The sequence below is a fragment of the Xanthomonas sp. NCPPB 901 genome (genome assembly GCF_056725085.1).
This window is the reverse complement of sequence record NZ_CM161511.1, coordinates 3201553-3432238: the sequence shown is the minus strand read 5'-3', so window position 1 is coordinate 3432238 and position 230686 is coordinate 3201553. Positions and strand designations below refer to the sequence as shown.

Here is a 230686-nt window from a genome sequence, read left to right as displayed (position 1 = left end):
TGGTTGTTCCAGGCCCCGGCGAAGCGCGGATCCATCTGCATGGCCATCGCCAGATGCGCGCGCGCGCCGTCCAGGTCGCCGTCGACCATCAGTTCGGCGCCGCGGTTGTTGTAGTAGTGGGCGAGGGCGCGGCGGTCGGAAATGGGGTGCGGCCCACGCCGGTCCATCAGCACGCTGCGGTCCAGGTCGATGCTGCCGCGGCCGCTGTCCACGCGCACGCCGACGTTGACGTGGCCGACGTTGTACAGCGCGTTGCCGTCCTCGTACCAGCTCAGCACGCGGCGTACTTCCTGGACCTGCGCCGGCAGCCCGACGTCGCGCGCCATCGCCACGAACAGCAGGGTGAAGGACAGGCAGTTGACGCGGCCGCTGGCGTAGCTCTCGGCGACGCTGTGGGTGGCCTTGGGGTCGTACTGCAGGTTCAGGCCATTGGCGTCGAAGGCCAGCGCCACCAGTTGCTGCAGGCGCTGCTCGGCGTCGGCGCGCGGGTCGATACGCTGCCGCAGCAGCGCGTGCAGCGCCGGCGGCAGTTGCATGATCTGCTCCGGCGTCGGAATCGGCGTCGACGCGGTGGTCGGCACGGCGGTTGGTGGCGTCGCCTGCAGCGCCTGCGCAGGGCGCGATGGCGGCATCGGCGGCGCGGCGACCGCGGCGGCGGCGAGCAGGGCGAACGCGGTCCAGGCGAACATCACGCACCTCGCGGTGCCCTGCAGGGCCAGGGCTCGCCTGCACTATAGGCGCCTGCCGCCGGCGCGGGGAGGCGGCAGCGGCGGTGCCGACAGGCGGCATCCGGCGCCCGCGATCGGCGGTGGTCTTCATCCACAGGCGCTGTGGACGAGCATGGGGCAACGATGTGGATAAGTCGCTGCCAAGCAGGCGCCGCAATGCGCGCAGACAGGATGGTGAAAACTTCACCACATGCCTGTCTGCGCATTGCCGCCGATGAACGCGTGTTCACCCGGGGCAATGCGGCGTGACGAGCGAGCGCCGATGGCTCACGTGCGCTTTATGCCGGTCTGTCCAGCATCGCCATCACCACGCAACGCGGCAATCCTTTCGACCGCGCCGTGCGATATCCAGGTTCACCCCCCGTGTGCCCGTTGCGCGATATCGCCGGCCTCGCCACAGGAGTTCCCCATGAGCATCCAGAGCAAGACCACCCACAGCCTCAACGACCTCATCGCCATTTCCCGCGACGGCAAGGACTTCTACGAAGAAGCCGCGAAGAAGGTGGGCGACGCCGAACTGTCGGCGCTGTTCCTGCGCATCGCCGGCGTCAAGTCGGACATCGTCAGCAGCTTGAGCGCGGTGGTGCAGTCGGTCGGCGGCAAGCCGGAAGAGCACGGCACCCTGGTCGGCAGCATGCAGCAGATGTACGGCAAGGTCCGTGCGACGCTGGGCGACACCAAGTACGGCTACGTCGCCGAGCTGGAAGAGTCCGAAGACCGCCTGCTGAAGGCCTTCAACGAGACCATCGCCGACGCCGACACCCCGGTGGCCGCGCGCGACGCCGCCACCCGCCTGTTGCCGGAAGTGCGCTCCTGCCACGACGTGATGCGCACCCGCAAGCACGCGATGAAGAACGCGGCCTGATCGCCGTCCGCCGCCGGCACGGCACGCCGCCCTCGCGGCGCGCGCCGGGCCGGCGTGCCGGTGTCTGCGGCGGTGCGGCGCGCTTGCTACCATGCGCCCTCGACCGCTGCCCGACCCGATCGCGGCGCTTGCCGCTCCCGCCATGTGTCCCGATGCCGCGCCCGACGGCGCCCAGTTCTCGCTCGGCTTCGACGCGCCCGCCGCGCGCGAAAGCCTGTTCTTCGCCCTCTTGCCCGATGCGCAGACCGCGCAGGCGCTGCATCGCCTCGGTCGGCAGCTGTGCGAGGCGCGTGGCCTGCACGGCCGCGCGCTGCCGCCGGAGCGGCTGCATGTGACCCTGCACTATCTCGGCGAGTACGCCGGAATCCCGCCGCGACTGCTGCGACAGGCCTGCGCGGCCGGACAGACGCTGGCGGCCGCCCCGTTCGCATTGGCGTTCGACCAGGCGGCGACCTTCGACAGCCGCGCGCGCACTCGCCCGCTGGTCTTGCGCGGCGATGCCGAACCGGCGCCGTTGCAGGCCTTGCGCCAGGCGCTGCAGCAGCAGCTGGCCCGGCACGGTGTGGCCGCACGCGCCGACGGCGCCTACCTGCCGCACATGACCCTGGCCTACGTCGATCGGGCGCTGGCGCCGCAGCGCGTGCCTGCGCTGCGCTGGCAGGCAGCGTCGCTAAGCCTGATCCGCAGCGTGCAGGGGCAGGGCCGTTACCTGCACGAGGCGCGCTGGCCGTTGCATGCCGATGCTGCGCGGAGCGACGCATGAACGCGGCGCCGCTGCTTCTGCCCGATGCGCAGTGGGCGCAACTGCGTGCGGCCTACGCCGAGCCGCCGCGCGCCTATCACCATTTCGGCCACGTCGAGGCGGTGCTGGCGCACTACGCCGAGGTCGCCGCCGACACCGGCTGGCGGCAACCGCGCGAGGTCTACCTGGCCGTGCTCTATCACGATGCGGTGTACCGCGCCGGCCGCGGCGACAACGAAGCGCAGTCGGCGCGCCTGGCCGAGGCGGCGATCGCGCAGTGGCTGCCGGAGGCCGGCGTCGATGCGGCGCGGGTGGCCGCGCTGATCGAACTCACCGCACGCCACGGGCAATTGACTGTCGCGTCGGTGGATGCGGAGGCGGCGCTGTTCCTGGATTGCGACATGGCGATCCTCGGCGCCGCGCCGGAGGCCTTCGCCGCCTACGACCGCGCCATCGCCGAGGAATACCGCGCGGTGGTGCCGGGCTGGCTGTACCGGCGCAAGCGCCGCGCCTTCCTGCGCACCGTGCTGGCGCAGCCGCGGATCTTCCTCAGCGAGCGGTTCCATGCGCGCTACGACGCGGCCGCGCGCGCCAACCTGCGCCAGGCCATCGGCTGACCGGGCGGCGACCGCGGCCGGCACCGCCTTCTTCTACACTGCCGCGCCGGTCCGCCCCGGCCGCCACCACCGAGCCCCATGTCCGACCCTGCCGCCAACGCCGATCCCCGCCCGCAGGCGCCGCTGCCGCCGGCCCCCAGCGACTGCTGCGACAGCGGCTGCCCGTTGTGCGTCTATGACCTCTACCACGAGGAGCTGGGGCGCTACCGGCAGGCGCTGGCGGCCTGGCGGCTGCGCCATCCCGGCGCCGACGCGGACGGCTGACGGGCCTGGCGGCGCACGCGATCGGCGGTGTCCGGCGTACCCGGCATGAACCGCCGCGCCCGCTGCGCTTCGCGCCGCCGCCGTTCGGGATTATCTTTACACGCCTTTTCAGGATGGCCGGATGATGCAGAAGCGTGGCGGTTGGATGTGGGGATGTGCACTTGGCGGCCTGCTGGCCACCGCAACCGCCGGCGCGGCACCGGGCGCCGCCGCGCCCGCCGCACCGCGGGCCGGCGCACCGGCGGCGCCGGAAAAACTCAGCCACGGCCGCTTCGAGCAGGTGCCGGTGCTGTTGCCCAAGGGCAACGCGCAGCGCGTGGTGCTGTGGTTCGCCGGCAGCAAGCACGCCGACGCCGAGCGCATGCGCCAGGTCGAGGCGCTGCGCGCCGACGGTGCGATGGTCGCGGTGATCGACAGCGCGCACCTGCAGGCGGTGCTGGCCAAGATCGACGGCACCTGCGGTTTCTCCGCCGGCGACGTGGAGAATTTCTCGCGCTACGTGCAGGCCTATTTCCACGTGCCGACCTATCACCTGCCGCTGCTGGTCGGCGACGGCGACGGCGCCGCGCTGGCCTACGCGGTCGCCGCGCAGGCGCCCAAGCATCTGCTGGCGGGCCTGCTGACCGAGGATTTCTGCCCGGTGCAGGTGCTCGACGACCAGATCTGCGGCCCCGGCATCACCGCGCCGGCGCGCGCGCTGCAGCCGACCGCGCTGCCGGTGCCGTGGTTGGCGGCGCTGGACGCCAAGTCCCGGCGCGACCGCTGCACCAAGCAGAGCGATGCCTTCGTGCAGAAGGTGGCGCAGGCGCGGCAGTTCCGCCGCAGCGCCAGCGGCGATGCGCTCCCCGGGCTGCGCGCGGCGGTGCGTTCACTGGGCGACCGCCCCGGGATCAGCCTGCCGCCGACTCCGGCCGACCTGGCCGGGCTGCCGGTGGTCGAAGTACCGGCAGCCGCCGGTACGGCCGACGCCGACAACGGCAACGTGTTCGCCATCTTCGTCTCCGGCGACGGCGGCTGGGCCGGACTCGACCAGCAGGTCGCCGGTGCCCTGGCCAAGGCCGGCATCCCGGTGGTGGGCGTGGATTCGCTGCGCTACTTCTGGAGCGAGCGCACGCCGCAGGGCTTCGCCACCGACCTGGACCGGATCTACCGCCACTACAGCCACCTGTGGCAGCGCGGGCGGGTGGTGCTGATCGGCTTCTCGCAGGGCGCCGACGTGCTGCCGGCGGCCTACAACCAGTTGCCGGACGCGATGCGCGACCAGGTGCAGCTCACCGCGTTGCTGTCGGTGGGCAAGACCGCCGACTACGAGTTCCACGTGTCCAACTGGATCAGCTCCGGTGACGACGGCCTGCCGATCGCCCCGGAAGTGGCGAAGATGCCGCCGGCGCAGACCCTGTGCATCTACGGCGAGGACGACGACGACGCACTGTGCCCGGACCTGCCCAAGGGCGCGGTGCAGTTGGTCAAGCTGCCCGGCGACCATCATTTCCAGGGCGATTACGCGACGCTGGCCAAGCAGATCCTGCAGCGGATTCAGTAGACGCCGGGATTGGGGAGGGGAGTCGGGATTGGGGATTGGCGGGCTGGTCGCGCGTGCGGGCTTGTCCGCTCGCGCCGGCGCAGGAGCGGCTCAGCGGCGAGGCCTTGTCGGGAACGCGTCGCGGCTGAAGCCGCTCCTACAAAAACCCAAGCAGCGGTGCCGTTGCTGCCGCTGGGGAGCGTGTCAGACCAACGGACCAGGATGGGGCTGCGGTTGCCGCCGTAGGAGCGGCTTCAGCCGCGACGCGGACTGCTGAAATCTCGATCCCGCACGGCGACAAGCGTCGTGCGCTCTCACCGGGCGCTGCATGGCGGCCGTACCCTCACCCCAACCCCTCTCCCGGTGGGAGAGGGGCTAAGCGCTTTTCCTTCTCCCTGTGGGAGAAGGTACCCCGAAGGGGCGGATGAGGGGACGGAGCGACGCCTCGAAATGCCCGCAAACGCTGGAGCGCGCCCCAGCGACTCCCCCATCCCGGCCTCACTCCGGCTTGCGCGGATCCAGCGAGATCAGCCGGGTCACATCCAGCAGGGCCGCCGGCAGGTGCATGCCGCCGGGGGCGGCGAGGTAGCGGGTGCGCCAGGTGGGGGCGAACTTGGACTTGAAGCGGCGCAGGCCGGTAAAGCCGTAGAAGCGTTCGCCGTGGCGCACGATCAGGTTGCCGAAGCGGTTCCAGCGCCCGGCCAGGCGGTGCTGGGCCAGGCCCGACAGCGGCGCCATGCCCAGCGAGAAGCGCTTGTAGCCCTGGTCGCGGCCCCACAGGAACAGCTCGATGAACAGGAAATCCATGGTGCCCTTCGGGGCGTCGGCGATGTGCCGCATCAGGTCCACCGACAGCTCGTGGCCGGCCGGGGCCTGCCACAGGTTGGCGAAGGCCACGACCTTGCCCTCGAACTCCACCAGCGCGATCGGGAAGCGGCGCAGGTAGGCCGGGTCGAAGCTGCCCAGCGAGAAGCCCTTCTCGGCGCCGGCCTTGTCCTCCAGCCATTGCTGCGAGACCTCGGCCAGCACCGGCATCAGCGCGTCCACCGCGTCGGCTTCGACGATGCGGAAACTCAGCCCGCTGCGCTTGCCGCGGTTCCAGGCCTGGCGCAGGTCGGCGCGGTCGCGGCCCTCCAGGTGGAAGCCCTCCAGCGACACCATCGCTTCCTCGCCGAGCTTGACCAGGGTCAGGCCCAGGTCCAGGTAGGTCTGCCAGTGCTGCTCGCCGACCTGGTAGAACACCGGACGCAGGCCCATGCGGTCGGCTTCCTCGCGGAAACGCCAGATCAGCGCGCGGGCCACCTCCGGCGCGCCGACCGGGTCGCCCATCGCCACCAGCGAGCCGCCGTAGCGCTGCATCATCACGAAGCCGGGGCCCTCCTCGGCCTGCAGCAGGGCCTTGTCGCCGGTCAGCACCAGGCAGGCCTGGGTGTCGGTGGCCTCGGCCAGCACCGGCGCCAGCGCGTCCAGTTGCACGCCATCGGCCGGCGCCAGCGGCGAGCGGGTGCTGTGCAGCAGCCGCGCCAGCCCGAACACCACCACCGCCACGCTGACCAGCAGCACCGCGCGCAGCGCGCGCGGCGCATTGGCCGAGGTGGCGAACTCCCACCACAGCTCGTTCTGGTATTCCACGTGGCTGTAGACGAAGAACAGCAGCCAGATCGTGGCGATCAGCACCAGGCCGAGGTTGCGCAGCCACGGCCACGACCAGGCCTCGTCGAGCAGCGCGCCCTCGCGGTAGAACTCGCGGCGCGCGCCCCACAGGCCCACCGCCACCACCAGCGAGGACAGCGCCACCGAGACGTGGCCGCCGCGCAGCCAGGCCGGCAGCGGCAGCAGCACGCAGATGCCGATCGCCATCACCCAGGCCGCATGGCTGCGCCGCTGCAGGCCCTGGCCGATCAGCAGCAGCACCACGCCGCCGAGGCTGGCCAGCAGGTGCGAGGTCTCCATGATCGACAGCGGCGCCATGTCCTGGCGGCGCTTGGGGGTGGGCAGGGTGCCGTCGATGACCAGCGCCGCGCCGACCGCGAACACCGCCAGGGCGATGATCTGCGGCAGCCACGGGCGCAGCGTGCGCCAGGCCACGCGCACGCCGCCGGCACTGGCGACCAATGGCCGGCGCAGGCCGGACAGCGACGCCATCAGCACCGACAGCAGCAGCGGCACCACGTAGTAGGTGATGCGGTAGATCAGCGCCGCCGCCAGCACCGCCGCCGGCGCCACGCCGGGCAGCAGCTTGAGCAGGCTCCATTCGAACACGCCCAGGCCGGCCGGCACGGTCGAGACCAGGCCGGCCACCACCGCGACCAGATACAGGCCGACGAAGCCGATGTACTCGATCCCCGATTCGTTGGGCAGCAACACGTAGAACGCGGCGCTGGCCAGGCCCAGCTCGACCACGCTCAGCGCGGTCACGCCGAGGGTGGTGCGCCGGTCCGGCAGCCACAGCTCGTGGCTGCGCCAGCGCAGGGTGCGGCCGTCGCGGCCGGCGAGCAGCAGCATCGTGGCGAAGCCCACCAGCAGCGCGATGCCGATGGTGCGCACCGCGCTGGCGCCGACCGGCAGCGCCAGCGCCGCCGCCGCCGGCTCCAGGGTCAGGGCCAGCGCCAGCAGCAGCCAGGCGCCGAACACGAAGCCGAGCGTGCTCATCAGCACCACCTGGCCGATCTCGGCCAGGCTCAGGCCGACCCGGCCGTAGCCGCGCAGGCGCACCGCGCCGCCGGTCAGCGCGGCGAAGCCCAGGGTCTGTCCGACCGCATGCGCCAGGAACGCGGTGATGCTGATCCGCATCGGGTGCAGCTTGCGCCCGCTGCGGCGCAGGCCGATGGCGTCGAAGCCGATCAGGCAGGCGTAGCTGCTCAGCCCCAGCAACAGGGTCAGCACGATCTGGCTGAGGCTCAGCTGGTTGAAGGCGTGACGGATCGCGCTGTAGCCGTGGGTGCTGAACTCCGTGGCCAGCGCATGCAGCGCCAGGGCCAGGATCGCCAGGCTGGCCAGCACCGGCAGCGCGCGGCGCCAGCCGGGGACGGACGCGGGAGTGGAGGGCGCGGCGTCGGTCATTGCGGACGGGCGCGCGCGGAAAGGCGCCACGCGGCGCGCGACGGGGTCAGGGCGAAGCTGCAGGCGGAACGAAGACGGTCCATCGCGATACCGGTTGGGTGGTGTGCCGGCAGCGCCGGCGACGCGCATGATAGTGGAATCGTACGTCGGCACGGCGTCGGGACCGCGGCGCAGGCCGTCGTCCACGGCCGCGACGGCGGTCCCCGATCGCTCAGGAGCCTGCGATGCCCGCATCTGCAATGCCCGTGTGCATGCCCGCCCCGTCCGTGTCGCGCTGGCCTCGCGCGGCCGGCGCCGCGGCGCTGGCGCTGGCCCTGCTGTTCCTCGGCGTGGCCGTGGCGCTGCAGTTTGCGCGTGCCGACCTGCACTGGCAGCAGGCCACGTTGAGCCAGTACCTGCACGGCCGCGGTGGCCTGTTGCTGCGCACCGTATATGTCCTGCTGGCCGCCGGCGTGGCCGCGCTGGGGGCGGGCCTGTACGCGCAGGCGCCGCCGTCCGCGCGCAGCGGCGCGCCGACGCTGTTGTTCATGGGCGCCGCGCTCGGCCTGTGCGGGGTGGCGATCGGCGACAGCTATCTGCCGCAGCGCGCGCCGCTGCTGGCGCCGCTGGTGCACGGGGTGTCCGCGCAGACCGCGTTCCTGTGCGCGACCACGGCGATGCTGCTGCAGAGCGCCTGGTTGCGCCGGCAGCAGGCGTGGCAGCGCCGCGCTGGAGCACTGCTGATGCTGGCGGTGCTGGCGTTCGCGGCGCTGTGGGTGCATGTACTGTGGCGCGCGCCGCCGCGCGGGCTGACCCAGAAACTGGCGATCGCGCTGATCCTGGCCTGGCTGTTGCCGGTGGCGTATCGGCTGTGGCGGCCGGCGCCTGCAGCCGCTGCGCAATCGCGCGACAATGGCGCGGGTTTCCCACTACAGGACAGCGCATCATGATCCAGCGTTTCGATACCGGCCCGCGGATGTCGGAAATGACCGTGTACAACGGCGTGGCCTACCTGGCCGGCCAGATCGCCGACGACACCAGCGCCGACATCGCCGGCCAGACCCGCGAGGTGCTGGCGGCGATCGACCGGCTGCTGGCGCTGGCCGCCACCGACAAGAGCCGGATCCTGCGCGCGGAGATCTACATGACCGACCTGGCCGAGTTCGCCGAGATGAACAAGGTCTGGGAAGAATGGGTCAGCCCGGGCAACACCCCGGCCCGCGCCACCGTGCAGGCCAAGCTGGCCGATCCGGCCTGGAAGATCGAGATCGTCATTACCGCGGCCGCGTAAAGGCCGGGATTGGGGAGTCGGGAATGGGGAATGGGAAAGGCGGCGGTGCCGTCGCCTGAGCGACCGCGTAGAGCAGTTTCTTTCGCCGCGACGGGCGCCTCCGGTAAAGCTTGTCGCGGCTGACTGCAAGCTCCTCAGGATGCGCAGGCAATGCCGGGACTCGCGGGACGCCCATTCCCGTTTCCCCATTCCCCATTCCCGGCGCCCCAGCGCCTCAGCGCCTCAGCGCCTGACGAACCGGTAATGCGCCACGCCCCACTGCTGGCCCTGTTCGTAGCCGAACAGTTCCGCGCAGGCCATCCAGAACATGCGCCAGCGTTGCCACCAGATCTTGGCGTCGGCGCCGTAGGTGGCCTGCAGCACCGGCATCAGCGTGTCGCGGTGGCGGTCCTGGTTGTGCAGCCAGGCGTTGGCGGTCTTCTCGTAATGCTGGCCGGACAGCAGCCAGCGGCGTTCGATCGCCAGGTCGTCTTGGAACTGCAGCAAGGTGTCGGCCGCCGGCATCAGCCCGCCGGTAAAGAAGTGCCGGCCCATCCAGTTGTCCTCGCCCTGCACCTCGAACGGATAGGCCAGGTCGCGGTGGCAGAAGATGTGCACGAACAGTCGCCCGCCCGGCACCAGCCAATGGCTGACCCGCTTGAGCAGTTCGCGGTAGTTGCGCATGTGCTCGAACATCTCGATCGAGACCACGCGGTCGTAGCTCTCGGTCGGCAGGGTCAGGGTGTTGGCGTCGTGGGTGATCACCTTGACGTTGCTCAGCCCGCGCGCGCGGCACTGCGCTTCGATGTGCTCGCGCTGCGGCCGCGAGTTGGACACCGCGGTGATGCGCGCGCCGGGGAACCGTTCGGCCATCCACAGGGTCAGCGAGCCCCAGCCGCAGCCCAGTTCGAGGATGCGCTGGCGGTCGCGCAGCTGCGCGCGTTCGGCGTACAGCTGCAGCATGCGCTCTTCGGCCGCGTCCAGGTCGGGTGTGGTCGCGTCCCAGTAGCAGCTGCTGTATTTCAGGCGCTTGCCCAGGCACAGCTCGAAGAAGCGCGGCGGCACTTCGTAGTGCTGGCGGTTGGCCGCATCGGTCTCGATGGCGATGGCGCTTTCGCGCAGCGATTCAATCAGCAGGCGCTGGCGCTCCCAGGCCGCGTCGGCGCCGCCGGCGCGCGCGTCGCGCAGGCGCTGCGCGCACAGCCGGCGCATCGCCGCGCGCAGCACGGCGTCGGGCAGCAGGCCGGATTCGGCCAGGCGCGTGGCCAGCGGCTCGGCCGGCACGGCGGGCGGGGAAGAGGTGGCGAAGGTGCTGGACATGGCGGATCTCCTGGCGCGGGTTCAGTGCCGCGGCGGCATGGGGAAGAAGGCGCTGGTGCTGCGCTGGTAGTCGGCGTAGTCGCGGCCGCGCGAGCGCAGGGCCTGCTGTTCGGTGTAGGGAATGCCGGTGACCCGGTACAGGAAGGCGAACATCAGCAGCGGTCCCAGCGCGGCCACGCCGACCCACAGCGCGCCGCTGCCCACCGCCAGGAACACGTAGGCGAACCAGTGCACGAATTCGAAGAAGTAGTTCGGGTGCCGCGAATAGCGCCACAGGCCGCGGCGGCAGGTGGTGCCCTTGTTCGCCGGGTCGGCGCGGAACGCGGCCAGTTGCCGGTCGGCCAGGCTTTCCCCGCCGACCGCGACCAGCCAGGTCGCCACCGCCAGGGTGGTCCACACGCTCCACTGCGGCTGCGGGTTGTGCGCGGCCACCGACAGCGGCACCGCGAACGCCAGCACCACCAGCGCCTGGCCAAGGAAGAACGCCAGGAACTTGCGCTGGTCGCCGTGCCAGTGCTCGCGCAGGGCGCGATAGCGGCCGTCCTCGTGCGCATCGCCGAACACGCGCACGCCCAGGTGCCAGGCCAGGCGCGCGCCCCACAGCCCGCCCAGCACCGCGGTCAGCACGCGCGGCAACAGCGCGCCGTCGGCGCGCCAGGCGCAGTACAGCGCGGTCAGCGCCATGCACGCCGACCACAGCACGTCGACCACGCCGGCGTTGCGGGTGTGCCGCTGCCAGGCCCAGCCGGCGAGCATGACCAGCACGGTGAACACGCCCACATGCAGCAGCGGCCAGGCGTTCATCGCGCCGCTCCGCTTGCCGGCAGCGCCGGCGTGGCGACGATCAGGCGCCGCGTCGCCAGGCTCAGCAGGGTCAGCGCCGCGGCCCAGCCCAGCGCCAACGCCAGCAGCGCCTGCGGCAACGGTTCGGTCAGCGTCACCGCCTGCCAGCCGCGCGCGGCCAGCACATAGCCCAGCGGGCCGGCGCTGGCGCCGAACAGCGCCGCGCGCCAGGGATGGCGCATCACCCAGGCCAGCGAATGCTGGAAGGTCAGCGCGAAGCCGGCCCACAGCGCCAGGATCCACAGCGGCGGCCACGGCGCCGGCGGCGCGGCGGCGTAGCGCACCCAGTCGCCGGCGCGCAGCGCGGCATCCACGCCGGCGCCCAACGGCAGCGCCAGCGCCATCAACGTGGCATCGCCGCGGGCGCGGCGGCGCGGCCGCAACTGGTACAGCGCGAACAGCGCCAGCGCCGCCGGGCCGGCCCAGGCCAGCCCGTGCGCGGCACCGACCACCGCGGCCAGCCACAGCCCCTGCAGGGCGAGGTAGTTGAGCAGGTTGCTCATGCGTCGCCCGCCAGCGCCGGGGCGAACTGCGCCGGCCGCGCGCGCGGCTTGCTCAGCCACAGGTGCACGTCGCCGATCGAGCGCTCCAGGAAGCCGCCTTCGCAGTAGGCCAGGTAGAACTCCCACATGCGGATGAAGCGTTCGTCGTAGCCGAGCGCGCGCACCTGCGGCAGCCTGGCCATGAAGCGCTCGCGCCAGGCGCGCAGGGTCAGCGCGTAGCTGGGGCCGATGTCTTCGAGGTTGAACAGGCGCAGGTCGCTGGCGCGGGCGATCGCGCCGGTCATCGCCGCCACCGAGGGAATGAAGCTGCCCGGGAAGATGTGGCGCTTGATGAAGTCCACCGACTTCAGCGCCTGCGCGTAGCGGTGGTCCTCGATGGTGATGGCCTGGATCAGCGCCTGGCCGTCGTCCTTGAGCAGGCTGCCGACCTTGCCGAAGTAGGTGTCCAGGTACTGGTGGCCGATCGCCTCGATCATCTCGATCGAGACCAGGCGGTCGTAGCGGCCGTCGAGGTCGCGGTAGTCGCGCAGCAGCACTTCGACCCGGTCGGACAGGCCGGCGGCGGCGATGCGCTGCCGCGCCAGCTCGTACTGCTCGCGCGAGATGGTGGTGGTGGTGACGCGGCAGCCGTGGTGCCTGGCTGCGTGCAGGGCGAAACCGCCCCAGCCGGTGCCGATCTCGACCAGGTGGTGGTGCGGCTGCAGGTCGAGCTTGGCGCAGATGCGCTGCAGCTTGCGTTCGGCGGCGCGTTCCAGTGCGGCCTCGCCCAATGCGCTGTCGGCATCGCGGAAGATCGCCGAGGAGTACATCAGGTTGCGGTCCAGGAACAATTCGAACAGCGGGTTGCCCAGGTCGTAGTGCGCGGCGATGTTGCGGCGGCTGCCGGCGCGGGTGTTGCGCGCGAACGCGTGCAGGCCGCGCATCGCCAGGCCGCCGAGCCGGGCCAGGCCGGTCTCCATCGCGTCCAGGCGGTCGCGGTTGCGCACCAGCAGGCGCACCAGCGCGACCAGGTCGTCGCAGTCCCACAGCCCGTCCATGTAGGCCTCGCCGACGCCGACGCTGCCGTTGAGCGCGGCCTGGCGGTAGAAGCGCGGATCATGGATGCGCAGATGCGCCTGCAACGTGTCGGCGCCGGCCGCGGCCTCGCCCAGCGTGGTCAGCGTGCCGGCCTCTTCGAGGCGCAACTGGCCTTCGCGCAGGCCGTCCAGCGTGGCGAGCAGGCGCTGCCGCAGCAGGCGGTCGAGCCCGCGCAACGGCGGTGCGGCCGGGGCCAGCGCGGCGGCGGAAGAGGGCGCATGCGGAGCGTTCATCGGCGTTCTCGCGGAAGGGGAGGGTCGGGGTGGTCGTGGACCGGGTTGCCGCGCAGCCACAGCCGCAACGCCTGCCAGTGGATCTTGGCCATCACTTGCAGGGTCATCGCCGGATAGCGCAGCAGCGCCTGCGCCAGGCTGGCGCCGCCGAGGGCGCGGCGCTGCAGCACCAGGGTGGCGTCGAAGCGCCGCCGGGGCGTGGCCGGCGCGGGATCGAGCACGTCCATGTGCACGCGCAGCTGCGCGCCGGGTTCGCTGAAGCGCCAGGCGTAGGTATGCGCCATCGCCATGAACGGCGAGACGTGGAAGCGCTTGGCGAAGCGCCAGGCGTGCGTGGCGCCGTGGCTGCGCGCCTCGGCCAGCGGCAGCACGTAGGCATGGCGCTGCCGCCACGGCGTGTTGGTGATCTCGGCGACGATGCTGTGCAGTCGCTGCTGCGCGTCGTGGCAGTAGTAGAACGTGACCGGATTGAAGCAGTGGCCGAAGTAGCGCAGGTGGGTGAGCATGCGCACCGGGCCGAGCGGGCGTTCGCCGGTGTGCTGCTGCACGCGGTCGCGCACCGCCTCGTCCAGCGGCTGCGCGGGGTCGCCCAGGTAGTCGCTGCGGCGGAACTCGGCCAGGTTGCGCCGGTTCACCGACCACAGCCAGCGCCGCGCGAACACCTGCTGCAGTTCGTCCAGGTCCAGGTACAGCAGGAACAGCGGATAGCGGAACGCCAGCGCCTTGGGCGCGTAGCGGCGATGCCGCACCCAGCCGGTGTAGACCGCGCTGTGCAGGGCCTGCCGGGTCGTACCCGCCGCCGCCGGCGTTGTCGAGACGGCGCCAGCCGGCGGGGCGGACACGGCAGTGCGGCGCATCAGGTTCATGGCCAGGGTACCCCCAGCGCCGCGGCCACGTCGACCGCGCTGCGCAGGCCGTCCTCGTGGAAGCCGAAGCCCCAGCCGGCGCCGGCGAACCAGGTGTTGCGCTGGCCCTGGATCTCGCCCCTGCGCGCCTGCGCCGCCACCGACGCCTGGGTCTGCAGCGGGTGCCGGTAGCGCATGCGTCGCAGCACCTTGGCCGGGTCGATCGCATCGCTGCGGTTGAGGCTGACGATGAACGGCTGCGGCGCCTGCAGCGACTGCAGCGCGTTCATCCAGTAGCTGACCGTGCATGGCGCGTCCGGATCGGCCGGCACGTGCGCGTTCCAGGCGGCCCAGGCGCGGCGGTCGCGCGGCAACACGCGCGCGTCGGTGTGCAGCACGGTCTCGTTGTCCTGGTAGCCGATCGCGCCGAGGATCGCGGTTTCCGCGTCGCTGGGATCGGCCAGCAGGCGCAGCGCGTCGTCGGCATGGCAGGCCAGCACCGCATGGTCGTATTGCTGGGTGTCGGCGTCGCAGGCGACGGCGACGCTGCCGTGTGCGGTCCGCTGCACCGCGCGCACCGGCGTGCCCAGCCGCTCGCGCACCCGCCAGCGGCCGCGCAGCGCGCGCACGTAGCTGTTGGAGCCGCCGCGCACCACACGCCACTGCGGGCGGCCGCTGACCTGCAGCATGTGGTGGTTGGCCATGAAGCCGATCAGCTGGCGCATCGGGAAGTCGAGGATCTGCCGCGAGGGCGAGGACCACAACGCCGAGGCCATCGGCACCAGGTGCGCGTCGCGGAACACCTCGGAATAGCCGTGGCGCTGCAGGAATTCGCCCAGCGTGAGCGGCGCCAGCGTGGCGTCATGCAGCACCTGCGGTGCCTCCCGGTAGAACCGTCGCAGGTCGCGCAGCATGCGCCAGAAGCGCGGCGACAGCAGGTTGCGGCGCTGGCAGAACAGCCCGCCGAGGGTGCCGGCGTTGTATTCCAGCCCGGTGCGCTGCTCGTGCACCGAGAAGCTCATCGTGGTCGGCTGCGACTCCACCCCCAGCCGCGCGAACAGCGCGCTCAGCAGCGGGTAGTGCTGCGGATTGAACACGATGAAGCCGCTGTCCACCGCGTACTCCACGCCGTCCAGCTCGATCGCGTGGGTGTGGGTATGGCCGCCGAGATAGTCGGCCGCTTCGTACAGCGTCACCTCGTGGCGCTGCGACAGCAGCCACGCCGCGCCGAGGCCGGCGATCCCCGAGCCCACCACCGCGATCCGGCTCATCGGGCACGCGCCTGCGCGCGCACCAGCCCGGCCGGTACCGGCTTGAGCTCGCGGATCACGCCGGTCCACGACAGCACCGTCAGTCCGTACCAGGTCAGGTCCAGTTCCCACCAGCGGAAGCCCTGGCGCGCGGCGCCGGGAAAGAAATGGTGGTTGTTGTGCCAGCCTTCGCCGAAGGTCAGCAGCGCCAGCCACAGGTTGTTGCGGCTGTCGTCGCGGGTGTCGAAGCGGCGGCTGCCGAAGCGGTGCGCCAGCGAGTTGATGGTGAAGGTGGCATGGAACAGCGCCACGGTGGAGACGAAGAAGCCCCACACCAGCAACTGCGGGCCGTCGGTGCCGAGTTGCGGCACGTGGCGGTGCAGCCAGCCGCCGAGCAGGAACAGCGCCAGCGCCAGCAGCACCGGCAGCAACAGGTCGAAGCGGTCGAGGAAGCGCAGTTCGGGGAAGCGGCGCAGGTCCGGGATCGCCTCCCAGTCGGTGCGGAAGCCGCGCGGGGTCAGGAACCAGCCGCTATGGCTCCACCAGAAGCCGTGCTGACGCGGCGAATGCGGATCGGCCGGGGTGTCGGTGTGGCGATGGTGGTTGCGGTGGTGCGCGGCCCACCACAGCGGCCCGCGCTGCACGCAGGTGGCGCCGACGGCGGCGAACAGGAACTGCACCGGGCGCGAGGTCTTGAACGCGCGGTGGGCGAAATAGCGGTGATAGAAGCCGGTGAGCGCGAACATGCGCACCGCGTACATCGCCACCGCCATGCCGACGGCGAACCACGACACGCCGACCCAGAACACGCCCAGGCAGGCCAGGTGCAGGCCGATGTAGGGCGCGGCGCGCAGCCAGTCGATGCGGTCGGCGCGCGCTGGGTCGAGCTCCACGTCGGCGCTGGTGTCGAACCAGCGACGCAGGGTGCGCAGGATGCGGCCGCGCTGCGCGGGCGGCGTCGTGGAATGGGGGCGTTCCGGAACGGGACTCGACACAAGCGCGTCTCATTGGGGGACTTGGGGAGCGATACGGACGAAACCGGAAGACGGATGCACCCGCGTCGCGCGCCGTCCCCTGCGCGTGGTGCATGCCCTTCGCGCGTGGCGCACGCGTCCTGCACGCACGCCGAGGCGGCGCGGCGCAGGAACGATCGTGTCGCGACACCGCACGAAACCGCGCATGCATGACAGCGCGCGTATCCTGCCCGCGGCGCGGTGGCGGGCAAGTGAATACGCGTTGGCCGGCGACGGCGACGAGACGCGGCCGCGCGCCAGCGCTGCGGCGGCGCAGGGCCGCCGCGATCGCGATTTGTCTACGGCGCCAGCTGCAGCGTGCTGATGCCGCCCTTGGCCACGACCGGGCCGGTGGCGACGCCGCCGGGCGCGCCGCCGGGCGGTTCCATGGTCACCGCCAGCACCGCGCCGTCGTGGAGCAAGGGCATCAGCGCATCGGGAATGCGCGCCACGCGCGCCTTGGCCTCGTCGAACACGCCCATCGAGCGCGCCTTGCCGTCGGCCGGGATCAGCCACAGCTCGGGCACGCGCGCGTCGTCGTGGCTGCCGCCCAGCGGAGTGAGGGTGATGCTGCGCTTGTCGGCGTCCATCAGCGCCACGTAGCCGGGCTTGCCGTCGTCCTGCATCAGCGTGGAGGTCATCGCGATGCCGCTGGGCTTGGGCGTGGTGGTGGCGACCGGCGGCGGCTGCGTGGCCGGCGGCGGCACCGGCGCGCGCGCCAGCAGCAGCGCCAGCAGGCAGGCGGTGGCGGTGGCGAAGCCGCCGGCGCTGAGCCAGCGCCAGGTCCGCACGCTGTCCCAGAATCCGGGTGCGGCCGGCCGCGCACGCGGCGCCGGCGCATCCAGGCCCAGCGAGGCGCGGATGCGCACCCACACGCGTTCGGGCACCGCCACCGGGGCGATCTCGTCGGCCAGCGGCATCAGGTGCTGCTGCCATTGCAGCACCGCCGCGGCGAATTCGCGGTCGCTGTCGATGCGCGCTTCGGCGGCGCGGCGCTCCTGCGCGTCGAGCACGCCCAGCACGTATTCGCCGGCCAGCACGTCGCGCGGCGGCGGGGTTTCCTGCGGATCGGGCACGGAGGCGTTCATCGTTCCAGGCACGCTTTGAGTTTGGCCAGGCCGCGGCGGATCCAGCTCTTCACCGTGCCCAGCGGCGTGCCGCTGCGCTGGGCCAGTTCCTCGTAGGTGATGCCTTCGAAGAACGCGGTGCGGATCAGCTCGCCGCGCGGCGGCTCCAGTTCGCCCATGCACACGTCCAGGCGCCGTCCGGCCACCCGCCACTCGGTGTCGGCGAGCGGATCGCGACCTTCGTCCTGCAGCTCGCCGGCGTCGTCCAGCGCCACCGACTGCCGTGCCGGCGCGCGTGCGCGGAGGTAGTCGATGGCCTTGTTGCGGGCGATCATGGTCAGCCAAGTGAGGCCGCGCGCGCGCTGCGGATCGAACTGCGCGGCCTTGCGCCAGACCGCGGAAAACACTTCCTGCAGCACGTCCTCGGCTTCGCCGCGCTGCGGCACGATGCGCAGGCACACGCCGAACAGGCGCGAGGAGGTGGTGCGGTACAGGCGTTCGAACGCGGCGCTGTCGCCGGTGGCGGTGGCGACCAGCAATTGTCCTGCTTCGTCGTGATCGGGCGACTCGGTCATGCCGGGAGACGGTGGCGAAGGTCGGCGCGATGCTACAGGCTTTCGCCGCGGCCGTCGCTCATGCGCGCTGGCGTCGCCACAGCACGAGTGCGGCGAGCAGCAGGACGATCTCGAATGCGGCAAGACCGGTCGTGGTCGGGCCCACCGGCCACAGCCGCAGCAAGCTGGCGCTGCGGTAGAGCACGATGGGCACGTAGAACGCCAGCGCCAGGAGCAGGCCGGTGCGCAGTTGCCCGGTGCGGGCGAAGTAGCCGAACAGGAAGGCCATGCCCAACTGCAGGCCGCCGTAGATGACCAGGTATTCGGACTGGCCGGAGCGGTCCAGGCCGATATAGCCCACCGCCGCCGCGGTCTGCGCCGGCAGCAGCGTGCACCAGACTGCGAGCAGCGCGTACAGCGCGGCGTTGAACCACAGGTAGGCCTTGGCCATGGGGTGTCCTCGTCGAGGCGCGGGCGATGCGCAGGCATGGTTGTAGCGGGTGCGGCGGGGGCCGGCGTGAATGCGCTGGCGGCGCGGCTCAGCGCGCGCTGCATTGCGCGACCAGGGGGTGCTGCAGCGCCTGCTCCCAGGCGCCGGCGTCGGCCTGGCCGCGCAGGCGTTCGGGAAAGTCGATGCGCACGTTCGGGTAGCGGCCACGCGCGTCGCGGATATTGCCGACACCGCGAAATTCGAGCAGACGCCGGTCCTTGCGCGCATAGGCGACGCTGAGGTCGGGCAGCAGCGTGCCGTACCAGGCGGCCAGGCTCAGCGTGTAGCGCTGCACTTCGGCATCGGCCGGGCCGGGGCTGATGCGGAAGTCGAGCGTGCGCAGTTCGCTGGGCAGCACGAAGGCGATGCGCTGCGGCCCGCCGCGGCCCAGGCTGTCCCAGCGCTGGCGCAGGTAGGCGTCGAAACCGGCGTCGATCACCTGCGCCTGGTCGCTCTTCGGCAGCGGCGCGCGGCGTTCGGCCTGGCCCTTGGCCTGGCTGAACATCTCGCGTCCGCTACCGCTGCGGCGCACGCCCTCGCGGTAGCCGCTGCGCGCATCGACCAGTTCGAAGTCCGGCGCGGCGCTGCCGTCGTCCACGCGCTTGCGCGCGAACGCGGCGCCGTCGGCGCACTGGTACAGCACCAGACGCGCGCCATCCTCGCGTACCCAGTGGCTTTCGCGGTACAGCACCTGCTTGCCGTCGGCGGCGTAGGCGATGCCCTCGTAGTGCAGCATCGCCCGCGCCGGCGCGGCGGCGACCAGGGCGGCGGTGCCCAGGGCCAGCGTCAGCGGCAGGGACGCGCGGATGAACGGGAAGGCGGCGGTCGACGTCGGCATGCACGGCGCTCCGGTGGGATGACACCAGCACATACGCGGCCGGCGCCGATCCGGATGCGCCCGCCGAGGCGGCCGCGCTGCAGCGGCTGTCTCAGCGCAGGACGATGCAGTCCACCGGGCAGGCCGGCAGGCACAGCGCACAGCCGGTGCACAAGGGCGCCAGCACCGTGTGCATGTGCTTGGCGCCACCGACGATGGCGTCCACCGGGCAGGCCTGGATGCACTTGGTGCAGCCGATGCAGTCGGCCTCGACCACCCACGCCACCTGCGGCGGCGCGTGCGTGCCGCGGCGGCGGTCGTAGGGCAGGGCGGGGACCCCGAGCACCCGCGCCAGGGCGCGCGCACCGGCGTCGCCGCCGGGCGGGCAGCGGTCCACCTGCACCGTGCCGGCGGCCATCGCCTCGGCATAGGGGCGACAGCCGTCGAACCCGCACTGGCCGCATTGGGTTTGCGGCAGCAGGCGATCGAGGCGTTCGAGCAGGGTGTCGGGGGCGGGCGTCATGGCGGAGGCGGCGCGCGGCGGCGCCTTGGGGACTACAGTGCGAAGCAGAGCGCCGGCGGGGCCGGCCTGCACAGTGTAACGCGGCGTCCGCGTCGGCCTGACGGCGCCGCGGCGCGCAGCGTCATCGGCTCAGGCGATCCGGCGCCCGCGGTACCAGCGCTCGTGCGCCAGCGCCAGCATCGGCCGATCCTCGCGGCTGTCGCCGTAGGCGTAGATGCGCCGATAGGCGCTCAGGTCGTACTGCACGCGGATCAGCGCGGCCTTGCGCGGCCCGCAGTCGCCGTGGCGATAGCGGCCGGTCAGACGTCCGTCCTGCACTTCCAGGCGGTTGCAGATCATGTGCAGCCCATGCTGCGTGCACCAGGGCCGCAGATACAGGTCCAGCGAGCCGGAGACCACCGCCACGGTGTGCCCCTGTTCCTGATGCCAGGCGATCCGCTGCAGCATGTCCGGTCGCAGCGCCAACGGCAGCGCCTCCTGCGCATAGTGCTCGGCCTGGCGGGCGATCTCGTCTGCGTCGCGTCCGGCGAACACCAGCCGGGTGACCCGCGTGCGCAACGCTGCCGCCGACACCAGGCCCAACCGATAGCCGGCCAGCCAGGGGCCGACCGTCCAGCGCGCCCGCGCCTGCTGTGCCGGCGTGGCCACACGGCGCAGGAACCCCGAATAGGTATCGGCGGTGGTGAGGGTGTGGTCGAAGTCGAAGAGGGCCAAGTCCATGGGAATGGGGAATGGAGAAACGGGAATCGTGAAAGCGGGTCTGGCGGCGCGCTGGCAGCTTTGCGATTTCCGATTCCCGATTCTCCTTTCCCGGCCTCACCGCACCGGCATGCCCGGCTGCGCGCCGCTGTCGGCGTCGAGCAGGGCCAGACTGCCGCCGTCGAAACCGGCCGACAGGATCATGCCCTCGCTGAGGCCGAAGCGCATCTTGCGCGGGGCCAGGTTGGCGATGAACACCACGTTGCGGCCGACCAGCTTGTCCGGTTCGCCGTAGCTGCCGCGGATGCCGGAGAAGATCTGCCGCTTGCCCAGCTCGCCGGCGTCCAGTTCGAAGCGCAGCAGCTTGTCCGATCCTTCGACGAACTCGCAAGCCAACACCTTGCCGATGCGCAGGTCGAGCTTGGCGAAGTCGTCGATGCCGATGACGCTGGGAGTGGGGAGTGGGGATTGGGGATTCGTCACTGCCTTCGCCTCCTGCTTGGCAGCGGGGGCCGCGGCGGCGGGAGCGGGGGCGAGGGTGTCCTTGGAGGCGTCGGTCATGGCGTCGAGCAGCTTTGGGTCGATACGGGTGAACAGGGGGGCGTAGGGCTGGATCACGTGCGCCAGCAGCGGCGCCTGCAGGTCGTCCCAGGCGCCCAGCGGGGCCGACAGGAACGCCTCGGCTTCGGCACAGGTGCGCGGCAGCACCGGCTTGAGCGCGGCGGCCAGCACCCGGAACAGGTTCAGGCCCTGCGTGCACACCGCCTGCAGTTGCGCCTCGGCGCCGTCCTGCTTGGCCAGCACCCAGGGCTTGTGTTCGTCGATGTACTTGTTGGCCTCGTCGGCCAGGGCCATGGTCTGGCGGATCGCGTTGGCCGGGTCGTTACGCTCGTAGGCCTCGCGGATCGGCGCCAGGGCGGCAACGAAGCGCGCGTACTGCGCCGGGTCCGGCAGCGCGTCGGCGAGCGTGCCGCCGAAGCGCTTGTCGATGAAGCCGGCGCAGCGGCTGGCCAGGTTGACGAACTTGCCGACCAGGTCGGCATTGACCCGCGCCACGAAGTCGCCCAGGTTCAGGTCGAGATCGTCGACGCCGCCGGAGGACTTGGCCGCGAAGTAGTAGCGCAGCGCCTCCGGTTCCAGGCCCACGTCCAGGTAGGTGCGGGCCATGACGAAGGTGCCGCGCGACTTGGACATCTTGGCGCCGTCCACGGTCAGGTAGCCGTTGACGTGCAGCCGGGTCGGCGCGCGGTGGCCGGTGCCGTGCAGCACCGCCGGCCAGAACAGGCCGTGGAAGTTGACGATGTCCTTGCCAATGAAGTGGTGCAGCTCGGTGGCGGTGCCGGCCGCCAGGTGCGGCTCGAATGCTTCGCCCAGGCTCGCGCACAGGGTCTGGAAGCTGCTCAGGTAGCCGATCGGCGCGTCCAGCCACACGTAGAAGTACTTGCCCGGCTGGCCGGGGATCTGGAAGCCGAAGTAGGGCGCGTCGCGGGAGATGTCCCAGGCGCGCAGCCCGCCCTCGCTGTCCAGCCATTCCATCAGCTTGGCTTTGACCCCGGGCAGGGCGACGTCGCCGGCCAGCCACTCGCGCAGGAAGCCGTCGAAGCGGCCGACTTCGAAGAAGAAGTGCTCCGAATCGCGCAGCTCCGGCGTGGCGCCGGAGATCACCGACTTGGGCTCCTTCAGTTCGGTCGGGGAATAGGTGGCGCCGCAGACTTCGCAGTTGTCGCCGTACTGGTCGGCGCTGCCGCAGTTCGGACAGATGCCCTTGATGTAGCGGTCGGGCAGGAACATGCCCTTGGCCGGGTCGTAGAACTGCGCCACCGAGCGCCGCGCGATGTGGCCGCCGGCGTCGAGCTTGGCGTAGAACGCCTCGGTCAGGGCGCGGTTGGCGGCCGAGTTGGTCGAGTCGTAGTGGTCGAAGGCCACGCCGAACGCGGCGAAATCGCGCTCGTGGCTGGCCTGGACGGCGGCGATGAAGTTTTCCGGGGTGACCCCGGCCTTCTCCGCGGCGAGCATGATCGGCGTGCCGTGGGTGTCGTCGGCGCACACGAACCAGGTGCGGTCGCCGCGCAGCCGCCGCGCGCGCACCCAGATGTCGGCCTGGATGTAGCCGACCAGATGCCCCAGGTGCAGCGGTCCGTTGGCATAGGGCAGGGCGGTGGTGACGAGAGCGGTGGTCATGGCGGCCGGCGATGCTGGGGGCCGGGGATTATTGCATGGAGCCGGGAATGGGGAGTCGGGAATGGGGAATCGCCAGAGCGGTGGCCTGCGATCTGATGGGCCACGAGCAAGGTGCCTTCGCAGGCGCCTTGTCAGAGCGGGGTGGTATCAGGCCGGCAGATGCCGCTTTTACGATTCCCGATTCTCCACTCCCGATTCCCGGCTTCTATTGCATGGAGCTGGGAATGGGGAGTTGGAAATGGGGAATCGCCAGAGGGGTGGCCCGCGATCTGATGGGCCACAAAAAAGGCGCCTTTGCAGGCGCCTTGTCACAGTGGGGCCATCAGGTCGGCAGATGCCGCTTTTACGATTCCCGATTCTCCACTCCCGATTCCCGGCTTCTATTGCATGGAGCTGGGAATGGGAGTTGGGAATGGGGAATCGCAAGAGCGGTGGTCTGCGATCTGATGGGCCAGGAAAAGGGCGCCTTTACCGGTGCCTCGCCGGAAATGGGGTACATCAGGCCCGGCATGTGCCGCTGTGGACGATTCCCAATTCTCCACTCCCCATTCCCGGCTTCTAATGCATGGAGCCGGATTGGGGAGTTGGGAATGGGGAATCGCAAGAGCGGTGGTCTGCGATCTGATGGGCCAGGAAAAAGGCGCCTTTACGGGTGCTCGCCGGAAATGGGGTACATCAGGCCCGGCATGTGCTGCTGTGGACGATTCCCAATTCTCCACTCCCCATTCCCGGCTTCTAATGCATGGAGCCGGATTGGGGAATTGGGAATGGGGAATCGCAAGAGCGGCGGCCGGCGACCTGATGGTCCAAGAAAAAGGCGCCTTTGCAGGCGCCTTGTCACAGTGGGGCCATCAGGCCGGCAGATGCCGCTTACGATTCCCGATTCTCCACTCCCGATTCCCAGCTCCTACTCCCTTATCCAGGTCTGCGTCCGGCCAAGGGCCTCGATCCCGATGTAGCCGCGCATCTGCAGCTTCTTGCCGCCGTCGGTCAGGGTGACCTTGGCCTTGTAGGTCTTGCCCTTGGCCGGGTCCAGCACCGAGCCGCCGTCCCATACCGCCGTGCCGTCGGGCTTGAGGCCCCACAGGATGGTCATGCCCTTGATCGGCTTGCCCTTGCGCTCGCCGTCGCACTTGTCGCACATCGGGTTGGGGCCGTGGTTGGACTGCAGGATCTCGACCACCTTGCCGGTCAGCGTGCCGTTGGCGGCCTGTTCGATCTGCACGATCGACTTGGGCTTGCCGGTTTCGTCGTCGATGGTCTGCCAGCGGCCGACCGGCGAGGTGTCGGCGGCGTGCGCCATGAATGCCGCCGCGCTCAGCGGCAGGGCCAGCATCAGGGTCTTGAAGGTCGTGCGCATGTTCCCCTCCCGAGGGATGTCCGGTGCGGCCGGCGCGATGCCGGCCTGATTCGACTGTATACCCAAGCGTATGGTGCTGGGAATCTGCACTGCGGCATGCGGTTCAGCGTGGCCGGCGGCCGGCGTTCAGCCGTTCTCGTACAGTTCCAGCGGCAGTGCGTCGGGGTCGGCGAAGAAGGTGAAGCGGCGGCCGGTGTATTCGTCCACGCGGATCGGTTCGACCTCCACGCCGTGCGCCTGCAGGTGCGCGACGGCCGCGTCCAGGTCGCGCACGCGCAGCGCCAGGTGGCGCAGCCCGCAGGCTTCCGGGCGGCTCGGCCGCGGCGGTGGCGCGGGGAACGAGAACAGTTCGAGCTGGCTGCCGTCGGGCAGGGCCAGGTCCAGCTTCCAGGAGTCGCGGGTGTCGCGGTAGACCTCGGCGATCACCGGCAGGCCCAGGATGCGGCAATAGAAATCCTTGGAGCGCGCGTAGTCGGAGGCGATGATCGCCACGTGGTGCAGGCCGTCCAGGGTCAGGCTCATCGGCACAGCGCCTGGCCGAACTGCAGGACATGGCCGTCCGGATCGCGGATCGCGAACTCGCGCATGCCGTAGGCGAAGTCTTCCAATGGATAGACGATGCGTCCGTGCGGCTGCAGCCGCTGCCACCAGGCATCGACCTCGTCGGTGCGGAAGTACAGCGTGCAGGCGAGGTTGGCAGCGGGCGCGTCGGCCGCTGTCTGTTGCACGGCCAGCATCAGGGCCAGCGGGCCGTGCCGCAGCGATACCCAGCCCGTCGCCAGCGTGCCGCCGTCGCGGCGAAACCCCAGCATTTCGGTGTAGAACGCCAGCGCCGTGGCCAGGTCGGCACTGCGCAACATCGGGGTCAGTGCAGTGAAGGTCATGGGCTGATCCGGCGCGAGCGACATCGGGCGATCCATGCATGCAGCATAGCGCAGCGGCGCGCCCGTGCCGGTGCTGGTGCTGCGGTGCCGGTGCCATCTGCGACACTGCGCGTTCCACCGCTGCGAGGCCGCGCCATGCCGCACAACCCGCTCGCCGCCCTGCTGGCCGAGGACCGCTGCCTGGTGCTCGACGGCGCGCTGGCCACCGAACTGGAACGGCGCGGCTGCGATCTCGCCGATCCGCTCTGGTCGGCGAAGATCCTGCTGGAACAGCCGCAGCTGATCCGCCAGGTGCACCAGGACTATTTCGCCGCCGGTGCGCAGTGCGCGATCACCGCCAGCTACCAGGCCACGCCGCAGGGCTTTGCCGCGCGCGGCATCGACCTGGTGCAAGCGCAGCGTTTGATCGCGCGCAGCGTCGAACTGGCGCAGCAGGCGCGGCAGGACCATCTCGCGCTGCATCCGCAGGCGGGGACCTTGCTGGTGGCCGGCTCGGTCGGTCCGTACGGCGCCTTCCTGGCCAATGGCGCGGAGTATCGCGGCGACTACGTGCTGGCGCCGGCACGGATGCGCGCGTTCCACCATCCGCGCATCGCCGCGTTGGTGGCGGCGGGCGTGGACCTGCTGGCCTGCGAAACGCAGCCGTCGCTGGCGGAAATGGCGGCGTTGCTGGAAGTGATAGAGGCGTTCCCGCAGACCGTCGCCTGGTTCGCCTGCACGCTGCGCGATCCGATGCGCCTCAGCGACGGCACGCCGTTGCGCGACGTGGTGGCCTTGCTCGACGGCCACCCGCAGGTGGTCGCGCTGGGCGTCAACTGCGTCGCCCCGTCGCTCGTCACCGCGGCGTTGCGCCACCTCGCGACGCTGACCCGGTTGCCTTTGGTGGTGTATCCGAACGCTGGTGAGCGCTACGACGCCGACCGCAAATGCTGGCAGGCCGACGGCGCCGACGCCGGCACCCTGGCCGATCGCCTCGCCGCCTGGCGTGCGGCCGGCGCGCGCCTGATCGGCGGCTGCTGCCGCACCACACCGCAGGACATCGCGCAGCTGGCGCGGCGGTTGGCATCGCCGTAGCGACGAGGCCGATCGTTTGCACTCGGCCGCACGATGTCCTCGCCGGCGGTTGTCCAACGGGTGCCCGGGCTGGTGAGCCGCTTCGGGCTGTTGTGGGAGGGACTTCTGTGGGAGGGACTTCAGTCCCAACGCGTTGCAGTGAAAGGCGTCGGGACTGAAGTCCCTCCCACAAGGGGGCATGCACGCCCAATACCCTGATGGAACTGGCCTGCTATCCGCACCGAGTGGGATGGGGGCAACGGGAGGGCGATGGCACCAAGGGAACGTCGTTGCAGTTCCCACCGTTGTCGCGGCGCGATTGCAGTAGCTCGGCATGCCGGGGATTGCACTGTGGGAGGGACTTCAGTCCCGACGCGTTGCAGTGAAAGGCGTCGGGACTGAAGTCCCTCCCACAAGGGGGGCATGCGCGCCCAATACCCTGATGGAACTGGTCTGCTATCCGCACCGAGTGGGATGGGGGCAAAGGGAAGGCAATGGCGCCAAAGGAACGTCGTTGCAGTTCCCACTGCCGTCGTGGTGCACTTGCAGCAGCTCGGCATGCAAGGGACTGCACTGTGGGAGGGACTTCAGTCCCGACGCGTTGCAGTGAAAGGCGTCGGGACTGAAGTCCCTCCCACAAGGGGGGCATGCGCGCCCAATACCCTGATGGAACTGGCCTGCTATCCGCACCGAGTGGGATGGGGGCAAAGGGAAGGCAATGGCGCCAAAGGAACGTCGTTGCAGTTCCCACTGCCGTCGTGGTGCACTTGCAGCAGCTCGGCATGCAAGGGACTGCACTGTGGGAGGGACTTCAGTCCGACGCGTCCGGGTCGACGGCGTCGGGGCTGAAGCCCCTCCCATAGTGGGGACACAGCTCCCACAATGGGTCCACAGGCGCGATCTGTCTCCGTGCCGCCACTGCGGTTTTTCCGTAGGAGCGGCTTCAGCCGCGACCGGGCTTCACCAGGAACGCCCCGTCGCGGCTGAAGCCGCTCCTACGCGACCTCCGGCGATGCCGCGGGCCACGGCATCGCTTGCTCAGCCCTTCTTGCTCGCCACCCAGCGCTCGATCTTTTCCTGCAGCACGTTCAGCGGCACCGAGCCGTCCTTCAGCACTTCGGCATGGAATTCGCGGATGTCGAACTTGTCGCCCAGTTGCGCGCGGGCGTAATCGCGCAGTTGCATGATCTTCATCTCGCCGATCTTGTAGGACAGCGCCTGCCCGGGGATGGCCATGTAGCGCTCGGCTTCGGCCTCGGCATCGGTGCGGCTGGTGGCCGAGTTCTGCAGCATGTAGTCGATCGCCTGCTCGCGGGTCCAGCCCTTGCTGTGCAGGCCGGTGTCCACCACCAGGCGGATCGCGCGCCACAGCTCGTTCTGCAGGTAGCCGAAATAGTTGTACGGGTCCTGGTACAGGCCCAGCTCCTTGCCCAGCGATTCGGCGTACAGGCCCCAGCCTTCGATGAAGGCGGTCTCGCCGCCGAAGCGGCGGAACTTGGGCAGGTTGGTCAGCTCCTGCTGCAGGCCGAGCTGGAAGTGGTGGCCGGGAATGGCCTCGTGCAGGTACAGGTCTTCCGCATCCCAGGTCTTGCGGCTGGGCAGGTCGTAGGTGTTGACGTAGAAGATGCCGGGGCGGCCGTCCTCGCTGGGGCGCATGTACGAGCCGCTGGCGGCCGATTGCGCGCGGTACGGCTCGACCGGGCGGATCTCGAACGCGGCCTTGGGCTTGAGCGAGAACATGCGCGGCACCGCGGCGTCGACCCGGCCTTCCAGGCCGCGGTAGTAGGTCAGCAGCTCGTCCTCGCTCTTGAAGGTGAAGCGCTTGTCGGTCTGCATGAACTTGAAGAACTTCTGCATCGAGCCGCGGAAGCGCACCTGCTTCATCACCGCCTGGATCTGGCCCTGGATGCGCGCCACCTCGTCCAGGCCGATCTGGTGGATCTGGGCCGGGGTCAGGTCGGTGGTGGTGCTCTGGCGCACGTTCCAGGCGTACCAGGCGTCGCCGCCGGGCAGGGCGCCGATGCCGGCGGTGTTGCGCGTGGCCGGCAGGTATTCGGTGGCGATGAAGCCGCGCAGGGCGCGGTAGGCGGGCATGATGCGGTATTCGATCATGCGCTTGTATTCGGCGGTGATGCGCTGCTTCTCGGCCTCGGGGATGTCCGCCGGCAGATTGCGCACCGGGCCCCAGAACAGGCTCTCCTCGGCGGTGGGCTTGATGATCGCATCCAGCTGCGGCAGCACCTTCTCCATCAGCGCGCGCGGCTGCACCACGCCGGCCTTGATGCCCTCACGCATGTTGGCGATGGCCTGGTCGAACAGCGCCGGAATGCCGAGCGCGCGCCGCGACCAGTTGTCGTAGTCCTTGACCGTGCGGAACGGCTGCGCGCCGGTGCCCGAACCGAGCATCACCATGATGCTGCCGACGTTGTAGAACTGGTTCACCGGCTGCATCCAGCTCGGGTACTTCTCCGCCTCCAGCGCGTTGCGCGCATCGCCGACGAAGATCTCGTAGCTCAGCAGGTCCTGCCCGGTCAGACCGTCCTTGCCGATCGCCTCGGCCTTGGTCAGCCACTCCACGGTGAAGTCGTGCGACTGCTGGCGGAACGCGGCCGAGAGGAAGTTCGGCAACTGGTCGTTGTAGCGGCTGTCGCCCTGGAAGGTGGCCTGCAGCGGATTGAGCTTCAGCGAGGCCTCCCAGTAGTCGTCGTACAGCCGGTTCAGCTGCTGCGCCTTGGTCAGCACCACCGGGGCCGGCGCCGGCCGCGCCTTGCGCGCCTTGCTGGCCTTGGCGCGGGTCTGCGCGGTGGTCTGCTTGGTGGTCTTCTTCTTGGCCGCGTCCGCCGGGGCCGCCAGCGACAGGCTCAGGGCGGTGGCGATGGCGAGGGACAGCAGGCGGGAAAAGCGGGGCGGCATTGCGGGCTCCAACGACAAGCGAGCGGGGAGCTTGCCCGATCCGCACCGCGGAGGCCACCCGTGGCCGGTCCCCGCGGGCGCCTGCGACCCCCGGCGTGGGCCGCCGCCAGGCCGTGGCGGGCCAGGCGGCGCCGGCCTCTGCGGCGCTGCACGCCGGCCGCGCGCAAGCGCGTGCGGCGCGCGCGCGCGTATGCCGGCGTTCAGTCGGCGGCGGCTTCCTCGCGCAGTTGCTCGGCGCGCTCGGGGGTCAGGTAGTCGGTGATCAGCCGCCGCATCAGGTACAGCAGCGGGATCAGCAGCACCGCCAGCAGCATCTTGCAGATGTAGTTCAGCGTGCTCACCGCCAGGAACAGCTGCAGCGACCAGTGCTGCGGGCCGAGCACGAAGGCGATGTAGATCACCACGAAGCTGTCGATCAGTTGCGAGACCGCGGTGGAGCCGGTGGCGCGCAGCCACACGTGTTTCTCGCCGGTCACGCTGCGGATGCGGTGGAACACCGCCACGTCGATCAGCTGGCCGGCCATGAACGCGACCAGCGAGCCGGCGATGGTCCACATGCCCTGGCCGAACACCGCGGCGAACGCGGCCTGGTAGTCAGGCACGCCCTGGTGTTGCGCGGCGGTGACCCAGAAGCCGGCCGGGGCCAGCCCGATCGCGGCGAACGCGAACAGGAAGCCGTAGCCGATCAGCGCCACCGCCAGCCAGGAGATGAAGCGCACGCCGCGGCGGCCGAAGAATTCGTTGATGGTGTCGGTGAGGATGAACACCAGCGGCCATAGCAGGGTGCCCGCCGTGAAATTCATCGAGCCGGTCTGCCCGAACAGGTTCCAGTTCAGCGGCGCGATGCCCAGGGTGTCTTCCAGGGCGAAGATCTTGACCCCGATGAACTCGGCCAGCGCGGCGTTGACGCAGAAGAACGCCGCCAGGGCGATGAACAGACGGACCGCGCGATCGTCGAGCGTGCCGCGGCGCATCGGCGTCAGCGGTCCACGGTCCGGGTGAACGGCACGCTCTCCGGCGCCACCGCGCCGCCGGAGATGATGAAGCTCATCGCCTGGTCCACGCTCCAGTCGGTGGGCGTGAGCAGCTCCACCGGCACGATCTCGAGGTAGCCGGAGGTCGGGTTGGGGGTGGTCGGCACGTACACCGCGGCCAGTTCGCGGCCGGTGCCATGTTCCTTGATCACCCGCGTCACCAGGCCCACCGACTTCATGTCGCGGTGCGGGAAGTCGATCAGCACCACGCGCTGGGTGCTGCCGGGCTGGGTCTGCAGGATGTCCACCAGCTTGCGCACGCTGTCGTAGACCACGCTGGCCAGCGGGATGCGGCGCATCACCGCCTCGAACCAGCGCAGCAGGCGCTGGCCGATCACGCGCCGGCTGAGGAAGCCGACCAGCAGGATCACCGCCAGGGTGGCGATCAGGGCGATGGTGTTCTGCACCCATTGCGCGGTGGCCCAGCCCAGCTCGCGCGGGAACGAGGCGGCGATGCGTGCCGACAGCGGCACCACCCAGGGGCTGCTGATGCCCGAGAGCAGCACGAACACGAACTTGACCACGACCCAGGTCAGCCAGATCGGCAACAGAGTCAGCAGGCCGGTGAAGAACAGCCGTTGCAGGGACGGGCGCGGAGAGGGGGCGGGGAGATCGGGCGACATCCGCGTAGTGTAGTGGAGCGCGATGACCGTTGCTGCGGCGCCGCACGGTCTTGCGTCCACACCGTGCAGCTGCGATTGGGCTGGGAGGTGCGCGTGCTGCCCGAGCCGATGCGCGGTGCACGACGCGTTCGCGGCCAGGCCGCGTATTGGCGCGCGGTGTGCGCCGCCGGCCTGCGCTGGAGGTCCGGGCCTGGCGCGCCTGCGGGCTGCAGTGGGCGCGCTAGCGTTGCGGCTTGCGCTTGACGTACAGCTGCTTGCGCACCCGCGCCACCACCTCGCCCTGCGCGTCGACGACGTCGGTCTCGAACCAGCGCAGATGCTTGTCGCCGCCGGCGGTGGCCGCGCGCAGGTCGTCCAGCAGCGCCTGGTCCAGGTCGAACCGTGCGCTGACCGTGCCGCGGCCCGGGCGCACGAACTCGATGCTGCCGGCCTTGTCCCAGACGTAGTAGTCGCGCCCCAGGTTCTGCAGGGTCAGCAGCATCCAGAACGGGTCGGTCATGGCGAACAGGCTGCCGCCGAAATGGGTGCCGACGTAGTTGCGGTTCCAGGGCCGCATGCGCAGTTCGACCCGCGCGTGGCGGTAGTCGGCGCTCAGCTCGGTCACATGGATGCCGGCGAACAGGAACGGCGGCCACAGGTTCAGGCCCAGGCGGAACAGCGTTGGCTTCATTGCGCGGCGGTGGGCGGATCAGGAGTCGTCAGGGTACCAGACGCATGCGTATGGTGGTCCGGCAGGTCGTCGCTCAGCGCATAGCCATCGCGTCCGGCGCGCTTGGCGCGGTACAGCGCGGTGTCGGCCAGTTCGAAGAAGTCGCGCTCGCGGGTGTGTGCGGCGACGCTGGCGCTGTGCACGCCGAGGCTGGCGGTGATGGCGACGCTGCCGTTGGCCGCGCGCAGCGACAGCCCGCGGATGTGCTCGACCAGCGCCGCGGCGATCCGGCAGGCGTCGGCCGTGTCGGTGGCGGGCAGGATCATGACGAATTCGTCGCCGCCGAAGCGCGCCGCGACCTCGTGCGGGCGCCGCGCGTGCCGCGCTACCGCATTGGCGACCAGGGTCAGCGCGCGGTCGCCGGCGCGGTGGCCGAGGGTGTCGTTGTAGCGCTTGAAATGGTCGACATCGACGATGATCAGGGTCAGCGGCTTGCCGCTGCGGCGCGCCTCGTCCAGTTCGTGGCCGAAGGCTTGCTCGAAGCCGTGGCGGTTGAGCAGCCCGGTCAGGGCATCGCGTTGCGCCTGCTGGCGCCAGCGGGCGGCATGCAGGCACAGGCGGAAGCCGGCGACGATGGCCAGCGCCAGCAGGGCCGCGCCGGGGGCGAACCAGCGGCCGCTGGCCAGCACCCACAGCAGGCTGCCGATGGCGACCGCGGCCATGCCCGTCAGCGGCGCCAGCCAGTGCCAGCGGCGCGCGCGTTGCGCGCAGGACGTGCCCAGGCAGACCAGCAGGGTCAGCAACGCCGACACCGCCACTTGCGTGCTGCGCGACAGCGGCAGGATCGGATCGGCGCGCAGCAGCGTCGCGGCGACGTTGGCCTGGTACTCGGGCGCGCTCATGCCGCCGTCGGCGGACATCGGCGTCGTCACCCGCGGGCCCAGGCCGGTGGCGCTCACGCCGACGATCACCAGGCGCTGGCGCAGCGCCTGCGCCGGAATGCGGCCCTGCAGGACGTCGACGTAGGACACCTGGGCGAACGGCGCCGAGGGCGCGGCGAAGTGCAGACCGGCGTAGTCGGCGCGGTGCCAGGCATAGGGCGTGCGGGTGCTGGCCGGTGCCGGCGGCCGCGCCTGCCCGACCAGCGCGGCGCCCAACGCCGGCCAATGCGCGCTGCCGAGCCCGGCGCGCAGATACACGCCGCGCGACACGCCGTCGGCATCGACCGCGATCTCGGTATGCGCCAGCTGCGCTGCGGCGGCGGTGATGGCGGGGATCGGCAGCAGTTCCTGGGTCATCTCGGCGTCGCTGGCGCTGCCGATCACCGGCAGCACGGTACGGCCGTTGCGGCGCAGCGCCGCGGCCAGGCGCGCATCGTCGTCCGGGTGTAGCTGCTCGGGCTCGCTGAACAGCAGGTCCAGCGCCACCCGCTCGCTTCCGGCCGCGGTCAGCCGATCGAGCAGGCGCGCATGCACTTCGCGCCGCCACGGCCATTGGCCCAGCGCCTGCAGGCTGCGGTCGTCGATGGCGATCAGCAGCAGGCGCGGATCGGCCGGGCGTGGCGAGTGCTTGATCAGGGCGTCGTACAGCGCCTGGTCCAGCCGCCAGGTGGCATTGCTCAGGCTCAGCGCCGCGGCCAGCCCCGCTGCCGCCGCCGCGGCCACGGCGGCGGCGCGGCGCGGCCGCGCGGCGCTCACAGGGCCAGCCACAGCAGGACCGCCGCGCCGCCCGCACCGAGCTTGCAAAAGCGGCAGGGCAGGGTGATGGTCTGCGGCGCCGAGAACGGCGCGGCCTCGCCGTCGGCATCCAGCGTCTGCACGCGCACGTACCAGGTGCCGCGCCGCGGCCGCGGCAGCGCGACCTGCGGCTGGGCGACCGTGCGCTCGAGCAGGCGGTGGGTGAAGTCGGGATCGCGCGCGACCTGCACCCGGTAGTGCTGCGCGGCGGGATCGGCCTGCCAGCGCAGGGTCAGGGTGCCGCGCTCGGCCTGCGCCGGCGCCAGGCCGGGATCGACCGGCTCGTCGCTGAGCTGCAGTCGCAACGCCTGCCCGAACGGACCCTGGCGGCCCTGCGCGTCGCGCGAGGCGACGCGCCAGAAGTAGCGGCCGGGCGGCAACGGCTGCGGCGCGCGCAGGCGCGTGGCCGTGGTCTCCTGCTCGAGCAGCAGGTCCTGGAACTGCGCGTCGCGCGCCAGTTGCAGCACGCTGCTGCTGGCCTGTGGATTGCGGGTCCATTCGAAGCGCGGCCGCGCGATGCGCAGGCGCTGATCCTGCAGCGGTTGCACGGTCAGCGGCGGCAGCGGCGTGGCCCACACCCGCAGCGCGTGCTCGGCGTCTTCGCCTTCCACGCCGGTGGCGGCGATGCCGCGCAGCAGGAGCCGCAGGTCCCCGGGCGGCAGGTCGTCCAGCACCAGTGCGCTTGCCTCGGTCTCGCGGGCGTAGCGCAGGATCTCGCGCTGCTGCGCATCCAGCGCTTCGATGCGGTAGCGGCTGGCGCCGGCCAGCGGCGTCCACGCCAGCAGGTAGGGCGGGTGTTGCAGGCGGCTGCGCGCCAGGTCCAGCACCGGTGCCGGCAGCAGCGGTTCCGGCAGCGGCGCCGTCCCGGTGCCCACCCGCGCCGCATCGCCGGGCTGCAGCAGGCGCTGGCCGCCGCCGCCGGCGACCCGCACCGCGCCCTGCAGCACCTCGGTGGCGGCGAGCTGGTGGCCGTCGCCGGCGCCGACGCGGAAGCGGGTACCGCGCACGCTGCTGGTGCTGCTCGGGGTCTGGATGATGTAGCGCGAGGCAGGCCCGCTGGCGGGGATCACGTCGTTGCTGGTGCGGCCCTTCTCCAGCCGCACCCGCGTATCGACCATGCCGGTGGCGCCGTAGCGGAGCAACTGGTCGAAACGGACCAGGCTGTTCTCGCGCACCTGCATGCGCGAGCCATCGGCGAACTGCACGGTGGCGCTGGCGTCGGCGCCGGTCTGCAGCGCGCTGCCGATCGGCAGCGGCATGCCCTCCTGCGCCGACAGCGTCGCGCTGTCGGCGGTCTGCACGCTGATCTGGCCGCGCAGGGCGACCAGCCGTGCCGGTACCGGCTGCACCCGCAGCCAGGCGATCGGAAAGCGCAGCCGCGCCCCCGGCGTCAGCCGGTGCGGATCGGCCACCTGGTTGTGCTGGCCCAGCCGCATCCAGTCCATGCCCGGGCGCAGATAGCGCTGGCCCAGGTCCCACAGCGTGTCGCCGGGGCGCACCCGGTAGTGCCAGTCCTGCGCCATCGCGGCAGGAGCGAGCAGCAGGGCGATCCAGCACAGCAGGCCGGCGCGCCGGCGCATGCTTGCCCGGGAACGATGGACGGGCAGGGGCATGCGGCGGTCGTACTGATTCACATCATCTGTCCGGCAAAAGACCGGGGCGGCGCTGCCGGCGGGTCGGCAGGCAGCGTTCGTCCCTGATCACGGCATCCATGAGGCAGGCCGGGGGTGTCCGACTGTCGCGGCGGCTGGAGACGCCGTTGCCAGCTGCCGGAAATGCGATTGTAGTCTCAGAACAGCAGGGCGGACATCTTGCGGCGGTACTGCCCCACCAGGTCCTCGTCCTCGATCACCCGGAACGCATCGATCAAGGCCTTCTTCGGCAGGCCGTCCTCGAAACCGCGATCCTGGCGCAGCATCTCCAGGAACTGCTCCAGCGCGGCCGCGTCGTCGCCGCCGACCAGGTGGTGCACGCCCAGCAGGTAGCGCGCCTTGAGGTCGCTCGGATCCTGCGCCAGCGTGGCCTGCAGCGTCTCCAGCGGCGGTGCCGCCTGCAGCGCGCCGACGAAGCCCAACCGCGCCCGCGCCCGCACCGCGCGCTCGTCGGTGGCCAGGTTGGCCGGCAGCGCGTCGATCAGCGTCTCCGCCTCGGCAGCGGCGCCGATCTTGACCAGGGCCAGGGCCAGGTCCAGCTTCAGCTCGTCCTTGTCCGGCTCGGCCGCCACCGCCTCGCGCAGGCGCTGCACTTCGGCGTGCGGATCCAGCGGCGCCGCCGGCACGTCTTCGGCCGGTTCCTGCGCCGCCAGCGGCACGATCCCGTGCTGGGTCAGGAACTCGCGCAACTGGCCTTCGGGCAGCGCGCCGGGGAAGCCGTCGACCAGCTGCCCGCCCTTGACCAGGAACACCGTCGGCACCGAGCGGATCTGGAACGCCGCGGCGATCTGCTGCTCCTGGTCCACGTCGACCTTGGCCAGGACGAAACCGCCGTTGTATTCGGCCGCCAGCTTTTCCAGGATCGGGCTCAGGGTCTTGCACGGGCCGCACCAGGGCGCCCAGAAGTCCACCAGCACCGGCGTCTGCAGCGAGCGCTGCAGCACCTCGGCTTCGAAGGTCTCGGTCTTGGCGTCGAAAACGTGGGGCGTGTCGGACATGGGCGGCTTCATCGCAGGCGAGAGGACGCTCTGTATGGAGGCGACGCCGCGCCGATGCAAGGGCGCCGCCGCCGTGCCGCGCGTGCCGGCCGCGGCCGCAGCGGCGACAATGCCCGGCTGGAGGCGCCATGGCGGCGCGAAAGGACGGCAGCGGATGGGCGAAGTGAGCGAACGGGTGGTGCGTTGGATCGGGCCGCTGCTGGCGGTGGCCGCCGTGGCGGCGATGTTGGGGTTCGGCGCGGTCCTGCCCGGCTATCTGCCGTGGTCGCATCCGCTGGCCCTGCTCGGCGCGCGCGGCATCCCGCATGCCTGGGCTTTCAACCTGCTGGCGTTCGTGCTGCCCGGGTGCCTGGCACTGGCGCTGGCGCTGCGGCTGTTGCGCCGGGCCGGGCGCCAGGCGCCCTGGGCGTTGCGGGTCGGCGGGCAACTGCTGCTGTTGGCGGGACTGGCCTTCGCCGGCATGGGCCTGCTGCCGCTGGACCCGAGCGACCTGCAGGCGCGTGCGACCCAGTTGCATGCCAGCGCCTGGTTGCTGTGGGTGGTGGCCCTGGTGGCGGCCGCCGCCCTGCTGGGGTTGGGCGCGCGCCGCGATCCGGCCGCGCGCGGCTGGGCGGCGGTGGCGCTGAGCATGGCGCTGCTGGCGGCGCTGGGCGCGTTCGCGCTGGACCGGCTGCTGTCGCCGGCGCTGGCGCAGCGGCTGGTGTTCCTGCTGTGGTGGGGCTGGCTGGCGCTGCTGGCCTGCTGGCCGGGACCGCAGGCGGGGCCGCGCCGCGGCTGACCCGGCCGGCCTTGCGCAGTTGGCCGCCGCGGGCGGCCGTGCCATGGCCGCCGCCCGCTGGGGGCGCGCACGGCGCCGATGGCGCCGCGGCGGCGGTTCCGGCCCCTGCCGGGCGCCGCCGCGGCGTTCCGCGCCGCTGCCGTCCGTCGCCGGGATTGGAGCGGCTTGCCGCGCTACGGTACCCTTGGCCGCTTTGTTGCCGCCTGGCCCTTGCCCGTTTCCATGTCCGCCGTCGAGCCCACCGCCTACGACCCGCAGCAGGTCGAATCGTCCGCCCAGCAGTTCTGGGACGCCACCCGCGCCTTCGAGGTCGACGAGACCTCCGACAAGCCCAAGTTCTACTGCCTGTCGATGCTGCCGTACCCGTCCGGGGCGCTGCACATGGGCCACGTGCGCAACTACACCATCGGCGACGTGATCAGCCGCTACCAGCGCATGATCGGCAAGAACGTGCTGCAGCCGATGGGCTGGGACGCGTTCGGCCTGCCGGCCGAGAACGCCGCGATCAAGAACAAGACCGCGCCGGCGAAGTGGACCTACGCCAACATCGACCACATGCGCAGCCAGCTCAAGTCGCTGGGCTACGCCATCGACTGGTCGCGCGAGTTCGCCACCTGCCGCCCCGAGTACTACGTGCACGAGCAGCGCATGTTCACCCGGCTGATGCGCAAGGGCCTGGCCTACCGCCGCAACGCGGTGGTGAACTGGGACCCGATCGACCAGACCGTGCTGGCCAACGAGCAGGTCATCGACGGCCGCGGCTGGCGCTCCGGCGCGCTGGTGGAGAAGCGCGAGATTCCGCAGTGGTTCCTGCGCATCACCGACTACGCGCAGGAGCTGCTGGACGGCCTGGACCAGCTGCCGGGCTGGCCGGAGTCGGTCAAGACCATGCAGCGCAACTGGATCGGCCGCTCCGAGGGCCTGGAGATCCAGTTCGACGTACGCGACGCCGACGGCAGCGCGCTGGACCCGCTGCGGGTGTTCACAACGCGCCCGGACACGCTGATGGGCGTGACCTTCGTGTCCATCGCCAGCGAGCATCCGCTGGCGCTGCATGCGGCCAAGTCCAATCCGCAGCTGGCCGCGCTGCTGGCCGAGCTGAAGCAGGGCGGCGTCTCCGAGGCGGAATTGGAGACCCAGGAAAAGCGCGGCATGGACACCGGCCTGACCGCGGTGCATCCGATCAGCGGCGAGCAGGTGCCGGTGTGGGTCGCCAACTTCGTGCTGATGGGCTACGGCACCGGCGCGGTGATGGCGGTGCCCGGCCACGACCAGCGCGATTTCGAATTCGCCAGCAAGTACGCCCTGCCGATCCGCCAGGTGATCGCGCTGAAGGCGCCGAAGAACGACGACGAGCGCCACTACGATCCGAGCCGCTGGCAGGACTGGTACGGCGACAAGACCCGCGAACTGGAACTGGTCAATTCGGCCGAGTTCGACGGGCTGGACTTCCAGGGCGCGTTCGAGGCGCTGGCCGAGCGTTTCGAGCGCAAGGGCCAGGGCCAGCGCCGGGTCAACTACCGGCTGCGCGACTGGGGCGTCAGCCGCCAGCGCTACTGGGGCTGCCCGATCCCGGTGATCTACTGCCCCAGCTGCGGCGCGGTGCCGGTGCCGGAAGACCAGTTGCCGGTGCTGCTGCCGGAGAACGTGGCCCTGAGCGGCACCGGCTCGCCGCTGAAGACCGACCCGGAATGGCGCAAGACCACCTGCCCGCAGTGCGGCGCGGCGGCCGAGCGCGAGACCGACACCTTCGACACCTTCATGGAGTCGAGCTGGTACTACGCGCGCTACACCTCGCCCGGCGCCAAGGACATGGTCGACAAGCGCGGCAACTACTGGCTGCCGGTGGACCAGTACATCGGCGGCATCGAGCACGCGATCCTGCACCTGATGTACTTCCGCTTCTTCCACAAGCTGCTGCGCGACGCGCGCCTGGTGGACAGCGACGAGCCGGCGACCAACCTGCTGACCCAGGGCATGGTGATCGCCGAGACCTTCTACCGGCAGAACCCGGACGGCTCCAAGGACTGGATCAATCCGGCCGACGTGGACGTGCAGCGCGACGACAAGGCGCGGGTGATCGGCGCGGTGCACCGCGGCGACGGCCAGCCGGTGCTGATCGGCGGCACCGAGAAGATGTCCAAGTCCAAGAACAACGGCGTCGATCCGCAGGCCATGGTCGGCAAGTACGGCGCCGACACGGTGCGCCTGTTCTCGATGTTCGCCGCGCCGCCGGAGCAGTCGCTGGAGTGGAACGAGGCCGGCGTCGACGGCATGGCGCGGTTCCTGCGCCGGTTGTGGGCGCAGGTGCACAAGCACGCCGCCGACGGCGCCGCCCCGGCGCTGGACCCGGCCGCGCTGGACGCCGAGCACAAGGCGCTGCGGCGCAAGACCCACGAGACCATCGGCAAGGTCGCCGACGACTACGGCCGCCGCCACAGCTTCAACACCGCCATCGCCGCGGTGATGGAACTGACCAACGCGCTGGCCAAGTTCGACGACACCAGCGCGCAGGGCCGCGCGGTGCGCCAGGAAGCGCTGGAGGCCGCGGTGCTGCTGCTCAATCCGATCACCCCGCACGCCAGCCACGCGCTGTGGCAGGCGCTGGGCCATGCGCCGACGCTGCTGGAGGACGTGCCGTTCCCGCAGCCGGACCCGGCCGCGCTGGTGCGCGACGCGGTGACCCTGGCGGTGCAGGTCAACGGCAAGCTGCGCGGCACCATCGAGGTCGGCGCCGACACCCCGCGCGAGCAGATCGAGGCGCTGGCCCAGGCCGAGCCGAACGCGGCCAAGTTCCTGGAAGGGCTGAGCATCCGCAAGATCATCATCGTGCCGGGCAAGATCGTGAACCTGGTGGCGGCGTGAGCCGGCGCGCCGTTCCGGCCGCCGCGCGGCCGCGCGGCGCGGCAGGTCTCAACCCGCGTTCACGCAGCGTGCGGCAGGCTAGCGGCCTGTTGCCGCGCTCAGCCGGCTCCTCCAGACTGTGTCCATGACCCGACTCCTGCTCGCTTTCGTCCTCGCGGCGTCCCTGACCGCCTGCGGTTTCCACCTGCGCAACAAGCTGACCCTGCCGGCCGACACGCCGTCGGTGAAGGTGGTGTCCTCGGCACCGTACAGCGAGCTGGCCAAGCTGCTCGAGCGCGGCCTGCGCGCGGCCGGCGCGCAGATCGCGCCGAAGGACGTCAACACCGGCGTGGCCCGCCTGGAAGTGCTGTCCGAGCGCTGGGGCGACCTGCCGATCGCGCTCGACGCCGAAGGCCGCGCCCAGGAATACAGCCTGCGCTACGCGGCGATCTTCGTGTTCCGCCGCGCCGACGGCAGCGTGCTGGTGCCGCAGCAGGTGATCGAGCTGTCGCGCGACTACGTGTCGCCGCCGACCGACGCCACCGGTACCTCCACCGAGCGCGAGATCCTGGCCGACGAACTGCGCCGCGAGATGTCGGCCTCGATGCTGCGCCGGATCGACAGCGTGGTGCGCGCGCAGGTGCGCGACGGCAAGGACGTCAACGCCGCGCCGCCGTCGACCGACGGCACGCCGGTGGAAGGCAAGCCGGCCGACGCCACGCCGGCCGCAGGCAAGCCGGCGACCAAGCCGCAGCCTTGAGCCTCGCCCTGCCGCCTTCGCCGCCGCGCGCGGCGGCCATGCCGTTTGCTGCAGGCGCGCGGCGTTCGCCGCATGCGCCTGCAGCAGCGTAGGCTGTCGTCATGGAACTGCGTCCCGAACAACTCGCCACCCAGCCGGCGTCGCAGCCGCTGCAGCCGGTCTACCTGATCGCCGGTCCGGAAACCCTGCGCGTGCTCGAGGCCGCCGACGCGGTGCGCGCCCGCGCGCGTGCCGCCGGCATCAGCGAGCGCGAAGTGTTCGATGCCGACGGCCGCGACTTCGATTGGGGCCAGCTGTATTCCAGCTTCAACGCGCCCAGCCTGTTCAGCGCGCAGCGACTGATCGAACTGCGCCTGCCCAGCGGCAAGCCCGGCAAGGAAGGCGGCGAGGTGATCGCCGCGTTCTGCGCCGACCCGCCGCCGGACGTGGTGCTGCTGATCACCTGCAACGAATGGAGCAAGGCCCATCACGGCAAGTGGGCCGATGCGGTCGGGCGCATCGGCACCATCGCGGTGGCCTGGGCGATCAAACCGCACGAACTGGGCGACTGGATCGAGCGGCGCCTGCGCAGCAAGGGCCTGCGTGCCGACGCCGGCGCGGTGCAGCGCCTGGCCGAGCGGGTCGAAGGCAACCTGCTGGCGGCGGCGCAGGAGATCGACAAGCTGGCCCTGCTGGCCGACGGCCAGGGCCTGGACGTGGCGGCGATGGAGTCGCTGGTCGCCGATGCCGCGCGCTACGACGTGTTCCGCCTGGCCGAGGCCACGCTCGCCGGGCAGGCGCCGGCGGTGCGGCGCATGCTCGCCGGCCTGCGCGCCGAGGGCGAGGCGGTGGCCGCGCTGCTGCCGATCCTGATCAAGGAACTGCTGCGCACCGCGGCGCTGGCCAAGGTGCAGGCCGCCGGCGGCAACCTGGCGGCGGAGATGAAGGGGCAGGGCATCTGGGAATCGCGGCAGGCGCCGTTCAAGCGCGCCCTGCAGCGGCATCCCGAGCCGCGCCGCTGGGAACGTTTCGCCGCCGAGGCCGGGCGCATCGACCGCATCGCCAAGGGCCGCGCCGACGGCGACGCCTGGATCGCCCTGGAGCGCCTGCTGCTGGCGATCGCCGAGGCGCGGGCGGTGCGGTTGTTGGTGGTATGAACGCCGGGAGTCGGGAATCGGGAATCGGGAATGGGAACAGCGGCGCTGCGGTCCCGCCAGAGATCCCGCAGCCCGCGGCTGTTGCTTCTCCCCCATTCCCCATTCCCGATTCCCCACCACTGCACCTCATCTACGGCGGCACCTTCGACCCCATCCACAACGGCCACCTGGCGATCGCGCGGGCGGCGCGCGATGCCTTCGGGGTGCCGGTGCGGCTGATGCCGGCGGCCGATCCGCCGCATCGCGCGGCGCCAGGCGCCGATGCGCAGCAGCGCTGCGCGATGCTGGCGCTGGCGATCGCCGACACGCCGGGGCTGGTGCTGGACCTGCACGAGCTGCGCCGCGCGCAGGCCCGGCCCGGGGTGGCGTCCTACAGCATCGACACGGTGCGCGAGCTGCGCGGCGAACTCGGCGCCGACGCGCCGCTGGCGCTGCTGATCGGCAGCGACAGCTTCGTCGGCTTCAACGGCTGGCGCGATTGGCGGGCGCTGCTGGAGGCCGCGCACCTGATTGTCGCCGACCGCGCCGGCAGCGGCTGGGAGCGGGCGGTGCCGGCGGAACTGGCGCAGGCGGTGGCCGGGCGCTGGGCCGACACGCCGCAGGCGCTGACCGCCGCGCCGGGCGGCCGGCTGTGGTGCCTGCGGCAACCGCTGCGCAGCGAATCGGCCAGCCTGGTGCGGGCGCGCATCGCCGCCGGCGAGGACTGGGCGGCACTGCTGCCGCCGGCGGTGGCCGCCTACATCCGCGACCACCGCCTGTATGCACCCGGCGCCGCCGCCGGCGGCTGAATACGCGCCGTGCCGGGGTCGCCTATAATTCGCCCCATTCCATCGAGTTCGCCGCTTTGTCCAGTCAAGCCCACGTCATCAAGACCCAAGTCCCCAATCCACCGCCGCCGCTGCCGGTCCTGCTCGCCCACGTCCGCGAGGCAGTGGAGGAACTCAAGGCCAAGGACGTTGCGGAAATCGACGTGCGCGGCAAGTCCAGCGTCACCGACTACCTGGTCATCGTCTCCGGCACCTCCACCCGTCACGTCAAGTCGATCGCCGACGAAGTCATCAAGTACGCCAAGCGCCTGGACGTGATGCCGCTGGGCGTGGAAGGCGAGCGCGAGGCCGAGTGGGTGCTGGTCGACCTCGGCGACGTGGTGGTGCACGTGATGCTGCCGCGGGTGCGCGAGTTCTACGCGCTGGAGCGGCTGTGGACGGTCGGCGACCAGCCGCCGAGCGACGACGACGGCGACGACACGGCACGCGATGCCTAAGCGCCAGGCCGGGCTGCCGGAGGCCGTGTCCGGCCTTGCGCAGTCCGCGCGGGTTCGCGCCGGCACCGGTACCGGCACCGCCGCGCAGCCGCTGGCCACGCCGGCACGCAAGCGCTTCGATGCGCTGATCGAGCGCCTGGAGCGCACTCGCGCCGAGTTGCGCGATTGGCGCGAGGCGCTGCCGAGGTGGGAACAGCGTTTCCATGAGCAGGTCGAGCCGCTGCTGCAGGCGCGCGATGCGGCGCAGGCGCAACTGGTGCAGGACCTGGACGCGGCGCATGCCGCGCACAAGCTGGGCAAGCGCGAGCGCGCCGACCTGTCCGAGACGCTCTGCGCGCTGGCCGCGCCGCTGCTGGAACAGCCGGGATTCGACGCGCTGAAGCCGCTCCATGCGCGCCACTGCGGTACCCAGGGCGAGGGCGATGCGCTCGCCCTGGACGCGGCGATGCAGGCCGCGCTCGCCGCCGAGTTCGGCCTCACCGTCGAGGAGCTGCAGCACCTGCCGTGCCCGGAAGCGCTGTACGCGCAGTTGCAGCAGCGCCAGCGCCAGCAGCGTGCGCACGCGGACGGACGCGCGCAGCGGCATGCCCGGCGCCGTCGCGCCGGCGCCGGTCCCGCAAGCGCGAGCGGGTTCGATCCGCAGCAGGCGCGGCGCACGCTGTACCGCACCCTGGTCGCGGCGCTGCACCCGGACCGCGAACCCGATGCGCGGCAACGCGAACGCAAGACCGCGCTGATGCAGGAACTCAACCGCGTCTACCGCCAGGACGATCTGCTGGGCCTGCTGGAGTTGCAGTTGGAGATCGGCCAGTTGGATCACGCCGGGATCGCGGCGATGGCCGAGGAGCGGATCGGCGACTACGCCGCGATGTTCGCCACGCAACTGCAGCAGGTCGAGCGGGAGCTGGCGCAGGTGCTCGATGCGTTCGTGGCCGACTACGGCCTGGCCCTGGAGCGGCGCCCGCAGCCGCGGCGCCTGGATGCGCTGATGGCGCAGATCAAGCGCCAGTTGCAGGATGAGATCGCCTGTTTCGACGAAGACCGGCGCGCACTGCAGCAGCCCGCCACCCTCAAGCAGTGGCTGCGCCAGCAGCGTGCGGCCCTGGAGGCGCAGGACGCCGCCGAGGCGCCGACGTCGGCGGCGTTCGTGGCCGAGCGCGGGTGATGCGCGTGCGGCGATCGACGCCATGAAGGCGCGCCTCATCGCCACCGGCGAGCGCGCCCCGGCCTGGGTGGCGCAGGGCTTCGCCGAGTACCGCAAGCGGCTCTCGCACTGGCTGCCGCTGGACCTGGTCGAGATCGAACCCGGCCTGCGCGGCAAGGGCCGCGACGCGCAGCGCGCGATCGAGGACGAAGGCCGCCGGGTGCTGGCGGCGCTGCCGAAGAACGCGCTGGTGGTGGCGCTGGACGTGCCCGGCAAGCAGCACAGCTCCGAGCAACTGGCGCAGCGCATGGAGCACTGGCGCGGACAGGGGCGCGACCTGGCGTTCCTGATCGGCGGCCCCGAGGGCCATTCGCCGGAGGTACTGGCGGTCGCCAACGAATCCTGGTCGCTGGGGCCGCTGACCCTGCCGCACATGCTGGTGCGGCTGGTGGTGGCCGAGCAGCTGTACCGCGCCGCGGCGATGCTGGCCAATCATCCCTATCATCGCGCCTGAGCGCCTGAGCGCCTGAGCGCCTGAGCGCCTGAGTTCCTGAGTTCCTGGCCCTGATCGTGGCCTGGTGGCGGTCGCGTGGGGCGATGCGCGCGTGGACGCCTTCGCTCTCGTACGCATGCCAGGCCGGCAGAAAAAAGCCCGGGCTTGCGCCCGGGCTTTTTCTTTACCGCATTGCGACGTTCGCGATCAGTTGAACGTGTACTTGGCGCCCACCGTGAAGTAGCGGCCGACCGCGCCGCTGAAGTGCAGCGGGTTGTAGTTGACCGCGCCGTAGGTGGTCGGGTCCAGCGGTGCGATCCGGTCGAACACGTTCTGCACCGAGGCGTTCAGCTCGAAGGCCTCGGTGATGTTCCAGCGGCCCGACAGATCGAAGGTGGTGAACGAGGCGATCTTCTTGACCGGCGTACCGTCGGCGTAGAACGCCTGGTAGTCGCCGCCGCGGCGATCCTTGTTCTCGATGCTGTCGATGTAGTTGACCACGCCGCTCACACTCCATGTGCCCTGTTTCCAGGTGGTGCCGAAGTTGATGCGGTCCTGCGGCGTGCCGATGCAGTTGGTCACGTCGCAGTTGCCGTGCGTGCCCACGTAGTCGACGGTGGTGTCGCCTTCGGTGCGCTCGAACTTGAGCAGGTGGCTCCACTGCGCGTCCAGCTCCAGTTGGCCGGGGCCGATCGCGAAGGTCTGGCGGATGTCGGTGTCGATGCCGCGTACGCGCGAGGAGTTCGCGTTCACGTAGCCGGTGTTGACCGCCAGGATGGTGCCGCTGTTCGGCACGCCGCCGATGTTGTTGCTGTCGCGCAGGACGTTGCCGGCGGCGATCGCATCGGCGGTGCTGCCCTGGGCGATCTCGTTGGTGCGCTTGATCTCCCAGCCGTCCACGGTCAGCGAGGTGGTCGCCGTCGGTTGCAGCACGAAGCCCACCGAATAGCTCTTGGACTCCTCGGGCCGCAGCGCCGGGTTCGGGCGGGTGATGATCGCGACCGAGCGCGCGGTGCACTCGTTGGCCGGGTCGATCGCGCAGCGCACCGGATCGCGCGCGTTGGAGAACGCGGCCAGGCCGCCGTCGCCGTTCTCGGCCGGGTTCGGCGCACGGAAGCCTTCGGCATAGCTGGCGCGCAGCGCGATCCAGTCGGCCGGGGTCCACTTCACGCCGAACTTCGGCGTGGCCTTGCCGTCGCCGCCGTCGTACTTGTCGTAGCGCAGCGCCGCCGACAGTTCCAGTTGCTCCAGCACCGGCGCCGACAGCTCGACGTGCGCGGCGTAGACGTTCTGGGTGCCGTCGTAGGCCGAATAGCCCAGGCCGATGATGTCGCCCACATCGGTGTAGGTCTGCGGGGTCAGGCTGTTGCTGGTCTTGCGCCATTCGGCGCCGAACGCCAGGCCCAGCGGACCGCCCTTGAGGTCGGCCAGGCTGCGCGAGACGTTGAAGTCGAACATGTCCAGTTCGGACTTGGCGCGCGCGCTGATGGTCGGCGAGATGTAGTCGTACAGCGCCTGCGAGTTCAGGCTGGCGTTGTCGCCGATGCGCCAGGTGCCGGCGGGGCAGGCCGGGTTGCCGAGCACGCAGCGCACCGCGCTGTAGCGCAGGAAGCCGGTGCGCTTGTTGATCAGGTTGGTACCCGAGTGCAGGTAGCCGGTGTCGTAGCTCCACTCGCCCCAGTTGCCCTTCACGCCGACCAGGAAGCGGTTGAACTCGTTGGTGTTGTCGGTGACGCGCGGGCCCACGTCCCAGGCGCTGTAGCGTAGGCGCGCGGCGTAGGGCAGCGGGTTGTCGGGGTGGCCGGCGTAGAGCACGGTGGCGCCAGCGCCGCTGTTGGCGTTGACCGGACCGCCCGGGTAGCCCCAGCCGCCGGACACGGCCGACGGGGTGTTGGAGAACACGGTGTTCTTCTTCGAGTAGCCGATCTCGGTGTAGATCTCGCCGCCCTCGCCGAAGGCGAAGCTGGCGCGCCCGAACACGTTGACGTACTTCTCTTCCGGCGCCAGGTCGCGGAACTGCTGCGCCGGATCCCACAGGCAACCCTGCGCCTGCGCGGTGGCGTCGCTCTGGCCGGGGATGGTGGTCAGGCCGGCGCAGCCGGGGAGTGCCACCAGTTGTCCGGCGGTGTTGAACACCGAGCCATTGGGGCCGGTGCCGCCGGCGGTGCCGCCGCTGAGGTAGGCGCCGCCGAGGAACTGCGCGTCCTGCGCCGCGTAGCCCCAGCGCCGGATGTCGCCGGTGCCGATCCACTTGCGGTCCTTGCGGTCGCTGATCCTGATCGCGTCGGTCTTGCCCACGTCCAGGCTGAAGAACGCGTTCCAGCCGTCGCTGGCGAGGTCGCCGGTGCCGGCGGTCAGGGTCGCCTTGCGCGCATCGCCATCGCCGTCACCGGAGATGCCGTAGGAGCCGCGCAGGATCGCGCCCTGGAAGTCGCTGCGCAGGATGATGTTGACCACGCCGGCGATGGCGTCGGAGCCGTAGATCGCCGAGGCGCCGTCCTTCAGCACTTCGACCCGCTCGACCGCGTCCAGCGGGATGGTGCTCAGGTCGGTGAAGACCTTCTGGCCGTCGTCGGCCAGGCCGTAGGTGGCCATGCGCCGGCCGTTCAACAGCACCAGGGTGGACCCGGCACCCAGGCCGCGCAGCGAGATGCCGGCGCCGCCGCCGGCGAAGCCGTTGCCGAAGCTCTTCGGAATCGAGCCGGCGCCGTCGGCGGTCAGCGTCTGCAGGTATTCGGCCAGCGAGGTCTTGCCGGTGCGGTCGATTTCCTGGCGGGTCACCACCTGCACCGGAGACGGGGTCTCGGTGTCGGTGCGCGGGATGTTGGAGCCGGTGACGGTGATGCGGTCGAGATTGGTGGCCGCTTCCTGGGCGAAGGCGGCCGGGCCGGCGAGCGCAGCGAGAATGCCGGTGACGGAGGCGCACAGCAGGGAACGGCGGGTTGCACGCCGTTGCATCGAGGTGTTCACAGTTTCTCTCCTAACTGGAAACGTACGTTTGGGATTTCTGAACCACGGAGTGGCTGGCATCGGCGCCGGCCTGGTCGCATCAGGGTCGATGCGCCGTGAAGAAAATGTCAAAGATTCAGTAAAAACCCTTGGTCGATGAAGGCTTTATGCCGTTCATCCCAGTTTGCTCCGTGATCCAGTTCGCGCGGGTGGGGCGCTCTGCAGGTGCTGGAATCCGGCGGCGCCGCGTGCGTGTCCATGGCAGGAATCACTGAACGCGTGCATCGAGCTGGCCACGCCGACGCCCGATCGGCGGTGGACAGCCAGCACGGGCGGTCTTGGCGGGACTGGGAGGGTACGCCCCCAGATGGCGCATGTGTTCGCGGCAGTGGGGGCGCTGAGGCCGCCGGCTCATCCAGTGGTCCTTGTGGCGGTGCTGTGCCCTGCCTGGCGCGCAGTTCGGCGTCCGGACGATGCCGGGGTCCAGGGCAGATATGAGCGCGCTGCGGCGCATCGGCGCCACGCTGGAGAGTCGTCCAACGTGCGCTCCATCCGTCTAAAAACAGACACTTATCCCAGAATGGGGCGGCGGCAGTGACAGATCTCTAAACGCTTCCGGCGACAAAGTCATGGGCCAAGAGTTGCATTCTCGTGAAAATTTTGTTTTAAGTTAATCTCGCGTTAAGAAATTTGTTTTAGACGAAACAATTTTTCGTTACGAATTTCTTAATTCCTGGGTCGCACTGCATCGCGCAGCCAGGCCCTTCACGTGTCGTCAGGAGAGAGAGGACAGATGTCGAAGCACTATCCGAGCCGTGTCATGCGTCGTAGCGTATTGGCCGTGCTCCTGGGAGCAGCCCTCACGCAGGGCGTGGTCCATGCGCAGAGCACCACAGGTTCCATCTACGGCGTCGCGCCGGCAGGCGCGACCATCACCGTGCAGAGCGACACCGGTCTGACGCGCACTGTGCCGGTCGATAGCGCCGGACGCTTCAACATCGGCTCGCTGCCGGTCGGCACCTACACAGTCACCCTGAACAAGGACGGCCAGGCCGTCGATAGCCGCAAGGGCATCGGCCTGCGCGTCAGCTCGGGCACCGAGGTCTCCTTCGCCAAGTCCGACTCCACCGCCACGCTCGATACGGTGACCGTCAGCGCCAGCAACGTGGCGCCGGTGGACGTCACCACCGTCGACTCGCGCACGGTCATCACCGCCGAGCAGTTGCAGCGCCTGCCGCTGGCCCGCTCCGCCGAGGCGATCGCGCTGCTGGCGCCGGGCGCCGTGGCCGGCAGCGGCTACTTCGGCAACGCGGTGTCCTTCGGCGGCGCCGGCGTGTCGGAGAACGCGTACTACGTCAACGGTTTCTCTACCGGCAACCCGATCAACAACATCGGCGGCGTAAGCCTGCCGTATGGCGCGATCGACCAGCAGGAGGTCTATACCGGCGGCTACAGCGCGCGCTATGGCCGCTCCGACGGCGGCGTGATCAGCCAGATCGGCAAGCGCGGCACCAACGAGTGGCATTTCGGCGGCCAGGTGCTGTGGCGCCCGCGCGCCACGTCCGAGTCGCCCAAGGACGTGTACTACCCCGACGCGTCCCTGCCGAGTGGCTATGGCTATCAGGATCCGACGCTGACCGGCAAGCTGTATCGCTCGCGCAAGGACAACCCGACCTGGAGCAACGTGTACAGCGCCTATGCCGGCGGCCCGTTGATCGAGGATCGCCTGTTCGTGTTCGTCTCGGCCGAGCAGGAAAAGATCGACGGCGTGTCGACCACCGCGTCCGACAGCAGCACCGTGGCGCGCAACCATTGGAACCAGAACAAGCCCAAGGTCTACGCCAAGGTCGACTGGAACATCAACGACAGCAACCTGCTCGAACTGACCGGCATCAAGAGCAACGACCGCACCGGCGGCTACTACAACGCGTTCGACTACGCCACGCTGTCCGAGGGCGCGCGCAACACTGCCGTCGAACCGAACATCGTCAAGCAGAACAGCACCTACTACATCGGCAAGTACACCAGCTATCTCACCGAGGACCTGACCTTCAGCGCCACCTACGGTAAAAGCACCTTCGACAACAAGAACTACCCGGGCATCGTCAGCCCGGATCCGTACCTCAGCGGCGTGGTCTTCCAGAATCCGGCGGCCAACGGCGGCACGCCGATCCGCAACGGCCAGGGCGCGCGCAACCTGCTCGATGGCAAGGACAACACCCGCGGCCTGCGCCTGGACTTCGACTACCGCCTGGGCAACCACGATCTCGCCTTCGGTATCGACAACATCTACTACCAGGCCGAGAACGAAGGCCAGTCGATGACCGGCCCGGGCTATGCCTGGTACTACGCCAAGTCGTCCAGGCCGAACGCGCCGATCAGCTCGGCGCTGGGCGTCGGCGCGCCGGGTGGCCAGGGGTATTACGTGCGCAAGCTGATCTTCAGCACCGCGACCTCGATGACGGTCAAGCAGAAGGCCTACTTCCTCGAGGATCGCTGGCAGGTCAGCGACAAGGTGCTGCTATCGCTGGGTCTGCGCAACGACAAGTTCATCAACAGCAACAGCAACGCCCAGCCGTACGTGGACAGCGGCAACCAGTGGGCGCCGCGACTGGGCGCGACCTGGGACGTGCACGGCGATTCGACGCTGAAGGTCTATGCCAACCTGGGCCGTTACTTCCTGGCGCTTCCCAACAGCGTCGCGATCCGCGGCGCCTCGGCCTCGACCTTCACCAGCGAGTACTTCGCCTATACCGGCATCGACGCCAAGGGCAACCCGACCGGCCTGCGTCCGCTCGGCCCGGGCCCGGTGTCCTCCAACGGCGAGTACGGCATCGCCCCGGATCCGCGTACCTTCACGCCGAGCGACCTGAAGTCGATGTATCAGGACGAACTGATCGTGGGCTTCGACCAGGCGTTCGCCGAGAAGTGGACCTTCGGCGCGAAGGGTACCTACCGCAAGCTGCAGTCCGCCATCGACGACGTGTGCGATCCGGGCCGCATGCGCACCAAGCTGAGGTCGCTGGGGGTGGACCCGAGCACGGTCACCATCCCGGGATGCATCCTGTTCAACCCCGGTGAGACCAACAGCTTCAGCCTGGCCAACAGCAGCGGTGGCCGTACCAACTTCACCATGAGCAAGGCGGACTGGGGCTTCGACAGCTCGGCCAAGCGTGACTACGCCGCGCTCAACCTGTATCTGGAGCATCCGTTCGACGGCAAGTGGAGCACCCGTGTCGACTACACCTGGTCGCGCAACTTCGGCAATACCGAAGGCCAGTTGAAGTCCAACATCGGCCAGACCGACGTGTCCAAGACCCAGGATTGGGACGCCGCGGCGCTGATGGCCTGGGCCGGCGGCTACCTGGCCAACGATCGCCGCCACCAGCTGAAGATCTACGGTGCGTACCAGATCGCGCCGGAATGGATGGTCTCGGCCAACCTGCGCATCCAGTCGGGGACGCCGCGCGATTGCCTGGGTTACTTCAGCGCCAACGGCGTGGATGAAAGCTCTGTGGCTGGCGACCCGGTCGGTTACCGCTCCGCCTATCACACCTGTGCCGGTAGCGCGTCGCGGCCGGGCGATGCGGGTCGGACCCCGTGGACCAAGCAGATCGACCTGGGCGCGATCTATCGCCCGGCGTTCGCGGATCAGAAGCTGGCGTTCGGGTTGCAGGTGTTCAACCTGCTGAACGAGCGCAAGCCGGTCCAGCAGTACGCGACCTGGGAATCCAGCCCGTACACGGTGCTCAACACCTATGGCATGGGCAACTACTTCCAGACCCCGCGTTACCTGCAGTTGTCGGTGTCCTACGACTACTGATCCGGGACTGGCGCCGCGCGCGGCGTGAGTTTCACTGCCAGGCCCGCCTCCGGAAACGGGGGCGGGCTTTTTCTTTGTGTGCAGGGTCCTTCCTGGGAGTTGGAGGCTGCAATGGCGGAAACGCGCAAAGCCAGGGCCGGCGCGCGCCGAAGGTGCGGACTGTTTGCGATGGCGGCGAGGCGGGGATGGCGGCAAAGACCGCAGACGCACAGCGTTGGCCGGGCGCGAGGGGGGCTTGTCGCGTAGCCGATGCCGATGGCGCGTGGTGGCCGCGCCCTGTCTTCGATGGCCGATCCTGTGCACGCATGTCCCATGCCGGTGGGGTGCGGCCGGGACCCAGGCGCGCAGCCAGGTCGATGGGCGCGGCCGGAGCCGCTTATCCGGGCAATGGCCGACGCGCTCGGGCGTCGGCCATCGGTGCGCCGATGCTTAGCGATCGAGCGAGAAATCGATCGGCACCAGCCCGTACGCCTGCACCGGCGTGCCGTTCTGCAGCGCCGGCTTGAACGCCCAACGCTTGAGCACCTGGTCGCGCGCGGCCAGGTCGAGTGCCCGGTGGCCGCTGCTCTTCTCGATGCTGACCTGCAGCGGTTGCCCGTCGGTGCCGACCAGCACCCGCAGCAGCACGCTGCCCTGCAGATGCTCGCGCAGGGCGTCGCGCGGATAGGCCGGGGCCGGCGCGCGCAGGTACTGCAGCTGCATGCCTTCCAGTGGTGCGCTGACGCTGGCTGGAGGCTGGCTCGGGGCCGCAATGCTGGGCGTGGGATCGACCACGGGCGCCGCGTCCAGCGCCACCGGGCTGCTGTCGGCCAGCGGCGCCGGCGCCGGGGTCGGTGCCGGCACCGCCACGGGCGTGCGCGGCTGCGGCGGCCTCTGTTTCTCGGTCGTCGGCAGGGTCGGCGGCGGCGGCGTGACCTGGACCACGACGGGTTGCTGCCAGCGCGGCTGCGCCGGTTCCGGGGGCGCGGTCACGTGCGAGAGCGGAAGCAGCAGCAACAGGGCGGCCAGCAGGTGCAGGGCGATCGCGGTGCTGTAGGCCAGGACCCGGGACAGGTCGATGCGGAAGGACGGGGCGGGGAGTTGCGTGCGAACCATGGATCCACCTCTGCGATAGGAGTGTCGTGGACTGCGGTACGGGGAAACGCACGGGCGCGGCGGATGGGGTTGTCGCGCCCGTCGCGCTTGGACAGTGCGCCGGGCGCGGGCGCTTTGGCAAGCGGTGGCGGGGAACGGCGCCGGATGCGACAGTGGCGAGCGGGCGCCGCTTCCTGAGCCGGAAACGACGACGGCGCCCGCAGGCGCCGTCGTGAGGTGTTGCGGGACCAGGACTTACTTGCCCAGTTCGAACACCACGTCCAGGTTGACCGAGACACTGCTTTCGCCCGGTGCGACCGGCGTGTCGGCCTCGGCCTTCATCGCCATCGCGCGCATCATCGGCATCGGCGGACGCACCCCGCCGCCACCGCCCTCGGAAATGCTGACGATGCGCCGCACGCGCAGGTTCAGCGCCTTGGCGTAGCTCTGCGCGCGCGCCTGCGCCTTCTTCAGCGCGTCGACCCGGGCCTGGTCGTACAGCGGTTCCGGGTCGTCGATCTCGAAGGTGGGCCCGTTGATCTGGTTGGCGCCCTGCGCGGCCAGCGCGTCGAGCACCTTGCCGAGCTTGCCGATGTCGCGCACCTTGAGGTTCACCGAGTTGCTGGCCTGGTAGCCGACGATCTGCGGGGCCTGGTTCTCGACGTACTTGTACTGCGGGTTGAGGCTGACGCCGCTGGTCTGCACGTCCTTGTCGGCGATGCCGGCGGCGCGGATCGCGGCCAGGACCTTGGTCATCTGCTCGGCGTTCTGGCGCATCGCCGCGGCGCTGTCGGTGGCCTGGGTGACCACGCCGGCGGAGATGGCGGCCACGTCGGGCGCGCGCTTGGCCTCGGCCTGCGCGGTGATGTTGAGCAGGGTGCCGTCGGCGGGCACGGCATAGCCGGGCGCGGCGGATTGGGCGTGGGCGGTCATCGTGCCTCCTAGGGCGAGGGAAAGGGCCAGCAGCAGGGGACGGACGGACAATGCGCGCATCGTGGTTCTCCTTGTGAAGACGTTGGCGAGGGTGTTGCCGCGACGATGAACGCGTCGTGATCTTCGCTGGGGTCGAAGCGATCGTCCCGCAATTAGCGATCGTTCAGTCAGTCCGGTCGGGTTATCCTTCGAGCATGCTGTATCTCGCGTCCCGTTCCCCTCGCAGAAACGAACTGCTGACCCGCCTCGGCGTGCCGTTCCGGATCCTCGATCTCGAGGTGCCGGAAGTGCGCGCGGCCGACGAATCGGCGCAGGCCTACGTGCGCCGGGTGGCGCTGGACAAGGCCCGCGCCGGATTGGCGCAACTGGCCGCTACCGCCGACGCGGTGGTGCTCGGCGCCGACACCGAAGTGGTGCTGGAGGACCGCGTGTTCGGCAAGCCGGCCGACGCCGGGGACGCCGCGGCGATGCTGGCGGCCCTGTCCGGGCGCACCCACCAGGCGATGACCGCGGTGGCGCTGGTCGCCGCCGACCGCGAGGAGCTGGTGCTGGTGTCCACCGCGGTGACCTTCGCCGACCTGTCCGCGCGCGACATCGCCGACTACGTGGCCAGCGGCGAGCCGATGGGGCGGGCCGGCGCGTACGCGATCCAGGGCGGCGCCGAACGCTTCGTCAGCCGTCTCGACGGCAGCTATTCCGGGGTGATGGGCCTGCCCCTGCACCAGACCTTCCACCTGCTGCGCACCTTCGGAGTGCTGTGATGTCGCAAGAGATCCTGGTCAACGTCACACCACGCGAGACCCGGGTGGCCGTCATCGAGAACGGCATGCTGCAGGAGCTGCACATCGAGCGCGGCTGGCGCCGCGGCGTGGTCGGCAACATCTACAAGGGCCGCGTGCAGCGGGTGATGCCGGGCATGCAGGCGGCCTTCGTCGAGGTCGGGCTGGAGCGCGCGGCGTTCCTGCACGCCAACGACGTGGTGCGGCCGGCGCCGGTCGGCAACGGCGACACCGAGGAGGCGACGCCGCTGCCGGTGTCGGCGGCGGTGCCGATCGTGGAACTGCTGCGCGACGGCCAGGACATCGTGGTGCAGGTGGTCAAGGACCCGATCGGCAGCAAGGGCGCGCGGCTGACCACGCAGATCAGCATTCCCTCGCGCTACCTGGTGCTGCTGCCGCAGTCGCGGGTGATCGGGGTGTCGGCGCGGATCGAGGACGAGGCCGAACGGCAGCGCCTGAAGACCCTGGTCGCCGACCTGGCCGCCAGCCACGGCGGCTTCGGCTACATCATCCGCACCAACGCCGAGGGCCAGCCGGCCGAGGCCCTGGCCGAGGACATCGCCTACTTGTCGCGGGTCTGGAACGTGGTCGAGCGGCGCGGCCGCGACGGGTCGCCGGCGAGCATCATCTACGAGGACCTGAGCCTGCCGCTGCGCGCGGTGCGTGACCTGATCCGCAAGGACGTGGAGAAGGTCAAGGTCGATTCGCACGAGACCTTCGAGCGCCTGCAGGCCTTCGTCGCCAAGTACATGCCGGTGCTGGCCGAGCGCCTGGAGCTGTACACCGGCGACCGCCCGATCTTCGACCTGTACGGGGTCGAGGACGAGATCGCGCGCGCGCTGGACAAGCAGGTGCCGCTGAAGTCCGGCGGCTACCTGGTCATCGACCAGACCGAGGCGATGACCACCATCGACGTCAACACCGGCTCGTTCCTGGGCCAGCGCAACCTCGAGGAGACGGTGTTCCGCACCAACCTGGAGGCGGCGCAGGCGGTGGCGCGGCAACTGCGCCTGCGCAACCTCGGCGGCATCATCATCATCGACTTCATCGACATGGACGACGCCGAGCACCGCCGCCAGGTGCTGCGCACGCTGGAGAAGGCGCTGGCGCGCGACCATGCCAAGACCACGGTGTACGAGTTCTCGCCGCTGGGCCTGGTGGAGATGACCCGCAAGCGCACCGTGGAGAGCCTGGAGCGGCAGCTGTCCGAACCGTGCCCGGAATGCGGCGGGCGCGGCTCGATCAAGACCGCCGAGACGGTGACCTACGAGATCTTCCGCGAGATCACCCGCGCCGTGCGCCAGTTCGACGCGGCGCGGCTGCTGGTGATCGCCTCGACCAAGGTGGTGGCGCGCATCACCGACGAGGAATCGGCGGCCGTGGCCGAGCTGGAGGAATTCCTCGGCAAGACCATCCGCTTCCAGGCCGACGAACAGTACCTGCAGGAGCAGTTCGACGTGGTGTTGTTGTGAGGCCGGGAGTGGGGAATCGGGAATGGGGAATGGAGGAAGAGCGCGTTATCGGCGCTGATGCATTCCCGGATTCCTTTGCCGAATTTCACGTGGCAATGAGCGGTTCGTGTGCTGCTTTTGCGATTCCCCATTCCCGATTCCCCACTCCCCGCACTTGATGCACACCCCCCTGCGCCGCCGCCTGCGCCTGGCTCGCCGTTTCGCGTTCTACGCGGCGGCGATCGGGCTGGTGTGCGTTGCCCTGGCGGTGGGCGCGCTGAGCCAGGCGCTGCCGTTCGTCGAGCGGCACCCGCAGCAGGTGGCGGCGTGGCTGAGCGAGCGCGCCGGGCGGCCGATCCGTTTCGACCGGCTGGAGACCGCGTGGACCCGGCGCGGGCCGCTGCTGCGCCTGGACGGGCTGCGCATCGGCGCCGGCGACGGCGTGCGCATCGGCCAGGCCGAGGTGTTGGTGTCGATGTACGCGGGACTGCTGCCTGGGCGCTCGTTCACCGAACTGCGCCTGCGCGGCCTGGCGCTGACCCTGCTGCGTGGCGACGACGGCAACTGGAGCGTGCAGGGCCTGCCGACCTCGGGGCAGGGCGGCGATCCGCTGGATGCGCTGCAGGGGCTGGGCGAACTGCAGGTCATCGACGGCCGCCTGCGCGTGCACGCTCCGTCGCTGGGGCTGGAAGCGCAGGTGCCGAAGATCGACCTGCGGATGCGCGTGAACGGCGAGCGCCTGCAGGTGGGCGTGCAGGGCTGGAGCGATCTGCAGCAGGCGCCGCTGACCGCGGTGCTGGACCTGGACCGCCGCCACGGCGACGGCCAGGCCTATCTGGCGGTGCGCCCGGCGGAGCTGGCCGGCTGGGCCGGCCTGCTGCATGCCGGCGGCATCGAACTGCAGGGCGGCGTCGGCGAAGTCCAGGCCTGGCTGGACCTGCAGCAGCACCGGGTCGCCGGGGTCACCGTGGACGCCACGTTGCGCGAGTTGCGCCTGCGCGGCGCGCCGCTGGCCGACGGCCGTACCCGGCCGCCGCTCACCTTCACCACCTTCCGGGCGAAGGCGCGCTGGCGCCAGATCGAGGGCGGCTGGCGGCTGGATGCGCCGCAGCTGCAGTTCGGCCAGGCCGGGCTGCCGTTGCAGCGCCTGGACGGCCTGACCGTGGCCGGCGGGCGCCGTTTCGCCCTGTTCGGCGACCACCTCGACGCGACGCCGCTGATCGCGGTGGCCGGGCTCAGCGACCGCCTCTCGCCCGGTCTGCGCAGTTGGCTGACGGTGGCGCGGCCGCGCCTGCAACTGACCCAGGTGGCGGTGAGCGGGGTGCCCGGCGGCCCGCTGTACGGCCAGGGCCGGCTGACCGAGCTGGCGTTCGCGCCGGCCGGCGGCGCACCGGGCGTGAGCGGGCTGCGCGGCCGCTTCGACGGCGATGCGCAGGCCGGCGAGCTGGCGCTGGACGCTGGCAGTCCGGTCCGCGTCGACTGGCCCAGCGGCTTCGGCGTGGTCCACCAGGTGCAACTGGCCGGGCGCATCGTGGCGTTCCGCGACGGCGATGGCCTGCGCGTGGCGACCCCGGGCCTGCGCGTGCAGGGCAGCGACTACGGCGCCGACGTGCGCGGCGGGCTGCGCTTCCAGGGCGACGGTTCGCGGCCGTGGATCGACCTGGCCGCCGACCTGCAGGACGCGCCGGTGGTGGCGGCGAAGACATTCTGGGTCCATTCCAAGATGAGCAAGGCCGCCACCGACTGGCTCGACGCCGCGCTGCAGGGTGGGCGCCTGCGCGACGGCCATGCGCTGGTCTCCGGCGACCTGGACGACTGGCCGTTCGCCGACCACAACGGCCGCTTCGAGGCGACCGCGCGGCTGGAGGACGCCAAGGTGCGCTTCCAGCGCGACTGGCCGGCGGTGGAGAACGTGGATGCCAGCGTCGCCTTCATCGGCAACGGCTTCGAGGTGCGCGGCCGCGGCAGCATGGGCGGGGTGCCGGTGGAGCAGTTGTCGGCGACGCTGCCCGATTACAAGGAAGGCCAGCTCAGCGTGCTGGCCAGCACCCGCGCCGAGACCGGCAAGCTGCTGGCGATGCTGCGGCAGAGTCCCCTGCATGCCCATTACGGCGACACCCTGGATGCGCTCAGCGCCTCGGGGCCGGCCGATGTCACCTTCGACCTGCTGCAGCCGTTGCGTGCCGATGTCGGCACCCACCACCTGCGCGGCACGGTCGACCTGCTCGGCGCGCACATCGCCGACAAGCGCTGGGACCTGGCCTTCGACGACATGCGCGGCAGCGCCACCTACAGCGATACCGGGTTCGCCGCGCAGAAGCTGAGCGTGACCTACCAGGGCCACCAGGGCGAGCTGGCGCTGCGCGCCGGCGACGGCGTGCAGGATCCGCAGCAGGCCTTCGAGGCGGCGCTGAGCGCGTCGCTGGACGCCAACGAACTGCTCGACCGGGTGCCGGACCTGGCCTGGCTCAAGCCCTACGTGCAGGGCCGCTCGCGCTGGAACATCGGCGTCGGCCTGCCCAAGACGCCCGACGGCGGCGCGCAGCCGCCGACCCGGCTGCAACTGCGCTCGGACCTGGTCGGCACCGAGCTGTTGATGCCGGCGCCGATGGACAAGGCGCCGGCGACGCCGTTGGCGACCTCGGTCAACGTGCCGCTGCCGGTCGGCAGCGGCCGCATCGAGGTGGCCTTCGGCAAGCTGATGGCGCTGGCCGCGCGCAGCCAGGGCGGCAAGACCGGCGTGCGCGTGGTGATGGGCAGCGACCACGTCGCCGACGATGCGCCTGCCAGCGGCCTGGTGGTGAGCGGGCGCACCGCGGCGCTGAACGCCATCGACTGGATCGGCGTGGTCAGCCGCCCCGATCCGAACGCCGCCGCGGCCAACGGCGGCGAAGACCCGATGCCGCTACGGCGCATCGACATCCTCGCCGACCACCTGCTGTTGCTGGGCGGGGTGTTCGACAACACCCGCCTGCGCCTGCTGCCGCAGGCCGACAGCATCGACGTGCACCTGGACGGCCCGGCCCTGGCCGGCGACCTCAGCGTGCCGACCAAGGACAGCGGCGTGCTCGGCGGACGCCTGGCGCGGGTGCACTGGCGCTCGGCTACCGCGGCGCTGCCGGTGGCCGACGGCGCGGCCACCGCGGTGGTCGCCACCCCGGCCAGCGGCGTGGCCGGCAGCGCCGGCCCGGTCCCGGCCGGCCCGTTCGCCGACACCCTGGACCCGGCCACGATTCCGGCGCTGGCGCTGGACGTGGACGACCTGCGCTTCGGCCCGGTCATCCTCGGCGCCGCCTCGCTGCGCACGCGCAAGCTCGCCGACGGCATGCAGGTGGACCAACTGCACCTGCGCTCGGACAAGCAGAAGATCGACATCAGCGGCGACTGGCGCGGCAAGGGGGCCACCGCGCATACCCAGCTCGACGCCAATGTCGACAGCCGCGACCTCGGCGAGTTGATGCAGAACCTGGATTTCGGCGGCCAGGTGCGCGGCGGCGAAGGCCAGCTGAAGCTCAGCGCGGCCTGGCCGGGCACCCCGGCCGGCCTGCAACTGGCCACGGTGCAGGGCCAGCTCGACGTGGCCGCGCGCAACGGCCAGCTGCTGGAGCTGAACCCGGGCGCCGGGCGCGTGCTCGGCCTGCTCAGCGTGGCGCAGCTGCCGCGGCGGCTGATGTTCGATTTCCGCGACTTCTTCTCCAAGGGCTTCGCCTTCAACCGCATCGACGGCCAGATCCGCTTCGGCGACGGCATCGCGCGCAGCGACAACCTGGTCATCGATGGCCCGGCCGCGGAGATCAAGGTGCGCGGCGAGGCCGATCTGCGCACCCAGCAGTTCGACCAGACCATCGACGTCAATCCCAAGTCCGGCAACCTGCTGACCGTGGTCGGCGCGGTGGCCGGCGGGCCGGTCGGCGCGGCGGTCGGCGCCGCCGCCAATGCGGTGCTGGGCAAGCCGCTGGGCAACATCGGCGCGCGCACCTACCGGGTCACCGGGCCATGGAAGGATCCCAAGGTGGACGTGATCGAGCGCGAATCGGCGCGGCCGCCGGCACCGCCACCGGCACCGGCGGGTACGCCCTAGAGCCCGTGCCGTCCGTAGGAGCGGCTGCAGCGGCTGTAACGCCCGTCGCGGCTGAAGCCGCTCCTACGGAAGGGACGTGGCGACGGCACAGATACCCGCGGCGCGCTGGCCATGCGCGTTCGGTGCCGCCCGCCGCTTGCGCTGCGCGCCTTCGTCCCCCATGTTGAGCCCATGAACGATCACGCCCTGAGTCTTGCCGAAACCCGCCTGTTGCTTCCCGCCGGCCTGGATGCCGCCAGCCTGGAGCGCGCCTTCGGCACGCTGCTCGGCCCCGGCATCGACTTCGGCGACCTGTACTTCCAGCATTCGCGGCGCGAGAGCTGGAGCGTGGAGGACGGCATCGTCAAGGACGGTGCCCACTCCATCGAGCAGGGCGTGGGGGTCCGCGCGATTTCCGGGGAGAAGACCGGTTTCGCCTATTCCGACGACATCCACCGCGACGCGCTGCTGGCCGCCGCGCAGTCGGCACGGGCCATCTCCCGCGACGGCGGCGCGCAGCCGGCGCAGGCGCTGCAGCGCGGCGGCGGCCGCGCGCTGTACCCGGCGCTGGACCCGGTGGACGCGATGGACAACGCGCACAAGGTGGAGCTGCTGCGGCGCCTGGACCAGTACCTGCGCGCCGCCGATCCGCGCGTGCAGCAGGTGATGGTGAGCCTGTCCGGTGGCGTGGACACGGTGCTGGTGGCGCGCAGCGATGGTGTGCTCGCCGCCGACGTGCGCCCGCTGGTGCGGCTGAACGTGCAGGTGATCGTCGAACAGCAGGGCCGCCGCGAATCCGGCTATGCCGGCGGCGGCGGCCGCTACGATTACGCCACGCTGTTCGCCGACGGGCGGCCGGAAGCCTTCGCCCGCGAGGCCTTGCGCCAGGCGCTGGTGAACCTGGAGGCGGTGCCGGCCCCGGCCGGGGTGATGCAGGTGGTGCTGGGGCCGGGCTGGCCCGGCGTGCTGCTGCACGAGGCGGTCGGCCACGGCCTGGAAGGCGACTTCAACCGCAAGGGCACCAGCGTTTACGCCGGCCGCATCGGCCAGCGCGTGGCCTCGCCCGGCGTCACCATCGTCGACGACGGCACCCTGGACGGCCTGCGCGGTTCGCTCAACGTCGACGACGAAGGCACCCGCACGCACTGCACCACCCTGATCGAGGACGGCGTGCTGGTCGGCTACATGCAGGACACGCTCAACGCGCGGCTGATGGGCGTGGCGCCGACCGGCAACGGCCGCCGCGAATCGTTCGCGCACCTGCCGATGCCGCGCATGACCAACACCTACATGCGCGCCGGCCAGCACGACCCGCAGGAGATGATCCGCTCGGTGAAGAAGGGCCTGTACGCGGTCAACTTCGGCGGCGGCCAGGTCGACATCACCAGCGGCAAGTACGTGTTCTCGGCCACCGAGGCCTATCTGATCGAGGACGGCAAGGTCACCGCGCCGGTGAAGGGCGCCACCCTGATCGGCAACGGCCCGGAGACCATGCAGAAGGTGCGCATGATCGGCCACGACCTGGCGCTGGACGAAGGCGTCGGCGTCTGCGGCAAGGACGGGCAGAGCGTGCCGGTGGGCGTGGGCCAGCCGTCGCTGCTGATCGACGGGCTGACCGTGGGCGGGACGGCCTAGGAGCCGGGAGTGGGGAATCGGGAATCGGGAATCGGCAAAGCGGGCGCCGCGGTGCGCTGCGGCAGTGCCGGCCTGACGGGTAGGCGCAGCGCGCGCCGCGCTCGCTGGGTTGGGCGAGTGTCGGCGGCCGTGCGCCGCAGCCGACGCTGCCGTACCTCAGTCGCGCGTGTCGTCGAACGCCTCGTCGTCGTCGGCGTGTTCGATTCCCGATTCTTCATTCCCCATTCCCGACGCACCAGCCAGCATCAGCTCGCGCAGTTCCCGAAACAGTTCCCGATAGGCATGCGGCGGCTTGTTCTTCAGCCGCTCGTCCTTGGCGTTGCGGACGAGTTGGCGCAGGTGCTGGCGGTCGGCGTCGGGATGCTCGGCCAGCAGTTCGGCCAGCGCGGCGTCGCCTTCGGCGAGCAGCCGCTCGCGCCAGTCCTCGACCCGGTGCATGGCCGCCACTTCGCGCCGCGCGCTGTCGCTGTTGACGTCCATGGCCTCGCGGATCGCCTCCAGCACCGCCTCGTCCTCGCGCCGCATCTGCTTGGCCAGGAACGCCAGCTGCCGCTTGTGCGCGATGTGCGAGGTGATGCGCTTGGTCTCGGCGATGTGCGGCAGCAGCGACTCGGGCACCGGCAGCTTGGCCAGCTGCGCCGGGGTCAGCGCCACCAGCTTCTCGCCCAGGCTCAGCACTTCCAGCGCCTCGCGGCGTTGCTGGCTGCGGCTTTCGCCGCGGAATTCACCGGTGTCTTCGTCGCGTCCGCGCATGCTCGTACTACTCGATCGGGCTGGAAATCAAATCAACAGATCCGGCCAGGACGGCCGGACAGGGGCGAAGGGATTCGCACAACAAGGATAAAGCATTGAACGCGATCACCCCCGATTTGCACCGCGACGACAGCCAGCAGCGCCTGGAGCGCCTGTCCGACATCGCCGAGCGGTTGCTGGCGCGCGCCCGCGCGCTCGGCGCCAGCCAGGCCGAGGTCAGCTGCAGCGAAGACCGCGGGCTGGACGTCAACGTGCGCCTGGGCGCGGTGGAGACGGTGGAGTCCACCCGCGACCGCGGTATCGGCGTCACCGTCTACTTCGGCCAGCGCAAGGGCAGCGCCAGCACCGCCGACCTGCACGAGTCCAGCCTGGAGGCCACCGTGGCCCAGGCCTGCGCGATCGCCCGCTACACCGAGGACGACGTGGCCGCCGGCCTGGCCGAGGCGGCGCTGATGGCGCGCGATCAGCCGGATTTCGACCGCTGGCATCCGTGGCCGCTGCAGGCCGAGGAAGCGATCGACCTGGCGCTGGCCTGCGAGGCCGCCGGCCGCGACGCCGATGCGCGGATCAGCAATTCCGACGGTGCCTCGGTCGGCAGCAGCGAGAGCCTGTCGGTGTACGCCAATTCGCACGGCTTCATCGGCTGCGAGCGCAGCACCCAGCATTCGCTCGGCTGCGCGCTGATCGCCGGGCAGGGCGACGGCATGCAGCGCGACGGCTGGTACAGCAGCGCGCTGGCGCGCGAGGACCTGGAGCGGGCAGCGGCGATCGGCCGCCGCGCCGCCGAGCGCACCGTGGCACGGCTGCAGCCGCGCTCGTTGCCGACCGGCGAGGTGCCGGTGCTGTTCGCGCCGGAGATGGCGCGCTCGCTGATCGGGCACCTGCTCGGCGCGGTGTCCGGCGGCGCGCTGTACCGCCGCGCCAGCTTCCTGCTCGACAGCGCCGGCACCCGCCTGTTCCCCGAGTGGTTCGCGATCGACGAGCGGCCGCACCTGCGCCGCGGCCTGCGTTCGGCGGCCTTCGACGGCGAGGGCGTGGCCACCCGCGAAGCGCCGCTGGTGCGCGACGGCGTGTTGCAGCGCTACGTGCTGGGCAGCTACTCGGCGCGCAAGCTGGGCCTGCAGACCACCGCCAATGCCGGCGGCGTGCACAACCTGCAGGTGGCGGCCAACGCGACCGACCTGCCGTCCATCGTCAAGGGCCTGCCGCGCGGCCTGCTGGTCACCGACCTGATGGGCAACGGCGTCAATCCGGTCACCGGCGACTACTCGCGCGGCGCCGGCGGGTTCTGGATCGAGAACGGCGAAATCGCCTATCCGGTGGACGAGATCACCATCGCCGGCAACCTGCGGCAAATCTTCCAGGACATCGAGGCGGTGGGGGCCGACATCGACGTGCGTTCGCACGTGCACATCGGCGCGGTGCTGGTCGGCAGGATGACGGTGGCCGGCAACGACTGAGCGCGGCCATGCCGCCACGCACGCCAGGATGCCGCGCGATGTTCCCCGCTCAGTCGGACAGCGCCACCAGCGCCGGCCACGCACCGGTACCCGCGCGCGAACGCGCGTTGGCGGCGCTTGCGCACGTATCGATGTGGATCGGCTTCTTGCTCGCCGTCAATGTGCACCTGGTCTACGCACTGTGGGGGCTGCTGGGGCTGTGGCTGCTGCCGGGAGCGCAATGGCTGGCGATGCGGCGCGGCCGCCCCTTCGCATGCCGAACATGCGCGCCAGGCCATGCTGCTGGGCATCGGCCTGTCGGTGCTGAGCGCGCTGTTGCTGGCGCCGTGTCTGTTGATCTTCGGCGCCGCGCTGCTGTTCGCACCGCTGCTGATCCTGATGCTGCTGGTGGCGATGTGCCTCACTCTGGGCGCCGCGGCCAGGGCCATGCATGGCCGGCGCTACCGCTATCCGCTGCCGTATGGGGCCGGTCGCTAGCGTGGCGCCCGGCGCGGCGAGGGCGTTCCGCTCTTCGCGAGGTCCGGCGCGGCGCGGCCGGGTCGCTTGACAGCGCTACGCCGGCCGCCGAGAGTGACGCGCCAACGTCTTGTCCTTCACCACCAAAGGAACGGAATACCGATGAGCGAATTCGACAACGTCACCGCCCCGCCGCCGCCGCCGGCCTCGGCAGGGCCGCAGGAAGACCGCACGGTCGCGCTGATCACCCATCTGTCCGGGATCATCGCCAGCTTCATCGTGCCGCTGATCATCTGGCTGATCAACAAGGACAACCCGGCCAAGGCGTTCCTCAACGACCAAGCCAAGGAAGCGCTGAATTTCCAGATCACGGTCGCCATCGCCTGGGCGATCTGCGTGGTGCTCAGCTTCGTGTTCATCGGCGCCTTGCTGATGCCGGTGGTGTGGGTGGTGAACCTGGTGTTCTGCATCCTGGCCGGCGTCAAGGCCAACGAAGGCGTCGCCTACCGCTACCCGTTCGCGTTGCGCCTGATCAAGTAAGCGCACCCGCGACACATCCAAGAAGGCCCGGCCTTTGCGCCGGGCCTTTTTTGTGCCCGGCGGGGAGGTGCGCCGCCGGTTCAAGCAGGTGTTCGGCGCGCATCCGCGTGTGCGCGAATGGACCGGAAGCGCAAATGTTTCGCGGTAGCACTGGGCTGCCCAGACCGAAGAATGGCGGGTGCCGTGGCGACGTCGTGCGGGGGGATCGCGCAAGCACCCGGGCGCCGATGGTCGGCGCCCGGGGCGATCAGGTCAGGGCGAGCCTCAGTTCTGCGACGGATTGTTTTCGGCGAAGTACTCATGGCTGTCGGCGTTCTTCACCGCGCGCGCCGGATTGCTGGTGGCCAGGCTCTTGGCCGAACTCTGGCCGTAGGCATAGTCCTGGGTGCCGGCGACCACGCTGAAATGGCTCATCTCGTGGATCAGCGTGCCGGCCTTGGAGTCGGTGCCGGTCAGCGGCGCGCTCCAGAACGCGTTGCACACGTAGATCTGGTACGGCTGGTCCGGATAGACGTAGGCGTAGGAGCTGTCGCTGCAGCCGCAGTTGATGGTGATCTGCCCGTTGTTCTGGTCGATCGCCGAGTCGATGTTGACGAAGTTGGAGGTGGCGGTGCTGTAGCGGCTGGCGTTGTAGGCGCCGAACCAGGTGGTGTAGCGCGCGCCGGTGCTGCCGCCGTTGAGGTAGGTCTTGGCGTTCTGCGAGTAGGTGCGCGCGGCGTTCACCGCGTTGCCGATGGTGCTGATCTGGCTGGTGCTGCACGAGGCGTAGTTGACGCCGTTGACCACCGCCTGCGGGCCGACCATCAGGTCGTTGCGCACGGCGCGGCCGCGGCCGCCGTCCAGCCACACCGTCAGCGGCGTGCTGGACAAGGTCTGCGGCTCGCCGTCGGCGCGCAGCATGCGCGCGCCATCGGCGAACGCGGCGCCCTGCAGCGGCGTGTCGAGGCGGATGCTGTAGGTGCCGCTGCGGGTCAGGTCGTAGGCGCGGCCCAGGTCGATCTGCGCGTGCCGCACTTCGCCCGGCTGCAGCACCACCATGTCCTCGGCGCGCGGCGCGGCGCGCTTGACCAGGCGCCCGACGTAATCCACCTGCTTGCCGTCGCGCTGGACCTGGAACAGGGCGGCGTCGAGATCGCCCAGCGGCAGTTCCCACTTGGGCACGCGCGCGACCTGCTCGCCGGTGTTGCGGACGGTCACCGCCATCTGGCCGCGCTGCTGGCCGTCGGCATCGGCGACCGGCGTCAGTTCGACCTGCAGCGGCACGGGCGCGCGCGTGAGTTGCGATTGCGCGGTGGCCGCCGAGATGATGCCGACCAGGCTGAAGCCGATCGCTGCCGAGATCCGGGATGCGTGTTTCATGCAGTCTCTCTCCGTGGAAAAGGGGCGCCCCAAGACAGGGGCCGAAGCAAACTAGCCCGGTGCTGCGCGCGTGCACGCCGCGTGCGCGTTTGTCTTCGATTTCGTCCAGAGAAGCGCGCGCCAGGTCTCAGTATCGGCACCGACGGCGCACAGCGCAGCGAGGCACTGTCGCGCTGCAGCGGCATTGCGGCAGCGCCATGCGCTGGCGCAAGGATGGCGTCGCGCTGCGCCGTGTGCGGTGTCCGCGCTTGCGTCGGGGATGCTGCGCGTTGCGCGTGATGGCGGCGACGTGCGTTGCCAAGGCGAAGAAGGTGTCAGGTCGCCAACGGCGTCCTTGCGATCCGCCGCAATGTGCGTGGCTCGGGATGGCCCCGATGACACGCTTTGCCGTGGCCGCCGGACGCGCACCGTCGTCCTGTAGGAGTCAACTGTCATGCCCCAGCGATAACCGGAGGAGCGTACGGTGCCTGATCGCGCGCGATGGCATTGAGCCAGCGCAGGAACTTGTGCATGCAGGCGACGATGGCGACCTTGGCCGGCTTGCCGGCCGCGCGCAAGCGCGCGTAGGTGTTGGCCAAGGGGGATTTGGCGCGGATGCTGGCCCAGGTGGCCATGTACAGCACGCCTCGCACGTCGGCACGGCCGCCTTTGATGCGGCGTTGGCCTTTCCAGCAGCCGCTGTCGTGATTGAACGGGGCCAGCCCGACCAGGGCGGCGAGCTTGCGTGGCGGCAGCGTGCCCAGCTCTGGCAACCGCGCGGCCAGCACTGCGCGCAGGATCGTGCCGAGCCCAGGTACCTTGGGCAAGCTCGAGCAGGTCTTGCCCTGCTGCTCGATCTCCTGCGTCAATGTTTGGATCTGCTGGTTCAGCAGGGCGATCACCTCTCGGCAGCGGTGTTGCACCTTGGCGCTGGTGATGTGCTCCAGGCGCCGCCGATGGGCATCGCGCTGGCCCACCAGGGTGGCACGCAGGTCCAGCAGTTCGCGAAGAGACTGCTGGTGCTCGGGCACCACGGTCGTGGGCGTGGTCGGGATGTGCTGGGCGGCGATGGCCAGCAGGCGCGCGTCCAGGGCGTCGGTCTTGGCCTGCAGGCCCAAGGCTTGGGCTAGCTTGCGCGGACGATCGGCGGCCATCCGCACTGCCGGCAGGGCCGCCTCTCGGAGCACCCGCAGCACGGCATGTTCGTAGCCGCCACTGGCTTCCAGCACGATCCGCTCGCAGCCCAGCGCCGCCAGGCGTTGGGCCAGCGCACGCTGCCCCTGTGGCGTATTGGGTTGGGTCCAGGCCTGCTCGTCCGGCAGGACATGAATGACCAGTTCGGCCTTGGATACATCGATCCCGACATAGCGCCGCATAGACGTTCTCCGCAGTAGACTCAGGAACGAGAGCACTCCTGCCGATGCCCATGCTTGTGGAGTTCGAGCTCGCGACTCGGGCAACTGTTCGGGCTGATGAGGCAGGAGATACGGGGTGCGGCGGCGCTGACTCCTACTCGTGCTTGCTGGCCCTGCGGCTAAATGGCCTGCCGCACTCCGCTCTCACCTACAACGATAGACCCTCATTTGACACAAGCGGCTTCAGCCGCGACTGGCGTTCCCGATGATGCGTGTCGCGGCCGAAGGGTGCCTCTAATAACTGCGGGACGCATCCTGTAGGAGCGGCTCTCTTCATCGCGGGCTCGCTCGCGATCAGTGCCGGCAAGAAATTCCACTGCCGCTGACAGCGCCGCTCCTGCGTGGCAATGCGTGCGGCAACCGCACGCTTCAGCGCTGAGTCAGTGCGCGCGATCGACCGCCAGCCGCGCCAGCGCCGCCAGCGTGTCGGCGGCGGCGCCGTAGCCGTGCAGGCTGTCCTGCATCGCCTGCGCCAGTTCGGCCAGCTTGGCCTTGGCGCCGTCCATGCCCAGCAGGGCGGGATAGGTGGATTTGGCCTGCGCCGCGTCCTTGCCGGCGGTCTTGCCAAGCTGTTCGGAGCTGGCTTCCACGTCGAGGATGTCGTCGCGCACCTGGAACGCCAGGCCCAGCGCGGTGGCGAAGGTGTCCAGCTGCGCGAGCGCGGCGGTGTCGGCACCGCCGCCGAGCGCCCCCAGGCGCACGCTGGCGCGGATCAGCGCGCCGGTCTTCAGCGCATGCATGCGTTGCAGGTCGGCGAGCGCCTGCACGCGGCCGGTGGCGTCGATGTCCAATGCCTGGCCGCCGCACATGCCGGCCGCGCCGGCGGCCTCGGCCAGGGTCTGCAGCCACTGCACGCGCAGCGTCGCCGCCGCGTCCTCGGCATTGGCCAGCAGCGCGAACGCCAGGCTCTGCAGCGCGTCGCCGGCGAGGATCGCGGTGGCTTCGTCGAAGGCGATGTGCACGGTGGGCTGGCCGCGGCGCAGGGCGTCGTCGTCCATTGCCGGCAGGTCGTCGTGGACCAGCGAATAGGCGTGGATCAGTTCCACCGCCAGCGCCGGCGCGTCCAGGCGCGCGGCCTCGGCGCCGAACAGCGCGCCGCTGGCGTAGACCAGCAGCGGGCGCATGCGCTTGCCGCCGCCGAGGGTGGCGTGGCGCATCGCCGCGTGCAGGCGCTGCGGCGCCAGCGTGGCCGCCGGCAACTGCGCCTGCAGGCCGGCTTCCACCCGCTCGCGCCAGTGCGCGAACGCCGCCTCAGCCGCCATGGGGCGGCACGGGATCGAAGGGTTCGGCGCTGTCGGGTTGCTCGGGATCGCTGAGCAGGCGCACGCGCAACTCGGCCTGCTCCAGCGCCTGCTGGCATTGCCGGTACAGGCCCACGCCGCGCTCGTAGGCGCTGAGCGACTGTTCCAGGCTCAGGTCGCCGGCTTCCATCTTCTCCACCAGCACTTCCAGTTCTTCGAGCGACTGCTCGAAGCGGGCGACCGGGGAGGCATCGTCTTGGGACTTCTTGGGCATGGCGAAAGTGTGCGCGGCGGCGGCAGCAGGGTCAATGCGACGCGGGTGCCGCCACCGGCAGCGGGTCCAGCACCAGGCGCGCGGCGTGCGCCTGCAGCCAGGCGTGCAGCGGCGCGGCCAGCAGGTCCGGGCCGGCGGCCAGCAACTGTGTGGCGTCGAACAGCAGCGGCAGCCGCAGGCGCTGCCACGGCGGTAGCGCCTGCGTCTGCAGCAGGTGCTTGAGCGACTGCGACTGCGCACGCCCCGGCAGGCGCAGGCGTTCGCCGCCGCGGCGTGCGCGCACCAGCAGCGGCGTGTCGAAGGCCAGCGTCGTGTCGGCCTGCAGGTGCAGGCGGCGGCCATCGGGCAACGCCAGCGGCGCGCGGCCGTCCCACTGCGCCTGCCAGTCGCCAGGCCAGGGCCTGAGCTCGCGTTCGGCGTACAACGTGTCGCGCCAGCTGCGCACGCAGGCGCCATGCCAGGCGAACTGCGCCGCGGCATCGGCGCGCGGCTGCAGCAGGTCGCGTTCGATCGCGGCCAGGCCGGCCGCCGGCAAGGGCGGCAGCCCGGCCTGCGCGACCCAGCGTCGCAGCACGCGTGCGCGCCGCGCCGCGGGCAGGGCGCGCAGCGCGGCGAGCGGGAGCGGGGCGCCGGGGCGGTCCTGCAGCGCGTCGAGCGCCGCGCGGTCGTCCGCCTCCAGCAGCGCGCCGGCGTCGGCGCACAGCTGCGCGCTGCGGGCGAGGGCGGCGTCGGCATGCGCCCAGCGCTGGCGCAGCAGCGGCAGCACCTGCAGGCGCAGGAAGTTGCGGTCGAAGCCGGGATCGGCATTGCTGGGATCGTCGATCCACTGCAGGCCATGCCGCTGCGCATGGGCGCGCAGCGCGCTGCGCGGTTGGGACAGTAGCGGCCGCCACAGGCGGCTGCCGGCGAAATCGGACAGCGCCTGCATCGCCGCCAGGCCATCCGGGCCGGAGGCACGCAGCGCGCGCAGCAGGAAGGTCTCGGCCTGGTCGTCGCGATGCTGCGCCAGCGCCAGCCATTCGCCGGGTTGCAGCGCCTGCGCGAAGGCGTGGCGCCGCGCCTGCCGCGCCGCCGCTTCCAGGCCGTCGCCGCTGTCGCGCGGGACCTGCACCCGCACCACCTGCAGCGGCACCGCCAGCGCCGCGCAGACCTGCGCGCAATGCGCGGCCCAGGCGTCGGCGTCGGCATGCAGGCCATGGTGCACATGCAGTGCGCGCAGGCCGGCGTCGCGGTAGGCGGGGTGTTGCGCGAGCAGGTGCAGCAGCACGGTCGAATCCAGGCCGCCGCTGAAGCCGATCAGCAGCGGCGCCGGTGCCGGATCGGGCAGTGCGGCGGCGAGGGCGGACAAGGGGGACGTGGAGACGCGCGGAGCCATCGCGTCACTGTAGACGCAAGCGCTTGCCAGCGCGACGCGCGACCAGGGCGATGTCTTTGAGCCTGAGCAGCGTTGTGGGAGGGACTTCAGCTCCGATGCCTTTCAGCTCAACGCGTCGGGACTAAAGTCCCTCCCACAAGAGCCGTTCTCGGCGCTCGGGACTATCCAGACTGCTTGCTCAGCAGGGCGCCCGCTCGATGTCGGTCGCCACGCGAAGCGCGGCCTGTGGCCAGCGCGCGACGGCGTCTGAAACAGCGCAAAACGTTGGCTAGCGTTCTGTGGGAGGGACTTCAGTCCCGACGCCTTTCAGTTCAACGCGTCGGGACTGAAGTCCCTCCCACAAGAGCAGGTATCGGCACTCGGGGCTGTCCCGGATGCTTGCTCAGCCCGGTGCCCGCTCGATGTCTGCCGCCAGCACGCGACGCCCGGCCTGTGGCCAGCGCGCGACGGCGTCTGAAACAGCGCAAACGTTGGCTAGCGTTCTGTGGGAGGGACTTCAGTCCCGACGCCTTTCAGCTCAACCCGTCGGGACTGAAGTCCCTCCCACAAGAGCAGGTATCGGCACTCGGGGCTGTCCCGGATGCTTGCTCAGCCCGGTGCCCGCTCGATGTCTGCCGCCAGCACGCGACGCGCGGCCTGTGGCCAGCGCGCGACGGCATCTGAAACAGCGCGAACGTTGGCTAGCGCCCTGTGGGAGGGACTTCAGTCCCGACGCGGGAATCTCTCACTTCGCGGCCGATGCGCTTCCCGCGACGTCGCGGGAGATGCGTTGCAGAGGACCAGCCTTGGCGACGTTGTCCGTGACAACGCGGCCAGGCCGCGCACGGTGATCGGCTCAGCGCGTCGGCGTCGGCACTTCGCGGTTGTGGCGATCGATGGAGTACCAGCGGCCGCCCTGCATCGACGTATGGCCGTCGGCGTCGGGAGTGCCGGCCCGGCAGCCGTCGCAGACCTGGGCGACACCGTGCTCGAACGGCCAGGCGAAGTCGTGGACCGGCGCGATCACCTCGCGCAATTGCCGGTCGTAGAAGCCGATGCGGCCGTCGACGATGCCGCGGGTCAGGCCTTCAGTGAAACCGTCCGCAGCGTTGTCCCAGGTGATCACCGGCAGGCTGCGGCCATCGGCGCGGACGTAGTAGAACCGTGCGCCGACGCTCAGCAGCGCCAGCCCGTCGCGATCGAAGTGCAGGCGGCGCAGCGCCTGCGGCGTCAGCGCCAGGCGCCCGTCGGCGCCGAGCCGGCAGCCCGGCACTATCGGACGGTCGGTGGTCGGGTCGCCCAGCCGGCAGGTCTCGGCGGCCGGCTGGGCCGTGGCCGCCGGCACGGTGCCGAGCGCGGCCAGCGCAAGGACGCCAGCCGCCATGCGCAGGCGGCCGACGTGCAGCGGTGGCCGGCTCATTGCGCCGTGGCGGCGCTGCTCATGAACGCCGTCGGCTTGGGCAGTTCCACCGGGACGCCGTCGCCGTTGCAGGTGCCGGCCTGGCACAGCCGCGCGCGCAGCGTCGGCGTGGCCTGCACGATCACGTGGTAGATCACGTTCTCCTCCAGGCTGCCGCGGAACGCGGCGCTGCCGGGGCCGCGCGCCCAGATGCCGACGTCGTCGCCGCCGTGGGTCTCGGCCTTGGTCGGCACCAGCGCTTCCTGCATGAAGTCCGGGCTTTCGGTGTCGACGTGGGTCAGGTCCGGGCGGCCGTTGGCCGGCTCGAAGTTGCTCGGCGCATGCGGGAAGGTCTTGACCCCGGCCGGCTGCTGGTTGCTGGCGCCGGTGTAGCCGGGGCCGTTGGCGTAGCTGAGCGTGGCGTAGGGCTGGCCGTTGCCGTCCAGCGCCAGGTCGCCGGTGTTGGCGTCCTCGCCGCTGGTGCCGCGCACCTTGCCCAGGATCGGGTTGCCGCGCTGCGGGTAGCCGACGAAGTTCAGCGTGTGCGAGTGGTCGGCGGTGACGATGATCAGCGTGTCCTCGGCCGAGGTCGCGTCCGCCGCGGCCTGCACCGCCTGCGACAGGGCGATGGTCTCGTCCAGCGCGCGGTAAGCGTTGCCGGCGTGGTGCGCGTGGTCGATGCGACCGCCTTCGACCATCAGCACGTAGCCGTTCTGGTCCTGCGACAGGGTGCGGATCGCGGCGCGAGTCATCTCGGCCAGGCTCGGGTCGCCGTTGGCGCTGCGGTCGCGGTCGTGGTCGAACTGCATGTGGTCCGGCTCGAACAGGCCCAGCAGCGCCGGCGCGTGCTGCGCCGCTTCCAGTTGCCCGCGGGTCCACACGTAGGCGCCCTGCGGATGGCGCTGGCGCCATTCGCCGACCAGGTCGCGGCCGTCCAGGCGCAGGCCGACCTTGTCGTCGTACTCCGGGTCGCGCTGCTCGACGGTGGTGAACTGGCCGCGGCCGCCGGCCAGCATCACCTGCGGGCCGCGCCCGAAGCGCGCGCCGACCATCTGCTGGGCGATGTCGCGGCAGCCCTCGGCGACCGCCTTCTCCGGCAGGTCGGCATCGCTTTCCCAGTTGCGCTCGGGCACGTGCGCGTAGGTCGCGGCCGGGGTGGCGTGGGTGAGGCGGGTGGTGGTGACGATGCCGGTGCCCATGCCGGCGCTGTCGGCCAGTTCCAGCCAGCTCAGCAACTGCTTGCCGAGGCTGTCGGCGCAGGCGTCGCGCTTGCCGGCGGCCACGCCGATCGCGCCCATGTGGGTCTTCACCCCGGTGGTGATCGAGGTCATGGTGCCGGCCGAGTCCGGCGTCTGCGAATCGGTGTTGTAGGTCTTGCTCAGCGCGGTGGCCGGGAACGCCTCCCACGCCAGTTGATTCTCCTCGCCGGAGGCGCCCTTGCGCTGGCCGTCGAGGATGCGCGCGGCGGCGACCGTGGTCAGGCTCATGCCATCGCCCAGGAACAGGATCACGTTCTTGGCCTTGCCGCGCATCGCGCCATTGTTGGCGGCCTTGGCGGCGCCGCTGCGGTACCACCAGGCCGGGGTCTCGCCGGCCGGATGGGCCACGGCGGGGACGACGATCGGCGCGACGTTGGCGCTGGCGGCCGGTGCGTGCGGCGTGCTGGCGCAGGCACCCAGCAGCAGGGTGGAGGCGGCGGCGAGGGCGGAAACGGGAAGGCGCATACGCGGAACGGGTCCTGAACACGAAGTCCCCCGCATTATGCCGGCTGCGACAAGGCACGCCGATGACATGGCGCCTTTCCAGCCATGGCGTCGCCGCTGCTGCCGGGGTGCGCTATCGTGCGAAGCCCCCCCGATCTTTCTGGACAGCGTCGATGAAACTGGTGACGGCCTGGTTACGCATTCCGTTCTGGCAGCGCGTGGTCGCCGGCTTCGTGCTGGGCGCCCTGGCCGGCTGGGCGCTGGGCCCGACCGCGGAAACCTGGTTCAAGCCGCTCGGCGACCTGTACGTCACCCTGATCAAGATGATCGCGGTGCCGCTGGTGTTCTTCGCCGTCATCAACGCGATCTCGGCCCTGCACGGGCAGCAGTCGGTGGCCAAGCTGGGCGGGCGCACCTTCCTGTGGTTCATCGTCACCGCGGCGCTGGCGGTCGGCGTCGGCCTGGCCGTGGGCACCGTGCTGCAGCCCGGCGCCGGCCACCTGAGCCTGCGCGTGGACAGCGCCTGGACCCCGCGCGACGTGCCCAGCCCGGTGCAGGTGCTGCTGGACGTGGTCCCGTCCAACCCGTTCTATGCGCTGACCGGCATCGGCACCAAGACCAATGCCGCCGGCGAGACCGTGCTGGCGGCCGGGCGCGGGTCGATCCTGCCGGTGATCTTCTTCGCCGCGCTGCTGGGCTTTGCCATGGTCAAGCTCGGCGAGCGCGTGGCCGAGGCGCGCAAGCTCACAAAGCAGATGAGCGAGATCATGATCCAGGTCACCCGCTTCGTGCTGGAGATGACCCCGCTCGGCACCTTCGGCCTGATCGCCGCGCTGGTCGGCGGCTACGGCTTCGGCAAGCTGCTGCCGTTCGGCAATTTCGTGCTGGCGCTGTACCTGGCCTGCGCGATCCATATCGTGGTGGTGTACAGCGGCCTGCTGCTGGTGCACGGGCTGAACCCGTGGAAGTTCTTCCGCGGCGCCGCGCCGGGCATGCAGGTGGCCTTCGTCAGTTCCTCCAGTTTCGCCGCGATGCCGGTGGCGCTGCGTTCGATCACCCATAACCTGGGCGTCAACAAGGACTATGCGGCGTTCGCGGTGCCGCTGGGCGCCAGCATCAAGATGGACGGCTGCGGGGCGATCTTCCCGGCGCTGTGCGCGGTGTTCATCGCCCAGTACACCGGCGTGCCGCTGACCGCCAACCAGTACTTCGTGGTGCTGATCGCCTCGGTGCTGGGCAGCTTCGGCACCGCCGGCGTGCCCGGTACCGCGGTGGTGATGGCCACGGTGGTGCTGAGCGCGGCCAACCTGCCGCTGGAGGTGATCGGCTATCTGTACGCCATCGACCGCGTGCTGGACATGATGCGCACCATGACCAACGTGACCGGGCAGATGCTGGTGCCGGTGCTGGTGGCCAAGGAGACCGGCCTGCTCGACCGCGCCGTGTACGAGGCGGCGCCGAGCAATGTCGGCCTGGAAGAACCGCCGGTCGACAGTGCCGGCCAGGTGCGTTGATGCTGCCGTGCGCACGCCTGCGGACAGCCTGCGCGCGCAGCTGCGGCAATTGCCGGGACTGATACTCCACGCGGGTGTGCTGGTGCACGACGCGCTGCCCGACGACCCGTTCGAGCAGCGCTACCTGGAGCTGCGCCGCCGCGAAGGCCGGCTCTACAGCGACACCCAGGTGCGCACGCTGCCGCAGCCGCCCGGCGCGCTCGGCGCCAGCCACGAATGGCGGGTGCGCGCCGAATCCTGCCGGCGCCTGCTGCGCCACCTGCGCGCGCGCGGCGGCGATGGTCCGCTGCTGGAACTGGGCTGCGGCAACGGCTGGCTGGCGTATCGCCTGGCCAGCGGCCTGCAGCGCGAGGTCTGCGGCGTGGACGTCAACCGCACCGAACTGGCGCAGGCGGCACGGGTGTTCGCCGCCGAGCCGCGGCTGAGCTTCGTCGCCGGCGACATCTTTCGCTTGCCGCTGCCGGCGCAGCGGTTCGATGTCGTGGTGGTGCCGGCCTGCATCCAGTACTTCGCCGATCCGCGTGCGCTGATCGCGCGCCTGCTGCAGTTGCTGCGGCACGACGGCGAGCTGCACATCCTCGACAGCCCGTTCTACGCCGATGCGGCGCAGGCCCAGGCCAGCGCCGCGCGCAGCCTGCAGTACTTCAGCGGCCTGGGCCACGCGGATCTGGCGCAGCACTATCACCAGCACACCGACGCGGCGCTCGACGGCATCGTGCTGCGCCGTCTGTTCGATCCGCGTCGGCTGTCGGTGCGTTGCCTGCGCGCGCTGCGCTGGCGCCAGCCGCATTTCCCGTGGCTGTGCGTCCGCAAGCGCGACAACCTGGCGTTGGTCGCGGCGTAGCCGACCGCGTCGACCGCCGGCGTGCGGCGGCGTGCGGCAGCGGCACGCTGGCGGCGTCGCCGCTCGGCGCAGCGCGGCACTGCGCACGGCCGATGCGCTGTGGCGCTGGCCGGCTGGTTCTCCCCAGCGCATGGTCGCAAGGCGTCCTGCTGCGCCTCCGCAGGCGCGCCACTGCCGGCGGTGCGGCGTGCGTGCCGGCGCCGCTACAGCGCGTCCAGCTTGCGCCGTTCGCGTTGCAGGTCTTCGGCGCTGAGCGGCACGTACCCTTCTTCCGAATCGCGCTGCGCCTCCAGGATCGCCTGGCCTTCCCGCGACAGCGCCAGCCGCAGGTACTCCTTGACCAGTGGCGCGAGCGGACGATCGGGGGCACGGTCCACATAGAACTGCACGGCGGCGGACAGCGGGTAGCGGCCCTGCCGCACCGAGGCATGGTCGGGGCGGTGGAAGGCCTCGCCCGGTGCGTCCGCCAGCGGCAGCACGCGCACCTGCGACGACACCGCCATGGCGTCGATCCAGCCCAACAGACCGATGCCGCAGGGATCGGTGGCCACGGCGCGGATCACCGCCTCGCGCGAGGGCAGGGGCTCGTACTTGAGTGCGAACGGCCGCCCACCCAGGCGCGCGATGCGTAGGCCGGTGGCGAAGCCGCCATCGTCGCGCAGGCCGTAGGCGTGGATCCGGCGCTCGGCGCAGACGCCGCCCAGGCCTAGCTGCGACCAGGTGGTGAGGTCGCCGCCGGCGTGGCCATCGGTGAAGATCCGCGCGACCTGCGCCAGGGTCAAACCGGGCAGTGGATTGTCCGCATGCACGTAGACCGCCGGCGGGGTCTTGTGCGGCGGGCGCGGTCCGTAGCCGTTGTAGCCGATGCGGACCGGCGTGGCGTCGTAGCCGTGCAACTGGCGGAACGCGGCGCGGTCGCCGGGCCATATGTCGCGGGTCAGCGGCGCGAACAGCGTGGCCCCGGCGGCCAGCGCCGGCATGCCGGTGGACGAGCCGCGCATCACGGTGGCGAAGCGCACGTTGGGGTGGTGACGGACGAACAGTGCATTGAGTCGGTCGATGACCTCCTGCATGCCGTCGTTGCCGACGATGGTGACCGCGCCGTCATGGCTCAGGTAGGAAGCGTCTGCCGGTAGCGCGATCGGGCGCGCTACGTCGGCGGGAAGGTCGCCGGCGGTCGCGGCGACGGGGCACGCGAGCAGCAGCAACGACAGCAGCAGGAACGGCAACGGAACGTGGGGCCTGGTCATGGTGGTCAGTCGAGTTTCTCGCGTTCGCGGCGGGCTTGCTCGGCGGTCAGCGGCAGGTAGCCGCCCGACTGTGTGGCGATGATGGCCTGGCCCTCGCGCGACAGCACCAGGCGCAGATACGCCTGCGCCAGCGGGTCCAGCGGCTGCCCGGGCACGCGGCGCACGTAGAAGTGCAACCACCGGCCCAGCGGGTAGTCGCCGTCCACCACCTCCTGCGCGGTGCCGGCCAGCGCGCGCCCGCTGTGCAGGCCGAGCAGCGGCAGCTGGCGCACCTGCGCATTCTCCAGCCCGATCGCCGCCACGGCGATGCCGTCGGGGTCGGCGGCCACGTGCTGCAGCAGGCTGGCGCTGTCGGATGCGTATCGGGTGCGCGGCGCCAGCGCCCGGACGTGCAGGACCTCCCGCTGCAGCCAATGGCCGAAGCCGCTGTACTCCGGCGTGGCATAGGGCTGGATCGCGCGGCTGCCCCAGTCTCCGTCCAGGCCCAGCTGGCTCCAGTGCGACACGTCGCCGTCGGGATTGCCCACCGCCAGCACCTGCGCCAACTGTGCCAGGCTCAGCTGCGCCAGCGGGTTGCGCCGATTGACGTACACCGCCAGTGTCGTCGCCAGGCCGCCGGCGGCGCTGCCGGCGGTGTGCGCCACGCGGATGTCCAGCGGCTCGGTGCCGACGATCTTGCGGTACGGCACCTGTTCGATCGGATTGATCGCCCGGCCCATCGGCGCGAACAGGGTGCGCCCGAACATCAGCAGCGGCACCGCGCTGCTGGTGCCCTGGCCTTCGTCGGCGAACCGCACGCCGGGATGGTGGCGCGCGAGCAGTGCATTGAAGCCCTCGACCATGGCCTGCACGTGTTCGGCCCCGGCGATGCGGACGGCGCCATCGGCGCGCAGGTACGGCGCCGCAGCGTCGACGCGCACGGCGCGGGGGACATAGGCAGGCAACGCCGCATCCGGCGTCGGCGATGCGGCGGGGGCGGTGTCCGGCGTGGCCTTGGCGGCGCCCACGCTCGCGAGCAGCACGAGCAGCGAGCGCATGGACCAGCGATCGGCACGCCTCACAGGTCGATCTTGAGAGTGAACTTGAGCGTACGCGGCGCGCCGGCGGCCAGGCGGGTACCGGCGCCGGCCCAGTAGCGCTTGTCGGCGAGGTTGTCGACGTTCAACTGCCAACTGGTGCGCCGCGCGAACAGCGTCGTGACGTAGCGGCCGCCCACGCTCAGCAAGGTGATGTCGCCGAGCCAGGCCTGGTTGAGGTCGTTCACCGGGCGGCGACCGGTGTAGTAGGCGCCGCCGTTGAGCGAGAGCCCGGGCAGCGTGTCGAAGGCATAGGTCAGGAATGCGCTGCCGGTGCGGCGCGCGGCGTTTTCCGGCAACTTGCCGTCGTAGCGCGGGCCGATCTGCGCGAAGCGCGGGTCCAGCCACTGCGCCGAGGTCTGCCAGCCGAGCTGGCGGGTCAGCTGGCCCTGGGTGGACAGCTCGATGCCGGTGTAGCGCTGCTCGCCGTCGGCGGTGAACACGTTGTCGCTGTTGGTGTAGTAGCCCGGGCGGCGGATGTCGAACAGCGCCGCCGAGAGCAGGGTGCCGCCCGGCGCCTGCCAGCGCAGGCCCAGTTCCTTCTGCTTGCTGACGCCCGGCGCCAGGCGCTGGTTCTCGTTGGCGGTCCCGGCGGGCGCGGCCTCGCCTTCCTCCAGGCCTTCGGCGTAGGAGGCGTAAAGCGACAGGGTGTCGCCCAGTTTGTAGATGCCGGCGAGCAGCGGCGTGGTCTCGCTGGCGGTGTAGTGCGCGCTGCCCTGGTCGCTGCGGTACCGCGCGTAGCGCAGGCCGGCGATCAACTGCCAGTTCTTCCCGAAGCGCATGCGGTCCAGCGCGTACAGGCCGGTGTCCTCGGTGTCCAGCGCCGCGGTGGTGGGCGTGGTCGGGCGGGCGCCGTAGCTGACCTTGGTGATCACGCGCGGCGCGTACAGGTTTTGCGAGGCGATGACGTAGTTGCTCTGGTAGATCGGATCCTGGCCTTTGTCGGTGCGGCTGGTGCCGAGCGTCAGCTCGTGCGCGATCGGGCCGCTGGCGAACGTGCCGAACAGCTCGGCGCGCAGCAGATCCGAATCCACCGCGTGGCGCTGCAGGTTGCCGCGGATTGAGCCCTCGCCGCTGGCGACGCCGGCGTTGTTGGCGAAGCGGAAGATCGCCAGGCGGCGATCGCGCGCCATCTCCGAGTGGCCGGCTTCCACCGTCAGCGCCCAGCCGTCGGCCAGCGCGTAGTCGGCGCGCAGCAACGCGTTGCGCGTGGTGGCGTCGAAGTCCGCCCAGTCCGGGCCGACCAGGCGGGTGGGATCGACCGGGTGCGGCAAGGTGATCGTGCCGCCGACGGCGGTGGGCAGGTTCACCGCGGCCTGTTCGGTGACCCGGCGGCGGTCGTACTCGACGTCGCCCTTGAGCAGCAGCCGATCGCCGATGCGCCAGTCCAGCGCGGCAGACAGGAAGCGGTGGCTGCCGTCGCCGACCCCGTCCAGGTACGAGCCCAGTGCGCCGCCAGCGGCATTGACGCGCACCCCGACCTGGCGCTCGGCACCGAAGCGGCGCGCCACGTCGACGCTCCCCACCGCCGTGCCGTTCTGGTCCAGCGTCAGGCCGACGCGGGTGACCGGGGTGGCGCCGGCGCGCTTGGTGACGAAGTTGACCACGCCGGCCGGCGAGGTGAAGCCGTAGTAGAGCGCCGAGGCGCCCTTGAGCACTTCCACGCGCTCCTTGTCCTCCAGCGGCACCTGCGAGAAGTTCATGATCGGCATCGCGCCGTTGAGCCGGTAGTTGGTCCGGTTCTCCACCGCGATGCCACGGATCACCAACTGGTCCCAGGTATCGCCGCCGTTCTGTTGCCGGGTGACGCCGGCGGTGTTGCGCAGCGCATCGTAGAGACCGCCGGCGGCCTGCAGGTCCAACGCCTCGCGGGTGACCACGTTGACGGTGGAAGGCACATCCAGAATGTCGGCGCCGCGGAAGCTGCCGGCCTCGACGGTGCGCGGGTTCAGTCCGGTGGCACGGGGGGCGGTCACCGTGACCGTATCCAGCACCGTGGCGCTGTCGTTGTTCGCAGACGCGGTCTGCGGGGCCAGCGCGGGGCCGAACAGGCACAGTGCGCACAGGGGAAGTTGGCGAGGCGAACGCGTGCGGGGCATGGTGTCGATGGCAGGTGTTTGCAGCGCCCTGTCGGGTCCTGACGACCGCCCAAGGCGTTGACGATAGAAGGGGAGGGGAGACGGCTACGGCGCGTGATCGCGGCAATAGCTGAGTGAAATATTAATGATAATAATTATCAATTGCAATGTGATGCATTGCTCGGCACGCGCGGGGAATTTTCGCTGCGATCGATGCGGCCGGCGCCGCCCGCGCATGGCAGACTGCGGCCTCCTCCCCTGCATGGATTTCCGATGAGCGGCACGCAACGCGAACTGACTTTCCGCTTCCTGGCCGAGCCGATCGACGTCAACTACGGCGGCAAGGTCCACGGCGGCGTGGTGATGAAGTGGATCGACCAGGTCGGCTACGCCGCCGCGGTGGGCTGGAGCGGCCATTACAGCGTGACCGTGGCGGTGGGCGGCATCCGCTTCGTTTCGCCGATCCGCATCAGCGACATGGTCACGGTCAGCGCCAAGCTGGTCCACACCGGCACCAGCAGCATGCATTTCGCCATCGAGGTGCGCGCCCGCGATCCGATGGGCGGCGAGCCGCGCCTGTGCACCCATTGCATCATCGTGTTCGTGGCCCTGGACGGCGTCGAAGGCCGGCCGACTGCGGTACCGGCCTGGCATCCGGCCACGCCGGAAGACCATCGCCTGGCCGAGTACGCGCAGAAGGTGATGGAGCTGAGCAAGGGCATCGAGGACACCATCGCCCACTACCACGGCTGAGGCCGGGGCTTATACGCGCCAGTCCGCCGGCGCGGTCCGGCGGTCGCCGTCGAACAGGCGGCCGCCGTGCATGTCCAGTTCCTGCTGCGCCAACGCCAGCACCGGCGTGCAGTCAGTGCTGGCGAACAGGGCGGCGAAGGCCTGGTCGAAGCGTGCGCCCAGGGCCGGGTCCATTCGTGCCAGCAGGCGTGGAACCCACTTGCCGCTGCCGTACCAGTGGCCGCGCCCGCGCAGCGCCAGCTCCGCCAGGCGCGGATGCAGCAGGGCGCCGATCGCGACGATCTCGGCGGCGCTGCGCTCGCCGCACAGGTCGTCGATCAGGTCGGTGATTTCGTAGCGCAGCGCGTCCCGTTGCGCCGGCGTCAGCGGCGTTGGCCCGGCCTGCAGCCGCGCGGCGACCTGGCCCTGCAGCGCGCGGGCCGCGTCCGTCGCGGTGCCGACGATGGTGCCCTCGGCGATCATGTGCAGCAGGCTGGGGCGGCCGCGGGCGGCATCGTCATCGAGGAACCAGGCCAGGGTGCCCGGATCGTGCACGAAGGCCTCGACCGGTACGCCCTCGGCCAGGAACGACTCGCGGTGTGCGGCCGGCAGGCTGTCGTAGACCACCACCAGGTCGATGTCGGACAGGTGCGTGCCTGCACCGCGCAGGATCGAACCGGCGGCGAAGCCGAAGGCGGCGCCGGCATAGCGGGCGGACAGCAGCGATTGCGCGATCGCCAGTGCCTGGGCGGGCGTGGGCAGGGTGGGCGTGGCCGGCATCAGCGCAGCGCCTGCCGGTGCGGCCAGGACGTGGCCTGGCGACGGCGATCATCGGCACGGCAGGGGCGCAGGGCGGGCGAGGGAAGTGGTGTCATCGACATCCCGGTGACGCGATCGAGGCGGACCAGCTTAGCGTGCCGGCGGACAACGCGGACGGCGGCGATGACGCTCCAGGCGGGCCGCGCGGAACCGCAGCGGCAATGACGGCGAATAAAAAAGGCCGCTGTCGCCAGCGGCCTTTCTTCGCCTTGCATACAGACGGGGCGGCTTACATCGCCACGCGGCGCGCCTGCACGAACTTCTCGCCCCAGTAGCCGGAGGTCAGCGTGTCCACGCGCACGTCCTTGCCGCGGCTGGGGGCGTGCAGGAAGCGGCCCTCGCCGACGTACAGGCCGACGTGGTCGACGCGGCCCTTGCGGCCGAAGAACACCAGGTCGCCCGGGGCCAGCGCGTCGCGGTCCTTGATCAGCTGGGCGTTGGCCTCGCGGGCCATCTCGCGCGACACACGCGGCAGCTCGATGCCCAGCGCGGTACGGAACACGTAGCCGACCAGGCCGCTGCAGTCGAAGCCTTCGGTGTCCTCGCCGCCCCAGCGGTACGGGGTGCCCAGCAGCGCCATGGCGCGCTTGAGCACCGACTGCACCTTGTCGCCGCCCGGCACCACGCCTTCGCGCGGGATCGGCTGGGATACGTCGTAGTTGGCCAGCAGGCGGCTGATGTCGCCGGCGAACATCGCCGAGCGGTCCATCAGCGGAATGGTGTCGTTGGCGGCCAGGTGCGGCAGCAGGGCGGCCAGGGTGGCGGTCGCGGCGGCGTCGGCCTTGCTGCGCGACGGCGCGGATGCCTGGACAGCGGCGGCCGGCTTGGCCGAGGCGGTGACGGTAGCGGCCTGCGCGGGCGCCGGAGCGGTGGTCGCCACGGCGCTCACCGATGCTGGAGCGGGGGCGACGGTGGCGATCGCTTCCGGGACGACGGTGTCGGTGGAAGCGGACTGGGCCAGGGCCGGGAGGGCCGTGAAACAGAGCGAGGCGGTGCAGAAAAGACGGAAAGCGGTCCGGCGGGGAACGGCGGGCTTGCCTGGAGAGGTCTTGGCTTCGGTCGTCACGCTTGGATCACAAAATAAAACGATGGGGGATCATGCCCTGCTGGCGGCAAGAGAAAGTTCAAATAAAGTTAAATTTCCGTAATTATGAATGTGGGTGAAATCACAGTTCAGTGCAAAACCCGTTTCGCGCCGGTGTAATGGTCCCGCCAGTAGGCCCCGTCCAGCGAATCCAGGCGGACCGTTCCGCCGGTGCTGGGGGCGTGCACGAAGCGGCCTTCGCCGACGTAAATCCCGACGTGCGTCACACTTCCTGCGCTGCCGAAGAACACCAGGTCGCCGGTGCTCAGGCGTTGCGGGTCGATCCGCGGCCCCTGCACGGCGGCCAGCTCGCGCGAGGTGCGCGGCAGCCGCAGGTCGAGCATGTCGCGGTAGACGTAGGCGACCAGGCCGCTGCAGTCGAACCCGGACTCGGGGGTGTTGCCGCCGTAGCGGTAGGGCGTGCCGACCAGGCCCAGCGCGCGCATCAGCACCGCGTTGGCCGCGCCCGGATCGGCCGGCGCCACCTGCGGCCAGTCGCGCACCGCCACCGGCGCCGGGCGGGTGTGGCGGACCTCATGGCGTCCGCAGGCCGCCAGCGCGGCGGCGCACAGCAGCGGAAGCCACCACGGGAGCGCGCGGCGGCCGCGCGGCGAAACTGGCGTGTTGTGCATGGAGCCGGGATAATGCGCGACCTCAGAAGGCCGCCATCATGGCGGCGCTCCCGGCGGCCGACAAGCCGCCCATCCCGTCTGCCCCCGGCAGCCACAGCGCAGAGTGCACATGAAGATCGAAAAAGACCGCGTCGTCCGTTTCCACTACACCGTTTCGGAAGTCGGTCAGGCGCCGATCGAAAGCTCCAAGGATCGCGATCCGCTGGTGATCCTGATCGGCCACGGCAACATCATCCCGGGCCTGGAGAACGCGATGCTGGACAAGGCCGCCGGCGACAGCTTCGGCGTCGACGTGGCCGCCAAGGACGCCTATGGCGAGTACCGCGAGGGCCTGAGCCAGCGCGTGCCGAAGAAGCATTTCGGCGCGGCCAAGCTGCAGCCGGGCAGCCAGGTGGTGCTGCAGACCAACTTCGGCCCGCGCGCGGTGACCGTGCAGAAGGTCGGCATGAGCGTGGTCGACGTCGATCTCAACCACCCGATGGCCGGCAAGGACCTGCACTTCGACGTGGAGATCGTCGACGTGCGCGAGGCCAGCGCCGAAGAGATCGAGCACGGCCACGTGCACGGCGACGGCGGCCACCAGCACTGATCGCCCTGGCGGCGGCACCGGTCGCGCCGGTGCCGCCGGCCCTGGTGCCGCGCGCAGCGGCGCCGTCGCGCCGCCGCGGACGCCGGCGGCCCTCCTGATCGCGGCGAGGGACAATCGCCAGCCTTCCGCCTGGTGCCGCCTTGGCCACTTCCGCCCCCGTGTTGCAGCCCGTCGCGCCCGCCGAGCGCATCGCCACGCTGGACGTGCTGCGCGGCTTCGCCCTGCTGGGCATCCTGCTCATGAACATCGAGGGCTTCGTCGGTCCGCTGGACGCGGCGATGACCGGCCTGGATCCTGCCCTGCGCGGCGCCGACCGCATTGCCGATGCGCTGGTCTACATCCTGGTGCAGGGCAAGTTCTACACCTTGTTCTCGTTGCTGTTCGGCATGGGCTTCGCGGTGATGGCGCAGCGCGCCGAGACCGCGCGGCGCCCGTTCGGCGGCTTCTTCCTGCGCCGCAGCGCGGGGTTGCTGCTGATCGGCCTGTTGCACGCCCTGCTGCTGTGGTCCGGCGACATCCTGGTCAGCTACGCGCTGCTGGCGTTCATGCTGCTGGCGTTCCGCGAGGCGCCCACGCGCTGGCTGCCGGCGATGGCGCTGGTGGTGTATCTGTTCGCGCCGGCGCTGTGGCTGCTGATCGGCGCCGTGGCGTCGGCGGCGCAGGCCGATCCGCACGGTGCGGCGCAGTGGCAGCGCGACATGGCCCAACAGGCGCAGCACAACGCCGCGGCGCTGGCGCAGCAGCGCGCGGTGTTCGGCCACGGCAGCTACCTCCAGGCCACCGCGCAGCGCGCGCGCGACCTGGTCGAATCGCTGAGCGGGCTGTTGTTCAACGCGCCCACCATCTTCGGCATGTTCCTGCTCGGCGCCTGGTGCGTGCGCAGCGGCCTGGCCGCGCAACCGCAGCGCTTCCCGCGGCTGCTGGCGGTGCTGCGCTGGGGCGTGCTGCCGCTGGGCCTGGCGCTGATGCTGCTGAGCTTCCGGCTGGAGCCGTGGATGGATCCGGCGCGGCTGGATCTGCGCCTGACCTGCGCCTACGCCTTGGCCAGCGTCGCCAGTGGCCTGATGGCGCTGGGCTATGCGGCGTGGCTGGTACGCGCCGCGCCGGCGCTGCAGTGGCTGGCGCCGGCCGGGCGCATGGCGCTGAGCAACTACCTGCTGCAGTCGCTGGTGTGCACCACGCTGTTCTACGGCTATGGCTTCGGCTACTTCGAACGCTTGCCGCGCGCCTGGCAGATCCCGTTCGCGGTCGCGCTGTTCGCGCTGCAGGTGGCGCTGTCGCACTGGTGGTTGCGGCGCTTTCGCTTCGGCCCGGTGGAGTGGCTGTGGCGGTCGGCCAGCTACCTGCACTGGCAGCCGATGCAGCGCCGCGACGCGGCCTGAGCGCGGGCGCGGCGGTGGCGTCCTCACATCTGCCGCGTGGCCGGCCATGGCATGCTCCGCGGCGACCGAGACCTGCGACAGGACAGCCGATGGACGATGTGAGAGGCGGGCACCGGCCCGCCAGCGATGCCGCCCCGCCGCGCGCCGAGCGTGCGCGATGAGCGCGCCGATCCGCGATTACGACCTGCTGGTGCTGGGCGGCGGTTCCGGCGGCCTGGCCACCGCGTTCCGCGCCGCCAGCCACGGCGCGCGGGTGGCGATCCTGGAGCCGAACGCGCTCGGCGGCACCTGCGTCAACGTCGGCTGCGTGCCGAAGAAGGCGATGTGGCTGGCGGCGGACCTGGTCGAGCGCATCGACCTGGCGCGCGCGGTCGGTTTCGCCATTCCCGAGGCCACGCTGTCGTGGGCTGAACTGGTGGCGCATCGCCAGGGCTACATCGGCAACATCCAAGCCAGCTACCGGCGGCGGCTGGATGCCGATGGCGTGGTGCTGATCCCGCGGCGCGGGCGGCTGGTCGATGCGCACACCGTCGAATGCGACGACGGCGTGCGGGTCAGCGCCAAGCACGTGGTGATCGCCACCGGCGCGCATGCGCTGCGGCCGGACATCGAGGGCGCCGACCTGGGGCTGATCTCTGACGATTTCTTCAGCCTGTGCGAGGCGCCGCCGCGGGTGGCGATCGTCGGCGGCGGCTACATCGCGGTGGAACTGGCCGGGCTGCTGCAGGCGCTGGGCAGCCGGGTGGAGCTGTACGTGCAGGGCGAGCGCCTGCTGGAGCGGTTCGACGCGGAACTGGCGCGGCAGCTCGCCGAGAACCTGCGCCACCAGGGCGTGCGCCTGCATTTCGGTTATCGCGCCAGCGCCCTGCGTCGCAGCGGCGAGGGGCTGTGCGTGGTCGATGCGCAGGGACAGCCGGGCGACAGCGTCGACAAGGTGTTCTTCGCGATCGGGCGCCGGCCCAACAGCCGCGACCTGGGCCTGGAAGCGCTGGGCGTGCGCCTGGGCGACAAGCACGAGATCGTGGTGGACGCCTACCAGAACACCGACGTGCCGGGGCTGTATGCGATCGGCGACGTGGCCGGCAAGGTCGGCCTGACCCCGGTGGCGATCGCCGCCGGGCGCAAGCTGATGGACCGCGTGTTCGGCGACCGGCCGCAGGCGCGGCTGGACTACGAGAACGTGCCCAGCGTGGTGTTCTCGCATCCGCCGCTGGGCCAGGTCGGGCTGGGCGAGGAACAGGCGCGCGAGCGCTACGGCGCCGACGCGGTGCGCGTGTACCGCAGCAACTTCCGGCCGATGCTGCAGGCGCTGGCCGACTCGCCGCAGCGCAGCCTGTTCAAGCTGGTGTGCGTCGGTGCCGAGGAGCGCGTGGTCGGCTTCCACCTGCTCGGCGACGGCGCCGACGAGATCCTGCAGGGCTTCGCGGTGGCGTTGAAGCTGGGCGTGACCAAGCAGCAACTGGAGGACACCGTGGCGATCCATCCGACCTCGGCCGAGGAAGTGGTGCTGATGCGCTGAGGCGGCGTCGCGCGTCGTTGTTGCACGCGCGATCGGCACGGTTCGCCGGTGGGGACGGCGAACCGATGGCGGAGCGGCTTGGCATGCCGTCGCGTGCCGGCGAGGTGGGCCTGTCCACCGAAGCCGAGCACAATGGGGGCGTGTGCATCCGTCGCCATGCCGGGACCTGGGCCGGCTGTATGGCTGCGTCGGAGTGAGACCCCGTGCCGCGTCGATGAACCGAAGTGCGCGCTGGGCCTGCGGTGCGTCCGGCAACAGGCACACGATCGCCAGGTACGCCGAGCCGGCCGCGCTCAGGCGGGCCAGCGCTGCCTGAGCGCCGGCCGGCCAATTGGGTCGGCGGCGCCGACCTCTGCAGGATCTTCGTCCGCCACAGTGGCGATGCGACGGCCAGCCGACCGCGGCGCCGTAGAATGGCGGGATGCACGTTTCCTCTTGTCCTTGCCGCGGCGGTGCGCGATGAGCGCGCCCGGTAAGTCCAGCGCCATCGCTCCCGCCGCCCCGCAGGCCGGTCTCGGCGGCATCCTGCTCGCTGCCGGCGGCGCGATCGCGTTCTCCGGCAAGGCGATCATCGTCAAGCTCGGCTACCGCTACGGCGTCGATGCGGTGACCCTGCTGGCCTTGCGCATGCTGGTGGCGCTGCCGTGCTTCGCGGCGATGGCGCTGTGGGCGGCGCGGCGCGCGCCGCCGCTGCAGCCGGGCGACCGCTGGCGGATCGTCGCGCTGGGCGTGCTCGGCTACTACCTGGCCAGCTTCCTGGATTTCCTGGGCCTGGCCTACATCACCGCCACCCTGGAGCGGCTGATCCTGTACCTCACCCCGACCCTGGTGCTGCTGATCGGCGTGCTGCTGTGGCGGCGCCGGCCGCAGCGGCGGCAGTTGTGGGCGCTGGCGTTGAGCTACCTGGGCGTGCTGCTGGCGTTCGGCCACGACCTGCGCATCGGCGGCGCGCGCACGGCCTGGGGCAGCCTGCTGGTGTTCGGCAGCGCGCTGGCCTATGCGGCCTATCTGGTCGGCAGCGGGCAACTGGTGGCGCGGGTCGGCGCGGTGCGGCTGACCGCCTACGCCAGCCTGGTCGCCTGCGCGCTGTGCATCGCTCAGTTCCTGCTGCTGCGGCCGCTGCACGCGCTGGCCCTGCCGGCGCCGGTGTACGCGCTGTCGCTGCTCAACGGCACGCTGTGCACGGCGGTGCCGGTGCTGGCGACGATGCTGGCGGTGCAGCGCATCGGCTCGGCGCTGGCGGCGCAGATCGGCATGCTCGGCCCGGTCTCGACCATTGTGCTCAGTGTGCTGTTGCTGGACGAGGCGATGGGGCCGTGGCAGATCGCCGGCACCGTGCTGGTGCTGGGCGGGGTGCTGCTGGTGTCGCGGCCGGTGCGGGCGCGGCCGGCATGAGTCCACGGCGGGCGCCCGCAGCGGCGGCACTGGCCGCGCCGACGGCGGCCGAGGCGCATGCGCGGATCCTGGCGACGATCCGTGCGATCCCGCCGGGCCAGGTGCGCGGCTATGGCGAGGTGGCGATGCTGGCCGGGTTGCCGGGACGCGCGCGGCTGGTGGCACGCCTGCTCGGCGGCAACGCCGACCCCGCGCTGCCCTGGCACCGGGTCCTGCGCAGCGACGGCCGCATCGCCTTTCCCGAAGGCGCGCCTGGCTATCGCGAACAATGCCAGCGCCTGCGCGCCGAGGGCGTGGTAGTGCAGGGCGGTCGGGTGAAGCGCGCGCCGGCGCCGGCGCGCGATCTCGATGCCGAGGTGTGGGGACCGGCGTAGCGACGCCCGGCCATCATCCGTCCCTAGGAGCGGCTTCAGCCGCGACGGGCTTGACCGGGAACGCGCCGTCGCGGCTGAAGCCGCTCCTACGAAAGCTGCCACTGGTGATCTCCCTTGGAAGAGGGGGCCTGCTCTTGTCGGAGGGACTTCAGTCCCGACGCCTTTTGCGCAGTCCGCGGGTCGGCCGGCGCCGCTCGTCGCGACTGAAGTCGCTCCCACAGGATGGCGATCGAGACGGCTGTGGCGGTTCCCAGGGCACGCTCTAGGTCCAGAGGCGAAGGCCGCTGCATTGGTTGGGGTGCCGGCAAGGGCGAGCGGCTATGATGGGGGCAGTTGCCACGGACCTGACCATGTTTCCCAGACTTCCGCCCGTCACCCAAGCGCTGCTGATCGGCAACATCGTGGTGTTCCTGCTGCAGATGCTGCTCGGCATGGACACGTTCGCGCCCTTCATGCTGTGGCCGATCGGCGCCTTCGATGCGTTCTCGCCCGGGCAGAACTTCCAGCTCTGGCAGCTGCTGACCTACGGCTTCCTGCACGGCGGCTTCTCGCATCTGCTGTTCAACATGCTGGCGCTGTACATGTTCGGCGGGCCGCTGGAGCAGACCTGGGGCAACAAGCGCTTCCTGACCTACTACCTGGTCTGCGTAGTCGGCGCCGGCCTGTGCCAGTTGCTGGTCGGCTGGTGGATGCTCAGCAACGGCAACGAGCCGTATCCGACCCTGGGCGCCTCCGGCGGCATCTTCGGCCTGCTGCTGGCCTTCGGCATGCTGTTCCCGAACCAGCGGGTGATGCTGCTGTTCCCGCCGATCCCGATGAAGGCGCGCACCTTCGTCATCGTGTTCGGCGCGCTGGAACTGCTGATGGGCTTCACCGGCTTGCAGCCGGGCGTGGCGCATTTCGCGCATCTGGGCGGCATGCTGTTCGGCTGGCTGATGATCCGCTACTGGCGCGGCCAGCCGCCGTTCGGCAAGCGCAAGCCGCCGCGCCCGCGTATCGTGCGTTAAGAGCGCGGCGGGGCGGTCTGCCGCCCCGGTTCCTGCCCCTTGGCGCGGAATCAGCGTGGGCGCAGCAGCCGGTATTGTCGACGATCGCCGTCGGCCGGGCCGTTGGTTTCGACGTTGGCGCACAGGTGGCCCTGGCACAGGGTGACGTCGGCCGGGTTGTCGGTGCGCAGCCGTTCCGCGCGCAGTGGGTCGTCGCGGATGTCGTGTCGGTACTGCAGCAGCCAGCCGCCGCCGGCGTACCACCGTGGCGTTCTTCCACAGCCGGCTGCGCTGCACGCGCTGGATCCGCTTGAGGGTCACGGAACGTCGTTCGGAGGTGCTGGGCGATGACTGAAAAAACGGTGGCGGCTTACGTCCAACAGGCCGATGGTGACGTCGTCCGCATCCAGGTGCTGGATGACAGCGTACGCCCTGCGTTGGAACGCCTCGGTTTCTCGGACTGCGGTGGTGGCCGGTCGCAACTGTGCGCCGTCGACGCTACCGCCAAGGCGGCGGTTTTCGAGCAACTGCGGGTGATCGGCGTGGCGTTCTCGGCCGGGAAGGAATGGTGCCCTGCGGAGGTGTTCGAATTCCTGCGCGACCAGGGGCTGCTGCGGGGGCGCTATATCCGCATTGCCTGGAGCGCTCCCGCAGCGTATCGCCTGAGCCTTGAATGAGGCGATCGCGGGGTTTCCCGTCCGAGCGTCCGGGGAGCGCTCGGCCGAACCATCGCAGCGGCGCCGATCCTGCGCTGGCCGAAATTCGGAAATTTCGGCGCTGTTCTCGGCCTGGCGCGATGGCAAGCCAGGGCGGCGCAGTCGGCCCCGGGGCGTTCACGCTGCGGCGGGGAGCGCGAGGACCGCGCTCTCGCTGCATGCGTGCCCAGATGGGGGAGGCGATGGCACCGATCGCGACCTGCTGATACGACGACGGCGCGGTTGCCCGCGCCGTCTTGCTGTGTGCCTGGCCGGCGGCTAGCGCCGGCACCGGCTCACGGCCACAGGTGGATCTGCTCGGCCTCGCTGCGGACCATCGGCTGGCCCGGCTTGCAGGTGAAGGTCGCGGCGAAGGCGGGCAGGTTGGCCAGCGCGCCATTGGTGCGCCAGCGGCCGGGTGCGTGCACGTCGGCGGTGACCCGCTGCACCGCTTCGTTCGGCGACAGCTGCTGCGCCCACAGGCCGGCCCAGGCCTTGTAGAACGCCTGCTTGCCGGACTCGCTGGCGCTCGGCTGGGCGGCGCCGTAGGCCTGCCAGGCCAGTTCGACGCTGCCGATGTCGGTCAGGTCCTCGTCCTGGGTCAGCGGGCCGTTGACCTTGGCGCCCTTCACGCCGGGGAAGTCGTAGGCGCCGTACTGCGCGGCGGTGCGGGCGGCCAGCGCGTTCCAGGCGCTCTTGTCCTCCGGGGTCCACCAGTTGCGCAGCTGGCCCTGCGCGTCGACCTGGCTGCCCTTGTTGTCGATGGCGCCGATCAGCTCGTGCGCGACCATCGCGCCGTAGGCGCCGTACAGCGCCGCGGCGTCGCCGCCGGCCGCGTACACCGGCGGCTGCAGCACCGCGGCGGTGACGATCAGGCGGTTCTGGGCGATGTCGTAGGTCAGCGCCGGCTGCTGCGGCAGCACGTCCCAGCGGCGGTCGGCGTTGCCCTTGCCGATGCGCTTCATCTCCTCGCGGTGGCGCCAGGTGGAGGCGATCAGCATGTTGCCGCCGAAGCTGCCGCGGCCCATCGGCTGCACGGTGTAGTCCAGGTCGCGGCGCGGCGCGCCGACTTCGATCTTCAGCGCGGCCAGCTTGGCCTGCGCCTCGGTGCGCGCCGGCTCGCTCAGCCAGGTGCTGCGCTTGACCGCGGCGATCTGCGCATCGCGCACCTGGTCGGCGATGGTCTCGGCCTGGCGGCGGGTGTCGGCCGACAGATAGCGGGCCACGTACTCGCGGCCCAGCATCGGGCCGGCGGCGACGTTGATCGCGTCCAGCACCTGCACCCAGCGCGGCGGCGGCGCGACCTGGCCCTGCAGCACGCGGCCGCGGAACTCGAAGCTGGCGTCGCGGAAGCTCTTGGACAGGTACGGCGCCATCGCATCGCCCACGCGCCAGCGCAGGTAGGCCTTCCACTGCTCGGGCTTGATGCTGACGATCATGCCGTCGAGCTGCTTGAACATGTCCGGGTCGGCCATCGACACCAGGTCGTCGTTGACGCCCTGGGCCTTGAGGAAGGCGTCGAGCTGCAGGTTGCGGTACTGCTTGTTCAACTCCTTGGTCGAGATCGGCGCGTAGTTGTTGAACGGGTTGTTGATGCCGGCCAGCGACTTGGCGCTGCGCGCCAGCGCGGTCTCGATCTGCAGCACCGACTGGGTGTCGGCCTCGAGCCGGTCGGCCGGGGTGCCGGTCAGGGTCAGGATCTGCTTGACATAGTTACGGTAGCGGCCCATCAGCGCCACGGTGTCGGCGTCGGTGCGGGTGTAGAAGGCCGGGTCGGGCAGGCCCATGCCGCCCTGCATGAAGTAGCCGATGTGGCGGTCCAGCGCCTTCAGGTCGACGTCGGCGCCGAAATTGAACGCGACCGGGATGCCGATCTGGTGCAGCGCGGCGATCGAGGCCGGCACGTCCTTGGCCTTCTTGATCGCGTCGATGCGGCCGAGCAGCGGCGCGATCGGGTTGGACCCGTCCTTCTCCACCGCGGCCTCGTCCAGGCCGCTGGCCCAGAAGTCGCCCAGCGCCTTCTGCACCGCGTTCTGCGGCGACTGCATGCTCGCGTCGAGCAGGTCGCGCTGCTGTTGCTGGGCACGCGCGGCGAGCTGGCCCAGCGCGGTGACCGCGCCGCTCTGCGGCACCGGATTTTGCTTCAGCCAGTCGGCGTTGGCGTCGTCGTAGAAATCGCTGCAGGCGGCGCTGATCGGCGGGGCCTTGGCGGTGGCGGCGCGCTTCTTCTTGGGCGCGGCATCGGCTGCGGAGGCAAGGGCGATCAGGCCGAGGGCGACAGCGAGGGCAAGCGGACGGGCATTGGGCATCGGGAACGCATCCGGTCAGGATTAAAGTCGGCGGAGTTTAACAAGCCGCGGTGTGCAACTGTGGCGATGAACCACGCGGGCGAACCTATCGGGTTCAGTGAAGGACCGCTGTCGGCAGGGGGGCGCCGCCATCGCGGGCGCACGGCCGCGTGGTCGCCGTGGCGCGCTGGCGCCGCGGCAAAGAAAAGGCCCGGACATGCCGGGCCTTTTCGCGGGACGGCAGTGACGCCGGCGCTTACCAGATCACCACGCGCTTGTCGCCGCTGCGCACCATCGGCGCGCCCGGCTTGCACTGGAACGCGGTGGCGAAGGCCTCCAGGTTCGACGGCGCGCCGATCGCGCGGAACTGCGCCGGGGCGTGCGGGTCGGTGGTCAGGCGCACCATCGCGTTCTGCGGGGTGTACTTGGTGCGCCACACGGTGGCCCAGTTGATGAAGAAGTTCTGGTCGCGGCTCATGCCGCCGACCTTCGGGTCGTCCTTGCCCTCGGTGGCCTTCTTCATGGCGTCGTAGGCGGTGGTGAGGCCGCCCAGGTCGGCGATGTTCTCGCCCAGGGTCAGCTTGCCGTTGACGTGCTTGCCGTCGACCTCGTAGCCGTCGAACTGCTGGACCAGCTTGCCGGTGAGCGCGGAGAACTTCTTGGCGTCGGCCGGGGTCCACCAGTTCTCGAAGTTGCCGGTGGGCCCGAAGCGCGCGCCCTGGTCGTCGTAGCCGTGGGTCATCTCGTGGCCGATCACCGCGCCGATGCCGCCGTAGTTGAACGCGTCGTCGGCCTTCGGGTCGAAGAACGGCGGCTGCAGGATCGCGGCCGGGAACACGATCTCGTTCTGCAGCGGGTTGTAGTAGGCGTTGACCGTCTGCGGGGTCATGCCCCACTCGGTCTTGTCCACCGGCTTGCCGATCTTGCTCAGGTTGTACTTGTAGTTGAACGCGGTGGCCGCCCGCACGTTGTCCAGGTAGCTGTCGCGCTTGGTGGTCAGGCCGCTGTAGTCGCGCCACTTGTCGGGGTAGCCGATCTTCGGGGTGAAGGTCTTCCACTTTTCCAGGGCCTTGGCCTTGGTCTCGTCGCTCATCCAGGTCAGCTTCTCCAGGCGCGCCTTCAGCGCCTGGCTCAGGTTCTCCACCAGCTGCTGCATCTTGGCCTTGTCGTCGGGCGAGAAGGCGACCTTGACGTACATCTGGCCCATCGCCTCGCCGGCGCCGTCCTCGATGCTGCCGAGCACGCGCTTCCAGCGCGGCTTCATCTCGGCCTGGCCGTTGAGTTCCTTGCCGTAGAAGGCGAAGTTCTCCTGGGCGAAGGCATCGCTCAGGTACGGCGAGGCGCTGTCCACGGTGTGGAAGCGCAGGTAGGCGCGCCACACCGCCGGGTCGGTGTCGCCCAGCGCCTTGCTCACTTCCTGGTGGAAGGCCGGGATCGCCAGCGAGAACTTCTCCGGCACGGCGATGCCTTGCGCCTCGAAGAACTTGGTCCAGGAGAAGTTCGGCGTCAGCATGTCCGCTTCGGCCGGGGTGATCGGGTGGTAGGCCAGTTCGGCGTCGCGCGAGAGTTCCTCGCTGGACTTGGACACCTTGGCCAGGCGGGTTTCCAGCGCCACCACGTCCTGCGCCTGCTTGGCCGCGTCGGCGGCCGGTACGCCGGCCAGCTCCAGCACCTTGGCCACGTGTGCCTGGTAGGCCTTGAGCTTGTCCTGCTTGTCGGCGTCGACGTAGTAGCTGCGGTCGGGCAGGCCAAGGCCGCCCTGCATCGCGTAGGCCATGTTCATCGTCGAATTCTTGAAGTCGGCCTCGGCGCCGAAGCCGAACAGGCCGTTCTCGCCCTTGGCCGCGCTCTGGCGCAGGTACTCGGCGATCGCCGGGCCGTCCTTGAGGCCGTCGATCGCGGCCAGGTCGGCCTTCAGCGGTTCGATGCCCTGGGCATTGATCTTGGCTTCGTCCATGCCCGAGGACCAGAAGTCGCCGACGATCTTCTCCACGCCCTGCGGGTTGGCCGCGGCGGCGGCCTGTTCGGCCAGCTGGTGCTGCACGGCCACCGAGCGCTCGTCCAGGATCGAGAACGCGCCCCAGCTGCTGCGGTCCTTGGGAATTTCGTTGGCGGCCAGCCACTTGCCGTTGACGTAGCCGTTGAAGTCGTCGCAGGCGTTCTTGCTGGCGTCCAGGTCGTTGATGTTGAACGCGCTGTAGGCCGGCAGCTTGCTGGTGTCGAGCTTGAGCTCGGCCGGCGCGGCCGGCGTGGCCGCGGGGGCGGGCTTGGCCGCGTCGGCGGCCGGCGTGGCGCTCTCGGGCTTGTTGCAGCCGGTCAGCGCGGCGCTCACGGCCAGGGTCAACAGCAGCATCTTGGGATTGCGAAGGGTCACAGGCAGGCTCCAGGCCAACGTGGATAACAGGATGGCCCGGGCGGGCCGTGGCGAGACTCTACGCCGCCGCGGGAGGTTTCAGGGGTGTCGAAGGTCATGGGCGGCCCCGCGCGTTGGGCCATCGGCAGGGGCGCGGGGCCGTCGGGTCGGCAGGCCTGCCGGCGCTGGCTTACCATGCGGCCATGACCCGCGAACCGCCATGCGATGCCCTGATCGTGGGCGCCGGCCACAACGGCCTGGTCTGCGCCGCCTACCTGGCGCGGGCCGGCTGGACGGTGACGGTGCTGGAGCGGCGCGGGGTGGTCGGCGGCGCCGCGGTGACCGAGGCGTTCCACCCAGGCTTTCGCAACTCGGTGGCGTCCTACACGGTGTCGCTGCTGCAGCCGAAGGTGATCGCCGACCTCGACCTGGCCGGGCACGGCCTGCGCATCGTGCCGCGCCGGCGCAACAACTTCCTGCCGCTGCCGGACGGGCGTTACCTGCTGACCGGCGCCGGCCACACCCAGGCCGAACTGGCCAAGTTCTCCGCGCGCGACGCCGCGCGCCTGCCGGCCTACGAAGCGCGGCTGGAGCGGATCGCCGACGTGCTGCGCGCGCTGGCGCTGCAACCGCCGCCCAACGTCACCGACGGCGGCTGGCTGCAGGCGCTGCCCGAACTGCTGCGCGCCGGCCGCCTCGGCCGCCGCCTGCACGCGCTGGACGCGGAACTGCGCCAGGACCTGCTGGACCTGTTCACCATCTCCGCCGCCGAGTACCTGCAGCGCTGGTTCGAGAGCGACGCGGCGCAGGCGCTGTTCGGCTTCGACGGCATCGTCGGCAACTACGCCAGTCCCTACACGCCGGGCTCGGCCTACGTGCTGCTGCACCATGTGTTCGGCGAGAGCAACGGGGTCAAGGGCGCCTGGGGCCACGCGCTGGGCGGCATGGGCGCGATCACCCAGGCCATGGCCCGCGCCGCGACCGCCGCCGGCGCGCGCATCCGCACCGATGCGGGCGTGCGCGAGATCCTGGTCGAGGGCGGGCGTGCGGTCGGCGTGGTCACCGAGCAGGGCGAGCGGCTGCGGGCGCGGCACGTGGTCGCCAACGTCAACCCCAAGCTGCTGTACGAGCGCCTGCTCGATCCGGCGCACGTGCCGGCCGCCACCCGCGCGCGCATGGCGCACTGGCGCTGCGGTTCGGGCACGTTCCGCATGAACGTGGCGCTGTCGCGGCTGCCCAGCTTCAGCGCGCTGCCGGGGCCGGGCGACCACCTCACCGCCGGCATCGTGCTGGCGCCGAGCCTGGCCTACATGGACCGCGCCTACCACGATGCGCGCACGCACGGCTGGTCGCGCGAACCGATCGTCGAGCTGCTGATCCCGAGCACCCTGGACGAGAGCCTGGCGCCGCCCGGCCAGCACGTGGCCAGCCTGTTCTGCCAGCACGTGGCGCCGCAGTTGCCGGACGGGCGCAGTTGGGACGCGCACCGCGACGAGGTCGCCGAGCTGATGATCGCCACCGTCGAACGCTACGCGCCGGGCTTCGCCGCCTCGGTGCTGGGCCGGCAGGCGCTGAGTCCGCTGGACCTGGAACGCACCTTCGGGTTGATCGGCGGCGACATCTTTCATGGCGCGCTGAGCCTCAACCAACTGTTCAGCGCGCGGCCGATGCTCGGCCAGGCGGCGTACCGCGGCGCGATCCCGGGCCTGTTCCTGTGCGGCTCCGGCACCCACCCCGGCGGCGGCGTGACCGGCGCGCCTGGCCACAACGCGGCGATGGCGCTGTTGCGCGGTTGAGCCGTCGCCCGAACGGCGAGTGCGCTGCAGAAGCCGCGCGCGCAACGTCGTGCTGTGCCTGCGAGAGCAATTCCTGCGTAGTCCAGGCGCTTCGGTCAGCGCCCAACTGCAGCGCAAGGATGCGCGTGCTGCAGTAGCGGCAGAACTGCAAGGCCGACGCTTCCGCTTTTCGCAAACCAATCGCGGTGCAAGCGGCTGGGTTCCTTGCCTCCGTTTACCGTGGCTTGGCGCGGCGTGCTGGAGGAAGATGGCGGAGCGGCGTGGGGGCGCGCAATGCGTGCATCAGCCGGAGGCCTCCGGCTCGACCGGAGCAGGGACATCGCGTTGCGGGGGCGCTTCAGGCGCCGGGCTCGCCCATTGGGCGACGAACGTGGCGATCTTCTCTTCGATGCCGCTCTGGACGGTACGCAGGCGCAGGATGGGGATCCCGCTTTTGGCCAGGATGGCGTTCTTCAGGGCATCCCGATCGGCCTGATCGGGACGATCGTGATAGCCGCCATCGACCTCGATCACCCCCGCCGGGATTTTTCCCACCCGGAAATAGAGAACGAAATCGCAGCTGGCGCGCGTCATGAAGGCACGTTCGCGTTCCGTCAAATCCGGGTTGCGCGGCGATGCGACCTGATCCAGCCTGATCTGGCCGTGGTACGACAAGGCCCTGCATGTCGGGGCGGACAATGCCTCCCGCAGCAACTGTGCGACGATCTGCTCGGATCTGTAGCGCGAATCCTCAGGCCGCAAGCGGGCGTTCAACCGCGCCAACGACTGGTCGTACTCGCGGTAAAGCAGGTCGAAGGCCGATACCACCGGTGCCCGCACGATCTGCGCGTCCTGTGCGTAATAGGCGATGTAGCGCATCAGCGCGGCGATGTGGCCGTTATTGCCGGCGAACACCTCGTCGCCGGTCACCAGGGTGAAGCGGTGCTTGGCCCGCGACACCGCCACATTGATCATGCGCGGATCGTCGACAAAGTTCAGCCGTTCGCGTTGCTGGTTGTAGCGCTTCTTGTCCAGCACGGTCGAGAAAACGATTTCCTCGCATTCCCGGCCCTGAAACTTGTGCACCGTGTCTTTGACGAAATCCGCAGGCAGGTGCTTGTCGGAAAGGCTGACCTGTGCCCGGAACGGAGCGATGAAGCCACGGCCGTCGCGGTCCATCCAGACGGGGCCTTCTTCGGCATCGAGCAGTTTGAGCAGGGAGTCGAGTTCCCGGAGATTGGTGTTCTGGCGAGCGTGGTTGCCTCTGGCGGTCACCACCAGGCGCATGGGCGCTTCGCCGGTGTCCTTGGTCATCGGCACCAGGGCGTTGTCGTAGAACTGCTGATTACAGAACTGGATAATCCTCGGGTGGCAGCGGTAATGCTCTTTCAGCAGGGTTCTGGGCAGTGCGTCCTGGAATACGCCGATGCACGAATCGAGCAGGCTGTAGCGCTCGCAGTCGTAGGCCTCGGCGGGCGCTGGCAGGCCCAGCACCACTGGAATGTGCGCCAACTGGCGGCTGTCGCCGACCACGATCAAATTCTTCGCGCAGCCCAGTGGCAAGATGCCAGGCACGATGTCCTGCAGCGACGCCTCGTCGATGATCACGTAATCGAGGATCGCTCCCGGCGCGATCGAATTTACGATGGAATGCGTGCCGCTGCCCAGGATCGGAAAACGTTTCAAGAAGGCATCGAAATGCTGTTGGTACGTGCCGGCATCGAAGCTGTCCGGCGGCGGTGGCAGCCGTTGCAGATGTCGCTTAAGGTGGCGCATCGAAGCGGTTTTCAATTCATCCAGCAAGGCCTCGAAATTCCCCTGTGCCAACGCGTCGCGGCAGCTCTGCAGCTCTCCCGCTTTGTCCTGCAGTACCTTGTTGTAGTAGTGCATCTGTAGTGCATGGAACGCGGATAGCCGCGCATCGCCCTGGGCGAATGGTTTGGTGCGGAGGATCCCGAAATTGAACAGCAGCTCGACGCGGTCCTTCAGACGAATGCGCCGCTCTCCTAGATGGGCCAGGTAGGCCATCAGGTCCGTCGTCTCGCGCGGAGTCAGTCCATACCGGTCAAGCGAAGCGCCAGCCTGTACGCCATTGTCGGCCTGCCATTGCTGCAGGTAGTGTCGCTCGATAGTCAGTTCGTCGAGTTCGGTCTGCAATTGCGCGGCACGGTTATGGTCGTGCAGTTGTCGCTGGACGCTGGCCAGCAGGGCCTGAATCTCCTCTAGACTTGGCTCGGACTCGGACTCGGACTCGGACTCGGACTCGGGTTCGCTGGATGGCCACGGCGCCAGATCGGCGAAGAAATCACGGCGGTTGTGCTGGTTGCCGAGTCTGGCGACCAGATGGCTCAAGCCGCATTTCTCAAGTTTCTCATAGATGTTTTCCACCGCCGCATTGTTGTTGGAAAGCACCGCCACCGTCTGTCCGCGCAGCAGGATATTGGCCAGGATGTTGAGGATGGTCTGGGTCTTGCCGGTCCCTGGCGGGCCTTCGATGACGCTGACCTGCGCACGGAACGCCTGCTCGACCGCCGCGAGCTGGCTTTCGTTCAGGCCGAACGGATAGATCAGCCCCCGGCCTGGGGATTGCGTGCCATTGCACCCGGTGCAGTACGCCTGCAGGGCGGTGGCGGCGCTGGCGGGAAGTTTCCCCAGCTGGGACACGACATTTTCAGTGATATGACGCTCGGTCTCAGATTTCGCGCGTTCGTGCCGTGCCTTCGCCACGTCAATGAAATAGCGGAAGACAGGCAAATCCCGCATGTTCGTCGGCGCGATCAAGCCAATGCCGTCCATCTTGAAGACGTAAGGCTTTTCGTTGTCCGGATAGTGCACGACGGCATACCGTTCGCCGTAGACGGTCGCCTTGGCGATCGGAGTGACAACCGTGCTGCCTGGCTTGGTCAACAGCATCTCGCCCAGCTCGCGGGTGGGAGAAACGCGGCAGTCGCCAAGCGGGCGCGTGTAGGTCTTCCCGGAGGGGTAGTAACACGTCAGGTGCAGGGCATTGTATTTGTTGCTCCAATAAATCGCCCAGTCGCTGATCTTCGCGGTTTTGTCCTCGCCGCCCACATGGATCGATACCATAGGAACCTTTAGCTATGTGCGGACGGTCTCGTCCTGGTTTCGTCCCGGCTGTCGCATGCCGTCGTTTCTCCCATGTGGCCTCATCTTGCCAGCATTCTGCTCTTGGCAGATAGACGGTTACTGGGTTCGGTCGTGTGCCGGTCGCGTCGTGGACGCGTCATCGATCGACCAGAATGGTGGCGTCGCTGCGAATTCCCCGGGCTGGTCGACCTCGACCCGACTCCGGTTCCTGCATCGTTGGCTTGCGCGCAGGCATGCCGGAGCCGAAGGACCGGTCTGTGCGACACGTCCATAGTCCTGCATCTTGCCCGGCGGGATACGAGGTCCACGCGCGAATGTCCAATGCCGAAGCCAGGTGTGCCGTGCTGGGGGCGTGCACCGTCTCCAGGATGCCGGCCCGGGAGCGCGGCGACGGCCACAGGCAGGTGTGGACCAGGGAGGCAGCAACGTCACCAGCTGCCATTTCTATGGCATCGCTTTGGATATGGTGTTGCTGCGCGGGGCCGTGGAGGGTAAAACCTGTCGCCACGCGGTTCAGGGACGGTCGTTTTCTTCGGATGCGTGGTCGGCGCGCGCGCATGCCGCGCAGCAGTCATAATCGGCGACCGCCGCGCGTGCCCGCATGCCGCAGCGGCCAGCCTTCCAGGGGAGATCGGGCGCATCCATGAGCGAACAGGTTCAGCTCTACAACCAGGCCATCGCCGCGCTCAACCGCAGCGAGTGGGCGCAGGCGCAACGGATCGCGCAGCATCTGCTGCAGGCCTTGCCGCAGCATCCGGGGGTGCATTTCGTCGCCGGCGTGGCGGCGCTGGAGCAGCAGCAGATGCAGGCCGCGGCCATGCACCTGCACCAGGCCGCGACCCTGAATCCCGAGCGCGCCGACTACGCGGCGCAACTGGCGCGGGTGCTGGCGATGGGCCGGTTCCTGCAGGAGGCGCGCCGTTTCGCCGATCATGCCATGGCGCTGCAGCCCAGCGATGCGCACACCCTGGACACGCTGGGCGTGGTCTACAGCCAGGTCAACGAACATGCCGCGTCGCTGCAGGCGTTCGCGCGCGCGGTGCAGGTGGCGCCGCAGCAGGCCAGCTTCCGCTACAACCTGGGTACCTCGCTGCTGTTCTCCGGCAGGCTGCAGGAGGCCGAGGCCGAATACCGCGCCTGCCTGGCGCTGGAGCCGCGTTACTGGAAGGTGTATCTGTCGCTGTCGCAACTGCGCAAGTGGACGCCGGAGGACAACAACCTGGCGCTGCTCGACGCCGCGCTGGCGTCGGCCGGCGACGATCCGGACGCGGTGCTGTACCTGAACCTGGCGCTGGCCAAGGAGCACGAGGACCTCGGCGACTACCGCGCGGCCTTCCGCGGCTATGTGCAGGGCAAGTCGGTGCACAAGCGTGCGCGCGGCTACACCTCCGAGCGCGATGCGCGCCTGTTCGATGCCTTGCAGCGCACCTTCCGCGCCGACGACTCGCCGGTGGCGGGCTTCGAGAGCGAGGAGCCGATCTTCGTGATCGGCATGCCGCGCAGCGGCACCACGCTGGTGGACCGGATCCTGTCCAGCCATCCGCAGGTGCATTCGGCGGGGGAATTGCAGAACTTATCGGTGGCGCTCAAGCGCCTGACCGGCACGCGGTCGCCGGAGATCCTCGATGAGGCGACGCTCAGCCAGGTGCAGGGGCTGGACTGGCGGGCGCTCGGCCGCGCCTACGTCGAATCCACGCGCCCGGGCACCGCGCTGAAGCCGCGCTTCGTGGACAAGCTGCCGCACAATTTCCTCTATGCCGGCCACATCGCGCGCGCGCTGCCGAGGGCGAAGATCGTGTGCCTGCGGCGCGATCCGATGGATACCTGCCTGAGCAACTTCCGCCAGCTGTTCGCGCTGTCCTCGCCGTACTACGACTATTCCTTCGACCTGATGGACGTCGGCCGCTACTTCCTGCTGTTCGACCGGCTGATGGCGCACTGGAATGCCGTGCTGCCGCAGCGCATCCTGCAGGTCGACTACGAGGACCTGGTGACCGCGCAGGAGCCGACCACGCGCCGCCTGCTCGACTTCTGCGGCCTGCCCTGGGACGACGCCTGCCTAAGCTTCGAGCGCAACCAGGCGCCGGTGGCCACCGCCAGCGTGGTACAGGTGCGCACGTCGATGACGCGTTCCTACATGGGGCGCTGGCAGCGCTACGGTGAGGATCTGCACGAGCTGAAGGCGTTGTTGTCGGGGTTCTATCCATAAAGCCTTGAGCGGCCGTCCGGCCGGATCCTGCGGCGTCCGTCACCGGGCGCGATCGCAACCGCATCCGGCGCGTCGCCGTGGGTGCTGCAGGTGTGGCGCGTAGGGGCGACAGCCCACGCTGCAGATTCCTGCTCGCTGGCGAGGCTGCCGCAGGACGCATGGCGGGCGCTGCTTAGTCCAGGTCGGTCTGGATCCAGGTCGGCGAGTGATGGATGTCCATCGTCTGCAGGCGGCCTGGCCCCAGGTTCTCGAACCGGTGCGGCACGCCGGCGGGGCCGAAGACCACGTCTCCGGCCGCTGCCTCGAGCGTGCTGTCGCCGACGAAGAACCGCGCGCGCCCGACCAGCACCACGAAGGTCTCGTCGTACGGATGGACATGGCGCGGCGGGCCGTCGCCGATCGCCTCGGTGCCGTAGGTCAGCACGGTGACCGCGCCTCCCAAGGCGGCGCCGGCGACGACGCCGTGCCAGGGCGGCGGCGTGTCCGGGTCGAACAGCCGTGCCTGCGTCGCCGGCCGCCCATCCGCAGCGAAGGTGGTGGGATCGAAGTCGCGACGCGGCATGTTGGGCATCTCCATGGGACGTAGTGCGGCAGCGGATGCGCGACGAGGGTGAACGCCTCGGCGACGACGGATGCGCTGGGCGCGATTACAGCATGGACGGCTGGCGCCAGCGGCCACGGTGCCGGAACGCTGTCATGCGCAAATCGCGCGAGCCTGGCCGGGTGGTGTCTGCTGCGCGGGCTGGCCGGATCCCGCGCTTGCCAGCATGGGCGAGCGGGCCGCGAATCCGAGGCAAAAAAAAGCCCACCCTTGCGGGTGGGCTCCGTGACTGCCTGCGTTTGTTCTTACTTGCCGAACGAGTAACGCATTTCCAGGTAGTACGCACGGCCGTACACATCGAAGTTGTATTCGTTGTACGCCCACTGCGCGCTGCCCGGGTAGGACGCGTCGAACGGCGGCATCTTGTTGAACACGTTGGTCACCATCAGCGACAGCTCCATGCCCTCGAACGCCTTGTAGGTCACGCTGGCGTTGTGGGTGATGTGCGACGGCAGCTTGCCGGCGCGCGGGGCCGCGTAGCCATTGGCGCTGATCGTGGCGGCGTAGTTCGGGGTCTTGTCGAACCAGTTCGCGTACCAGGTGGTCGAGAACTTGCCGATGTCCCAGGTCAGCGACGCGTCGGCCTTGCGCTTCGGATCGGTGCTCCAGTACGGATCGTTCAGCAGGTCCACCGGCTTGTCGCCCGTGTAGCGCACGTACTTGTGGCGCAGGTTCTCGCTGTAGCTGGCGATGGTGCTCAGGTCGCCCCAGCGGCCGAAGTCGTAGCCATAGCGGAACGAGGCGGTGACCGCTTCCAGCTTCTGGTTGGAGACGTTGACCTTCGGCGTGTAGATGCTGGTGATCTGGCCTGCGGCGTTGCGCGTGACCTGGGAGAACGTGGCCTGGCACAGCGCCGAGTTGGCATCGTCGATGCCGGCGCGGCAGCGGTAATCCTGCAGGCTCAGACCATTGGCGCTCTGCTGGGTGACCTCATCGCTGATGTCCCAGTTGAGGTAGTCCACGGTCAGCGCCATGCGGTCCACCGGCGACCACACGAAGCCCGCGCTCCACACATCGGCGTTGATCGGCTTCAGGTCCAGGTTGCCGGACTGCGTACCGAAGAACTGGCGGCTGGAGTAGGCGGCCGGGCAGTTGTCGGTATTGCCCGGCAGGTAGCCGCGCCGCGCGCACTGGTAGTAGTCGATGACGCTGTTGTAGTAGCCGCTCTTGCCCTGGTACAGGTCGGACAGGGTCGGCGCGCGGAACGCGGTGCCGTACTTGCCGCGCAGCAGCAGGGTCTCGAACGGACGGTACTCCAGCGAGATGCTGTAGGTCGGCTTGTCGATGGTGCGGCCGCTGGCCTTGAACGCATCGTAGCGGCCGGCCAGGGTGATGGTCAGCGGGTCGAACACCGGCATGCGCAGTTCCGAGGTCAGCGCGTAGCGATCACGCTGGCCGCCGCCGGCCACCGAGGTCAGGCCCCAGACTTCGCCGTTGAGGATCGCCGGCGCCGGATCGTAGTCCCACTTCTGCTTGCCGTACTCGCCGACCACGGCCAGGCCGGCGTCGCCGCCGGGCAGGCTGAACAGCTTGCCGTTGGTGGCCTGCACACGAATCATGCCGTCGGAGGTCTTGCTCTTGTTGGTGGCATGGCCGGTGAAGCTGGCGAACTCCTGCTGGGTGATCGGCGAGTAGAACGCGGCGTAGTTCGGCGAGTAGACCGGGTAGGTGCGTAGTACGGATCCAGGCCGAGCTGCGGACCCAGCACCTTGTTGATGAAGAACTGGTCCACGGCATTCTTGAAGCGGACGAAGTTCTGCTCCTGCAGCTTGTACTGGGTGTAGGTGACGCCGGCGTCGTAGTCCCAGTTCGACTGGCCGAGCTGACCCTGGGCGCCGAAGGTCACGCGCACCGAGTCGCTCTTGTCGCGGCTCATCGTGTCCTTGATGCCGTTGATGCCCATTTCCTCGGGCGCGAACGAGCGCTGCAGATTGACCAGGTCGTCCAGCTTCGGATCGTAGTAGTAGCCGAAGTCGGCGCCGGTGCCCCACCACAGGTAGTTGGAACCGGAGTGGTACTTGACCTCGTCGTGGCTGTAGAGCACGTCGCCGTACAGCTGCACGTTGTCGTTGAGGTCGTGGGTGCCGTGCAGGTAGGCCTGCAGCGACTTGGTGCCGCTGTCCAGGGTGCGGTAGCCCGGGGTGTACTTGGAGCCGCAGTAGTAGGTGTCGCCGAAGCCCGGGCGCTGCTGCTTGGCGATGGTGCCGCCGAACAGGCCGGTCAGGTTGTTGCAGTTGTTCGGGTCCAGGAACTTGTAGCTGGTGAACGGGCTGTAGACCAGGAAGTCGCGGCTCGGCAGCTGACGGGTGTAGCCCTGGGTGTTGAACTGCTTGGTCTGGTCGCGCTGATAGGCCCAGATCGGATCCTTTTCTTCGTACTGCAGACCGCCCAGGATGCTGGTGCGGCCGTCGGCCGAGGTCCAGCCGTCGGCGAAGGTCGCGCGGAAGTTGCTGCCGCCGCCCTCGGAATAGCCGCCGCCGCGGATGCTGAACACCGCGCCGTCCATCTTCTTCTTGAGGATGACGTTGATCACGCCGGCGATGGCGTCGGAGCCGTACAGCGACGACTGGCCGCCCGGCAGGATTTCGATGCGGTCGACCAGGTCGATCGGAATGCCGCTGATGTTGTTGAAGGTGTCGCTGCCGTTGTACAGCGCCGGGTAGTTCGACATCGGGCGGCCGTCGATCAGGTACTTCACGTAACCCGGCGGCAGGCCGAACAGGCTCACCGTCTTCGCGCCCTGGGTGAAGGTGCCCGAGCTCTGCCCGCCCTGCACGCCGCCGGTGGCGAACGAGCTCTTCTGCAGCACGTCGGCGACGGTGCTGAAGCCGCGCGCCTTGATCTCTTCGGCGCTGATCGTGGTGACCGGGGTGGCGGTCTCGATCTCGGTCTGGGGGATCAGCGAACCGGTGACGGTGATCTTTTCCAGATCCGTCGCCTTGTCGGTCTTGCCGTCGGTCGTGGCGTCCTGCGCGAAGGCGGCAAACGCGGCCGGAACAAGCATGGCGGAGGCCAGCGCGGCACTCAGGTGGCTGTGCTTGAAACTAGGAGTATGACGAGCAGTCATCTTTCTGTGTCCCCGAAAATCAATCGATAAGGCGAGGGGCCTCGTGCCGCGACATGTGCCTTGAAAGTGGGATCGCATCCTGCGATCAACCCAAACGTAACACGGACTTAACGCCGTTTGTACATGGGGATCACTTTTTTCGTCTACAGGCGAAAAGTGCCGCGATCAGGCGGGGAACGTCGGCAAATGCTGGCTCCCGACGCCGATGTAGACAAGTTGCGCGTTGCTTTGCACCATTGCAGGGCATTGTTTGTACAGCTTCATGAACGTGGCGGTGGCGCCTCGGCTTGCGCTCCGGAGGGCCTGCGTCGACTGGACGGCGTCGGGGTTGCCAGTCATTCCGCCCGATCGCCGACGCACCATTTCGGTGAGTAAAATGCGTCATCGTGGGGCGGGGAGCGCGGACGGTTTTGCCGACGGCGTGGCGTGGGTTGATCCTGGCGCCTGTGCGGGACGGTGCCGACGTCGATGCGCGAGGCGGGCGAACGGCGCGCCGCCGCCGTGCGCGGGCGCCATTTGCGCAACTTTGCCCGCGGTCGCGCCGCCTGCGGCGCGGGACCGCGCACCGGCACACTTGTATAGTCATGTGTCTGTGCGGCCCGCGATGCTGCCGCTCCCGGCGGCGCCCCCGTCGCGGTCCATGGTTCCTTTCGTCCTGCGCATGCCTGGCGTGCGCTGCCGACGCTTCCTGTTGAGTTTCCCGATGACCGAACGCCCGCGTCTCCCCGCCCACGCCGTCCAGCCCAAGCTTGCCCCGCACCCACGCATCCGCAACGTCATCGCCGTCGGCTCCGGCAAGGGCGGGGTGGGCAAGTCCACCACCGCCGTGAACCTGGCGCTGGCCCTGCAGCGCCAGGGCGCGCGCGTCGGCGTGCTGGACGCCGACGTGTACGGCCCCAGCGTGCCGGCCATGCTCGGCCTGAGCGGGCGCCCGGACAGCCCGGACGACAAGAGCATCGAGCCGATGCGCGCCTTCGGCATCGAGGCCATGTCGATCGGGTTGCTGGTGGACCAGGACACGCCGATGATCTGGCGCGGCCCGATGGCGACCTCGGCCCTCACCCAGTTGTTCGCCGACACCCTGTGGGACGACCTGGACTACCTGCTGATCGACCTGCCGCCCGGCACCGGCGACATCCAGCTGACCCTGGCGCAGAAGATCCCGGTGGCCGGCGCGGTGATCGTCACCACCCCGCAGGACATCGCCACGCTGGACGCGAAGAAGGCGCTGAAGATGTTCGAGAAGGTCGAGGTGCCGGTGCTGGGCATCGTCGAGAACATGGCGGTGCATACCTGTAGCCAGTGCGGCCATGTCGAGCATCTGTTCGGCGAGGGCGGCGGCCAGCGCATGGCGCAGCAGTACGGCGTGCCGCTGCTGGGCTCGCTGCCGCTGGCGATCGCGATCCGCGAGCAGGGCGATGCCGGCACGCCGATCGTGGCCGCCGCTCCGGAGTCGGCCGCCGCGCAGGCCTACCTGGCCACCGCGCAACGCCTGACCGAGGAACTGCGCAAGCGGCCGCGCGCGGCGATCCCGATCTCCGCCGCGCTGCGCTGAGCGGCGCGCGGCGTCTGCCGCGAACGCCCCGCGACCGGCTAGAATCGCCGGTCATTGCGGCCGGCCCCTTCCGCCGGCCGCGTTCCCGGCGCGCAGGCTGCGGCCGCCGCCACCGGCATCAGGAACCCCCATGAGCATCAAGAGCGACCGCTGGATCCGCCGCATGTCCGAACAGCACGGCATGATCGCGCCCTACGAACCGGGCCAGGTCAAGCAGGTCGACGGCCAGCGCATCGTCAGCTACGGCACCTCCAGCTACGGCTACGACGTGCGCTGCTCGCGCGAGTTCAAGGTGTTCACCAACATCAACTCGACCATCGTCGACCCCAAGCACTTCGATCCCAAGAGCTTCGTGGACATCGAGGCCGCCGAATGCATCATCCCGCCCAACAGCTTCGCGCTGGCGCGCACGGTGGAATTCTTCCGCATCCCGCGCGACACCCTGGTGGTGTGCCTGGGCAAGAGCACCTACGCGCGCTGCGGCATCATCGTCAACGTCACCCCGCTGGAGCCGGAGTGGGAAGGCCACGTGACCCTGGAGTTCAGCAACACCACGCCGCTGCCGGCGCGCATCTACGCCAACGAAGGCGTGGCGCAGATGCTGTTCTTCCAGTCCGATGCCGACGACGTCTGCGAGACCAGCTACAAGGACCGCGGCGGCAAGTACCAGGGCCAGACCGGCGTGACCCTGCCCAGGACCTGACCTTTCGATGGCGTGATCTGGCTGGCGACGTTTCTGCCGGTGGTCGCGTTCATTGGCTAGAGTTGGGCTGGGTCACGGATGCCCCGCGCCGCGGCGCGCTGCTGTGGCTGGCCAAGCTCGGCTGCTACCGCTAGCGACGATGGCCCGCGCCAGCGCCTGCTTGCACCAAGCGAGGGGGCGTCCCCCGTGCCGCTCGCGCGGCAAGCGGCTGGAGTGGGGAACCGCCTTGGCGAATCCCCACTCCCGAATCCCCAATCCCCGCCTTCGCTACTTGCCGCGCCCGAACAGCATGCCGACGCCGACCGCGACCAGGATCGCCGGCCACCAGGTGGCGATCAGCCGGCCCAGGCTCAGGTTGGTCCAGCCCAGGTTGTTGGCCAGGAACACCAGGCCGATCAGGATCAGCACGATGGCGGCGATCACATTGGATTTCATGGAGGCGCGGCTTCCGTAAAAAGGGCGCCTATCGTAGCCGTTGGCGCCAGGTCGCAACACGGGCCTGCAGTTCGGCGGCCGGCAGCCGCTGCGCCGCGCCGTTGCCCCACACCGGGCCAGGCCAGGCGGCATCGCCGGGATGCCGCCCCAGTAAGTGCACGTGCAGCTGCCGCACCACGTTGCCCAGCGCGCCGATGTTGAGCTTGTGCACGCCCGGTTCCTGCCGCAGCAGGTGCGAGAGCTGGTTGATCTCGGCCAGCAACAGGCGCTGCTGGCCGCCGTCCAGGTCGATCCATTCGCTGGCCTCGGCCACCCGCGGTACCAGCAGCAGCCACGGGAAACGTGCGTCGTCCATCAGCCGCACCTGCGACAGCGGGCCGTCGGCGACGAACGCGCTGTCGGCCTGCAGCCGCGGGTCCAGGACGAACTCGGCCATGTCGCGGCTCAGCCCAGGTGCTCGGCCAGGAACGCCAGGCTGCGCTCGCGGGCCAGCTCGGCGCTGTCGGCGTCGTAGTGGTTCGGATCGACGTGGCGGTCGAAGCCGTGCCCGGCCGGGTACACGAAGGTCTGCATCTGCGGCAGCTTCTCGCGGTGCTGCTGGATCGACTCGGCCGGGATGCTGCCGTCCTGCGCGCCGAAGTGGAACAGCACCGGCGCCTTCGGCGTCTCGTCCAGGAACTGGGTGTTGCGGCCGCCGTAGTAGCTCACCGAGGGCAGGCCCAGGCGCAGCGCCGCCAGCAGCGCGACGCTGCCGCCCCAGCAGTAGCCCAGCGTGCCGACCTTGCCGGCCGGCGCCAGCGCCTGCGCGGCCGCCTGCACGATGTCCAGGGCGCGGTCGAAGCCCAGCGCGCCGACCAGTTCCAGGCCCTTGCGCACGCCGTCCTGGTCGTAGGCCAGTTGCGCGTCCTTCTCCACCGGATCGAACAGCGCCGGCGCCAGCACCTCATAGCCGTGCACGGCGTAGCGGTCGGCGACCTGGCGGATGTAGTCGGTCACCCCGAAGATCTCCTGGATCACCACCAGGCCGCCGCGCGGCGTGCCCTCGGGCAGGGCGTGCCAGGCGGAAACCTGGCCGTGAGCGGTGTCGAGCGTGGTCCAGTGGCCCATGTCGGGGAGTCCTGTGGAGTGGGGGAGCGGCCGATTATCCATTGCCCGGGCTAAGCCGGGGTGAGCGGGCGCATACCCGGCCGCCGCCGCGGTGGCGGCCCCGGCCCGGTATACTCCGCGCGCTGTTTTTCTCCCAGGCCCTCCGGACCCAGGCCCCAATGTCTCTCGCGACCCCCAAAGTCGGCTTCGTCAGCCTCGGCTGTCCGAAGGCCCTTGTCGACTCCGAACGCATCCTCACCCAACTGCGCGTGGAGGGCTATGCGATCGTGCCCAGCTACGACGCGGCCGACGTGGTGGTGGTCAACACCTGCGGCTTCATCGACTCGGCGGTCGCCGAGTCGATGGAGGCGATCGGCGAGGCCATGGCCGAGAACGGCAAGGTCATCGTCACCGGCTGCCTGGGCAAGCGCTCGGAGCAGATCCGCGCGGCCTATCCGGACGTGCTGGCGGTGTCCGGCCCGCAGGACTACCAGAGCGTGATGGAAGCGGTGCACGCGGCGCTGCCGCCGCGCCACGATCCGTTCGTGGACCTGCTGCCGCGGGGGCGCGGCAGCAGCGAGGACGACATCGGGGTCAAGCTGACGCCGCGGCATTACGCCTACCTGAAGATCTCCGAAGGCTGCAATCACCGCTGCAGCTTCTGCATCATCCCGTCGATGCGCGGCGACCTGGTGTCGCGCCCGGTCGACGAGGTGCTGCGCGAGGCCGAACGCCTGGTCAAGGGCGGGGTGCGCGAGTTGCTGGTGGTGTCGCAGGACACCTCGGCCTACGGTGTGGACATCAAGTACGCGGAGCGCGAATGGCGCGGCCGCGCCTACCAGACGCGGATGAAGGCGCTGTGCGAGGGCCTGTCGGAGCTGGGTGCGTGGGCGCGCCTGCACTACGTGTATCCGTATCCGCACGTGGACGACGTGATCCCGCTGATGGCCGAGGGCAAGCTGCTGCCGTACCTGGACATCCCGTTCCAGCACGCCAGCCCGCGCATCCTCAAGCTGATGAAGCGCCCGGGCGCGGTCGAGCGCACCCTGGAGCGCGTGCAGCGCTGGCGTGCGCTGTGCCCGGAGATCACCCTGCGTTCGACCTTCATCGTCGGCTTCCCCGGCGAGACCGACGCCGAGTTCGAGCAGTTGCTGGAGTTCCTGGATGCGGCGCAGCTCGACCGCGTCGGCGCGTTCGCCTATTCGCCGGTCGAAGGTGCCAGCGCCAACGCGTTGCCGGATCCGGTGCCGGAAGAACTCAAGCAGGAGCGGTTGGCGCGGTTCATGGAGCGGCAGGCGGCGATTTCCGCGGCGCGCCTGGAAGCCAAGATCGGCAGCGTGCAGGAGTGTCTGGTCGACCTGCTCGAGGACGGCATCGCGGTGGCGCGCTCCAAGGCCGATGCGCCGGAGATCGACGGCCTGGTGCATATCCAGAACGGCGGCGAACTCGGGCTCAAGCCGGGCGATCTGGTGCAGGTGGAGATCACCGACAGCGACGAGCACGACCTGTTCGGCGATGCGTTGCCGGCGCCCGCCTCGCCGGCCAGGCCGCTGGACCTGCGGGTGCTCTGAGGCCGCCGCAGGCGGCGGCCGGCGTGGCGCCCAGGCGCCGCGCGCTTACGGCGCGGTGTAGTCCACCGCCACCACCACGAAGCTGTGGCGGCCGCCGGGCAGCTGCGCTTCCACTTCGTCGTCGATGCGCTTCTTCAACAGCGCCCGCGCCAGCGGCGAATCGATGCTGATCCAGCCGCGGGCTGCGTCGGTCTCGTCCGGGCCGACGATGCGGTAACGGCGCAGTTCGCCGCTGTCGGCATCCTCCAGCTCGATGTGCGCGCCGAAGAACACCGCCTGCGGGTCGGACGGCGCCTCGGCGACCACGCGCAGCGCTTCCAGGCGCTTGCTCAGGTAGCGCACGCGGCGGTCGATCTCGCCCAGTTGCTTCTTGCGGTAGGTGTACTCGGCGTTCTCCGAACGGTCGCCCTCGGCGGCGGCCGCGGCCAGCGCCTTGACCACCTCCGGGCGGCGCACCCGCCACAGCTCGTCCAGTTCGGCCTTGAGCCGGGCGTGGCCTTCGGGGGTGATCAGGGCGGTGCTTTTCTCGGCAGGGGGACGCCAGCGGCTCATCGGGGCGACTGCGGTGGAGCGGGGTGGCGATGCTAGCGCGTGGCTGCGGCTTGCGCACCCGCAGGCGATGTCTGAAGCTGGCACCGCCTCCCGGACCCAGACTTCGTTCGATGCTGATCCTGCCGCTGCACAAGCCGCTGTCGCGGGACAATTTTCCGCTGGTCACGCTGTTGCTGATCCTGCTCAACATCGCGGTGTACGCGGGCTGGCAGCGCCACGACGCGGCGCCGCTGCGGCAGGCGCTGCGCTACTACCTCGACTCCGGACTCGGCGCGCTGGAAGCGCCGGCCTATGCGCGCTACCTGGAGCGCAGCGGCCAGCGCGAGGCGCTGGCGAAACTGCAGCAGGTGCCGGCGGCCGAGCGGACGGCCTTCGTCGGGGCCGCCACCTTGCACGACGTGCGGTTCGTGCAGGCCCTGCGCAACGGCAGCGCCTTCGCCGACGCCGATGCGCAGCAGGCCTGGACGCCGCTGCGCGCGCGCTACGACGCGTTGCTGCAGCGCGTGTTCACCCTGCGCCATGTGCAGCGCAGCTCCGAATGGGCGCCGGCGCGCATGCTCGGTTCCGCGTTCCTGCATGCCGACGCCATGCACCTGATCGGCAACATGCTGTTCCTGCTGGCGCTGGGCACCCTGCTGGAAGGCGCGATCGGCGGCTGGCGGTTCCTGGCGGTGTACCTGCTCGGCGCGTTCGGGGCCAGCGCGGTCAGCCTGTGCTGGCGTTGGGGCGAGGCCGGTGGCGGGCTCGGCGCGTCCGGCGCCATCGCTGCGCTGATGGGGGCGTTCTGCGTGGTCTGGGGGCGGCGCCCGGTGCGCTTCTTCTACTGGGCGGCGGTGCTGTTCGACTACGTGCGCGCGCCGGCCATCGCGCTGCTGCCGCTGTGGCTGGGCTGGGAGCTGTACAACCTGCTGTTCAACGGCGATGCCGGCATCGGCTTCGACGCGCATGCCGGCGGGCTGGTGGTCGGCGCGCTGCTCGGCGCGGCGCTGGTGGCGACCGGGCAGACCCGCGAGGCGTTCCTGCGCGACGACGCCGGCGCACCGGCCGACGACCGCTGGGAGCGTGCGCAGCGGCATCTGGGACGGATGGAACATTTCCAGGCCGGCGCGCTGCTGGACGCGCTGGCCGCCGAAGCGCCGCAGCGCTTCGATGTGGCGCTGGCGCGCTACCGGGTGGCCGCCAACGCCGGCCAGGCCGCGTCGGCGCGGGCCAGGGCGCTGGACGTGTTGCGGCTGCCGGCAGCGTCGCTGCAGGAGGCACGGCAGCAGGCGGGGGTGCTGGCGGCGGCCGGCGCGCTGGACGCGCCGACGCATGCGGCGCTGTTCGCGCGCTGGATGGCGCTGGGCTTGTTGGCCGAAGCCGAGACGCTGCTGGCGCAGGATGCGGTCTCGCCGCGCGAGCAGCAGGCGCAGGCCTGGTTTCGGCTCGCGCTGGGCCACGGCGAGCGCCAGGCCGCGGCGGAGTGGCGGCGCGTGCTGGAGGCGCTGATCGTGCGCTATCCGGACCTGCCGCCGGCGGACAAGGCGCGGTTCCTGCTCGCCAACGCCTGAGCGCGCTGCCTGGCGCGCGCGGAGCAGCGGTGGCTGCGTCCGCGCTCCGCGCACGGCGGGACGCGCGCTAGACCGGCGCGATCGTCACCGCGCGCAACGCCGCCTGCAGCTTGCCGCGCTGCTGGTCGTCGTCGCAGTGGGTCAGGGCGTCTTCCAGCAGGCGGCGCGCCTGCGCGTCCTCGCCGAAGCGTTCGGCCAGCAGCAGGGCGGCCTGCAGCGACCAGGCGCTGCGCTCCGGTGCGTTCGGCCAGCCGCGCAGCGCGGCCTGCAGGCCGTCGGCGGCGAGGCGGAACTGGCCCGCCAGCTGCGCACGTTCGGCCAGCAGCGTGGCCTGTTCCGGCAGCAGCGGCACGAAGTCGGGATCGGCATCCAGCGCCTCGCGCTGCAAGGCCAGCGCGCGCCGTTCCTGCTTTTCCTGCAGCAGCCGGTGCATGTACTGGCGGGTATGTTCGCGGCGTTCGTCGTGGCGCGCGCTGCCGCGCAACAGGCGCTGGTACAGCTCGTGCACGCCCAGGCTCACCGCGCGGCTGCGCACCTCGCTGCGCAGCACCTGCAGCGCATCGTCGGTGTGGCCGTCGCGCACCAGTTGTTCGGCCTCGTCGAGCACGCGCTGGTCCGGGTCGTGGCGGGCGACGGCGTTGGCCGCCTCGGCGGCCGGTTCGTAGCCCAGCACGGCGTGATACTGGTAGACCAGATAGCCCAGCAGGTGGAAGGCGGCGAACAGGCCCCAGATCGTCACCACGGTGACCGCCAGGTCGGCGATTACCGGCGGCAGGACGCGCTGCAGCCAGGCGGCGGCGCTCAGCGCGCTGGCCTGGATCACGAACAGCAGGCCGAACGCGGCCAGGTAGGGCCAGCCGATGCGCAGCGCCAGGCCGATCGACACGGCCGGGTTCAGCGCGCGGCGCAGGCTACCGTCCATCGCCAGGGAAATCAGGATGCCCGGCTGCAGCAGCACCACCGCCAGCAGCATCAGCAGGCCGCCGACCGGCCCGGCCAGCATCAGCGCGGCGAACACCGCCATGCCGAGCAGGATCATCATCGCCAGCAGCCGCAGCACCACGCCGTCGCCGATGTCGAAGCCGCGCTCCGGCGCGTCCAGGTAGCCGTCGGCGGTGTGCCGAAGGATCTCGAAGGCGTACTTGTAGATCGCTAGGGTGGTGACGATGCCCAGGATCCAGCCGATGCCGGGCAGCATTCCCAGCAGGCTGCACAGGGTCAGCGCGATCAGCGCGTACAGTGCGCCGCCGCGCAGCGGGTACAGCGCGATGGCGCGGGTGCGCGCCCAGAACGGTTCGGGTGTGCTGCGATGTGCGCGGCTTGCGCCCACGCGCCGACGATCTTCCATGACTCCCCCTGTCTACGAAGTGCACCGATTGTGCAGTGCGGTCGGGACGCGCGCAATCGGGAGACGGGCGGGGCGGGGCGGGGCGGCTGCGCGATGCGGATGGCCGCACCGAGGGAGTGTGGTCGGCTGCGCAAAGCGCAACCGGGGCCGCCTGGCCCGCGCGCGTGCTGGCTACACTGCGCGGTCGAGCGGCGGGAGATGTGCGGTAGGTGCCGTGCCCGCCGTCCCACCGTGTTCCTCATGTCCTGGAGCCTTGCTTGGACCCCTCCTGCATTTCCGGCAATCCCCGCGTGCGCGTCACCCACATCGAAGTGCTGTCGGACAACTGGTATGTGTTGCGCAAGGTCAGTTTCGATTTCCAGCGTCAGGACGGCCGCTGGCAGCCGCTCACCCGCGAGGCCTACGACCGCGGCAACGGCGCGGCCATCCTGCTGTACAGCCGCGCCAAGGGCACGGTGATGCTGACCCGCCAGTTCCGCATGCCGACCCTGCTCAACGGCAATCCCGACGGCATGCTGATCGAAGCCTGCGCCGGGCTGCTCGACCATGACGATCCGGAGACCTGCATCCGCAAGGAGACCGAGGAGGAGACTGGCTACCGGATCGAAAACGTGCGCAAGGTGTTCGAGGCGTTCATGAGCCCGGGTTCGGTGACCGAGCGGCTGTACTTCTTCGTGGGCGAGTACGTGGACCGCGACAAGATCGGTGCCGGCGGCGGCGTGGCCGCCGAGGGCGAGGAGATCGAGGTGCTGGAGCTGGCGCTGGATGCGGCGCTGGCGATGATCGACAGCGGCGCGATCGTCGACGCCAAGACCATCATGCTGCTGCAGTACGCCAAGCTGCACGGGTTGCTGGGATAGCGCCGGATTGCGCGGATCCCGTAGGAGCGGCTGAAGCCGCTCCTGCGCGAAGCCAGTGGCCGGGATATCTCGGCGTGCGTCGCGCTCAGCGCTTGCCGCCGAAGATGCTGCCGAAGATGCCGCGCACGATCTGCTGGCCGATGCGGTTGCCGATGGTCCGCGAGGTCTGCTTGGCCATCGCCTCCAGCATGCCCTGGCGGCGCTTGGTGCCGAACACCGCGTCCTTGACCGCCTGGCCGAAGCCGCTGTCCTGCGCCTCGTCCTGCTCGCGGGTGCGCGCCGGCGGCGCGGCGCTCTGGTCGGCGCTGCGTTCGACGCGGCGCGCCAGCAGTTCCGCGGCCGATTCGCGATTGACCGGGGTGTCGTAGCGATCGCCGACCGGGCTGCCGGCGCGCACCTGCGCGCGTTCGGCCGCGGAGATCGCGCCCATGCGGCAGCGCGGCGGTGCGATCAGGGTCTGCTGCACCGGTGCCGGCACGCCCTTGTCCTGCAGCGTGGAGACCAGCGCCTCGCCGGTGCCGAGCTGGGAGATGGCCTTGGCCACGTCCAGCTTGGGATTGGCCACGAAGGTTTCGGCGGCGGTGCGCACCGCCTTCTGGTCGCGCGGGGTGTAGGCGCGCAGCGCGTGCTGCACGCGGTTGCCGAGCTGGCCGAGGATGCTGTCGGGCACGTCGTCGGGGAACTGCGAGCAGAAGTACACGCCCACGCCCTTGGAGCGGATCAGCCGCACCACCTGTTCGATGCGCTGCACCAGCGCCGGCGGCGCATCGTCGAACAGCAGGTGCGCCTCGTCGAACACGAACACCAGCTTGGGCTTGTCCAGGTCGCCCACCTCCGGCAGCCGCTCGAACAGTTCCGACAGCAGCCACAGCAGGAAGGTCGAGTACAGCCGCGGTTTGAGCACCAACTGCGCGGCGGCGAGGATGCCGATCACGCCGCGGCCGTCGTGGTCGACCCGCATCAGTTCGGCCAGGTCCAGTGCCGGTTCGCCGAAGAAACCTTCGCCGCCGTCCTGGGCCAGGCGCAGCAGCGCGCGCTGGATCGCGGCCACCGATTGCGCGCTGACCAGGCCGTACTCGGTGGAGATGTCCTTGCGCTCTTCCACCACCAGCGCCAGCAGCGCGCGCAGGTCGTCCAGGTCGAGCAGCAGCAGGCCGCGGTCGTCGGCCAGCTTGAACACGATGTCGAGCACGCCGGCCTGGGTGTCGTTGAGTTCCAGCACGCGCGCCAGCAGGGTGGGGCCCATCTCGCTGACGGTGGTGCGCACCGGGTGGCCGAGCTGGCCGTAGAGGTCCCAGAACACCACCGGGTTGGCGGCCGGCGCGTAGTCGCGCACACCGATCTGGGCGGCGCGCTGCAGCACCTTCTCGCTGCCGTCGCCGGGCATCGCCAGCCCGGCCACGTCGCCCTTGACGTCGGCCAGGAACACCGGCACGCCGATCCGCGAAAAGCCTTCGGCCAGGGTCATCAGGGTCACGGTCTTGCCGGTGCCGGTGGCACCGGCGACCAGGCCGTGGCGATTGCCCAGGCGCGGTTGCAGCAGCACCGCGATGTCGTCGGTCACGCCTTTGCCTAGCAGGATCGGGTCCATAACGGGGTCCACAGAGAGAGGCCTGGATTCTAAAGTGTCCGCGGCATGGCCGAGCATGTGCGCGCTGCGCTGGGTGCGCGTGGGACCGTGCAGGCACTGTCGCCGCTCGCCAAACGCGGTCCTTGCGTGGAGCGGCTGGCGGCACCGGCGTGGCGTGCCTGATTCGGCATGGCAACGGCTGGCGCACGCGGGGCGCGTGTTGCGCTGCGGGATGGCCGCCGGCGATGAACCTTGGCCCGCCGCGGGCCGGACCGTGGCCGCGGCGACCTTGCCGCGACGCGACGGCGGGGGCTACCCTGCGGCCTTTCCGTCGCCGCGTCCCACCATGCCCCTTCCGTTCCGCTTCACCCACGCGTGGCCCGTCGCGGCTGCCGTGGCGCTGACCTGCACCGCTCCTGCCGCCCACGCCCGCGTGTCCGCCCGCGACCAGGCCGCCATCGCCGTCCTCGACCAGCGCCTGGCCGCCGCCGAGAAGCGCTACAACGACGCCATGGTGCTGGTCGGCAACAGCGACCCCAAGGGCACCCAGGAAAGCGATGCCGCGCTGGAGGACATCGAGGACGTGATCCAGGCCTGCATCAAGCAGCGCGGTTGCGAGGTCGGCACCTACCTGGGTGCGTACAAGCGCCTGCTCAAGGCCAAGACCGACGCGCAGGGCCAGGCCAGCGACACCGATGCCGCCGACGACGATTCCGCGCCGTTGCAGGCCGATCCGGACCACATCAGCCCGCTCGCCGCCGACGTGCCGGAGGCGGCGCGTGCCGCGCGCCTGCTCAACGACAAGCGCCACGCCTTCGATTCGATGGTGGAGTACAACCCGGCGGTGCAGGCCGGCATCCGCCGCTGGCTCACCGACATGCGCCCGGCGCTGATGAGCAGCTACGAAAACTATCAGAACCTGCGCGCGATCATGTGGCCGGAATGGGAAAAGCGCGGCCTGCCGGAAGCGCTGCTGTTCGGCATCATCGCCAAGGAATCCAACGGCCGCGTGCACGCCAATTCGCGGGTGGGCGCCGCCGGGCTGATGCAGTTCATGCCGGCCACCGGGCGCCGCTTCGGCCTGGGCCCGGACGGCACCGGCTTCGATACCCGCTACGACGCGCGCAGCGCCGCCGAGGCGAGTGCGGTCTACATCAACGAGCGCATGGCCGAACTCAATCGCAGCGTCGAGCTGGCCCTGGCCGGCTACAACGGTGGCGAAGGCCGCGCCGCGCGCGTGTTCAACCAGATGCCCGGCCGCAGCTTCTGGGACGCCTCGGTGTACAACCAGTTCCCGGCCGAGACCAAGGACTACGTGCCGATGGTGATCGCCGCGGCGTGGATCTTCCTGCACCCGCAGCAGTACGGCGTGGCCTTCCCCAAGATCAATGCGCAGCCGGCCACGCTGCGCCTGGCCAAGTCCACCACCATCTACGAACTGACCATTTGCCTGGGCAGCGACGGCACCCGCGACGGCTACATGCGCGCGCTGCGCAACCTCAATCCGCGCTACGAGCCGGACGGCTGGATTCCGGCCGGGGTGACCATCAACGCCACCACCAAGATCGTCGGCCTGTACAACCGCTACTGCGTCAGCGGCCCGCGCGCCGACCTGGCGCGCGCGCTGATCACCGCCGACGTCACCGCCGCGGTGCGCAGCGGCAGCCCGGCGCCGGCCGCCGACCTCACCGGCAACGTCGCGGTGGGCGACGTCAGCCCGGTCGCCGGCGTGCCGACCACGGTCGCCACCGGCCGTCCCGCGCCGGCCAAGCCCAAGCAGAAGCAGGTGCGCAGCTACCGCGTGGCCAAGGGCGACACCCTGGGCCGGATTTCCGACCGCCACGACTGCGATCTGAAGGAGCTGGCCAAGGCCAACGGCCTGCGTGCGCCTGGCTATGCGCTGAAGCCGGGCGATTCGCTGAAGCTGGTGGGCTGCGAGAAGTAGCTGGGGGACCGTCGCTGCCGCATCGCGGGGAGAACCAGGCGGATTCCCATCCCTTCTCCCTCCGGGACAAGGTGGCGCGTAGCGCCGGATGAGGGTACGGGCGATCGCAGTGTCGGATGTGTGGCGTTTCCGTCAGCCGGCGCGCGTCGGCGGTGCTTCACCGTCATCGCGTCGGGACTGAAGTCCCTCCCACAGTGGGGGACTGTCGCTGCCGCATTGCTGGGAGACCCAGGCGGACTCCCATTCCTTCTCCCCCCGGGAGAAGGTGGCGCGCAGCGCCGGATGAGGGTACCGGCGATCGCAGTGTCGGATGTGTGGCGTTTCCGTCAGCCAGCGCGCGTCGGCGGTGCTTCACCGTCATCGCGTCGGGACTGAAGTCCCTCCCACAATGGAGGACTGTCGCTGGTGTGCCGCTGCAAGACCCGAGAGCTCCCATCCCTTCTCCCTCCGGGAGAAGGTGGCGCGCAGCGCCGGATGAGGGTACGGGCGATCGCAGTGCCGGACGTGTGGCGTTTCCGTCAGCCAGCGCGCGTCGGCGGTGCTTCACTGTCACCGCGTCGGGACTGAAGTCCCTCCCACAGTGGGGGACTGTCGCTGCCGTACTGCTGCAAGACCCGAGCGCGCTCCCATCCCTTCTCCCATCGGGAGAAGGTGGCGCGCAGCGCCGGATGAGGGTACCGGCGATCGCAGTGTCGGATGTGTGGCGTTTCCGTCAGCCAGCGCGCGTCGGCGGTGCTTCACCGTCATCGCGTCGGGACTGAAGTCCCTCCCACAAGGGCATTCCACAAGGGGCCGCGTAACGGCCCCTGTGCGCGTCAGTGCAGCAAGCGCGCCAGCGCCTGGCCCAGCCGCACCGGCGATTCCGCCGCCAGCGCCGGGTCGAACGCGGCCACGCCGGGCGGCAACAGCACGATCACCGTCGAGCCGTAGTTGAAGCGCGCCATCTCCTCGAACCGCTGCAGGGTGATCCCCTTGCCGCGCCAATCCTTGCGGGTGATGCGGTCGGCGTAGCGCGGGATCTCCACGCCGCTCCACACGGTTTCCACGCCGGACACCAGCAGCGCGCCGACCATCACCGAGACCATCGGGCCGAAGTCGGTGTCGAAATGGCAGACCAGGCGCTCGTTGCGCGCGAACAGGCGCGGCACGCTGCGCACCGCATCGGTGCCCACGCTGAACAACCGGCCCGGCACGTGGACGGTTTCGCGCAGGGTGCCGGTCCAGGGCATGTGCACGCGGTGGTAGTCGCGCGGTGACAAGTACACGGTGGCGTACAGGCCATTGGCGAATGGCGCCGCCGCGGCGTCGTCGCCGAGCAGTTCGGCGGCGGTGAACGACTGCCCCTTGGCCTGGAAGATGCGTCCGTTTTCGATCCGGCCGAGCTGGCTGATGCGGCCGTCGGCCGGCATCAGCAGCGTCCGCGGATCGGGGTCGGGGACGCGCGCGCCGGGCTTGAGCGCACGGGTGAAGAAGGCATTGAAGGTCGGGTAGGTGCGCGCATCCGGTTGCGCGGCTTCGCTGAGGTCCACGCCGAAGCGGCGCACCACCGTGTCGATCAGCCACTGCTTCAGCGCCGGCCGCGACGAGTAGGCCAGGCGCCGGGCCAGCGAGGACAGCAGCCGGTGCGGCAGCACGTAGGTCAGGCGGGTGGTCAGGCTCATGGGGCGGTGGCCTTGGTCAGCGCCTGCAGGTCGGCGGCGATCGCCGCGGCATCGAACGGCGGGCGGATCAGCCCGGCCTGGCGGCCCTGCGGGTCGAGCACCGCGATCGCGGCGGAGTGGTCCATGCTGTAGTCGTTCGGGTTCTCGGCGTAGTGCTTGCCGGGCACCTTCTGGAACACGAAGCCCAGCGCGGTGGCGAAGCGCTCCAGCTCGGGCACGTCGGCGGTGGCGGCGATGGTGTCCTTGTGGAAGGCGTGGGCGTACTCGCCCAGCCGCGGCAGGGTGTCGCGCTGCGGGTCGACCGAGACGAACAGCACGCGCGGGCGCAGCGTGTCCGGCAGGGTCTGCCATTGCTTCTGTGCGCGCGCCAGGTCGGCCAGGGTGGTCGGGCACACGTCCGGGCAGGCGGTGAAGCCCAAGAACACCAGGGTCCAGTGGCCCTTGAGCTCGCCCGGCACCAGCGGCGTGCCGTCGGTCTGGCGCAGGCGGAAGTCGGGCAGCGGCCGCGGCTGCGGGTACATGCGCACCGTGCGGGTCTCCGGCCAGGCCGGGGCGGCGGCGCCGCCGAAGTACTTCTGGGCCAGCAGCAGCCCCAGGCCGGCGGCCAGGGCAACCACCAGGACGATGCCGAAGGTGCGGTTGAACATACTGATTTCCCATGCAACGAACGCTCATCATAGCGGCCGGGCCTCTATAATCGGGGGCCAAATTGCCTTGCCTGTTGCCATGACTGCCGACGCGGCCGCCGAACTCCACACGATCATCGACCTGATCCGCTACGGCACCAGCCGTTTCAACGCCGCCGGGCTGAGCTTCGGCCACAGCTACGACAACGCCCTGGACGAGGCCACGCAGCTGGTGCTGCACGCGCTGCACCTGCCGCACGACCTGGGCCCGGCCTATGGCAGCGCGCGGGTCACCACGCCGGAGAAGGCGCAGGTGCTGGCGCTGTTCGAGCGCCGCATCGCCGAGCGCATCCCCGCCGCCTACCTCACCGGCGAGGCCTGGTTCGCGGGTCTCAGCTTCAAGAGCGACGCGCGCGCGCTGGTGCCGCGCTCGCCGATCGCCGAGCTGATCGAGGCCGGTTTCGAGCCGTGGCTGGCCGGGCGCCCGGTCGAGCGCGCGCTGGACCTGTGCACCGGCTCGGGCTGCATCGCCATCGCCATGGCGCACTACAACCCGAACTGGCAGGTGGACGCGGTCGACATCAGCGACGACGCGCTGAGCCTGGCCGCCGAGAACAAGGAACGGCTGCTCGCCGACAACGTCGCGCTGGTCAAGTCCGACCTGTTCGCCGGGCTGGGCGGGCGCCGCTACGGGCTGATCGTGACCAATCCGCCCTACGTCACCCACGCCGAGACGGACGCGCTGCCGCCGGAATACGCGCACGAGCCGGAGCTGGGCCTGCGCGCCGGCGACGACGGCCTGGACCTGGCGCTGAAGATCCTGCGCGACGCCCCGGCGCACCTGAGCGAGGACGGCTTGCTGATCTGCGAGGTCGGCGAGTCCGAGCGCGCGCTGGTGCAGCTGCTGCCGGAAGTGGACTTCGCCTGGGTCGAGTTCAAGGTCGGGCAGATGGGCATCTTCGCGGTGGAGCGCAGCGAACTGCTGGCGCACCACGCGCGCATCGCCGCGCTGGCCGCGGACCGGTGACGCGACGGCCATGAGCGCGAACAGTTTCGGCACCCTGCTGACCGTCACCACCTTCGGCGAATCGCACGGGCCGGCGATCGGCTGCGTGGTCGACGGCTGTCCTCCCGGCCTGGAACTGGACGCCGGCGAGTTCACCCACGACCTGCAGCGCCGCGCCACCGGCAAGAGCCGGCACACCTCGGCGCGGCGCGAGGCCGACGCCGTCGAGATCCTGTCCGGGGTCTACGAGGGCCGCACCACCGGCACCCCGATCGGCCTGCTGATCCGCAACACCGACCAGCGCAGCAAGGACTACACCGACATCGCCCGGCAGTTCCGCCCGGGCCATGCCGACTACAGCTACTGGCAGAAGTACGGCATCCGCGATCCGCGCGGCGGCGGGCGCTCGTCGGCGCGCGAGACCACCATGCGCGTGGCCGCCGGCGTCATCGCCAAGAAGTGGCTGGCGCAGCGCTACGGCGTGCGCGTGCGCGGCTATCTGTCCCAGCTCGGGCCGCTGCTGCCGCAGGGCTTCGCCTGGGAGGCGGTGGAGGACAACGCGTTCTTCTGGCCGCATGCGCCGCAGGTGCCGGAACTGGAGGCGTACATGGATGCGCTGCGCAAGTCCGGCGATTCGATCGGCGCGCGGGTCACCGTGGTCGCCGACGGCGTACCGCCGGGCTGGGGCGAGCCGATCTACGGCAAGCTCGACGGCGAACTGGCCGCGGCGATGATGAGCATCAACGCGGTCAAGGGCGTGGAGATCGGCGATGGCTTCGCCGCGGTGACCCAGAAGGGCACCGAGCACCGCGACCTGATCGCGCCGGACGGGTTCCAGTCCAACCATGCTGGCGGCGTGCTCGGCGGCATCGCCACCGGCCAGCCCATCGTCGTCTCGGTGGCGTTCAAGCCCACCTCCAGCCTGCGCCTGCCCGGCGCCACGGTGGACGTGGACGGGCAGGCGGTGGACGTGATCACCACCGGCCGCCACGATCCCTGCGTCGGCATCCGCGCCACCCCGATCGCCGAGGCGATGATGGCGCTGGTGCTGATGGACCAGGCCCTGCGCCACCGCGCGCAATGCGGCGACGTCGGCACGGTCACGCCGCGCATCCCCGGCGGTGGCGATGGCTGAGTCGCGGCCGCGGGTGTGGGTCAGCCAGCCGCTGTTCGACGACGTCGTCGCACGGCTCGGCGAGCATTGCGCGCTGACCACCACCGCGGACGTGACCCGGTATTCGCCGCAGGACCTGGCCGCGGCGCTGGCGCCGCTGGACGGCGCCCTGGTCACCCTCAACGAACGCATCGGCGCCGCCGAGATCGCCGGCGCGCCGCGCTTGCGCGCCATCGCCAACGTCGGCGTCGGCTACAACAATCTGGATCTGGACGCGCTCAGCGCGGCCGGCATCGTCGCCACCAACACCCCCGACGTGCTCACCGAGACCACCGCCGATCTCGGCTTCGCGCTGCTGATGGCGGCGGCGCGGCGCATCGGCGAGGCCGAGCGCTGGCTGCGCGCGGGGCAGTGGCAGCAGTGGTCGTTCCACACCATGCTCGGCGCCGATGTCCATGGCAGCACCCTCGGCATCCTCGGCATGGGCCGCATCGGCCAGGCCATCGCGCGCCGCGCCGCGGGATTTTCGATGCGCGTGCTGTACCACAACCGCAGCCGCCTGCCGGCCGAGGTGGAGCGCGCGCACCGCGCCGAGTACGTCGGCTTCGACGACCTGTTGGCGCGCGCCGACCACCTGCTGCTGGTGCTGCCGTACAGCGCGCAGTCGCACCACGTCATCGATGCCGCCGCGCTGGCGAAGATGCGGCCGACCGCGACGCTGGTGAACATCGCCCGCGGCGGCCTGGTCGACGAGGTCGCGCTGGCCGACGCGCTGGCCAACGGGCGCCTGGCCGCGGCCGGGCTGGACGTGTTCGAAGGCGAGCCGGCGATCCGTCCGGAGCTGCTGGCGCTGCGCAACGTGGTGCTGACCCCGCATATCGGCAGCGCCAGCGTGGCCACGCGCCGCGCGATGGTGGCGCTGGCGGTGGACAACCTGCTCGCCGCGCTGGGCATCGGCGCCGACGCCGGACGCCCGCCCAACGCGCTGAACCTGGACGCGATCGCCGCGGCCGGCGGCGCGCGGACGATTGCGGACAAAAAACGATAGGGAGCCTGCGGCGCCGCGCGCGGCGCGCACGGCAGGTTCCCCGAATCCACGTGGCAGTGCGGCTGTTCCTCCCCTTTTATCTTCCTGCGGATCGAATCCTTCCATGAGCAATGCAACCCGTCGTTTCAACGTCGCCGTCGTCGGCGCCACCGGTGCCGTCGGCGAAACCATGCTGAGCATCCTTGCCGAGCGCGATTTCCCCGTCGCCACCCTGTACCCGCTGGCCTCTGAGCGCTCGGCCGGCGGGCAGGTCGAGTTCAAGGGCCAGAAGGTCACCGTGCTCGACCTGGCGACCTTCGACCCGACCGGCGTGGACATCGCGCTGTTCTCCGCCGGCGGCGGCATCTCCAAGGAGTACGCGCCGAAGTTCGCCGCGGCCGGCGCGGTGGTGATCGACAACTCCTCGACCTTCCGCTACGACGACGACGTGCCGCTGGTGGTGTCGGAGGTCAATCCGCACGCGCTGAAGCACCGCCCGCGCGGCATCGTCGCCAACCCCAACTGCTCGACCATGCAGCTGATGCCGGTGCTGGCGCCGATCCACAAGGAGTACGGCATCGAGCGCATCAACGTGGCCACCTACCAGTCGGTGTCCGGCGCCGGCCGCTCGGGCATGGAGGAACTGGGCAAGCAGACCGCGCAGCTGCTGGCGTTCCAGGACATCGAGCCGCAGAAGTTCCAGGCGCAGATCGCCTTCAACCTGATCCCGCACATCGACGACTTCCAGCCCAACGGCTACACCAAGGAAGAGATGAAGCTGGTGTGGGAGACGCAGAAGATCCTCGAGGACAGCAGCATCCTGGTGAACCCCACCGCGGTGCGCGTGCCGGTGTTCTTCGGGCATTCGGAGGCGGTCAACATCGAGACCAAGCGCAAGATCACCGTCGAGCAGGCGCGCGCATTGCTGGGTCAGGCGCCCGGCGTGGAAGTGGTCGACGAGCACAAGGCCGGCGGCTATCCGACCCCGGTGACCCATGCCTCGGGCAAGGACCCGGTGTTCGTCGGCCGCATCCGCGAGGACTTCTCGCACCCGCGCGGCCTGAACCTGTGGGTGGTGGCCGACAACATCCGCAAGGGCGCCGCGCTCAATGCGGTACAGTTGGCCGAGTTGGTGGCGCAGGAGGGCTGAAAGGCCGGGATTCGGCTGTCGGGATTGGGGATTCGTAGCGCTGCGTAGCGCGGGCTGTTCCTGGGCTGCGTGGTGCGCAAATCCCGACAATCATGCAACGGCCAGTGGCGGATGCCCTGGCCGTTGTCGTGTCCGACGCTCGCGATGTGCCCGAAGGGGCGCTGCGGGCGCGATGATGAATGGCGTACCTTCAGCCGCGACGACGCATTCCTGGGAACGCCGTCGCGGCTGAAGCCGCTCCTACAGGACAAGGCGCGTTTCGCCGAGCCATGGCACAAGCGCGTGCAGTGCAGTGCGCGTCGGTCGCCAACCCACGATGGAACTGAAGCACTCGCGCACCCAACGCCACCGCGCACCGCGCCGCTGCCGCGTCCGCACCGAATCCCCAATCCCCAATCCCCAATCCCCAATCCCCAATCCCGGCTTCATATATATTGATGGCATGACTACAAGGGGCAGGGGCGGGATGCGCCTACAACCACGTTTGTTCCATCGCCGCGGCGGCGATGCGGCGTTCGCCGCGCGCGGGTTGCGTCACGTCTGTCGCGCCGCCGCTGCGCTGCTGTTGCTGGCCTGCAGCCAGGCCGCGCTGGCGCTGGGCCTGGGCGATATCCGCGTGCTGTCCAAGCCGGGCGAGCCGTTCCTGGCCGAGATCCCGGTGATCTCCAACGAGCCGGGCGAACTGGAGCGGGCGCGGGTGGCGCTGGCCTCGCCGGCGACCTTCGCGCGGGTCGGGCTGGAGCGCCCGCAGGGCCTGGTCAGCGATCTGCAGTTCCGCTTCACCCAGACCCGCAAGGGCCGCGCGGTGATCCAGGTCAGCAGCCGCATGCCGGTCGACGTGCCGTCGCTGAGCTTCCTGATCGAGGTCGATTGGGGCCAGGGGCGGCTGATCCGCGAGTATTCCGCGCTGATCGATGCGCCCAACACCGCCGCGGCCGTGGATGCGCCGGCGATCAACGCGCCGGCCGCGGCGCAGCCGTCCGACCGCATCGCCCGCGAAGCGTCCACGGCCGCCCCGGCGGCTGCGGCTGCCGCCACGCCGGCTGCCCCGGCGGCGCCGGGCGCCAGGCCGGCCGCCGCGCCGCGTCAGGCGCCGGCCCCCGCGGCCGCACCCGGCGATGCGCTGGCGCCGGTGCGCGCCGGGCAGACCCTGTCGCAAATCGCCGGGCAGCTCGCACGCGGCAACGGCCATTCGCTGGACCAGACCATGGTCGCGCTGCTGCGCGCCAACCCGGACGCCTTTATCCGCGGCAACCTCAACCTGCTCAAGCAGGGCGCGGTGCTGCGCACCCCGCGCGAGGAGGACCTGGCCAGCCTGGACGCCGCCGCGGCGGAGGCGGTGGTGCGCGAGCAGGCGGCGCAATGGCGCCAGGCGCGCGCGCCGGTGCCGCAGCCGGCCCAGGCGCAGCAGGACGCGGCGACAGCGCAGGCCGCGCCCAGGCCGGCCGCCGCCGCAGCCGGCGCACGCCTGGAAATCGCGCCGGCGGTGCCGGCGACGCGTCGCGAGGCGGGAACCAAGTCCGGCACCGGTGCCGGCGACCAAGGAGACATGGTGGCGACCCAACAATTGCAGCAGGCGCGCGAAGACCTCGCGGCACGCGATGCCGAGGTCCAGGAACTGCGCTCGCGGGTGGAGCAGCTCGAAAAGCTCAAGGCCCAGCAGCAGCAACTGATCGCGCTGAAGGACAGCGACCTGGCCGCGGCGCAGAAGCGCCTGGCGCAGGCCGGGCAGGCGACGCCGGCGGCCGCGCAGGCGCCGGCCAGCACGGGCTGGCCGCTGTGGTTGTGGGGCGGGGTGAGCCTGCTGGTGCTGGGCCTTGGCGCCTGGCTGCTGTCGCGCCGGCGCAAGCCATCGCCGCTGCCGCCGTTGCCGCGCGACGACGACGCGGCGCTGGCGGCGAGCGCCGCGGTACCGGTGGTCGCGCACCGCAATGTCGATGCGCCGGAACTGCCGCCGCTGGAGCCCGCCGAGCCGCTGGTCGAGGACGACCTGGTCAGCCGCGACGAGCATGCACGGGAGGAGCCGGAATTCACCGACCACGTCGACCATCCTGCCGACGATCACGCCGAGCACCACGTGGATCACCACGCGGCGCTCGACGACGACGCCTTCGAGCGCGCGCTGGCGCAGCAGACGCTGCGCCATGCGCCGGCCGATGCGCCGCTGTCCGCGGGCAACGACGACATCCATTCCGTCGACGCGGCCGACACCCATCCGCATGCCGCCCCGGCCGCCGAGTCCGCGGCCGAGGCGTCCTGGCGGCAACCGGCGCCGCTGTCCGCGGTGCCGAGCAGCGACCTGCATGGTGACAGCGATGCCGGCGCCGGCCGGCAGGAGCCGACCTGGCACCAGCCGGTGGCACCCGTGCCGGCACCGGCACCGACCGAAGCGCCGTCGCCGTATCCGCCGGTCGGCCGCGAGCGGCTGGAACTGGCGGTGGCGTACATGGACCTGGGCGACAACGAGACCGCACGCACCTTGCTGACCGAGGTTGCGGCCAGCGGCGACCCGGCCGCGCGTGCCGAGGCGCTGCAGTTGCTGGGACGGCTGGACTGATGGCGGCAGGCGGCGCGCGGCGCGCTTGCCGCGGCCGTCCGGCCTGGCTCGGGACGGCCTTGCGACAGCCTGCGCGTCGGCGGCGCGGGCGCGGCGCCGTGCCCGCGTTGCCGGCATTGCAGGTGCACTGCCACCGCGGCATCGCAGGCGCCCTGCGCTGGTCCAGGCATGCGGCCGCCGCACGGCGCGCCGACGCCGAGGTCGCACTGCAGTGGAGGTCGCCATGCGCTACGCGCTAGGGGTGGAGTACGACGGCAGCGAGTTCCAGGGCTGGCAGCAGCTCGGCGAAAGCGGCGGCCCCAGCGTGCAGGCGACGCTGCAGGCGGCGCTGTCGTCGGTAGCCGACGCGCCGGTGAGCGTGATTTGTGCCGGCCGCACCGATGCCGGCGTGCACGGCGAATGCCAGGTGGTGCATTTCGATTGCGATGCGCCGCGCCCGGCGCGCGGCTGGATGCTGGGCGCCACCGCGCGGCTGCCGCCCTCGGTGTGCGTGCGCTGGTGCGTACCGGTGGCCGACGACTTCCACGCGCGCTTCTCCGCCCGCGCACGCCGCTACCGCTACCGCCTGCTCAACCGCCAGGTGCGCCCGGCGCTGTACCGGCAGACCCTGAGCTGGGAGCGGCGGCCGCTGCAGGCCGAGGCCATGCACGCGGCGGCGCAGGCGCTGCTGGGCGAGCAGGACTTCAGCGCCTTCCGCAGCGTGCAGTGCCAGGCGCTGCACGCGCGGCGCGAGCTGCAGTCGATCGTGGTGAGCCGCAGCGGCGAGCTGGTCGAGATCCAGGTCCAGGCCAATGCATTCCTTCATCACATGGTGCGCAATATCGTTGGTTCCCTTGTCATGGTGGGAACGGGCGAAAAGCCGGTGTCCTGGATTGGCGAATTGCTCGCGGGACGCGATCGCCGCGTCGCCGGTCCGACGGCGCCGCCGCAGGGCCTGGTGTTCGTCGGTCCCCTCTATCCCGCCCACTGGACGCTTCCGGACGAGGTCACGCTATGAATCGCACGTTGTATCGCACCCGCATCAAGTTCTGCGGCATGACCCGCGCCGGCGATATCCGCCTGGCAGGCGAGTTGGGCGTGGATTCGATCGGGTTCGTGTTCGCCCATGGCAGTCCGCGGCGGGTGGCGCCGGCCGAAGCGCGGGCGATGCGCCAGGCCGCCGCGCCCATGGTCGACGTGGTGGCGCTGTTCCGCGACAACCCCAAGGACGAAGTGCGCGAGGTGCTGCGCACGGTGCGTCCGACCCTGTTGCAGTTCCACGGCGACGAGGACGACGGCTTCTGCCGCAGCTTCAACCTGCCGTACCTGAAGGCGGTGCCGATGGGCGGCGGCGAGATCAACGCGCGCACCCTGCAACTGCAGTACCCCAACGCCGCCGGCTTCCTGTTCGACAGCCACGCCCCCGGCGAAAGCGGCGGCTCGGGCAAGACCTTCGACTGGTCGCGGCTGCCGACCGGCCTGCACCGGCCGTTCCTGCTCGCCGGCGGCATCAATGGCGACAACGTGTTCGACGCGATCATCGCCACCCTGCCGTGGGGCGTGGACGTGTCCAGCGGCATCGAGAGCCAGCCCGGGATCAAGGACGGCCACAAGATGCGCAAGTTCGTCGAGGAAGTGCGCCGCGCCGACTGCCACGAGTTGAACACCAACTGCTAGGCCACGCGCGGCGCCATCGTCCGCGTCGCGCGCGTCAGCGTTGCAGTTCCTGCGTCAGCCACTGGGCCAGCGCCTCGACCCGGCCATCCTGAACCTCGCGGCGCGTGCACAGTGCCCACTGCCCGCCGGTATCGACGAACCCCCAGGGCGCCAGCAGGCGGCCATTGGCCAGGTCGTCGGCGACCAGCGGCTGCGGCGCGATCGCCACGCCGATCCCGGCCAGCGCCGCCTCCAGCAGGTAGTACAGATGTTCGAAGCCGGTGCCGTAGCGCAAGTGCGCCGGCGCCAGTCCCTGCGCCTCGGCCCAGGCCGGCCAGGCCTGCGGGCGCGATGCCGTATGCAGCAGCGGCAGCCCCTGCAGCGCCGCCGGCGCGGCCGTGGCCAGGGCCGCGGCCTGCGGCAGGGCGGGGCTGAGCACCGGGCCGATCCGCTCCGGCGCCAGCACGCGCACCTGCCAGTCCGCCGGCCACGGCGCCTGGCCCAGCAGCAGCGCCGCATCCAGGCCGTCCAGGTCGGCGGCGAAGTCGCCTTCGTGCGCGGACAGGTGCAGGGTCAGCGCCGGCAGGTCGCGCTGCAACGCCTGCAGCCGCGGGATCATCCAGCGGGCGAGGATGCTGCCGGGGCAGCCCAGCACCAGCGCGGCCGGGCGCGCGGGGCGGCGCAGCTCCGCCACCGCCTCGTGCACCTGCGCGAACGCCGAGCCGGCGGCCTCGCACAGGCGCGTGCCGGCGGCGGTCGGGCGGATGCCGCGGCCGTCGCGCTGCAGCAGCGGCAGCCCCAGTTCCTGCTCCAGCAGCCGCACCTGGCGGCTGACCGCGCCGTGGGTGACGTGCAGCTCCGCGGCCGCGGCGCCGACGCTGCGCAGCCGCGCGGTGGCCTCGAATGCGCGCAGGGCGTTGAGCGAGGGCAGGCGGCGTAGCGTGGACATGTGAGTTTTCCTGACGGTTCGTGTCAGACTTTATCGGTTTTTGTGCGTCGACGTGTGCGCTAAAGTGCAAGCCTGTCCTGTTGCCCTCCGGTTGCGCCATGTCCTCTGTCCCCGTCAGCGACTTCCACGCCTATCCCGACGCCGCCGGCCACTTCGGCCGCTACGGCGGCCGTTTCGTCGCCGAGACCCTGATCGGCCCGCTGCAGGAACTGGCCGCCGCCTACGACGCCGCGCGCCAGGATCCGGCCTTCATCGCCGCCTACGACAAGGATCTGACCCACTACGTCGGCCGGCCCAGCCCGATCTACCACGCCGAGCGGCTCAGCCGCGAAGTCGGCGGCGCGCAGATCCTGCTCAAGCGCGAGGACCTGAACCACACCGGCGCGCACAAGATCAACAACACCATCGGCCAGGCGCTGCTGGCCAGCCGCATGGGCAAGACCCGCATCATCGCCGAGACCGGCGCCGGCCAGCACGGCGTGGCCAGCGCCACCGTGGCCGCGCGCCTGGGCCTGGAATGCGTGGTGTACATGGGCGCCACCGACATCGAGCGGCAGAAGATCAACGTCTACCGGATGAAGTTGCTCGGCGCCACGGTGGTGCCGGTGCATTCCGGCTCGGCCACGCTCAAGGACGCGCTCAACGAGGCGATGCGCGACTGGGTCACCAACGTGCAGGACACCTTCTACATCATCGGCACCGTCGCCGGCCCCGACCCGTATCCGCGCATGGTGCGCGACTTCAACGCCATCGTCGGCCGCGAGGCGCGCGCGCAGATGCTGGCCGACTACGGCCGCCTGCCGGATGCGATCAGCGCCTGCGTCGGCGGCGGCAGCAATGCCATCGGCCTGTTCCATGCCTTCCTCAACGACGCCTCGGTGAAGATCTACGGCGCCGAGGCCGCCGGCGACGGCATCGGCAGCGGCCGCCACGCCGCCTCGATCGCCGCCGGCCGCCCCGGCGTGCTGCATGGCAACCGCACCTACGTGATCTGCGACGACGACGGGCAGATCACCGAGACCCATTCGGTGTCCGCCGGCCTGGACTACCCGGGCGTGGGCCCGGAACACGCGTTCCTGGCCGACAGCGGTCGCGCCACCTACCAGGGCATCACCGACGACGAGGCGCTGGCCGCGTTCCACCTGCTGGCGCACACCGAGGGCATCCTCGCCGCGCTGGAGTCCAGCCACGCCGTGGCGCAGTCGATCAAGCTGGCGCGCGAACTGCCCAAGGACGCGCTGGTGCTGTGCAACCTGTCCGGCCGTGGCGACAAGGACGTGCACACCATCGCCGCGCGCGAAGGGCTGGCGCTGTAACGCTGTTCCCTTCTCCTTCGGGAGAAGGTGGCGCGAAGCGCCGGATGAGGGGACGGGCGCAGCCCCGTAAGCCAAATTCCGCACCGCTTCGCCTCTTTTCCTCACCCAACCCCTCTCCCGCTCGGAGAGGGGCGCAAAGGTCCAACATGAGCCGTCTCGCCGACACCTTCGCCCGACTCGATGCCCGACGCCGCAAGGCCCTGATTCCCTTCCTCACCGCCGGCGATCCATCGCTGGAGGCGACCGTGCCGGCGATGCATGCGCTGGTCGAGGCCGGTGCCGACGTGATCGAACTGGGCGTGCCGTTCTCCGATCCGATGGCCGACGGCCCGACCATCCAGCGCAGTTCCGAACGCGCGCTGGCGCGCGGCGCCGGCCTGCGCTACGTGCTGGAGACCGTCAGCGCGTTCCGTCGCGACGACGCGGCCACCCCGGTGGTGCTGATGGGCTACCTCAACCCGGTGGAGATCCACGGCACCGCACGTTTCGCCGAGGAGGCGGTGGCGGCCGGCGTGGACGGCGTGCTGCTGGTCGACCTGCCGCCCGAGGAGTCGGCCGAGACCCTGGCGATCTTCGCCGACGCCGGCCTGGACCTGATCGTGCTGGCCTCGCCGACCACCAGCGATGCGCGCATCGCGCTGTTGTGCGATGCGGCACGCGGCTATCTGTACTACGTCAGCTTCGCCGGCGTGACCGGTGCCGACCGGCTGGATACCCGCGCCGCCGGCGACCGCCTGCGCCAGCTGCGCGCGCGCTGCCCGGTGCCGGTGGTGGCGGGCTTCGGCATCAAGGACGCCGCCAGCGCCAAGGCCATGGCCACCGATGCCGACGGCGTGGTGGTGGGCAGCGCGCTGGTCGCGGCGCTCGCCGAGGCCAGCAGTCCGCAGGCCGCGCGCGAGGCGGCCCTGGCGTTCCTGGCGCCGCTGCGGCAGGCGCTGGACGCGGGCTGAGCCACGCCGGGTCCGTACGCGAACGCCCGCCGCGCGCGGGCGTTCGTGTTTGCGGCGATGCCGCATCCGCGGCGCGCAAGCGCATGCGGCGCAGCGCCGCCAGTCGATGGCGCGCGCGGCCGCTGGTCCCGGAGCGTTTATAGGGTGCCGGGATGGGCGGCGGCGATGCCGCACGTCCCGCGGTCGGCGAGGGCCGCAGGCGCCCTGGCGGCGGCCGCGTCGGTGCCGGCCGGCCTGGCCGCTCCATGCGCCACCGTCTGCAGGCCACCGGGGGACCGAGTTAGACTGTCGCCCCTCTGCGGCTCTCGCGGCCGCCCAATGGATCGTCACATCGCATGAGTTGGCTCAGCAAATTGATGCCTTCGGGCATTCGCACCGACAGCACGCCCAGCAAGAAGCGCAGCGTTCCCGAAGGGTTGTGGGAGAAGTGTCCCAATTGCAGCGCCGTGCTGTACCGGCCGGAGCTGGAGGAGAACCTGGAGGTGTGCCCGAAGTGCGGCCACCACATGGCGATCCGCGCGCGCGCGCGCCTGGCCGCGCTGTTCGACGCCGACACCGCGCCCACCGAGATCGGCGCGCGCCTGGGCCCGACCGACGTGCTGAAGTTCAAGGACCAGAAAAAGTACGGCGAGCGCATCAAGGCCTCGCAGAAGAGCACCGGCGAATACGACGCGCTGGTGGCGATGCAGGGCCTGCTCAAGGGCCAGCCGCTGGTCGCGGCCTCGTTCGATTTCGCCTTCATGGGCGGCTCGATGGGCTCGGTGGTCGGCGAGCGTTTCGCCCTGGCCGCCGAGACCGCGCTGAAGATCGGCGCCCCGTTTGTGTGCTTCTCCGCCAGCGGCGGCGCACGCATGCAGGAAGGCCTGTTCTCGTTGATGCAAATGGCCAAGACCTCGGCCGCGCTCGGGCGCCTGCGCGCGGCCGGCCTGCCGTACGTGTCGGTGCTGACCCATCCCACCACCGGCGGCGTGTCGGCCAGCTTCGCCATGCTCGGCGACGTCAACATCGCCGAGCCGCACGCGCTGATCGGCTTCGCCGGCCCGCGCGTGATCGAGCAGACCGTGCGCGAGACCCTGCCGGAAGGCTTCCAGCGTTCGGAGTTCCTGCTCGAGCACGGCGCCATCGACCAGATCTGCGACCGCCGCGAATTGCGCGACCGCCTGGCCGACCTGCTGGCGATGATGATGCGGCAGCCGGCGCCGGCGAAGAGCGAGGCGGCATGAGGGCCGGGAATCGGGAAGCGGGAGTGGGGAATCGTGGTGCCGCGCGTGCGTTGCATCGCGCGGCAAGCGCGGGTTTGTCGCGATTCCTGGAAGTCTCCGGCTGTTCCCGATTCCCCATGTTCCATTCCCGATACCCCGCCGCATGAGCCCGCGCAAATACTTCGGCACCGACGGCATTCGCGGCCGGGTCGGGCAGGGCGTGATTTCCGCCGATTTCGTGATGCGCCTGGGCAATGCGCTGGGCCGCGTGCTGGTCGCCGGCGGCACCGCGCGGCCGACCGTGGTGATCGGCAAGGACACGCGCATCTCCGGCTACATGTTCGAGTCGGCGCTGGAGGCCGGGCTGGTCGCGGCGGGCGCCCACGTGCAGTTGCTCGGGCCGATGCCGACCCCGGCGGTGGCGTTCCTCACCCGCACCCTCGGCGCCGACGCCGGCATCGTCATCAGCGCCTCGCACAATCCGCATTACGACAACGGCATCAAGTTCTTTTCCGCCCACGGCGAGAAGCTCGACGACGCCACCGAGCAGGCGATCGAGGCGGCCCTGGACGCGCCGTTCGCCACGGTCGAGTCCGAGCGGCTGGGCAAGGCGATGCGCGCGCGCGAGGCGATCGGCCGCTACATCGAATTCTGCAAGGCCAGCGTGCCGCGCGGCTTCGACCTGCGCGGACTGAAGCTGGTGCTGGACTGCGCGCACGGCGCGACCTACCACATCGCGCCGCTGCTGTTCCGCGAACTGGGCGCGGAGGTGATCGCGATCGGCGCCGCGCCGGACGGACTCAACATCAACGCCGGCGTCGGCTCGATGCACATCGACAACCTCGCCGCCAACGTGCGCGAGCATGGCGCGCACCTGGGCATCGCCTTCGACGGCGACGGCGACCGCGTGCTGATGGCCGACGACCAGGGCAATCCGGTCGACGGCGACGGCCTGCTGTACGTGCTGGCCTGCGGCTGGCAGGCCAGCGGCCGCCTGCACGGGCCGGTGGTCGGCACGCTGATGACCAACTACGGCCTGGAACGGGCGCTGGCCGCGTTGCAGGTGCCGTTCCTGCGCGCCAAGGTCGGCGACCGCTACGTGCACCAGGCGCTGGTCGAACAGGGCGGGGTGCTCGGCGGCGAGGCCTCCGGGCACATGCTGTGCCTGGATCGCGCCACCACCGGCGACGCCATCGTCAGCGCGCTGCAGGTGCTGGAAGTGCTCAAGCGTTCGCGGCAGACCCTGCGCGAGGCGCTGGCCGGGCTGCAGAAGGTGCCGCAGCAGACCGTCAACGTGCGCCTGCAGCCGGGCGTGCGCCCGCTCGAGGCCGATAGCGTGAAGGCCGCGCTGGCGGCGGCGCAGGCGGCGGTGCAGGGGCGCGGGCGCGCCTTCCTGCGCGCCTCCGGCACCGAACCGGTGGTGCGGGTCACGGTCGAGGCCGACGATGCGACGCTGATGCAGCAGACCCTGGACGCGCTGGCCGAGGCGGTCCGTGACGCGGCGTGAGTCGGTCGCCATCGCCCTCTTCGTGGTCGTCGCCAAGGCGGTCACGTTCTACCTGCTGTATCGCCTGCTGCGCTGAGCGCGGCGTTTGTTCCCTTTTCACGAGATGACGGTTCCTGCCATGACTGCGCGCATTCCCACCCTCGACATCACCCGTTTCGACACCGACCGCGACGCGTTCGTCGCCGAGCTGGGCGCGGCCTACCGCGAGTGGGGCTTTGCCGGCATCCGCAACCACGGCATCGCCCAGGCGCAGATCGACGCGGCCTACGACGTGTTCAAGGCCTTCTTCGCCCTGCCCGAGGAGACCAAGCGCCAGTACCACCTGCCGGGCGGCGGCGGCGCGCGCGGCTACACCGCCTTCGGCGTGGAGACCGCCAAGGACTCCAAGCATTTCGACCTGAAGGAGTTCTGGCATATCGGCCGCGAGATCGCCGACGACTCCCCGTACCGCGCGGTGATGCCGCCGAACCTGTGGCCGAGCGAGGTGCCCGGGTTCCGCACCCACGGTTACGGCCTGTACCAGGCGCTGGACCAGCTCGGCGCGCGCGTGCTGTCGGCGCTGGCGCTGCACATCGGCCTGCCCGAGCACTATTTCGTCGACAAGACCGATTCGGGCAATTCGATCCTGCGCCCGATCCATTACCCGCCGATCACCGCCGACGACATCCCCAACGTGCGCGCCGGCGCCCACGAGGACATCAACCTGATCACCCTGCTGGTCGGCGCCAGCGCCGCCGGCCTGGAAGTGAAGTCCAAGCAGGGCGAGTGGGTGCCGTTCACCTCCGACGCCGACACCATCGTGGTCAACATCGGCGACATGCTGCAGCGCCTGACCAACCACGTGTATCCCTCGACCACCCACCGCGTGGTCAACCCGCCGGGCGAGCAGGCGCGCCAGCCGCGCTACTCGGTGCCGTTCTTCCTGCACCCGAACCCGGACTTCGTGATCGACGTGCTGCCGTCCTGCGTCAGCGCCGACAACCCCAGCCGCTATCCCGAGCCGATCACCGCGCAGGGCTATCTGGAGGAGCGGTTGCGGGAGATCAAGCTGAAGTAGCTGGGAATCGGGAATCGGGAGTGGGGAATCGGTAAAAGCGGGCGTCCGTGTCCAGTCTTGTCACAGGCCTTCGTCGGCTCGTGTTCCCTTTCCCCTTTCCCGTTTCCCCATTCCCGGCTTCATTCCACGCTTCTGAAGCGATGTGAGCCGCGGCCCATCATCCGCAACAGCAAGGCATTGGGCAGCAGTGCCGTCAGGCCGAGCAGGGTGCGGTAGACCGCGCCCGGGACCACCCGCACCTTGCCGCGTTCGGCGCCGTCGATGCCGGCGCGGGCCACCGCCGCGGTCTGCAGCCAGAGCCAGCGCGGCAGGGCGTTCATCTGTTCGCGGGTGCCGGTGACGTCGTGGAACTCGGACCAGGTGAAGCCGGGGCATAGCGCACACACGCCGACCCCGCGGTCGGCGTTCTCCAGGGCCAGCGATTCGCTGAAGCGGAGCATGAAGCTCTTCGCCGCCGCGTACAGGGTGTGGCCATCGGCGCCCGGCACCAGCGCGGCGAACGAGGCGACGTTGAGAATGCGGCCGTGGCCGCTGGCGCGCAGCGCCGGCAGCAGCCGCCAGGTCAGTTCGCAGACCGCGCCGACCATCACCTGCAGGAACGCCGCGTGCACCGCCCAGTCCTGGGCGATGTAGCGGCCGGGCACGCCGTAGCCGGCATTGTTGACCAGGATCCGCACCGCCAGCCCGCGCCGTTCCAGCTCCGCCACCAGTGCGGCCGGCGCCGCCGGGTCGGCCAGGTCGGCGACCAGCACTTCCACCGGCACCTGCGGCCGCAGTTCCTCGGCCAGGGCCTGCAGCAGCGCCTCGCGGCGCGCGCTGAGGATCAGCGGCACGCCGCGGCGGGCGTATTCGCGGGCGATCTCGCGGCCGATGCCGCTGGAGGCGCCGGTGATCAGGGCGTAGCCGGGAAGCTGGGGCATGGGGGTCTCCGGACCTGCAGCGGGCGATGGGGGAGGGCGGGACGGCCGGGACGATGCCTGCCCTTGGCGGCGCATCGGCTATCCTCTCGGCACTTTTTCGCCGGAGATGCGCCGATGCGACGCAAGATCGTAGCCGGAAACTGGAAATTGCATGGCACCCGCCACTTCGCCGCCGACCTGGTGCGGGAGATCGTCGCCGGGCTGCATGAGGCCGAGCACGAGGTGGAGGTGGTGATCCTGCCGCCGCTGCCGTACCTGGGCGACCTGATCGAAAATTTCGAGGACCGGCTGCTGCGCTTCGGCGCGCAGGACGTCAGCAGCAACGAGAAGGGCGCCTATACCGGCGAGGTGTCGGCGGCGATGCTGGTCGACGTGGGCGCGGACTACGGCCTGGTCGGGCACTCGGAGCGGCGCCAGTACCACCAGGAGAGCAACGAGCTGGTGGCGCAGAAGTTCGCCGCGGCCGTGCATGCCGGGCTGATCCCGATCCTGTGCGTGGGCGAGACCCTGGAGCAGCGCGAGGCCGGGCGGACCGAGGCGGTCATCGCCGCGCAGCTGGCGCCGGTGCTGGAGCGGGTCGGCGCCGAGGGCTTCGCCCGCGCGGTGGTGGCCTACGAGCCGGTCTGGGCGATCGGCACCGGCCGCACCGCCAGCCCGGCGCAGGCGCAGGCGGTGCACGCGTTCATCCGTGGCGAAGTGGCGGCGCGCGATGCTAGAATCGCGGATTCGTTGCCGATCCTGTATGGCGGTAGCGTCAAGCCCGACAACGCCGCCGAGCTGTTCGCGCAGCCGGATGTAGACGGCGGGCTGGTGGGCGGCGCCTCGCTGGTCGCCGCGGAGTTCCTGGCCATCGTGCGAGCGGCGGCCGCCTGTTGAGCGAACGGCTGCCGGTGGCGGCCGCTCGTCCCCCAAGTCGTACTGTCCGGACGGATTTCGAAATGCTGATGGTCATCCTCAATGTGGTCTACGTGCTGGTGGCGATCGCGATGATCGCGCTGATCCTGATGCAGCGCGGCGCCGGTGCGGCGGCGGGTTCCGGGTTCGGCGCCGGCGCGTCCGGTACCGTGTTCGGATCGCGCGGCGCGTCCAACTTCCTGTCCAAGTCGACCAAGTGGCTGGCGGTGGTGTTCTTCGCCATCAGCCTGTTCATGGCCTGGTACGCCGGCCATAGCGCGCGTCCGGCCGACGCCAATCTGGGCGTGATGTCGCAGTCCGCCACCCCGGCGCCGGCCGCGCCGGCCGGCGAACTGCAGGTGCCGCAGGCGCCGTCGGCTGCCGCTGCGGCCCCGGCTGCCCCCGCCGCCGCCCCGGCCGCCCAGCAGGCGCCGGAAAAAGCGCAAGAAAAGTCGCCTGCCCCGTCGCAGAAAGACTGAAGGCGGTTACAATATGCTGCGCGGCGGGATTGCCGTGCGGTTTTACGCAAGCCCAGGTGGCGGAATTGGTAGACGCACTACCTTGAGGTGGTAGCGACTTAGGTCGTAGGGGTTCGAGTCCCCTCTTGGGCACCATTGTTTGGCTACGGTTTCTGCGCGAAGGCATCACGCCCTCGCTCGGAGAATCGTCTATCCCATGCCTGCGCGGCACGCGTGCGGGCACAGGCAAGAGAGAATCGCGAGTGCTGGCCGAATATTTGCCGACCCTGCTGTTTCTGATCGTGGCCACCGGTATCGGCGTCGCGCTGATGCTGGTGGGGCGGTTCCTCGGTCCCCGGCGTCCCGACCTGAAGAAGCTGTCGCCCTACGAGTGCGGCTTCGAGGCCTTCGAGGACGCGCGCATGAAGTTCGACGTGCGCTACTACCTGATCGCCATCCAGTTCATCGTCTTCGATCTGGAAATCATCTTCATCGTGCCGTGGACGCAGGTGTTCATGGACCTGGGCGCTCGCTCCCTGGTCACCATGGGCCTGTTCGTCGGCATGTTGTTCCTCGGTTTTGTCTACGTGTGGAAGAAGGGAGCGCTGGAATGGGAGTGATTCAGACCCTGGATCGCCTGATGACCAACCCGATCCCGGAAGGGCGGGTGGACGACATCCTGCGTCCCGAAGGCGAGAACCCGCTGCTGGAGAAGGGTTACGTCACCACCAGCGTCGATGCGCTGCTGAACTGGGCGCGCACCGGCTCGATGTGGCCGATGACCTTCGGCCTGGCCTGTTGCGCGGTCGAGATGATGCACGCCGGCGCCGCGCGCCTGGACCTGGACCGCTACGGCGTGGTGTTCCGACCGTCGCCGCGCCAGTCCGACGTGATGATCGTCGCCGGCACCCTGGTCAACAAGATGGCCCCGGCGCTGCGCAAGGTCTACGACCAGATGCCGGACCCGAAGTGGGTCATCTCGATGGGTAGCTGCGCCAACGGCGGCGGCTACTACCACTACTCGTATTCGGTGGTGCGCGGCTGCGACCGCATCGTGCCGGTGGACGTCTACGTCCCGGGCTGCCCGCCGACCGCCGAGGCCCTGGTCTACGGCATCCTGCAGTTGCAGAAGAAGATCTGGCGAACCCAGACCATCGCGCGCTGATTCCTCTTTCCTCGAGAGCACGCCAAGCCCCCATGGCAGAGCAAGCATCTTCCTTTAGCGACCGACTCGGCGCCCGTTTCCCCGGCAGCCAGGTGTTCGTGGCCCTTCCGCGCGGCGAAGTCACCCTGGAAGTGCCGGCCGACGCCTGGCACGCCACCTGCCTGGCGCTGCGCGACGAGTTCGGTTTCGAACAGCTGTCCGACCTGTGCGGCGTGGACTACCTGGGCTATGGCAGCGACGAGTGGGATACCTCGGACGTGTCCTCGCACGGTTTCAGCCGCGGCGTCGAAGGCAAGGCCGTGGGCCGTTTCGCCTGGGGCGAGTTCCCCAGCGGCGAGGCCGCCGGCGGCGCGCAGCCGTTGCCGGTGCCGCAGCAGCGCTACGCGGTGCTGGCGCAGCTGATTTCCTACCGCCACAACCAGCGCCTGCGCGTGCGGTGCTACGCGCCGAACGAAGACCTGCCGGTGGTGGCCTCGGTCACCGACATCTGGCCGGGCGCGAACTGGTTCGAGCGCGAGGCGTTCGACCTGTTCGGCGTGGTGTTCTCCGGCCACCCGGACCTGCGCCGCATCCTCACCGACTACGGCTTCGTCGGCCATCCGTTCCGCAAGGATTTCCCGCTGATCGGCAACGTCGAAGTGCGCTACGACGAAGAGAAGCAGCGCGTGATCTACGAGCCGGTGACCTCGGTGGAGCCGCGCGTGGGCGTGCCGCGCGTGATCCGCGACGATGCGCGCTACCAGACCGCGGCGGGCGAAGCACAGAAGGAGTCCGCCAAGTGAGCGAGTACCACCAGGCGCACGAAGGGTTCGCCAGCAATCCTGCCGAAGCCAAGCAGGAGATCCGCAACTACACGATGAACTTCGGCCCGCAGCATCCGGCCGCGCACGGCGTGCTGCGCCTGATCCTGGAGATGGACGGCGAGACCGTGGTCCGCGCCGATCCGCACATCGGCCTGCTGCACCGTGGCACCGAGAAGCTGGCCGAGTCCAAGCCGTTCAACCAGTCGATCGGCTACATGGATCGCCTGGATTACGTGTCGATGATGTGCAACGAGCACGCCTACGTGCGTGCGATCGAGACCCTGATGGGGATCGAGGCGCCGGAGCGTGCGCAGTACATCCGTACCATGTTCGACGAGATCACCCGCATCCTGAACCACCTGATGTGGGTCGGCTCCAACGGCCTGGACCTGGGCGCGATGGCGGTGATGCTGTACGCGTTCCGCGAGCGCGAAGAGTTGATGGACGTGTACGAGGCGGTGTCGGGCGCGCGCATGCACGCGACCTACTACCGCCCGGGCGGCGTCTACCGCGACCTGCCGGACCGCATGCCCAAGTACCAGGAGTCGCGCTGGCACAAGGGCAATGCGCTGAAGCGCCTCAACGCCGCGCGCGAAGGCTCGATGCTGGACTTCCTCGAGGAGTTCACCAACACCTTCCCGGCGCGCGTGGACGAGTACGAGACCCTGCTCACCGACAACCGCATCTGGAAGCAGCGCACCGTCGGCATCGGCGTGGTCACCCCGGAGCAGGCCTACGCCTGGGGCATGACCGGCGTGATGCTGCGCGGCTCGGGCATCGCCTGGGACCTGCGCAAGAAGCAGCCCTACGCCAAGTACGACAGCGTGGATTTCGACATCCCGCTCGGCACCAACGGCGACTGCTACGACCGCTACCTGGTACGCGTGGCCGAGATGCGCGAGTCCAACCGCATCATCAAGCAGTGCGTGCAGTGGCTGAAGGCCAACCCGGGCCCGGTCATGGTCGAGAACTTCAAGGTGGCGCCGCCCAAGCGCGCCGACATGAAGGACGACATGGAAGCGCTGATCCACCACTTCAAGCTGTTCAGCGAAGGCTACTGCGTGCCGGCCGGCGAGACCTACTGCGCGGTCGAGGCGCCGAAGGGCGAATTCGGCTGCTACCTGATGTCCGACGGCGCCAACAAGCCGTTCCGCGTGCACCTGCGCGCGCCGGGCTTTGCCCACCTGTCGTCGATGGACGCGATCGTGCGCGGCCACATGCTGGCCGACGTGGTGGCGATGATTGGTACCTATGATCTGGTGTTTGGTGAGGTCGACCGATGAAGGCGACAGGTAATTTCGAAGCGGCGCGCGACGTCGATCCGATGGTGGTGCTGAGCGACAAGACGCGCGCGCACATCGATCACTGGCTGAGCAAGTTCCCGCCCGACCGCAAGCGCTCGGCGGTGCTGCAGGGCCTGCATGCGGCGCAGGAACAGAACCAGGGCTGGCTGACCGACGAACTGATCGCCGGCGTGGCCAAGTACCTGGAGCTGCCGCCGGTGTGGGCCTACGAGGTCGCCAGCTTCTACTCGATGTTCGAGACCGAGAAGGTCGGCCGCAACAACGTCGCGTTCTGCACCAACATCAGCTGCTGGCTCAACGGCGCCGAGGACCTGGTCGCGCACGCCGAGAAGAAGCTCGGCTGCAAGCTGGGCCAGTCCACCGCCGATGGCCGGGTCTACCTCAAGCGCGAGGAAGAATGCCTGGCCGGTTGCGCCGGCGCGCCGATGATGGTCATCAACGGCCACTACCATGAGCATCTGACCAAGGACAAGGTCGACGAATTGCTGGACGGGTTGGAGTAACGGCAATGGCACAGCATCCCCACGCCCCCACCGGTCCGGTCGGCCCCGCGCCGCAGCCGCACCAGGTGGTGTACACCACGCTGCACTACGACACCCCGTGGTCCTACGAGAGCTACCTGAAGACCGGTGGCTACGCCGCGCTGCGCAAGATCCTCGAAGAGAAGATCCCGCCGGAGCAGGTGATCGAGATGGTCAAGCAGTCGAACCTGCGCGGCCGTGGCGGCGCCGGCTTCCCGACCGGCCTGAAGTGGTCGTTCATGCCCAAGGGCGCGCCGCAGAAGTACATCCTGTGCAACTCGGACGAATCCGAGCCGGGCACCTGCAAGGACCGCGACATCCTGCGCTACAACCCGCATTCGGTGGTGGAGGGCATGGCCATCGCCTGCTACGCCACCGGTTCCACCGTGGGCTACAACTACCTGCGCGGCGAGTTCCACCACGAGCCGTTCGAGCATTTCGAGCAGGCCCTGGCCGACGCCTACGCCAATGGCTGGCTGGGCAAGGACATCCTCGGCAGCGGCATCGACATCGACATCTACGGCGCGCTGGGCGCCGGCGCCTACATCTGCGGCGAAGAGACCGCGTTGATGGAGTCGCTGGAAGGCAAGAAGGGCCAGCCGCGCTACAAGCCGCCGTTCCCGGCCAACTTCGGCCTGTACGGCAAGCCGTCGACGATCAACAACACCGAGACCTACGCCTCGGTGCCGGCGATCATCCGCAACGGCCCGGAATGGTTCCTGGGGCTGAGCAAGACCAAGAACGGCGGCCCGAAGATCTTCTCGGTCTCCGGCTGCGTGCAGAAGGGCGGCAACTTCGAGGTGCCGCTGGGCACCACCTTCGACGAACTGCTGGAGATGGCCGGCGGGCTGAAGCCGGGCCGCACCCTCAAGGGCGCGATCCCGGGCGGCGTGTCGATGCCGGTGCTGAAGGCCGAGCAGCTCAAGGGCCTGCAGATGGACTACGACACCCTGCGCGCGCTGGGCACCGGCCTGGGCTCGGGCGCGATCGTGGTGCTGGACGACAGCGTCTGCTGCGTGAAGTTCGCCTGCCGCATCTCGCAGTTCTTCCACAAGGAGTCCTGCGGCCAGTGCACCCCGTGCCGCGAGGGCACCGGCTGGATGCACCGCGTGCTGGAGCGCATCGTCGCCGGCAAGGCCACGATGGAAGACCTGCACCAGCTGCGCACCGTCGCCGGGCAGATCGAAGGCCATACCATCTGCGCCTTCGGCGAAGCGGCGGCCTGGCCGATCCAGGGCTTCCTGCGCCAGTTCTGGGACGAATTCGAGTACTACATCGTCAACGGTCATTCGATGGTTGACGGCAAGAAGCTGGAGGCAGCCGCGGCATGAGCGCGCAACCCAACAATCCCGGCGCGACCCCGGCAGTGGTGCCGGACGGCCATGTGACCGTCGAGATCGACGGCCAGTCGCTGGTCGTGCCGAAGGGCTCGATGATCATCCAGGCCGCCGACAAGGCCGGCATCCCGATCCCGCGCTTCTGCTACCACGAGAAGCTGCCGATCGCGGCCAACTGCCGCATGTGCCTGGTCGACGTCGAGAAGTCGCCCAAGCCGTCGCCGGCCTGCGCCACGCCGGTCATGGACGGCATGAAGGTGCAGACCCGCAGCGACAAGGCGCTGAAGTACCAGCGCAGCGTCATGGAATTCCTGCTGATCAACCACCCGCTGGACTGCCCGATCTGCGATCAGGGCGGCGAGTGCGAGCTGCAGGACGTGTCGCTGGGCTATGGCCGTTCGGTCAGCCGCTTCAACGAGCGCAAGCGCGTGGTGCCCGACGAGGACATCGGGCCGCTGGTCGCCACCGAGATGACCCGCTGCATCCAGTGCACGCGCTGCGTGCGCTTCACCGCGGACATCGCCGGCACCTACGAGCTGGGCGGCATGTACCGTGGCGAGAACCTGCAGATCGGCACCTACGACGGCAAGCCGCTGACCACCGAGCTGTCCGGCAATGTGGTCGACGTGTGCCCGGTCGGCGCGCTGACCAACAAGGTGTTCCAGTTCCGCGCGCGCCCCTGGGAGCTGGTGGCGCGCGAGTCGCTGGGTTACCACGACGCGATGGGTTCCAACCTGTTCCTGCACGTGCGCCGCGGCGAAGTGCTGCGCACCGTGCCGCGCGACAACGAAGCGGTCAACGAGTGCTGGCTGTCCGACCGCGACCGCTACTCGCACCAGGGCCTGTATGCCGAGGACCGCGCACTGCGGCCGATGCGCAAGGTCGACGGGCAGTGGCGCGAGGTGTCGTGGGCGGAAGGGCTCTCCGCCGCGAGCGAGATCCTCAAGGCCAACCGTGGCGACGCGCTGGGCGTGCTCGCGCATCCGTCCACCTCCAACGAGGAGGGCGCGCTGCTGGCGCGCCTGGCCGAGGGCCTGGACAGCGGCAACCTCGACCACCGCGTGTACAACCGCGATTTCTCCGATGCCGCGCTGGCCGAACCGTTCGCGCTGCCGCTGGCGGAGATCGAGCAGGCCGACGTGGTGGTGATCCTGGGCAGCAACCTGCGCCACGAACTGCCGCTGCTGCATGCACGCCTGCGCAAGGCGCGGATGCAGCGCCAGACCAAGGTGTATTCGATCAATCCGGTCGACTTCGACGTGGCCTTCGACCAGGCCGGCCGCCAGATCGTGGCGCCGTCGAAGTTCGCCGAGGCGCTGGCCGACGCTGCGCTGCGCGAGGCGGTGCAGGGTGCCGGCCGTGCGGTGCTGATCGTCGGCGCGCTGGCCGAGAACCATCCGCAGGCCGCTTCGCTGCGTACCGCTGCGCGCGAGTTCGCGACGGCCACCGGCGCGGCGCTGTGCCGCATCCCGCAGGGCGCCAACGCGCTGGGCCTGGCGCGCTACGGCGTGCTGCCGCGCAGCCGCAACGTCGCGGCGATGCTGGCCGAGCCGCGCAGCGCCTACGTGCTGTACGGCCTGGAGCCGGGCCTGGACTTTGCCGACGCCGCGGCCGCGCGCAGCGCGCTGGCCGGCGCCAAGGTGGTGGCGTTCAGCCACTTCGCCTGCGCCTCCACCCGCGACGTGGCCGACGTGATCCTGCCGATCGGCGCCCTGCCGGAAATCGAGGCGACGCTGACCAACCTCAACGGCAACGAGCAGCGCACCCGCGCCGGCGGCAAGCTGCCGGGCGAGGCCCGCGAGGGCTGGCGCGTGCTGCGTGCGCTCGGCGGCGAGCTGGGCCTGCAGGGCTTCGAGTTCATCGACCTGGCCGGGCTGCGCGATGGCCTGCAGCCGCGCGAGGTCGCCGCGGCGAGTTCGGCGCAGCCGGCACGCCAGGACCAGGGCCTGGAACTGGCCGCCAGCCCGGCGATCTACCGCACCGATGCGGTGGTGCGCCGTGCGCAGGCGCTGCAGCAGCATCCGCTGAACCGCGCGCCGGGCGTGGCGGTGCATCCGGACGAGGCCACGCGCCTGGGCCTGAGCGACGGGCAGATGGTCAAGGTCGGCACCGCGGCGGGTAGCGCCACGTTGCCGCTGACGACGGACAAGCGGGTCGCGCCGGGCGCGGCCTGGATCGAAACGGGCCACGGCGCGACCGCGCCGCTGGGCGCCGGTCGGGTGACGGTGGTGGCTGCATGAACGAGATGCTGTTGAACGTGGTCGACCCGCTGCACCAGTGGCTCCTCGGCCTGGGCGCCCTCGGCGTGGTCCTGTGGATCGTGCTGAAGATCCTGGTGATCGCCGTGCCGGTGATCGTCGCGGTGGCGTTCTACGTGGTCTGGGAACGCAAGCTGATCGGCTGGATGCACGTGCGCCACGGGCCGATGTACGTGGGCATGGGCATCTTCCAGGCCTTCGCCGACGTCTTCAAACTGCTGTTCAAGGAAATCATCCAGCCCAGCAGCTCGCACAAGGCGATGTTCGTGATCGCGCCGCTGATCACTCTGGCGCCGGCCTTCGCCGCCTGGGCGGTGGTGCCGTTCGACGCCAAGCTGGTGCTGTCCAACGCCAACGCCGGCCTGCTGTACCTGCTGGCGATGACCTCGCTGGGCGTGTACGGCATCATCCTGGCCGGCTGGGCGTCCAACTCCAAGTACGCCTTCCTCGGTGCGATGCGTTCGGCGGCGCAGGTGGTCAGCTACGAGATCGCGATGGGCTTCGCCCTGGTCGGCGTGATGATCGCCGCCGGCAGCCTGAACCTGAGCACGATCGTGCAGGCCCAGGCCGGCAACTCCGGGTTCTTCGACTGGTTCCTGATCCCGCTGTTCCCGCTGTTCATCGTGTACTGGGTGTCCGGCGTGGCCGAGACCAACCGCGCGCCGTTCGACGTGGTCGAAGGCGAGTCGGAAATCGTCGCCGGCCACATGGTCGAGTATTCGGGCGGTGCGTTCGCGCTGTTCTTCCTGGCCGAATACGCCAACATGATCCTGGTCAGCTTCCTGGTCTCGCTCTTCTTCCTGGGCGGCTGGCTGAGCCCGATCCAGGGCTGGGTCACCGCGGACGTCTCGCCGTGGGTCAACTGGATCTGGACCGGCGGTTGGCCCTGGCTGCTGATGAAGGTGCTGTTCTTCGCCAGCGCGTACATCTGGTTCCGCGCCAGCTTCCCGCGCTACCGCTACGACCAGATCATGCGCCTGGGCTGGAAGGTGTTCATCCCGCTGACGATCGTGTGGATCGCGGTGACGGCATTGATGGTGTTCTACGGCGTGATCCAGAAGGGCGTGTAAGCGATGAATAAAATCACCCATTACTTCAAGAGCCTGCTGCTGCTCGAGCTGCTCGGCGGCCTGTGGCTGACCTTGAAGTACACGTTCCGTCCCAAGTACACCGTGCTGTACCCGATGGAGAAGTTCCCGCAGTCGCCGCGCTTCCGCGGCCTGCACGCGCTGCGCCGCTATCCCAACGGCGAAGAGCGCTGCATCGCCTGCAAGCTGTGCGAGGCGGTGTGCCCGGCGCTGGCGATCACCATCGACTCGACCAAGCGCGAGGACGGCACCCGCCGCACCACCCGCTACGACATCGACCTGTTCAAGTGCATCTACTGCGGCTTCTGCGAGGAAAGCTGCCCGGTGGATTCGATCGTGGAGACCCAGGTGCTGGAGTACCACTTCGAGAAGCGCGGCGAGAACATCGTCACCAAGCCGCAGTTGCTGGCGATCGGAGACCGGCTCGAGGCCGAGATCGCCGAGCGCCGCGCCGCCGACGCTCCCTTCCGCTGAGGTTCCGAAATGGATTGGGTAAATATCGCTTTCTGGATCTTCGCCACCATCGCCGCGGTCGCCGCCGGCGCGGTGATCAGCGTGCGCAACCCCGTGTACGCGGTGCTGTGCCTGATCCTGACCTTCTTCTCCATCGCCTGCGTGTGGCTGCTGGTGGGCGCTGAGTTCCTCGGCGTGACCCTGGTGCTGGTCTATGTCGGCGCGGTGATGGTGCTGTTCCTGTTCGTGGTGATGATGCTGGACATCGACACCGCCCGCATGCGCGAGGGCTGGGTGCGCTACCTGCCGGTCGGCCTGGTGGTGGCGGTGGCGATGCTGGTGCAGATGATCACCCTGATCGGCGTCAAGGCGCGCAGCGCCGCGCCGTTCCCGGCCGACAACGCCGCCGCGCAGGCGGCCGACACCTCCAACATCACCTGGCTGGCCAAGACCCTGTTCACCCAGTTCCTGCTGCCGTTCGAGTTCGCCGCGATCATCCTGACCGTGGCGGTGGTGGCCGCGGTGATGCTGACCCTGCGCAAGCGCACCGGCATCAAGACCCAGAACCCGGGCGACCAGTCGCGGGTCAAGGCCGGCGATCGCCTGCGCATGGTCAAGATGGACGCCGAGAAGCCCACGCTCCACACTCCGCCGGCATCGCAGGAGGGCCAGCCATGATCTCCCTAGGCCATCTGCTGGCGCTCGGCGCGGTGCTGTTCTGCATCGCCCTGGCCGGCATCTTCCTCAACCGCAAGAACGTCATCGTGCTGCTGATGTCGATCGAGCTGATGCTGCTGTCGGTCAACATCAACTTCGTCGCCTTCTCGCGCGAGCTCGGCGACGCCGCCGGCCAGTTGTTCGTGTTCTTCATCCTGACCGTGGCCGCGGCCGAAGCCGCCATCGGCCTCGCGATCCTGGTGACGCTGTTCCGTACCCGCCACACGATCAACGTGGCCGAAGTCGATTCGCTGAAGGGCTGACCCGCAGATGGAAATTACGCTCTCCAAGAGTCTGCTGATCGCGGTGGTGCTGGCCCCGCTGGTCGGCAGCATCATCGCCGGCCTGTTCGGCCGTCAGGTCGGCCGCAAGGGTGCGCAGTTCGCCACCATCCTCGGCGTCGCGATCAGCTGCGCGCTGTCGTGCTGGACCCTGTACCAGCTGGTCGGGCAGGGCGCCTCGCCGTTCAACCAGAACCTCTACACCTTCTTCGAGGTCGGCCACTATTCGGCCCACGTCGGCTTCATGGTCGACCGCCTGACCGCGATGATGATGGTGGTGGTGACCTTCGTGTCGCTGCTGGTGCACATCTACACCATCGGCTACATGGCCGACGACCCGGGCTACCAGCGCTTCTTCAGCTACATCTCGCTGTTCACCTTCTCGATGCTGAGCCTGGTGATGAGCAACAACTTCCTGCAGCTGTTCTTCGGCTGGGAAGCGGTGGGCCTGGTGTCGTACCTGCTGATCGGCTTCTGGTTCAAGCGCCCGACCGCGGTGTTCGCCAACATGAAGGCGTTCCTGGTCAACCGCGTCGGCGACTTCGGCTTCATCCTCGGCATCGCCGGCGTGCTGCTGTGGTTCGGCACGCTGGACTACGCCACCGTGTTCGCCAACGCCACCGCGGTGCTGGGCAGCGAGGCCGCCGGCGGCCTGGCCCAGGTGCAGCTGTTCCAGGGGCATGCCTGGAACGTCTCCACCATCATCTGCGTGTGCCTGTTCATCGGCGCCATGGGCAAGTCGGCGCAGGTGCCGCTGCACGTGTGGCTGCCGGACTCGATGGAAGGCCCGACCCCGATCTCGGCGCTGATCCACGCCGCGACCATGGTCACCGCCGGCATCTTCATGGTGGCGCGCATGTCGCCGCTGTTCGAGCTGTCGCAGACCGCGCTGGACTTCGTGCTGGTCGTCGGCGCCACTACCGCGTTCTTCACCGGCCTGATCGGCATCGTGCAGAACGACATCAAGCGCGTGGTCGCCTACTCGACGCTGTCGCAGCTGGGCTACATGACCGTGGCGCTGGGCGTGTCGGCGTACTCGGCGGCGGTGTTCCACCTGATGACCCACGCCTTCTTCAAGGCGCTGCTGTTCCTGGCGGCCGGCTCGGTGATCATCGGCATGCACCACGAGCAGGACATGCGCAAGATGGGCGGCCTGCGCAAGTACATGCCGATCACCTACTGGACCAGCGTGATCGGCACCCTGGCGCTGGTCGGCACCCCGTTCTTCGCCGGCTTCTACTCCAAGGACACCATCATCGAGGCGGCCCAGCTTCATGCCGAGGGCGCGCCGTTCTGGAGCATCGCCAGCTACGGCTACTGGGCCGTGCTCGGCGGCGTGCTGATCACCAGCTTCTACAGCTTCCGGCTGCTGTTCCTGACCTTCCACGGCCAGGAGCGCTTCCGCGATGCGCCCGCGCACGACGACGCGCATCATGACGCCCACGGCGCGCATGCCCACGACGACCACGCCCACGACGATCACAGTCACGACGATCATGGTCACGGCCACCATGGCGCGCACGAGCCGCACGAGTCGCCGTGGGTGGTGACGGTGCCGCTGATTCTGCTGGCGATCCCGTCGATCGCGATCGGCTTCTTCACCATCGGCCCGATGCTGTTCGGCACCGACTGGGCGGGGCATCATGCCGCGGCGGCGATCAAGGGCCAGGCGGTCAGCTTCTTCACCGGCATCGTCGACTTCTACAATCCGGCGCGCGACACCGTCGGCGCGCTGGCCGAGGAATTCCACGGCCCGGTCGCGTTCGCCCTGCACGGCCTGACCCAGCCGCCGTTCTTCCTGACCCTGGCCGGTTTCGCCCTGGCCTGGATCCTGTACCTGTGGAAGCCGGAACTGGCGGCGAAGGCACGCAAGACCTTCTCGGTGCCGGTGTGGATCCTCGAGAACAAGTACGGCTTCGACAAGCTCTGGATCGGCGGTTTCGCCGGCGGCGGCCTGCGCCTGGGCAAGGTGTCGCGCGCGGTGGATACGTATGTCGTGGACGGCATCATGGTCAACGGCACCGCGCGCGTGATCGACCTGGCGGCCAACCTGCTGCGTCGCACGCAATCCGGTTTCCTCTATCACTACGCCTTCGCGATGATCGTCGGTCTCATTGCCCTGCTGGGCGTGCTGATGCATTTCTGGCGTTGACCTGTACGGAATAAGAACACGTGTCGAACTGGCCTCTACTCTCCATCCTGATCTGGCTGCCGATCGTCGGCGGCGCCCTGGTGCTCGCCCTGCGTGATGCGCGTGCGGCGCGCTGGGCGTCGCTGCTGGTGGCGTTGCTGACCTTCGCGCTCAGCGTGCCGCTGCTCACCGGTTTCGACTACGCCAGCGACGCGCTGCAGTTCGTCGAGACCCACGCCTGGATCCCGGCGTACAACATCGGCTACAACCTCGGCGCCGACGGCATCGCGGTGGCGCTGATCGTGCTGACCACGTTGGTCACGGTGCTGGCGCTGATCGGCGCCTGGACCTCGATCGACAAGCGCGTCAACCAGTACGTGGCCGCGTTCCTGATCCTGGAAGGCGTCACCGTCGGCATTTTCGCCGCCACCGACGCGATGCTGTTCTACGTGTTCTTCGAGGCGATGCTGATCCCGATGTTCCTGATCATCGGCATCTGGGGCGGCCCGCGCCGCATCTACGCCGCGGTCAAGTTCTTCCTGTACACCTTCCTCGGCTCGGTGCTGATGCTGGTCGGGTTGATCTACCTGTACCTGAAGGGCGGCAGCTTCCAGCTCGCCGACCTGTACCAGCTCTCGCTCACCTCCAAGGAGCAGACCTGGCTGTTCTTCGCCTTCCTGATCGCCTTCGCGGTCAAGGTGCCGATGTTCCCGGTGCACACCTGGCTGCCGGACGCGCACGTGGAAGCGCCGACCGCCGGTTCGGTGATCCTGGCGGCGATCGCGCTGAAGATCGGCGGTTACGGCTTCCTGCGCTTCAACCTGCCGATCCTGCCCGACGCCAGCAACGAGTGGGCGTGGCTGGTGATCGCGCTGTCGCTGATCGCGGTGATCTACGTCGGCCTGGTCGCGCTGGTCCAGGACGACATGAAGAAGCTGATCGCGTATTCCTCGATCGCGCACATGGGCTTCGTCACCCTCGGCACCTTCGTCGCCTTCGCCCTGGTCGGCTTCGGCAGCGTCGACGCCGCGCGGCTGGGCCTGCAGGGCGCGATGGTGCAGATGATCTCGCACGGCTTCGTGTCCGGCGCCATGTTCTCCTGCGTGGGCGTGCTGTACGACCGCATGCATACCCGCCGCATCGCCGACTACGGCGGCGTGGTCAACGTGATGCCGTGGTTCGCGACCTTCGCGATGCTGTTCTTCATGGCCAACGCGGGCCTGCCGGGCACCAGCGGTTTCGTCGGCGAGTTCATGGTCATCATGGCCAGCTTCCAGGCGCATCCGTTGCTGGCCTTCGGCGCGGCGACCACCCTGGTGATCACCGCCGCCTACACCCTGTGGCTGTACCGCCGCGTGTTCTTCGGCGAGGTCGCCAATGCGCACGTGGCCGAGCTGAAGGACATCAACGGTCGCGAGGCGCTGGTGCTGGGCGTGTTCGCGGCCGGCGTGCTGGCCCTGGGCCTGTATCCGAAGCCGTTGACCGACCTGATGGAGCCCTCGATCGCGAAGCTGGCGGCGCAGATCGCCACCAGCAAGCTGTAAGCGGCCGTCGAGCGTATTGATTCCAGAGATTTGATGATGACCACCCCTGCGCTGCTGCCTCTGACCACCGTCGACCTGCCGCCCCTGCTGCCCGAGCTGGTGCTGACGGCCGGTGCCTTCTTCCTGCTGATGCTCGATCTGTTCATCAGCGAGCGCAACAAGGTCTGGACCCACATCGTCTCGGTGGCGATCCTGGTCGCGGTGTTCGCGATGCTGGTGGCCGGCGTGGGCGGGCAGGGCGAGGTGTTCCACGGCATGTTCGTGCGCGATGCCGCCGCCGACGTGATGAAGACGGTGATCGTCGGCCTCAGCGCGCTGACCCTGATCTACGGCTGGAGCTACCTGCGCGAGCGCAAGCTGTACCAGGGCGAGATCCCGGTGCTGGTGCTGTTCGCCACCGTCGGCATGATGATCCTGGTCTCGGCCGGCAGCCTGCTGATGGTGTACCTGGGCCTGGAACTGCTGGCGCTGTGCTCCTACGCGCTGGTCGCCTCCAGTCGCGACAACGGCATGGCCACCGAAGCGGCGATGAAGTACATCGTGCTGGGTTCGCTGGCGTCCGGCCTGCTGCTGTACGGCATGTCGCTGATCTACGGCGCCACCGGCACGCTGAGCCTGGCCGGCATCCACGAGGCGATCTGCAGCGGCCGCGAGCACACCCTGCTGCTCACCGGCACCGTGTTCATGATCGCCGGCGTCGCCTTCAAGCTCGGCGCCGCGCCGTTCCACATGTGGCTGCCGGACGTCTACCAGGGCGCCCCGGCGCCGGTCGCGCTGTTCATCAGCTCGGCCTCCAAGCTGGCCGCGTTCGGCATGGCCTACCGCCTGCTGGAAGTGGGCGTGGGTCCGCTGGCGCCGCAGTGGCACTGGGTGATCGGCGGCCTGGCGGCGCTGTCGCTGGTGGTCGGCAACCTGATGGCGGTGGCGCAGAGCAACCTCAAGCGCATGCTGGCGTACTCCACGGTCTCGCACATCGGCTTCCTGCTGCTGGGCGTGGCCGGCGGCGGCGAGCGCGGCTACGCGGCGGCGCTGTTCTACGCGATCTGCTACGCGGTGATGTCCACCGCCTCGTTCGGCGCGATCATCGCGTTGTCGCGCAAGGGCTTCGAGGCCGAGAACATCGACGACTTCAAGGGCCTGAACGCGCGCAACCCGTGGATGGCGCTGCTGGTGCTGTGCATCATGGCCTCGCTGGCCGGCGTGCCGCCGTTCCTGGGCTTCTGGGCCAAGCTGGCGGTGCTGGGCGCGGTGGTCGCGGTGCCCGACCAGAACCTGTGGTGGACCGGTCTGGCGGTGCTGTCGGTGCTGTGCGCGGTGATCGGCGCCTTCTATTACCTGCGCGTGATCAAGGTGATGTATTTCGACGAGCCGGTCGGCGCGCCGCTGCCGGCCAACGACGACCGCGTGCTGGGCGTGGTGCTGGGCGTCAATGCGCTGGGCCTGCTGGCCTTCGGCCTGGCCTGGAGCCCGCTGATGGCGTGGTGCCAGCGCGCCTTCGCGCACCTGGCCTGATCGCGAACCGATCGCGAAAGGGCGGCTTTCCCGCTGTTTCCGCCAACGCCGCCGCAGGGCGGCGTTGGCGTTTTTGCATTTGGCGATGCGATTACTGTTTCGTTTTCCATCGTGTGCGGTTATCATGGCGTCCTTCGCACGGCAGCCTCGCTACCGCGTCGAGATGAAAATCAGGGCTTGCAATCGACGCACTGATTCTTCATAATTCCGCTTCTGCTGCGGGGTGGAGCAGTCTGGCAGCTCGTCGGGCTCATAACCCGAAGGTCGCAGGTTCAAATCCTGCCCCCGCTACCATATTTGTCTGCAGCGGCAACCAGTACACCGGTTGCCTGCGGCAGGGAAATCTGGGCTTCGCGATGACGCATGTTCCCGTCGTCGCAACCGGAATCCAGCGTGACCGGAGTTTTACCGGACAAGGGGCCCAGAGGGCCCTTTGTCGTTTCCGGGGTCCGGGAAATGCACGCAATCGACTCTTCAACCATTTCAGATGCAAGGCAGGCTGTGAGCGACAAGGCAAACGAAATCGCGACTCTGCTGGGCCCGACCGTGGACGCGTTGGGCCTGGAACTGCTGGGGGCCGAGTACCTGCCGGCTCCCGGCGGCGCCACGCTGCGCCTGTACATCGACGTGCCGCTGGCCGAGCAGCCCGAGCGCGTGGTCAATATCGACGACTGCGAGCGGGTCAGCCGCGAGGTCTCGGCGCAGCTGGACGTGGAAGACCCGATCAGCGGCAACTACACGCTGGAAGTGTCCTCGCCGGGCGTGGACCGGCCGCTGTTCAGCGCCGAACAGTTTTCCCGCCACCTGGGCGAATCGGCCAAGGTGGTGCTGAAGCTGCCGCAGCAGGGCCGTCGGCGCCTGCAGGGGCGCATCGCGCAGGCCGACGCCGCTGCCGGCCGCATTACCTTCGAGGTCGACGGCGCCGAACTGGCGGTGGACTTCGACAACATCGACAAGGCGCGGATCCTGCCTGACTGGGCGGCGCTGGGCCTGGCGCCGACCAAGCCGGGCAAGGGCCCCAAGCCGGCCGGCAAGAACGCAAAATCCAATAAGAAACCATCCAACGAACCGGCGGCCGACGAGGCTGCGCGCGGAGCGAAAGAATGAGCAAGGAACTGTTGCTGGTAGTCGACGCGGTGGCCAACGAGAAGGGCGTGCCGCGCGAAGTGATCTTCGACGCGATCGAGGCCGCCTTGGCGTCGGCGGCGAAGAAGCGCTACCCCGACCAGGACGTGCTGACGCGCGTCACCATCGACCACAAGGACGGCACCTACGAGACGTTCCGGCGTTGGGAAGTGGTGGCCGACGATGTGGTGATGGAGTCGCCCGACCGGCAGATCCGCCTGATGGACGCGGTCGACGAGGCCGAGGGCGTGGACGTCGGCGACTACATCGAAGAGCAGATCGAGAATCCGGACTTCGGCCGCATCGCCGCGCAGGCCGCCAAGCAGGTGATCGTGCAGCGCGTGCGCGAGGCCGAGCGCCAGCAGGTGGTGGATGCGTGGAAGGATCGCGTCGGCGAGCTGGTCACCGGCGTGGTCAAGCGTGCCGAGCGCGGCAACATCTACGTGGACCTGGGCGGCAACGCCGAGGCCTTCATTCCCAAGGACAAGGGCATTCCGCGTGACGTGCTGCGCGCCGGCGACCGCGTGCGCGGCTACCTGGCCGAAGTGCGTTCGGAGCCGCGTGGCCCGCAGCTGTTCATCAGCCGCGCCGCGCCGGAATTCATGATCGAGCTGTTCAAGCTGGAAGTGCCGGAAGTGGGCCAGGGCCTGGTCGAGATCAAGGCCTGCGCGCGCGACCCGGGCGACCGCGCCAAGATCGCGGTGCTGGCGCACGACACCCGCACCGATCCGATCGGCGCCTGCATCGGCATGCGCGGCTCGCGCGTGCAGGCGGTGTCCAACGAGCTCAACGGCGAGCGCGTGGACATCGTGCTGTGGAACGACAACCCGGCCAACTTCGTCATCAACGCGATGGCGCCGGCCGAGGTGCAGTCGATCATCGTCGACGAGGAAAAGCACTCGATGGACCTGGCGGTGGCGGAAGACCGCCTGGCCCAGGCGATCGGCAAGGGCGGCCAGAACGTGCGCCTGGCCAGCCGCCTGACCGGCTGGCAGCTCAACGTGATGACCGCCGAGCAGGTCGCGGCCAAGTCCGAGGCCGAGCAGGCCGTGGCCCGCCAGCTGTTCATGGACAAGCTGGAAGTGGACGAGGAGATCGCCGCGATCCTGGTCGCCGAGGGCTTCAACTCGGTCGAGGAAATCGCCTACGTGCCGGTCGGCGAGCTGCTGGCGGTGGAAGGCTTCGACGAGGACATCGTCGAGGAACTGCGTGCGCGTGCCCGCGACGCGCTGCTCAACGAGGCGCTGGCCGCCGAGGAGAGCGACGAGGATGGTGTGCCGGCGGCGGACCTGCTGTCGCTGCCGGGCATGGACGAAGCCACCGCCTACGCGCTGGCCGGCCATGGCGTGCGCACCAGCGAGGACCTGTCGGATCTGGCTGCCGACGACATCCTCGAGTTCGGCATCGAGGACCTGGACAAGGACCGCGCCGCGGCCCTGATCCTGGCCGCCCGCGCCGAGGAGATCGCCCGCCTGGAGCGCGGCGAATGAGTCAGCGATGAATGCCGCCCTGACCCGATCAGGGCTTAGAATCCGCGCTACCTTCGCACGCGGCGAGGGGGCGCCAACCAGATCATAGGATCCGAATGTCGCAGCAAACCACCATCCGCAAGCTGGCCGAACTGGTGAACACGCCGGTCGAGAAACTGCTGGTTCAACTGGCTGACGCCGGGATGAAGTTCAGCGGTCCCGACCAGGTCGTCACCAGCACCGAAAAGATGAAGCTGCTGGGCTTCCTGCGCCGTACCCACGGCAAGACCGACAAGCCGGTCGAGGAAGAGGCCCAGGCGGCGCCGAAGAAGATCACCCTGAACCGGCGCAAGCTGCAGGAAGTGACGGTCAGTGCCGGGCGCAGCAAGACCACGGTCAACGTCGAGGTCCGGCAGAAGCGCACCTACGTGAAGTCGGCCGAGGACCTGGCCGCCGAGCGTGCGGCGCCGGCCGCGGGCGGACGGGTGGACGACGAGCGCGCCGAGATCCTGCGCAAGCTGGAGGAATCCAAGCAGCGCAACCTGGCCGAGCAGCAGAAGCTCGCCGAGCAGGACCGTGCGCGCGCCGAGGAAATCGAGCGCAAGCGCAAGGCCGAGCAGGAAGCGCGCGAGCGCGCCGAGGCCGAGCAACGCGCGGCCCAGGCCGCGCTGGAAGCCGCGTCGGCGCCGCCGGCCGCGACTCCGTCTGCGGCGCCTGCCGCCGACCGCAACGCCGCCGCCCCCGCCGCGCCGCGCGCGCCGCGTCCGGCGGTGGCACCGCGTCCGGCCGGTGCGGCACATCCGGCCAAGCCGGCGGCGCCGCGCAGCGACGACCGCAACAATGCCAACAACAAGCACAAGACCCGCGGCTCGCACGTGATGGTCGCCGGGGTCGAGGACGACGACAGCACCAGCCGCTTCGCCGGCCAGCTGCACCTGTCCGCGGCCGACCGCGCGCGCCGTTCCAACGTGCGCGGCAAGCCGCGCGGCGGCAGCCACAGCGGCGGCCGTCGCCAGGCCGAGCCGTCGCGCAGCGGCGGCGGCGCGCATGGCTTCGAGCGTCCCACCGCACCGGTGGTGCGCGAAGTGGCGATCGGCGACACCATCACCGTGGCCGACCTGGCGCAGAAGCTCGCGCTGAAGGGCGGCGACGTGGTCAAGGCGCTGTTCAAGATGGGCGTGATGGCCACCATCACCCAGTCCATCGACCACGACACCGCTGCGCTGGTGACCGAGGAACTCGGCCACAAGCCGGTGCGTGCGGGCAGTGCCGACGCCGAGGACGCGCTGCTGGCGCACACCGAGGACGCGCAGGGCGAGAAGCTGCCGCGGCCGCCGGTGGTCACCATCATGGGCCACGTCGACCACGGCAAGACCTCGCTGCTGGACTACATCCGTCGCACCAAGGTCGCCTCGGGCGAAGCCGGCGGCATCACCCAGCACATCGGCGCGTACCACGTCGAGACCGACCGCGGCGTCATCAGCTTCCTGGATACCCCGGGCCATGCCGCGTTCACCTCGATGCGCGCGCGCGGCGCCAAGCTCACCGACATCGTGGTGCTGGTGGTCGCGGCCGACGACGGCGTGATGCCGCAGACGGTCGAGGCGGTCAAGCATGCGAAGGCGGCCGGCGTGCCGCTGATCGTGGCGGTCAACAAGATCGACAAGTCCGGCGCCGATCCGCTGCGGGTCAAGAACGAGCTGCTGGCGCAGGACGTGGTCGCCGAAGAGTTCGGCGGCGACACCCAGTTCGTCGAACTGTCGGCCAAGACCGGCCAGGGCATCGACACGCTGCTGGATGCGATCTCGCTGCAGGCCGAAGTGCTGGAACTGCGAGCGGTGGCCGAAGGCCGCGCCAGCGGCGTGGTGATCGAGTCCTCGCTGGACAAGGGCCGCGGCCCGGTGGCGACGGTGCTGGTGCAGCAGGGCGCGCTGAAGAAGGGCGACTACCTGGTGTGCGGCATCCAGTACGGCCGCGTGCGTGCGCTGTTCGACGAGACCGGCAAGCAGCCCGATTCCGCGGGTCCGTCGATCCCGGTGCAGGTGCTGGGCCTGTCCGGCGTGCCGGATGCCGGCGACGACTTCGTGGTCGTCGACGACGAGCGTCTGGCCAAGGACGTGGCGCAGCAGCGCGAGACCAAGCGCCGCGAGTCGCGCCTGGTGTCCTCGGCGGGCAGCCGCATGGAAGACATCATGTCGCAGCTCGGCAAGGGCGAAGGCCAGCTGTCGCTGAACCTGGTGATCAAGGCCGACGTGCAGGGTTCGGTGGAAGCGCTGAAGCAGTCGCTGACCGCGCTGTCCAACGAGCAGATCCGCATCAACGTGATCCACTCCGGCGTGGGCGGCATCACCGAGTCCGATGCGAACTCGGCGCTGGCGTCCAAGGCCACGGTGATCGGCTTCAACGTGCGTGCCGACGCCTCGGCGCGGCGCATCATCGAGACCAACGGCATCGACCTGCGTTACTTCTCGATCATCTACGACGTGATCGACCAGGTGAAGCAGGTGGCGTCCGGCCTGCTGGGCGTGGAGATCCGCGAAGAGATCATCGGTATCGCCCAGGTGCGCGACGTGTTCCGCAGCTCCAAGTTCGGCGCCGTCGCCGGCTGCATGGTGGTGGAGGGCGTGGTCAAGCGCAACAAGCCGATCCGCGTGCTGCGCGACAACACCGTGGTGTTCGAGGGCGAGCTGGAGTCGCTGCGTCGCTTCAAGGAGAACGTCGACGAAGTGCGCAACGGCACCGAGTGCGGTATCGGCGTGAAGGCCTACAACGACGTCAAGGCCGGCGACCAGATCGAGTGCTTCGAGCGCATCGAAGTGCAGCGTACGCTGTAAGAGCTGGGATTCGGGAATCGGGATTGGGGAATGGGAAGAGCGGGGCGCTGCAGGCGCGTCGCTCGTCCCGGCTCCTTCCCGATTCCTTTGTTCCGAACAACGAGATTTTCGATATGCCGACCAAATCCTTTCACCGTACCGATCGTGTGTCCGCGCAGATCCGGCGCGACCTCGGCACGATCGTGCATGCGGCCGTACGCGATCACGGCCTGCCGTCGGTCAGCGTGTCCGACGTCGAAGTCACCCGCGATCTGGCCCATGCCAAGGTGTTCGTCACCGCGCTGATGCAGGAACGCTCGGCCGAGGCGGTCAAGGGCCTGAAGGAACTGGCGCCGCAACTGCGCAGCGAACTGGCGCGGGCGATGAAGCTGCGCCACGTGCCCGAACTGCATTTCCACTACGACGATTCGGTCGATCGCGGCGAGCGCATCGACAACCTGCTGCGCGACATGCCGGAACTGCAGCAGGAGCAGGACGCCGACGGTCATGCCGTCGACGACGGTGACGCGGCGCCGCGCAAGGACTGAGTCCGCCGCCGACGCCGTGTCGTCGGCGTCCATTGTCTGACTGCGGACGCCGAACGCGGGCGTCCGTTTCGCAGCCGCGATCGCGGCGTGCTTTCATCCGTACGGCGTCCCGCTGTTCCTTGCGTGCCTGCGCTTTCCGCCCGTGCCGTTCGCATGCGCCGTGCCGGGGCTGGATCCGCCAATCCCGAATCCCCACTCCCCACTCCCCACATCCCCGTCCGCACCCCATGCCCGTCTTCGGCCCGCGCCTGCCCCGTATCGTTTTCCGCCGCCTCGATGGCATCGTGCTGCTCGACAAGCCGATCGGCATGAGTTCCAACGCGGCGCTGCAGGCGGCGCGGCGGCTGTTCCGTGCCGAGAAGGGCGGCCACACCGGCAGCCTGGATCCGCTCGCCACCGGGCTGCTGCCGCTGTGCTTCGGCGAGGCGACCAAGCTGGCCGGGCTGCTGCTCGGCTCGGCCAAGGCCTACGAAGCGGAGGTCGTGCTCGGTGTCACCACCGACAGCGATGACGCCGAGGGCGCGGTGCTGCGGACCCGGCCGGTGCCGCCGCTGGACGCGGCGACGCTGGAGGCGGCGCTGGCGCCGCTGCGCGGGCGTATCCGCCAGCGCGCGCCGATCTACTCCGCGCTCAAGCAGGGCGGCGAGCCGCTGTACGTCAAGGCGCGCCGCGGCGAGGCGATCGAGGCGCCGGAGCGCGAGGTCGAGGTGCATGCGATCGACGTGCTGGCCCATGCCGGCGAGCGCCTGCGCCTGCACGTGGCCTGCGGGTCCGGCACCTATATCCGCAGCCTGGCCCGCGACCTGGGCGAGGCGCTGGGCTGTGGCGCGCACATCGCCGCGCTGCGGCGGCTGTGGGTGGAGCCGTTCCGGACGCCGCAGATGGTCACCCTGGAGCGACTGCAGCACCTAGCCGCGCACGATCCGGCGGCGCTGGAGGCGCTGGTGCTGCCGTTGGCCGCGGGCCTGGCCGATTTTCCACCGGTGCGCCTGGAGCATGCTGCGGCGCAGCGTTTTCGCATGGGCCAGCGCCTGCGCGATCCGGCCTGGCCGCCCGGCCTGGCCGCGGTGTTCGACGCCGACGGCGTCGCGCTGGGGCTGGGCCAGGTCGATGCCAGCGGGCTGCTGGCGCCGCAGCGCATGTTCAATCCGTGAACGCGAGCGGTCGCGCGGGCGCTATCTGACCGCCGTTCAGTCATGACGCTGTCTTAACGCCTTGTTCCCCCGGGCCGGGGCCGGTACAATTTCGCGGCCTTTCCGGCACGCTGCGCTCCGGCGCAATCCTTCGCAATCGGCGAGCCAGGCGGTGCGTCCTCTGCACGTTCCTGCCGGCCCCGCATCTCTAGAGAAAACCTCATGTCCATCGACACCCAGAAAGTCATCGAAGAAAACAAGCGCGGCGCCGCCGACACCGGTTCGCCGGAAGTCCAGGTCGCCCTGCTGACCGCCCGCATCGAACTGCTGACCGGTCACTTCAAGACCCACAAGAAGGACCACCACAGCCGCCGCGGCCTGCTGCAGATGGTCAACCGCCGCCGCAGCCTGCTCGACTATCTGAAGAAGAAGGATGGCGAGCGCTACAAGGCGCTGATCGAGAAGCTCGGCCTGCGTCGCTGAGTCAACGAACCCCACCGCGGCGCAGTGATGCGCCGCGGTTTTGTTTTGGGTAGTACCGTGGCCCGGGATCGCTCCGCGCCACTGGCCGGATCCTCCCGGCCACCCGCCAGCGGCATGGGCCGTCAGCGGTCCATTTGCAGATAGCATCATCCAAGGAAACCCCGTGGCAAAAATCACCAAAACCTTCCAGTACGGCAAGCACACCGTCACCCTCGAAACCGGCGAGATCGCCCGCCAGGCCGGCGGCGCCGTCATCGTCAAGATGGACGACACCGTACTGCTGGTCACCGCCGTCGCCGCCAAGAGCGCGCGCGAAGGTCAGGACTTCTTCCCGCTGACGGTCGACTATCAGGAGAAGTTCTACGCCGGCGGCCGCATCCCCGGCGGCTTCTTCAAGCGCGAGGGCCGTGCGACCGAGAAGGAGACGCTGATTTCGCGTCTGATCGACCGTCCGATCCGTCCGCTGTTCCCGGAGGATTACAAGAACGAAGTGCAGATCATCGCCACGGTGATGTCGATGAACCCGGACATCGACGGCGACATCGCCGCGCTGATCGGCGCCTCGGCCGCGCTGTCGCTGGCCGGCACCCCGTTCAAGGGCCCGATCGGCGCCGCCAAGGTCGGCTACAAGAACGGCGAGTACATCCTCAACCCGACCGTGTCGGACCTGAAGGACTCGCAGCTGGAGCTGGTCGTCGCCGGTACCGCCAACGCCGTGCTGATGGTCGAGTCCGAAGCCGCGCTGCTGTCCGAAGAAGTGATGCTGGGCGCGGTCACCTTCGGCCACCGCGAGATGCAGAAGGTCATCAACGCGATCAACGAGCTGACCGTCGAAGCCGGCACCAAGCCGTCCGACTGGGTCGCCCCGGCCAAGAACGAAGCCATGATCGCCGCGCTGAAGGAAGCCGTCGGCGATCAGCTGGCCGCCGCGTTCCAGGTGCGCGACAAGCTGCAGCGCCGCGACGCCATCGCCGCGATCAAGAAGGACGTGCTGGCGCAGCTGGCGCCGCGCGCCACCGCCGAGAACTGGGTCGCCGCCGACCTGGCCAAGGAATTCGGCGAGCTGGAATACCAGACCATGCGCGGTTCGGTGCTGAGCACCAAGGTGCGCATCGACGGCCGTGCGCTGGACACCGTGCGCCCGATCAGCGTGAAGGCCGGCGTGCTGCCGCGCACCCACGGCTCGGCGCTGTTCACCCGCGGCGAGACCCAGGCGATCGTGGTCACCACGCTGGGCACCGCCCGCGACGGCCAGGTGATCGACGCGGTCTCCGGCGAGTACAAGGAAAACTTCCTGTTCCACTACAACTTCCCTCCGTACTCGGTGGGCGAGTGCGGCCGCTTCGGCGCGCCCAAGCGTCGCGAGATCGGCCACGGCCGCCTCGCCAAGCGCGGCGTACTGGCGGTGATGCCGACGATGGAAGAGTTCCCGTACACCATCCGCGTGGTCTCGGAAATCACCGAATCCAACGGTTCCTCGTCGATGGCCTCGGTGTGCGGCAGCTCGCTGGCGCTGATGGACGCCGGCGTGCCGGTGAAGGCGCCGGTGGCCGGTATCGCCATGGGCCTGGTGAAGGAAGGCGACGACTTCGTGGTGCTGTCGGACATCCTGGGCGATGAAGATCACCTGGGCGACATGGACTTCAAGGTCGCCGGTACCGCCGACGGCGTGTCCGCGCTGCAGATGGACATCAAGATCGAAGGCATCACCGAGGAGATCATGAAGCAGGCCCTGGCCCAGGCCAAGGCCGGCCGCCTGCACATCCTCGGCGAGATGGCCAGCGCGCTGACCACCCCGCGTGCGGAGCTGAGCGACTACGCGCCGCGCCTGCTGACGATCAAGATCCACCCGGACAAGATCCGCGAAGTGATCGGCAAGGGCGGTTCGACCATCCAGGCGATCACCAAGGAAACCGGCACCCAGATCGACATCCAGGACGACGGCACCATCGTCATCGCCTCGGTCAACGCGATCGCCGCGCAGGCCGCCAAGTCGCGCATCGAGCAGATCACCTCGGACGTCGAGCCGGGCCGCATCTACGAAGGCAAGGTCGCCAAGATCATGGACTTCGGCGCGTTCGTGACCATCCTGCCGGGCAAGGACGGCCTGGTGCACGTCTCGCAGATCTCCAGCGAGCGCGTGGAGAAGGTCGGCGACAAGCTGAAGGAAGGCGACGTGGTCAAGGTCAAGGTGCTGGAAGTGGACAAGCAGGGCCGCATCCGCCTGTCGATGAAGGCCGTGGAAGAAGGCGAGGGCGCGTCGGCCGAATAAGCCGCACGCTACCAGCGTCGTTCCAGGAAAAAGCGGGCTTCGGCCCGCTTTTTTCTTGCCCGGCGTTTGCGTCGGCCGCGACGGCGCGTCAACGGTGACGCCCTGTCGCGGCTGAAGCCGCTCCTACGCAGGATGATGGAGCGCTTGAGCCAGCGACTCAGCCGAGGCCGTCGTCGATCGCTGGAGAACGTCTCCAGATGTACTGGCAGCGACCTAGGGGCGACGAAGATGGTCACTCTGCCCGTAGCGCACGCTTGCGTAGGAGCGGCTTCAGCCGCGACCGGGCTGGCATGGCGATCTATCGGGATATCGGGTCGCGGCTGATCCCGCACCGGGGACAAGCGCCGCGCCTGTGGTGGACGTTCTCAGCCGAGGCCGTCGCCGATCGCCGGATAGCGCGCCAGATGCGCCGACAGCGGCCCGGGATGGGCGAGGTGGTAGCCCTGGCCGTAGCGCGCGCCCAGCGCCTGCAGCGTCGCCAGTTCGCTCTGGCTCTCGATGCCTTCGACGATCACGTCGGCGTTGGTTTCCGCGGCGAAGGACAGGATCGCCATCGCCAGCCGCTGCCGGCGCGGCTCGGCGTCGATGCCGCGGGTCAGGGTCAGGTCCAGCTTGATGATGTCCGGCGCCAGGTGCAGCAGGTGGCGCAGGCTGGCGAAGCCGGTGCCCGCGTCGTCCAGGGCGATGCGCAGGCCCTGCCGCTGCAGCAGGCCGATGGACTCGGACAGGCGCGGATAGTCCGGCGCCTGCAGTTGCTCGGTGATTTCCAGCACGATCCGCGACAGGTCATGGCCGTGCAGCAGCGCCTGCAGTTGCGGATGCAGCAGCGTCGGCGCGGACACGTTGATCGCCAGGTACAGCGGCGCCGGCAACTGCGTCAGCAGCTCCAGCGCCTTGCGCGCGGCGGCCAGTTCCAGCTCCAGCGCCAGCCCGACCCGGCTGGCGTCGTCGAACCAGCGCAGCGGCGGCAGCGCTGGCTGCGCGGGAAAGCGCGACAGTGCTTCCACGCCGACGATGCGCTGCGAGGGCAATGCCAGCACCGGTTGGGTCACGATCTGCAGGCGCGCCCCGGCGACGGTTTCGCGGATGCGCGTGGCGATCGCCGCCTTCTCGCGGAACGCGTGTTTTTCCGCGTTCTGGCGGCGCGTGATGTCGGTCTGCAGCGCGGCGCGGTCCATCGCCAGCGCCAGCGTCGCGCCGACCAGGGTCGCCAGCAGCTCCAGCGTGCGCACGTCCTGCGCGCTGTACGCGCCCGGCTGCGGCGCCATCACCTTGAGCACGCCGATGCTGCGGTCGCCGTAGCGCAGCGGCACCACCAGCATCGAACGCAGGCCGATGCGCCGGCACGCCGCGCGATCGACCCGCGGATCCTCTTCCGAATCGTCGCAGCGCAAGACCTGGCCGGTGCGCATGCACAGCCCGGACAGGCTGCCGTTGCTGGGCAGGCGCAGACCGAGGTGGCGCTCGGCGATGCCGCTGGCCGACCAGTACAGCATGTCCTTGCCGTCGCACATCTCCACTACCGCGCCGCTGGAGCGGGTCAGCTCCTGCGCGCGGCGGGTGACCACGTCGACCACCTGCAGCGGATCGCCGCCGGCCGCGGCGATCTCGCCCTGCGCCAGGATGATGCGCGACAGCAGCGCCGCGTCGTCCTGTGTCGCGACGGCGGCGTGCTGGATGAGGTCCGACATGTCGGATGCCTTGGCCATGTCCACATCATGTGGCACTGCGTCGGAGGACGGCAATCGGGCGACGTGCGCCTGGCATGGGCAGCGTGCGGAACTGATCGCTCCATCACGCTGCGCGAGCGCGCGTGCTCAGTCGCCGGCGCTGCCCTTGCGCGGTTTGCCATACAGGCTGCGCAACTCGTCCTTGGCCTGCTCCAGGACCTGGCGGCGCTGCGCCGGCAACTGGTCGCCGGCGCGATTGATGTAGAAGGTCAGCATCGACATGGCCGAACGATACGGTCCCGTGCGGCGGCGTGCGTGCAGGTCGGCCGATTGCTTGAGCGCGCGTGCGATGGCGGCTGGATCGTGGCCTTCGAACACGTTCGGCGCAACGCCGAGCGACGGTTGCGGGTCGCTGCTGCGGTGCTGGTTGAGGTCGTTGTGAGAGCGGTAAGGGCTGCTCTGTGCCATTGGTGATGCTCCTTGGCGATGGCGGGTGGAAGGTGCAACGCATGCGCAGTCCCGCAGTGCAGGACCCAGTGGCGGATGCCGCCGCCACCGCTGCCACACGCCGCAAGGCGAGGACAGTTCGACATCGAAGGGAGACGGAGGCGGAGGCGAACGCGCGCCGCCGCATTCGCGTGCGCGGGTGGTGCAGCGTCCCGCGCGCGTGATGGGCGATGCCGTTGTTCGCTGGTGGTGCCGTGCCGCATTCCGTTCCCAAAGGCGAAGCTTGCGTGTGATGCGCAAACGCTAGGCTGGGATACGTGATGCCTTCGACAACATAACCGCGCTGCGCGGAGCGCGTGGTAGACATTGTGTCGTCGGATGAACGCTTAATGGAAAACCCCTTAAAAACAGCGGCCGTGTGGCGGTGTGCTTGATCGTCGGGATAACGTCACCATTTTCATCGTCGAGGCCATGGCGCGAGACAGTCGCGTGGACAATGCGCACAGGTGGCATCGCCGGCGCGCCGCGCGTTCGTTGCGGCGGCGGCACAGGAGATCGCATGTCGTTGGCGCAAACGCGTTTCCATCCCGCCGTTGCACGTTGGTTCGAGCGGCGTTTCGCTGCGCCCACGCCGGCGCAGGAGCGTGCGTGGCCGGCGATCCAGGCCGGACGGCACACGCTGGTCGCCGCGCCGACCGGCTCCGGCAAGACCCTGACCGCATTCCTCGCCGCGCTGGATGCGCTGGTGCGCGAGGGCTTGCGCGACGGCGGACTGCAGGACCGCACCCAGGTGCTGTACGTGTCGCCGCTGAAAGCGCTTTCAAACGACATCCAGCTCAATCTCGAGGCGCCGCTGCAGGGCATCCGCGCCGAACTGGCGGCGCTGGGCTTGCCGGATGTGCAGATCCGCACCGCGGTGCGCACCGGCGACACGCCGCAGCGCGAGCGCGCGCAGGCGCGGCGGCGGCCGCCGCATGTGCTGGTGACCACGCCGGAGTCGCTGTACGTGTTGCTGGGATCGGTGTCCGGGCGTGAATCGCTGCGGCATGTGCGCACGGTGATCGTCGACGAGATCCATGCGCTGGCGGCGAACAAGCGCGGCAGCCATCTGGCGCTGTCGCTGCAGCGCCTGCAACACCTGTGCGAGGTACCGCCGTTGCGCATCGGCCTGTCGGCGACGCAGAAGCCGATCGCGGCGGTCGCGCGCTTTCTGGTCGGCAGCGCGGCGGTGCGAGATGGCGAGGCCGACTGCGCCATCGTCGACATCGGCTATGCGCGCGCCCGCGACCTGGCGCTGGAGGTGCCGCCGACGCCGCTCAGCGTGACCATGTCCGCCGACCAATGGCAGCAGGCGTACGCGCGCCTGGCCGAGCTGGTGCGCGCGCACCGCACCACGCTGGTGTTCGTCAACACCCGGCGCATGGCCGAGCGGACCGCGCGGCACCTGGGCGAACTGCTCGGCGTGCAGGCGGTGGCGGCGCATCACGGCAGCCTGGCACGCGAGACCCGGCTGCTCGCCGAGCGCCGGCTCAAGGCCGGCGACCTGCAGGTGCTGGTGGCCACCGCCTCGCTGGAACTGGGCCTGGACATCGGCGATGTCGACCTGGTCTGCCAGCTCGGCTCGCCGCGTTCGATCGCCGCGTTCCTGCAGCGCGCCGGCCGTTCCGGGCATGCGGTGGGCGGCACGCCGAAGGCGCGGCTGTTTCCGCAGTCGCGCGACGACCTGGTCGAGTGCGCGGCCTTGCTGGATTGCGTGCACCGCGGCGAACTGGACGCGCTGCGCATGCTCGATGCGCCGCTGGACGTGCTCGCCCAGCAGCTCGTCGCCGAGGTGGCTTGCCAGGAGTGGGAGGAGGACGCGCTGTACGCGCTGGTGCGTGGCGCCTGGCCGTATGCGGCGCTGCCGCGCGCGCAGTTCGATGCGGTGCTGCGCATGCTCAGCGATGGCTTCAGCACGCGGCTGGGGCCGCGCGCCGGCTACCTGCATCGCGATGCGGTGCATCGCCGCGTGCGCCAGCGCCGTGGCGCGCGGATGGCGGCACTGACCTCCGGCGGCACCATCCCCGAGACCGGCGACTACAGCGTGGTGCTGGAGCCGCAGGCGCAGACCATCGGCACGGTCAACGAGGATTTCGCGGTGGAGAGCCTGGGCGGGGACGTGTTCCAGCTCGGCAACGCCAGCTACCGCATCCTGCGCGTGGAAGCGGGGCGGGTGCGGGTGGAGGATGCGCGCGGCGCGCCGCCCAACATCCCGTTCTGGATCGGCGAGGCGCCCGGGCGCAGCGACGCGTTGTCGCTGGGGGTGTCGCGGCTGCGGGCCGAGGTCGCGCAGGCGCTGGAGCAGGGTGGGGCTGCGCAGGCGCTGGCCTGGCTGTGCGGCCCGCTGGCGCTGGACGCCGCCGCCGCGCAGCAGATCGTCGACTACCTGGGCCGCGCGCATGCGGCGCTGGGCGCCTTGCCGACCCAGCAGTGCATCGTGCTGGAGCGCTTCTTCGACGCTACAGGCGGTACGCAACTGGTGATCCACAGCGTCTACGGCAGCCGCATCAACCGCGCCTGGGGCCTGGCCCTGCGCAAGCGCTTCTGCCGCACCTTCAATTTCGAGCTGCAGGCGGCGGCGACCGAGGACGCGATCGTGCTGTCGCTGTCGACCCGACACAGCTTCGCCCTGGACGAGGTGGCGCGCTACCTGCGCGCCGCTTCGGCGCTGGACGTGCTGGTGCAGGCGCTGCTGGATGCGCCGCTGTTCGGCGTGCGCTGGCGCTGGAACGCCACCAACGCGCTGGCGTTGCCGCGCTTCACCGGCGGGCGCAAGGTCGCCCCGCAACTGCAGCGGATGAAGTCGGAGGACCTGCTGGCCACGGTGTTCCCGGACCAGGTGGCGTGCGCGGAGAATTTGGTCGGCGAACGCGAGATTCCCGAGCATCCGCTGGTGGCGCAGACCCTGCGCGATTGCCTGGACGAGGCGATGGACAGCGGCGGCTGGCTGCAACTGCTGCGCGGCATCGAGGCCGGCCAGGTGCGGGTGCTGGCGCGCGAGCTGACCGCGCCGTCGCCGCTGGCGGCCGAGGCCCTGGATGCGCGGCCCTATGCCTTCCTCGACGACGCGCCGCTGGAGGAACGGCGGACCCAGGCGGTGCACAGCCGCCGCTACCAGGATCCGGACAGCGCCGACGATCTCGGCCAACTCGACCCGCAGGCGATCGCCGCGGTGCGCGAGGAGGCCTGGCCGCAGCCGCGCAGTCGCGACGAGATGCACGAGGCCTTGCTCACGCTCGGTGTGGTGAGCGCGGACGAGGCCGCCGCGCGGCCGCAGTGGCAGCAATGGTTAGGCGAACTGGCCGGCGACGCGCGCGCCACCTGCCTGCACGGCGTCGATGGCGCGGCCGCGGCGCTGTGGGTGACGGCCGAAGCGCTGGCGGCAGTGGCGCCGCTGTACCCGCAGGCCGGCGCGCAGCCGGCGATCGCGATTCCCGAGGGCTATGCGGTCGCCGACTGGGACCGCGACAGCGCGTTGCGCGAACTGCTGCGCTGGCGTCTGGCAGGGCTGGGGCCGGTCACCGCGGCCGCGCTGGCGGCGCCGCTGCACCTGCCGCTGCGCGAGGTGCAGGCCGGACTGCTGGCGCTGCAACAGGACGGCTATGTGCTGGGCGGGCGTTTCAGCGCCGATGCCGATGGCGAGGAGTGGTGCGAGCGGCATCTGCTGGCGCGGATCCATCGCTACACCCTCGGCCGCCTGCGCCGCGAGATCGAGCCGGTGGCGCCGCGCGACTACGCGCGCTTCCTGTTCCGCTGGCAGCATCTGGATGCGCAGGGCCAGGTCGCCGGCGCCGACGCGTTGGCCGCGGTGCTGGCGCAACTGGAGGGCGTCGAGGCCGCGGCGCCGCTGTGGGAGGCGGAATTGTTGCCGGCGCGGGTGCGCGACTATCGCCCGGCGTGGCTGGACGAGGCCTGCAGCGCCGGACGCACGCTGTGGACGCGGCTGCGCCCCGGCGCCGGCGGCGCCGCGCCGACGCTGCGCAGCACGCCGATCCTGCTGCTGCCGCGGCGCAGCGCCGGGCATTGGTCGCGGCTGTCGCCACCGCCGCAAGCCGGCGCGCTGGGCTCGCGCGCGCGCAAGGTCGCCGACCATCTCGAGGCGCACGGCGCGTCGTTCTTCGACGAGATCGCCGAGGCCACCCGGCTGCTGTCCACCGAACTGGAGGCGGCGCTGGCCGAACTGGTCGCCGCCGGCCGGGTCCATTGCGACAGCTACGCCGGCCTGCGCGCCTTGCTGGTGCCGGCCTCGAAGCGGCCCTCGGCGCTGTCGCGGCGGCGGCCGCGGATGGCGCAGTACGGCGGCATCGAGGACGCCGGGCGCTGGGCGGTACTGCGCGCCGGTAGCGAGGCCGACGACCCGGCCGCGCGCAGCGAGGCGGTCGAGCACGTCGCGCGCACCCTGCTGCGCCGCTACGGCGTGGTCTGCTGGCGCCTGCTCGAGCGCGAGGCGGCATGGTTGCCGCCGTGGCGCGAGCTGCTGCGGGTCTACCAACGGCTGGAGGCGCGCGGCGAGATCCGCGGTGGCCGCTTCATCGATGGCCTGTCCGGCGAGCAGTTCGCCCTGCCGGAGGCGATCGGCCTGCTGCGGCAACTCCGCCGCCAGCCCGGCGACGGCAGCTGGCTGTGCGTGGCCGCCGCCGATCCGGCCAATCTGCTCGGCAGCGTGTTGCCCGGTACGCGGGTGCCGCGGGTGGCGGGGGCGCGGGTGCTGTACCGCGACGGCGTGCCGATGGCGAGCTGGGTCGGCGAGCGTTTCGAGCCGCTGCAGGACCTGGGGGCCGAGGAGCGCGCGCTCGCGCAGCGGCTGCTGCGTGGTGGCACGGCGGCGGAGCGGCGCACAGCGCTGGCGCTGCCTACTGTGTGAAGGCGCTGCCGCATGCGCGCGCCTGCGCAGCGCCAGTGCGCGCGGGCCGGCGTCGCTTCACGTTCTGTCTACAAATTAACGGGGTTGATATCCCACATCGTCCTCGGCGCAAGACCGGGGCGTTCTGCCATTGCAGAACAACTACGGCATCCGCGCCGCATGCGCCAAGCGTGCTTCTTCGTCGCTTCGCGTGCTGCGCCGCAACGCCTGCTGCGTATTCATGCAACGCCGCCGCGGCGCCTGCGCTATGCGGAATTCCGCAGTTTTCACGCGTTTTAAAGGCGCCGTCAATGACGCCGATAGCCCTCACGCACAGACGTTGCGGCGCAGCGTCCTCGCTCGCAGCAGAGCGGGTGTGTCCACTCCGCGAGGCGCTGCGGAACAGGTCCGGAGGCGCTGCTGGCGCCACCGGACGTACACGAAGAACTTGGGGAACATCATGTTGGGCAATATGAAAATCGGGGTCAGGCTGACGGTGGCGTTCCTGATCGTGGCGGCGATCGGCGCCTGCATCGGCTGGGTCGGCATCCGCAATTCGGGCCGGATCAACGACTACGCCACGGTGCTGTACGAGCGCGAACTGCTCGGCCTGTCGCACCTGAAAGAGGCCAACATCAATCTGCTCAATGCCGGTCGCGCGCGCCTCAATCTGCAGTTGGCCAGCACGGCGGAAGATCGGGCCAAGCACGTGGCCAATCTCGACAAGTACACCGCCAACGTGGTCGAGCACATGGGCAAGGCCAGGGCGTCGCTGGACGAGCCGGCGACGCAGGCCAAGCTGGCGCGCTTCGACCAGGTCTGGAAGACCTACCTGGAGCGGCGCGGCCAGTTCGTCGACTCGGTGATGCGCGAGCCGCTGCCGGAAGGCAATGCGCAGCTCGCGGAACTGTCGAAGAGCGTGCGCAGCAGCTCCGACGAACTGGACGCGCTGATGTCGGAACTGAGCGAAATCAAGGAGGCGAATGCGTCCAAGGCCAACACCGCCACCGACGAGATCTACGCCAGCAGCACCCGCACCATGCTGGCCATCGTGATCGGCGGCGTGCTGCTCGGCGTGGGCCTGGGCGTGTTCATCAGCCGCAGCGTGACCCGGCCGATCGGCAAGGCGGTCGGCGTGGCCAATGCGCTGTCCGCGGGCGACCTGAGCATGTCGATCGACGTGCGCGGCCGCGACGAGACCGCGCAGTTGCTGCTGGCGATGCAGCGCATGGTCGCCAAGCTGCAGCAGGTGGTCGGCGAGGTCAACGCCAGTGCGCAGAGCCTCGCAGGCGCGTCGGAAGAAGTCAGCGCCACCGCGCAGTCCTTGAGCCAGGCCTCGACCGAGCAGGCTGCCGGCGTGGAAGAGACCAGCGCTTCGCTGGAGCAGATGACCGCCTCGATCGCGCAGAACACCGACAACGCCAAGATCACCGACGGCATGGCCGCGCAGGCGGCCCGCGAGACCCTGGAAGGCGGCGAGGCGGTGGTGGCCACGGTGGCGGCGATGAAGCAGATCGCGCACAAGATCGGCATCATCGACGACATCGCCTACCAGACCAACCTGCTGGCGTTGAACGCGGCGATCGAGGCCGCGCGCGCCGGCGAGCACGGCAAGGGCTTTGCCGTGGTCGCCGCGGAAGTGCGCAAGCTGGCCGAGCGCAGCCAGGTGGCCGCGCAGGAGATCGGCGAGGTCGCCGGCTCCAGCGTGGAACTGGCCGAACGCGCCGGTCAGCTGCTGGAGACCATCGTGCCCAGCATCAGGAAGACCTCGGACCTGGTGCAGGAAATCGCCGCCGCCTCGCAGGAGCAGTCCTCCGGCGTCACCCAGATCAACGCGGCGGTGGTGCAGCTGAGCCAGATCACCCAGCAGAACGCCACCGCCTCCGAAGAGCTGGCCGCGACCGCCGAATCGATGAGCACGCAGGCCGTGCAACTGCAGGACAGCATGGCCTTCTTCCAGTTGTCCGCCGGCGCGCGCCGCGCCACGCAGATGCTGGATGAACACGAGGCGTCGCTGCCGTTGCGCACGGCTGGCACGCGCTGGGCGGCGCGTGCGCCATCGGCCGTCGCGCGCCGTGCCGGTGCAGGCAATCACGACCGCAGCGACGCGCTGCTGGGCCACGCCTGATCCTTTCCGTGGCGGCGCCGGTCGCGCCGCCGCTCCATGTCGCTGTCGTTGTCACAACTGCCCCATCGTCGGGAGAGTGCCGTGTTCAAGAATCTCAAGATCGCAACCAAACTCTACGGCGGCTTCGCCGTGGTCCTGTGCATCCTGCTGGCCCTGGCCGGCGTCGCCTACTTCAACGTGTCGGCGTTGTCGCAGGCCAACTACTGGAACACCCACACCTACAAGGTGATCGCCGAAGTCGATGCCGCGCTCAGCAGCCTGATCAACATCGAGACCGGCACGCGCGGCTTCTCGCTGACCGGCGAGGATGCGTTCCTGCAGCCCTACCGCGACGGCGTCGCCAGCTTCGACAGCCACCTGCGCACGGCGCAGGAACTGACCGCGGACAATCCCAAGCAGCAGGAGCGCCTGAACGCGCTGAAGCAGACCCAGGCGCAGTGGCTCAGCCAGGCGGTGCATCCGCAGATCGCGCTGCGCCAGAACGTCAACAGCGGCCAGGCGACGATGGAAGCGCTGAGCGCCGCGGTGCGCGCCTCCAAGGGCAAGGCCTACATGGATGCGATGCGCGATCGCATGGCCGAAGTGCGCCGCGCCGAAAGCGAATTGCTGGCGGTGCGCGCCGCCGAGGCCGAGCAATTGCAGCAGCGCACCAACCTCACCCTGATCGCGGGCAGCCTGGTCGCGGCGCTGTGCGCCTCGCTGATCGGTTTCCTGATCGCGCGCTCGCTGATGCGCGAACTCGGCGGCGAGCCGAGCACGGTGATGGAAGTCGCCTCGCGGATCGCGCGTGGCGATCTCACCGTGCAGGTGCCGACCCGCGCCAACGACAGCACCAGCGCGATGGTGGCGCTGCAAGCGATGGTGGAGCGCCTGGCGGAGGTGGTGGGCGAGGTCAATGCCGGCGCGCAGTCGCTGGCCGGTTCGTCCGAGGAAGTCAGCGCCACCGCGCAATCGCTGAGCCAGGCCGCCACCGAGCAGGCCTCCGGCGTGGAGGAGACCAGCGCCTCGCTGGAGCAGATGACCGCGTCGATCGCGCAGAACACCGACAACGCCAAGGTCACCGAGGGCATGTCGGCGCAGGCGGCGAAGGAGGCGGTGGAGGGCGGCGAGGCGGTGCTGGCCTCCACCCACGCGATGAAGCAGATCGCGCAGAAGATCGGCATCATCGACGACATCGCCTACCAGACCAACCTGTTGGCGCTGAACGCGGCGATCGAGGCCGCGCGCGCCGGCGAACACGGCAAGGGCTTCGCCGTGGTCGCCGCCGAGGTGCGCAAGCTGGCCGAGCGCAGCCAGGTGGCGGCGCAGGAGATCGGCGAGGTCGCCGCCAGCAGCGTGGGCCTGGCCGATCGCGCCGGCAACCTGCTCGGCACCATCGTGCCCAGCATCAAGAAGACCTCGGACCTGGTGCAGGAGATCGCGGCCGCTTCGCAGGAGCAGTCCTCCGGCGTCACCCAGATCAACCTGGCGGTGGCCCAGCTTAGCCAGGCCACGCAGCAGAATGCCGCGGCCTCCGAGCAACTGGCGGCGACCGCCGAGCAGATGAGCACCCAGGCCGAATCGCTGCAGCAGGCGATGGCCTTCTTCCGCCTCAGCCGCGAACAGGACGTGGCCGGGCCACGCCGCGCCGCGCCGGCGGCGCCCAGGCCGGCCGCCACGCGGCCGGTGCGCAGCGCCGGCAAGGGCCTGCGCCCGCGGGCACGCCCGGTTCCGGCCTACACGCTGGCGGATGCGCCGGACGAAGGCCAGTTCGTCAACTTCTGAAGGGGAAGCGCATGTACAACGATCGTTACGAGAGCGTGGCCGAGCACGCGCCGCAGGGCGCCTTGCAGTTCCTGACCTTCCAACTGGATCGCGACCTGTTCGGGCTCAACATCGCCGGCATCCACGAGATCATCGAGTACCGTCCGCCCACCCCGGTGCCGACCATGCCGGCCTGCGTGCGCGGGGTGATCAACCTGCGTGGCGCGGTGGTGCCGGTGGTGGACCTGCAGTCGCGGCTTGGTCGCGCGCCCAGCCAGGTCACCCGGCGCAGTTGCATCGTCATCGCTACCGGCGCCACCGACGAGGGCGGCGGCGCGCAGTCCTTCGGCCTGCTGGTGGACGCGGTCAACGAGGTGCTGGAGCTGTCGCCGCAGCAGATCGAGGCGCCGCCGGCCTTCGGCAGCGACATCCGCCGCGATCTGCTGCAGGGCATGGGCAAGCTGGAGGATCGGCTGGTGATCCTGCTGGATCGCGCGCGGCTGCTGCGCAGCGACGACATCGCCGAATCCGGCGTACCGGCGTTGGCAGCGTAACGTCCTGTCACGCCGTGATCCGTGCATCACGGCGGCCTCGCTAGGGTGGTGAAGCACGGGCATCCGCCCCAGCGAGGTGCACACCATGGCGAACAACGAGACCACCGAGTCCGGCAAGCAGCAGGGCATCCACGAGGGCCAGCAGGACCGTGCCCAGGACGACACCGCCAAGCAGCGGCCCGGCCTGGAGGACCAGAAACTGCGTGACGCGCACGAGCGCGGCCCGCGTTCCGGCCACGGCGAGATCGCGCAGGACGACAAGGGCTGAGGGGCCGCCGCGGGGACGCGGGCGCGGCGGCGCCAGCGTCCGAGCGATAGGGATGTTGGCCGCGTGCCGTCGGCGGTATCGCGCATGCGGCGCGGCGGCAGGCGATGGCTACGTGGTCGGCACGCCCTGGCGCTGGGGACTCCTGCACGGGCGGCGGGACATGCCAGCCAGGCTTCCACGCGATCGAGTCGGCCAGATTGCGGCAACGGCTGGGTGAGGTTGCCGCGCTCGCACGGCACCACGCCACACGCAGGGCCGCGCGGATCCTGGCGCGCCGCCAACAAAAAAGGCCAGAGAGCCTGGTGGCTTCCTGACCTCGTTTGCAAGATGGTGGAGCGGAAGGGGATCGAACCCTCGACCTTCGCATTGCGAACGCGACGCTCTCCCAGCTGAGCTACCGCCCCACATCAGACGCATAGTGTAACTGGGCGCGGGGCCGCGTGCCAAGGGGGGCAGTGCAACTCCGCCGCGCGCCGCCGATCGGGCCGATGCCATGTGCGACCGCCCTGTTGTCTACAGTGTCGGCATGGAGCCGATATACTCGGCGGCCGAAATCCCGCCTCAGGCGATTTCGTCCCGGATGAAATATTCCGTCCGCTTCAAACACTTTTTACAGATACGGGTCTTTTCAACATGACGGAAGTTCGCAACTTGCAACAGATCGCCGAAGCCAAGGCCAAGCTGCAGGAAGAAATGCGCAAGCTGGAAGAGCAGGAACGGCAGGCGCGCGAGGGCGAAACCAATGCCGCGCATGCCAACGTGCTGTCGCTGCTGGAGCAGTTCGCCGAGTTCTTCAGCGCCAAGCAGCGCAACGAGATCGCCGCCTACGTGACCAGCGCGGCGTCCAAGCCGGCCAGCAGCAAGTCCGCCGGCGGCCGCAGCGAGGTCAAGCCGAAGTACCAGTTGCCGCACACCGGCGAAACCTGGTCCGGCCGCGGCCGCACGCCCAAGGCCTTCGCGGCCTGGGAAGGCACCGCCGCCTACAACGAATGGAAGGCGCGGCATCCGGACCTGAAGTTCCCGCTGTTCAAGTACTGAGCAGACGAAAAAAGGCCAGGGATTCCTGGCCTTTTTTCATGGGCGCGCGTTTTTATGGAGGCGCGCGGCGTGCGGCGGCAGCCGCAGCGATTCGGCCGCGCGCCTTCAGCGTGCGCCGCCCAGCAGCGGCTGCAGCCGCGGTTCCAGTTCGCGCCGGCGCCAGCCCGCCAGCGGCTGCGGCCACTGCGCGCTTTCCAGCAGGGCTTCCAGGTGCTTGCGCGAGGCCAGCAGGCCGTCGGGCAGGCCGAGTTCGGCGCTGCGCGCGGCCACCGCGTCCTGCAGCCGCTTCAGCGCCGCCTTGTTGTCGTCGCTGGCGGCCAGCGCCAGCGGCGCGTCGGCCTCGTCGGCCAGCGGCGTGGTCAGCGCCTGCCACAGCGCATCGCTGAGCTTGCGTGGCGCCTTGGGGTGCTTGTCGAACAGCGCCAGCAGCGCCTGCCGGTCGTCCGGCGGAAACCGCGCCAGGGTGGCGGCCAGTTCGTTGTCCAGGATCCAGCTGCGCGGCTTGTCGCTGTGCCGGGCCTGCGCGTCGCGCCAGCGCAACAGGCGCAGCAGGCGCAGCTGCGCGGGGCGGTCCATGAACTGCGCCGAGCGCATGCCCAGGTGCGGCCAGCGCTCGCCGTCGTCCTGCTCGACGGTGCCGAGCAGGCGCTCGCCGTCCTCGTGCAGCCAGGCGCTGCGGTCCAGGGCCTGCAGCCGCGTCTGCAGCGCGTCGTGCATTGCGAACAGATGGCGGACGTCGTCGGCGGCGTACTCCAGTTGCGCCGGCGACAGCGGGCGGCGCAGCCAGTCCGAGCGGGTCTCGCCCTTGGCCAGGTGCACGCCGGTGATCTCCAGCACCAGCTTCTGGTAGCCCATGCCGGCGCCGAGTCCGGCCAGGCCGGCGGCGATCTGGGTGTCGAACAGCGGCCGCGGCAAGGTGCCGCAGGCGCACTTGAAGGCGACCAGGTCTTCGCTGGCGCTGTGCATGATCTTGAGGATGTCCGGGTCGCTCAGCCACGGCGCCAGCGCCTGCGGCATGCCCGGGATCAGCGGGTCGATCAGCAGGATCTCGCCGCCCACCGCCATCTGCACCAGCGCCAGTTGCGGCCAGTAGGTCCGCTCGCGGACGAATTCGGTATCCAGGCCGATGCGGGCCGGGCGCTGCGCCAGCCGCTCGCTCAGCTCGGCAGGTTGCTTGATCCAATATGGCACGTGATTTCCGTCGAATGCAGGGTTTGCTCAGGCAGGCGAGAATAGCCTAACGTCGCTCCGCCGGCCGCACGGCGCGCCGGGCGGGACGGCGTCGCCAGGGCCATGATTCGGAGGAAGGGTGCGCAGCAGCGGCGTTGTGATGGTCTGGACCGTGCTGGCGGCGTTGCTGGCCGGCTGCGCACGGCAGCCGCCCGCGCCGCCGGCCGACGCCGCGCCCAAAGCCTCCGTGCCCAAGGCCGCCGCCGCACGCGCGCCGGCGCCGGCCAAACCGGTGCAGGCGCCCAGCGTGACCATCGGCGGCGAGGACGCGGCCGAGACCGTGGCGCGCTGGCAGCCGCCGTTGCCGGTCTTGACCCGCAGCGGCCTGCCGCAGGCGCGGCGCCAGGCGGCGCGCGCGCTGGCCGAGGACCGTCTGTTCGCCGATGCGCAGTCGGCGATTCCGTTGTACCTGGCGATCCGCAGCCTCGCACCGCACGATCGCGTCGCGCAGGACGGCCTGCGCAAGGCGCGGCGGCGCCTGCTGCAGCTCGGCGCGCAGGCGCTGGGCGATCCGGAACTCTCCGAGCGCACGCTCGAGCAGGCCGCGCGCATCGCGATGGTGGCGCTGTGGCTGGATGCCGAAGACCCGGCGGTGCGGCGCCTGCAGCAGCGGGTGGAGACCGCCTCGCGCGTGCTGGCCTACAACCGCGCCGGCGAGGACGACCTGCGCGGCGGCCGCCTGGGCGAGGACGGCAACGGCGCGCTGGCCAATTTTCGCGAGGCGCTGCTGCTGGATGCCGACGATGCGCGCGCGCGGCAGGGCGTGGCGGCGGTGGAGAGCGCGTTGATCCGCCGCGCCGAGGCGGCTGCGGCGGCCTCGGATTTCGCCGCGGCCGGCAGCTGGCTGGCGCGCGCGGCGCGGGTGCGCGAGGACGCGCCCACGGTGCGCGACGCGCGCGCGCGCGTGGAGCAGGTGCGCGTGGCGCGCATCGCCGCCCTGCGCGATGCCGGCCTGCGCGATCTGGTCACGCCGGCCGGGTTGAAGTCGGCGCGCGAGCGCCTGGGCGATGTGCTGCGCATCGCCGATCCCGGCGATCCGGTGGCGGCGATGCTGCGCGAACGCATCGACCTGGCCACCCACTACGGCAGTTTCCGCCCCGGCCAGGTGTTCACCGACGGCATGCGCGACGGCGGCCGCGGCCCGCAGATGATCGTGGTGCCGCACGGCGGCTTCCGCATGGGCGCGGCCGAGAGCGAGCCCGGCGCCTCGCCGGCGGAGATGCCGCAGCACTACGTGCGCTTCGACCGCGGTTTCGCCATGTCGATCACCGAGGTCACCGTGGCCGAGTTCCGCCGCTTCGTGGAGGCGACCAAGGCGCGTCCGCGCGCCACCCGGCGCGGCCATTCCACCGTCTACGACGAGCGCAGCGGCAACTTCGTGCGCCGCAACGGGGTGGACTGGCAGTCGGACTACCAGGGCGCGCGCGCCGCGCCGAACAGCCCGGTAATGCACGTCAGCGTGCGCGACGCCGAAGCCTACGCGGCCTGGCTGTCGCAGCAGACCGGGCGGCACTACCGGCTGCCCAGCGAGGCCGAGTTCGAGTACGCCCTGCGCGCCGGCAGCCGCGGCCGCTATCCCTGGGGCAACGCCGGCACGCCGCCGCGCGGCAGCGGCAACTTCACCGGCGGCGGCGATGTCTCGCCCAGCGGCCGGCACTGGCGCAACGCCTTCGTCGGCTACACCGACGGATTCTGGGGCCCGGCCCCGGTCGCCAGTTTTTCCGCCAATGCCTGGGGCCTGCACGACATGGCCGGCAACCTCAGCGAGTGGGTCGCCGACTGCTGGCATGCCAGCTACCGCCGCGCGCCGGCCGACGGCGCGGCCTGGTACAACCCGGGCTGCCGCTCGCGGGTGGTGCGCGGCGGCAACTGGGCCAACGCGCCGGAACAGACCCGCGCGGCATGGCGGCTGATGCAGGATTCGGACAGCACCAGCGCGCGCGTCGGGTTCCGCCTGGTGCGCGGCATTTGACGCCGCCAAGTCGGTGCCGACGCTAGATTGCCTCACCAGTCAGCGAGGGGAACGGGATGAACGAGGTCTTCGGCCGCCAGGGCGGCGAACCGGGAGGCGGCCGCCGCGGGCCGTTGGGCGGGGTGCGCTGGCTGGTGCTGCTGGGCTTTGCGGTCTATGCCGGGTACTACTGGTTCTCCAACCGCAGCGAGGATCCGTATACCGGCGAGCGGGTGCTGATCGACCGCTCGTTGAACGTGGAGGACGAGAAGGCGCTGGGTCTGCAGGCCTATCGCGAGATCCTGGCGCAGGAACGGCCGCTGGACCCGCAGGCGCCGCAGGCGCAGCAGGTGCGCGCGATCGCGCAGCGGCTGATCGCCAAGGTTAACGTGGTCGAGGACGCGCTGGCCGCCGAACACGGCATGCAGGCGCAGCACGCCGCGCGCAGTTTCGACTGGGACGTCAACGTGATTCCGTCCGAGCAGGCCAACGCGTTCTGCCTGCCCGGCGGCAAGATGGCGGTCTACACCGGCCTGTTCCCGGTCGCCGGCAATGCCGATGCGATGGCGGTGGTGATGGGCCACGAGATCGCGCATGCGCTGCTGCGGCATGGCGCGCAGCGCATGGCCCAGCAGAAGCTGACCCAGATCGGGCAGATGGCCGGCGCCGCCGGCGGCCTGGACCCGCAACAGCAGCAGATGGCGATGGCGGCGATGGGCTACGGCTACCTGCTGCCATACGCGCGCAGTCACGAGACCCAGGCCGACGAAGTGGGCCTGATGCTGGCCGCGGCGGCCTGTTTCGACCCGCGCGAGGCGGTGCCGCTGTGGCAGCGGATGAGCGCCAGCAGCGGCGGCCAGGCGCCGCCGGAGTTCGCCTCGACCCATCCCAATCCGGGCACCCGCATCCAGAACCTGCAGGCGCTGATGCCCAAGGCGCTGGAGTACCGGCAACGCTTCTGCGAATCGGCGCGCAGCACCGCGCAGTGACGGTCCGCGCCTGGCTGCCTTGTCGCTGAACGCCGCGCGCGCGTCCATGCGCGCGTGCGCGGCGGCGGGCGCATGATGCGTTCCATACCATCAGGAGCACTGCCATGAAACGCCTGCTGCTGTCCGCTCTCTTCGCCACGGCCGCACTGGGCGGCTGCGCCACCAACCGGCTCAGCGACGACGAGCGCCTGGCCCTGTATCGCGCCCACGCCGGTGCGCCGGTGCGCGACTTCCAGTACTTCAACCAACTCAACGGCTGGACCGCGCTCGGCGACAGCGCGCTGGCGGTGTGGACGCGTCCGAACCAGGCCTATCTGCTGGAGTTCGCCGGCCCCTGCCAGGACCTGGATTTCGCGCCCAGCATCGCCATCACCCATTTCGGCAGCCAGGTCTCGGCGAAGTTCGACGACGTGCTGGTGCTCGGCGGCGGCCCCGGCGCGATTCGCCTGCCGTGCCGCATCGACAGCATCCGCCCGCTCGACGTCAAGGCACTGCGTGCCTCGGAGAAGGAACTGCGCGAGGCGAAGGTGCAGGAGCGGGCGCAGCAGGTGCCTGGGGGCTGAGCCGGGATTCGGGATTTGGGATTCGCTAGGCGGCGGGGCGGCGGGGCGAGTGCGGGGTTGCGCCGCCGCTCCCTGGCGCTACGGGTTGCAGCCTGGTGCGTTAGGTGTGGCGGAAAATGTGCGGCACGCCCTGATAGCCGCAGGGCGCACGCGTAGGCGCGGCTTCAGCCGCGACGGGCTTAGCGGTAACGCCCGTCGTGGCTGAAGCCGCTCCCACAGGACGCGTCCCGGCGTTATTGAGGTGCCCTGAAGCCGCTCCTGCGCGATGGCGTGATGCTGACGAAGTGCGTGGTCGGTGGTGTGCGCGCGCGACGCGACGACGCGGCGCCGCCGCTCAGGGCGCCTGGTCGGGCGCCACGTAGCCGTCGGGCTTGGCGGCGCCGCCCTGGAACAGGAACTTCTCCAGTTCCGCTTCCAGGAACGCGCGGTGCTTGGGGTCGCGCGGCGACAGCCGGTTCTCGTTGATCAGCATGGTCTGGTGCGCCAGCCACGCCTGCCAGCCGGCCTTGCCGATGTGCGCGAACACGCGCTTGCCGAGCTCGCCGGGATACGGCACGTAGTCGAGCCCTTCGGCGTCGCGTTGCTGGTACTGGCAGAAGACGGTGCGGGACATGGCAATTCCTGGCGATGCGCGCGGCGCCGCGCGCCGGTGCGCGCTAGAGGCCGTCGAGCAGTTTGCGGATCGGTGCGGGCAGGCCCAGCGTCGACAGGTCGGCGCGCGCCACCCAGCGCAGGTCGGCATTGTCGCCCAGCGCATCGCCCATGGCGACCTTGCGCAGGCGCAGCGGCTGCAGGTGCAGGCGGTAATGGCTGAAGGTGTGCACGATCGGCGGCAGCGCTTCGGCGTCGTCGTAGGCGCGCCCGCGCATCCAGCGCGCGTACCAGGCGCGCAGTTCGCTGTCGGTGTCGGCCTGCGGCAGGGTCCACAGCGAGGCCCAGATGCCGGTCGGCGGGCGCCGCTGCAGCAGCAGTTCGCCGGCGGCGTTCTCCAGCAGCAGGGCCAGCGCCTCGCGCTCGGGCAGGGTCTTGCCGGGCTTGGGCGTGGGCAGCGCCTCGACCAGGCCGTCGCGGCGCGCCACGCAGTCGTGCTGCAGCGGGCACAGCACGCAGGCGGGGTTGGCGCGGGTGCACAGGGTGGCGCCGAAATCCATCTGCGCCTGGGTGTAGTCGGCCATGCGCCGGTCGGGCACGGCGTCCACATGCGACTGCGCGAGCGCCCACAGCGGCTTTTCCACCGCCGGCAGGCCGGGGTAGCCGGCGATGCCGTGGTAGCGGGTCAGCACGCGCTTGACGTTGCCGTCGAGGATCGGGAAACGGTCGTTCCAGGCCTGGCTGAGGATCGCGCCGGCGGTGCTGCGGCCGATTCCGGGCAGCGCGTGCAGGGCCTCGAAATCGCGCGGCAGCTCGCCGCCGTGCAATTCCACGCAGCGCTTGGCGGCGGCATGCAGGTTGCGCGCGCGGGCGTAGTAGCCGAGCCCGGCCCATTGCGCCATCACCGCGTCGTTGTCGGCGGCGGCCAGCGCCGGCAGGGTCGGGAAGTGCTGCAGGAAGCGCAGGAAGTAGGGGATGACCACCGCCACCTGGGTCTGCTGCAGCATGATTTCCGACAGCCACACCCGGTACGGGCTGCGCGGATGCTGCCAGGGCAGGTCGTGGCGCCCGTGGCGGTCGAACCAGGCGAGCAGGCGGGCGGGGAAGGTGTCAGAGGGCTGGCGCATGCTGGCTTCAAAGTTCCTTCTCCCCACGGGAGAAGGTGCCCCGCAGGGGCGGATGAGGGGAGGGCTATTCCTTCTCCCCTCGGGAGAAGGTGGCCCGAAGGGCCGGATGAGGGTGCGCGCGAAGCCTAGTGCACTTGATTCCGCGAGACGCTTCGCGCCGCACCCTACACCCCAACCCCCGCTCCGCGCCCCGGCCCGCGCTTGCGGCGCGGGCGCTCCAGGGCACGCACGCCAGTGGCGCGCAAGCCGTGCCCTGTCGCCCCGGGGGGAGAGGGGCTTCAATCAGCCGCCCAATGCCTCCGGCAGCAAGGCGTCGACGAAGGCCTCGGCGTCGAACACGCGCAGGTCTTCGGGGCGTTCGCCGATGCCGGCGAAGCGGATCGGGATGCCGAACTCGCGGGCCAGGGCGAACACCACGCCGCCCTTGGCGGTGCCGTCGAGCTTGGTCACCACCAGGCCGGTGACGCCGACCGCGGCGTGGAACTGGCGCAGCTGCGACAGCGCGTTCTGGCCGGTGGTGCCGTCGATCACCATCAGCACCTCGTGCGGGGCGCTGGGGTCCAGCTTGCCGAGCACCCGGCGGATCTTGCCCAACTCGTTCATCAGCCCGGTCTGGGTGTGCAGGCGGCCGGCGGTGTCGGCGATCAGCACCTCGGTGCCGCGTGCCTTGCCGGCCTGCAGCGCGTCGAAGGCCACCGAGGCGGCATCGGCGTTCTGGCCCTGCGCGATCACGCTCACGCCGTTGCGCTCGCCCCAGGCCTGCAGCTGCGCCACCGCCGCGGCGCGGAAGGTGTCGCCGGCGGCCAGCATCAGGCTGTGGCCCTCGTCCTTGAAGCGCTTGGCCAGCTTGCCGATGGTGGTGGTCTTGCCGACGCCGTTGACGCCGACGGTCAGCACCACGAAGGGCTTGGCGTTGCGGTCGATGCGCAGCGGCTGCGCCACCGGCTGCAGGATCGCCAGCAGGTCGGCGCGCAGCGCCTGCTGCAGCGCCCGGGCGTCGGCGAACTCGCGCGCCTTCATGCGCTTGCGCAGGCTCTCGATCAGCGCGGTGGTGGCGGGGATGCCGACGTCGGCGGTGATCAGCGCGGTCTCGATCTCGTCGAGCAGGTCGTCGTCGAGCTTGGGATTGCGCGAGAACAGGCTGCCGACGCTGCGCGCGAAGCTGCTGTTGCGCAGGCGCTCGCGCCAGCCGGGCTTGCCGGCCGGGGCGGCGGGCAGGGCGTCGCTGCGTGCCAGGTCGGCGTCGGCGGCGGGCACGGACGCGGCGACAGGCGACGGCGCGGGTACCGCGGCGGAAGGCTGGGCGGGAACGGGTGTCGGCTGCGGCACGCTCGGCGCCGGCGCGGCGGCCGGCGTCGGCACATAGGCCTGCGGCGGCGGGGTGGGCGCTGCGGGCGGCAGCGGCGTCGGTTGTGGCTGCGGGACCGCGACCGGGGCGGGCGCCTGGACGGGGTGTTCGGCGACCGGCGCGGGCGTCGGCTCCGGGGCAGCGGCGGGGACGGGAGCGGCGGGCGCGGCCTCAGCGGCAGGCGGCGCCGACGGCGCAGGCGCCGCGGGTTCGGCGCTTGCCGGCTTGGGGAAGGCGGCGGCCAGTTCCTCGATGCTGTAACGCTGCGTGCGGCTCTCGCCGGCGTTGTCCTGGGGCTTGTTGCGGCGGAATAGGCTGACCATGGATGACGCGTGGACCGGAAACGCGGAATGCTACCACTTGCGACCTGAGCGGCCTGTGCAGCGGGGGCAGGCTGGGATGGTTGGCGGGATGGGATTTGTGCGTGCGGACGTGTGTGCGTGCTCGGGCGCGGCTCTCATCCCTGACTTGCGGATCAGCCGCGATCGGGATGTCCAAAGTGAAGCACGGTCGCAACGTGAAAGTATGGACGTGCCATGGCATTTCGATGCGATCGGCTGCGCCGGACCCTCACCCCAACCCCCGCTCCGCGCCCCGGCCCGCGCTTGCGGCGCGGGCGCTCAAGGGCACGCGCGCCAATGGCGCGCAAACCGTGCCCTTTCGCCCCGGCGGGAGAGGGGCTCGTGCATCCGCAGCGTCGCGATCCCAACGCCCGCATTCAGCCAAAAAACGAATCCCCATTCCCCATTCCCCATTCCCAGCTCTTCACAGCTTGCCCTTCATCGACCGGTAGTCGCGCGGGGTCATGCCGACGGTGGCCTTGAACTGGCGGGCGAAGGCGCTCTGGTCGGCGAAGCCGCACAGCTGGCCGATGCTGGCGATGCTGTCGTCGCCGTGCAGCAGGCGCATCGCCGCTTCGATGCGCATCTTGGTCAGCAGTTGCTGCGGGGTCAGCTGGAACACGCGGCGGAAGTGCCGCTCCAGTTGCGCCACCGACAGCTCGGCCAGGTCGGCCAGGGTCTGCACGCGCAGGTTGTCGCCGTAGTGCGCCTGCATGTGCTCCATCGCGCGGCTGATGCGCTCGTAGGCGGAATGGCGGCTGTCCGGCTGGCCCAGGTCGCGGGAGATGCCGACCACGCCGATCACCTCGTCGCCCTCGCACAGCGGGCGCTTGAAGGTCAGGCACCAGCCGGGGGTGCGGTTCGGGAACAGGTGCACTTCCAGCTGGTTCTCGATCACCTCGCCGCACAGCACGCGCCGGTCCTGCATGAGGTAGCTGCCGCCCAGCGGCAGCGGGAACACGTCCGCGGCCGATTTGCCGATCAGGTCGGCGCGGTGTTTCTTGCCCAGCCGCCGCACCAGGGTCAGGTTGACGTGGGTGTAGCGGCCGTCGCGATCCTTCACGAAGAACACCACGTCCGGCAAGGCGTCGAACAGCGTCTGCAGTTCCAGTGCCGAAATCAGAGTGTCCATGGCGTTCACCTGGGGGAGTGGGTGGCGGCGCGGGCGCGCTGCCGCGCGTCCCCGGATGTCGATGCTAGCCTAAGTCGGCGCTGCCCGGCGTTGTCGGGTTGTGCGAATTTCCGCATTTGCGACAGGCAAACGCTGCTAGCCGGCGGCGGGGCCGAATGTGAGCATGGCGCCATGCATACACTCGATGTCATCGACTCGCACAGCGCCGGCGAACCGACCCGTGTCGTCGTCTCCGGCTTCCCCGATCTGGGAACCGGTTCCCTGGCCCAGCGCCGCGAACTGTTCCGCACGCGCTTCGACCGCTGGCGCAGCGCCATCGCCTGCGAGCCGCGCGGCTCGGACACCATGGTCGGCGCGCTGCTGCTGCCGCCGGTGGCCGCCGATGCCTGCGCGGCGGTGATCTTCTTCAACAACGTCGGCTACCTGGGCATGTGCGGCCACGGCACCATCGGCCTGGTGCGCACGCTGGCCGACCTGGGCCGGCTGAGCCCGGGCACGCACCGCATCGAGACGCCGGTGGGCACGGTCGGCGTGGAACTGCATGCCGACGGCCGGGTCTCGGTCGACAACGTCGAGAGCTACCGCCATGCCACCGGCATCGACGTACAGGTGCCCGAGTACGGGCGCGTGCGCGGTGACGTCGCCTGGGGCGGCAACTGGTTCTTCATCACCGAACAGACGCCGTGCGCGCTGGAACTGCGCCACCAGCGCGCGCTGACCGCCTATACCGAGGCGGTGCGGCTGGCGCTGGAGGCGGCGGGCATCCGCGGCGCCGACGGCGGCGAGATCGACCATATCGAGATCAACGGGCCGGCGCCGGACGCCAGCGCCGATGCGCGCAACTTCGTGCTGTGCCCGGGCCTGGCCTACGACCGTTCGCCGTGCGGCACCGGCACCAGCGCCAAGCTGGCGTGCCTGGCCGCCGACGGCAAGCTGGCGCCGGGCCAGGTGTGGCGCCAGCAGGGCATCCTCGGCAGCGTGTTCGAGGGCAGCTATGCGCCCGGCACCCGCGGGGTATTGCCGCGCATCACCGGGCAGGCCTTCATCACCGCCCGCGCACAGTTGCTGCTCGATCCGCAGGATCCGTTCGCCTGGGGCATCGGCGCCGCATGAGCAGCGGTTTCGACCTGATCGTCGTCGGCGCCGGCATCGTCGGCGCGGCCTGCGCCGATGCGGCGGCCGCCGCCGGCCTGCGCGTGGCGATCGTCGAGTCGGGCAGCATCGGCGGCGGTTCCACCGCCGCGGCCATGGGCCATCTGGTGGCGATGGACGACGATTCGGCGGAACTGGCGCTGTCGGCGTACTCGCTGCGCCTGTGGGAAGAGTTCGCGCCGCTGCCGCAGGCCGAGTTCAGCCGCTGCGGCACGCTGTGGGTGGCGCGCGAGGCGCGCGAGCTGGCGGCGATTCCGGCCAAGATCCAGCGCCTGGCCGCGGCCGGCGTGCACGCCGAAGCGCTCGATGCGCAGCGCTTGTATCAACTGGAGCCGGCGCTGGTGCCGGGCCTGGCCGGCGGCATGCGCGTGGCCGCCGAGGCGGTGGTGTATCCGCCGCGGATGGCGCGCTACCTGGTCGAGCGCGCCTGCGCCGCCGGCGCGCAGCTGTACGCCGGGCGCCGCGCCACCGCGCTGGTCGCTGCCGGCGTGCGCCTGGACGACGGCAGCGCGCTGCATGGCCCGGTGCTGGTCGCCACCGGCTGCGCCCTGCCGGAACTGTTGCCGGAACTGCCGATGCGCGCGCGCAAGGGACAACTGGTGATCACCGATCGCTATCCGGGCTTCGTCGCCCATCAATTGCTGGAGCTGGGCTATGCCGACAGCGCGCATGGCAGCGACGGCAGCAGCGTGGCATTCAACGTGCAGCCGCGGCCGACCGGGCAACTGCTGATCGGTTCCTCGCGCGAATTCGACGCGACCGACCGCGCGGTGTCGATGCCGATGCTGCAGCGGATGCTGGAGCGCGCCTTCGCGTTCCTGCCGGGCCTGCGGCAACTGCAGGCGATCCGGGTGTGGACCGGCCTGCGTCCGGCCACGCCGGACGGGCGCCCGTACCTGGGCGCGGTGCCGGAGCGGCGCGATGTGTGGGTCGCGGCCGGTCACGAAGGCCTGGGCGTGACCACTGCGCTTGGCAGTGCGCGCGTGCTGCTGGATCAGTTGCTGCAGCGGCCCCCTGCCATCGATCCGGTGCCGTACGCGCCGGCGCGGGCGCTGGCATGAGCGCGCGGATGCTGCGCCTGCAGGTCGACGGCCGCGATGTCGAAGTGCTCGACGGCAGCAGCGTGGCCGCGGCGGTGGCGCAGGTGGCCCCGCATTTCCGCCGCTCGCGCAGCGGCCAGCCGCGTGCGCCGCTGTGCGGCATGGGCGTGTGCGCCGAATGCCGGGTGCGCATCGACCGCGTCGGCCAGTTGCGCGCCTGCATCACCCCGGCGCGCGACGGCATGCAGGTGTGGACCGATGGCTGAGCCGCGCGCCCACTACGAGGTACTGGTGATCGGCGCCGGCCCGGCCGGGCTGGCGGCGGCGCTGGCCGCGGCAGGGCATGGCCGCCGCGTCGGCCTGGTCGATCTGCAGGCGCGTGCCGGCGGCCAGATCTGGCGCCACGACGTGGCCCAGGCGCCGCCGCGCCTGGCCGCCCGTGCGCTGGCGCAACTGGCGGCCAGCGCGGTGACGTTCCTGCCGCAGACCCAGGTGCTGCTGGCGCAGGACCGGCAGTTGCTCACCGATGGCCCGGACGGCCCGCGCTGGCTGGGCTACGACGCGCTGGTGCTGGCCACCGGCGCGCGCGAATTGCTGTTGCCGTTCCCGGGCTGGACCCTGCCCGGGGTGACCGGCGCTGGCGGCGCGCAGGCGCTGGCCAAGCAGGGCTGGCCGCTGCACGGGCGGCGCGTGCTGGTCGCCGGCAGCGGGCCGCTGCTGCTGGCCTCGGCGGCGACGCTGCAGCGCCATGGCGCGCAGGTGCTGGGCATCGTCGAACAGGCGCCGTGGCGCGCGCTGGCCGCATTCGCCGCGCAATTGCCGCTGCGCTGGCCGGACAAGGCCGTGCAGGCGCTGGCGCTGCGCACGCAACTGGCCGGGGTCGGCTACCACGCCGGCAGCGTGGTGCTGGCCGCGCACGGCGAGGGCCGCGTGCAGGAAGTGGAGATCGACGGCCCGCGCGGTCGCCGCCGTCTGGCCTGCGATCAACTGTCGGTGGGCTACGGCCTGGTGCCGAACGTGGAACTGGCGCAACTGCTGGGCTGTCGGCTGGGGCGCAGCGGCGTGCACCCGTGCGTGGCGGTGGATGCGCAGCTGCGCACCAGCGTCGACGGCGTGTACGCCGCCGGCGAGGCGCTGGGCATCGGCGGACGCGATTGCGCGCGCGTGGAAGGCGCGATCGCCGGCCACCTGGCCGCCGGCCAGGACGCCGATGCGCAGGCGCTGCAGCCGCAGCGGCGACGCGCGCGTGCCTTTGCCGCGCTGCTGCAGCAACAGTTCGCGCTCGACCCGCGCATTCATGCACTGGCCGCGCCGGATACGCTGGTGTGCCGCTGCGAGGACGTGCCGCTGGCGGCGCTGCGCGGCTACACCGACCTGCGCGACGCCAAGCTGGCTTCGCGCTGCGGCATGGGCGCCTGCCAGGGCCGCATCTGCGGCAGTGCGCTGACCGAGCTGGGGCTGGCCGCGCGCGCCGACGATTTCTCCGACGACGGCCGCCGGCCGCCGCTGTTCCCGGCGCGGCTGCACGCGCTGGCCCATCCCTGTCCGGACCCGGGTCCGGACACCGCTTGCGCCGCGCCTTCGTGCGCGGCATCCCTTCGCAACTCTCCACAAGGTGTACTTCCATGAGCAAGGCTTCCTTCTGGTACGGCGTGCTGCCGGCCATCACCACCCCGTTCAACGCCGACGGCAGCATCGACCACGCGTTCCTGGCCAAGCATGCGCAGCTCATGGTCGACGCCGGCTGCACCGCGATCGTGCCGCTGGGCTCGCTGGGCGAGGCGGCCACGCTGAGCTTCGACGACAAGCTGGCGATCCTGAAGACCCTGGTGCAGGCGGTCGACGGCCGCATCCCGGTGGTGCCGGGCATCGCCGCGCTGTCCACCGACGAAGCGGTGCGCCTGGCGCAGGCGGCCAAGCAGGTCGGCTGCGGGGGCATCATGGTGCTGCCGCCGTACGTGTATTCCACCGACTGGCGCGAGATGGGCGCGCACATGCGCGCGGTGATCGCCGCCACCGACCTGCCGGCGATCCTGTACAACAATCCGATCGCCTACAAGACCGATTTCAGCCCGGCGCAGATCGCCGAGCTGGCGGCCGAGTTCCCGAACCTGCAGGCGGTCAAGGAATCCTCCGGCGACGTGCGCCGCTTCGCCGCGCTGGGCGAGCTGCTCGGCGACCGCCTGGTGCTGCTGGTGGGCATGGACGATGCGATCGTCGAAGGCCTGAGCATGGGCGCCAAGGGCTGGATCGCCGGCCTGGTCAACGCCTATCCGAAGGAGTCGGTGAAGCTGTTCGAGCTGGCCCGCGACGGCGGCTACCCGGCGGCCAAGGCGCTGTACGACTGGTTCCTGCCGTTGCTGCGCCTGGACACCGTGCCCAAGTTCGTGCAGCTGATCAAGCTGGTGCAGGAGAAGGTCGGCCTGGGCAGCGAGCGCGTGCGCGCGCCGCGGCTGGTGCTGGAAGGCGCCGAGCGCGAAGCCGCGCTGAAGGTGATCGACCACGCCATCGCCACCCATCCCGGGCACTGAGATGAGCATGCAACCGCTGTTGCTGGCCGGCCACTGGCAGGCGTCTCTGGAGGAGCGCGGCAGTTTCCGCGCCGAGGATCCGCGCGACGGGAGCGAATTCGGCCCGTCGTTCCCGGTCAGCGGCGCTGCCGACCTGGAAGCGGCGCTGAGCGCGGCGGCGCTGAGCGCCGATGCGCTGGCCGCGGCCGCGCCGGAACGCATCGCCGGGTTCCTGGAGGCGTACGCCGACGCGATCGACGCCGACCTCGCGCAGCTGGTGGCGCTGGCGCATGCCGAGACCGGGCTGCCGGTGGAGCCGCGCCTGGCCAAGGTGGAACTGCCGCGCGCCAGCGGGCAGTTGCGCCAGGCCGCGCAGGCGGTGCGCAGCCACAGCTGGGCGCAGCCGGTGATCGACACCGCGGCCGGCCTGCGCGCGCAGCTGGGGCCGCTGCACAAGCCGGTGCTGGTGTTCGGCCCGAACAATTTCCCGTTCGCGTTCAACGCGGTGGCCGGCAGCGATTTCGCCTCGGCGATCGCCGCGCGCAATCCGGTCATCGCCAAGGCGCATCCCTCGCATCCGGCCACCAGCCAGCGCCTGGCCCAGCTCGCGCACCAGGCGCTGCTGGCGCACGACCTGCCGGCGGCGACGGTGCAGTTGCTGTATCACTTCGATAGCACGCTGGGCCTGGAACTGGCCGGCGATGCGCGGCTGGGCGCGATCGGCTTCACCGGCAGCCGTGCCGGCGGGCTGGCGCTGAAGGCCGCCGCCGACCGGGCCGGCGTGCCAGCCTACGTCGAGCTGTCCAGCGTCAATCCGGTGTTCCTGCTGCCGGGCGCGCTGGCCGAACGCGGCGCGGCGCTGGCGCAGGAGTTCTTCGCTTCCTGCACCATGGGCAGCGGCCAGTTCTGCACCAACCCGGGCATCGTGGTGGTGCCCGAGGGCGAGGCCGGCGATGCCTTCGTCGCCGCGGCCACCGCGCATTTCGCCGCGGCCGCGCCGGCGCTGCTGTTCTCGCGCGGCGTGCTGGAGCATCTGCAGCGCAGCGTGGGCACGCTGCGCGATGCCGGTGCCGCGGTGCTGGCCGGCGGCGAGGCCGCCGCGGGGCCGGGTTACCGGCATGCGCCGACCCTGCTGGCAGTGTCGGCCGAGGCGTTCCTGCAGCAGCCCGAGGCGCTGCAGACCGAGGCGTTCGGCCCGGTCAGCCTGATCGTGCGCGGCGGCGGGCTGGGGCAGTTGACCGCCCTGGCGCGCAGCTTCGAGGGCAACCTCACCGGCACCCTCTATCGTGCCGCCGACGGCAGCGACGACCCGGCCTTCGCCGCGCTGGCCGCGGCGCTGCGGCCGCGGGTGGGGCGCCTGATCTGCAACAAGATGCCGACCGGCGTGGCGGTGAGCCCGGCGATGAACCATGGCGGCCCGTATCCGAGCACCGGCCATCCGGGCTTCACCGCGGTCGGCATGCCCGCGGCGATCCGCCGCTTCGCCGCGCTGCACAGCTACGACGGCGTGCCCGACGCGCTGCTGCCGGCGCTGCTGCGCGACCGCAATCCCGGCGGCGTGCAGCGGTTGATCGACGGCATCTGGAGCACCGCCGACGTGGAGCGCAGCGCATGAGCGAGCACAGCCAGATCGGCGGGCTGACCCTGGAGCAGGCGCATGCGCAACTGGCGCCGTGGCCGCAACGCGCGCCCGCGATCCACGAGCAGGAATACCGGCAACGCCTGGCCAACGCGCGCTCGCTGATGCGCGCGCACGGCGCCGACGCGCTGCTGATCGGCGCCGGCGCTTCGCTGCGCTACTTCACCGGGGTGCCGTGGGGCGCCAGCGAGCGCCTGGTGGCGATGCTGCTGACCGCCGAAGGCGATCCGCTGCTGATCTGCCCGGCGTTCGAGGAAGGCTCGCTGGACGCGGTGCTGTGCCTGCCGGTGCGCAAGCGCCTGTGGCAGGAACACGAGGATCCGCACGCACTGGTCGCCGAGGCCTTGCTGGAACTGGACGCGCAGACCCTGGCGCTGGACCCGGGCGTGGCCTTCGCGGTGCATACCGGCCTGGCCGCGGTGCTGGGCCGGATCGCGATCCGCGATGCGACGGCCATCGTCGACGGCTGCCGCATGCGCAAGTCGCCGGCGGAACTGGCGCTGATGCAGCAGGCCTGCGACATGACCCTGCAGGTGCAGCGGTTGGCCGCTGGGCTGATCCGCGAGGGCATCACCACCGCGGAACTGACCCGCTTCATCGACCAGGCGCACCGCGCGCTCGGCGCCGACAACGGCTCGACCTTCTGCATCGTGCAGTTCGGTCACGCCACCGCGTATCCGCACGGCATTCCCGGCGTGCAGGCGCTGCGCCCGGGCGAGCTGGTGCTGATCGACACCGGCTGCACCGTGCAGGGCTACCACTCCGACATCACCCGCACCTACATCTTCGGCGAGCCCAGCGAGAAGCAGCGGCGCATCTGGCAACTGGAGCACGACGCGCAGGCGGCGGCGTTCGCCGCGGTGCGTCCGGGCGTGGCCTGCGCGGTGGTGGACGAGGCCGCGCGCAAGGTGCTGCAGCGTGCCGGGCTTGGCCCGGACTACCAACTGCCCGGGCTGCCGCACCGCACCGGCCACGGCTGCGGCATGAGCATCCACGAGGCGCCGTACCTGGTGCGCGGCAATGCCTTGCCGCTGGCCCCGGGCATGTGCTGCAGCAACGAGCCGATGATCGTGGTGCCGGGCGAGTTCGGCGTGCGCCTGGAGGATCATTTCTACGTCACCGAAGACGGCGCGCAGTGGTTCACGCCGCCGTCGCCGGCGATCGACCGGCCGTTCGCCTGATGCGGGCGGCGGCGGCCCTGGCAGCCTGCGCGGCGTGTGCCGCGCCGTGCAGCGGACACACCCCGTCCCGCGGAGTCCACCGATGAAACACCTGCGCCTGCCCGTCGCCAGCGTGCTGGCGCTGGCCCTGACCGCCTGCCAGCCGTCCGCACCGCCGGCGCCCTCCGCGCCGGCGGCTGCGGTGCCGGCAAAGGCGGCCGCATCGCCATCGCAGGCCTTCGCCGCGCTGCTCGATGCGCAATGGCAGTACCACCTCGCGCACCATCCCGAATTCGCCAGCATCATCGGCGACACCCGCTACAACGACCGTTGGAGCGATTATTCGCCCGCCGCGCTGGAGGCCGAACGCCAGGCGACGACGGCGTTCCTGGCGCGCTTCGATGCGGTCGATGCCAAGGCGCTGTCGGCGCAGGAGCAATTGAGCCTGCAGATGATGCAGCGGCAGCTGCGCGACCGCCTGGAAGCGATCGCGCTGAAGAACGACGAGATGCCGCTGGAGCCGGTGGGCGGCATCCAGGTCGCGCTGCCGGGCTACGCGCAGGCGTTTCCGTTCGCCAGCGTCAAGGACTACGAGGACTACATCAAGCGCCTGCAGGCGATCCCGGCGCTGCTCGACCAGGTGGTGGCGCTGTCGCGCGCCGGCGCCAGGGACGGGCTGGTGCAACCGAAGTACCTGCTCGAGCGCATTCCCGCGCAGGTGCGCGAGATCGCCGCGCCGGCCGGCGCCGACAGCCCGTTCGCGCTTCCGCTGCAGCAGTTCCCGGCGGCGGTGCCGGAGGCCGAGCGGCCACGCCTGCGCGCGGCGATGATCGCGGCGATCGACCAGCAGGTGCGCCCGGCCTACCGCAAGCTCGCCGACTTCGTCGCCGACGAGTACGCACCGCAGGGCCGCCTCCACGAAGGCCTGTGGTCGCTGCCCGATGGCGCGCGCCGCTACCGCTATGCGATCCACACCCAGACCACCACCGATCAGTCGCCCGAGCAGATCCACCAGACCGGCCTGGCCGAAGTCGCGCGCATCGAGGGCGAGATGGGCGCCATCGCCAAACAGCTCGGCTACGCCGACCTGGCGGCGTTGCGCCAGGCGGTGGCGCAGCAGCGCCGCTTCTTCGCCACCTCGCCCGAGCAGATCCTGCAACGCTACCGCGACGCCATCGCGCAGATGCAGCCGCAACTGCCCAAGCTGTTCGGCACCTTGCCGAAGACGCCGCTGGAGGTGCGCGCGATGGCCGCGTTCCGCGCCACCGCGCCCGGCGCCGAGTACTGGCAGAGCGATGCGCAGGGCAGCAAGCCCGGGCTGGTGATGGTCAACACCAGCGACTACGCGCACCGCACCCTGGTCAACATCGAGGCCACCGCGTATCACGAGGGCGTGCCCGGCCACCATCTGCAGATCTCGCTTGCCCAGACCCTGCCGCTGCCGCCGTTCCGCCAGCAGTCCGGCTACAACGCCTACGTGGAAGGCTGGGCGCTGTACGCCGAGCGGCTGGGCAAGGAAGTGGGCTTCTACCGCGATCCGTACAGCGACTACGGCCGCCTGGCCGGCGAACTGCTGCGCGCCAACCGGCTGGTGCTGGACACCGGGGTGCATGCCAAGCGCTGGACCCGGCAGCAGATGATCGACTTCTTCCACGCGCATCCGTCCGACGACGAACCCAGCATCCAGTCCGAGACCGATCGCTACATCGTCTGGCCGGGCCAGGCGCTGGGCTACAAGCTCGGCGAACTGGACATCCTGGCGCTGCGCGAGAAGGCCAAGCGCGCACTGGGCGATCGCTTCGACATCCGCGCCTTCCACGATGCCGTCCTCGGCGGCGGCGCGATGCCGCTGGACCTGCTGAACGCGCGCATCGACGCCTGGATTGCCCAGGTCCAGGCCGGCGCCCCCGCCACTCCGGAGACCCCGCGATGACTTCCCGTTCCCGACTGCCTACCGCATTGGCCCTGGCCATCGCCTGCACCCTGGCCTGGCAAGGCGCCGCCGCCGCCGCCGCGCCGGCCGCGGCGTCCGCTGCGGCCTCCGCTGCACCCGCCGGCGATGCCGGTGCGCGCTTCAAGGCCCTGTACCAGCGCGAGTGGAAGTGGCGCCAGGAGCAGTTCGCCGGCGCCGACGACGAAGACGCGCAGGGGCAGGCCGCCGATCACCTGCCCAAGGTCGATCCGGCCACCCAGGCGCAGCGCACCGCGTATTGGCAGCAGGTGCTGCGCGACCTGGACGCGATCGACCCCAGGCAGCTGTCGGCGCAGGACCAGGTGAACTACCAGGTCTATCGCCAGCAGCTGCAGGTGCTGCTCGACCAGCAGCGCTTCCGCGCCTGGGAAATGCCGTTCAACAGCGATACCGCGTTCTGGAGCGACCTGGGCTTCACCGCGCGCGCCACCCTGCGCAGCCGCGAGGACTACCAGCGCTACCTCGGGCAGCTCGCCGACATTCCGCGCTACTTCGACGAACAGATCGCCAACATGCGCGCCGGCCTGGCGCGCGGTTTCGCGCAGCCGGCGGTGACGCTGCAGGGCCGCGACCAGTCGATCGCCGAGGTGGCGCAGGCGCCGGGCGAGAGCAACCTGTTCTACACCCCGTTCAAGCAGATGCCGGCGACGATCCCGGCGCCGCTGCAGGCGCAGCTGCGCGCGCAGGCGCGCACGGCGATCGCCCAGCAGGTGGTGCCGGCCTACGCCAAGCTGCTGCGCTTCATGCGCGAGGAGTACCTGCCCAAGGCGCGCCCGGCGCTGGCCGCCGAATCGCTGCCCGACGGCGTGGCGTACTACCGCGCGCAGATCCGCGAATACACCACGCTCGACCTCAGCCCCCAGCAGATCCACGCGGTGGGCCTGAAGGAAGTGGCGCGGCTGCGCAAGGAGATGGACAAAGCGATCGCCGACAGCGGCTTCAAGACCCCGCCCGGGCAGCAGACGTTCCCGGCGTTCCTGCATTACCTGCGCACCGACCCGAGGTTCTACGCCAAGACCCCGGAGGAACTGCTCAAGGATGCGGCGTGGATCGCCAAGCGCGTGGACGGCAAGATCGGCGACTACATCGGCCGGCTGCCGCGGCAGCGCTTCGCGATCGAGCCGGTGCCGGCGGACCTGGCGCCGTTCTACACCGGCGGCCGCGGCGGCCCCGGCATCTACCTGGTCAACACCTACGATCTGCCGTCGCGGCCGCTGTACAACCTCACCGCGCTGACCCTGCACGAGTCCTCGCCCGGGCATGCGCTGCAGATGCCGTTGGCGGCCGAGCAGGGCAACCTGCCGGATTTCCGCCGCTACACCTTCATTTCCGCGTACGGCGAGGGCTGGGCGGTGTACTCGGAATACCTGGGGCAGGAGATGGGGATGTACGACACCCCGTACGACCGCTTCGGCTACCTGACCTACCAGATGTGGCGCGCGTGCCGGCTGGTGATCGACACCGGCATCCACCACGACGGCTGGACGCGGGAGCAGGCGCAGGCGTTCCTGCGCGACAACACCGCGCTCAGCGAGCACGAGGTGACCACCGAGGTCGACCGCTACATCGCCTGGCCCGGACAGGCGCTGTCCTACTACCTGGGCGAGCTGAAGATCCTGGAGCTGCGGCGCAAGGCCGAGCAGGCGCTGGGCGAGAAGTTCGACATCCGCGCCTTCCACGATGCGGTGCTGGAGACCGGCTCGGTGCCGCTGCCGGTGCTGGAGCAGCGCATCGACCGGTTCATCGCCGAGGGTGGGAAATCGCCGTGGGGCGCCGCAACGAACGCACCGCTGGCGCCATGACGAACGCGTCGCCACGCGCCGGGATGGCGAACGGTCCTCGCCGCCGTTCGAGGCCATGGGGCAGGGTGGAGATGCGAGCGAGGGGATGCGGGTGAGGGGACGTGGTGCAGTCTTGAGCGGTCGAACTGGCACGAGGCTACGCCCGGACCCTCATCCGCCCCTTCGGGGCACCTTCTCCCGGAGTGAGAAGGGACGTACAAGCCCCTCTCCCCCGGGAGAGGGGTTGGGGTGAGGGTAGTGCGCGAAGCGCATGAGGGATTTCAGCTGCACGAGGCTACGCCCGGACCCTCATCCGCCCCTTCGGGGCACCTTCTCCCGGAGTGAGAAGGGACGTACAAGCCCCTCTCCCCCGGGAGAGGGGTTGGGGTGAGGGTAGGGAGCGCCGCAGATCGTTGAATCGCCAGTGACACCACTTCCAGCGGGAGACGCCATGGCCGCACAAGGCAAGTTCCACAAGCGCTTGAGCCTGACCGATCTGACCTTCATCGGGTTGGGCTCGATCTTCGGCTCCGGTTGGCTGTTCTCGGCCAGCCACGTCTCGGCGATCGCCGGGCCGGCCGGCATCGTCTCGTGGATCGCCGGCGGCGTGGCGGTCCTGCTGCTGGGCCTGGTGTACTGCGAGCTGGGTGCGGCGCTGCCGCGCGCCGGCGGCGTGGTGCGCTACCCGGAGTATTCGCACGGCGTGCTGCTGGGCTGGCTGATGGGCTTCATCACCCTGATCGCCTTCTCCAGCCTGATCGCGATCGAGGTGGAGGCGGCGCGGCAGTACGCGGCGGCGTGGTTCCCGTGGCTCAACCAGGCCGGCAGCACCCATCCCAGCGTCGCCGGCTGGCTGCTGCAACTGGCGCTGCTGGTGGCGTTCTTCCTGCTCAACTACTACAGCGTCAAGACCTTCGCCACCGCCAACAACATCGTCAGCGTGTTCAAGTTCCTGGTGCCGGTGCTGGTGATCGTGCTGCTGATGGCGCACTTCGATGCGCGCAACTTGCACGTGCAGGGCTTTGCGCCGTTCGGCGCGGCCGGGGTGGAGGCGGCGATCTCCGCCGGCGGCATCATCTTCGCTTACCTGGGGCTGACCCCGATCGTGTCGGTGGCCAGCGAAGTGCGCGATCCGCAGCGCAACATCCCGATCGCGCTGATCCTGTCGGTGGCGCTGTCCACGGTCATCTACGTGCTGTTGCAGCTGGCGTTCCTGGGCGGGGTGCCGGCGCAGCACCTGGCCAACGGCTGGGGCGGCATCGACAAGGCGTTCTCGCTGCCGTACCACGACATCGCCCTGGCGCTGGGCATGGGCTGGCTGGCGGCGCTGGTGATCTGCGATGCGATGATCTCGCCCAGCGGTACCGGCAACATCTACATGAACGCCACGCCGCGGGTGGTGTACGGCTGGGCGCGCAGCGGCGGCTTCCTGCCGGTGCTGACCAAGGTGGATGCCGCCTCCGGCATCCCGCGCCCGGCGCTGTGGCTGAGCCTGGGTCTGTCGGTGTTCTGGACCCTGCCATTCCCCTCGTGGGAGGCGCTGATCAACGTGGTGTCGGCGGCGCTGGTGCTGAGCTACGCGGTGGCGCCGGTGACCGTGGCCGCGTTGCGGCGCAGCGCGCCGGAACTGCCGCGGCCGTTCCGGCTGCGCGGCATGGCGTTGCTCGGCCCGCTGTCGTTCATCGTCGCAGGGCTGATCGTGTACTGGTCGACCTGGAACACGCTGTCGTGGCTGCTCGGCCTGCAGATCGCGATGTTCGCGCTGTACGTGCTGTACCGCCTGCCCAACGCCGCCGGCCGCGCGCGTCTGTGGCGGCAGATACGCGGCGTGCTGTGGCTGATCGTGTTCTTCGCCCTGGTGCTGGTGGTATCGCGCCTGGGTACCTTCGGCGGCAGCGGCTGGATCGCGCATCCCTGGGACACGCTGTGCGTGGCGGCGATCGCGCTGGGCTGCTATCACTGGGGTGCGCGCAGCGGCCTGCGCCCCGAGGAGCTGGCGCTGGAAGAGGACGACGGGGAATAACCGTTGCGTGTGTGGAAGGGCTTAGGAGCGGTTCTTGTCCCCTTTGTGGGATTGGCCGCGATGGGCTTTACCGGTAATGGCTGTCGCGGCTGAAGCTGCTCCTACGCAAAAAAGCGTGTTATCGAAGTGATTGGAAACTGTATGAACAAGTTCGTCGTATCGATCGTCATGGCCCTGGCATGCTGCACCGGTGCCGCACAGGCCGCCCCCAGCGTTGCCGACTACCAGCGTTCGCTGGGGCTGCGCGAGGCCTGGATCGGCCTGACCGAGAACGTGACCTGGCCGGCGCAGTGGCGCGACGACGGCGCGTTCTACTACCGCAAGACCGTGCCGGGCGGCTTCGCCTTCGTGGTCGAGGACGTGGCCAGCCAGCGCAAGCAGCCGGCGTTCGACCAGGCGCGGCTGGCACGCGCGCTGGGCGCGGCCACCGGCACCGACTATGCGGCGCTGCGCCTGCCGTTCGCGCGCTTCGCCTACGTCGCCGAGGGTGGCCAGGCGCAGGCGGCGATCGCCTTCGAACTCGACGAAACGCCGTGGCGTTGCACCCTCACCACCTATGTCTGCGCCCGCGCCGACAGCGGCCCGCAGCCGCGGCCGCGCGGCTTCGGCGTGGTGCGCGACCTGAGCGTGCCGGCCGATTCAACCCCGCGGCGCTCGCCGGACGGGCGCTGGGACGCCTACGTGGACGGCAACGCGGTGATGCTGCGCGCGGTGGCCGACGGGCGCACGTTGCGCCTGGCCGACGATGGCCGCAGCGACGATTTCTACGATCCGGAAACGATCGCCTGGTCGCCGGATTCGCAGCGGCTGGCACTGTACCGGGTGAAGCCCGGCTTTCCCCGCCGCGTCACCCGGGTCGAGGCGGCGCCGCCCGGCGGCGGCCAGCCGGTGGTGCGCACCCAGTTGTATCCCAAGCCCGGCGACGCGGTGGACATCGAGCGGCCGGTGCTGTTCGACCTCGGCGCGCTGGCCCGCGGCGGCATGCCCAAGCGCCTGGCCATCGACGATGCGTTGTTCGCCAACCCCTACCAGCTCTCGCCGATCCAGTGGCGCCGCGACAGCGCCAGCTTCGTGTTCGACTACGTGCAGCGCGGCTTCCAACGCATGCGCGCGATCGCGGTGGACGCGGCCACCGGCAAGGCGCACGTGGCGGTGGGCGAGGACGCCAAGACCTTCGTCTATGCCGACCGCAGCTACCACCACGATGTCGATGGCCTGGGCAAGGAGATCCTGTGGATCTCCGAGCGCGACGGCTGGCGCCACCTGTACCTGTTCGACGGCGCCAGCGGCCGCATCAAGGCGCAGGTCACCAAGGGCGAGTGGATCGTGCGCGACGTGTTGCGCGTGGACGACGCGCAGCGGCGCATCTGGTTCACCGCCAGCGGCATGGATGCGGGCAAGGATCCGTACTATCGGCAATTGTTCGCGGTGGATTTCGACGGCGGCCACCTGACCCGGCTGACCGAGGCCGATGCCGACCACGACGTGGCGATCGCCGACGACGGTCGCCATTACGTGGACGTGTATTCGCGTCCGGACATGGCGCCGGTGATGGAGCTGCATGCCATCGACGGGCGCCTGCTGCAGGTGGTCGAGCGCGGCGACATCCGCAAGCTGCAGGCCGCTGGCTGGCGCGCGCCGCAGACCTTCGTCGCCAAGGGCCGCGACGGCAAGACCGACATCTGGGGCATGGTGGTGCGCCCGCGCGACTACGACCCGCACAAGCGCTACCCGGTGATCGAGAACATCTACGCCGGCCCGCACGATTCCTTCGTGCCCAAGACCTTCTGGCCGTTCGGCTACCACTCCGGCGGCGACAAGCAGATCGGCATGCAGGCGCAGGCCGATCTGGGCTTCATCGTGGTGATGATCGACGGCATGGGCACCGCCAACCGCTCCAAGGCCTTCCACGATGTGGCCTGGAAGAACCTCGGCGATTCCGGCTTCCCCGACCGCATCGCCTGGCACAAGGCGATGGCGGCGCAGGATCCGTCCTACGACCTCGGCCGTGTCGGCATCTACGGCGCTTCGGCCGGCGGGCAGAGCACGCTGGGCGCGCTGGAGCGGCATCCGGACTTCTACAAGGTCGGCGTGGCGTATGCGGGGTGCTACGACAACCGCATGGACAAGATCAGCTGGAACGAGCAGTGGATGGGCTGGCCGGTGGACGCCAGCTATGCGCGCGCCTCCGGCGTGGACAATGCGGCCAAGCTGCGCGGCGACCTGCTGCTGATCGTCGGCGAGCAGGACAGCAACGTCGACCCGGCCTCGACCGGGCAGGTGGTGGACGCGCTGATCAAGGCCGGCAAGGACTTCGATCTGCTGGTCGTGCCCGGCGGCGAACACTCCGTCGGCCGCTCCACCGGTCCCATCGACTATGTGCAGCGGCGCCAGTACGACTTCTTCGTGCGGCATCTGTTGGGGGAGCCGACGCCGGCTTGGAACCGGCTGTAGGGAGCTGGGATTGGGGATTGGGGATTGGGGATTGGGGATTCGCAAAAGCGCATTGATTCCCTTCTCCCCTCGGGAGAAGGGGCCCCGAAGGGGCGGATGAGGGTACGGGGGATGCACCGAGTTCTGGGGCATCGCGGTGCTCCCGTACCCTCACCCCAACCCCTCTCCCGGTGGGAGAGGAGCTCGCCTTTCCCTTCTCCCCTCGGGAGAAGGTGCCCCGCAGGGGCGGATGAGGGTGCGGGCGATGCACCGAGTTCTGGGGCATCGCGGTGCTCCCGTACCCTCACCCCAACCCCTCTCCCGAGGGGAGAGGGGCTTTGAGCGTCGGCGCTGCCGCAGTTGCTCTTGCGAATCCCCAATCCCCAATCCCCAATCCCCGCCACTAAAGACATCGCCACATCAGCCGATACCCCGGCAAGCCTCCCTGCGCGCCCCGTCTGCCATGACCGCCATCGCTCCCAGCTCCTCGATCGCGCTGTCCGGCATGCGCGCTGCCGCGTCGGGGCTGCAGGTGCGCGCCAACAACATCGCCAATCTCGCCACCGACGGCTTCCAGCGCTCGGTGCCGGTGAACCAGGCGAGCGCCGGCGGCGGCGTGGTCGGCCAGGTGCAGCAGGCCGACGGGCAGGGCAGCGATCTGGTCGACGACATGGTCGGCACGCTGACCGAGCGCACCGCGTTCCAGGCCAATGCGCGGGTGCTGCGCGCGGCCGACGACAGCATCGGCAGCCTGCTCGACGTGCTCGCCTAAGCCGTCACCGCCGCGTCGCGCTGCCGCGACGCAGCACCGCCGCGACCACGTGGCTGTGCGGTTTTCCGCACCGATCCTCGGCACAGCGCACAAGACGCTGCGGCGCGCGCGGCGCACGATGCGACGATCGCATTGCATCGGGGACGGTAGATGGATCGGAGAGATTTCCTGCGTCAGGGCCTGGCGGTCGGCGCGGTCGCCGGCGTGGAAGCACTGGCCGGGCGTGCCGCCGCGGCACCGGCGGCCGCCAGCGCCGCGCGCCCGCCTGCGCCGCCGCAACTGCAGCCGCTGGCGGCCGACGCGCTCGCCGGGCACACCCTGCAGTGCCGTTTCGTCGAGGCCGGCGCGACCTGGGAGGTGTACGAGGATCTGCGCCAGCCCGATGGCGACCTGACCCTGCTCGGGCCGGGCGGGGCGCTGGTGCTGGGCAAGCGCACCGAAGCGGTGTACCCGGCCGCGCAGGCGCCGTACTTCGGCATGGCCCTGGCCGAGGTGGCGATGGCCGACGCCGACCTGCTCGCCGATCGCCTGCTGCGCGACGGCGACCCGAGCGCCGAGGCGGTGCGCGACGTGGCGCCGCCGCCGGCCTCGCAGCTGGACCCCAAGGACTACAACGGACGCCTGCCGTGGACCACCTTCGTCGGCACCCGCGAATGCGCCGACACCATGCCGGTGTACCCGGACGGGCGTACCCGCTGCTACCGCGCCATCCAGTCGTTCCCGGAGCTGGGCAAGGACGAACTGGTGCGGCGGCGTAGCGAAGGCCTGCTCGGCGGCTGGATGCCGGCGGTGCGCAAGGTGGTGCCCGCTGGCGAGAATCGCTACTACGACACCCTGCTGTTCGCCGACGTGCTGGCCGAGGACCGTTTCGTGGTGCAGACCTGGCACCGCAGCGCGCTGGTCGAGCACGGCAAGATCAGCAAGGTGGTGTACGGCTACAGCTATCCCGACTATCCGCCGCGACGCGGTCCGCGCAGCGCCGAGGATTTCTACCGTGGCATGCTCGCCTTCGCCGGCTACTGGCAGGCGCAACTCGCCGACACCGTGCAGGCGCAGACCCCGGACCCGAGCTGGCGCGACATGGCGCGCTTCGCCTTCGCCCGCGAGCTGGTGGTGCGCCCGGGCGGCACCTATCCCAAGTACGGCGCAGTGGATCGCGACTACTACGGCAACGAGTACGACGGCTTCCAGGACACCTTCACCAGTTCGCTGTACGCCAACCTGGAATGGGGCCGCTTCCGTCAGGCGGCGGCGGTGCTGGATGGCTATTTCAGCGATTTCGTGCAGGCCGACGGCATGGTCAACATGCGCGGCCCGGAGACCGGCCAGTTCGGGCTGACCCTGTCGCTGCTGGCGCGCTACCTGCGCTACACCGGCGATGCCGCACTGCTGCGCAAGCACCGCGACAAGATCGCCGCCACCGCGCAGGTGCTGGCCGAACTGCACGACGCCGGCCTGCGCCTGCCGGCGTCGGCACCCGGGCACGGCCTGATCCACGGCTGGAACGAATCCGATGCCTGCCTGTTCCCCGATCCGCAGGTGTGGTGGAAGCCGTACTACGCCAACAGCGCGCTGGCGGTGCGCGGCTGGCAGGACCTGGCCGCGGTGTGGCCCGGCATCGCCGGGCCGGGCGGGCAGGCCGCCGCGGCGCAGTGGCAGCGGCGCGCACAGCAGCTGTCCGCGCAACTGCTGCGCACGCTGCGCGGCAACGTCCGCCATGACCTGCAGCCGCCCTACATCGGTCCGTTGCCCGGGGTGAAACTCACCTTCCGCCAGTCGCTGCAGCAGGAACACCCCAGCGAGCAGGGCTGGCCGCACCGCGCCTACGCCGAACTGCTGCAGGCCGACGTGCTGCCCGACGACCTGGCGCACCTGGTCATCGACTGCGTGCGCGGCCACGGCGGCACCAGCCTCGGCGTGGTCGGCAACATCACCGCGCCGACGCCGGAGGCGCGCGACCTGCTCGGCTTCATCTCCTACGGCTATGCGCAGCAGTTGCTGCGCCTGGACCGCATCGAGGAATACCTGCTGTTCCTGTACGCGCACCGCTACCACGTGCATACCCGCGGCAGCTGGACGGCGGGCGAGGTCAGCGGCATCACCGGCGGCATGCCGCTGTTCTGCATCCCGGCGCAGATGACCATCCCGCTGCTGCTGCGCTGGATGCTGGTGTTCGAGGACAGCGCCGGCGAGGAACTGTTCCTGGCGCGTGCGCTGCCGCGCGACTGGCTGGGCAGCGGCGAGACGATCGCGATCGACGCGGCGCCGACGCGCTGGGGCAAGGTCTCGCTGGCGCTGCACGGGGATCCGGCGCGCAAGCGCATCGACGGCAGCGTGACGCTGCCGGCGCAGCGGCCGGCACGGACCTGGCTGACCCTGCGCGTGCCGGCCGGCACCCGCCTGCACGAGGTGCGGCTGGACGGGCAGCCGGCGGCGCTGTCGGGGCCGCGCAACGAACGTGTGCTGGTGCCGGCCGGGAGCGCGGCGACGGTGGCGATTTCGGCCGTCTACGGCTGAGTGGCGAAAAAGTCGGAAACGTCCCGCCGGCCTGCGGGGCAGTGCGGTATTCCGCACGTTTTCCCGATAAATACGACAAGACGCCGCGCGCGTCCTACGCGCACATTGTGACCGTGCAGTGAATGTCCAGGGGGAGATTCACTGCACCTCACCGGGGACGCAGCGCATGGGTCGTGCGCGTCGCCGTGCAGGCGGCGTCGGGATCGTCCCGTCCGGCGGCGCCTGCGTGGACACGTCCGTTTTCGTATCCGCCACACGCGCTGGCGATGGGGCGCCCGCCTGGGGAAGGGCGGCGCTCCGACGAACGCCAGGCTGCCGCTCAGGAGATTTCCGATGCCGTCTTTGCTCGAACGCGTTGCGCCGCTGCTCCCGTGTTCCTGGCGCGCCGCGCCGCAGCCCGGTCCGCTGGCCGCGGCGATCTGCACCGCCCTGGCCCTGCTCGCACCGGCCGCGCCGGCGCAGGAGGCGTCGACCCAGGACACGCAGGCGACCACGTTGGAACGGATCAGCGTCACCGGCAGCCATCTGCGCCGGGTCGATGCCGAGACCGCCAGCCCGGTCATCACCATCGACCGCCAGCGCATCGAGGACAGCGGCCAGGACACGCTCGGCCAGTTGCTGCAGCAACTGCCGGCGATGGCCGGCAACATGCCCAACGTCGCGCTCAACTCCGGCTTCAGCCATGGCCGTGCGCTGGTCTCGCTGCGCAACCTGGGACCCGAGCGCACCCTGGTGCTGGTCAACGGCCACCGCATGGCCGGCCCGGCCAGCAGCGTCGCCGCCGCGCCCGGCGTGGACGTCAACGCGATTCCGGCGGCGATGGTCGAGCGCATCGAGGTGCTCACCGACGGCGCCTCGTCGGTGTACGGCTCCGACGCCATCGCCGGCGTCGTCAACATCATCCTCAAGGACAAGTACGACGGCTTCGCCGCCACCGCCGACTACGGCCTGAGCACGCACGGCGACGGCAACCGGCGCTCGCTCGGCCTGGAGTGGGGCAAAACCTGGGACCGCGGCGGGCTGATCCTGGGGGTGAGCCGCAGTTCGATGAACGCGCTGTACGACAGCGACCGCGACTACGCGCGCACCGCGCAGAACTACCTCAACGGCCAGGTGGTCGAACGCCGCGGCAACGGCACCCGCGCCTTTCTCCGCAACGGCAGCGTGCTCACCCCCAACGCCGACCTGCCGCCGGGCCAGGTCACCGCCAGCGACTTCCACACCTACAGCCAGGCGGTCGAAGGCTACAACGCGTACACCGGGCAGTACCTGATCACCCCGGTGCAGCGCACCAACGCCTCAGCGCACGCCAGCTTCGACTTCACCCCGAACGTGCAGGGCTACCTGGACATGTTCTGGACCCGCAGCCAGACCACCTCGCAGCTCACCGCCTACGGCCTGGAACTGCCCAACGCCGCGCAGAACTACTACAACCCCTTCGGCAGCCAGCTCAGCCGCTACCTGCTGCGCTCGGTGCCGGCCAACACCCGCGTCTACACCTCGACGATGTACCAGACCAACATCGTCGCCGGGCTGCGCGGCAAGGTCGGCGACAGCAGCTGGCAGTGGGACGCGGCGGCCGGCTACGCGCACTACAAGGACACCCTGGTGCGCAACGGCTTCTCCATCACCTCGGCGCTGAACAACGCGGTGGGCGCCTCGTTCCGCGACAGCGACGGCACCCTCAAGTGCGGCACACCGGGCAACGTGATCGCCGGCTGCACCCCGATCAACGTGTTCAACCCCGACGATCCGGCCACCATCGCCGGCATCAAGGCCACCCAGAGCGCGGTCGACCTGATCGACGAGAGCACGATGAAATTCGCCGAGGCCAGCGTCAACGGCGACCTGTTCGCGATGCCGGCCGGCGCGGTGCAGGCCGCGTTCGGCCTGTCGTTCCGCAAGAACGGCTTCTCGCAGGGCACCAGCAACCCGGTGGCGGCGGCCGATGCGGAAGGCAACTGCGACTACAACGACGGCTGCATCATGAACCAGGGCCACGACGAGACCATCAAGGAGGCCTACGCCGAAGTGCTGGTGCCGCTGCTCAAGGGCGTGACCGGCGCGCAGGCGCTGAACCTCAACCTCGGCACGCGCTACTCGCGCTACGACTACTGGGGCAGCACCACCAACAGCAAGGTCGCGCTGGAGTGGCGGCCGATCGACAACCTGCTGATCCGCGCCACCGGCTCGCAGGTATTCCGCGCGCCGGCGCTGGGCGACCTGTACGGGTCGCCGTACAACGGCGTGGTCGACGACGTCGGCAGCTACACCGATCCGTGCAACGGCTACACCGGCGGCGGCAATCCTGCCGCCTGCGCCAACGTGCCGACCAACGGCAGCTTCGTCAACACCTCCACCTTCACCGTGCTCACCACCGGCTCGGCCAACGCCGGTTTCGCGATCAAGCCCGAGCAGGGCCGTTCCTACAACATCGGCGTGGTGTACGACCCGGGCTGGGCCGAGGGCCTGTCGCTGAACCTGGACAGCTGGCGCGTCACCCTGGACGACATGATCAACGGCGTCGGCCTGGATCAGGTGCTGCAGAACTGCTACGACGGGCAGAGCGCCTATTGCCCGCTGATCAAGCGCGGCCCCACCGGGCAACTGGTCAGCGTGACCGTACCGTTCGCGATCAACAGCGGCAAGGTCGACATCCGCGGCGACGACGTCGGCATCAAGTACGCCTTGCCCGAGACCGCCTGGGGCCGCTTCCGGGTCGGCGTCGATGCCACCTACCTGTCCAGCTACCGTTTCAGCGGCGACCCGCACAACTACGTGGGCGAACAATCCAGCTACGGCAACCTGCCGCGCTGGCGGGCCAACTTCACCGTCGACTGGGACAACGGCCCCTGGCATGCGAGCTGGAACACTCGCCTGATCGGACGGACCACAGTCGGCAGCGCCTACGAGGACTTCTGCGTCAACACCGCCGCCGACGGCAGTTGCGTGTACTTCCCGGTCGGCACGGTGACCTACCACGACGCCAGCGTCAGTCGGAAGTTCGAGCGCCTGCACAGCACCCTGGCGCTGGGCGTGAACAACCTCGGCGACCGCACGCCGCCGCGCTACTACGGCTACGCCAGTGCCGCCAACACCGATGCGTTCACCTACGACACGCTGGGGCGCTACTTCTGGGCACGGATCAGGACCGAGTTTTGAGTCGCACGCCTGCACCCGGTGGCGCCGCATCGCGCGTGCGGCGCGGCGCCACCGTCTTCCTTGGCGGCCTGCTGTTCGCTGTGGCGGCGTCGGCCACCGCCGGCGATCTGCCGGGCGGCGACGACGAAGGCCTGCAGCCCAGCAATGCCGCCCTCGGCATGCCGCGCTTCAAGGGCGATGCGCAGCCGCTGCCGGACAGCGGCGTGGCGTTCGCGCCGGGGCAGCGGCAGGGCCAGTTGCAGCGGGTGTTCGCCGCCGACCTGGCGGCAGGCGCCGGCAGTGCGCCCGGCCGCGATTTCTGGATCGACCGCATGCTGGCGCGGCAGGGCACCGGCGGCGGTTTCGGCGACAGCAACAACTGGCTGTTTACCCGCGGCCGCGCCGCCTATCTGTACACGCACACGCCGGATGAACCCGGCTTCGTCGGCGACGTGGCTTACGTGCACAAGACTGGCCACGACGCGCTGTTCCGCTTGCAGGTGGAACGCGACGGCGCGCCCGTGCCACTGGTCGAGGACAGCGCGCAGCGGCGGCAGACGCCGAGTTACTTCAGTAGCGTGTACAGCGACGCCGGCGTGCGCCTGCAACTGGTCAAGTTCATCAGCGAGCAGAACGTGGCGGTGGCCGAGGCCACGCTGTCCAGTACCGACGGCGTTGCGCACACGCTGACCCTGCGCGCGGTTTCGCCGATGGCCACGCATGCGCAAGGCGCCGAATTGACCGGTGCCTTCGTCACCCACAATGCCATCACCACAGTGTTCCCGCGCCTGTCCGGCGACGGCTTCGCGGTGCAAGGCGCGAGCATCGCGCGGCAGGTGGTCGTGCCGGCGCACGGGTCCGCGCCAACGCTGAAGGTGCAACTGGGGCTGGTCGCGCACGAACTGCCGGCCTCGCTGCAGGAATACCGGCGCATCGCCGCGCAATCGCCGCAGCAGGCCTATCGCGAGCACGTTGTCGCCTACAACCGTTGGTGGGCCGACAACCTGCCGTACCTGGATACGCCCGAGGACAATCTCGACAAGACCCTGTTCTACCGCTGGTGGTTGCTGCGCTTCAATTTCCTCGATGCCGCGGTGCCCGGCAACGACTACCAGTTCCCGGTGGCGATCGAAGGCGTGCTCGGCTACGACAATGCCATCGTGCTGACCACCGGCATGTTCATCGACGACCTCAAGTACCTGCGCGATCCGCTCTACGCGTACGGCTCCTGGCTCGGCGCCGGCGAGACCGCCGGCGGCGGCAAGTATGTGGACAACCCCGGCGCACCGGAGAACTGGTCCAACTCCTACGCCCAGTACCTCAGTGCGGCCGCCTGGCGCGCCTATCAGGTGCATGGCGGGCCGCCGGCGATCGCAGGGCAACTGGCGCGTTACGCCAGCGAAGACGTGGAGGCGTTGCTGCGCGCCTACGACCGCAACGGCAACGGCCTGATCGAATACGACTGGGCGGCGATGACCGGCAACGACGCCGATGCGGTGTCCTTCGACTGGGCCAAGCGGCATGGCGCGCCGCGCATGGACCGCAGCGAGAGCGCGTACGTGTACGCCAATGCGCTGGCCGCCGCACAGGCTGCGCATGTGGCTGGCGATGCTGCCACCGCAGTACGCATGCAGGCGCTGGCGGCGAAGATCCGTCGCGCCGTGCTCGAGGTGCTGTGGCAGGACCACAGCGCGCAGGCCGACGGCATGGGCCTGCACGGCGACCTGCTCAAGCAGCGCCAGGCCGACGGGCCGCGGCTGCCGGTGGACTGGAAGGAAACCAACAATTATTACCCCTTCAGCGTCGGCCTGATGCCCAAGCATGGCGATCCCGACGACGATCCCAAGTACGTGCGCGCGCTGCGCCTGTTCGCCGACGCCCGGCAGTTCCCGCTGTTTCCGTTCTACACCGCCAACCAGGCCGATGCGCAGGCGCGCGGGGAGGGCGGCAGCAACAATTTCTCGGTGATCAATTCCACTGTGGCGTTCCGCCTGCTCGGCAGCGTGCTGCGTGATTACCCGAGTCCGTACCTGGACGCGTCCAGTTATCGCAAACTGCTGTACTGGAACGCGTGGGCGCACTACATCGACGGCGACAACCGCTACCCGGACCAGAACGAATTCTGGGCGCAGGGCAGCGCCGCCGACGGCGGCCGCATCGGCTACCGCTCGTGGATCCACCATACCCAGCTCGGCGCCACCAACTTCACCGTGATCGAGGATGCGATGGGCTTGCGCCCGCGCAGCGACGCCAAAATCGAGCTGTATCCGATCGACATCGGCTGGGACCATTTCGCCGCCGACCGCCTGCGCTACCGCGACCGCGACCTGAGCATCGTCTGGGACCGCGACGGCCGCCATTACCGCGGGGCCGCGCCGAAAGGCTATTCGCTGTACCTGGACGGGCGCCTGGCCTTCACCGTCGACCGCCTGGCGCACGTGCTGTACGACCCGGCCAGCGGCCGCGTGCAGGCGTTGCCGGACGCGATCAACGCCGGCACGGCGCCGCTGCGGGTGCTAGCCGCGCATCCGCTGGCGCTGCAGGCGCCGCAGCAGGTGCGCTTTCCCGGCGCGGCGCGGATCGGCGCGGTGCTGGCCGATGCCGGACTCGACACCGCGCTGCCGCATGGTGCGCGCAACCTGGCGCAGGGCGCGGCGGTCAGCGCCAGCTATACCGCCGACGGATTTCCGGCCACGGCCGCGGTCGACGGCAGCACCGCCAATGAGCCGTTCTGGGGCACGGCCGGTTCGGGCAACACCCGCGACTGGCTGGAACTGGATCTGGGCCGGCCGCAGAGCCTGGACGACGTGCGCGTGTACTTCTATCGCAGTTCCTCGCCGCCGGGCGAACAGCACGGCTTCCCGTCGGGCACGCGTGCCGGCTACGCGCCGCCGTGGATGTACGTGCTGCAGTATTTCGATGCCGGCGCATGGAAGACCGTGCCCGGGCAGGTGCGCGATGCGCCGATCGCGCAGGGCAACCGCAACCGCATCCGCTTCCCGCCGCTGCGCGCGCAGCGTTGGCGCCTGCAGGTGACCCATGCCGGCGCGCTGCGTACCGGCATCAAGGAGATCCAGGCCTATGCCAGCGGCGCCGCGATACCGGTGGCGCACGGCAACCAGGCGCCGCGGGTCGAGGCCTGGCAGCAGGACGGCGGCGCTGCCGGCGGCGTGATGCGCCTGGTCGGCCGGGTCGGCGACGATGCGTTGCCGAACGGCACGCTGGCGCTGCATTGGCGCACGCTGCAGGCGCCGCCTGGCGGCGTGGCGCTGTTCGAGCAGCCGCAGGCAGCGGCGACCGAGGTGCGCTTCACCGCGCCTGGCGCCTACACCCTGCAATTGCAGGCCGACGATGGCGCGCTGCAGGGCCAGGCCGCGGTCGCGGTGATCGCCGCAGCGACGCCGGCCGGGCAGGCGCTGCAGGTGCAGGGCGAGGCCACGCCGAGTGCGCAGTTCACCGCCGGCCACCACCGGCTGCAGGCGCTCAACGATGGGCTGCTGCCGGCGCCGGACCAGGTGCCGGCCGCCGACCGCCGCTGGGGCAGTTGGGGACGTGCGCAGCCCGCCTCGGTGTGGGTGCAGTACCGGTGGCCGCAACCGCAGCGGTTGAACGCGGCGGCGCTGTACTTCTGGGACGACCAGCCACAGGGCGGGGTGGCGCTGCCGCGCGCGTGGACGCTGCAGTACCTCGACGGCACGCAGTGGCGCGACATCGCGGTACGCGGCGGCTATCCGGTGCAGGGCGATGGCGCGCCCAGCCGGGTGACGTTCGCGCCGGTGGTCACCACGGCCTTGCGCGCGGTGTTGCAGACCGCGGCGCAGGGCGAGGGCCGTTACGCGGTCGGCCTGGACGAATGGCAGGTGTTCGCCGAGCGTGCGGTAGCCACCGAAGCGGTGGACGTACGCATCGCGCCCGGGCAAGTGCCGGCGCTGCCGACGCACATCGCCGGCTACTTCGCCGACGGCAGCTGGGGCTGGCTGGGCGTGCGCTGGTCGCCACCGGATCCGGCGACGCTGGCCGGCGAGGGCCGCGTGCAGGTGCAGGGCCTGGCCGACGGCGGCGTGCCGGTGACGGCCAGCGTCTGGGTCCGCGCGACCGCACCTGGCCAGCTCACCACGGTGCAGCCGCCGCCGCCGTTGCACGTGCCTGTAGGGCAGGCGCCGACGCTGCCGGAACTGGTTGCCGTGCAGTACAACGACGGCTCGCGCGAGCGCGCGCCGGTGCGCTGGCCGCCGCTGGCGCCGGCCGCCTATGCGACGGCCGGACGCCTGAGCGTGGTCGGGCAGGCGCAGGGGCGCGAGGGCAGCGGCGAACTGCCGGTGCGGCTGGAGCTGGTGATCGAGGCGGAGGTGCCATGAGCCGCCCTCTCATGCGCAGCATGGTCGCCTGCCTGTTGCTGGCGTGCGCCGCCTGCATCGGCCTGGCCGCGGCCGCGGCGCCGGCAGTGCCGTGGTCGCGTCAGGTGCAGGCGCCAGGCAATCCGATCCTGGCCGACGGCCGCGACTATGCGGCCGACCCGGCGCCGCTGGTCGCCAACGGCAAGCTCTACATCATCGCCGGTCGCGACGAAGCGTCGCCGGAGGTCAACGACTTCGTCATGGACCGCTGGCAACTGCTGGTCACCGACGACGTCGGCAGTGGCCGCTGGACCTACTATCCGGCGCTGCTGCGCCCGCAGCAGGTGTTCGCCTGGGCCGCGCCCGGGCATGCCTATGGCGCGCAGATCGTGCAGGGCCCGGACCGGCGCTACTACCTGTATGCGCCGGTGCAGGAAGCGCACTCGCGCAACGCCGATCCGTTCGCGATCGGCGTGGCGGTGGCCGACAGCCCGCTGGGGCCATGGCGCGACGCGCATCCGCAGGGGCCGATCCTGTCGCAATCGCGGCCGGCACCCAACGCCATCCAGAACATCGACCCGACCGTGCTGGTCGACGACGACGGCCGCGTGTACCTGTACTGGGGCACCTTCGGCAAGCTGTTCGGCATCGAACTGGAACGCGACATGGTCACGCCGAAGGGGCAGACGGTGGCGGTGACCACGCTGGACGGCTACTTCGAGGCGCCCTGGCTGTTCAAGCGCAACGGCACCTACTACATGGCCTATGCCGGCAACCGTGCCGGGCCCGCCTCCGACTGCACGCCGACGCTCTACCACGCCTGCATCGCCTACGGCAGCGCGCCGTCGCCGCTGGGGCCGTGGACCTACCGCGGGGTGATCCTGCCGCCGGTGTCCTCGACGACTTCGCATTCGGGCATCGTGCAATTCAAGGGCCAGTGGTATCTGCTCTACCACACCGCCGACGCCAAGGGCGGCGGGCATTTCCGCCGCAGCGTGGCGATCGACCGATTGCAGTGGGACGACAGCCGGCAACCGGCGCGGATCGTGCCGGTGGTGGCCACGCGCCGGCCGCAACCGCCGCTGCCGGCGCAACGCAACCTCGCCCGCTACGCGCAGGCCAGCGCGTCCAACGGGCCGGACATCCCGCACCAGTACTGGATCGCCGCGCTCAACGACGGCCGGGTCAAGCGCAATCCCTTGCCGCCGCAGCTGTGGGGCAGTTGGACGCCGCATAACCCGCCGCAGCAGTGGCTGCAGTACAGCTGGGCGCAACCGGTGACGCTGCAGCGCAGCCGCATCCTGTTCTGGGCCGACCATCCGCCGGGCGCGGACAGCGGCGTGGCGCCGCCAGCGCGCTGGCGGCTGGAATACCGTCGCGATGGGCGCTGGTGGCCGCTGGCGCAGAGCGGGCGCAAGCCGGCGGCCGGCCGTTGGCAGACGTTGCGCTTCGCGCCAGTGACCACGCGCTGTGCGCGCGCAGTGCTCGATGCTGCCGGCGGCGATGGCCGTTACGCCGCGTTGGCGGTGCAGGAGTGGGAGATGCTGGCGCCGCACGCGCAGCGCCTGCCGCAGGCCAGCGCCGCCGATGCGCAGCGCTGCGATGCGCGTTGATGGACGCGGGCTTGTGACGAGGGTTCGGGTTTCCCAACATCGTGAGAGGAGGTGCTGATCGCATCAAGATCGCTGCAAGGTAAATTCGCTGCTGCCGCGCTGGATTCGGTCCGCGAATCCAATTTCTAACTTCACCGGACAAGAGGAATTTAGAATCGTGGAAACGACCGCTGCTGGATTTTTCCGCCTGGCCTCCGTGGTATGTCTTGCGTTCGTCCTGGCCCTGGCGTCGCCGCGTGTGCAGGCGGCGGCCGCCTGTACTGCCGGCCAATGGACCGCCAATCCCGACGACACGGACATGCCGGCCGTCCGCTACGAAACCGAACACTTCGCCTTCCGCTGGAAGGACGGATTGGATGTTTCGCAGGACCGTGTCGCCTCGGCAGGCAAGGAACTGGAACAGATATGGAACACGTACCTCGGCCGCATCGGCTTTCCTGAGCCTTACTGCAGTTCGCAGAAAAAGTACAAGGTCAGCGTCTTTCTGGATGACAGCTTCGGCCTGAACGGTGGCGTCGCCGACAGTGGCGGCATGGGCATGTGGATCAATCCGAATCAATTGGAGTACCACTGGGGCCTGGCGCACGAATTGACCCATGCGTTGCAGGGGAGTACGGACGGGTTGCGTGACTCGCCGTACGTCGGCTGGATCTGGGAATCGCACGCCGAATGGATGGCGCACCAGTATCTGCACGACAATCTGGGCTGTTCGGAAATGCTGGTGAACTACCCGCATCTCTACCTTGGCTCGACCCGCGACCGCTACTGCAACTGGCAGTTCATGGAGTACCTCAAGGATCGCTTCGGTTACGCGATCATCAACGATCTGTGGGCCAAGGCGCCCAAGCCCGGCGATTCCCGCCAGGCCGATGCCGACCCGTTCTCGATCATCCGCGACAACATGGGCTGGAGCCAGTCGCAGCTCAACGATGTGCTGGGCCAATGGGCCATGCACAACGTGACCTGGGACTACACCGACCCGGATGGGCGCGATCATGGTGCCTTGATGCGCCAGGGCTATGGCAGCAATACCGCTTTTGATCCGGAGCGCCCGTCCGACGCGGACAATGGCGACCGCGCACTGCGCCTGACCCGCTTGGACCCGGTCCAGGGGCAGGCGGGCAGCTACCAGGTGCCATTCGACTGGGCGCCGCAACGGTGGGGGTACAACCTGGTCCGGCTGGTGCCCGCGCAAGGCGCCGATACGGTCGTGGTGCGATTCCACGGCAATGTGCAGCAGACCTCGGCGGTGGACACGTTGCCTGGGCTGGCGAACGATCCGGAGACCATCGGTACTCCGGACTCGGATTGGCGCTGGGGACTGGTCGCGGTCGATGCGAACGGCAAGCCTCGCTACAGCGCCTTGCAGCAGGGCGCAGAGGCGTCGCTCTCGTTCCAGGTCAGCGACAGCGACACCGGTCTGTACCTGGTGGTCATGGGGACGCCGAGCAAGATGCAGAAGATCAAGTGGGATCAGTCCTACTATTCGATCTACCGCTATCCATGGCGCATCACGCTCGAAAATGCCTATCCGTCCGGGTTGCAGCCGGATGCGCCGACCCCGACCCGCGTCGGCAGCCGTCACCCCAATGGCGGTGGCTGGGTCGCCCAGAACGCCTATGTCGCGTCCACGGCCTATGTCGGTCCGAACGCGCAAGTGCTGGCGGGGAAGGTGCTCGGCGATGCTCGGATCGAGGACCACGCGACGATCCTGGGAGGAGAAGTGCGCGATGACGCCGTGGTCGGCGGGTTGAGCCTGCTGCAGGACGGCGTGACGATCGCCGATCGTGCTCAGTTGCACACGGTGTTCAAGGCCTCGGGAGCGTTCGGCGGGTTCTCCCTGTCCAGTTCCGCGCAGTTGCGTGGCGATGTCGAGCAGCGTGGCGCTTCGGCCAGCAAGGGCGTGTTTTACGGCTACGTGGATGCGGAGACGGTAACCAATCCCGACTATGGCGCCGACCTGACCGACGCGGTGCCGGAGGTCACGGCAACGCCGCGTTGATCGACTGAGGACTGCAATGCCGGCGGTGTCGCGGTTGCGGCACCGCCGCAGTTTCCCGATGCTGGCGTGACGCAACCTGTCGCGTAGGGATGCTGACCTGTGGAAGGGCGCGGCGTGCTGGCACGTTCGTTTGCAATGGGCGCATGGGCTGGTCGCCTGCTGCGCGCTGTGTCGCGACGTCCCATCGCCGGTGGCGGGTCGGCGCGGCGATTCGGCAAAAATCCGCATCTGCACGCAGCAGGGGGGACAAGACGCGTTGTCACCCGGATGACACAGTGACAACGGATCCGCCGGTCAGGTGCCCTGCAGCGTCGGTGTCCCGCCACCCCATACAGGAGCAGCTCATGCCTCGATGCGTTTCTTTCCCGCAGGCCGCGTCGCACGCGGGAGGCCGGCGATGAGCGGGCAGGGCACGCATCGGCACGGCGCTGCGTGTGCGCATGCCGTCGACGGCGCGGCCGGCGTTGCGCTGGATCCGTCGCGGCGTCGCTTCCTGCAATGGAGCGCGCTGGCGGTGGCGGCCGGGATGCTGCGGTTTCCGCTGGACGCCGCCGCGTCCACGCCCGGGCGGGTGCAGGCGCTGCCGTTGCAGCAGGTCACGCTGAAGCCGTCGCTGTTCCTGGATTCGCTGCAGACCAACCGCCGCTATCTGCTGGAACTGGAGCCGGACCGCCTGCTGCACAACTTCCTGCAGTACGCCGGCCTGCCGCCGAAGGGCGCGGTATATGGTGGCTGGGAGGGCGACACCATCGCCGGCCACACGCTGGGCCATTACCTCAGCGCACTGGCGAAGATGCACGCGCAGACCCGCGACCCCGTGCTGCGCGAGCGCATCGACTACATCGTCGCCGAACTGGCGCGCGCGCAGGCGCAGGATCCGGACGGCTACGTCGGCGGCTTCACCCGCAAGAACGACAAGGGCGAGATCGAGGGCGGCAAGGCGGTGCTGGAGGACGTGCGCCGCGGCATCATCAAGGGCAGCAAGTTCAACCTCAATGGCAGTTGGTCGCCGCTGTACACCCAGCACAAGCTGTTCGCCGGCCTGCTCGACGCGCATGCGTTGGCCGGCAGCACCCAGGCGCTGGCGGTGCTGTTGCCGCTGGCCACGTACACCGCCGGCGTGTTCGACGCGCTCGACCACGCGCAGATGCAGACCCTGCTCGACACCGAGTTCGGCGGTCTCAACGAGTCCTACATCGAGCTGGGCGCGCGCACCGGCGATGCGCGCTGGATCGCCATCGGCAAGCGCCTGCGCCACGAGAAAGTAATCGACCCGGCCGCGGCCGGGCGCGATGCCTTGCCGCACATCCACGCCAACACCCAGGTGCCCAAGTTCATCGGCGAGGCCCGCCAGTTCGAGGTCGCCGGCGATGCCGACGCGGCCGCGGCGGCGCGCTTCTTCTGGGAGACGGTGACCGCGCACTACAGCTACGTGATCGGCGGCAATGCCGACCGCGAGTACTTTCAGGAGCCGGACACCATCGCCGCGTTTCTGACCGAGCAGACCTGCGAGCATTGCAACAGCTACAACATGCTCAAGCTGACCCGACACCTGTACCAGTGGACGCCGCAGGCGCGCTACTTCGATTACTACGAGCGGACCCTGCACAACCACACCATGGCCGCGCAGCATCCGGCCACCGGCATGTTCACCTACATGACGCCGATGATCAGCGGCGGCGAACGCGGCTTCTCCGACAAGTTCGATTCGTTCTGGTGCTGCGTCGGCAGCGGCATGGAAGCGCATGCGCAGTTCGGCGATGCGATCTACTGGCAGGACGCCACGTCGCTGTACGTGAATCTCTATATCCCTTCGCGCCTGGACTGGCCCGAGCGCGACCTGGCGCTGGAACTGGACAGCGGCGTGCCCGACAACGGCAAGGTGCGCCTGCAGGTGCTGCGTGCCGGCGCGCGTACGCCGCGCCGGCTGCTGTTGCGGGTGCCGGCCTGGAGCCAGGGGCGCTACACGTTACGCGTGAACGGCAAATCCGCACGTGCGGCGCTGGCCGACGGCTACCTGGCGCTGGAACGCGACTGGCGCGATGGCGACGTGGTCGACCTGGAGCTGGCCACGCCGCTGCGGCTGGAGCATGCCGCCGGCGATGCGGACACGGTGGTGGTGATGCGCGGGCCGCTGGCGCTGGCCGCCGACCTGGGGCCGGTGAGTACGCCCTACGACGCGCCCGACCCGGCGCTGGTGGCCGCCGCCGATCCGCTGCGTGGCTTTGCCGAGCTGCCGCAGCCGGGCCATTTCCTGGCCAGCACCACGCAGCCGCCGGGCCTGACCTTCGTGCCGTTCTACGCCCAGTACGAACGCCGCAGTGCGCTGTACTTCAAGCGCCTGGGCCCTGCCCAATGGGAACAGGAAGCGCAGCGGCGGGCGCGCCGTCAGGCCGAGCAGGACAGCTTGCGCGCCAAGGCGGTGGACATGATCCAGTTCGGCGACGACGCATCCGAGCAGGCCCACCAGTTGCGTAGCGACACCTCCTTCGGCGGCGCCTACCGCCGCCAGCAGTGCCGCGACGTGCGCGGCAAGGGCTTCGTCGAGTTCCGCATGCGCGGCAGCGCGCAGCCGCTGGCCTTGCGCCTGCGCTTCTGGGGCAGCGACAAGGGGCGCTTCAACATCCTGGTCAACGGGCAATTGGCGGTGGAGGTGGCGGTGGAACGCGGCCAGGTGATCGATTTCGTCGACCGCGACTATCCGCTGCCGCCGGCGCTGACCCGCGATGCGCAGACGCTGACCTTGCGCATCGAACCGCAGCACGGCGACACCGCCGGCCCGCTGTTCGGCGGCTGGCTGATCCCGGCGTGACGCGGCGTGCGCGCACCGTCGGCATCGCCGCGCGCGGCCGATGGCAGCGTGTGCTTGTCGTGGTCGTGTCTGCGCGACACGGCGCCATGCCGCGGCATGGTTGCCGCGTGCCGGCGCCGAGCCGCGCACGACCATGCATGATTCCGCACGCGAAACCGCGAATCGCGACAAGACGTGGTCGCGTATCCACGTCACAGTGTGACCGTGTGATGAAAATCTGATCGCATCGTCGTACCGGCCGTGGCGCCGGCGCGCGCCACCGGAGCGCCGCCGTCGTCATCGGACGTCATCGCAGTAGCGGGGGAGCCGCGCACCAGCCGTGCGCGCAGGACATCGGCTTCCCCGCGGTGCGCCAGGCCGTCATGGTCCGGCGCAGGCACGCCACCGCAGGCGCCGCGCAGGCGCCACCGTCAGCAGGTCCGTCCGTCGGCATGGCGCCGGCACGGCGTCGTTCGGCCTGCGTTTGTCCACTGTCCCGTCTTCCCACCCTCCAGGAGTCCGCTCATGTCGTCTTCGCCGTCACGCCCTCGTTTCCGCCATGCCGCGACGCCGCTGGCGCTGGCGGTCGCCACCGCCTTGGCGCTGGGCAGCGCGGGAGCGGCACAGGCGCAGGAGGCCAGTGCCGACAGCGCCACCCAGACCCTGGACAGCGTCGTGGTCACCGGTTCGCGCCTGCGCCGCGTCGACACCGAGACCGCCAACCCGGTCGTGACCATCAGCCGCGCGCAGATCGAGGCCACCGGCAAGGCCACGCTCGGCGATCTGGTGCAGGAGTTGCCATCGATCGCCGGCAACGCCACCAACCCCAACACCAACAACGGCGGCGGCACCGGCGCCTCGGTGATCTCGCTGCGCGGCCTCGGCGAGAAGCGCACCCTGGTCCTGGTCAACGGCACGCGCCTGGCCAGCAACGATGTCAACGCGATCCCGGCGACCATGATCGAGCGGGTGGAGGTGCTCAGCGACGGCGCCTCGGCGGTGTACGGTTCGGACGCCATCGGCGGCGTGGTCAACTTCATCCTGCGCAAGGGCTTCGACGGCATCGAGGCCAGCGCCGATTTCGGCACCAGCTCGCGCAGCGACGGCAACCGCCGCAATTTCTCGCTGACCGCCGGCAAGACCGGCGAGCGCGGCAGCATCGTCGCCGGCCTGTCCTACCACGACATCGATCCGGTCTCGGCCGGCGCGCGGGCCTACTCCAAGGATGCGCTGTCGCTGATCGACGGCGTCGGGGTGAAGCAGGGCTCCTCGGCCACGCCGACCGGCAGCATCAGTTTCAACGACGGCTCGGCCGCGGCCAAGGCGCTGGCGGCGAGCAACGGCTGTTCGCGGGTCACCTTCAATGGCGGCAGCAGCAGCCCGACCAACGCCAGCCAGTACCACTGCTACGTCGCCTCGACCGATTCCTACAACTACCAGCCGTACAACCTGCTGCAGACCCCGCAGGAGCGCACCAACGCCTTCGTGCTCGGCAGCTATCGTTTCAACGATCACCTGGAAGGCTACGTCAACAGCTACTTCAGCAAGACCACCTCGTCCTCGATCATCGCGCCGATCCCGATCTTCGCCAACGGCGACAACTTCCTGGTCTCCTCGGCCAGCCACTACAACCCGTTCGGCGTCAACTTCGGTACCGATCGCAGCACCGGCACCTCGTACAACAACTTCAATACGCGCGCGACCGTGCTGGGCAATCGGCAATACCAGTACAACACCTACAATTTCCAGATCAATCCCGGCCTGCGCGGCAGCTTCGGCGACAGTTCCTGGCAGTGGGATGCCAGCCTCAACTACGGCAAGGTCAAGCAGAAGTCGATCAACCAGGGCTTCCTCGACTATGCCGGCTTCAATGCCGCGGTGGGGCCGTCGTTCCTCGCCGCCGACGGCACGGTCAAGTGCGGCAGCGCCGGCGCGGTGATCGCCGGCTGCACCCCGATCGACGTGTTCAACCTCAACGCCGCCAGCAACAAGGCCGCGCTGGAAGCGTTGGTGGTCAATCCGATCGTCACCAACGTCTACACGGTCAAGCAGTTCGAGGCCAATGCCAACGGCGAGCTGTTCGCGCTGCCGGCCGGCACGGTGAGCCTGGCCGCCGGCGTGTCCTATCGCAAGGAAAGCACCAGCACCGCCGCCGATCCGCTGTGGACCGGCGACGAGAACGGCATGTGCGGGGTGCTCGAGTTCTGCGCCTCCGTGCTCGGTGGCAGCTTCAGCGTCAAGGAAGCCTATGCCGAAGCGCTGTTCCCGCTGCTGGCCGGCCTGCCAGGCGTGCATTCGCTCAACCTGACCGTCGGCAGCCGCTTCTCCGACTACGACACCGTCGGCAGCAAGACCAACAGCAAGGTTTCGCTGGAGTACCGCCCGATCGAGAACCTGCTGCTGCGCGGCACCGCCTCGCAGGTGTTCCGCGCGCCCAACATCAGCGAGCTGTATGCCGGCGTGGCCGGCGACTCGCCGTCGGTCACCGACCCGTGCAACGGCTATACCGGCGGCCATGCCGCGGCCTGCACCAACGTGCCCACCGACGGCAGCTACCAGCAGGCCGACAACCAGGTCGGCGCCAAGGCCTCCGGCGCGGCGGTGGCCGGCTACCAGCTCAAGCCGGAGACCGGCATGTCCTACGACTTCGGCGTGGTCTACGACCCGGGTTGGGTCGAGGGCCTGTCGATGAGCGCGGACCTGTGGAGGATCAACCTCAAGGACACCATCACCCAGGTCTCGGCGCAGACCGTGCTCAACCAGTGCTACGCCAACGACGCCAGCGCGTTCTGCGCGCTGATCCACCGCAACGACAACGGCACCATCAATTACATCGCCGAGCCCACCGTGAACCTGGGCAAGCTGTGGGCCAGCGGCGCCGACTTCAGCCTCACCTACCGGCTGCCGGACACCGCCTGGGGTAGCTTCAGCGCCGGCCTCAACGGCACCTATGTGATCCGCTACGACATCAACCCCGACACCACCGACCCCAGCACGGTCACCATCCACAATGCCGGCAAGTACACCTACGCCTACGGCAACTTCCCGCGCTGGCGCGCGCTGGGCACGCTGAACTGGAACCTGGGCGACTGGAGCGCGTCGTGGCGCGTCCGTTACATCGGCCGTACCGAGATCGGCAGCGCCGATACGCGGCAGAGCCTGTCGGCCGACGCCGACCAGCCCGCCGTGGTCCGCGACATCGGCGCCTACGTCTACCACAGCGTGCAGGTGGGCTATCAGGTCAAGCCGTGGAACACGCGCTTCGAAGTAGGCGTGGACAACCTGGCCGACCGGCAGCCGCCGCTGTACTACGCCAACAACGTCACCAACGCCAACACCGACGTGGCCACCTACGATCTGCTCGGCCGCTACTACTGGGCGCGGGCGACGGTGAAGTTCTGAGGCGGAGCCTGTTGGCGCGGTGAGCGGAGTGCCGGTGCCGTGGCGGGGGGAGCCCGCCGCGGGACGCCCGAGTGGCGCGATTGCGCGTCGGCGGTGATGGCCGGCACGGCGTGCGGATCGCGCGGGCGCCATGCCTGCGCGGTCTAACATCCGGCATGGCGCATTACTCGATCGCGTCGCGCAGCTTCAAGAAAGCGTCTAATGACGGAAGCCCACGCGTGTAGGAGCGGCTTCAGCCGCGACGGGCGTTACCGGCATGCCTAGTCGCGGCTGAAGCCGCTCCTACACGACAACCATGTATCCCGCCGAGCCGTGGCAAAGCGCGTTGTTGGAGATCCCCCTCAATCGAGCAGCGCCAGCAGATCCTGGTGCAGGGCCTGCGGAATCCGCACGCCTTCGCTGCGGCTGCGTGCCCGCGCCTGATAGCGGCGTTGCGACGGCAAGCGCGCCCCGGTGGCCTCGTAGGCGGCGAAGAAGGCTTCCGCGCGGGCCAGGTGCGTGGCCCGGTCGGCGCCGAGGAAGCGCCCCGGATCCAGCGCCAGGATCAGTTCGCCGTGGTAGGGCGCAGCGCCAGCGCCGGCGTCGTGCGCCAACGATTCGGCGCTGGTGAGATCGCCGATCAAGGGGCCGGCGATCAGCTCGATCATCGCCGACAGCGCCGAGCCCTTGTGCCCACCGAAGGTCAGCATCGCGCCGCCGTCGGCGACCGCGGCCGGATCGGTGGTTGGCGCGCCCGCCGCGTCCACGCCCCAGCCTTCGGGAATCGGCTGGCCGGCGCGGCGGCGCAGCTCGATCTCGCCGCGCGCCACCGCGCTGGTGGCGAAATCGAACACGAACGGCGGCGCATCCACGCGCGGCCAGCCGAACGCCAGCGGATTGGTGCCCAGCAGCGGCGTGCGGCCACCGGCCGGCGTGACCCAGGCATGGCTGGGATTGCAGATCAGCGCGACCAATCCTGCATCGGTGATGCGTTCGATTTCCGGCCACAGCGCGGAGAAATGCACGCAGTGGTTGATTGCCAGTGCTGCCAAGCCATTGGCATGGGTCTTCTCGATCAACAGCGGCAGCCCGCGCTCGAACGCCAGCAGCGAAAACCCGCCACACGCATCGACCCGGACGATGCCGGGCGCATGGTCGTGCACGACAGGCTCGGCATCGCCCACCACCTTGCCGTTGCGCAGCGTCGCCACGCAGCCGAGCGTCCGGTACAGCCCGTGTGAGGCGCAGCCGTCGCGCTCGCCGGCGACGATGGTGTGGGTGAGGGCGTGCACGTGCGCGGCGCCGAAGCCGGCGTGGGTCAGGATGCGCTCGACCAGGGCGGTGGCCTGGTCAAGGGACAGGGTGATGGTGTCGCTGGGAGCCATCGAAAAAAAGGGAAGTGGGGGAGTGCTGGATTCTCGCCTGCGCTGGGCTGAGTGAGAAGCCTCAGGGCGTCAGTTCGAACGGGTGCGGATTGGCTTGGCCCTAGTGGGGTGCATTTGATCGCGGCCATGCGGGCGGTGCCGACCTTGCGGAAGACGATTCGCCCATCGGATGTTCAAAATTTTCTTGACAGCCATCCCTGAGCCGGTCCGATAATTCGGCGAGGCCAGGACCTGGCCCGTAGGGGATTTCGTTCAATCGATTGCCTCGTGCCCCGGCGCGATGGGGCATGGTGTTTTTTGCGATTTCGTCACCGCGATACTTCCGGCTAGGAGTATCGCGTTCGTCCAGAGGATTCGGTTCCCATCGGGCTGAAAGGGAAGAGGCAAGCGATGTTCAAGGTGAGGCTGGCGATCGGCATGCTGCTGGTTTGCGTGGGCGCGCGTGCGCATGCGGCGGACGAAGTAGCGCCCTACGAGGAATACGAGAAGAAGATCAAGGCCGCGCAGGTCGTCGGTCCGCTGAAAGGCGACATCTTCGGCGAGAACATCAGCCTCTACGATCTCAGCGTGGGTTTCCGTGCCACGGATGTGGACGTCCCGGGCAACAACGCATTGCCGGTGACGGTGGCGCGCGAGTTCAAGGTGATGAACCGACGCCAGGAGTACGTGGCGAAGGGGTTCGGCGACTGGGAAATCGATGTGCCGCGTGTCTACGGCGAGTTCCTGGCAGAAAAGGGCTGGATGACGACCAGCGATTCGCCCGCGGCGCGCTGTTCGGTACCGGCGCGCCCCGATGCTGCCATGACGGTCGATGGCACCACCTATCCTGGCACGGCCGACGATGTTTGGCATGGCTACTACCTGCATGTGCCGGGCGCCGGCGAACAGGAACTGCTGGTCGACAACCAGACCAAGACGCCGCGTCCGACCGATGGCGTCTCCCGCCCGTGGATCACCAAGGACGGCTGGCGCCTGGGCTGTCTGGCCAGCGTCAGCAACTATGCAGGCGAAGGCTTTCTCGCCATTTCGCCATCGGGGGTGAAGTACTACTTCGACTATGCCGTCGTCATCAACATCAAGCCTTATAAATTGACCATACATGGAAAGGTCGCCTCGGTTGCGCGAACGCGTATCGCCTTGATGGCGAGCCGCGTCGAGGACCGTTTTGGCAACTGGGTGACCTACAGCTACACGGGTGACAAGCTGTCCTCGATCCAATCCAGCGACGGGCGAGTGATCACCCTGAACTATGACGGCGATCTGATCAGTACTGTCCAGGCCAACGGCCAGACCTGGAGCTATGGCTACGAGTTCAGCACCGCCTATCCATGGCCACAGGGTGCCTATCGTCTGAAGACCGTCACCCAGCCCGACGGTGCGCAGTGGACCTACACGATCGCCAGCGGCAACATGATGCCGACGCGCGAGCCGCCTGCCGGCGGCGGCGCCAGCAATTGCGTTTCCGAACCGGACGCGATGAATGGCGCCGTCTCGCTGCAGATCACCCATCCCTCGGGCGCCAGCGGGGTCTTCGCGTTCGAGTACCAACGCCAGTATCGCAACCACACCCCGATCCACCCCTGCGACTACTCCGGGCAGGCGCCGACGCCCTACGTGCCTGGGTATTTCGACAACTATGTGCTGCAGTCGAAGACCATTACCGGTCCCGGCCTGCCGCAACGCGTCTGGAGCTATTTGGCCGATGCCCCGGCAACCAAGTTCTACACATCCGGTAAAGCTACCGATCCGTGCCCGACCTGCATTCCGAGCAAGACCGTCAAGGTCACCAATCCTGACGGCACGGCAACCGCCTACGAATTCGGTTTCATGTACGGGCTCAACGATGGTCGTTTGCTGAGCACGGCAGCCTTGGATGCGAACGGCAATACGGTCTCCAAGACCAGCAACACCTACTTCGCCGACAGCGACGTGGCCGCACAGCCCTTCCCGGCGGAAATGGGTCAGTCACTGCTGGGGATTCCCAATCCGCTGACCAATGTACTGCGTCCACTGCGCGGCAAGACCGTGCAGCAGGACGGCGCCAGCTATACCTGGACCGCCAACGGCTTTGACGCATTCGCCCGAACGCTCAATGTGACGCGTACCAGTCCATGGTATTCGCGCACGGATACCACCGAGTATTACGACGATCTGGGTAAGTGGATCCTGGGCCAGCGCACGAAAAGTACCAACACCGATACCGGATTGGTGGAGTCGCAGACCAGCTTCGACGGCAATGCGATGCCTACGCAGCGCTGGTCGTTCGGCAAGTTGCGCCTGACCCTTGGCTACAACGGCGATGGCACGTTGGCCACCGTCAAGGATGGCAACAACAACACGACCACCGTGTCCAGTTGGAAGCGCGGCGTTCCGCAATCGATCCTTTATCCGGATGGCACCACCGACGCGGCAATGGTCAACGACAGCGGCTGGATCACCGCGACCACCGACGAGAACGGCTATACCACCCACTATGGCTATGACGCGATGGGCCGGCTGACGAGCATCGCCTATCCGGCCAACGACACCGTGGCCTGGGTTTCTACCACGCAGGCGTTCGAGCAGGTCAACGCCAGCGAGTACGGACTGGCCGCCGGGCATTGGCGGCAGACCGTCGCCACCGGCAACGGGCGCAAGGTCACTTACTTCGACGCATTGTGGCAGCCGATGCTGACGCGCGAGTTCGACGCCGGCAACGAAGCCGCGACCCAGCGCTTCCAGAGGTTTACCTACGATCAAGACGGCCGCGCCACATTTGCCTCGTACCCTGGGAGCAGCGATGCACTGAGTACTGGGACCTGGACCAGATACGACGCACTTGGGCGCAAGACATCGGTCTCACAAGACAGCGAACCGAGTGAGGTGCTGACTACCTTGACAGAGTACTTGGCAGGCAATCAAACCCGCGTTACAGATCCACGCGGCAACAAGACCCTGACCGGCTACCAAGTCTTTGATCAGCCTGATTACACGACGCCGGTCTGGATCCAGCATCCAGAAGGTGCCTACACCGACATCAACCGCGACATTTTCGGCAAGCCGCTCTCCATCCGCCGCCGTGACGCCAATGGCACGATCTCGGTGACCCGCAGCTATGTCTACGACAGCTATCAGCAGCTATGCAAGACGGTGGAACCGGAAACTGGCGCTGCCGCCAACGGCTACGATGCCGCCGGTAATCTGGTGTGGAGCGCCACAGGCCTGTCGCTACCCAGCACCTCGTCGTGCGACGCGGATTCCGCCTTCGCCTCCGGGCGCCGGGTCGACCGCAGCTACGACGTGCGCAACCGCATCAAGGCGCTGAGCTTCCCGGACGGCAACGGCAACCAGGCCTGGAGCTACTGGCCGGATGGGGCGGTCAAGCAGATCACCACCACCAACAACGGCGTCGCCACCTACAACAGCTACGCCTACAACAAGCGGCGTCTGCTCATTGCTGAAAGCCAGGGCCAGGCCGATGGCGAGACCTGGGCGCTGGGCTACGCCTACGATGCCAACGGCCACCTTGCCGCGCATCGTTATCCGTCCGGGCAAACGGTGGACTACGCGCCCAATGCCCTGGGGCAGCCCACCCAGGCGGGCAGCTATGCCACCGGCGTGAGCTACTACCCGAACGGCGCGATCAAGCAGTTCAGCTACGGCAACGGCATCGTCCACACCATGACGCAGAACGCGCGTCAGTTGCCGGGTACCAGTCGCGACGCCTACGGCGACACCGCGTTCCTCAGCGACGGGTATGACTACGATGCTAACGGTAATGTCGCCGCGATCAGTGACGGCGCCACGGGTCGCGGTGGCCGCGGCAATCGCGACATGACCTACGATGGTTTGGATCGCTTGATTTCCACCAAGTCGGACATGTTTGGTCCCACGCCCGCGAGCTACAGCTACGACGTCCTCGACAACCTGACCCACGTCGTCGCGCCGGGCCGCGATCACTATTACTGCTACGACGCCAACTGGCAGCTCACCAACGTCAAGACTGGCAGTTGCGGTGGCAGCACGGTCATCGGCATGAGCTACGACCCGCAGGGCAACCTCAGCAACAAGAACGGCCAGGCCTTCGTGTTCGACTACGGCAACCGCTTGCGCCAGGCGACAGGCAAGGAGACCTATCGCTACGACGGCAACGGCCGCCGCACGTTGGCGCTGCAGAGCGCCGGCAACATCGGCTCGCTGTATGACCAGTCCGGGGCGTTGCGCTTCCAGAAGAATCAGCGCCAGTCCAAGTCCACCGACTACATCCTGCTGGGTGGCAGCTTGGTCGCCGAAGCCGATTGGCCGCTGGGCCAGCTCGCTTCGGTCAAGGACTACGTCAATTGGAATCCGGTCTCCGGCGCGACCCGCTACGTGGTCGAAGAGAGCGTGGATGGCGTCACCTGGACCGCGGTGTACGACGGCAGCCAGGGCAATTGGACCTCGTTGGCCAGGCCGGCAGGCACCTATTCATACCGCGTGACGGCTTGTACCGCCGATGGCAACTGCACCGCCGCCTCGAACGTGACGCACGACCAGCGACCGGCGGTGGACATCGTGCCCTTGCTGTATCAGCTGCTGCTGAACTGATCCCCTGGCTCGCTCCAGGGGAATCGGGGGCGAGCCTATTCCAAACATTGGAGAATTACATGTCGCGTTCGATCATGTCTGTCGTCGTCAAGATCATTGCTTTTTCCGTCATGGCGCTATCGAGCGGCAATAGCCACGCCGAATCGTACGAAGCGAAGAACCATGTGGTGACCCGGCTGTTCACCGGGTGGTCGGGAGAAGGGCTATACGTCAACACCGACGGCCAACTGCCCGCCGGAGCCAACTGTGGAGATGGCAATCGCTTCATCCTCGAGACGAACACCCCCATGCAGAAGGAGATGGTCGCGCTCCTGATGATGCTGCTGCAGAGCGGAAAGACTGCGGAGTTTCTTGTGGAGGGCTGCTCGGGCGGATCGATGAAGCTGAAAGCGGTCTCGATCGCGAAGTGATGGGATGCATGATCCATGCATGGCTAGGAGATGCGTTGCCGGTCGGGCCTGTGCAAGAGAGGTCTGTTCTGCAACACGTGTCGATGGTTCCAACTCGCAAGGACGAGTGATGTCGAATTTCCAGGGGATTCGTGCGGCAATGCGCCCAATGGCTGCAGCCGCCCTTTTATTGCTCGTCGCCTTTGGCGTCTCGGCGCAGACGGTCCGCTACATCCATACGGATGGACTCGGGTCTGTTGTGTTGGTGACGGACAAGGACCGTAACGTTGTTGAACGCCGAGAATACGAGCCTTACGGGAGTATGGTGAATCAGCCCGTGACGGATGGGCCCGGCTATACCGGTCACGTCATGGATGCAGCGACCGGGCTGATATATATGCAGCAGCGGTATTACGATTCGCGCTTGGCGGTATTTTTGAGCGTTGATCCGGTGAGTGCCTACGAGCAGCCGGTAAATCAGTTCAATCGCTATCGATATGCAAACGGAAACCCCTACACACTTATAGATGTGGATGGGCGGCAGTCATATTCGCCCTACGTTGATGCGTACTTGCGGCATTACTATAGAAATGGACTAAACAAGACGCCCCGAAATAAGAAGGAGGCACAGGCTGCAAGCAATTGGAGACAGATGTCTGATGCTCAAAGCGCATTTCACCAGCAGGGTGAAGATGGTGCTCAGAATACAAAGTGGGTTGATGATTCTGGGCATAATGAGGCTGTGTATGATGGGGGCGGAAACTTGGTTACTGATCTTCTCAATGGCGGAACGTATAATTATGCCTCTCCAGATGATTGGGGTGGCCACTTGATGTATGATGTTATTCCTTATTTATTGTGGGGGAATGGCCCTATTGTAGTCTCGCCAAATTCTGTAATGGGTTCAGCGCCGACACCAACAGTCACTATTGGATCTCCGGAGCCGGTTGGGGAAACGTCATCGGAGTCTCCACCACCTCCCCCACCTGAGATTGAAAAAAAAGACAGATAAGGGGTATATTTTTGAACGCTGTAGAGGTGCCTAAGAGATGAAAATAAAAAATCAAACCTTGGTGCTGAAAGTTGTTGCTTTTATCGCGGTGGTAATTTTATTTTTTCTGATTTTATTTGATAGGTATACCTATGATGACTATCATGTCGGAGTCTGCGATAATAAGCGTTTTGGATTGGTGGCCAATTTGGTCGGAAGCTTTGGCTCCGATCATCCTAGGGAGAGATCTTCTCCATACTACCTGAGAATAGAAATTGTTGGTGAAAATAAGGAGCGGTTGACCATTAGAGAGGTCGGTTTAATTTCAGTAGCATCAAGGAAGAAGGTTGATCTTCGTAAAGGTGAGAGGGTTGAAGTTAAAGATCCGCGAGGCTCTGTCTTGTCTGTGGTCTATTTAGCTGATTCTCTTTTTCTTGAGTATGATGATTATTTTCTTTATGGTGTGGTTGTTGTGCGGTCGGCAAGTAAAGATGAAAGTTTTGCTTTTTCATGTCGTTTTGATAGAAATGAATGGGGTGAGTGGCGCGTTCCTTTGTGGGACGCTTTGATGAGTGTCTGATTTTTTAACTGATTGGTTGGGTTATGGTTTGTGTGGGTTTGCTGTTGCATTGCTTAGTTGGTGTAGTGGGATGTGGTGTATTAGGGGGTGCTGTCAGGCCGACGTCTTCGCTGATTTGATTGGTAGGGCGGCTTGGTGTCCAATTTCTTGCTCCAAGGAAATTCGGCTGGAAGAAGCGCTCTTCCGAAGAAGATATCATCGACCTCTTGCGCGAAGTCTAAGCCAGGGGCAATCAAGGGCCTATGCTCTGCGGCCTGACTTCAATGAAGCCTCCTGTTATTTGTGGCGCAGTAAGTTCGGTGGCATGGGCGTGGCCGATGCTAAGCGGCTCAAGAGTCTGGAGCCGAGAGCGAGCGAAGAAATTGCTGGCCCGGCAGCTGTTCGATAACGACTCGATCAATGTGGCGCTACGAAAAATTAACAAGCTCACAGGCGCGTTGTGAACTGGTTTGTTATAGATGCAGCGCGCGGCAAGTGAGCGCCAAGCGCTGGCGATCATTGGGATGAGTGACAGCCCGCCGCGTTGTGTTCCGCGTGAGGATCGCAACGGGCAGCTCCGCGAGCACATCACTGCCTTGGCGCACCGGCACAAACGCTTATGGCGTGGTAGTAAGGGCACAATGGTCAATTACAAGCGTGTAGAGCCGCTGTATAAGCAGGAGGGGCGGCAGGTCAGGCCGCGCGAGCGCAAGAAAGTGCCGTTATGCTGAGCGGTACCCGCTGCCTCAAGTTGGTGCCCGCCAGTCAGGTATGGTCGATGGGCTTTGTGTTTGATTGCACTGGTGAAGGCCGCGTCATCAAGTACCTTGTGATTGTGGGCGATGCTACGCATGAAGCGTTAGCGGTTGAAGTGGATGTGCGATCTCCAGACATGGCGTAGTGCACGTGCTGGACCGGCTGTCATTGCTACTCGCCTTGCCGCAGGCAATCCGCACCGATAATGGCAACGATTTGTGTGGCAAGTCGATGGTTAGTTGCTCGCAAGAACACGGCATACAGCTTCGGCTGATCCAGTCAGGCAAGCCGGACTAGAGCGCCTATGGGAGTTGTTAAACGGCCGCTTGCGCGATGAAGTCCTCAACCAGCGCTATTTCCCAACACTGCTTCGTGCCCGCACAGAGGTCTAAAGTTGGCGCTGGGAATATAATGAAGAATTGCCCAGGAATGCCGTCGACAGGATGACGCGCGCCGAATACGCCAAGCAATTTAAAAAAATCTATGTCATTAATCCCGGATTTTGAGTCTGATGATTAAGGGTGGAGGCTTCGATTACGGGTCTGTAATCTTACTGGTTTTATGTTTTTTATAAACTCGCGGCGATGTCCTGTTCTAAGGGGTGGTAAATCTGCCGCGCTTCGATTAGTTCACGCAAGTGGATTTAATCTGGTGGCATCATGTCTGAGGCATTTGGAACGCAGGACAGTGCAACACGCGTGGACTTGCCTTAAAAACACGAAGCCGGCAAATCGCCGGCTTCGTTTCTCACACGCGTTGCCTGCCAAAGGCTTACACAGACAACTCCAACAACAACTTGTTAAGCCGGCGCACATACGCC

Annotated in this window: 176 protein-coding genes, 3 tRNA genes and 2 pseudogenes (2 of these 181 running past the window's edge); 113 read left to right on the top strand and 68 right to left on the bottom strand. The window is 69.7% G+C overall.

From position 1 onward, the window contains the following. Window positions 1-689 carry the 5' portion of a transglutaminase domain-containing protein gene (locus AC1PME_RS14330; protein WP_481096219.1) on the bottom strand. Its footprint begins 460 nt before the window's first position, so only the first 689 of its 1149 coding nucleotides appear in the window; its start codon is at window positions 687-689; the stop codon falls past the left edge of the window. Window positions 690-1137: 448 nt separating this feature from the next. On the opposite strand from AC1PME_RS14330, the gene AC1PME_RS14325 reads away from it, so the two are divergent. From AC1PME_RS14325 to AC1PME_RS14305, 5 genes are all read left to right on the top strand, one after another. Beyond that, the gene (locus AC1PME_RS14325) at window positions 1138-1593 is read left to right on the top strand and encodes a PA2169 family four-helix-bundle protein (RefSeq protein WP_254458645.1); all 456 of its coding nucleotides are present in this window, start codon (window positions 1138-1140) and stop codon (window positions 1591-1593) included. A 91-nt stretch (window positions 1594-1684) separates the two neighbouring features. Continuing rightward, the gene (gene thpR / locus AC1PME_RS14320; protein ID WP_481096218.1) at window positions 1685-2356 is read left to right on the top strand and encodes an RNA 2',3'-cyclic phosphodiesterase; all 672 of its coding nucleotides are present in this window, start codon (window positions 1685-1687) and stop codon (window positions 2354-2356) included. Continuing rightward, window positions 2353-2952 (top strand): HD domain-containing protein, encoded by a 600-nt coding sequence (locus tag AC1PME_RS14315; protein ID WP_481096217.1) that lies wholly within the window; start codon window positions 2353-2355, stop codon window positions 2950-2952. Before thpR ends, AC1PME_RS14315 begins: the two co-directional genes overlap by 4 nt. A gap of 78 nt (window positions 2953-3030) precedes the next feature. Continuing rightward, window positions 3031-3216, top strand: a complete 186-nt coding sequence (locus tag AC1PME_RS14310; RefSeq protein WP_481096216.1) for an oxidoreductase-like domain-containing protein — start codon at window positions 3031-3033, stop codon at window positions 3214-3216. 145 nt (window positions 3217-3361) lie between these two features. Further along, entirely contained in the window at window positions 3362-4759 is a 1398-nt protein-coding gene (locus tag AC1PME_RS14305; protein ID WP_481098124.1) for a virulence factor family protein, read from the top strand. Window positions 4760-5236: 477 nt separating this feature from the next. Here AC1PME_RS14305 and mprF read toward each other — a convergent pair whose 3' ends face one another. Beyond that, window positions 5237-7801: a bifunctional lysylphosphatidylglycerol flippase/synthetase MprF gene (gene mprF / locus AC1PME_RS14300; RefSeq protein ID WP_481096215.1), complete on the bottom strand. Its 2565-nt coding sequence runs from the start codon at window positions 7799-7801 to the stop codon at window positions 5237-5239. A 251-nt stretch (window positions 7802-8052) separates the two neighbouring features. Here mprF and AC1PME_RS14295 point away from each other — a divergent pair, with 251 nt between their 5' ends. Both AC1PME_RS14295 and AC1PME_RS14290 read left to right on the top strand, forming a co-directional pair. After that, window positions 8053-8730 carry a DUF998 domain-containing protein gene (locus tag AC1PME_RS14295; protein ID WP_481096214.1) on the top strand — a complete coding sequence of 226 codons (678 nt, stop codon included), beginning with the start codon at window positions 8053-8055 and terminating at the stop codon, window positions 8728-8730. Continuing rightward, window positions 8727-9071, top strand: coding sequence for a RidA family protein (locus tag AC1PME_RS14290; RefSeq protein ID WP_254458638.1), 345 nt, complete (start codon window positions 8727-8729; stop codon window positions 9069-9071). Before AC1PME_RS14295 ends, AC1PME_RS14290 begins: the two co-directional genes overlap by 4 nt. A 222-nt stretch (window positions 9072-9293) precedes the next feature. Here AC1PME_RS14290 and AC1PME_RS14285 read toward each other — a convergent pair whose 3' ends face one another. The 17 genes from AC1PME_RS14285 to AC1PME_RS14205 all read right to left on the bottom strand — a co-directional run bounded on the left by AC1PME_RS14285 (window position 9294) and on the right by AC1PME_RS14205 (window position 24709). Then, complete coding sequence (locus tag AC1PME_RS14285; RefSeq protein ID WP_307551528.1) at window positions 9294-10370, bottom strand: SAM-dependent methyltransferase; 1077 nt, start codon at window positions 10368-10370, stop codon at window positions 9294-9296. A 21-nt stretch (window positions 10371-10391) separates the two neighbouring features. Then, entirely contained in the window at window positions 10392-11174 is a 783-nt protein-coding gene (locus AC1PME_RS14280; RefSeq protein WP_481096213.1) for a DUF1295 domain-containing protein, read from the bottom strand. Beyond that, the gene (locus tag AC1PME_RS14275; protein ID WP_307551524.1) at window positions 11171-11716 is read right to left on the bottom strand and encodes a DUF2878 domain-containing protein; all 546 of its coding nucleotides are present in this window, start codon (window positions 11714-11716) and stop codon (window positions 11171-11173) included. Before AC1PME_RS14275 ends, AC1PME_RS14280 begins: the two co-directional genes overlap by 4 nt. After that, on the bottom strand, window positions 11713-13026 hold the full coding sequence (locus tag AC1PME_RS14270) for a class I SAM-dependent methyltransferase (protein ID WP_481096212.1): 1314 nt from the start codon (window positions 13024-13026) through the stop codon (window positions 11713-11715). The genes AC1PME_RS14275 and AC1PME_RS14270 overlap by 4 nt, the downstream gene beginning before the upstream one ends. After that, complete coding sequence (locus tag AC1PME_RS14265) at window positions 13023-13892, bottom strand: DUF1365 domain-containing protein (RefSeq protein ID WP_254458633.1); 870 nt, start codon at window positions 13890-13892, stop codon at window positions 13023-13025. Before AC1PME_RS14265 ends, AC1PME_RS14270 begins: the two co-directional genes overlap by 4 nt. Further along, a complete protein-coding gene (locus AC1PME_RS14260; RefSeq protein ID WP_481096211.1) occupies window positions 13889-15142 on the bottom strand; it encodes an NAD(P)/FAD-dependent oxidoreductase in 1254 nt (417 codons plus the stop codon). The genes AC1PME_RS14265 and AC1PME_RS14260 overlap by 4 nt, the downstream gene beginning before the upstream one ends. Then, window positions 15139-16056 (bottom strand): acyl-CoA desaturase, encoded by a 918-nt coding sequence (locus AC1PME_RS14255; protein WP_429002542.1) that lies wholly within the window; start codon window positions 16054-16056, stop codon window positions 15139-15141. Before AC1PME_RS14255 ends, AC1PME_RS14260 begins: the two co-directional genes overlap by 4 nt. 377 nt (window positions 16057-16433) lie before the next feature. After that, window positions 16434-17222: an anti-sigma factor gene (locus AC1PME_RS14250; RefSeq protein ID WP_254458630.1), complete on the bottom strand. Its 789-nt coding sequence runs from the start codon at window positions 17220-17222 to the stop codon at window positions 16434-16436. Further along, on the bottom strand, window positions 17219-17776 hold the full coding sequence (locus AC1PME_RS14245) for a sigma-70 family RNA polymerase sigma factor (RefSeq protein ID WP_160968252.1): 558 nt from the start codon (window positions 17774-17776) through the stop codon (window positions 17219-17221). The genes AC1PME_RS14250 and AC1PME_RS14245 overlap by 4 nt, the downstream gene beginning before the upstream one ends. A 58-nt stretch (window positions 17777-17834) precedes the next feature. Then, window positions 17835-18206: a DUF4345 domain-containing protein gene (locus AC1PME_RS14240; protein ID WP_209031935.1), complete on the bottom strand. Its 372-nt coding sequence runs from the start codon at window positions 18204-18206 to the stop codon at window positions 17835-17837. A gap of 88 nt (window positions 18207-18294) precedes the next feature. Further along, a complete protein-coding gene (locus AC1PME_RS14235) occupies window positions 18295-19083 on the bottom strand; it encodes a hypothetical protein (RefSeq protein ID WP_481096210.1) in 789 nt (262 codons plus the stop codon). A 91-nt stretch (window positions 19084-19174) separates the two neighbouring features. After that, complete coding sequence (rnfB, locus tag AC1PME_RS14230; protein ID WP_481096209.1) at window positions 19175-19585, bottom strand: Rnf electron transport complex subunit RnfB; 411 nt, start codon at window positions 19583-19585, stop codon at window positions 19175-19177. A gap of 129 nt (window positions 19586-19714) precedes the next feature. Next, a complete protein-coding gene (locus tag AC1PME_RS14225) occupies window positions 19715-20305 on the bottom strand; it encodes an HAD family hydrolase (protein ID WP_481096208.1) in 591 nt (196 codons plus the stop codon). A gap of 96 nt (window positions 20306-20401) precedes the next feature. Continuing rightward, window positions 20402-22465 carry a methionine--tRNA ligase gene (gene metG / locus AC1PME_RS14220; RefSeq protein ID WP_481096207.1) on the bottom strand — a complete coding sequence of 688 codons (2064 nt, stop codon included), beginning with the start codon at window positions 22463-22465 and terminating at the stop codon, window positions 20402-20404. 907 nt (window positions 22466-23372) lie between these two features. Further along, on the bottom strand, window positions 23373-23825 hold the full coding sequence (locus AC1PME_RS14215) for a DUF2147 domain-containing protein (protein ID WP_254458624.1): 453 nt from the start codon (window positions 23823-23825) through the stop codon (window positions 23373-23375). 126 nt (window positions 23826-23951) lie between these two features. Further along, window positions 23952-24341 carry an SMU1112c/YaeR family gloxylase I-like metalloprotein gene (gloA2, locus tag AC1PME_RS14210; RefSeq protein ID WP_254461441.1) on the bottom strand — a complete coding sequence of 130 codons (390 nt, stop codon included), beginning with the start codon at window positions 24339-24341 and terminating at the stop codon, window positions 23952-23954. A 2-nt stretch (window positions 24342-24343) separates the two neighbouring features. Further along, window positions 24344-24709, bottom strand: a complete 366-nt coding sequence (locus AC1PME_RS14205; RefSeq protein WP_481096206.1) for a VOC family protein — start codon at window positions 24707-24709, stop codon at window positions 24344-24346. Between the two features lie 105 nt (window positions 24710-24814). On the opposite strand from AC1PME_RS14205, the gene mmuM reads away from it, so the two are divergent. After that, window positions 24815-25783, top strand: a complete 969-nt coding sequence (gene mmuM / locus AC1PME_RS14200) for a homocysteine S-methyltransferase (protein ID WP_481098123.1) — start codon at window positions 24815-24817, stop codon at window positions 25781-25783. Window positions 25784-26800: 1017 nt separating this feature from the next. Here mmuM and AC1PME_RS14195 read toward each other — a convergent pair. The 7 genes from AC1PME_RS14195 to trxA all read right to left on the bottom strand — a co-directional run bounded on the left by AC1PME_RS14195 (window position 26801) and on the right by trxA (window position 35367). Then, complete coding sequence (locus AC1PME_RS14195; protein ID WP_481096205.1) at window positions 26801-28675, bottom strand: DUF885 domain-containing protein; 1875 nt, start codon at window positions 28673-28675, stop codon at window positions 26801-26803. Between the two features lie 200 nt (window positions 28676-28875). Then, window positions 28876-29649, bottom strand: a complete 774-nt coding sequence (locus AC1PME_RS14190; protein WP_429002438.1) for a queuosine precursor transporter — start codon at window positions 29647-29649, stop codon at window positions 28876-28878. A gap of 5 nt (window positions 29650-29654) precedes the next feature. After that, on the bottom strand, window positions 29655-30332 hold the full coding sequence (locus tag AC1PME_RS14185) for a DUF502 domain-containing protein (RefSeq protein WP_481096204.1): 678 nt from the start codon (window positions 30330-30332) through the stop codon (window positions 29655-29657). Window positions 30333-30552: 220 nt separating this feature from the next. After that, window positions 30553-31002, bottom strand: coding sequence for a DUF4442 domain-containing protein (locus tag AC1PME_RS14180; RefSeq protein ID WP_481096203.1), 450 nt, complete (start codon window positions 31000-31002; stop codon window positions 30553-30555). Next, a complete protein-coding gene (locus AC1PME_RS14175; RefSeq protein WP_481096202.1) occupies window positions 30999-32678 on the bottom strand; it encodes a CHASE2 domain-containing protein in 1680 nt (559 codons plus the stop codon). Before AC1PME_RS14175 ends, AC1PME_RS14180 begins: the two co-directional genes overlap by 4 nt. Continuing rightward, a complete protein-coding gene (locus AC1PME_RS14170) occupies window positions 32675-34297 on the bottom strand; it encodes a FecR family protein (RefSeq protein WP_481096201.1) in 1623 nt (540 codons plus the stop codon). Before AC1PME_RS14170 ends, AC1PME_RS14175 begins: the two co-directional genes overlap by 4 nt. Before the next feature lie 209 nt (window positions 34298-34506). Beyond that, entirely contained in the window at window positions 34507-35367 is an 861-nt protein-coding gene (trxA, locus tag AC1PME_RS14165) for a thioredoxin (RefSeq protein ID WP_254458616.1), read from the bottom strand. A 154-nt stretch (window positions 35368-35521) separates the two neighbouring features. On the opposite strand from trxA, the gene AC1PME_RS14160 reads away from it, so the two are divergent. The 8 genes from AC1PME_RS14160 to rlmH all read left to right on the top strand — a co-directional run bounded on the left by AC1PME_RS14160 (window position 35522) and on the right by rlmH (window position 43807). Then, on the top strand, window positions 35522-36145 hold the full coding sequence (locus tag AC1PME_RS14160; RefSeq protein WP_254458615.1) for a DUF998 domain-containing protein: 624 nt from the start codon (window positions 35522-35524) through the stop codon (window positions 36143-36145). A 222-nt stretch (window positions 36146-36367) separates the two neighbouring features. Then, window positions 36368-39010 carry a leucine--tRNA ligase gene (leuS, locus tag AC1PME_RS14155; protein WP_481096200.1) on the top strand — a complete coding sequence of 881 codons (2643 nt, stop codon included), beginning with the start codon at window positions 36368-36370 and terminating at the stop codon, window positions 39008-39010. A gap of 124 nt (window positions 39011-39134) precedes the next feature. Beyond that, a complete protein-coding gene (locus AC1PME_RS14150) occupies window positions 39135-39749 on the top strand; it encodes an LPS-assembly lipoprotein LptE (RefSeq protein ID WP_481096199.1) in 615 nt (204 codons plus the stop codon). 101 nt (window positions 39750-39850) lie between these two features. Then, window positions 39851-40885, top strand: a complete 1035-nt coding sequence (holA, locus tag AC1PME_RS14145) for a DNA polymerase III subunit delta (RefSeq protein WP_254458612.1) — start codon at window positions 39851-39853, stop codon at window positions 40883-40885. Beyond that, the gene (nadD, locus tag AC1PME_RS14140) at window positions 40882-41673 is read left to right on the top strand and encodes a nicotinate-nucleotide adenylyltransferase (RefSeq protein ID WP_481096198.1); all 792 of its coding nucleotides are present in this window, start codon (window positions 40882-40884) and stop codon (window positions 41671-41673) included. The genes holA and nadD overlap by 4 nt, the downstream gene beginning before the upstream one ends. 56 nt (window positions 41674-41729) lie before the next feature. Then, on the top strand, window positions 41730-42149 hold the full coding sequence (gene rsfS, locus AC1PME_RS14135) for a ribosome silencing factor (RefSeq protein WP_048491017.1): 420 nt from the start codon (window positions 41730-41732) through the stop codon (window positions 42147-42149). Next, complete coding sequence (locus AC1PME_RS14130; RefSeq protein ID WP_481096197.1) at window positions 42142-43314, top strand: J domain-containing protein; 1173 nt, start codon at window positions 42142-42144, stop codon at window positions 43312-43314. Before rsfS ends, AC1PME_RS14130 begins: the two co-directional genes overlap by 8 nt. Window positions 43315-43336: 22 nt before the next feature. Further along, a complete protein-coding gene (rlmH, locus tag AC1PME_RS14125) occupies window positions 43337-43807 on the top strand; it encodes a 23S rRNA (pseudouridine(1915)-N(3))-methyltransferase RlmH (RefSeq protein WP_254458609.1) in 471 nt (156 codons plus the stop codon). Window positions 43808-43993: 186 nt separating this feature from the next. Here rlmH and AC1PME_RS14120 read toward each other — a convergent pair whose 3' ends face one another. Next, window positions 43994-46744 (bottom strand): TonB-dependent receptor, encoded by a 2751-nt coding sequence (locus AC1PME_RS14120; protein ID WP_481098122.1) that lies wholly within the window; start codon window positions 46742-46744, stop codon window positions 43994-43996. A gap of 784 nt (window positions 46745-47528) precedes the next feature. On the opposite strand from AC1PME_RS14120, the gene AC1PME_RS14115 reads away from it, so the two are divergent. Next, window positions 47529-50558: a TonB-dependent receptor gene (locus AC1PME_RS14115; protein WP_481096196.1), complete on the top strand. Its 3030-nt coding sequence runs from the start codon at window positions 47529-47531 to the stop codon at window positions 50556-50558. A 429-nt stretch (window positions 50559-50987) separates the two neighbouring features. Here the strand turns inward: AC1PME_RS14115 and AC1PME_RS14110 are convergent, their stop codons facing one another. Both AC1PME_RS14110 and AC1PME_RS14105 read right to left on the bottom strand, forming a co-directional pair. Next, a complete protein-coding gene (locus tag AC1PME_RS14110; protein WP_481096195.1) occupies window positions 50988-51653 on the bottom strand; it encodes an energy transducer TonB in 666 nt (221 codons plus the stop codon). 234 nt (window positions 51654-51887) lie between these two features. Then, window positions 51888-52625, bottom strand: a complete 738-nt coding sequence (locus AC1PME_RS14105; RefSeq protein ID WP_254458605.1) for an SIMPL domain-containing protein — start codon at window positions 52623-52625, stop codon at window positions 51888-51890. 134 nt (window positions 52626-52759) lie between these two features. Here AC1PME_RS14105 and AC1PME_RS14100 point away from each other — a divergent pair, with 134 nt between their 5' ends. The 4 genes from AC1PME_RS14100 (at window position 52760) to tldD (ending at window position 60490) form a co-directional block, all read left to right on the top strand. After that, a complete protein-coding gene (locus AC1PME_RS14100; RefSeq protein ID WP_481096194.1) occupies window positions 52760-53326 on the top strand; it encodes a Maf family nucleotide pyrophosphatase in 567 nt (188 codons plus the stop codon). Continuing rightward, window positions 53326-54816, top strand: a complete 1491-nt coding sequence (rng, locus tag AC1PME_RS14095) for a ribonuclease G (protein ID WP_254458603.1) — start codon at window positions 53326-53328, stop codon at window positions 54814-54816. The genes AC1PME_RS14100 and rng overlap by 1 nt, the downstream gene beginning before the upstream one ends. A gap of 157 nt (window positions 54817-54973) precedes the next feature. Then, window positions 54974-58876: a YhdP family protein gene (locus AC1PME_RS14090; protein WP_481096193.1), complete on the top strand. Its 3903-nt coding sequence runs from the start codon at window positions 54974-54976 to the stop codon at window positions 58874-58876. Window positions 58877-59047: 171 nt separating this feature from the next. Continuing rightward, a complete protein-coding gene (gene tldD / locus AC1PME_RS14085) occupies window positions 59048-60490 on the top strand; it encodes a metalloprotease TldD (RefSeq protein ID WP_307551477.1) in 1443 nt (480 codons plus the stop codon). A 156-nt stretch (window positions 60491-60646) separates the two neighbouring features. On the opposite strand, the gene yjgA is transcribed toward tldD, so the two are convergent. Next, entirely contained in the window at window positions 60647-61243 is a 597-nt protein-coding gene (yjgA, locus tag AC1PME_RS14080; protein ID WP_254458600.1) for a ribosome biogenesis factor YjgA, read from the bottom strand. A gap of 95 nt (window positions 61244-61338) precedes the next feature. On the opposite strand from yjgA, the gene pmbA reads away from it, so the two are divergent. From pmbA to AC1PME_RS14065, 3 genes are all read left to right on the top strand, one after another. Next, the gene (gene pmbA / locus AC1PME_RS14075; protein WP_481096192.1) at window positions 61339-62703 is read left to right on the top strand and encodes a metalloprotease PmbA; all 1365 of its coding nucleotides are present in this window, start codon (window positions 61339-61341) and stop codon (window positions 62701-62703) included. 276 nt (window positions 62704-62979) lie between these two features. After that, on the top strand, window positions 62980-63180 hold the full coding sequence (locus tag AC1PME_RS14070) for a hypothetical protein (RefSeq protein ID WP_481096191.1): 201 nt from the start codon (window positions 62980-62982) through the stop codon (window positions 63178-63180). A gap of 141 nt (window positions 63181-63321) precedes the next feature. Continuing rightward, a complete protein-coding gene (locus AC1PME_RS14065; RefSeq protein WP_254458597.1) occupies window positions 63322-63699 on the top strand; it encodes a DUF4870 domain-containing protein in 378 nt (125 codons plus the stop codon). A gap of 264 nt (window positions 63700-63963) precedes the next feature. Here AC1PME_RS14065 and AC1PME_RS14060 read toward each other — a convergent pair whose 3' ends face one another. The 7 genes from AC1PME_RS14060 to AC1PME_RS14030 all read right to left on the bottom strand — a co-directional run bounded on the left by AC1PME_RS14060 (window position 63964) and on the right by AC1PME_RS14030 (window position 72444). Then, window positions 63964-65058: a M35 family metalloendopeptidase gene (locus AC1PME_RS14060; protein ID WP_481096190.1), complete on the bottom strand. Its 1095-nt coding sequence runs from the start codon at window positions 65056-65058 to the stop codon at window positions 63964-63966. Between the two features lie 431 nt (window positions 65059-65489). Beyond that, entirely contained in the window at window positions 65490-66413 is a 924-nt protein-coding gene (locus AC1PME_RS14055; RefSeq protein ID WP_481096189.1) for an IS110 family transposase, read from the bottom strand. A gap of 419 nt (window positions 66414-66832) precedes the next feature. After that, window positions 66833-67714, bottom strand: coding sequence for a polyprenyl synthetase family protein (locus AC1PME_RS14050; protein WP_481096188.1), 882 nt, complete (start codon window positions 67712-67714; stop codon window positions 66833-66835). Beyond that, window positions 67704-67967 carry an exodeoxyribonuclease VII small subunit gene (locus AC1PME_RS14045; protein WP_017909613.1) on the bottom strand — a complete coding sequence of 88 codons (264 nt, stop codon included), beginning with the start codon at window positions 67965-67967 and terminating at the stop codon, window positions 67704-67706. Before AC1PME_RS14045 ends, AC1PME_RS14050 begins: the two co-directional genes overlap by 11 nt. A gap of 31 nt (window positions 67968-67998) precedes the next feature. Beyond that, on the bottom strand, window positions 67999-69342 hold the full coding sequence (tilS, locus tag AC1PME_RS14040; RefSeq protein ID WP_481096187.1) for a tRNA lysidine(34) synthetase TilS: 1344 nt from the start codon (window positions 69340-69342) through the stop codon (window positions 67999-68001). Between the two features lie 835 nt (window positions 69343-70177). Further along, the gene (locus AC1PME_RS14035) at window positions 70178-70741 is read right to left on the bottom strand and encodes a WG repeat-containing protein (RefSeq protein ID WP_481096186.1); all 564 of its coding nucleotides are present in this window, start codon (window positions 70739-70741) and stop codon (window positions 70178-70180) included. Continuing rightward, window positions 70738-72444 (bottom strand): alkaline phosphatase, encoded by a 1707-nt coding sequence (locus tag AC1PME_RS14030; protein WP_481096185.1) that lies wholly within the window; start codon window positions 72442-72444, stop codon window positions 70738-70740. The genes AC1PME_RS14035 and AC1PME_RS14030 overlap by 4 nt, the downstream gene beginning before the upstream one ends. Window positions 72445-72596: 152 nt before the next feature. Here AC1PME_RS14030 and AC1PME_RS14025 point away from each other — a divergent pair, with 152 nt between their 5' ends. Together AC1PME_RS14025 and AC1PME_RS14020 are read left to right on the top strand one after the other, a co-directional pair. Beyond that, window positions 72597-73937 (top strand): dicarboxylate/amino acid:cation symporter, encoded by a 1341-nt coding sequence (locus AC1PME_RS14025; RefSeq protein WP_481096184.1) that lies wholly within the window; start codon window positions 72597-72599, stop codon window positions 73935-73937. Window positions 73938-73944: 7 nt separating this feature from the next. Further along, complete coding sequence (locus AC1PME_RS14020) at window positions 73945-74781, top strand: class I SAM-dependent methyltransferase (RefSeq protein WP_481096183.1); 837 nt, start codon at window positions 73945-73947, stop codon at window positions 74779-74781. A gap of 203 nt (window positions 74782-74984) precedes the next feature. Here the strand turns inward: AC1PME_RS14020 and AC1PME_RS14015 are convergent, their stop codons facing one another. The 3 genes from AC1PME_RS14015 to AC1PME_RS14005 are packed head-to-tail and all read right to left on the bottom strand — an operon-like array spanning window position 74985 to window position 79206. Continuing rightward, the gene (locus tag AC1PME_RS14015) at window positions 74985-76031 is read right to left on the bottom strand and encodes a PstS family phosphate ABC transporter substrate-binding protein (protein WP_481096182.1); all 1047 of its coding nucleotides are present in this window, start codon (window positions 76029-76031) and stop codon (window positions 74985-74987) included. Between the two features lie 5 nt (window positions 76032-76036). Then, the gene (locus AC1PME_RS14010; RefSeq protein ID WP_481096181.1) at window positions 76037-77068 is read right to left on the bottom strand and encodes a PstS family phosphate ABC transporter substrate-binding protein; all 1032 of its coding nucleotides are present in this window, start codon (window positions 77066-77068) and stop codon (window positions 76037-76039) included. 20 nt (window positions 77069-77088) lie between these two features. After that, on the bottom strand, window positions 77089-79206 hold the full coding sequence (locus AC1PME_RS14005; RefSeq protein WP_481096180.1) for a TonB-dependent siderophore receptor: 2118 nt from the start codon (window positions 79204-79206) through the stop codon (window positions 77089-77091). Between the two features lie 252 nt (window positions 79207-79458). Between AC1PME_RS14005 and AC1PME_RS14000 the strand changes: the two genes are divergently transcribed. Further along, on the top strand, window positions 79459-79938 hold the full coding sequence (locus tag AC1PME_RS14000) for an acyl-CoA thioesterase (protein ID WP_254458586.1): 480 nt from the start codon (window positions 79459-79461) through the stop codon (window positions 79936-79938). A gap of 9 nt (window positions 79939-79947) precedes the next feature. Here the strand turns inward: AC1PME_RS14000 and AC1PME_RS13995 are convergent, their stop codons facing one another. The 3 genes from AC1PME_RS13995 to AC1PME_RS13985 form a co-directional block, all read right to left on the bottom strand. Then, complete coding sequence (locus AC1PME_RS13995) at window positions 79948-80697, bottom strand: nucleotidyltransferase domain-containing protein (RefSeq protein WP_307551453.1); 750 nt, start codon at window positions 80695-80697, stop codon at window positions 79948-79950. Window positions 80698-80965: 268 nt separating this feature from the next. After that, window positions 80966-81802, bottom strand: coding sequence for a C40 family peptidase (locus AC1PME_RS13990; RefSeq protein ID WP_481096179.1), 837 nt, complete (start codon window positions 81800-81802; stop codon window positions 80966-80968). A gap of 107 nt (window positions 81803-81909) precedes the next feature. Continuing rightward, window positions 81910-82452 carry a C40 family peptidase gene (locus AC1PME_RS13985; protein WP_254458583.1) on the bottom strand — a complete coding sequence of 181 codons (543 nt, stop codon included), beginning with the start codon at window positions 82450-82452 and terminating at the stop codon, window positions 81910-81912. 109 nt (window positions 82453-82561) lie between these two features. On the opposite strand from AC1PME_RS13985, the gene AC1PME_RS13980 reads away from it, so the two are divergent. From AC1PME_RS13980 to AC1PME_RS13950, 7 genes are all read left to right on the top strand, one after another. Then, window positions 82562-83041, top strand: a complete 480-nt coding sequence (locus AC1PME_RS13980; RefSeq protein WP_254458582.1) for an FKBP-type peptidyl-prolyl cis-trans isomerase — start codon at window positions 82562-82564, stop codon at window positions 83039-83041. A gap of 140 nt (window positions 83042-83181) precedes the next feature. Continuing rightward, window positions 83182-84423: a DUF418 domain-containing protein gene (locus AC1PME_RS13975; protein ID WP_481096178.1), complete on the top strand. Its 1242-nt coding sequence runs from the start codon at window positions 83182-83184 to the stop codon at window positions 84421-84423. A gap of 157 nt (window positions 84424-84580) precedes the next feature. After that, window positions 84581-85942, top strand: coding sequence for a glutathione-disulfide reductase (gorA, locus tag AC1PME_RS13970; RefSeq protein ID WP_481096177.1), 1362 nt, complete (start codon window positions 84581-84583; stop codon window positions 85940-85942). A 459-nt stretch (window positions 85943-86401) separates the two neighbouring features. Beyond that, window positions 86402-87337 carry a DMT family transporter gene (locus tag AC1PME_RS13965; protein ID WP_481096176.1) on the top strand — a complete coding sequence of 312 codons (936 nt, stop codon included), beginning with the start codon at window positions 86402-86404 and terminating at the stop codon, window positions 87335-87337. Beyond that, window positions 87334-87711 carry an MGMT family protein gene (locus tag AC1PME_RS13960; protein ID WP_481096175.1) on the top strand — a complete coding sequence of 126 codons (378 nt, stop codon included), beginning with the start codon at window positions 87334-87336 and terminating at the stop codon, window positions 87709-87711. Before AC1PME_RS13965 ends, AC1PME_RS13960 begins: the two co-directional genes overlap by 4 nt. A gap of 350 nt (window positions 87712-88061) precedes the next feature. Further along, complete coding sequence (locus AC1PME_RS13955; RefSeq protein WP_254458578.1) at window positions 88062-88718, top strand: rhomboid family intramembrane serine protease; 657 nt, start codon at window positions 88062-88064, stop codon at window positions 88716-88718. Window positions 88719-89044: 326 nt separating this feature from the next. Continuing rightward, on the top strand, window positions 89045-89374 hold the full coding sequence (locus tag AC1PME_RS13950; protein WP_307551445.1) for a hypothetical protein: 330 nt from the start codon (window positions 89045-89047) through the stop codon (window positions 89372-89374). 314 nt (window positions 89375-89688) lie between these two features. Here AC1PME_RS13950 and AC1PME_RS13945 read toward each other — a convergent pair whose 3' ends face one another. After that, complete coding sequence (locus tag AC1PME_RS13945) at window positions 89689-91701, bottom strand: M13 family metallopeptidase (protein ID WP_481096174.1); 2013 nt, start codon at window positions 91699-91701, stop codon at window positions 89689-89691. A gap of 235 nt (window positions 91702-91936) precedes the next feature. Beyond that, window positions 91937-94033 carry a M13 family metallopeptidase gene (locus tag AC1PME_RS13940; protein WP_481098121.1) on the bottom strand — a complete coding sequence of 699 codons (2097 nt, stop codon included), beginning with the start codon at window positions 94031-94033 and terminating at the stop codon, window positions 91937-91939. A gap of 203 nt (window positions 94034-94236) precedes the next feature. On the opposite strand from AC1PME_RS13940, the gene AC1PME_RS13935 reads away from it, so the two are divergent. Beyond that, window positions 94237-95829: a phytoene desaturase family protein gene (locus AC1PME_RS13935; protein ID WP_481096173.1), complete on the top strand. Its 1593-nt coding sequence runs from the start codon at window positions 94237-94239 to the stop codon at window positions 95827-95829. A gap of 282 nt (window positions 95830-96111) precedes the next feature. Here the strand turns inward: AC1PME_RS13935 and AC1PME_RS13930 are convergent, their stop codons facing one another. After that, window positions 96112-98895 (bottom strand): AAA domain-containing protein, encoded by a 2784-nt coding sequence (locus tag AC1PME_RS13930; RefSeq protein WP_481096172.1) that lies wholly within the window; start codon window positions 98893-98895, stop codon window positions 96112-96114. 664 nt (window positions 98896-99559) lie between these two features. Between AC1PME_RS13930 and AC1PME_RS13925 the strand changes: the two genes are divergently transcribed. Next, entirely contained in the window at window positions 99560-101125 is a 1566-nt protein-coding gene (locus AC1PME_RS13925) for a sulfotransferase family protein (protein ID WP_481096171.1), read from the top strand. A gap of 172 nt (window positions 101126-101297) precedes the next feature. On the opposite strand, the gene AC1PME_RS13920 is transcribed toward AC1PME_RS13925, so the two are convergent. Together AC1PME_RS13920 and AC1PME_RS13915 are read right to left on the bottom strand one after the other, a co-directional pair. After that, window positions 101298-101687 (bottom strand): cupin domain-containing protein, encoded by a 390-nt coding sequence (locus tag AC1PME_RS13920; RefSeq protein WP_481096170.1) that lies wholly within the window; start codon window positions 101685-101687, stop codon window positions 101298-101300. A 284-nt stretch (window positions 101688-101971) separates the two neighbouring features. Further along, window positions 101972-104730, bottom strand: a pseudogene (locus AC1PME_RS13915) (TonB-dependent receptor plug domain-containing protein). A gap of 766 nt (window positions 104731-105496) precedes the next feature. Between AC1PME_RS13915 and apbC the strand changes: the two are divergent. Both apbC and dcd read left to right on the top strand, forming a co-directional pair. After that, on the top strand, window positions 105497-106348 hold the full coding sequence (gene apbC / locus AC1PME_RS13910) for an iron-sulfur cluster carrier protein ApbC (RefSeq protein WP_254461437.1): 852 nt from the start codon (window positions 105497-105499) through the stop codon (window positions 106346-106348). Between the two features lie 130 nt (window positions 106349-106478). Next, window positions 106479-107051 (top strand): dCTP deaminase, encoded by a 573-nt coding sequence (gene dcd / locus AC1PME_RS13905; protein ID WP_481096169.1) that lies wholly within the window; start codon window positions 106479-106481, stop codon window positions 107049-107051. A 267-nt stretch (window positions 107052-107318) separates the two neighbouring features. Here the strand turns inward: dcd and AC1PME_RS13900 are convergent, their stop codons facing one another. From AC1PME_RS13900 to AC1PME_RS13890, 3 genes are read right to left on the bottom strand one after another with little or no spacing between them, the layout of a single operon-like run. After that, window positions 107319-107486, bottom strand: coding sequence for a LiaI-LiaF-like domain-containing protein (locus AC1PME_RS13900; RefSeq protein WP_254458569.1), 168 nt, complete (start codon window positions 107484-107486; stop codon window positions 107319-107321). Between the two features lie 28 nt (window positions 107487-107514). After that, window positions 107515-107922: an HIT family protein gene (locus AC1PME_RS13895; protein WP_481096168.1), complete on the bottom strand. Its 408-nt coding sequence runs from the start codon at window positions 107920-107922 to the stop codon at window positions 107515-107517. Between the two features lie 8 nt (window positions 107923-107930). Further along, the gene (locus AC1PME_RS13890) at window positions 107931-108593 is read right to left on the bottom strand and encodes a dienelactone hydrolase family protein (RefSeq protein ID WP_481096167.1); all 663 of its coding nucleotides are present in this window, start codon (window positions 108591-108593) and stop codon (window positions 107931-107933) included. 158 nt (window positions 108594-108751) lie between these two features. On the opposite strand from AC1PME_RS13890, the gene rimO reads away from it, so the two are divergent. After that, window positions 108752-110143 (top strand): 30S ribosomal protein S12 methylthiotransferase RimO, encoded by a 1392-nt coding sequence (rimO, locus tag AC1PME_RS13885; protein ID WP_481096166.1) that lies wholly within the window; start codon window positions 108752-108754, stop codon window positions 110141-110143. Between the two features lie 45 nt (window positions 110144-110188). Here rimO and greB read toward each other — a convergent pair whose 3' ends face one another. After that, window positions 110189-110695 (bottom strand): transcription elongation factor GreB, encoded by a 507-nt coding sequence (greB, locus tag AC1PME_RS13880; protein WP_307551423.1) that lies wholly within the window; start codon window positions 110693-110695, stop codon window positions 110189-110191. 110 nt (window positions 110696-110805) lie between these two features. On the opposite strand from greB, the gene AC1PME_RS13875 reads away from it, so the two are divergent. Beyond that, complete coding sequence (locus AC1PME_RS13875; RefSeq protein ID WP_481096165.1) at window positions 110806-112245, top strand: rhomboid family intramembrane serine protease; 1440 nt, start codon at window positions 110806-110808, stop codon at window positions 112243-112245. Between the two features lie 67 nt (window positions 112246-112312). Here the strand turns inward: AC1PME_RS13875 and AC1PME_RS13870 are convergent, their stop codons facing one another. Next, entirely contained in the window at window positions 112313-113593 is a 1281-nt protein-coding gene (locus tag AC1PME_RS13870; protein WP_481096164.1) for a hypothetical protein, read from the bottom strand. Between the two features lie 257 nt (window positions 113594-113850). On the opposite strand from AC1PME_RS13870, the gene AC1PME_RS13865 reads away from it, so the two are divergent. Then, complete coding sequence (locus AC1PME_RS13865) at window positions 113851-114453, top strand: NUDIX domain-containing protein (RefSeq protein WP_481096163.1); 603 nt, start codon at window positions 113851-113853, stop codon at window positions 114451-114453. Between the two features lie 85 nt (window positions 114454-114538). Here the strand turns inward: AC1PME_RS13865 and AC1PME_RS13860 are convergent, their stop codons facing one another. After that, on the bottom strand, window positions 114539-116044 hold the full coding sequence (locus AC1PME_RS13860) for a helicase HerA-like domain-containing protein (RefSeq protein ID WP_430543971.1): 1506 nt from the start codon (window positions 116042-116044) through the stop codon (window positions 114539-114541). Window positions 116045-116369: 325 nt separating this feature from the next. On the opposite strand from AC1PME_RS13860, the gene AC1PME_RS13855 reads away from it, so the two are divergent. Further along, a complete protein-coding gene (locus AC1PME_RS13855) occupies window positions 116370-117968 on the top strand; it encodes a transglycosylase SLT domain-containing protein (RefSeq protein WP_307551415.1) in 1599 nt (532 codons plus the stop codon). Between the two features lie 815 nt (window positions 117969-118783). On the opposite strand, the gene asd is transcribed toward AC1PME_RS13855, so the two are convergent. Together asd and AC1PME_RS13845 are read right to left on the bottom strand one after the other, a co-directional pair. Beyond that, window positions 118784-119629, bottom strand: a complete 846-nt coding sequence (gene asd / locus AC1PME_RS13850; RefSeq protein ID WP_481096162.1) for an archaetidylserine decarboxylase — start codon at window positions 119627-119629, stop codon at window positions 118784-118786. Beyond that, window positions 119626-120276: an SCO family protein gene (locus AC1PME_RS13845; RefSeq protein ID WP_481096161.1), complete on the bottom strand. Its 651-nt coding sequence runs from the start codon at window positions 120274-120276 to the stop codon at window positions 119626-119628. Before AC1PME_RS13845 ends, asd begins: the two co-directional genes overlap by 4 nt. 79 nt (window positions 120277-120355) lie before the next feature. Between AC1PME_RS13845 and prmB the strand changes: the two genes are divergently transcribed. The 7 genes from prmB (at window position 120356) to AC1PME_RS13810 (ending at window position 128765) form a co-directional block, all read left to right on the top strand. Next, window positions 120356-121282: a 50S ribosomal protein L3 N(5)-glutamine methyltransferase gene (prmB, locus tag AC1PME_RS13840; RefSeq protein ID WP_481096160.1), complete on the top strand. Its 927-nt coding sequence runs from the start codon at window positions 120356-120358 to the stop codon at window positions 121280-121282. A 10-nt stretch (window positions 121283-121292) separates the two neighbouring features. Continuing rightward, window positions 121293-122396 carry a chorismate synthase gene (gene aroC, locus AC1PME_RS13835; RefSeq protein WP_481096159.1) on the top strand — a complete coding sequence of 368 codons (1104 nt, stop codon included), beginning with the start codon at window positions 121293-121295 and terminating at the stop codon, window positions 122394-122396. After that, a complete protein-coding gene (locus tag AC1PME_RS13830) occupies window positions 122389-123423 on the top strand; it encodes a 2-hydroxyacid dehydrogenase (RefSeq protein ID WP_481096158.1) in 1035 nt (344 codons plus the stop codon). Before aroC ends, AC1PME_RS13830 begins: the two co-directional genes overlap by 8 nt. Before the next feature lie 103 nt (window positions 123424-123526). Continuing rightward, complete coding sequence (locus AC1PME_RS13825; RefSeq protein WP_307551402.1) at window positions 123527-124552, top strand: aspartate-semialdehyde dehydrogenase; 1026 nt, start codon at window positions 123527-123529, stop codon at window positions 124550-124552. 466 nt (window positions 124553-125018) lie between these two features. After that, complete coding sequence (locus tag AC1PME_RS13820; RefSeq protein WP_481096157.1) at window positions 125019-127109, top strand: motility hub landmark protein FimV; 2091 nt, start codon at window positions 125019-125021, stop codon at window positions 127107-127109. 223 nt (window positions 127110-127332) lie between these two features. Beyond that, window positions 127333-128106 (top strand): tRNA pseudouridine(38-40) synthase TruA, encoded by a 774-nt coding sequence (gene truA, locus AC1PME_RS13815; RefSeq protein WP_254458546.1) that lies wholly within the window; start codon window positions 127333-127335, stop codon window positions 128104-128106. Beyond that, the gene (locus AC1PME_RS13810; RefSeq protein WP_254458545.1) at window positions 128103-128765 is read left to right on the top strand and encodes a phosphoribosylanthranilate isomerase; all 663 of its coding nucleotides are present in this window, start codon (window positions 128103-128105) and stop codon (window positions 128763-128765) included. Before truA ends, AC1PME_RS13810 begins: the two co-directional genes overlap by 4 nt. A gap of 34 nt (window positions 128766-128799) precedes the next feature. On the opposite strand, the gene AC1PME_RS13805 is transcribed toward AC1PME_RS13810, so the two are convergent. After that, window positions 128800-129693, bottom strand: a complete 894-nt coding sequence (locus tag AC1PME_RS13805; RefSeq protein WP_254458544.1) for a LysR family transcriptional regulator — start codon at window positions 129691-129693, stop codon at window positions 128800-128802. A 98-nt stretch (window positions 129694-129791) separates the two neighbouring features. On the opposite strand from AC1PME_RS13805, the gene trpB reads away from it, so the two are divergent. The 5 genes from trpB (at window position 129792) to AC1PME_RS13780 (ending at window position 135725) form a co-directional block, all read left to right on the top strand. Then, the gene (gene trpB / locus AC1PME_RS13800; RefSeq protein ID WP_254458543.1) at window positions 129792-131009 is read left to right on the top strand and encodes a tryptophan synthase subunit beta; all 1218 of its coding nucleotides are present in this window, start codon (window positions 129792-129794) and stop codon (window positions 131007-131009) included. 146 nt (window positions 131010-131155) lie between these two features. Continuing rightward, the gene (gene trpA, locus AC1PME_RS13795) at window positions 131156-131959 is read left to right on the top strand and encodes a tryptophan synthase subunit alpha (protein ID WP_254458542.1); all 804 of its coding nucleotides are present in this window, start codon (window positions 131156-131158) and stop codon (window positions 131957-131959) included. 335 nt (window positions 131960-132294) lie between these two features. Next, window positions 132295-133182 carry an acetyl-CoA carboxylase, carboxyltransferase subunit beta gene (gene accD / locus AC1PME_RS13790; RefSeq protein ID WP_307551392.1) on the top strand — a complete coding sequence of 296 codons (888 nt, stop codon included), beginning with the start codon at window positions 132295-132297 and terminating at the stop codon, window positions 133180-133182. A 142-nt stretch (window positions 133183-133324) separates the two neighbouring features. Further along, on the top strand, window positions 133325-134668 hold the full coding sequence (gene glmM / locus AC1PME_RS13785; RefSeq protein WP_254458540.1) for a phosphoglucosamine mutase: 1344 nt from the start codon (window positions 133325-133327) through the stop codon (window positions 134666-134668). Window positions 134669-134786: 118 nt separating this feature from the next. Next, window positions 134787-135725 carry an isopenicillin N synthase family dioxygenase gene (locus tag AC1PME_RS13780; protein ID WP_254458539.1) on the top strand — a complete coding sequence of 313 codons (939 nt, stop codon included), beginning with the start codon at window positions 134787-134789 and terminating at the stop codon, window positions 135723-135725. Window positions 135726-135844: 119 nt separating this feature from the next. On the opposite strand, the gene AC1PME_RS13775 is transcribed toward AC1PME_RS13780, so the two are convergent. Further along, window positions 135845-136645 (bottom strand): SDR family NAD(P)-dependent oxidoreductase, encoded by an 801-nt coding sequence (locus AC1PME_RS13775; protein WP_481096156.1) that lies wholly within the window; start codon window positions 136643-136645, stop codon window positions 135845-135847. Between the two features lie 114 nt (window positions 136646-136759). On the opposite strand from AC1PME_RS13775, the gene tpiA reads away from it, so the two are divergent. From tpiA to pnp, 25 genes are all read left to right on the top strand, one after another. Continuing rightward, window positions 136760-137521, top strand: a complete 762-nt coding sequence (tpiA, locus tag AC1PME_RS13770; protein ID WP_254458537.1) for a triose-phosphate isomerase — start codon at window positions 136760-136762, stop codon at window positions 137519-137521. 62 nt (window positions 137522-137583) lie between these two features. Next, complete coding sequence (gene secG, locus AC1PME_RS13765) at window positions 137584-138018, top strand: preprotein translocase subunit SecG (RefSeq protein WP_152245707.1); 435 nt, start codon at window positions 137584-137586, stop codon at window positions 138016-138018. Between the two features lie 50 nt (window positions 138019-138068). Continuing rightward, window positions 138069-138153, top strand: a tRNA-Leu gene (locus AC1PME_RS13760). 107 nt (window positions 138154-138260) lie between these two features. After that, a complete protein-coding gene (locus tag AC1PME_RS13755; protein WP_010343005.1) occupies window positions 138261-138617 on the top strand; it encodes an NADH-quinone oxidoreductase subunit A in 357 nt (118 codons plus the stop codon). Next, window positions 138608-139162: a NuoB/complex I 20 kDa subunit family protein gene (locus AC1PME_RS13750; protein WP_010343006.1), complete on the top strand. Its 555-nt coding sequence runs from the start codon at window positions 138608-138610 to the stop codon at window positions 139160-139162. Before AC1PME_RS13755 ends, AC1PME_RS13750 begins: the two co-directional genes overlap by 10 nt. A 32-nt stretch (window positions 139163-139194) precedes the next feature. Further along, complete coding sequence (locus AC1PME_RS13745; protein WP_184449321.1) at window positions 139195-139944, top strand: NADH-quinone oxidoreductase subunit C; 750 nt, start codon at window positions 139195-139197, stop codon at window positions 139942-139944. Continuing rightward, a complete protein-coding gene (locus AC1PME_RS13740) occupies window positions 139941-141248 on the top strand; it encodes an NADH-quinone oxidoreductase subunit D (protein WP_307551376.1) in 1308 nt (435 codons plus the stop codon). Before AC1PME_RS13745 ends, AC1PME_RS13740 begins: the two co-directional genes overlap by 4 nt. Beyond that, window positions 141245-141772: an NADH-quinone oxidoreductase subunit NuoE gene (gene nuoE, locus AC1PME_RS13735; RefSeq protein ID WP_010343009.1), complete on the top strand. Its 528-nt coding sequence runs from the start codon at window positions 141245-141247 to the stop codon at window positions 141770-141772. Before AC1PME_RS13740 ends, nuoE begins: the two co-directional genes overlap by 4 nt. A 5-nt stretch (window positions 141773-141777) precedes the next feature. Further along, window positions 141778-143121: an NADH-quinone oxidoreductase subunit NuoF gene (gene nuoF, locus AC1PME_RS13730; protein WP_209031858.1), complete on the top strand. Its 1344-nt coding sequence runs from the start codon at window positions 141778-141780 to the stop codon at window positions 143119-143121. Then, window positions 143118-145367 carry an NADH-quinone oxidoreductase subunit NuoG gene (nuoG, locus tag AC1PME_RS13725; RefSeq protein ID WP_481096155.1) on the top strand — a complete coding sequence of 750 codons (2250 nt, stop codon included), beginning with the start codon at window positions 143118-143120 and terminating at the stop codon, window positions 145365-145367. Before nuoF ends, nuoG begins: the two co-directional genes overlap by 4 nt. Further along, window positions 145364-146455, top strand: coding sequence for an NADH-quinone oxidoreductase subunit NuoH (gene nuoH / locus AC1PME_RS13720; protein ID WP_254458534.1), 1092 nt, complete (start codon window positions 145364-145366; stop codon window positions 146453-146455). The genes nuoG and nuoH overlap by 4 nt, the downstream gene beginning before the upstream one ends. 3 nt (window positions 146456-146458) lie before the next feature. Continuing rightward, entirely contained in the window at window positions 146459-146947 is a 489-nt protein-coding gene (gene nuoI / locus AC1PME_RS13715) for an NADH-quinone oxidoreductase subunit NuoI (protein WP_012915532.1), read from the top strand. 9 nt (window positions 146948-146956) lie between these two features. Further along, entirely contained in the window at window positions 146957-147604 is a 648-nt protein-coding gene (locus AC1PME_RS13710; protein WP_254458533.1) for an NADH-quinone oxidoreductase subunit J, read from the top strand. After that, window positions 147601-147906 carry an NADH-quinone oxidoreductase subunit NuoK gene (nuoK, locus tag AC1PME_RS13705; protein WP_017908131.1) on the top strand — a complete coding sequence of 102 codons (306 nt, stop codon included), beginning with the start codon at window positions 147601-147603 and terminating at the stop codon, window positions 147904-147906. Before AC1PME_RS13710 ends, nuoK begins: the two co-directional genes overlap by 4 nt. 7 nt (window positions 147907-147913) lie before the next feature. Continuing rightward, window positions 147914-150076 (top strand): NADH-quinone oxidoreductase subunit L, encoded by a 2163-nt coding sequence (gene nuoL / locus AC1PME_RS13700; protein WP_481096154.1) that lies wholly within the window; start codon window positions 147914-147916, stop codon window positions 150074-150076. Between the two features lie 20 nt (window positions 150077-150096). Further along, window positions 150097-151599, top strand: coding sequence for an NADH-quinone oxidoreductase subunit M (locus AC1PME_RS13695; protein ID WP_254458531.1), 1503 nt, complete (start codon window positions 150097-150099; stop codon window positions 151597-151599). A gap of 36 nt (window positions 151600-151635) precedes the next feature. Then, the gene (nuoN, locus tag AC1PME_RS13690; protein ID WP_481098120.1) at window positions 151636-153111 is read left to right on the top strand and encodes an NADH-quinone oxidoreductase subunit NuoN; all 1476 of its coding nucleotides are present in this window, start codon (window positions 151636-151638) and stop codon (window positions 153109-153111) included. Window positions 153112-153328: 217 nt separating this feature from the next. After that, window positions 153329-153405 (top strand) — tRNA-Met (locus AC1PME_RS13685). A gap of 207 nt (window positions 153406-153612) precedes the next feature. Then, window positions 153613-154218 carry a ribosome maturation factor RimP gene (gene rimP / locus AC1PME_RS13680; RefSeq protein WP_481096153.1) on the top strand — a complete coding sequence of 202 codons (606 nt, stop codon included), beginning with the start codon at window positions 153613-153615 and terminating at the stop codon, window positions 154216-154218. Beyond that, a complete protein-coding gene (gene nusA, locus AC1PME_RS13675) occupies window positions 154215-155726 on the top strand; it encodes a transcription termination factor NusA (protein WP_254458529.1) in 1512 nt (503 codons plus the stop codon). Before rimP ends, nusA begins: the two co-directional genes overlap by 4 nt. Window positions 155727-155821: 95 nt before the next feature. Next, entirely contained in the window at window positions 155822-158539 is a 2718-nt protein-coding gene (infB, locus tag AC1PME_RS13670) for a translation initiation factor IF-2 (RefSeq protein ID WP_481096152.1), read from the top strand. Window positions 158540-158652: 113 nt separating this feature from the next. Further along, the gene (gene rbfA / locus AC1PME_RS13665; protein WP_254458527.1) at window positions 158653-159066 is read left to right on the top strand and encodes a 30S ribosome-binding factor RbfA; all 414 of its coding nucleotides are present in this window, start codon (window positions 158653-158655) and stop codon (window positions 159064-159066) included. Between the two features lie 227 nt (window positions 159067-159293). Continuing rightward, window positions 159294-160220, top strand: coding sequence for a tRNA pseudouridine(55) synthase TruB (gene truB, locus AC1PME_RS13660; RefSeq protein WP_481096151.1), 927 nt, complete (start codon window positions 159294-159296; stop codon window positions 160218-160220). A gap of 201 nt (window positions 160221-160421) precedes the next feature. Beyond that, entirely contained in the window at window positions 160422-160682 is a 261-nt protein-coding gene (gene rpsO, locus AC1PME_RS13655) for a 30S ribosomal protein S15 (RefSeq protein ID WP_003467392.1), read from the top strand. 163 nt (window positions 160683-160845) lie between these two features. Beyond that, window positions 160846-162954 carry a polyribonucleotide nucleotidyltransferase gene (gene pnp, locus AC1PME_RS13650; RefSeq protein ID WP_254458525.1) on the top strand — a complete coding sequence of 703 codons (2109 nt, stop codon included), beginning with the start codon at window positions 160846-160848 and terminating at the stop codon, window positions 162952-162954. A gap of 365 nt (window positions 162955-163319) precedes the next feature. Here pnp and AC1PME_RS13645 read toward each other — a convergent pair whose 3' ends face one another. Beyond that, complete coding sequence (locus tag AC1PME_RS13645; RefSeq protein ID WP_481096150.1) at window positions 163320-164663, bottom strand: sensor domain-containing phosphodiesterase; 1344 nt, start codon at window positions 164661-164663, stop codon at window positions 163320-163322. 108 nt (window positions 164664-164771) lie between these two features. After that, complete coding sequence (locus AC1PME_RS13640) at window positions 164772-165092, bottom strand: DUF3175 domain-containing protein (RefSeq protein WP_254458523.1); 321 nt, start codon at window positions 165090-165092, stop codon at window positions 164772-164774. A gap of 538 nt (window positions 165093-165630) precedes the next feature. Here AC1PME_RS13640 and AC1PME_RS13635 point away from each other — a divergent pair. From AC1PME_RS13635 to AC1PME_RS13610, 6 genes are all read left to right on the top strand, one after another. Further along, window positions 165631-169974, top strand: a complete 4344-nt coding sequence (locus AC1PME_RS13635; RefSeq protein WP_481096149.1) for a DEAD/DEAH box helicase — start codon at window positions 165631-165633, stop codon at window positions 169972-169974. A 12-nt stretch (window positions 169975-169986) separates the two neighbouring features. Beyond that, a complete protein-coding gene (locus tag AC1PME_RS13630) occupies window positions 169987-170253 on the top strand; it encodes a hypothetical protein (RefSeq protein WP_481096148.1) in 267 nt (88 codons plus the stop codon). A gap of 160 nt (window positions 170254-170413) precedes the next feature. Further along, window positions 170414-172081: a methyl-accepting chemotaxis protein gene (locus tag AC1PME_RS13625; RefSeq protein ID WP_481096147.1), complete on the top strand. Its 1668-nt coding sequence runs from the start codon at window positions 170414-170416 to the stop codon at window positions 172079-172081. An 81-nt stretch (window positions 172082-172162) separates the two neighbouring features. Continuing rightward, the gene (locus tag AC1PME_RS13620) at window positions 172163-173845 is read left to right on the top strand and encodes a methyl-accepting chemotaxis protein (RefSeq protein WP_254458520.1); all 1683 of its coding nucleotides are present in this window, start codon (window positions 172163-172165) and stop codon (window positions 173843-173845) included. 11 nt (window positions 173846-173856) lie between these two features. Further along, window positions 173857-174378, top strand: coding sequence for a chemotaxis protein CheW (locus tag AC1PME_RS13615; protein WP_254458519.1), 522 nt, complete (start codon window positions 173857-173859; stop codon window positions 174376-174378). 85 nt (window positions 174379-174463) lie between these two features. Then, the gene (locus AC1PME_RS13610) at window positions 174464-174646 is read left to right on the top strand and encodes a hypothetical protein (RefSeq protein ID WP_254458518.1); all 183 of its coding nucleotides are present in this window, start codon (window positions 174464-174466) and stop codon (window positions 174644-174646) included. Between the two features lie 328 nt (window positions 174647-174974). On the opposite strand, the gene AC1PME_RS13605 is transcribed toward AC1PME_RS13610, so the two are convergent. Beyond that, a tRNA-Ala gene (locus AC1PME_RS13605) sits at window positions 174975-175050 on the bottom strand. A gap of 229 nt (window positions 175051-175279) precedes the next feature. On the opposite strand from AC1PME_RS13605, the gene AC1PME_RS13600 reads away from it, so the two are divergent. Beyond that, on the top strand, window positions 175280-175684 hold the full coding sequence (locus AC1PME_RS13600) for an H-NS histone family protein (RefSeq protein WP_017917624.1): 405 nt from the start codon (window positions 175280-175282) through the stop codon (window positions 175682-175684). A 105-nt stretch (window positions 175685-175789) separates the two neighbouring features. Here AC1PME_RS13600 and rnd read toward each other — a convergent pair whose 3' ends face one another. Beyond that, window positions 175790-176875, bottom strand: coding sequence for a ribonuclease D (gene rnd / locus AC1PME_RS13595; RefSeq protein WP_481096146.1), 1086 nt, complete (start codon window positions 176873-176875; stop codon window positions 175790-175792). A gap of 139 nt (window positions 176876-177014) precedes the next feature. On the opposite strand from rnd, the gene AC1PME_RS13590 reads away from it, so the two are divergent. The 3 genes from AC1PME_RS13590 (at window position 177015) to AC1PME_RS13580 (ending at window position 180417) form a co-directional block, all read left to right on the top strand. After that, a complete protein-coding gene (locus tag AC1PME_RS13590; protein ID WP_481098119.1) occupies window positions 177015-178886 on the top strand; it encodes a formylglycine-generating enzyme family protein in 1872 nt (623 codons plus the stop codon). Between the two features lie 56 nt (window positions 178887-178942). Further along, complete coding sequence (locus tag AC1PME_RS13585) at window positions 178943-179854, top strand: M48 family metallopeptidase (protein ID WP_481096145.1); 912 nt, start codon at window positions 178943-178945, stop codon at window positions 179852-179854. 104 nt (window positions 179855-179958) lie between these two features. After that, complete coding sequence (locus AC1PME_RS13580) at window positions 179959-180417, top strand: DUF6491 family protein (protein WP_254458515.1); 459 nt, start codon at window positions 179959-179961, stop codon at window positions 180415-180417. Between the two features lie 334 nt (window positions 180418-180751). On the opposite strand, the gene AC1PME_RS13575 is transcribed toward AC1PME_RS13580, so the two are convergent. The 4 genes from AC1PME_RS13575 to AC1PME_RS13560 all read right to left on the bottom strand — a co-directional run bounded on the left by AC1PME_RS13575 (window position 180752) and on the right by AC1PME_RS13560 (window position 184956). Further along, window positions 180752-181030 (bottom strand): oxidative damage protection protein, encoded by a 279-nt coding sequence (locus tag AC1PME_RS13575; protein WP_254458514.1) that lies wholly within the window; start codon window positions 181028-181030, stop codon window positions 180752-180754. Window positions 181031-181073: 43 nt separating this feature from the next. Further along, complete coding sequence (mutY, locus tag AC1PME_RS13570) at window positions 181074-182135, bottom strand: A/G-specific adenine glycosylase (protein ID WP_481096144.1); 1062 nt, start codon at window positions 182133-182135, stop codon at window positions 181074-181076. A 282-nt stretch (window positions 182136-182417) separates the two neighbouring features. Then, window positions 182418-183806, bottom strand: a complete 1389-nt coding sequence (ftsY, locus tag AC1PME_RS13565; RefSeq protein ID WP_481096143.1) for a signal recognition particle-docking protein FtsY — start codon at window positions 183804-183806, stop codon at window positions 182418-182420. 442 nt (window positions 183807-184248) lie between these two features. Then, window positions 184249-184956 carry an AraC family transcriptional regulator gene (locus tag AC1PME_RS13560; RefSeq protein ID WP_254458511.1) on the bottom strand — a complete coding sequence of 236 codons (708 nt, stop codon included), beginning with the start codon at window positions 184954-184956 and terminating at the stop codon, window positions 184249-184251. Window positions 184957-185127: 171 nt separating this feature from the next. On the opposite strand from AC1PME_RS13560, the gene AC1PME_RS13555 reads away from it, so the two are divergent. The 19 genes from AC1PME_RS13555 to AC1PME_RS13465 all read left to right on the top strand — a co-directional run bounded on the left by AC1PME_RS13555 (window position 185128) and on the right by AC1PME_RS13465 (window position 221241). Beyond that, window positions 185128-186069: a 4-hydroxyproline epimerase gene (locus AC1PME_RS13555; protein WP_481096142.1), complete on the top strand. Its 942-nt coding sequence runs from the start codon at window positions 185128-185130 to the stop codon at window positions 186067-186069. Then, window positions 186066-187169: an NAD(P)/FAD-dependent oxidoreductase gene (locus AC1PME_RS13550; protein WP_481096141.1), complete on the top strand. Its 1104-nt coding sequence runs from the start codon at window positions 186066-186068 to the stop codon at window positions 187167-187169. Before AC1PME_RS13555 ends, AC1PME_RS13550 begins: the two co-directional genes overlap by 4 nt. Continuing rightward, window positions 187166-187414 (top strand): (2Fe-2S)-binding protein, encoded by a 249-nt coding sequence (locus tag AC1PME_RS13545; protein ID WP_184502469.1) that lies wholly within the window; start codon window positions 187166-187168, stop codon window positions 187412-187414. Before AC1PME_RS13550 ends, AC1PME_RS13545 begins: the two co-directional genes overlap by 4 nt. Further along, the gene (locus AC1PME_RS13540; protein WP_481096140.1) at window positions 187407-188777 is read left to right on the top strand and encodes an FAD-dependent oxidoreductase; all 1371 of its coding nucleotides are present in this window, start codon (window positions 187407-187409) and stop codon (window positions 188775-188777) included. Before AC1PME_RS13545 ends, AC1PME_RS13540 begins: the two co-directional genes overlap by 8 nt. Beyond that, window positions 188774-189679: a dihydrodipicolinate synthase family protein gene (locus AC1PME_RS13535; RefSeq protein ID WP_209031823.1), complete on the top strand. Its 906-nt coding sequence runs from the start codon at window positions 188774-188776 to the stop codon at window positions 189677-189679. The genes AC1PME_RS13540 and AC1PME_RS13535 overlap by 4 nt, the downstream gene beginning before the upstream one ends. A 1-nt stretch (window position 189680) precedes the next feature. Continuing rightward, window positions 189681-191273, top strand: coding sequence for an aldehyde dehydrogenase family protein (locus tag AC1PME_RS13530; protein WP_307551313.1), 1593 nt, complete (start codon window positions 189681-189683; stop codon window positions 191271-191273). Then, window positions 191270-192478, top strand: coding sequence for a M24 family metallopeptidase (locus tag AC1PME_RS13525; protein WP_481096139.1), 1209 nt, complete (start codon window positions 191270-191272; stop codon window positions 192476-192478). Before AC1PME_RS13530 ends, AC1PME_RS13525 begins: the two co-directional genes overlap by 4 nt. 82 nt (window positions 192479-192560) lie before the next feature. Next, on the top strand, window positions 192561-194390 hold the full coding sequence (locus tag AC1PME_RS13520; protein ID WP_307551310.1) for a DUF885 domain-containing protein: 1830 nt from the start codon (window positions 192561-192563) through the stop codon (window positions 194388-194390). Continuing rightward, on the top strand, window positions 194387-196231 hold the full coding sequence (locus AC1PME_RS13515; protein ID WP_481096138.1) for a DUF885 domain-containing protein: 1845 nt from the start codon (window positions 194387-194389) through the stop codon (window positions 196229-196231). Before AC1PME_RS13520 ends, AC1PME_RS13515 begins: the two co-directional genes overlap by 4 nt. Window positions 196232-196661: 430 nt before the next feature. Beyond that, complete coding sequence (locus AC1PME_RS13510; RefSeq protein WP_481096137.1) at window positions 196662-198233, top strand: APC family permease; 1572 nt, start codon at window positions 196662-196664, stop codon at window positions 198231-198233. Between the two features lie 141 nt (window positions 198234-198374). Continuing rightward, window positions 198375-200687: a S9 family peptidase gene (locus AC1PME_RS13505; protein WP_481096136.1), complete on the top strand. Its 2313-nt coding sequence runs from the start codon at window positions 198375-198377 to the stop codon at window positions 200685-200687. Window positions 200688-201129: 442 nt separating this feature from the next. Then, complete coding sequence (locus AC1PME_RS13500) at window positions 201130-201438, top strand: flagellar basal body protein (RefSeq protein ID WP_307551302.1); 309 nt, start codon at window positions 201130-201132, stop codon at window positions 201436-201438. Between the two features lie 150 nt (window positions 201439-201588). Next, complete coding sequence (locus AC1PME_RS13495; protein WP_481096135.1) at window positions 201589-203955, top strand: Tat pathway signal protein; 2367 nt, start codon at window positions 201589-201591, stop codon at window positions 203953-203955. Window positions 203956-204288: 333 nt separating this feature from the next. After that, complete coding sequence (locus AC1PME_RS13490; RefSeq protein WP_307551298.1) at window positions 204289-207117, top strand: TonB-dependent receptor domain-containing protein; 2829 nt, start codon at window positions 204289-204291, stop codon at window positions 207115-207117. Window positions 207118-207275: 158 nt separating this feature from the next. Next, window positions 207276-211454 (top strand): Ig-like domain-containing protein, encoded by a 4179-nt coding sequence (locus tag AC1PME_RS13485; RefSeq protein ID WP_481098118.1) that lies wholly within the window; start codon window positions 207276-207278, stop codon window positions 211452-211454. Next, entirely contained in the window at window positions 211451-213046 is a 1596-nt protein-coding gene (locus AC1PME_RS13480) for a family 43 glycosylhydrolase (protein WP_481096134.1), read from the top strand. The genes AC1PME_RS13485 and AC1PME_RS13480 overlap by 4 nt, the downstream gene beginning before the upstream one ends. 157 nt (window positions 213047-213203) lie before the next feature. After that, window positions 213204-215048 carry an Svx/AvrXca family virulence/avirulence protein gene (locus AC1PME_RS13475; protein ID WP_481096133.1) on the top strand — a complete coding sequence of 615 codons (1845 nt, stop codon included), beginning with the start codon at window positions 213204-213206 and terminating at the stop codon, window positions 215046-215048. Between the two features lie 397 nt (window positions 215049-215445). Then, window positions 215446-217860, top strand: a complete 2415-nt coding sequence (locus tag AC1PME_RS13470; RefSeq protein WP_481096132.1) for a beta-L-arabinofuranosidase domain-containing protein — start codon at window positions 215446-215448, stop codon at window positions 217858-217860. A gap of 504 nt (window positions 217861-218364) precedes the next feature. Further along, window positions 218365-221241, top strand: a complete 2877-nt coding sequence (locus tag AC1PME_RS13465; protein ID WP_481096131.1) for a TonB-dependent receptor — start codon at window positions 218365-218367, stop codon at window positions 221239-221241. A 341-nt stretch (window positions 221242-221582) separates the two neighbouring features. Here AC1PME_RS13465 and AC1PME_RS13460 read toward each other — a convergent pair whose 3' ends face one another. After that, a complete protein-coding gene (locus AC1PME_RS13460; protein WP_481096130.1) occupies window positions 221583-222605 on the bottom strand; it encodes an Ldh family oxidoreductase in 1023 nt (340 codons plus the stop codon). Between the two features lie 390 nt (window positions 222606-222995). On the opposite strand from AC1PME_RS13460, the gene AC1PME_RS13455 reads away from it, so the two are divergent. From AC1PME_RS13455 to AC1PME_RS13435, 5 genes and pseudogenes are all read left to right on the top strand, one after another. Continuing rightward, the gene (locus AC1PME_RS13455) at window positions 222996-227171 is read left to right on the top strand and encodes an RHS repeat domain-containing protein (RefSeq protein ID WP_481096129.1); all 4176 of its coding nucleotides are present in this window, start codon (window positions 222996-222998) and stop codon (window positions 227169-227171) included. A gap of 59 nt (window positions 227172-227230) precedes the next feature. After that, complete coding sequence (locus AC1PME_RS13450) at window positions 227231-227581, top strand: hypothetical protein (RefSeq protein ID WP_307551289.1); 351 nt, start codon at window positions 227231-227233, stop codon at window positions 227579-227581. A gap of 109 nt (window positions 227582-227690) precedes the next feature. Further along, window positions 227691-228572 (top strand): RHS repeat-associated core domain-containing protein, encoded by an 882-nt coding sequence (locus tag AC1PME_RS13445; protein WP_307551287.1) that lies wholly within the window; start codon window positions 227691-227693, stop codon window positions 228570-228572. Window positions 228573-228609: 37 nt separating this feature from the next. Then, entirely contained in the window at window positions 228610-229131 is a 522-nt protein-coding gene (locus tag AC1PME_RS13440; RefSeq protein ID WP_481096128.1) for a hypothetical protein, read from the top strand. A gap of 119 nt (window positions 229132-229250) precedes the next feature. After that, a pseudogene (locus tag AC1PME_RS13435) lies at window positions 229251-230372 on the top strand (integrase core domain-containing protein). Between the two features lie 265 nt (window positions 230373-230637). Here the strand turns inward: AC1PME_RS13435 and htpG are convergent. Next, window positions 230638-230686, bottom strand: the 3' end of a protein-coding gene (gene htpG / locus AC1PME_RS13430; RefSeq protein ID WP_307551284.1) for a molecular chaperone HtpG. 1856 nt of this gene lie beyond the right edge of the window; the window shows 49 of its 1905 coding nt (coding positions 1857-1905); the start codon falls outside the window, past its right edge — the gene reads right to left on this strand; its stop codon occupies window positions 230638-230640.

Coding starts and splice junctions, on each gene's coding strand:
- AC1PME_RS14325 (WP_254458645.1), top strand. CDS start 1,138: ATGAGCATCCAGAGCAAGACCACCCACAGCCTCAACGACCTCATCGCC.
- thpR (WP_481096218.1), top strand. CDS start 1,685: ATGCGCCCTCGACCGCTGCCCGACCCGATCGCGGCGCTTGCCGCTCCC.
- AC1PME_RS14315 (WP_481096217.1), top strand. CDS start 2,353: ATGAACGCGGCGCCGCTGCTTCTGCCCGATGCGCAGTGGGCGCAACTG.
- AC1PME_RS14310 (WP_481096216.1), top strand. CDS start 3,031: ATGTCCGACCCTGCCGCCAACGCCGATCCCCGCCCGCAGGCGCCGCTG.
- AC1PME_RS14305 (WP_481098124.1), top strand. CDS start 3,362: ATGTGGGGATGTGCACTTGGCGGCCTGCTGGCCACCGCAACCGCCGGC.
- mprF (WP_481096215.1), bottom strand. CDS start 7,801: ATGACCGACGCCGCGCCCTCCACTCCCGCGTCCGTCCCCGGCTGGCGC.
- AC1PME_RS14295 (WP_481096214.1), top strand. CDS start 8,053: ATGCCCGCCCCGTCCGTGTCGCGCTGGCCTCGCGCGGCCGGCGCCGCG.
- AC1PME_RS14290 (WP_254458638.1), top strand. CDS start 8,727: ATGATCCAGCGTTTCGATACCGGCCCGCGGATGTCGGAAATGACCGTG.
- AC1PME_RS14285 (WP_307551528.1), bottom strand. CDS start 10,370: ATGTCCAGCACCTTCGCCACCTCTTCCCCGCCCGCCGTGCCGGCCGAG.
- AC1PME_RS14280 (WP_481096213.1), bottom strand. CDS start 11,174: ATGAACGCCTGGCCGCTGCTGCATGTGGGCGTGTTCACCGTGCTGGTC.
- AC1PME_RS14275 (WP_307551524.1), bottom strand. CDS start 11,716: ATGAGCAACCTGCTCAACTACCTCGCCCTGCAGGGGCTGTGGCTGGCC.
- AC1PME_RS14270 (WP_481096212.1), bottom strand. CDS start 13,026: ATGAACGCTCCGCATGCGCCCTCTTCCGCCGCCGCGCTGGCCCCGGCC.
- AC1PME_RS14265 (WP_254458633.1), bottom strand. CDS start 13,892: ATGAACCTGATGCGCCGCACTGCCGTGTCCGCCCCGCCGGCTGGCGCC.
- AC1PME_RS14260 (WP_481096211.1), bottom strand. CDS start 15,142: ATGAGCCGGATCGCGGTGGTGGGCTCGGGGATCGCCGGCCTCGGCGCG.
- AC1PME_RS14250 (WP_254458630.1), bottom strand. CDS start 17,222: ATGAACGCCTCCGTGCCCGATCCGCAGGAAACCCCGCCGCCGCGCGAC.
- AC1PME_RS14245 (WP_160968252.1), bottom strand. CDS start 17,776: ATGACCGAGTCGCCCGATCACGACGAAGCAGGACAATTGCTGGTCGCC.
- AC1PME_RS14240 (WP_209031935.1), bottom strand. CDS start 18,206: ATGGCCAAGGCCTACCTGTGGTTCAACGCCGCGCTGTACGCGCTGCTC.
- AC1PME_RS14235 (WP_481096210.1), bottom strand. CDS start 19,083: ATGCCGACGTCGACCGCCGCCTTCCCGTTCATCCGCGCGTCCCTGCCG.
- rnfB (WP_481096209.1), bottom strand. CDS start 19,585: ATGACGCCCGCCCCCGACACCCTGCTCGAACGCCTCGATCGCCTGCTG.
- AC1PME_RS14225 (WP_481096208.1), bottom strand. CDS start 20,305: ATGGACTTGGCCCTCTTCGACTTCGACCACACCCTCACCACCGCCGAT.
- metG (WP_481096207.1), bottom strand. CDS start 22,465: ATGACCACCGCTCTCGTCACCACCGCCCTGCCCTATGCCAACGGACCG.
- AC1PME_RS14215 (WP_254458624.1), bottom strand. CDS start 23,825: ATGCGCACGACCTTCAAGACCCTGATGCTGGCCCTGCCGCTGAGCGCG.
- AC1PME_RS14205 (WP_481096206.1), bottom strand. CDS start 24,709: ATGACCTTCACTGCACTGACCCCGATGTTGCGCAGTGCCGACCTGGCC.
- AC1PME_RS14195 (WP_481096205.1), bottom strand. CDS start 28,675: ATGCCGCCCCGCTTTTCCCGCCTGCTGTCCCTCGCCATCGCCACCGCC.
- AC1PME_RS14190 (WP_429002438.1), bottom strand. CDS start 29,649: ATGCGCCGCGGCACGCTCGACGATCGCGCGGTCCGTCTGTTCATCGCC.
- AC1PME_RS14185 (WP_481096204.1), bottom strand. CDS start 30,332: ATGTCGCCCGATCTCCCCGCCCCCTCTCCGCGCCCGTCCCTGCAACGG.
- AC1PME_RS14180 (WP_481096203.1), bottom strand. CDS start 31,002: ATGAAGCCAACGCTGTTCCGCCTGGGCCTGAACCTGTGGCCGCCGTTC.
- AC1PME_RS14170 (WP_481096201.1), bottom strand. CDS start 34,297: ATGCGCCGGCGCGCCGGCCTGCTGTGCTGGATCGCCCTGCTGCTCGCT.
- trxA (WP_254458616.1), bottom strand. CDS start 35,367: ATGTCCGACACGCCCCACGTTTTCGACGCCAAGACCGAGACCTTCGAA.
- AC1PME_RS14160 (WP_254458615.1), top strand. CDS start 35,522: ATGGGCGAAGTGAGCGAACGGGTGGTGCGTTGGATCGGGCCGCTGCTG.
- leuS (WP_481096200.1), top strand. CDS start 36,368: ATGTCCGCCGTCGAGCCCACCGCCTACGACCCGCAGCAGGTCGAATCG.
- AC1PME_RS14150 (WP_481096199.1), top strand. CDS start 39,135: ATGACCCGACTCCTGCTCGCTTTCGTCCTCGCGGCGTCCCTGACCGCC.
- holA (WP_254458612.1), top strand. CDS start 39,851: ATGGAACTGCGTCCCGAACAACTCGCCACCCAGCCGGCGTCGCAGCCG.
- nadD (WP_481096198.1), top strand. CDS start 40,882: ATGAACGCCGGGAGTCGGGAATCGGGAATCGGGAATGGGAACAGCGGC.
- AC1PME_RS14130 (WP_481096197.1), top strand. CDS start 42,142: ATGCCTAAGCGCCAGGCCGGGCTGCCGGAGGCCGTGTCCGGCCTTGCG.
- rlmH (WP_254458609.1), top strand. CDS start 43,337: ATGAAGGCGCGCCTCATCGCCACCGGCGAGCGCGCCCCGGCCTGGGTG.
- AC1PME_RS14120 (WP_481098122.1), bottom strand. CDS start 46,744: ATGCAACGGCGTGCAACCCGCCGTTCCCTGCTGTGCGCCTCCGTCACC.
- AC1PME_RS14115 (WP_481096196.1), top strand. CDS start 47,529: ATGTCGAAGCACTATCCGAGCCGTGTCATGCGTCGTAGCGTATTGGCC.
- AC1PME_RS14110 (WP_481096195.1), bottom strand. CDS start 51,653: ATGGTTCGCACGCAACTCCCCGCCCCGTCCTTCCGCATCGACCTGTCC.
- AC1PME_RS14105 (WP_254458605.1), bottom strand. CDS start 52,625: ATGCGCGCATTGTCCGTCCGTCCCCTGCTGCTGGCCCTTTCCCTCGCC.
- AC1PME_RS14100 (WP_481096194.1), top strand. CDS start 52,760: ATGCTGTATCTCGCGTCCCGTTCCCCTCGCAGAAACGAACTGCTGACC.
- rng (WP_254458603.1), top strand. CDS start 53,326: ATGTCGCAAGAGATCCTGGTCAACGTCACACCACGCGAGACCCGGGTG.
- AC1PME_RS14090 (WP_481096193.1), top strand. CDS start 54,974: ATGCACACCCCCCTGCGCCGCCGCCTGCGCCTGGCTCGCCGTTTCGCG.
- tldD (WP_307551477.1), top strand. CDS start 59,048: ATGAACGATCACGCCCTGAGTCTTGCCGAAACCCGCCTGTTGCTTCCC.
- yjgA (WP_254458600.1), bottom strand. CDS start 61,243: ATGCGCGGACGCGACGAAGACACCGGTGAATTCCGCGGCGAAAGCCGC.
- AC1PME_RS14070 (WP_481096191.1), top strand. CDS start 62,980: ATGCTGCTGGGCATCGGCCTGTCGGTGCTGAGCGCGCTGTTGCTGGCG.
- AC1PME_RS14065 (WP_254458597.1), top strand. CDS start 63,322: ATGAGCGAATTCGACAACGTCACCGCCCCGCCGCCGCCGCCGGCCTCG.
- AC1PME_RS14060 (WP_481096190.1), bottom strand. CDS start 65,058: ATGAAACACGCATCCCGGATCTCGGCAGCGATCGGCTTCAGCCTGGTC.
- AC1PME_RS14055 (WP_481096189.1), bottom strand. CDS start 66,413: ATGCGGCGCTATGTCGGGATCGATGTATCCAAGGCCGAACTGGTCATT.
- AC1PME_RS14050 (WP_481096188.1), bottom strand. CDS start 67,714: ATGGCGGCTGAGGCGGCGTTCGCGCACTGGCGCGAGCGGGTGGAAGCC.
- AC1PME_RS14045 (WP_017909613.1), bottom strand. CDS start 67,967: ATGCCCAAGAAGTCCCAAGACGATGCCTCCCCGGTCGCCCGCTTCGAG.
- tilS (WP_481096187.1), bottom strand. CDS start 69,342: ATGGCTCCGCGCGTCTCCACGTCCCCCTTGTCCGCCCTCGCCGCCGCA.
- AC1PME_RS14035 (WP_481096186.1), bottom strand. CDS start 70,741: ATGAGCCGGCCACCGCTGCACGTCGGCCGCCTGCGCATGGCGGCTGGC.
- AC1PME_RS14030 (WP_481096185.1), bottom strand. CDS start 72,444: ATGCGCCTTCCCGTTTCCGCCCTCGCCGCCGCCTCCACCCTGCTGCTG.
- AC1PME_RS14025 (WP_481096184.1), top strand. CDS start 72,597: ATGAAACTGGTGACGGCCTGGTTACGCATTCCGTTCTGGCAGCGCGTG.
- AC1PME_RS14015 (WP_481096182.1), bottom strand. CDS start 76,031: ATGACCAGGCCCCACGTTCCGTTGCCGTTCCTGCTGCTGTCGTTGCTG.
- AC1PME_RS14010 (WP_481096181.1), bottom strand. CDS start 77,068: ATGCGCTCGCTGCTCGTGCTGCTCGCGAGCGTGGGCGCCGCCAAGGCC.
- AC1PME_RS14005 (WP_481096180.1), bottom strand. CDS start 79,206: ATGCCCCGCACGCGTTCGCCTCGCCAACTTCCCCTGTGCGCACTGTGC.
- AC1PME_RS14000 (WP_254458586.1), top strand. CDS start 79,459: ATGAGCGGCACGCAACGCGAACTGACTTTCCGCTTCCTGGCCGAGCCG.
- AC1PME_RS13995 (WP_307551453.1), bottom strand. CDS start 80,697: ATGCCGGCCACGCCCACCCTGCCCACGCCCGCCCAGGCACTGGCGATC.
- AC1PME_RS13985 (WP_254458583.1), bottom strand. CDS start 82,452: ATGCACAACACGCCAGTTTCGCCGCGCGGCCGCCGCGCGCTCCCGTGG.
- AC1PME_RS13980 (WP_254458582.1), top strand. CDS start 82,562: ATGAAGATCGAAAAAGACCGCGTCGTCCGTTTCCACTACACCGTTTCG.
- gorA (WP_481096177.1), top strand. CDS start 84,581: ATGAGCGCGCCGATCCGCGATTACGACCTGCTGGTGCTGGGCGGCGGT.
- AC1PME_RS13965 (WP_481096176.1), top strand. CDS start 86,402: ATGAGCGCGCCCGGTAAGTCCAGCGCCATCGCTCCCGCCGCCCCGCAG.
- AC1PME_RS13960 (WP_481096175.1), top strand. CDS start 87,334: ATGAGTCCACGGCGGGCGCCCGCAGCGGCGGCACTGGCCGCGCCGACG.
- AC1PME_RS13955 (WP_254458578.1), top strand. CDS start 88,062: ATGTTTCCCAGACTTCCGCCCGTCACCCAAGCGCTGCTGATCGGCAAC.
- AC1PME_RS13950 (WP_307551445.1), top strand. CDS start 89,045: ATGACTGAAAAAACGGTGGCGGCTTACGTCCAACAGGCCGATGGTGAC.
- AC1PME_RS13945 (WP_481096174.1), bottom strand. CDS start 91,701: ATGCCCAATGCCCGTCCGCTTGCCCTCGCTGTCGCCCTCGGCCTGATC.
- AC1PME_RS13940 (WP_481098121.1), bottom strand. CDS start 94,033: ATGCTGCTGTTGACCCTGGCCGTGAGCGCCGCGCTGACCGGCTGCAAC.
- AC1PME_RS13935 (WP_481096173.1), top strand. CDS start 94,237: ATGACCCGCGAACCGCCATGCGATGCCCTGATCGTGGGCGCCGGCCAC.
- AC1PME_RS13930 (WP_481096172.1), bottom strand. CDS start 98,895: ATGGTATCGATCCATGTGGGCGGCGAGGACAAAACCGCGAAGATCAGC.
- AC1PME_RS13925 (WP_481096171.1), top strand. CDS start 99,560: ATGAGCGAACAGGTTCAGCTCTACAACCAGGCCATCGCCGCGCTCAAC.
- AC1PME_RS13920 (WP_481096170.1), bottom strand. CDS start 101,687: ATGCCGCGTCGCGACTTCGATCCCACCACCTTCGCTGCGGATGGGCGG.
- apbC (WP_254461437.1), top strand. CDS start 105,497: ATGACCGAACGCCCGCGTCTCCCCGCCCACGCCGTCCAGCCCAAGCTT.
- dcd (WP_481096169.1), top strand. CDS start 106,479: ATGAGCATCAAGAGCGACCGCTGGATCCGCCGCATGTCCGAACAGCAC.
- AC1PME_RS13900 (WP_254458569.1), bottom strand. CDS start 107,486: ATGAAATCCAATGTGATCGCCGCCATCGTGCTGATCCTGATCGGCCTG.
- AC1PME_RS13895 (WP_481096168.1), bottom strand. CDS start 107,922: ATGGCCGAGTTCGTCCTGGACCCGCGGCTGCAGGCCGACAGCGCGTTC.
- AC1PME_RS13890 (WP_481096167.1), bottom strand. CDS start 108,593: ATGGGCCACTGGACCACGCTCGACACCGCTCACGGCCAGGTTTCCGCC.
- rimO (WP_481096166.1), top strand. CDS start 108,752: ATGTCTCTCGCGACCCCCAAAGTCGGCTTCGTCAGCCTCGGCTGTCCG.
- greB (WP_307551423.1), bottom strand. CDS start 110,695: ATGAGCCGCTGGCGTCCCCCTGCCGAGAAAAGCACCGCCCTGATCACC.
- AC1PME_RS13875 (WP_481096165.1), top strand. CDS start 110,806: ATGCTGATCCTGCCGCTGCACAAGCCGCTGTCGCGGGACAATTTTCCG.
- AC1PME_RS13870 (WP_481096164.1), bottom strand. CDS start 113,593: ATGGAAGATCGTCGGCGCGTGGGCGCAAGCCGCGCACATCGCAGCACA.
- AC1PME_RS13860 (WP_430543971.1), bottom strand. CDS start 116,044: ATGGACCCGATCCTGCTAGGCAAAGGCGTGACCGACGACATCGCGGTG.
- AC1PME_RS13855 (WP_307551415.1), top strand. CDS start 116,370: ATGCCCCTTCCGTTCCGCTTCACCCACGCGTGGCCCGTCGCGGCTGCC.
- asd (WP_481096162.1), bottom strand. CDS start 119,629: ATGAGCCTGACCACCCGCCTGACCTACGTGCTGCCGCACCGGCTGCTG.
- AC1PME_RS13845 (WP_481096161.1), bottom strand. CDS start 120,276: ATGTTCAACCGCACCTTCGGCATCGTCCTGGTGGTTGCCCTGGCCGCC.
- prmB (WP_481096160.1), top strand. CDS start 120,356: ATGACTGCCGACGCGGCCGCCGAACTCCACACGATCATCGACCTGATC.
- aroC (WP_481096159.1), top strand. CDS start 121,293: ATGAGCGCGAACAGTTTCGGCACCCTGCTGACCGTCACCACCTTCGGC.
- AC1PME_RS13830 (WP_481096158.1), top strand. CDS start 122,389: ATGGCTGAGTCGCGGCCGCGGGTGTGGGTCAGCCAGCCGCTGTTCGAC.
- AC1PME_RS13825 (WP_307551402.1), top strand. CDS start 123,527: ATGAGCAATGCAACCCGTCGTTTCAACGTCGCCGTCGTCGGCGCCACC.
- AC1PME_RS13820 (WP_481096157.1), top strand. CDS start 125,019: ATGCGCCTACAACCACGTTTGTTCCATCGCCGCGGCGGCGATGCGGCG.
- truA (WP_254458546.1), top strand. CDS start 127,333: ATGCGCTACGCGCTAGGGGTGGAGTACGACGGCAGCGAGTTCCAGGGC.
- AC1PME_RS13810 (WP_254458545.1), top strand. CDS start 128,103: ATGAATCGCACGTTGTATCGCACCCGCATCAAGTTCTGCGGCATGACC.
- AC1PME_RS13805 (WP_254458544.1), bottom strand. CDS start 129,693: ATGTCCACGCTACGCCGCCTGCCCTCGCTCAACGCCCTGCGCGCATTC.
- trpB (WP_254458543.1), top strand. CDS start 129,792: ATGTCCTCTGTCCCCGTCAGCGACTTCCACGCCTATCCCGACGCCGCC.
- trpA (WP_254458542.1), top strand. CDS start 131,156: ATGAGCCGTCTCGCCGACACCTTCGCCCGACTCGATGCCCGACGCCGC.
- accD (WP_307551392.1), top strand. CDS start 132,295: ATGAGTTGGCTCAGCAAATTGATGCCTTCGGGCATTCGCACCGACAGC.
- glmM (WP_254458540.1), top strand. CDS start 133,325: ATGAGCCCGCGCAAATACTTCGGCACCGACGGCATTCGCGGCCGGGTC.
- AC1PME_RS13780 (WP_254458539.1), top strand. CDS start 134,787: ATGACTGCGCGCATTCCCACCCTCGACATCACCCGTTTCGACACCGAC.
- AC1PME_RS13775 (WP_481096156.1), bottom strand. CDS start 136,645: ATGCCCCAGCTTCCCGGCTACGCCCTGATCACCGGCGCCTCCAGCGGC.
- tpiA (WP_254458537.1), top strand. CDS start 136,760: ATGCGACGCAAGATCGTAGCCGGAAACTGGAAATTGCATGGCACCCGC.
- secG (WP_152245707.1), top strand. CDS start 137,584: ATGCTGATGGTCATCCTCAATGTGGTCTACGTGCTGGTGGCGATCGCG.
- AC1PME_RS13750 (WP_010343006.1), top strand. CDS start 138,608: ATGGGAGTGATTCAGACCCTGGATCGCCTGATGACCAACCCGATCCCG.
- AC1PME_RS13745 (WP_184449321.1), top strand. CDS start 139,195: ATGGCAGAGCAAGCATCTTCCTTTAGCGACCGACTCGGCGCCCGTTTC.
- nuoE (WP_010343009.1), top strand. CDS start 141,245: ATGAAGGCGACAGGTAATTTCGAAGCGGCGCGCGACGTCGATCCGATG.
- nuoF (WP_209031858.1), top strand. CDS start 141,778: ATGGCACAGCATCCCCACGCCCCCACCGGTCCGGTCGGCCCCGCGCCG.
- nuoG (WP_481096155.1), top strand. CDS start 143,118: ATGAGCGCGCAACCCAACAATCCCGGCGCGACCCCGGCAGTGGTGCCG.
- nuoH (WP_254458534.1), top strand. CDS start 145,364: ATGAACGAGATGCTGTTGAACGTGGTCGACCCGCTGCACCAGTGGCTC.
- nuoI (WP_012915532.1), top strand. CDS start 146,459: ATGAATAAAATCACCCATTACTTCAAGAGCCTGCTGCTGCTCGAGCTG.
- AC1PME_RS13710 (WP_254458533.1), top strand. CDS start 146,957: ATGGATTGGGTAAATATCGCTTTCTGGATCTTCGCCACCATCGCCGCG.
- nuoK (WP_017908131.1), top strand. CDS start 147,601: ATGATCTCCCTAGGCCATCTGCTGGCGCTCGGCGCGGTGCTGTTCTGC.
- nuoL (WP_481096154.1), top strand. CDS start 147,914: ATGGAAATTACGCTCTCCAAGAGTCTGCTGATCGCGGTGGTGCTGGCC.
- nuoN (WP_481098120.1), top strand. CDS start 151,636: ATGACCACCCCTGCGCTGCTGCCTCTGACCACCGTCGACCTGCCGCCC.
- nusA (WP_254458529.1), top strand. CDS start 154,215: ATGAGCAAGGAACTGTTGCTGGTAGTCGACGCGGTGGCCAACGAGAAG.
- infB (WP_481096152.1), top strand. CDS start 155,822: ATGTCGCAGCAAACCACCATCCGCAAGCTGGCCGAACTGGTGAACACG.
- rbfA (WP_254458527.1), top strand. CDS start 158,653: ATGCCGACCAAATCCTTTCACCGTACCGATCGTGTGTCCGCGCAGATC.
- truB (WP_481096151.1), top strand. CDS start 159,294: ATGCCCGTCTTCGGCCCGCGCCTGCCCCGTATCGTTTTCCGCCGCCTC.
- rpsO (WP_003467392.1), top strand. CDS start 160,422: ATGTCCATCGACACCCAGAAAGTCATCGAAGAAAACAAGCGCGGCGCC.
- AC1PME_RS13645 (WP_481096150.1), bottom strand. CDS start 164,663: ATGGCCAAGGCATCCGACATGTCGGACCTCATCCAGCACGCCGCCGTC.
- AC1PME_RS13640 (WP_254458523.1), bottom strand. CDS start 165,092: ATGGCACAGAGCAGCCCTTACCGCTCTCACAACGACCTCAACCAGCAC.
- AC1PME_RS13635 (WP_481096149.1), top strand. CDS start 165,631: ATGTCGTTGGCGCAAACGCGTTTCCATCCCGCCGTTGCACGTTGGTTC.
- AC1PME_RS13630 (WP_481096148.1), top strand. CDS start 169,987: ATGCGCGCGCCTGCGCAGCGCCAGTGCGCGCGGGCCGGCGTCGCTTCA.
- AC1PME_RS13625 (WP_481096147.1), top strand. CDS start 170,414: ATGTTGGGCAATATGAAAATCGGGGTCAGGCTGACGGTGGCGTTCCTG.
- AC1PME_RS13615 (WP_254458519.1), top strand. CDS start 173,857: ATGTACAACGATCGTTACGAGAGCGTGGCCGAGCACGCGCCGCAGGGC.
- AC1PME_RS13610 (WP_254458518.1), top strand. CDS start 174,464: ATGGCGAACAACGAGACCACCGAGTCCGGCAAGCAGCAGGGCATCCAC.
- AC1PME_RS13600 (WP_017917624.1), top strand. CDS start 175,280: ATGACGGAAGTTCGCAACTTGCAACAGATCGCCGAAGCCAAGGCCAAG.
- AC1PME_RS13590 (WP_481098119.1), top strand. CDS start 177,015: ATGGTCTGGACCGTGCTGGCGGCGTTGCTGGCCGGCTGCGCACGGCAG.
- AC1PME_RS13585 (WP_481096145.1), top strand. CDS start 178,943: ATGAACGAGGTCTTCGGCCGCCAGGGCGGCGAACCGGGAGGCGGCCGC.
- AC1PME_RS13580 (WP_254458515.1), top strand. CDS start 179,959: ATGAAACGCCTGCTGCTGTCCGCTCTCTTCGCCACGGCCGCACTGGGC.
- AC1PME_RS13575 (WP_254458514.1), bottom strand. CDS start 181,030: ATGTCCCGCACCGTCTTCTGCCAGTACCAGCAACGCGACGCCGAAGGG.
- mutY (WP_481096144.1), bottom strand. CDS start 182,135: ATGCGCCAGCCCTCTGACACCTTCCCCGCCCGCCTGCTCGCCTGGTTC.
- ftsY (WP_481096143.1), bottom strand. CDS start 183,806: ATGGTCAGCCTATTCCGCCGCAACAAGCCCCAGGACAACGCCGGCGAG.
- AC1PME_RS13560 (WP_254458511.1), bottom strand. CDS start 184,956: ATGGACACTCTGATTTCGGCACTGGAACTGCAGACGCTGTTCGACGCC.
- AC1PME_RS13555 (WP_481096142.1), top strand. CDS start 185,128: ATGCATACACTCGATGTCATCGACTCGCACAGCGCCGGCGAACCGACC.
- AC1PME_RS13550 (WP_481096141.1), top strand. CDS start 186,066: ATGAGCAGCGGTTTCGACCTGATCGTCGTCGGCGCCGGCATCGTCGGC.
- AC1PME_RS13545 (WP_184502469.1), top strand. CDS start 187,166: ATGAGCGCGCGGATGCTGCGCCTGCAGGTCGACGGCCGCGATGTCGAA.
- AC1PME_RS13540 (WP_481096140.1), top strand. CDS start 187,407: ATGGCTGAGCCGCGCGCCCACTACGAGGTACTGGTGATCGGCGCCGGC.
- AC1PME_RS13535 (WP_209031823.1), top strand. CDS start 188,774: ATGAGCAAGGCTTCCTTCTGGTACGGCGTGCTGCCGGCCATCACCACC.
- AC1PME_RS13530 (WP_307551313.1), top strand. CDS start 189,681: ATGAGCATGCAACCGCTGTTGCTGGCCGGCCACTGGCAGGCGTCTCTG.
- AC1PME_RS13525 (WP_481096139.1), top strand. CDS start 191,270: ATGAGCGAGCACAGCCAGATCGGCGGGCTGACCCTGGAGCAGGCGCAT.
- AC1PME_RS13520 (WP_307551310.1), top strand. CDS start 192,561: ATGAAACACCTGCGCCTGCCCGTCGCCAGCGTGCTGGCGCTGGCCCTG.
- AC1PME_RS13515 (WP_481096138.1), top strand. CDS start 194,387: ATGACTTCCCGTTCCCGACTGCCTACCGCATTGGCCCTGGCCATCGCC.
- AC1PME_RS13510 (WP_481096137.1), top strand. CDS start 196,662: ATGGCCGCACAAGGCAAGTTCCACAAGCGCTTGAGCCTGACCGATCTG.
- AC1PME_RS13505 (WP_481096136.1), top strand. CDS start 198,375: ATGAACAAGTTCGTCGTATCGATCGTCATGGCCCTGGCATGCTGCACC.
- AC1PME_RS13500 (WP_307551302.1), top strand. CDS start 201,130: ATGACCGCCATCGCTCCCAGCTCCTCGATCGCGCTGTCCGGCATGCGC.
- AC1PME_RS13495 (WP_481096135.1), top strand. CDS start 201,589: ATGGATCGGAGAGATTTCCTGCGTCAGGGCCTGGCGGTCGGCGCGGTC.
- AC1PME_RS13490 (WP_307551298.1), top strand. CDS start 204,289: ATGCCGTCTTTGCTCGAACGCGTTGCGCCGCTGCTCCCGTGTTCCTGG.
- AC1PME_RS13485 (WP_481098118.1), top strand. CDS start 207,276: ATGCCGCGCTTCAAGGGCGATGCGCAGCCGCTGCCGGACAGCGGCGTG.
- AC1PME_RS13480 (WP_481096134.1), top strand. CDS start 211,451: ATGAGCCGCCCTCTCATGCGCAGCATGGTCGCCTGCCTGTTGCTGGCG.
- AC1PME_RS13470 (WP_481096132.1), top strand. CDS start 215,446: ATGAGCGGGCAGGGCACGCATCGGCACGGCGCTGCGTGTGCGCATGCC.
- AC1PME_RS13465 (WP_481096131.1), top strand. CDS start 218,365: ATGTCGTCTTCGCCGTCACGCCCTCGTTTCCGCCATGCCGCGACGCCG.
- AC1PME_RS13460 (WP_481096130.1), bottom strand. CDS start 222,605: ATGGCTCCCAGCGACACCATCACCCTGTCCCTTGACCAGGCCACCGCC.
- AC1PME_RS13455 (WP_481096129.1), top strand. CDS start 222,996: ATGTTCAAGGTGAGGCTGGCGATCGGCATGCTGCTGGTTTGCGTGGGC.
- AC1PME_RS13450 (WP_307551289.1), top strand. CDS start 227,231: ATGTCGCGTTCGATCATGTCTGTCGTCGTCAAGATCATTGCTTTTTCC.
- AC1PME_RS13445 (WP_307551287.1), top strand. CDS start 227,691: ATGTCGAATTTCCAGGGGATTCGTGCGGCAATGCGCCCAATGGCTGCA.
- AC1PME_RS13440 (WP_481096128.1), top strand. CDS start 228,610: ATGAAAATAAAAAATCAAACCTTGGTGCTGAAAGTTGTTGCTTTTATC.